A 230,686-nucleotide genomic window follows, 5' to 3' on the forward strand; every position below is an offset into this window, starting at 1 on the left:
ATTTTCACATTGTGATTTTATTCTTTCCCAATAACTGCAATCAGTTCTAGTATTACATAGTTGATATTCCATTTGGCATGCTTCTAAAGCTATAGCAAATGTTTTGATTGGAAAAAAAATTATAAAAAATAATAGTACAAATATTCTCATTTTTATTCTCAGTAAATCTTGAACTACGGAATACTGTATCACGCTCAACTCTTAAATAAGAATCATTCTCAATTGATTTTTTAAATAAAATTTATCCTGAACTAAGTTTTTCTAAATAAATTGAAAAATATAGTATTCCATTTAAGTCCGCTATCATCAGCTTAAATGAGATCATTTAGAAAAAAGCAAAAATCCATTGTCATATAAAGCAATGGATTTTCAATACAATTTATTATCACGTCTTTATTTACACATCAGTTCTCGTTTTTACCTCGCTATCACTTTTAAATTTTTATTGGGTAAAAAGACAATTTCTTAATAAATATCTCCAAGTCAATCACAAAATCACGCTACAATTTCTAAAGAAAGAAAAAAACTTAAGGCAAGTGAATGTCACTGTTACTCCAAATCACCATCTTCCTTGGTGCAGCATTAATCCTAGTTCCTCTAGGGAAAAAACTCGGTATCGCCACCGTACTGGGTTACTTATTTACAGGAATACTTCTAGGTCCAAGCGCGTTTAACATCGCCAATGATCCAGAGGAAATCATGCACCTTGCAGAATTTGGGGTGATTTTACTGATGTTCCTGATTGGTTTAGAACTTCGACCACAGCGTTTATGGGAAATGCGCCAATCCATTTTTGTGATGGGAAGTTTACAGGTCGGGGTTACTGGGTTGGTGCTGATGGGAACCATCTATTTAATCTTTCAACAATCACTCCCCGCAAGTTTTGTGATTGGTTTTGCCTTAGCACTTTCTTCAACCGCCTTTGTTTTACAGCTTTTGGAAGAAAAACAACAACTCAATACCACCCATGGTCAGCAATCCTTTTCGATTTTACTGTTTCAGGATATTGCTGCGATTCCATTACTTGCCATCATCCCTCTCTTAGCAGGTAGCGAATCGAGTCATCATGGCGTTGCTTACTTTGCTGCGATTATCGCCACGTTCACGGGTTTATTTCTGTTTAGCCGTTATGTGATGCGACCATTTTTCCGCTTTGTGGCAAGAAGTGGTGCAACAGAACTGATCACAGCCGTTGGCTTATTTATTGTGCTGGGTGTGGTGTTGTTGATGGATACACTTGGGATCAGCACAACCTTAGGCGCTTTTTTAACAGGCGTGCTTCTGGCTGACTCTGAATTCCGTCATGAACTTGAAGCCAGTATTGCGCCCTTTAAAGGTTTATTGCTCGGTTTATTCTTTATGACGGTGGGAATGACCACACAAATCTCGTTAATTGCAGATATGCCATTACTGATTATTGGTGGCGCAGTCAGTTTAATTCTGATCAAAATGATCGTAATGGCAGCCATTGCACGTTATAAAAAAATGAGTTGGACCAACAGTTTAATGGTCGCAACCTGTTTAGCCCAAGGGGGTGAATTTGCCTTTGTGGTATTAAACGTGGCAAAAAGTGAGAAAGTTCTGGCTGAAGCAATCATGGAGCCCATCACCTTAATTGTGACCTTATCCATGGTACTGACCCCTATCTTCTTTTGGCTGGTAAGTACGCAAGTATTACCATTAATCAATAAAGACAGTGCGCCGAAATACGATGAGATTCCCAACGAACACCCTGCTCTTATTGTTGCTGGTTTTGGTCGTGTAGGGCAAATTGTTGCTCGTTTGGCACGTATCCGTCATTTTACTTTTACCGCCATTGATAATAATTTACAAAAAATTGATTTTGTTCGACGCTATGGTGGTACTTTGTATTATGGCGATGTGACTCAACCCGATTTACTCCGTGCGGCCGGAATTGAGCAGGCCAAGGTTTTTGTATTGGCAATTGATAATGTTGAAGATTCAATGAATGTTGCGCGACATATTTTGCTCAATTATCCAAACCTTACCTTATTGGTTCGAGCACGAGATCGTTATCACATGCATCTCCTACGTGATGTCGGAGTTAAACATATTTGGCGTGAAACCTATTTGACTTCATTGGGTATGGGTTATCGAGCATTGTGTGAACTGGGCATGAGTAAACAAGAGGCTTATGATAGTGTTGAGCTATTTAGAAACTACGATGAAGAATTGTTAACACGTCAACAGCGTATTTATACCGATGAGCAAAAGCTTTTTGAAAGCTATCGGGACTTTATTTCGGAGCTTGAGCACCTGTTTGAAAGCGATGCGCAAGTTGAAAACCACAATCCTGAGCAATATAAAGATGTTCCAGATTTGGATGAATCAGGCTTAGAACGGCCCACAGCAAAAGCTCAAACCACACATGCCAAGCATGATCGTATTAATATTATGCGTGATGACGAAAATTAACTTTAAGATGCAGCGTTTTTCAGGTGAAATAAACTTGTGATTTATAATATCGCCACCATCTAAACAGGGATTTGGAGAATTTTATGTCTGATTTACGTCAACGTTTTTATATTGAAGATAGCCCTGTACGTGGTGAAATTGTACATTTAGATACAGCACTACAAACGATTCTATCGCAGCGTAATTATGCACCTGCTGTGCGCATTTTATTGGGTGAAATGTTGAGTGCAACAGCATTACTTGCAAGCACATTAAAAATTAAAGGACGTATTAGCTTACAAATTCAAGCACAAGGTACATTCAAATGGGCAATGGCTGAATGCAACCATTTAGGTGATGTACGTGCACTTGCAGACTATGAAGAAGATCCGCATTTTATGTTGAGTGAAGACAGCAGTACTGTGCTCAGCACGTTGCAACAACCTGTGTTGTTTATCAATATTGAACCTGAATTTGGTGAGCGTTATCAAGGGATTGTGCCACTTGATCAACCAACGCTTGCGGCTTGTTTAATGCAGTATTATGACCTTTCTGCACAAATTCCAACACGTATTGTCTTGGCAAGTACCCATCACAATGCAGGCGGTTTACTGATTCAGTTATTACCTCGTAATAATGAAGAAGAACAGCAACGTGTGGATGAAGACTTATGGCCACGTTTGATTATGTTGACGCAGACCTTAAAGCCTGAAGAATTGACGGATTTAACCGCACAAGAAATTCTTTATCGTTTATACAATGAAGAAGAAGTTCGTCTGCCAGACGTTGAACAGCTTCAATTCAACTGCACCTGTTCACGCGATAAATGCAAAAATGCATTGATCCAGATTGGTTTAGATGCAGTCAAAGAAACCCTAGAAATTCAAAATCCAATTGAAATGGATTGCCAATTTTGCAATAAAAAATATCAGTTCACTGCAAAAGAAGCTTTGAATCTGTTTGGTGAGCATTTGAGTTAATCTATTAAGATCTGAATGGTTTAAATTTGCAGAAATTTAACTATCGATTTTTACCAAGAAAAGAGCAAATTCAGTTTGCTCTTTTTTTTCAATTAAAATTCAAAGCATAATCAGCAAGTTTTATAAATTAAAAGGTTAAATAGCTATTTGGAATCGTCATTTACTTATCCAAAGCACCAACCTGAACACACAAAGCCCATAGAACATGAAACACCACCTTTATCAGCATAAGCGGGCTTTTGCGCTAGATAAGTTTTGAAACAATAACCACACTAAGTTGCTCTTCCATCTGCAGCCAAAAAGGCATAAAACTAGAATAAAGTTAAACAAAATAATGACCTTAAGTATGGCAAAAAATTATTATGAAGATTTAGGTGTTTCTAGAAATGCGACACCAGACGAAATTAAGAAAGCTTATCGAAAACTCGCACGTAAATATCATCCTGACGTGAGTAAAGAAGCCGATGCTGAAGCAAAAATGCAGACCATCAATGTCGCCTACGACACCTTAAGTAATGAAGAAAAGAAAAAGCAATACGATTTTGAACTCGATAACCCCTATGCCAATACAGGTGGGTTTGGTGGGCAATCTACAGGTCAAAGTGGTTTTGATGGTAGCCAATTCCATCGTTCGTACAGTAGCAATGGTGGACAAGATTTTAGTGGTTTTGAAGATCTATTTGGACGTTTCGGTGGCGGTTTTGGCGGTGGACATCAACAAGATTTTGGGCAACGTGGCTCTCAGCAACAGCGCAGCTATAAGGGTGAAGATCAACATGCCAGTATTGAAATTCCTGTAAGCATTGGTTATGAAGGGGCAACTCAGAGTATCACCTTACAGATCCCAACCTATAATGCCTATGGTGAACCCGAGGTACAACGAAAAACCCTCCAAGTTAAAATCCCGAAAGGCATGAAAGAAGGCCAGCAAATCCGTCTTGCAAAACAAGGGCAAGCTGGAATTAACGGTGGTGAAAATGGCGATCTTTATATTGAGATCCAATACCAAGACACTGACCGTATCCGTGTTGAAGGTGCTGATGTCTATTACACAGTTGATGTTACACCTTGGGAAGCAGCACTTGGTCAAAGTATTGAAATTGATACCCCAGCAGGTAAAGTAAAAGTTACTGTGCCACAAAATGCCAAACCCAATCAGCAACTCCGTTTAAAAGATAAAGGGATACCGCATAAAACCCCAGGTCATCTTTATTTGGTGATCAATATTGTTTATCCCAAAGCAACCAGCGAAACACAGCAAAAAGCCTATCAACAATTTGCTGATGCTTTTACTGACTTTAATCCCCGTTCATAATTTTATAGATACCAACATAGCCTTGCTAAAGGAGAGCAATCATGACAACTATTCAATATCGTGAAATTGTCTATGACGGTTTCCATGATGCAGAAATCGTGGATGAAAACCTAAATCTAGATCTCAAGCACTTTGCTGAGGCATGCGGTCAAAGTCCGGATTGGATTTTGCAATTGCTTGAATATGAAATTTTACCTGCACGTCCTGAAGACCGTATTCATCAATTTTTTGGAGAAGATATCTCACGCGCACGTCGTGCCTATCGTTTACAACGTGACTTTGAAGCCAGTTTATCTGCCGTTGCAATGATGATGGATTTACTTGATGAAGTTCAACAATTGCGAAAACAAGTCAAACATCTTCACCTTCATACTCATTAATTCATTTCAAAATGTTAATGCCTAGTGACAGGTTAATATTTAACCTGTCATGATGCAGAACTTGTCTCTCCGTTTTTGTTTTTTCGTTTAGAATTTTCTGACAAAGAGGTTAATGAGCTCTGATGAATTCGAAAGTAATGAATAAAAAGTTGAAACACATGTTCCCAGAACACCGCGATCTCATGTGTAGTTTAAAACAAGAAGATCCGCATTTTGCTAAACTTTTGATTGACCACGATGAACTTGATCGTGAAATCAGTCACCTTGAGCTTGATCCACTCAATCATATTCATGAAAATATTGAGCAGCTCAAGCGGAAAAAATTAAGATTAAAAGATCAACTCTACTTAATTTTACAAAAGACAGCTCAGATAAATCCTCAACTAGAATAATGCTTAATTATTTCAGTTTTGTGATTTTTTCGACTTCTTTCATGGTTTGTTTGATCGGTTCATAATCTAAAAACCAGAGTAAATTGACGTGCTGATTTTTATGTTGTTGTGCCAACATATCAATCACACTTCGTTCACCACGCCCGACCAAATGACGGCGGTAAAAATAGACTAACAACCCAATCGTACAGCCCAACATCACACCCAGCATCACCCAAAACCCTATCGGACTGCGTAAACCTGGAATGAATTCAAAATTCATTCCATACACCCCTGTTAATAAGGTCAATGGTGCAAACACCGCAGTAATAATCGCAAGAATTCGCATATTCTCATTGGTTTGATTGGCGATTGCAGAAAAATGTAAATCAATCGCAGTTTGAATTGCGGTACTTAAACGTACTGTATATTTTTGAATACGCTCAACATGGCTAACCAGATCATCCACGCGAACCAGCATAATATCCTGCTTCTCAGTGCGTTTTTTACCTTTTAAATGGGCATAATTTTCAACAATTTCATCTCGAAGTTCCTGTAGGGAATCTATTTGCTCTTCGCACAAATTTTCAATTTGTTGAAAAACCAGATTTTCTTGAAACAGTTGATGCCACTTGGTAAAGCGGCGATTGCCTTGCAATAGTTCTTGTTGCCAAAATTCAACCCGACGAGACAAAGGATTACGTAAATCCAAATAGCCATCAATCATACTATTCAGCAAGCGCAGTGCTAAATCTAAAGGCGTAGTCGGTAATTTACGAGGTTTATTCTGTTCTTCTAAACTCTTATTCATAATATTGAAAATACGTGCAAGATAACTTTCAAAGGCATGGTTGCCCTTTTCATGAATAGTGATTAAAGCTTGTGAAGTAATAATAAAACTGACTGGCGAGGACGCCAAACCAAAAACACGATCATGCTGTTCAAGGGCATCTTCGCCACTATCGATCTGATCATCTGGGGTAATTAATTTACGAAAAATCAATAAATCATAATCTTCCATTGCATCAAATGCGCATGGATGTTCGATATTTAAAATATCTCGAATATGGTATTCATTGAGGTGAATTTCGGTCGCATTATAGATTTCTTTTTGCCATTGCTCAGCACGATTGACCACATCTTCACGGGTACAATCCACCCAGACAAATTGTTGCTCTGCATTAAAAACAGGCTCTTTTTGTATACAGGTATAAGGTTCATCTGTGTGTTGAAAAAAATAAAAGCTTTGCATATTCACGATATTTTTGGTCTTTCTTGTTATGCATCATGCCATAAAAAAAGCCCTGAGCAAGCCAAAGTTGTAACTTTGGCGAAGCACAAGGCAGTCTTTTCTGTATTAAATTTTAATCAAACCCTAAAGGATTTAACCTTGCAAATATTATGCTTGGTCTACATCTTTCATGGTTAATTTAATACGACCACGGTTGTCTACGTCAGCAACTTGAACTTTAACGTCTTGACCTTCAGCCAAGATATCCGTCACGTTTGCAACGCGTTCGTTTGAAATTTGCGAGATGTGAAGTAAACCATCTGTACCTGGCATGATATTTACAAACGCACCAAATTCAACAATACGAATCACGCGACCAGCATAGATTTTACCTGGTTCAACTTCAGCAGTAAGCGCTTGGATTTTTGCAATCGCAGCTTGAGCAGCCGCTTTGGTTTCACCAAATACACGTACAGTACCGTTATCTTCGATATCAATCGCTGCTTTTGTTTCTTCTGTGATTTGACGAATTGTCGCACCACCTTTACCAATCACATCACGGATCTTATCTGGATTGATGTTGATCACTTGGAATGTTGGCGCATGCATAGAAATTTCAGGACGTGCACGTGAAATCACTTGGTTCATTGCATTCAGAATATGCATACGACCTGCATAGGCTTGATTCAACGCAACTTCCATAATTTCTTCTGTGATACCTTCGATTTTGATATCCATTTGAAGCGCAGTAATACCGTTTGCAGAACCAGCAACTTTAAAGTCCATATCACCTAAGTGATCTTCATCACCTAAGATGTCAGAAAGAACAGCAAAACGCTCGCCTTCTTTTACTAGACCCATTGCGATACCCGCAACTGGCGCTTTAAGAGGAACACCTGCATCCATAAGTGATAATGAAGCACCACATACAGAAGCCATTGAAGATGAACCATTTGATTCAGTAATGTCAGATACAATACGAATCACATACGGGAAGCGATCAGCTGGTGGAAGAACAGCTTGTACACCACGACGTGCTAAACGACCATGACCAATTTCACGACGCTTAGGACCAGATTCACGACCTGTTTCACCTACAGAATATGCAGGGAAGTTGTAATGCAACATGAAGTTGTCAGTTTTTGTACCAGACAAGGTATCAACCATCAACGCATCACGTGTATTACCCAAAGTCGTTGTAACCAACGCCTGAGTTTCACCACGTGTAAATAATGATGAACCATGAGCACGATCTAACACACCCACTTGTACGTCTAATCCACGAACAGTTTTAGTATCACGACCATCGATACGTGGTTTTCCTGAAAGGATGTTGTCACGTACAGTACGGTATTTAAGATCTTCAAATAATTCGTTTAAGTCATCTGCAATACCAGCTTCGTCATTTTCAGGAACGAATTGCGCAGTTGCTTCAGCTTGAAGTGCATCTAAAGCAGCATAACGGTCATGCTTAACAGCAATGGTATACGCTTCAGAGATTTTAGCTTCAAATGCGTCTTTTAATTTTGCACGAAGATCTTCGTTTTTAACTGGAGCAGTCCAAGTTGATTCTGTTGCACCAGCGGCAGCAGCAAACTCTTTAATGGCTTGGATCGCAATTTGCATTTCGTCATGACCGAAAAGCACAGCGCCTAACATTTGATCTTCTGAAAGTTCTTTTGCTTCAGATTCAACCATCAATACTGCAGATTCTGTACCCGCAACGACAAGGTCAAGGTCAGATTGAGCAAGTTGTTCTAAATTTGGGTTAAGGACATATTCGCCATTGATCAAACCAACACGTGCACCACCGATTGGGCCACGGAAAGGTGTACCTGCGATTGCAAGTGCAGCAGACGTACCTAACATTGCAGCAATGTCAGCGTCCATAGTTTTGTCTGAAGACACAACTGTTGCAGTAACTTGGATCTCGTTGTAATACCCTTCTGGGAACAACGGACGAATTGGACGGTCAATTAAACGAGAAATTAAAGTTTCTGCTTCTGAAGCACGGCCTTCACGCTTACCATAACCACCTGGGATACGACCCGCAGCATATTGTTTTTCTTGATAGTTAACTGTAAGTGGGAAGAAGTCTTGACCCGCTTTAGCAGTAGGTTGTGCAACAACAGCAACCAGTACTGTTACGCCACCCATTGTAATAAGAACCGTGTTTGCTTGACGAGCAACACGACCTGTTTCTAGTACAACTTGATGTTGACCATATTGAAATTCTTTACGAATAACATTAAACATTGACATGTATTTTTGTTTCCTAATTTTATTCTAGTGGAGACCCCTAAGGTTTGGCATTCACATCAACCGCATAAATGACAAAGCTTAGAAGCCGACCTCACTAGACAATAAATCTTTAGTTAGACTAATTTTAAACACGAAGAAGGAGCGAATATTCGCCCCTTCCCTTTTATCCAGTAAATACTGGATAGACTTTAGTTTTCATCAGTACAGCATTCAGCATGCAATAATCCGAAAATAAAAGTTTAAATCGAATTAACGACGTAAACCTAAAGCAGCAATCAAATCGCTGTAACGAGTAGCATCTTTACCTTTAAGATAGTCAAGAAGCTTACGACGTTGGTTAACCATACGGATCAAACCACGACGGCTATGATGGTCGTGTTTGTGTTCTTTAAAGTGACCTTGCAAATCATTGATTTGAGCAGTCAATAAAGCAACTTGTACTTCAGGTGAACCAGTGTCATTTTCAGCACGAGCGAATTTTGCAACGATCTCTGCGCGATCTGCGTTTGTTAAAGCCATTCGATTTCTCCGAGATGCTTAATTTAAATATTTGATACAAATCAAATTGATTCTTCAAAATCAATTTAACTGCCGTGCATCACTACAGCAGTCGCCTATTTTAAAGGAAGTGGGGTGAGATTGCAAAAATATCGTACAACCATACGCCATAAGGCTTAATTACAAAACTATTGCATTTTTTTTACAAATCGCATGGCAATTGGGACACTGACATCATGCTCAACTCAGTTCACACTGCCGTGGAATAAAAATAATCATGGAAAAAGATTGTGAAATTGTTTTCAACCAATACCTGCTATGTACCCAAGGACTTAAGCAGTATCACGCAGCGCACAAATGAAGTTTCTCCAGAACTGGGAGGGATGACCCAACAACAAGTTGAAAAGATTTGGCAAAGTATTGAAAACCTGTATCAAACAGGCAACCATCCCCTGATCACCATGTGCTTAAGACGCAAAGGCGAGATTATTCTCAATCGTAGTCTGGGTTATGCGTCAGGTAATTCTGCTGATGGTCTGGCTTCAGATGCGGTACTTGCTAATCCAGACACCCCGATTTGCCTATTTTCAGCATCAAAAATAATTACAGCAATGTTGATTCACATGTTAGATGAAACAGGTGCAATCAATCTATTAGATCCGATCAGTTATTACATTCCTGAATATGCACAAAATGGCAAGCGCCGTGCCACAATTTTCCATTTATTGTCTCACCGTGGTGGAATTCCACGGATAGAAATGGAAGTCACACCAGAACTGCTTTTTGACAAAGATCAAATTTTACAACATCTCTACGCTGCACAACCCATTTCACCTGCTGGTACACATTTGGCTTATCACGCTGTTACTGCGGGCTATATTTTAGGTGAATTGATTGAGCGGGTAACAGGACAAGATATTCGTCAGTTTTTACATGAACATATTGAAAAACCGATGGATATGCAGTTTTTTAACTATGGCTTAAAAGCAGAATATAGAGATCAAGTTGCTTTAAATTACCCGACTGGTGTACACCCTAAACTCGGTACAGACTTATATTTAAATCATGTGCTCGGTGGTGGCTTACAACTTGCTGTCGATGTGACCAATGATCCACGTTTTATGGATACGGTATGCCCTGCGGGCAATATTTACACCAGTGCTGAACAAGCCAATCGCTTCTTTGAGATGTTATTGAATGGCGGTCAATATAATGGCAAGCAAATCATGAGTCCTGAAACGGTATTTCGTGCAACTTTGCCTACCTCAACCACCAACATCGACCGAACCTTGCTTGCACCAATGCGCTATGCCTTAGGGCCTATGCTCGGCAGTAACCCAGTGGGTATATTTGGGCCAATGACGGGCCAAGCTTTTGGGCATTTAGGCTTTTCCAACATTCTCTGCTGGGCTGATCCAGAGCGTGATATTAGCGTCAGTATTTTAAATACAGGCAAAGCTGTAGTTGGAACACATATTCCTGCTCTGGCGCAAACGCTTTATCAAATTTCTAGCCAGTGTCCTAAGATCCCTAAAACACAACGTCGAGCATTATTTGGCACAGATCGAACAGAAACCGAATTGGTTTAAATTATCGGTTTAAACAGCGGTTTTGGTTTAAACGCAACAGATAAAATATGAAAAAGCCCTAAGATTAATCATAGGGCTTTTCCTTTGCGCTGTAGTTTCTTGTTTAGTTATTGTGCTTATCTTATTTATAGTATTTGCTTGTACCCTAAGCAGTTTTTGTTTTTGTACATGACACTTATTTCACAACCATGTGACTAATTATGTCCTTATGTGACTTATTATGCCTGTGACAGACATTGAACAGAAGTCGCATTTACCGCAAGATTATGTGAGAAATAACGTACATAGAGGCAATGGCTGTAGCGTTTTAAAAAACCTACTAAATTTAAATAATTTGATTCTCTTTGAAGTAAAAAATTCAGAATTTAATTTCAATAAAAAAGCCCTGTAGTCTCTCCCAAAACTACAAGGCTTAGCGGCTGTAAGTTTCCTCTTATCACTTACTTTCATGTAAGTTCGCAGTCTCACGACTTTAAATTGTTATTATTTTGCGATTTTACTCAACGATCCTTGCTGAGTTCTTTATGGCTTCATCATCTCAAAAAGTAACAAGAAGCTCTATGCGCAAATCTCTCGAATTCATGTAAGCAATTTCGTACATAGAGATAAATTATCAATAAAAACTACAAAATAACTATACCGTGTTAATCATGCTAACCAATCCACTCATTCTGGTTGTGGTAGTGTCTAAAGCGTGGATAAATGCTTGTCGATCAACCAGTAAACTCACCACTGATTTGGCCCGTGTGATGGCGGTATAAATCAACTCTTGGCTCAACAAGCGTGTTGCTGCAACATCCAAAACCACGGCGGTATGGGTAAATTCTGAGCCCTGAGATTTATGAATGGTTAAAACAAAAGCGGTTTGCATCGATTTAGGCAAACGCGTTGCAGCAATCCATTTGTCTAAACTGGGGAAATAGACTTCAAATTGATCAGCATGCTGGCGATGTTTTAGACAAATTCCGATATCTCCATTGGAAAGACCAAGTTGATAATCGTTATAGCTCATCATCACAGGACGCCCAACATACCAATCACCATAACGAGCCAATGTTGGAAGATATTCAAATAATGCTTTTTCCATTTCATGGTTTAAGCTATTCAATCCCAATGCGCCATGCCGAACTGCCGTTAAAATACGATAGAGGTCAAATGCTTGTGTCACTGCTTCAATCTGATGATAAGGCTCTTCGGCCGTCAGATAGCTGTTTAAACTTTGAAAATAGGCTTGAAAACCTAAACTGAGTTTTTGGTAATACTGCGTTAGATCTGCTGGCAAAATCTTTTCAGGCAGATATTCAAGCTGAATCACATCTTGCATATTTGCTTTGAGTTCAACTGGTTTAAGCGCACTCGCCTCAACAATTTCTTGCTCAAAATTCGCCAATAATTCTGTACGGTCTATACTTTGATTTTTCTGTGATTGAATAAACTGTGCCATTTTTCCAATTAAGGCACCATCTTTAAAGCGTTGACTGGTCTGTAGATTGACCCGATTGTGCTGTAATGATTGTACATTCTGTAAATCTGCCAACACCGAACCGACATCCACTGAAGCCAACTGATTGGCATCACCCAAAAGAATTAAACGGCAATGTTCAGGAATCGCCTCAAACAACATCGTGGCTAAATTTAAATCTAGCATTGATGCTTCATCAACCACGATCACATCATAAGGCAATGGCTGTCGCAGATTAAAACGAGGAATATGCTGATTTCCCAAGCCCAATAACCGATGCAAGGTCATGGGATTAAATTGATGTTGGTTCAGTCCAAAACTGTGTAGTTTTGGATCACTCAATGATTTTTGTAGTGCTTCCCCCATTCTCTGTGCGGCTTTGCCTGTGGGCGCAGCCATTGCAATACGAATATCAGGAAGGGTTTGCTGCAATACTGCAATGATTCTGGCCAAGGTATAGGTTTTACCTGTACCTGGTCCGCCAGTAATAATATTAAAAGCATTGCCTGCCACCATAGTTAAAGCAGCTTTTTGATGCCGATCGGTGAGAAGCTGATCAAATGCAACAACATCAACAGGTTGAATCTTCTGCTGTTTTAACCGTGCCACTTGTATCGCCAAACGACGCTCAAGTTGCCAATAACGATATAGATAAATCAAGCCATGCTGTTGCACAAATGGTGCAACCACTGTTTCAGCTAAACCATGTTCTACAATAGTAGGCTCTACAATCAATGGCTTTAATAAGGCAGTGTTTTGCGCCTCAGCGGAGATACAGCTATCCCCTTGTGTGGTTGCCAATAAAATTTCTTGTACTAATTCAAGTGTCTGTTCATCTAATCCTGAAGCTGTGGAATACTGCGCTAAAATGTATTTACTCCAAGTCTCAATCCATTGCGGGACTTGGCTTTCTAAATCCTGTTTATTTTCCACACGGTTATCCTCAGAGTTATCTACAAGGTTTTCAACAGAGTTATCCACAGAATAACTTATTGTTTGCAAAGATGTTCAAGCAACTATTCACACGATTCAACTGGATTTATCCTCAGTAAAATAGCCCAATATGGCATCAAGTCTTAAAATAAATTCCGTCGTGGGTCGCCAGAAGTAGTAACCTTGTCCGCTTTGACCATTCATACCACGTAAATACAAATAGGTTGCACCTCCCAGATCACGATCAATTTGATAATCTTCGAGCTGGATTTTCAAATAACGATGTAATGCCACCAAATACAAAGATGCCTGTAGCCAATAACTGGCATGCGACATGCTGTCCTGAACAGCTTCAAATGAATAACTTTGCTGATCTACACCCAAAAAATTACTTTTATAATCGGCGATATGATATTGCTGACCATCAAAAAACACCAAATCAATTGACCCATTTAAATAACGTGCTGAATTGGCATCTTTAAACTCAGGCATTGCAATGGCATGCTCATCAAACAATTGATGTATACGTTGAATTGCCAAAACTCGATCTGAAAGGGCCAGATAAAATGGAAACTCAGCTAAATGCTCATGTGGTTCAAGTTGCCCCATTTTAAAATGACTGAGAATCGGCGTCGATAAAACATCCTGTAGCCACTCAGCCATCCAATCAATCAGCGTCTCTTCTACAGCCTGTTCTGTTTGAGAAACGCCCTCACTCGAATTGTCGTTGAGAAAAGCCTGCTGATATTTTTCCAGTAACTCCGTCCATAAACTTGAATAATCATTTTTAAAGCGACGACGTATTTCCAAACGCCAATAATGCGTATCTTTAAAATCAATATGCTCAAAAATTTCATGCAGGAAATTTCCTGCAATTGTACCCATTGGGAAATTGGCTTTGATCCATGCAAGCGGTTGAGTAGGCACTACATCTGTAATGATTTCAACAATGGGTTGTTGAATTTCATCTTCTGCTCGATCCTGTTTTTGTTCAGAAACGGCCAAAGCATCCTGAATTTGTTGCCGAGTTAAATGCTGAGCCAAAGCACTAAAACTGGTTTTACCCCGCGGATAAAAACGTTGAGTAGGAAAGGCTTGTGCAAGTAAAGGCAATTGAACATCGCTCTTAGCCTTTTCTAAACGTGGTGGGCGTTCGGTCAATAAAGCTTGCATGGCAGTTCCAGCATGCTGAAACGTATTTGCGCCTTGACCACGCCAAAATGCCAGTCCTGTTGTAGATTTTTCCTTTACATCACTCAGCATTGCATACACCCGATAACTGGCACGGGTCAATGCCACATACCACAACCGGTGATGTTCTGCTAAAGCGCGCTCATTGTGCTGCTCAATGTCTTTTTTATCGAGTAGATTGGCATCATTGATCGCCACCACACGCTGTTGTTCATTCTGTCCTGTTCGTACATTCAGCTGTTCAACCGTCGAGAAATTCAGCGTTTTATTGATCTCTTTAAAGTCTTTATCAGCGCCCAATAAAAACACAAACTTAAATTCAAGCCCTTTGGATTGGTGAATGGTCATCAACTGAACCCCTGCCTCATTGGACAGTTTCCGTTCCATCTCCCACTCTCTCTCCATCGGTGAAGTCAGTTGTTTTAAATACCAATGATAAAGATTTTGTGCACCTTGATAGTTTTCACTGTGCTGGCTCAATAACTCTGTTAAATGACGTAAATTCACCACCACACGTTCATTGTCACGACTGTGTTTTTCCACCAATTTTGTCCAGACAGAAAATTGGTTAAGCAGATATTGCCAAGCCGTTAAAAACCCTTGATTGAGCCACAGCTCACGAATCTGATCGAACAGTTCAATATAGACACTCAAACCATCGGCATGCTGTTCCAAGGCAATCAACGCTTTTAAATCAAAGCCGATCAGGCGGCTTAACAAAGCCCGTTTTACTTTGGCTTCTTGATAAGGATGCAAAATTGCAGCAAGCACAGCCCCAACATCACCTGCAATCTGACTTTCAAAAACACTTTTTTTCGAGGGTCGACTGGTTCGAATCCCTAAAAATTCCAACGCGGATTGTGCTTTATCTAAGCCATCATGGTTTTTGGAGAGGATGGCGATATCATTTTCATCTACTGCACGATGCACTGATTTTTCAATAAAATATAAACTGCCTTGAATCCCCTGATTCAGTAGCTCACGAATTTTCCATGCCACTTGCTCAGCTTCTTGATTTTTATCTTCAAGCTTGATCCACCTTAAAGGCTGTGGATTGACATGACCTTGATCCAGCAGATCGGGATGCGGACGAGGACCTGCTTGTACTGGGGTATACCAGACCTGTTCACCAAAATCCATCTGGCGTTGAAATAAGGCATCAACCACTTCAACCAAAGGCTTGACTGAGCGATGATTAAAAATCAGATTATATTCATGCCCTGCTTTGCCAAACACATCCTGATGTGCTTTTAAAAAGGTCAACATGTCCCCACCACGGAAACCATAAATTGCCTGTTTACGGTCTCCGACCATAATCATACAACCCTGTTTGACACGATTGGGATGCCGCCAAATTTGTGCCAACATATCATCTTGATCTTGGTTGGTATCCTGAAATTCATCGACCAGAATCAGTGGATAACGCGCATGTACAAAGCTCGCAAAACGCTGGTCTTGTTCGCCTTGCAAAGCCTCTGCAAGGGTACGAATTTGTTGCGCAAAGGTGGTTTCACCCTTTTGCTGTAACACTTGTGGTAAGCGTGTTTTAACTTCTTTTGCCAAATAGTATTTTAAGAATGTATTGGTTCCAAGCAGTTGATTTTCATATATCTCAATCTGCGCATAAATACTGAGTAATTGTTGAATAAGCGTGTGTTGATAAAAATCGGATTGTACATTTTCAGGTGCGGCTTTTTTAAAAATTTGCTGCTCCCGAATCACCTTAATCAAGGTTGCAAAGTCGGACTTTTCAGCACTCAGCTTTGAACTTAGATAGTGCTTATAGTCATGCTGTTGTAGGGTTTGAATAATTCGCGGCAAGCTCTTGGTAAAAATACGATTCAATCGATCATTTCTAAATTTTGTCCCATTCGCAAATTTATAAAACTCGCCATCCAATAAATAATAACTTTGCAAAGTCAGCAATTGATCCAGTTGAATCTTGGCAAGCTGTTCAATCGCCTGTTGAAATAGCTGAACATCTGCATTGGAAAATTTAGGCTCAATAAAATTTGCCGAGGCAAAATTTAAGCTTTGTTCCACCGTTGCAACATAATAATCGACACCATGTAACTCGCCCGCAAACATCAAGCTATCCACAATATCTTGGGGCTGTTTTTGAATCCATGCACGAAGTACATCATGAATCAATTGCTGGCTATAACTTTTCGCATCATCAGTAATTTCAGCCCGCTCAATTTTGCCACTTTCAAAAGCAAACTCACGCAGTAATTTCTGACTAAAACTGTCTAAAGTCCCGACAAAAAGTTCATCCAGTTGATCAATCACCAATTTCAAGCGTTCACAGGCATACGCAATCCGCGAGGCAAACATTTTTAATACTTTAGAAAATAATGGATCTGACTCTTGGGCTGCCTTGGTCAAGACTTGCGCTTCGGTTAATTCTCGACACGAATCAAAATAGCGATATGTTTCCTGTAATCGTAAGCGAATACGTGTTTTCAATTCTGCCGCAGCTTTACGGGTAAATGTGGTCGCAATGACTTGGCTCGGTAAGTATTTTTCTAAAAAAATCCGCACCATCAAGCTTGAGAGCGTATAGGTTTTACCTGTACCTGCTGAAGCTTCGATCCAGTGCAATCCTGAAAATTGCATATCTTCAATCGGCTGAATCGAAACTTTTTTGGCTGTGCCGTTTTGTGCTGCTGGTAACTGTGAATTTACGGAAGTCATGTTTATTCCTCCGCAACAAATTGATGCTGATAAATCGGCTGATACAACGCATAGCCAAAATGATCACAGGCATGTTTTAACAATGCGGTTGCATCTTGTTCTTGCAAAATAAATTGCCAATCCCGATGCTTTTTACTCCATTCCATTTCAGTCAAATCATAAGGTAGAAACGCATCGCTTTTATTCCATTCATTTAAAAGATCTGCAAAGTTATCGATCAACATGCTTTCCACATGATGTTGTGTATCCGCATTTAAACCATGTTCATTTAAACGATGTGCAGCTAAGCCAGCTTCAACCGTCCCGAGTGACCATTGCAACTGCTTATTATTTTCAGCGGGTTTTAATAACAAAGCCGCAGGCAGAACCAGAGGTTCCGATTGGGCATAGGCAAATGCTTTAAACCACGGTAATAAATATGCTTTCGCCTGTTCTGAACATAACCCAGTACTGATGATCGTGACATCACTAAATACCGCAATACGTTGTAGCGTTTTAGACTTTTCAGCATCGACATTTAAATAGCTTAACCAAAGTAAATATTCTAACCAAACTTTGGCACGACGTTTAGCACGACCGCTTGACGCATCCAAACTCACCCAATGCTGCCCTGCTTGCTGAGGTACTGTGATATTCATAACCAAACCAGCGTCAATTCGCCATTGGCGTTGCGTTGTCACCGTCACATCAGCAGCATAACGCTGTAACCGCTCTTTTAAACTGTCTTGCTCCGCCAAACTGATTTGCCATGCGCTGTGCTGGACCTTGCCAATCGGTAATTGATTTTGCAGTAATCCAATCTCTTGAGACCAAGAGTCTTCAGCAGAATGAGCCGATTGTTTCTGCAAGAAATCTCGAATCTGATAACGTGCCAAACCATCCAGAATTAAGGGTTCGTTCATTGCGGGAATATCTTCTGAGCGCAGATTCTCTACGCCTAAAGTTTTTAAATATAACTGTGCTGGGAAAGTGACATCTTGAATCCACTGTCGCGCATCCAAAACAGTGAGCTCTTCTTGAACAACAGGATATTGTGTATTTGCCCAAGCCTCACGTTTAGCAAGCATTTCCGCTTGACGGATGTGTTGTGCAACATTGAACCATTGATCTTGAAAACGAAGCGGTGTGGTTGACTCAAAACCATGTGGATCAAAAGGTTGTAAGCTGTGAATATGATATAAACACTGCAAATGTTCAGGAACTTGAATCCCCTTCAGCTCAATCATCTGATCAACAGGACTGATATCCTTATTGTCCGTAGATAATGCCGTTTCAGATTGGGCAATCAGGGCAATATGGTTGATCAATTCCTGTAACACGCTGGATGGCTCACGAACTTCACCATCACTCACATCAAAGCCATTATAGAATAACCATAGATTTTCCTGCGCCAATAATAAAGCATCAAGGAAAGCGCCTTGATCATCATCTAGGCGGGAACGATCCCCCAACTGTGGCTTGAGAATTTGCATTAAATCAAAGGGTAAATGCACATTTCGATCTGAAAATTTACCCCCATCCAAATTTAACAGGACGATCAACTTATAAGGCAAAGGACGAATCTGGCCAATTTGGCTAAAGGTAATCTGTCCTGTCGGTAAAGCCTGATCGATTTGACCTTCTAATAAATTTTGAATTTCATTCAATAGATAGGGTAAAGGTAAATAAATATTTTTAAGAATGGGTTGCGCATGTTCATCATAAAAACTGGCTAAGGTCAGCATACGCTCTTGTTTTTTGACAATTTCACGTACGACTTGTAACGACTCAACACCGGCTTGTTCAAACTCAATAATGTCTTGCATCAGCAGTTTTAACCACGCCTCAACATTGCATTTTAACGTGGTATTTTTCCCCAACTCATGCGCAATCATCCAGTCACGGCGCACATCAAAATCTTGATAAATCTGAATCAGTTTAGCCACTAACTCAAAATCACTTTGCAAAATTTGGGCATAACTTAGGGTATTTTCAAAAATTGTATGCTCTGGAATCGCAATACCTAAAGCCAAACGATCAAGGGCAAATTTAAAACTAAAACGGAAATCTTCATCATCCTGACTTAAAGATCGTCGTAAATGTTGTGCATCTAGACCACGTTTAAACCCAGCATTGATCAATAACTCAATCATTCTTTCTGTGTTTGAAATATCTAGACCATAACGTAATTGCGTGGCATTTAAACTTAACCAATCTGCGAAATCCTCAACACTAAAACGACCTTCAACCAATTGAATACGGCCTAAAACAGCACGCCAAGCATTATTGGCATCCAGTTGCGTTACTCCAGCAATCTTCACTGGCAGATAAATACTGTCTTGGTTTGGTGTATGTGGAAATACACTGCGAATAAGTGGTTCAATTTGTTTTAAATCTGGCACTAACACCAAAACATCACTTGGGCGATGTGGTTGTTCAGCAGTGCTTTTCATCAGCCAAGCAACCAACTGGTCTTTTAATACTTCAAGCTGTCGTAAAGACGAATGACACACATGGATTTGAATCGAATCATCCGTTTTGGCAATTGGATAAGCATGCGGTTCAGGCTCAACCAAATACAAAATATCCGATTGTAATTTGCTTAATAAATGAATCGGCTCTTCATCGACAAAGGCATCCACCCATTGCCCTTCTTCACCTGAAGACAGATTGGACAAGATCGAAAAGTGGTCACGGGCTTGTTTACCAAAACGGGTTAATAATGGATGTCGTGATTCACGAATTTCCGCATTAAAATTCAAAGTAAATTCATCAAAAAACTTTTGAATATCTGCATCGGTCGCTTTGGGATACTTACTGACAAAACGCGCCTTTACCCGCAAATCATATTGTTTTTTCCAGTTTGGATCGACACTGTCAGCCCAATATTCTTGTGATGGGTTGTAATGTAAAATCACCACATCCAAATATTGTCCCAGTCGTCTTAAAAACTGTAATTGACTTGGTGGTAAATCCAATAAAGTAAAGATAATCAGCTGGCTGGGTAATTTCTTTAAGGCTTGAGGGCGTTGTAGATCATCATCCATGATTTGCCAAAAATCATGATCAATACTTTGCATTTCAATAAAATCATCATGAAATGTATGTTGCCACAACCAACGTTGCCAAGTTTCCAGCTCTTGTGCTTGATTTAAAGTAAATGCTGAAATTTGTTGATTGGTTTTAAAGAATTGTTGTTCGAGGTTAAGTGCTTGACCACGTCCCCACTGCCCTAGCCAATTGCTTGGGCAACTACATGCTTGTCCATTGTTCTGTTGGCAACCGCGTTGACAGTCTCCACGATACAGCATGTAGTGACTGAACAATTTTGACACTTGTTCAGAGACCCAATACAACATACTTTGTTTTTTGAGTTGCTTCTCTAAACCTTGTTCCAGTTGCGAGGCTGCATCATAAATACGCTGGATAATGCCATGCAAAGGATGCTCTTGGGCTAAGCTATTTTCATCCTGCTCAATAAAACTTTTCAACGTTTGATAAATTCGCCACTTCATAATCAAACGCGGAATATTGGCTTTACGGACTTTGTCTTTGTCGTCTAAAACTTGCTGATAAGCAAACCACTGAAAACCACGAATACGTTGATGAAATTGGCTGTTGGCACTAATGCCTTGTTGTTCAGCAATACGTTGGCTCAACCATTCTTGTACCGCAGGGCTTGGGACAATAAAATGTTGTGTTTGCAAGACTGCAAAAGGATTCTTAGATGGCCGAATGGTATTTTGCAAAAGCCCTTGCACCAAGACATCAATGCGTTGGCTTTGAATCACATGAATGGCCATAATCCCTCAACTTTCAATCTTCTATTGTCTACGTTTATGCACAAAACATAAACATTCGCCACTATACAACAACACCATACTATGGCATTTTTAAAACATTATTTGGAAATAACTTCACAATTTCAAGCTTAAACATGCATTTTCAAAAATATGAGAAAAAGCTTGAAACAAAGGTAATTGTTTTATGAAAATTGATAAACTTCCAGACGCAATCGATCCAAGCTTAAACTTAGAACAAATTCGTGATGAATGCTTGGAGCAAGTGAAAAAGCGCTCTTATGTCTCTGCTGGTGTCGCAGTAATTCCTGTTCCGTTTTTAGATGTGGTGATTGATGTCGGGATGCTGTCGCTTCTAATTCCTGAAATCAATGCCCGCTTTGGTTTAGCACCAGATCAAATCAGTGTTTATGATCCTGCAACCAAGAAAATTCATTGGAATGAATTACGCAAACGTGGTTTTGAGTTTTCTGGTTTAGTGGTTGCGCGTACTGCGGTAAAGGCATCATTAAATAATATGGCAGCTAAAATCATTACCAAACAAGTGACCAAGTTTATCCCATTGGGTGGCTCAATCATTGCAGCAAGTTTAGGCTATATTGTGATGAAAAAAGTTGCTGAAGCGCATGTAGATGAATGTTATAAATTAGCCAAAAATATTCAAAATAAACAAACGCAAAAGTTAGTCAGCTAAGCGCTGCCATACTTTAAGATCTATACTTAGTAAAACAAAGAGATATCAGATGATATCTCTTTGTTCATTGTAAAAATACAGCAAATTCTTCAAGACTGAGTCGTGAGGGATGAAAAGAATTAATTTTCTCATTCACATCGGCATAGCCTAAAGACATGCCACAAACCAATTGTTCATCATCTGTAGCACCTAAAATTGGCATGATAATCTTGTGATAATCATTCCATGATGCTTGGGGACAGGTGTCTAAGCCCTGCGCTTTTGCAAGTAACATAATATTTTGCATCAACATGGCGATCGCCATTTTTGCGCCCGCTTCTAATTGACGATGTGTGGTAAAAAATAAACCAACAGGCGCATCAAAAAACTTAAAATTTCGAAGCTGTTGTTGGTGCATTTCCTCTCGTTGTTGTTTGCTAATACCCAGTACAGCATACATCCCCCAACCATTCTCCCGTCTACGGCTCATATACGGTTCAAACCATTGCTCAGGATAATAAAGATAAGGGGCGCTAAATTCGCTTCTTGAACATTGACCAGAATAAATGGAATCCGCCGCTGCAATCACTTGCTGGCTAATCCTCAATTTGCTATTGCCCTGAACCACATAGACTTTCCACGGTTGCGTATTGGTTCCAGAGGGTGCATAACTGGCTTTTCGCAGCAGATCCTGAATGATCTCAGGATCTACAGCCTGATCTGTATATGCACGTACAGAATGTCGATTTAAAATCACTGCTTCGACCAGATTATTGACTGTCAATTCCATTTATTCCCTCATAGATCAAGACTAAAAGTTATATCCGACGTTAATATTCCACCTAAATTTCCAGTCATTACTATAGTCCGAATTCGTCGAGGTATAGCCAGTTGCGTTTTTAGCCCCACCCAACACATTGACATTCTTCCCGACACTTCCATCTACCCAAATTAAGAAAGGCATTGCATTAAACTGCACTCCAAAGGTGTCCATTTGCGAGCGATCCCAGCCGGCTTTGTCTTTCCATAACACACTATAATCATTATAGAATTTTACAGTTTTTAAATTAGGAAAATACTTGGTTTGCACAGGTTGGGTATAACCGATATTAAACGAACCAATCGTCCCTTCAGCTGCGACAAAATAAGCAGGTGTTATACCATTCGCTTGCATTAAAATTTGATCATTATTTACACCCTCCGTGTTTTTTGCATCATATTTATAGCGAATCGCTGAAGTTTGCACATTCCATTTTTCGTAATTGTTTAAGCCATGCACTCCAAATGCATAATAATCGCCATTTTTATCCGTCGCTTTATTACGCAATTGTGAATATGCCCCACTGACACCAAACTCCTGTTTACCAAATTCCAAATCCATTTTATGGGCATAACGCAGATTGAGCTGATTTCTTTTTTCATTGAGATATTGCTGTTGGTGAGGTAGCACATTATCCAATTTATCCGCCGAACCTGACTCAGGCGAATAACGAATATTGCCTGGACTCATGATTGGCATATACGCCACGGTAAAATCATGTGTTGGCGAGGTGTTTTTCCAACTCAATCCCGGCGCTACACTGTCGGCAAATCCCAAGAAAAATGGGATCGGGAAAGTCCAGGCATGCTCTGGGAATGGATAAATCCCAAAAGGCTTATAAATAATTCCGGCCTGAAAATCATTATTGTCATCAGGCTTATAGCCGACAAAACCATGTTCAACAGAACGTTTATGATCACTTTGGAAGGCATAACTTACATCCAAATAAAATTGATCATATTTGCCCTTAATATTTAAACGGGCATTATCAAACAAAAACTTGCCATTATTGGGGCTTTCCCATCGCTCATCGCGATAATTGGTTCGGACAAAACCGCCTAATTTCAATTGTTTTAAACCATCTTCAGTTTCCCATTGGAACGGTGAAGGTTGTGCATTGGCATAGGCTTGAAATGAGATCAAACTCGATACAATTAATCCTAAATATTTAATTTTTAACATGAGAACCTCCTCAGCAATTTGTTCTCCCGAACGCATTGCCATTCAATTTTTTTAATTTATTTGTTTACTAAAGTTTTAGGCAAAGACAGCACAATGAAGCAACTCAACAATAAACATGCTGAGAACACGATGAGTGCGCCTTCTGGTTTACCGGTAATCTGAATGGCATAACCCACCAAAGTGTTACTGACTAAGCCGGCAATGTTGGCAATAGAACACGCCAGTGCAAACCCTGTCGCCGCCGCAGTTCCTGATAAAAAAGTTGCAGGAAGACTAAAGAACACGGGAATGGTGCCTGTGGTCGCAATCGCGGCAATCGAGAACAAAATCAAAGTCATCACAATATTGCTACTAAACATTGTGGTTAAAAACAGTGCGACTGCACCAAAAATAAATGGTACGACCATATGCCAACGACGCTCTCTGTATTTATCTGAGCTCCGCCCAATGACCAACATTGCAATCAAACCAACAATACTTGGAATGGCAACCAGTAATCCGATATTTAATAAGTTGGCAACGCCTGTGGTTTTAATAAATGTCGGCAACCAAAAGCCCATAGAATAGGTACACAGCAACATCGAAAAATTAATTGCACCGAGTTTCAGGATATTGGTATTGAAAAATCCATCTTTAAAACTATGCTTTTGTTTTGCAGAGTCATTGCCTTCTAAATCTTTATTGAGGTTTTTTTCAATGATTGATTTTTCAGCATCATTGAGCCATTTGGCTTTGGAAAAGTGATTCGGTAACATTTTAAATGTCAAAATACCCAAGATCACGCTTGGAAGTGCCTCTAAAAAGAACAACCATTGCCAACCTGCCCAGCCATAAACTTGATCAAAGGTGGTCATGATCCAACCTGAAAGCGGACTACCAATAATCACCGCCAAGGGTAAACCAATCATAAATAAGGCAATGATCTTAGCGCGATAATACGACGGGAACCATGTGGTTAAATAATACAAAACCCCAGGTAAAAAGCCTGCTTCCGCAGCACCGAGCAGAAACCGCAGCGCATAAAACTGCATCGGTGTGGTCACAAACATGGTTAAACCAGACAAAATCCCCCATGTAATCATAATCCGCGCAATCCAAATTTTTGCGCCAACCTTTTCCAGAACCAAGTTACTGGGTACTTCAAAAATAATATAGCCAACAAAGAAAAGTCCTGCGCCTAACCCAAACGCAGCTTCACTCAAGTTCACATCATTTAACATGTGTAATTTGGCAATCCCGACATTAATTCGGTCTAAATAGGCTGCGATATAACAGAAACACAGGAATGGAATCAGTTTCCAAATCACTTTTTTATAAACCTGAACTTCTTGTTCAGGGTAAATTTCTTGTGGTTTTACAACACTGGTAGACATATCTAACTCCTTTAGATCACAAACCAAGTGAGTTGTTTTTCTTGTAATACTTAGAACAAAATGAACAAAGCTTTTATGTCACTGATGATCTGCACATTCTCTTTTGTTTTAATGCATCACCAAAAACCATTCTATCCTTGGTTTTTTATTACCCTAACGTCCATAATTTTTAGTTGTATCAATCATCAATTTTTGTTTTGAGTGAAATAATTCAAGACCTCTTGTTTTGATACAACATCTCCATACTTACTATCAATATCAAACAGATTGGCTTCATGGGGTTCACGATGACGATCCCCAACACAGTCACGGATCACAATGGTTCTAAATCCATGTTGCACAGCATCCACGGCTGTTGCTCGAACACACCCACTGGTCGAACAACCCACAATAATCACGGTATCTATCGCCTCAGCGTTTAAAACCGATGACAAACTTGTTGCAAAAAAAGCACTGGCATAATTTTTAGTAATCACCAATTCAGTGTCGAGCGGTTGAACTTGTGGGCAAAATTGAGTGGCTGGATTACCCACTGTCATCGCTGCCATTACGGGTGATTTTTTTACCCACATTCCCCCGTCAATTTGATTTTTAGCGTGATAAAGAATATTGGTGTGAATCACTAAAATATTCTGTTCACGTGCCAGTGCTAAAATCGCTTCGGTTTCTTGAACTGCAGTAATCACATCTGGCGCATATAAAGGCTCAGATGCCGTAATATAAGACTGGATAAAATCGACCAACAGCAGCACGGGTTTCTTGCCAAAACCAATTCGATTTCCCCACACGCCTTGGTAATTATCATTTAGGGATTGTTGATTCATTTCACACTCCTTATGCATATGCGCCAGAGAGCAATGCACCTGCACCCGGTACAATTGGCTCTAAATCCATTGCTTTAAGCATCTGATAGGTTGTTGCAATTGCTGCTGAAATCACGGGCTTACCCGTGAGTGCCTCAACTTTAGCGACTGCAGAAAGTGACTGCATTTGTACACATGCTGAAAGCACAATCACATCTGCATCTTGGTAATTCAGCTTCTGCACAATGTTGGGCAAATCAGCAGGGTCATGTTGCGCAACAGCAATGTTGTCAGCAATTTCTAAGGCCACATAATCGAGAATTTCAAAACCCTCTTCAGCAATGTAATTCACCACCAATTCGGTTAAGGGTTTCATATAGGGCGTAACAACAACAATTTTTTTCGCCTTCATCAGCTTCAAACAGTCAACCAAAGCCCCCGCACTGGTGACGACAGGTGCTGCAGCAGCATTATCAACCGTGACTTGATGGAGACGTTTTTCTGACTCACGGTGATAACCGATGCCCATGGACATAATCGCAACCAGACAGGCATATCCCAACACATCCACTTTGGCATCTGAAAGTTCTAAAGCACAACGATCAGACTGCGCATCCATTGCCGCAAGCTCTTCTTTCTTGACATGTTTCATCCGCATACGGCTAGAATGAAAGGTAAATGTTTCAGGGCGAATCAGCTGACGTGCTTTCAACATCGCTGGAATTTCAGTTTCCATCGTGGTATTGGAACTGGGTACGATTTGACCAATTTTATAAATTCGTTGCATGAGCATTTCTCCTTAAATAAGCCTCTGTTCTAAAAAATCTGAAAAGCCGGCGAAGAAACCATTTAAGTCATCCCAAGGAATCATATGCCCTGCATTTTCCACACGGCTCACCAAAATCTGTGAATTAAGCAATTGGATTTCTGCAATATCGCCTGCCGAGATCACATCGCCTTTGCCAGCCACCATTAATAAAGTTGGTACTTTGATTTTTGAGATATATTGATGAATATCAACATGATGAAAATCATGAAAAGACTTGATAACGGCTGGTAAATAACAACTATGTAGCCACTCTGCACGTAATTGTCTTTGCGCTAAAGTCCAAGATGGGCAATATTGCTTCATGTCTTCTGCATTCATCCCCTGAATCGCTTGCTGAATAGAATCGACATACCAGGATAATTGGCTCGGATAAACACGTCGTCCTGGACCTGAGACAGGTGGATCAATCAAGACTATTTTTTTCAAACCTTTCGGTTCAAACGCAGCACAACGAATCGCAAAACGCGCGCCCATCGAGTGCCCAACCAAATAATAAGATTCCAAGTCCAATTTTTTAACAAAATCTAGAATATCTTGCGCACAGGTATCGGTGTCATATTGCAGATGCTCCCCCGAAGAAGACAGCCCTCGGCCTCGAATATCCAAAACATAGACATCAAAAAATTGTGCTAATTTTTCCGCTACAAATCCCCAAGTAATGGCAGGACTGGTAATCCCGGGGATCAACACCAAAGCATGCCCTCTCCCACCATAACGAAGATAATGCAAGCGGACTTGATTGACTGCCACATTTGACCCATACAGGAATTGACTCATACGGCCTCCTCCTCATTTAACGCTTGTGCATATACATCATATCCATACACCCAAGCTGGATCTTCTTGGCTTTTTAAGAAGGTATTGGCATTGGAAACTTCTTGCACTCGACTGGCACGTTGTTTACGGTTTTGTTCATATAATTTGAACGCCTCCTGATAGTGGTCCAAACCTGTTTGCAGCAAACAGCGCGTGAGCATTGCGGCATCTTCAATCGCCATACCTGCGCCTTGTGCCATATGCGGTTTCATGGGGTGACAAGCATCACCAAGCAACACCATACGGCCATTACTCCATATCGGTAACGGATTACGATTGTTTAATGGCCACTTGGTAATATCTTCACTGGCTTCAATCATGGCTTGAATGGTTGGATGAAAATCTTTAAATGTTTCAAATAGTTCTTGTTTTGAGCAAGGCACAAAACTTTGCCCTTGGAAATCCCATGCTGGATGAGGCACACCTGTAACAAAGTAGTACTCATCACGTTCTTTGGTGGTGTAATAAGCCATCATATGGCGATCCTCATACCACCATTTGACACAATCATCTAAATCAAATTGCTGTTTTAATTTCTCTAATTGTTCTCCTTTAATCATGGCACGGTGCGCAACCCAACCACTGTATAAAGGGGCTTCTGGTCCAAGAATGATTTCTCGAATTTTTGAGTTAATCCCATCAGCACCAATCACAATATCAACATCACTTACTGTGCCATCCTCAAAGCTTAGCCTTACTCCTTCTAGCTTTTGAGTAACAGCACTTAAGCGCTTGGCAAAATGTAATTTGTCTTGCCGCAATGCTTCGATTTGTCGGGCATGCATATCACCACGATGAATCGTGATATAGGTTGCCCCATATCCAGTCAAACCAACATTGGACATATAGTCTGCAGTATTTCCATCACGGCTGACCCAATGCGTTGGATGACATCCCATGTCTTCCAAATCTTGCTCTAAACCCATTTCTCGAAAGATTTTCATAATGTTTGGGCCAATATGAATACCAGCACCTAAACGAGAAAATTCTGCTGCTTGTTCATAGACATCAACATCAAAACCCGCTCTCTGTAGTAGCAGCCCCATTGAAGCGCCACCAAGACCTGCACCAATCACTGCAATTTTTTTTGCTTTATTCATTGTTTACTCCATCAAACAAATTTTTCTTTTAATAGATATACCCCACGACAATATTAAAGTCTATACACTTTAAATTCTCAAACAAATCTCAACCCATAAAATCAATTAAATATTTGTTTATCATTAATAATTAATTTAATTACAATGATGTAATAAATGTACAACTTACCATATCAAAGTGTATACTCTTTAAAAATACAAAAAACAGCGATGAAAAAGGAGCACCATCATGCCTGTAAATAGCACTGAACTGACCCAAATGTTTGAGCATGTTTTAACCTTATCCAAAGTCGATGAAACACAAAGTGTGGCGATTTTAAAAAGTCATTATTCACATCAACAAACCGTTCAAGCCGCACTTGATGCAGCATGTCGGTTAAAAGCCAAAGTATTTATTTTAGAATTACCTTCATTTAATCATCCCCAAGCCATGGGGAACGATATGACCGCTTATTGTGGTGATACTGCATTAACGGGTAATTTTGCTGCACAACAAGCACTTGAATCTGTCGACCTCATCATTGACACCATGATGTTGCTGCACTCACCAGAACAAGAACAGATTTTAAAAACAGGAACACGAATTTTACTGGCCGTGGAACCCCCAGAAATTCTCGCTCGTATGCTGCCCACACAAGAAGACAAACATCGGGTTCAAACTGCTGAAAAATACTTAAAGAAAGCGAAAAGTATGCATGTAACCTCAAAGGCAGGCACAGATTTTTATGCTCCGCTTGGGCAATACCCTGCTGTAACTGAATATGGCTTTGCTGACGAAGTTGGGCGCTGGGATCACTGGCCGAGTGGTTTCTTATTCACTTGGCCCAATGAAAATATGGCAGAAGGCATCTTGGTTTTAGATATTGGTGATATTTTATTACCCTTTAAAACCTATGCCCGTGAAAGAGTCACTTTAGAAATCGAAAAGGGGGTAATTACTCAAATTCATGGTGGATTTGAAGCAGAATATCTCCGTGATTATATGAAATATTTTAATGATCCAGAGGTGTATGGAATTTCACACATTGGTTGGGGCTTACAACCTCGAGCACAATGGACAGCGATGGGTTTGCATGATAAAAATGATGGAATGTGTATGGATGCACGTGCTTTTAATGGTAACTTTTTATTTTCAACGGGACCCAACACAGAAGTAGGTGGTAGCCGTAAGACACCATGTCATATGGATATTCCACTTCGAAATTGCACAGTGAAACTCGATGACTTAGTGGTTGTTGATCAAGGCGTTCCTATAGCGCTCAGCTAACGCGAAGAAACTAACTATTAAAATCAAATGTTTAATACATCCAACCAAAGCATAACGACCAAGTAGCATTATGGTCGTTATTTTTATGCAATCCTTTTATACTGGCCCTGTTAAAGTTTAAAAAAAGCTTCAATATTTTAAATCTTCGGGTCTAATTTTCCTCACATGATAAAGAAGTCAAACATGAATGATGAATATGTAATTGAAGAACAAGTGGGATATTTACTTAGACGGACTTACTTTCATCATTTAACGATTTTTCAACAAAGTTTGGATGAAACTCGCCTCACCTCGGTTCAGTTCGCTGTACTTTATGCCATCAATAAATTAAAAGAATGTTCGCAAAAAGAACTGGTTGAGGAAACTGGTATCGACCAAGCAACCATTCGTGGCATTATCCAGCGATTAAAAGACAAGCTTTTTATTTCACAAGATCCTGATCAACATGACAAACGCAAGGTGTTGATTCATATTACACCATCGGGTATTCAAGAGCTTTCACAAGCGATTCCGATTGCTGCAAGTATTAGTGACTTAACCCTCGCCGCATTAAATCCCGCCGAAAAAATTGCTTTAAAATTTTTACTTAAAAAAATTCTGGGGCATCCATTAGATTAGGATCTTTTGTCCCATTGATCATTGTGATTGGTATCACACTAAAGCGTAGAATAAGAGCATCTATTCTTTAGTGCGATACTATTTATAACCTCAACTTAGCTGTTGCTAGCAAACAATCAATCCGCTTTTAGCTGCTTTAAAATCGTTTTAAGGATTTGAATACGTGCCGTGTACTTATCATTGGTCGCAACCACATGCCACGGCGCATACTCAGTATCGGTTCGTTCAAACATATCCGCAGCAGCATTTAAATAATCGTCCCAATGTCCACGATTTCGCCAGTCATCAGGGGTAATTTTAAAGCGTTTATGCGGTGTTTGTTCACGTGCTTTAAAACGTGCTTCTTGTTCATCTTTGCTGATTGCCAACCAGAATTTAACCAACACGGTTTGATTATCCGTTAAATCTTTTTCAAAGCGATTAATTTCATCATAGGCACGTTGCCATTCCGCAGGCTTGGCAAAGCCTTCAATACGTTCAACCAATACTCGGCCATACCAAGTACGATCAAAAATGCTGATCTTTTCCTCGGGTTGAATCTTGGTCCAAAAACGCCATAAATAGGGTCGGCGCAATTCATATTGTTCTGGTGCGGCAATGGTATAAATCTCGTATTCACGCGGATCAAGATTTTTCACAATCCGCTTGATTGCCCCACCTTTACCTGCGGCATCCATGCCTTCAAAGGTTATGATGACATTGCGTGAATCATTGCGTAGCGCTTCTGATACTTTTTTGGTTAATTTCTTTAATTCGGCTTTGTATTGGTCTTTATCCAATTCTTCTGTAGAAGGTTGCAATAAAGACTCAGGCACAGTTGCCTGTTTCCACTTGGTTCTCACCGCTGTTTTGTGTCGAGGCAACTGCTTTAACGCTTGCAAAATATATTGGGCAAACTGTTGATCTCGGGCAACACAATCTTCGCAGTCAATCACATACCAATCATCAGTAAAACGTTGCCGTAAATTTTGTACGATGTCGTATTGTTTTTTATTGCGCCAATCCAAACCCATTAGCTTATGCCAATGCTGTTCTGACGCATCCATTGAATCTAAACGTTTTTGTAAGCTTTTCCACGGTAGATCAAACCAGATTTTAATCACATCGACATGATTATTTTTTAGGTCTTGTTCATAAGCACGCATATTTTCAATATAGGTATCGAACAAGGTTTCATCTAAGGGTTTAGAAACATGCATCGCTGTTGACAATAAGTCACTGTACCAATTGCCAAAGAACAGCTGAATTTGACCTTCTGATGGGATATGCCGTGCATAAGGCTGCCAAAAACTTTGTTTACTGCTAAATAAACTGGCTGGATCTGCTTTAACTCGTAAGTAGCGAGGATCAACCCATTCACGTAATTGTTTAACCGCTTCCCCTTTCCCCGCAAGCTCAATACCACTGACTAAAATGACCAAGCTTTTGGCATTATTTTTATCTTTAGAATTCTTTAAGGCATATTGTGCCTCAATCAGATCAACGGATAACTCTTCTTCATCACGCAACGCAAACGCTAATTGTTCTTCAATCATCTGCTTCTCTATGGTCTGAAACTTCAATTGAGTATACCCATTCCCTAAAACAGAGTTATATTATTTTCTGTATAAAATCTTTGATATTGTTTATTTAAAAATCCACTGACCATATTTCTCTATTGTTTTTTAACTTTTGTCATAGTGATACGTGCCAACTGCCTTTATGCTGTTGCTAAACGAAATCTAGAGTTTTTGTATGTCAAAACTTGCTGCACTTGATCAGCTTTTAGAACAATATCAACAATTGAGTTATCACACTGACCCAATTCTAGAAAAACGCCTGCATGAAGCGCAGGACTGGTTAAAAATGCGTATTGAAAAGACTCATCATGCGCTGTTTAATCAAAAAGAAAATCAATTGATGGCAAAATATTTTATCAACCGCTTATATGGTGGGCCTGAATTTGATGATTTGGCAATACAGATTGAACGCTTACTAAAATATGCACATAAAGCAGAAAAAATTCTCCCTGAAAATGCCATTAAGACTGGTTTAAAATCCGTTGGATTGGCGGTACTTGCCATGCAACTTGATGAGCAGGTCGCGGCACAATTACTTAAGGATTACCCTGTTGACCAAGTGATTGATGATGAAATGATGCGACTGACCTTGCTGAAACTAGATCAAGCAGAAGCCCGCCAACAACAGCTGGGTTTATTGGATGATTTAGGTGGTGCACTAGACAAATACATGCGTTCATTCATTATGCATACTGCATTTAAAATGTGTAAAGGCACGGCAATCAAATATAAATTTGAATTGATGTATGACTTTATTGGCGAAGGTTTTATTGCGATGAAACCGATGAAATCCGCAGCTGATTTTATCCATGCATTTACCCTAAAAGAACGTGATATTGTCGAAAAAGTGCATGCAGGAGATCCCAATCCATTTCAGGATTAATTTAATTTTTGGCTGTATCAAACCGATCTCTAAGATCGGTTTTTGTATATTATTCATAACAATTTCATGATGAGGACTGCAAAATTATGCAGAATCTGTCATTATGCAGAGCAATATAAAATTTCCCATTTTTGTGTTCAGGAGTGACTCAAATGTCGAATGAAAACCAAAAGCCTACAGCCCCTGCTGAAACGGCAACGAATACAGACAAAGTGAGTCCATTTCTAACAGAACCATTACCGCAAGGTACTCCACAAGGTCAACAACAGTCCTTGCAGCAACAACTGGTAGATACGCCAGTTTCTGGGACTGTACCAAAATACAACCTCCCACGTGGTGCCAATACTGGTAATGTCGGTGCAACCACGCATTTCGGCTACAAAACTGTTAATAGTGAAGAAAAAGCGCAAAAAGTCGCTGAAGTCTTCCATTCTGTAGCAAGCAAATACGACATTATGAATGATTTAATGTCATTCGGTATCCACCGCCTCTGGAAACGCTTTGCGATTAATATGTCAGGTGTACGTCGTGGTCAGCACGTGCTTGATATTGCAGGCGGTACAGGTGACTTAGCCAAAGTTTTCAGCCGTGAAGTTGGCCCGACAGGTCATGTGGTTTTATCCGATATTAACGAGTCAATGTTGAATGTTGGTCGTGATCGTTTGATTGATGCTGGCTGTACCAATGTTGATTTTGTATTGGCCAATGCTGAAACCTTAGAGCCATTTGCAGACAATAGTTTTGACTTGCTCACTATCAGTTTTGGTCTACGTAATGTGACCGATAAGGATGCAGCACTTCAAGCAATGTATCGTGTATTAAAGCCAGGTGGTCGTTTATTGGTGCTCGAATTCTCAAAACCAGTATTTGAACCATTTTCAAAGCTATATGATTTCTATTCATTCACCGCTTTACCATTTATGGGTAAAATTGTTGCCAATGATGCGGAAAGTTATAAGTATTTGGCTGAATCTATTCGTATGCATCCAGACCAACGTACCTTAAAAGGTATGATGGAAAATGCCGGTTTCCAAAACTGCGATTACCACAATTTAACCGGTGGTATTGTGGCGGTACACCGTGGCTTTAAACTGTAATTTCCCCAAGATATAACCAGCAAGGTTGAATTATGTGGTCAATTCTGGCACTCGGTGCAGTTGAACGATTAATCAATCAGTGTATTAACTTGGATGCAATTACCCGCATCCAATTTAATCAGTTACAAGGCAAACTGTTGCGTGTCGTGATGGATACGCCTCAGCTTTCTGTTGATGTTTACTTTGATCAAAATAAAATCCGTCTTGAACCGACTGTGACTGGTAAAAGCGAAACGCCTTCAATTTTTGAACAACGTCCTTTTGACAAAAATGTTGCGATTGTAGAAGCCACAGCAACACTACATGTAAAGAATGTTGTTGAATTGGCTAAATTATTTGTTGCAGATGATATTGGCAATATTCCGCTACAAGGTGATTATCACCTGTTACAGGATATTCAAAATATTATCCAACAGCTTGAGCCTGATTTGGCAGCCCAGCTTAGCCCGTGGATTGGTCCTGCACTCGCACATGAAATTGGCAAAATCCAACTGGCGCCAAAACATCTCAAACGCTCACTGCAAAGTCATTTATTTTTTGTAGAAGACTTTTTAAAAGAAGACACGGGTGTATTGGCTCCGCGTTGGCAAATGGATGATCTGCAACAAGATACCCGCCAACTGAACCAAAATATTGACCGACTTGAAGCAAAAATTCAGCAACTTCAATCTCACTTTACTCAAAATCAAGATCAGGTAATTTAATATATGATTCCGCATATTGCCCGTTTATTCGAACTTTGGCGCATCGCCGCGCACTATAGACTCGACACACTGGTCCCTGCGGAAGAATTACCTGAAAAAGCTCGGCATGCTTTAGCTTTAATTCGCTTACACCCTGCGGCATGGTCAAGTAAAGAACGTAAAAACCCGCTCAAGCTTAAAGAAGCATTAGAGGAAATGGGGCCTTTGGCAATTAAGCTGGGGCAATTACTTTCCACGCGTCGTGATTTAATTCCACCTGAAATTTTACAGCAATTGGTTTTATTACAAGATCGGGTTAAACCCTTCGAGGTCAATATTGCAAAAGAGCGTATTGAGCAATCACTGAAAGCCAATATTTCTACAATTTTTGCCCGTTTTGATGAGCAACCTTTGGCTGCTGCATCTATTGCACAAGTCCATACTGCTGCACTACATGATGGTCGTGAAGTGGTGGTTAAAGTCACTCGTCCAGATATTCGCAGTCAGATTCTACAGGATTTTGAAATTCTGCAATGGCTTGGAGCAAGCTTAGAAAAACGGCTTGAAGCAGCTCGTGCAGTGCATTTGTCTGAAATCATCCAGAACTACCGTCAAGTGATCTTAAATGAACTGGATCTTACGTTAGAAGCAGACAATACCCGTCGTATGCGCCATTACTTCACAGGTTCAAGCATGATGTATGTGCCTGAAGTCTATATGGACAGCAAAGATGTCATGGTTGCTGAGCGGATCACAGGCGTTCCCATTTCGGATATTGAAACCTTTGAAAAGCTTGGGATGGATCGTAAAGATCTTGCTGAAAAGGGTTTAACGATTTTCTTTACGCAAGTATTTCGTGACAATTTCTTCCATGCCGACATGCATCCTGGCAACGTATTTGTTGAGACCTTGAATCCAAGCCACCCTCGTTATATTGCCCTTGACTGTGCAATTATGGGTGAGCTATCTAAACAAGATCAGATGACCGTTGCACGTATGTTGCTTGCGGTCATGAACAGCGACTTCTTACAACTGATTCAAATTGTGCATCAGGCAGGCTGGATTCCACCGGGCACTGATCAAGATGCGCTATCCCGTGAAATGCGTCGCACTGTTGGACCAATGGTGTCCAAACCGATGCATGAATTGGACTTTGCGGGTATCTTAATTCAAGTCATGGACATTGCGCGTCGTTTCCATTTAGAAATTCCACCACAATTGATGTTATTACTCAAAACACTGGTACATGTGGAAGGTCTAGGCACCGATTTATATCCTGAACTCGACATTTGGAAACTGGCAAAACCGATTCTCAGCGAATGGGTAAAAGCACAAATGAATCCTCAGAAAAACTTAAAAGAGTTAGGACAGAAAATTCCTGACTTACTTTTAGGCGCACAGGATTTCCCAACCTTGATGGTTGATAGCTTAAATGGTTTAAAAAATCAATCTGCATGGCATGCTAAACAACTGCATGAGTTGCAAATGATGCGTTTAGAAGTGGAACAACAACAAAAACGTAGCTGGATTTTCGGCAGTATCATGGCGATTTTGCTTTCTATTGCGATCATTGCACCGTGGTATATTTCAATTGTCTTGATTGTCTTAGCCACTGTTTTAGCAGTTTGGCGGATTGCCAAGTAACATGATTCAGCCTATTCAATGAATAGGCTTTTTTGTCTATGACTGCTAAGTCACCGAGTGACAGCTCTCGCCATTGTTCAATCTATCACGCACTCTAAAATGAAAAATATTCGTTTGAGTGAGTGAAATCATGACCCAAATTCTACAAAAACGCCCTGCAGCAATCACCTTACGTGCAGGCTCACTCGCCAAACAACACATACAACAAGAAGGCTTATCTGCACATCAAGTCGATATGATTCCCGGCGCAGCTGGCGGCCCCAAAGGCATTGGTTTAATGGGCTTGGATCAAGCGATTTTCGGTGATTTTCTACAGCGTGCCAAACAACGACGTTTTTTAATTGGTTCATCTGTTGGTGCATGGCGCTTTGCTGGAATTTTAGCGCAAGGTGAACTACTTGGTCCTGAGCGTTTGGCAGAGTTATATATCAACTTGCCCTTTCATAAAAAGATGACCATTGCAGAGATTGAGAAAATATCTCGCGAGATGCTGTACAGCATTTTAGACCAACACAGCCAAAAATTGGTCGAACATCCCGAATATCACCTTACGATTATCGCAGCCAAAGCAGAACATTTATTTCAAAGTGATCAAAAGTTTGCACTGTATAGCTCCTTACTCGGTATTATCGGCAGTAATGCAATTTCAAGAAACCATCTGAATAAATTTATGCAACGAGTCATCTGTCAGCCTGCTCAGTTCCCACAATTTAAAATTCAGGATGACGCTTTTAAAACCCATTATTTAAATTTTAATCAGCACAATGTTGCGGATTGGCTGATGGCCTCAGGTTCGATTCCGGCAGTTACACCTGCGGTAAAAAATATTGCCAATGCGCCACAAGGCGCGTATCGAGATGGTGGTTTGATCGACTATCACATCGATTTGCCTTTTGAAAGTAAAGGGATTGTTTTATATCCACATTTTGCCGACAGTATCATCCAAGGCTGGTTTGACAAAATGTTTAAATCTCGCACAGCCAATCCTGCAAACCAAGCACGGACTTTACTGATCTCGCCTTCTCAAGACTATCTAAAATCTTTGCCTTTAGGACGGTTACCGGATCGTAAAGATTTTGTGATGAAAGGTCTGGATGATCAGAAGCGAAAACAGTTGTGGAAGCAGTCTGTGGCAGAAAGTCAGCGGCTAGGTGATGAATTTTTAGAAATGCTGGAGAAACAAAATTTTGCTGAAGTGATGCTAGATTTATAATTATTACACCCCATTGACCACCTCATCTAGCGGTGAATAAATATGATTTTCAATAGCTTAAATACATCACACCTGCATTCTCGATGACTTGAGATATCAGCCTGAGACATGAGCCATGCCAGTCATGGCTCAAGCTTTAAATCATGTATTTTGCATTGAATTTAATCCGTATCTGGCCTCGTCTATAGGCGCTGATTTTTGGCTAAGATCCATTAGGGTCTGTTGACATTTCATAAATGGTTTGCGTTGTAGGTTAAAATTGAGCATGAGACGTATACGTCGTAAAGCAGGAAACGAAGAGAATAGCGGGACTATTTCCGAGTTTCATAACGTACTGAGATAATTTTAGCCACAACCCTTCGGGACTAGCGTGTTTTTTGCCACTACGTCGTTACGAACTACTTATTTAGAATGACTAAATTTCGTATTTCGCGCCTAGTATTGCCTAAAAAACACACGTCGTCGCAAACGTAGACGAATTGTCAACAGACCCTAGTAAAAAAGAGCTTGATTCAAATTTCTGCTTGTTAATTCCCTGCTTTTTGTTAAATTTAAATCATTCAAAGCACTTACTCTAATAATGAATCAAACTAAAACGCCAAAATTTGCCATCGTCGGTGCAGGAACAGCAGGGCTTGCTGCAGCAATTTTACTCGCACAACAAAATATTCAGGTTACTATTTTTGAGAAAGTATCTGAGCTTGAACCTGTCGGTGCTGGCTTATTGCTTCAACCGTCTGGACTTGCAGTTTTTGAGCACTTAGGTGTGCTTGATGATGCGGTTAAACTTGGTGCAATGGTCACAGGCTTAGAGGGACAACTCGCCAATGGCTTTAAACTGGTAGATAGTCATTATGCCCAAGCCCATCCCGATTTTTATGGTTTAGGTATCCATCGAGCAAGCTTATGTCATGTTTTGCAAAATAAATGCCATGAATTTCCTGAACTGATCACTTGGCACATGAATGCCGATATTGAAAAACTTAAAGAATCAGCAGATGAAATCCGAGTTTTCGGTCAGGTCAATGGTGAGTCTTTTGATGAAGTCTTTGATAGCGTTATTGTTGCCAATGGTGCGCGAAGCCAGTTAAGACCAATCGAATGGGTTAAAATCGATCAAGCCTACCCTTGGGGTGCTAAATGGACCATTGTGCCTGAATGTTTGCAGCTTGATACTCAAATTTTGCACCAATTTTATGATCGCTCTAAGATCATGATGGGAATCCTACCTACAGGCGCAATTCCCACTCAGCCCAAGCAACGACTTTCCAGCATTTTCTGGAGTCTTCCAACCGATCAGCTTGGAAATTTTTTGCCTCATCAACAAGCCCGTGCTGAGTGGTTAAAAACGCTATCCAAACGCTGGAAGCCCGCAGCTGAATGGTTAGAGCAAGTAATCGCCAATCCTGAAGAAAAACAACAATGGCTTTCTGCCCATTATCGCGATGTAGTGCTGTCTAAATTTGGGCAAGGTCGCATCGGTATCATTGGAGACGCTGCACATGCAATGAGTCCACAACTTGGACAAGGTGCAAATATGGCGCTTTTAGATGCATGGGCTTTGGGACAAGCAGTTCAAGCTGCCCGAAACAATCAAACGATCGATTATGCAAAGCTATGGCAGTGCTATCATCAACATCGCAAAAGCTCATCCGCATTTTATCAATTTTTAAGCCGTTTACTCACGCCCCTTTACCAGTCTGATCTTTGGTGGGCAGGCGGTTTACGAGATCTAAGCTTCTCTTGGATGTACCGTATCCCTTATTTTCGTAAAGAAATGGCAATCACTGTGTCGGGATTAAAATCAGGTATGTTTACCCAAATGAAGTATGAGGATATTGCTCGATCGTCTTTGGCAAGGGAAAAATAATGTGCACTCAAGTTACCCATTCTGTAATTTTAAAGTGTGAACAAGCGTTTTAATCTCGACTCAATCCATAATCAATATTTTCCTAAAATGCTGGAAATAACGTACACTATACAACCGCTACCATGTCAACGTAGCGCCCTTTCTTTTTATAACTTGGTGAAATCCTATGAACAATCTGCAATGGCTCGATGAAGTAAAATTTAACGAACAAGGACTTATTCCTGCTATTGCACAACATCATCAAACTGGTCGTATTTTGATGGTGGCATGGATGAACCGTGAAGCATTACAACTGACTGCTGAAAAAATGCAGGGCGTTTACTTTTCTCGTTCACGAAATAAATTATGGTTTAAAGGCGAAGAGTCTGGCCATTTTCAAACTGTTTATGAAATCCGTTTAGACTGTGATGCAGATGTTATCGTTTTACAAATTGAACAGCATGGTGGAATCGCCTGCCATACAGGTCGAGAGTCTTGCTTCTATCGCAAGCTCACTGCAACGGGTTGGGAAATTGTCGATGCACAATTAAAAGATCCAAATGCAATATACGGTGAAAAACCTTCATCGAATCCACATACTATTGCCATGAATAGCTCCAATGCGCAGGCTGAACAAGTCGAAGTCTTGGGTTATTTAGGCAAAATGATGGCTGAACGTAAAGCAGCTGATCCAGATTCTTCTTATGTGGCAAAGCTTTACCACAAAGGTTTAAATAAAATCTTAGAGAAAATTGGTGAAGAAAGTATTGAAACCATCATTGCCGCAAAAGATTTTAAATCTGAAGCGTGTGAAGATCATAAAAATGATCTGATCTATGAAGTTGCAGATTTATGGTTCCATACCATTGTGATGCTTGGTTATTTTGAGTTGGATGTGCAATTGGTACTTAACGAGCTTGCACGCCGTCAAGGGCTTTCTGGCTTAGTTGAAAAAGCCAATCGAGATCATTAATTTGGGATTTATAAAAAAAGCAGCGAAATATCGCTGCTTTTTTATTCAAAATCGAAATTAAGAAGATTTTTTCTCAACCGAAGGTGCAATTGGGTCTGCTGTTAAATAGCCCACTGCAGCTGCAAAACGGTCTTTATAATTCGCACGAATCAAAGGATCTAAAGTTGCTTGAACCTTACTATGTAAAGAACCCCAATCCCCTGGATGCTGGAAGTTACTCATAATATAAGTCCAACCATTGATTGAATCGACTGCATGTAAACCTGTTGATTCAGCACCTGCTGGGCAAGAAAGAATACGATCTAATTTCTTGGTGTCTACGTTATACGCCCATAAGTAGTTATTCACATGGTTACCACTGTCTTCACCAATGAATAAGGTACGGAATGTTTCAGAGAACTTTAAGTTATCTGCACTTGCAATCGTATTTGGATCAGAAGTATTGCCGATATTTAACGGATCAGCAGAAGCATCAATATCTTTTCCAATTAAAAGCATGTGTGATTGGTATGGCACCCAGTCACTTTGAATAGCTTTACCAGATTTATCGCTCTTAGAACCTGCTAGATCATGTGCAACAATACCACCAGCAGAAATCTTTTTCGCAAATCCTACATTATGTGACTCTAACCAAGCAGCATTACCTTTAATCATTGAATCTTGAATATTGGCAAGGGCTGAATAAGCAACTTTGTCTTTAGCATTGACTGTTGTGCCTTCCATTTTGGTAAACGCCATACTACCGCCCATCAACGCTGCGTAGCGATGCGTTTCCAAGAATGCAGCTGCTTTTTCCATACCTGGTTTAACTTTCACCCACACTGTTTTCTTTTGCAGAATGATCTTGGTATAGCTTGCATCTTGTGGATCTTTATCTAAGCTTTCCATGATTTGACTTGGTTGAATATTTTGAACATTCACCAAATCTTCAATTTCTTGACTGGTTGCATGACCCAAGTTAATCCATTGAATTTGTGCAGTTGAGGTTTCATTCAACTCATTTAAATACTTCGCCACATATAATGTTCCAGCAGATAAATCTTTCTCTTTATCCGCAACAAACATAAACAAGCCACCATTGGTATAATCATCACCCATTAACGCAGTACGATTATCAGGCATCACTTGAATCAACTCATGTGAGATACGACCCAAGCAATAGTGTTTTTTCACTGTGCCTGTACCATCTTTATTTACAGTGACTTCAGGTAAGTGACCATAATTATAAGGCTTTGCTGAAGTTTCATCACCATAGACATTTTTACTATAAGCCTTCATGGTGGTCATATCTGTACCTAAGCCTTGACCAAATGCATCTGGCTCATACTCTTCACTTGAAAGGTGTGTGCCCCACGGCGACAGACTTGCACCACAAGTAATCCACAAACCATGCGCTTTTGACATATCAACATTGTGATATTTCACAAAAGACAAATGACCTGTTTTAGGATCTTGATCCAGTGAAATCACCCCAATTGGCGATGGCAACTTGCCATACATGTCATTACCCGCCAAATCACGTGTGGTATATTCAAATTGCACCACAGCAAATACAGGATTTCCTTTTACACCATCAACCTTGGCATCTTTCACTGTCAATAATGAGGTACCATCTGGGCAATCTGAAAAGAACTGACGTGGCGAACCTGTAGAGTTATCCATGATTGGCTTATTATTAATATCATAATAACCACCAGCCAAGATCTTCCCACCTTTTCCATCATTCACCATATCACCTGTTTGGAAGAAGGTTTTATAAGCAAGTTTGTAGTCAGTCTTGGTATTGTCATCCCAAGTTACAGCTAAACCAGAAGCAACTGTTGTTGTTGCCATTGCTGCTGCATTTGCCAATGTTGGTGCATCCATTGGTGTAAATGTTGCAGATTTTAATTTAGCTGGATTGATCGGTGGTTTAACTGCAGTATTTTTATCATCATCATTACAACCTGCAAGTGTGGCTGAAGTTGCCATTGCCCCAAGTGGAAGAAATGGAATGCTGGCTAACCAAGTAAGCACTTCACGGCGTGTGTGTCGGCTGGCTGAATTTGTCATAACTTTATCCGAATATGTTTTAGAATTTTCCCGTGCTCAGTTTAGAAAGCAGTTATGACAATCTAGTTTCACTTTTAAGTCATTTTAAAGACAAAAGCCCCAATACCTCATATTATGATAAAAATGATCAGGATACGGCCCAGCAGATTCTTAGCACAGTCGTTTAAATAACATCTTGTTAGATTTCACCCTAGTGCTGAGCAATTTTTGCTATACTCTGTCCCATATTGAATTTTCAAGCTAATAAGATTTTATAAATACTGTGCCTTATTCTTTTACACCCACATCTGAGCAAAGCTTTGCAATCGCAGAAGCGAAAAAAGGACAATCATTTAAAGTGATTGCCTATGCTGGCACAGGTAAAACCACGACTTTGCAGTTAATCAGTGATGCGATGACGGAGCGCCGTGGGATGTATTTGGCCTTTAATAAGGCAATTGCCACTGAAGCACAGAATAAATTTCATCAAAATGTAGATTGCCGAACCTTCCACTCTTTGGCGTTTCGTAGTGTGTCGCGTGGAGTCACCGATAAATTACGTCTACCACGTTTAAGTCCCAGTTTTATTGCCAAAGAGTATCGTCTCGAACCGATTACGCTTAGACGTTTAATGGGCGGGCGTTATGAAAAATATGTGCTAATGCCCAGTCGTTTGGCGAGTTTAGTTGCCAATGCTGTAAGCTATTTCTGCTCGACCAGCTCACAATATCCAGCACCACGTCATATCCAAGCACCAAGTTGGCTGCATGCAGATGATATCGAGTCTTTACAAAAACACCTTTACCCAGCTGTAGAAAGACGTTGGTTAGAATCGATTGATACCAATCATCAAGCAGGCATAGGTCATGATATTTATTTAAAACTCTGGGCATTATCAGATCCATTTATTCCAGCAGATTATGTGCTCTTTGATGAAGCACAAGATGCTGATCCATTAATGCTTGGTATTTTATTGCGTCAGCGTAATACCCAAGTGATTTATGTCGGTGATGCACATCAACAAATTTACGCATGGCGTGGTGCGGTCAATGCCATGCAACAAATGCCACTCCCTGAATCTCGTTTAACCACTTCATTCCGTTTTGGTGATGCGATTGCAGATGTGGCCAATCATTTGCTCGGTGCATTGGATGAAACTGTGCCTTTATTGGGCAATCCTGAAATGAAATCGAGTGTGGTCAATAAACCACATACTAAAATGCGTGATGCGATTTTATGTCGCACCAATGCACGTGCAATGGAGTTGCTTCTTTCTGGTCTCGTGCAAGGCGATAAAGTTGGACTACAAGCCGATCATGCAAAACTCAACCGTTTTGTTGATGCTGCAAGTTTACTTAAACAAGGTAAACGTGTTGTTGATGTACCTGAACTGGCTTGGTTTAACTCTTGGCATGATGTACATGAATACTGTGAAACCAACGATGGCAGTGATATCAAACCCTTAGTCAAATTGGTTGACGATCACGGTACGGAACCTCTCAAAAAAGCACTTGCTAAAATAACCCCAATAGAGCAAGCTGATTATGTGATTTCAACTGCACATAAGGCCAAAGGGCTAGAATGGAATCGTGTACATATCGAAGATGATTACCAATTTAAAATAAACGGTTTAGAACATAAAATCAGCGATGAAGAATTAAGACTGTTATATGTTGCCTGTACACGGGCGAAGGTTAGCTTAAATATTCATCACATCTATGATCTCGTGCAACAATTGAAAGTAAAAGAGCCATTTAAAAATAAAGCAACAGCATAAGGGTTTTGAGCAGTTCATCTGTATTAGCGAAAAAATCGCAAGGTGAAAATATCAACAGCTTTTTATGCTGTCCGTCAATGTTCAGGTATCCTATGAAACTAGCAGCAATTCATTTTCGCCACACATACCATTTTGCTGATTTAAAAATAGACTTTAATTATAAAAACAAACCAATCAGTTTAATTGTTGGCGAACAAGCCAGTGGAAAAACAGCAATTATTAAAAATATTTACCAAGCTTTGACTTGGTTTCCTGCACGTCTAAAAGATTTACGCACCCCTGGTGTGGTGATGCTCGACCAAGACATCATGTTAGATCGAGTGCAATCCAAAATAGATGTTAAAATCAAATTCCCAATAGAGTTTGGTCAACTCGCAGAAAGCACTGCAACAGCAGAACAATATCCGCAAACTTGTCATTGGCAATTATATAAAACCTTAAATAGTTCTGGTGTTGGTCTGAGCAAAGTTGACTTAGTACAACTCGAACAATTGGTAGAACGTTATAATCTAGTGCTCAAAAAAGATCCTGTTCAAGGCTTACCTTTAATTGCCTACTACCCTGCTGAACGATTTGTAAATGAAGTGAATATTCTCAATAAAAATAATCCCATTATTTTACAAGCGCACAATGCCTATGAGTTAGTACCAATTCCATATACCACCTTTGCACGATTTTTCGAATGGTTTCGCGAAATCAGTGATATTGAAAATGCACAAATCGCGCAACTTTTTCAAAGTGTTTTAGCGCAAAAAGAATCTTCAAATCAAAGTGATGAGGATTTTCAAAGTATTTTATTTCAAGCCCGTGCTCAATTACATGCACCCAGCTTAAAAGCCTTAAAGCAAAGCTTGAATATTGTCCTTCCTGAAGTCACAGATCTCTATTTAGAGTATCAGCCCAAATTACAACTGATGGTCACTTATAAAAATCAAAGCCTAACTTACTCACAACTGTCGAATACGGTTAAAAATTGGCTGGCCTTAGTCGGTGATTTAGTGCGTCGTATGTGCATACTCAATCCTTTAAGTCTTTATCCTTGTGAAGAAGGTGAAGGCATCTTACTGATTGATCAAATTGATGTTGATTTAGACCAATTTGGCCTACAGTTAATTCTCGATCGTTTAAATCAGGCCTTTCCTCGTTTACAGATCATTGCTACAGCCAGTCATGAAGAGCTGCTTGAGCAAGCCGATGAATATCAATGTTTTAAACTGGACAATAAAAAGCTTTATGAAATCCAGAACAATAAAGTATGGCAAGAATACCAAGATATTTATGCAAACTTGCTCAAAGAAGTTCCCAAAAGCGCTGAACAGGATTTGCTTGAACCCGAACCCAATCTGCCAGTAAATGTTCAACAGCTTTTTGAGCAGTTTAAACACCTCAGTGAAGAACAAAAGACTGAATTAAAACGTTTAATGCAGTCTGGTGATGACCAAGCGTCACATAAGTTCTTATTATAGAAATACCTCAGCCTACACCCGTCAATAGCAGACAGTGAATGATCATTAATCGTGTATCACTGTCTTTTATGTTTCATTCTCAAATCATGAATATATTCACGTTCACATTCATTGTTCTATAAAATCCCAAACAGCATAGATTGATTGTTACAGCATGATTTTCAAACAGCAAAAAGTCACATGAAGCGTATAATTACAAATGTTTGCGTAAAAAATGACAAAATAAATTGATGTTATTCTACTCATGTAATAAGATGAAAAAATCAATTTAAATTAGATTTTTCAATGCAAATTGATTTTCTAATCGCTTTCTCAAGTTGCGCAACACAACTCATTTTTTAATTACTAATTTAATTCGGCTTTCAAGATTTAAGTTATTGGACTGTTCCTTGCATTCCTCAAATCCTTGAAAGATAAGATTCACATAGGTTTCACGACCTATTCACGACAATGGATACGCGTGTGCTTCCGATTATTATTCTTTTACCATTAATACTTGGCACTATCGTTGTTCTGTGGCTGAAGCAATTCTCTCGCGGGGTAACAGCCTTAGGGGCAATCGGGGTCAGTTTAAGCAGTTTTATCCTGCTACTGACTCAAGCGAAAACAGTATTAAGTGGACAAGCCGTTTTAGAGCAGTGGCAATGGCTACCTCAAATTGGTATTGATTTTAGTTTCCGATTAGATGCTTTAAGTTTAATTTTTTCATTGCTGATCACGGGGATCGGCACACTGATTTATATCTATGCCTATTATTATCTAAACCCGAAAAATTCTCTGAGTAAGCTCTATGCATTGTTGATGCTGTTTATGGCCGCAATGTTGGGTATTTCCTTGTCGAATAACTTAATTATTTTATTGGTTTTTTGGGAACTAACCAGTATTTCATCATTCTTGTTAGTAGGCTATTGGAGTAACTACGACGCCGCGCAACGTGGTGCACGGATGGCGCTCACCATCACTGGTATGGGTGGCTTAGCCATGCTGGGTGGCTTTATTCTGATTGGTCAAATCGCAGGAACCTATCAAATTGACCAACTCACCATGATGGCGAGTACAATTCAAAATAGTGGTTTATTTGTTCCCGCTTTATTGTTGATTTTATTGGGTGCGTTTACCAAAAGTGCGCAATTCCCCTTCCATTTCTGGCTACCCAATGCCATGGCAGCACCAACCCCTGTCTCCGCCTATCTGCATTCAGCAACTATGGTAAAAGCAGGGATTTTTCTGGTTGCACGCTTACTGCCAATCTTTGTTGGCTCGGCATTGTTCCATAATCTTGTCACCACAATTGGTCTGCTGACCTTATGTATGGCGGCATTTTTTGCCATCTTTAAAGAAGATTTAAAAGGCTTACTGGCTTATTCAACCATCAGTCATTTAGGCTTGATCATGTGCCTTTTGGGTATAGGCTCACCTTTAGCCGTGGCTGCTGCAGTTTTCCATATTATCAATCATGCAACCTTTAAAGCGGCATTATTTATGCTGGCTGGGATCATTGACCATGAATCTGGTACACGGGATTTAAGAAAGTTAAGTGGGCTTTGGCAACTTCTTCCATTTACAGCAACATTAACCATGATTACCGCTGCAAGTATGGCGGGTGTACCTTTGACCAATGGCTTTATCTCAAAAGAAATGTTTTTTACTGAGCTATTGGCAAACTTATCTGGTGGCTATGTTGTGTTGGCAGCAATTGTTGCGACATTGGCAGGTTTATTTGCGGTCGCTTACTCAGTTCGTCTGGTACATGGTGTATTTTTTGATGGTGATGTGGGGCGTGATGTTCCCAATAAAAATGCCCATGAGCCGCCAATCGGTATGCGAATTCCAGCAATCATATTGGCAACTTTATGTATTTTAGTGGGGATCATTCCTGCACTGCTGGTTGAAAACATTGTCAATGCTGGAACACGCGCATCAACACAAATTGCCAGTTTTGAAGGGGTTCATTTAGCCATCTGGCATGGTTTTAATTTACCGTTACTGATGAGTGCAATTGCCTTAATTGGTGGTGTGATTTTTTATTTCGCATTGGCCAAAGGCGGGCGAATTCGTGAAATTGATCTTGATCCACACTTAGGTCGTTTCCAAGGCAAATTATTATTTGAAGATTTCCTTAAAAATCTCCTGCTGATTTCACGCAAAATTAAGAAAAAAACTGAAACTGGCTCATTACAAAATTATTTATTGTGGATTTTGGCCTTAAGTATTGCTGTGGTTGCCACACCATTGATCAACCAAAATTTAACCACAGGAACACGTGAACTCACACATGCACCCTTTACTGCAATCGTGTTATGGCTGTTATTGTTCTCCGCCTGCTGGATGATGCTGTGGTTCCACCATGAACGTATCAAAGCGGTTCTGATTAGTGGTGCAATTGGTTTGGTCGTGACAATGATTTTCATCACGCTCTCTGCGCCAGACTTAGCACTGACACAAATTACTGTGGATGTTGTCACAACAGTTCTATTGTTGATGAGTTTATCACTGCTTCCTCAATTAACCCCTTATGAGTCCAGCCAAACCCGTCGTTGGCGTGATGCAGTCATTGCAATTGGTGGCGGTATTGGTATTGGTTGGATTACTTGGTTAATCATGACACGTGATCATAATTCGATTTCATGGTTCTTTGTTCAGCAGTCAATTCCGTTAGGCGGTGGCTCAAACATTGTCAATGTCATTCTGGTTGATTTCCGTGGTTTCGATACCTTTGGTGAAATTGCCGTATTGGGCATTGCAGCCATTGGTGCGCTGTGCATGATGGATGGGATGCGTGCACATGGTACCACGATCACTCAAGGTCTGAGCTATCGTTTCAATCCATCGCCGCTGATGTTCCGTATGACAGCTTCATGGGTACTGCCGATCGCACTTGTGGTAAGTCTGTATATTTTCCTACGAGGACATAATTATCCAGGTGGTGGCTTTATTGCAGGCTTAATTACTTCTATGGCATTGGTGATTCAATATATCGCGATTGGACAAGATCAGGCTGAAAAAATGCTGCGTGCTCAATCTGGTCGTTTATACGAAATCTGGATTGGTTTAGGGCTGATCATTGCTGGGCTTTCAGGTCTGGCTTCATGGTTCTGGGCACGTCCATTTCTCACCAGCGCACATGTTTATGTGGAATCAGGGCTGTTTGGCAAATTCCATCTGGCCTCTGCTGCCGGATTTGACCTTGGCGTATATGTCACGGTTGTTGGTGCAGCAATGTTACTCATTTCTGTTTTAGGCGACTCTAGACATTCAAGCATGTCTGGTCCAGTACCCAAGGAGTAATGCATGATCAGTTTAGAATTTTTAATTGCATCTGCGATTGGATTATTGGTTGCCTCAGGAATTTATCTGATTCTTCGTGCACGTACCTTTCCAGTCGTTCTTGGATTAGCCATGATTGGCTATGCAGTCAATATCTTCCTGTTTTCGATGGGAAGAATACAAATCAGTTCACCTGCGATTTTAACCCAAGCCAGCAAAGTCACTGACCCTTTGCCTCAAGCTTTAGTGCTAACCGCAATTGTCATTGGCTTTGCAACGACTGCTTTTATCGTTCAATTGGCATTACGCAGTCGTTATGAGTCTGGGACAGACCATGTAGACACCAAAGAGGAACCGAGTAATTTTGACCCACGTGAGGATGAGCCATAATGACCAGCTTTTTAGATTTTTGGTATGCTCATTCTCCAATCCTGAGTATTTTAATTCCTGCATTTACAGGCTTTATGCTGATTTTATTAGGCAATCCTGGTTCAGGCGCTTTAAAACATGATTGGCGACAACCTTGGCGCCGTGGCATTAGCTTAATCTCGGTTATGCTTGGACTCGCCACTGCGATTGCTTACTTGATTCAAGCCAATACAGGGAAAATCTTTGTTTATCAACTTGCTGAATGGTCTGCACCATTTGGGATTGTCTTGGTACTGGATCGTTTATCCGCATTAATGCTGGTTCTCACCTATACACTTGCCGCGCCTGTATTGTGGTTTGCCAGCAAAGAATGGGATGAACGTGGGCGTTATTTTCATGCCATGTTCCATCTTCTTTTAATGGGTCTGACTGGTGCATTCTTAACAGGTGACTTATTTAACCTGTTTGTATTCTTTGAAATATTACTGATGGCGTCTTATGTCTTGCTGTTACATGGTCAAGGCAAAGCCCGTTTCCAATTAGGCATTCACTACGTCACCATCAACTTACTGGCTTCTGCCCTATTCCTCATCGGTTTAGGTATGATTTATGGCAGTGTGGGCAGTTTGAATATGGCCGATGTCGGCCGTTTATTACCGACCTTGGAAAACGATCAACATCGACTTGCTATAGCAGGTGGTTTGCTTCTATTTGTTGTATTTGGTATCAAAGCAGCCATGTTACCTGTGGGTTTCTGGTTGCCAAAAACCTATGCTGTTGCCGCGACACCTGTTGCTGCTATTTTCACCATCATGACCAAAGTCGGTGTGTATGCAATTTTACGGGTCAATGGTACTGTCTTTAATGATCAGCTTGGACAAACGATCTTTAGCAACTACTTATTGCCAATTGGTTTAATCACATCATTATATGGTGTGATCGGTGCACTCGCAGCTGAACGCTTACGCCGCTTCGTTGGCTTTATGGTGTTATCCTCAGTCGGAACGATTTTAGTTGCCATTGCCATGTTTAACACACCAGCATGGGCTGCTGGATTGTATTACCTCGTTCACAGTACCATCATTGCCGCTTCGTTCTATTTGCTCTGTGGTTGGATTACTTCACAGCGTGGTGCAATGAAAGATCATCTCAAAGTCGCACCAAAGATGAAGCAAGACAAAGTCATTGCCATGACGTTCTTCCTTATCGCTTTGATGATGGCAGGTTTGCCGCCATTTAGTGGTTTTTTAGGCAAAGTCTTAATCTTACAGGCAACTGCAAACATGACCGCACAAGGCTGGATTATTGCGATTATCTTGATTGTGAGTTTTTTAAGTATTCTGGCATTTACACGGGTTGGATTTATCCTGTTTTGGCGAGCGACGGCACCTGAGGACAATCCGAAAGAAGACGCTTATACAGCCTATCAAGCCTTACCCGAGCAAGCTCCTGCACGCAATGACAAAAGTGTTTACCTGCTACTGGCAGGACTGATTGTCTATGTCGTTTGTGCTGCTCCAATTTTAAATTATGTTGAAAAAACAGCGCTACAAGTTTCTGATGCCTCACTTTATCAACAAAGTATTTTAAAATTGGATGGGCATGGTGAAACCATCAGTGTACAACCTTTCGATCCGCACTATGTACCTGAAACAAAATACAATGGTGAAATGGTTGATCCAAATGCACACTATATTCCCTATATCATTAGCCCAGAAACTCTAAAAGGCGAACATATCTCTGAATTTAAGCAACGCCAAATTCAGGGGCAAGAACAGCAACAACATGTTGAAAATGCTCAACTCAAGCCTATGGAGCAATAAATGCAAAATAAATCATTATTCGCTCGTATTTTCCCGCATCCTTTTGTGTCGGTGATTGTGGCAATGAGTTGGCTCATGTTGAACCATAGTGCTGAAAGCTTTGATTTTGTTGTGGCAATCAGTTTGGGATTACTCATCCCTAAACTGATTCAACCCTTTATCATTCATACGCCCAATATTCATTGGAAAGGCGCCATTCAATTATTTTTTGTGGTGCTATGGGACATCGTCATCAGCAATATCAAAGTTGCTAAACAAGTCTTAGGCCCAACCAAAAATCTCACCCCGAAATGGTTTCGAGTTCCTTTGGAAACCGACCATGAACATGTCAATACGTTATTGGCGATGATCATTACCACCACACCAGGTACAGTCAGTGCTGGGATTGATCAAGAACGTGGTGATATTTTGGTTCATGCACTAAGTTGTGATGATGTAGACGCAGAAATTCAAGCGATTAAAGCCCGCTATGAAGTTCCGTTAATCGAAATCTTTGACCTGCAACGAGGAGCACGTTCATGAGTATTTTACCTTATGCACTTGGCATTTGCCTGCTCGCTGTGACCATCTCTATGTTGTTATGTTTGATTCGTTTGGTGATGGGCCCTTCTATCGTAGATCGATTATTGGCACTGGATACCTTGTTTTTAAATGCAACCTGCTTAGTTGTCATTCTTGGCATTTATTGGGCAAGTACCTCAATGTTTGAAGGCGCATTATTGGTTGCAATGCTGGGCTTTGTTTCAACTGCTGCACTGGCTCGTTATTTTACAACGGGTCATGTGGTTGATTAAGGAGAAAGTACATGGAAAATAATATGCAAATAGTCATGGAAATCATCGTTTCATTCTTCTTGATTGTTGGTGCGTTTTTTACTTTGGTAGGTGGCATAGGTATGGTCAAATTACCAGACTTATTTATGCGTCTACATGCACCGACAAAATCCAGTACCTTGGGTTTAGGCAGCTTTTTAATCGCGGGAATGATTTACGCAGCATTTAACAGTCGTTTAGGTTTTGCAGAGTTATTGATCACACTGCTTGCCTTTATTACAGCCCCAGTATCTGCAAACTTGATTGCTCAGGCAGCAATTCATTTACGTCTACGTTCAACCTCAGGTGATGTACCTGAAGCAATTAATCGTCCTTTACCATGGCAACGTCAAAAGATCATAAAACAGTTTAAAGATAAGATTTAATTCATTTTCTGACTAATTGTTGACTGGTTGATTGGTTGGCTAAATTAAATTGGACTGAGTCTAGGTACATACTGACTTAGTCCAATTTAAGCCATAACCAAGCTTAGATTGTCTGAAATACATTATCATCAAACTATATAAACTTTTCCCTATAAAATAAGCTTTGGCAAACCTTACTGCTATATTCATTCTCTTTTAAAAAATCATCTAAGTATGATGTTAGGCTCTTCTATACAACATAAATCTAAAATTCAGCCCTAGTCCTCTTCAATGAAATCTGTACAATAAAAATCAGCTAAATAAAAGAGATCAGCGATGTATACAGGTATCGTTCAAGGCTTAGAAAAAGTTGTAAACATCCAACAAGGTGATAATTTTACAACCCTTTATATTTCCAATGAAAATGGCTTTTTAAATGATGTTTTTATTGGCGCCAGTGTCGCAATCGATGGTACATGCCTAACCGCAACAAGTTTTGATGCTGTTGCAAATATAGCCTCATTTGATGTTTCAGCACTGACCACTTCTCTCACCACATTACAATTTTTAAAAATTGGTGATGAAGTCAATATCGAAAGATCTATCAAAGCTGGCATGGAAAACGGTGGGCATAATATTTTTGGGCATATCGAAGGTATGGCAACCATTAAAGATGTGGTTCATACCGGTGAAACACTACACATAGATATCGTTATTCCAGATGACAATATCAAATACTTCTTTAAAAAAGGCTTTATTGGACTGCAAGGTTGCAGCTTGACGGTCAATCGCGTGGATCGGAAAACCAATGAAATTTCAGTGGATTTAATCCCCGAAACCTTACGTTTGACGACATTTAAACATGTCCAAATTGGTGGCAAACTCAATTATGAAATTGACCAAATGACCCGCACTATGGTCGATACTTTAGAAAGTATCCATCAACGTCAGCAAGAAAACTAAAAGAGCCAATCTTATAAATTGGCGCTTTGATCTAAAGCATTGTCTTAACTATATAACGGCAGATGAACTTCTTCTTGGAAACTTTCCATTCCATAATCATCTGCTAACTTTTCTTTCCAGTACGCCACAATCTTCGAATAATCAATTTCATCAGGATGAAAGTCAGATTTGTAATAAGATAAATATTCAGGAATCAATGAAATCAACATTTTAGAAATCATATATACCCCGAAGATATTTTGCGGCACTTTAGGTAAACTTTTTCTCCAGTCTTGCATAAACAAACGGGTAGCCGAATAAAACGTTAAACTTGCAAAACCCGTAGTCACATTACGCATCACTGTACGACGAGTACGATCATCTTTATAAATCGCCTGATATACATCAAATGCCACTGCACGATGCTCAATTTCTTCGATTGCATGCCACACCCAAAGTTTCACCGCATCATCATCCAGAGTGCTTAAAACTTCAGGATGACGAAGAATATAGCCACCCAATAATGCAGTAAAATGCTCAAAAGCTGCGGTAACTGCAAGTTGTAATTTAGGATGTACACTTTTAATCAGTGCATCTCGACGCGCCAACCATGCTTGAAAACTGTCTAAGTTATAATCATCACGGCGCCATGCATCATTGAATTCAGTATGGGCTTTGGAGTGCATGGCCTCTTGACCAATAAATGCTGCAATTTGCGCTTGCAATTTTTCATCCGTGATTTTGTCACGTACATTACGCACACTATGTACAAAGAACTGCTCACCAATCGGAAATGTTGAAGAAAGCGCAGTCAATAAATGTGACATCACAGGAGAATTGGCAAAAAAATGTCTGCGAATTGCTTTTGGGTTAAAGCTTGGTTTACGGACTTTAATACCAATAGCTTTAGGACGATTTAAATATGATTTTTCTGCCGTCGCTTGAACTGTTGACATAAGGATAATCCTACATTTGTCTGAATTTAAGCTATATTGGCACAATCTCAATATTTGTATATTGCAGAATCATCCACACAGTTGACCTAAAATATCATTTTCAAGAAAACACATGGCTCAATTAAAAATCCAAAAAAAATAAAATCTCAAGATATTGATAAAATTAAATTTATTAAAAACAAATATATTTCTTATCTTCACAAAAAAGTGTTTTATCGTTTACACAAAGCCTAAAATCGAGATTTTAGGCATGCTTTTATTGACTTAAATGACATTTTTCAATCAGGTTGAGTTGTGTTTTAATTTTTAAAACAATCACATAGGATCCATTCAAAACTTGAACTCAATTTATAAATATTTATGCTTGCAACGTCATATAAACATTCAACAAAAAAGCATGTGTTTTATAGAACCCAAACAAACAGAATTCGTCTAGGAACTTTTTTTGTATTAAAAAAACAAACTATTGCTTTAGTGTGATTGGCAAATTTTATTGCTAAATTGCACTTTTCATCGCTTTTCCATAACTGATTTAAGCCTTAAAACTGCTTCTTTCAACGCCATCACTTTGAATCAGTTTTGCGCTGAAAAACCATGTGCCCAAGTAGATAAAGCGTCTAATACAGGAATAAATGTTTGACCAAATGCAGTTAATTCATACACCACTTTGACTGGAGGCTTGTCACCAAATACGGTTCTGGAAATAAAACCATTCTTTTCCAATTGCTTAAGTTGCAAAATTAAGGTCATTTCTGTGATATCTGGCATATCACGCTTAAGTTGATTAAAACGTTTTGACTCCTCCTTTAGATAATAAAGAATCACGGTTTTCCATTTCCCACCAATTAAATCCATCACCATACTAATCGGGCAATGATAGGTCTTATCGTGAAACGTCACTTCACAGGTGTTTTGCTCAATATTCATTTTTCTGCCAGCTATCAAAATGGATAGTTATTGTACATAAAAACTATAATATTTATATTCACTATAATTTTTATAGTTGGAAAAACCAAGATGGCATTACTGATTTTAGCGCATCCCAGTTTTACTGAATCTGTCGCAAATAAAACCATTGTCGATGAATTATCACGAACTCAAACTGATTTAGAAATTCGCCATATTCATGATTTATATCCAGATTATCAAATCGATATTGCAGCAGAGCAAAGTGCACTATTAAGACATGAGTTGATTATTTTACAATGTCCTATGTACTGGTTCAGTATACCTGCCATTTTAAAAATTTGGTTTGATCAGGTATTTACCTATCAATTCGCCTATGGTTCCAAAGGAGACAAGCTTAAAAATAAAAAGCTGTTGCTGAGTATGACCATTGGCCAACCTGAGCAGAATTTTAGTACAGAACAACAGCATTCATTATTGGAGGACTTTTTATCTCCAATTCAAAAATCAGCGCTTTATACCGGAATGGAATATTTAGAACCCGTGTTCTTATATGATATTTCAACTGTTTTAGGACATACACATGCTGAAATCAGAACTCGAGCAAAACAACATAGCTTAAAGTTAAATCATTATCTGCAAACGATTGACTCAAATTAATTTTTTGAATTTGTTGCATTAAAAAGCCCGCATGACTGCGGGCTCTTAAATAGATCTTGAAATATTTAAGGTCTAAAATTAAACATCAAGATAATCCAAAATTCCTTCAGCAGCTTCACGACCTTCCCAGATTGCAGTCACCACCAAATCAGAACCACGTACCATATCTCCGCCCGCAAAGATTTTTGGGTTAGAGGTCTGGAATTTAAATTGTTGTTTTTCAGCAGCAATGACTCGACCAGAACCATCTAGCCCAATATTTGCACCTGCAAACCATTCTGCTGGGCTGGTACGGAAACCAAAAGCCAGTAATACCGCATCTGCTGGTAAAACTTCTTCAGAGCCTGGAATCGGTTCAGGACTACGACGACCACGACTATCTGGGTCACCCAGCTGGGTAGTCACAACTTTTACACCCGTCACTTTACCGTTTTCACCGACGATTTCGATCGGCTGACGGTTGAACTGGAAGTCCACCCCTTCTTCACGCGCATTTTTCACTTCACGACGTGAACCTGGCATATTTTCTTCATCACGACGGTAAGCACAAGTTACTGACTCTGCACCCTGACGGATTGAAGTACGGTTACAGTCCATTGCAGTATCACCACCGCCTAAAACGATGACTTTTTTGCCCTGAACACTGATGTATTCAGATGGATCTTTTTCCCAGCCTTGTGTACGGTTAACATTTGCAATCAAGAAATCCAGTGCATCATAGACACCATCAAAATCTTCACCTGCAAAGCCGCCTTTCATATAGGTATAGGTTCCCATACCCATAAACACAGCATCATAATCTGCAAGTAATTGATCGATGGTGACATCTGTACCAATTTCAGTATTTAAGCGGAATTCAACACCCATGCCTGTGAAAATTTCACGACGGCGTTTCATCACATCTTTTTCCATTTTGAATTCTGGAATACCAAATGTAAGCAATCCACCAATTTCAGGACGCTTGTCAAATACAACAGGTTTTACCCCGTTACGAACTAAAATATCCGCACAACCTAAACCTGCAGGACCTGCACCAATAATGGCAACTTTTTTGTTGGTCCATTTTACCGATGACATATCTGGACGCCAGCCCAAAGCAAAGGCGGTATCGTTGATATATTTTTCTGCATTACCAATGGTCACCGCACCAAAACCATCATTTAGGGTACAAGCACCCTCACATAAACGGTCTTGTGGACATACCCGACCACAGACTTCAGGCAAAGTGTTGGTTTGATGGCAAAGCTCAGCTGCTTGGAAAATACGTCCTTCTGCAATCAGTTTTAACCAGTTTGGAATATAGTTATGTACTGGACATTTCCATTCACAATACGGGTTACCACAGCCTAAACAACGGTGGGTCTGGTTTGCTGCAACTTCCGCTGTAAAAGGTTTATAAATTTCCACAAACTCTGCTTTGCGGACATTAATATCTTTTTTCTCTGGATCTTGGCGTGCTACATCCAGAAATTGAAAGTCATTATTCAGGCGTTCAGCCATGTCTCTCTCCGTGGGTGAGCGTGGATAACTTCATTCGCTTGTGTATATCGGCGAAGTTATCCACACCTACCTAAAATTTGAGTAGTGGAATTATTGTGGATCTGCTTGAGTTGTTTTCAAAAGCGTTTGTAAATTAGCCGCTTTTGGTTTCACCAGCCAGAATTTACGGCTATAGAAATCAAACTCGTTGCGAATCTTGTACGCCCAAGCACTACCTGTTTCAGCAATGTGTTCATCTAAGATACGAAGTAAGAATTCTTGATGTTCTTCCATCGCTTCTGTAGAAATACGGTTTAATTCAATCAATTCGTGGTTGTAGTAATCAACAAAGTCGTTATCTAAGTCAAGTACATAAGCAAAACCACCGGTCATACCTGCACCAAAGTTGTGTCCAACTTTGCCTAGTACAGTCACGATACCGCCTGTCATATATTCACAGCAATGGTCGCCTGCACCTTCGATCACCGCAAACGCGCCAGAGTTACGTACAGCAAAACGCTCGCCCGCAGTACCCGCAGCAAATAATTTACCGCCTGTCGCACCGTACAAACAGGTGTTACCGATAATTGCTGTTTCTTGGGTTTGGAATGGTGAACCTTTTGGTGGGAAGATCGATACTCGACCACCTGCCATGCCTTTGCCCACATAGTCGTTTGCATCACCTTCAAGGCTGATATGCAAACCACCCGCATTCCAAACACCCAATGACTGACCCGCAGTTCCTTTTAAATTCACTTTAACAGGATGTGCTTCCATACTCAGGTTGCCATAACGTTTGGCAATTTCACCTGAGAGACGCGCACCAATAGAACGGTCACAGTTACCCACAGTAAAATGGAACTCACCACCAGTACTTGCTTCAATCGCAGGTAGCATTTCTGCCACCATTTTCTCAGCAAGAATACCTTTATCAAATGGTTCATTGCCTTGTACTTGGCAATATTGCGCTTTACCTTCCGCAGATGGATGCGACTCTAACAATGCACTTAAATCTAAATGTGCATGTTTATCCGTTTCACCCGGCAACATCTCAAGCAGATCAGTACGACCAATCAAATCTTTCAATGATGCAACACCTAAAGCAGCTAACCATTCACGTGTTTCTTCCGCAATAAAGTGGAAGAAATTAATCAGCATTTCTGGCTCGCCAATATAATGCTCTTGACGTAAATGATCTTGCTGAGTTGCCACCCCTGTTGCACAGTTATTTAAGTGACAAATACGCAGGTATTTACATCCAAGCGCGATCATTGGGGTAGAACCAAAACCAAAGCTCTCCGCACCTAAAATCGCAGCTTTAACCACATCTAGACCTGTTTTCAAACCACCATCAGTTTGCACACGTACTTTACCACGTAGGTCATTGACACGAAGTGCTTGATGCGCTTCTGAAAGACCCAATTCCCATGGTGAACCCGCATGGTGAATAGACGATAAAGGTGAAGCCGCTGTACCGCCGTCATATCCAGAAATGGTAATGAAATCCGCATAGGCTTTTGCAACACCTGCTGCAATTGTTCCAACACCTGGTTCTGATACTAACTTCACAGACACCATGGCTTGAGGATTGACTTGCTTCAAGTCAAAGATTAGCTGCGATAAATCTTCAATAGAATAAATATCATGGTGTGGTGGTGGTGAAATCAAAGTCACACCTGGAACAGAGTAACGTAAACGCGCAATTAAGCCATTCACTTTACCGCCCGGTAACTGACCGCCTTCACCCGGTTTTGCACCTTGCGCTACTTTGATCTGTAACACCTCAGCAGATGTTAAATATGCCGGTGTTACACCGAAACGACCTGAAGCAATTTGCTTAATTTTAGAGTTACGGATGGTGCCATAGCGTGCTGGGTCTTCACCGCCCTCACCTGAGTTCGAACGCCCCCCGATCGTATTCATTGCGATCGCAATGGCTTCATGTGCCTCTGGTGATAATGCGCCTAAAGACATACCAGCGGAGTCAAAACGTGGCAAAATTTCTTCAACTGATTCAACAGCTTCTAATGGAATAGAATGATCAGTTTTTAGTTTTAATAAGTCACGAATCGTCGCAATTGGACGTGTGTTCACCAATTCTGCATATTCTTTAAAGTCAGCATAATTCCCTGAACGTACTGATTTATGCAACGCGTTGATCACATCTGGATTAAATGCGTGGTATTCCTTATCAAATACAAACTTGAGTAAACCACCTTGTTCAATTGGCTTACGCGCTTTCCAAGCAATATCTGCTAGTTTTTTCAAGTCATTTTCAAGGTCAATGAATGTTGCACCTTTAATACGGCTTGGCACACCTGTGAAGCACTTACTGACAACTTCTTCAGATAAGCCGACTGCTTCAAATAACTGCCCACCACGATAAGATGCGACTGTTGAAATCCCCATTTTTGAAAGGACTTTAAGTAAACCTTTATCAATACCTTTGCGGAAATTCGCTTGTGCATGAATTGGATCACCCAATAATTCACCTTTTGCAATCAAATCGTTGATCACATCATAAGCCAAATAAGGGTAAATCGCAGTTGCACCAAAACCTAAGATCACGGCAAACTGATGCGCATCACGTGCAAGTGCAGTTTCAACAATGATGTTTGCATCGGTACGTAAACCAGCATTAATCAAGAAGTGATGAATTGCGCCCGTCACCATTGCTGCATTTGCAGGTAAAAAGCCTTCACGGATTTTACGATCTGAAATCACCAATAAGGTTTTACCATCACGAATCGCTTGTGCAGCTTCTTCACAAATACGTGAAATCGCGGCTTCAAGACCTTCAGCTACAGGATAATTTAGATCGATATCTGCAATTTCGTAACCTTTACGACCAAGGGTACGAATCTGATGCATTTTAGAATTTGAAAGGACTGGGCTCGATACAATTAAACGATCTGCATGCTCTGGACCTTGTTCAAATACATTTTGCTCACGACCAAAACAGGTTTCCAATGACATGACAATTGATTCACGTAATGGATCAATCGGTGGATTGGTCACTTGCGCAAATTGCTGACGGAAATAATCTGTCACATGACGTACTTGGCGAGACAATACCGCCATTGGTGTATCATCACCCATTGAACCGACAGCTTCCTGTCCACTTTCAGCGATTGGACGAAGCAGTTGATCACGCTCTTCAAATGTCACCATAAACATTTTTTGAGCCGCTTTAAGGTCATCACCTTTTAAGCCTTGATCACACAAATACTCTTCAAGCTCTGGACTACCTTGCAAGCGAACTGAGTTTTCACGTAACCATTCACGGTATGGACGCATTTTTTTCAGATGATTGCTCACATCTTTAGTATCGAGCAATTTTCCAGTCAAGGTATCAATTACCAGAATTTGACCAGGACCTACACGGCCTTTAGAAATCACATCTTCAGGCTCATAACCCCACACACCAATTTCTGATGCCAAAGTGATATAACCATTTTTAGTGATCACCCAACGGGCAGGACGTAAGCCATTACGATCTAGCATACAAATTGCATGACGACCATCTTGGATCACCAGACCCGCAGGACCATCCCAAGCTTCCATATGCTTAGAGTTGAATTCATAAAACGCGCGTAAATCCGCATCTAATGTTTCAACGTTTTGCCACGCTGGTGGAACAAGCATGCGTAATGCACGGAATAAATCCATCCCGCCACCAACTAGCAACTCAAGCATATTGTCCATACTTGATGAGTCTGAGCCTGTACGGTTTACAATTGGACTCAGTTCAGTAATGCCTGGCAATAATGGGTTTTCAAATTTTGGGGTACGTGCCACTGCCCAGTTACGGTTTGCAGTAATGGTGTTAATTTCACCATTATGTGCCAAATAACGGAACGGCTGTGCCAATGGCCAACGGGGTAAAGTATTGGTCGAGAAACGTTGATGGAACACAACAATGTGTGAGTCCAAACGCTCATCAGCAAGGTCTGTATAGAATTCTGCAATATATGCAGGCATCATTAAGCCTTTATAGGTGATCACTGTAGAGCACAGTGTGGTCACATAAAAATAGGGATCAGCTGTTAATTGTTGTTCTGCACGACGACGTGCCATAAGTAACTTACGGTTAAATTCAACCTCAGTCACACCCATTGGACAATTGACAAAAATTTGTTCAAATGCAGGTAAAGACTGCATTGCGATTGAACCCAAGGCATCATTATTGGTTGGAACAATACGCCAACCAATCACACGACAGCCTTCTTCTTCAATTTCATGGGTTAGAATTTGCTTTGCATGGGCCGCAAGTGCTGGATCTAAATTTAAAAATATCGTCCCGACCGCAAAAATTTCACTCAGTGTAATGTCACTGATCTTTTTTGCTTCTTCACGGAAGAATGCTTTAGGCATAGCCAAGAGCAAGCCACAACCATCACCGGTCTTACCATCTGCGGCAATACCACCACGGTGCGTCATACAGCTTAGACTATGAATCGCGGTCTTGACTAAATCATGACTCGCATCACCCTGCATATGGGCAATCAAGCCGAAACCACAGTTATCTTTAAACTCATCCGGTTGGTATAAACCTTGAGCGGGAGCTACAGTGTTAGGCGATGGCATGTGCATAGCGTACCCTTCTTTCTACATAGGCCCATGAAAGGGCGAAAAACATTCGAACACTCAATTACGATTTTTAAGTATTTTCTTAGCTCAAGTAAACCACTGAGTCAGAATCGAATACCAGTCTGTTTTTACTTTAATTGCAAGATTGTTTTACAACTTCCGCACTGAAATAAAGCACTCAATCAGACTTAAATCGCACACCAACTGAATCATTTCGCTCCAAAACAGGGACAATCAACTCAATTAGCGCAACAATAAAGCAAAAAATATGCCAAATTTTATTTTTGTTCACCAAATCACTAAAAGATAGTGAAATAAAGATATTCTTTAAAATTCTAAGCGTCTTATAAAGGCATTTATAGCACCATTTTTGTGCAAATATAAAATTAAATAATTAATTCTGCTTCATTTTAGAGCTAATTTTAATTAAATGGATCACTGACTTCATGTTCAGCTGGTTTTTTATCAGCAGTAGCACCTGTTTCTTTATTGTTACTTGAAGGCTGTGTACGAGATTGCGACTTTTGTACATCTACCACATTGCCAGATGAATCACGACGGGTAATTGTGGTTTTGGTGGTCTGATTTGCAGGAGCTGAACCCGTTAAAGAAGACAAGGCCGATTTTGCTTGAGCCAATAGCGTTTCATCAACGACAGGTAAAGGTGCAGATTTTAATTTTACTTGATAGAGTTTATTTGCACTTGCCATTTCATCTGAGCCCAGATCATTGACTAAAGCACTATATTTTTCAAACTGAATTGCTTGAGGATGAATAGATGCAGGCAATTTTAAATTTAATTGTTGTAACTGGCTCTTGGCCTGATCATCACTTTTAAATAAACCATAGGCTAAAACATATTGCTCAGCTTGATCTTCACCACTTAAACGGAAATAAATAAAATTTTTACGATCCGCTTGTTTCTGTAAAAAGCCCAAGATGACATCTTCATCTGAGGTCTTAAATAGCTCTATGGTCCAAGCTTTCTTATTTTCTTGAAAAAATTTTGTACCACGAAATTCTGCATCATGGCTACCCGCAGTCACAATACGTGTGGTCATTTCAAGTGGACGTACTTCATCCATCAAAGCGCCTAAATGCGATGTTGCGGCAACTTTTTCAGGTTGAATTTGAACTTGTGACTCTTCAATCGGATTGACCACAGTGACCAGATCTTTGGTGTCGGTCACTGCCCAAAAAATCAGTGCCACCAAAAGACAGATTAATCCACCAACCAACCAAATATATTGTCGAATATTTTGCCAATTTGTACGAATTGCTGCCATTTGGAACTAACCTTTTCTATATCTGATTCGCGAGAATCGCTTGTTTCATCAACTCAACATCAAAATCTTTAGTGATGATGGCTTGGCCGAGTTGTTTTATCAATATTAAACGAAGTTGACCATTTAATACTTTTTTATCATGTGACATATATGCCAAAAATTCATCGAGCGGAATTTTAGGACATGCTACAGGTAATTGGGCACGTTGTATGATTTTTTTTGTACGTTCCAGATCATCGGATGAAATCCATCCCATACGCTGAGACAAATCAGCAGCCATCACCATACCCGTTGCAATTGCTTCCCCATGCAACCACACCCCATAACCGAGATACGATTCAATGGCATGACCAAAAGTATGGCCTAAATTCAATAAAGCACGTTCACCTTGCTCTTTCTCATCATTGGCCACAATTCTTGCTTTATGCGCACAAGAACGATAAACAGCTTCAGCCAATAATTCTGGATTTTGGGCAATCAGCCCATCCATATGCTCTTCTAACCATGCTAAAAAGTCTACATCACCCAGTAACGCATATTTAATCACCTCAGCCAAACCTGCTGAAAGTTCACGTTCAGGCAAGGTTTGGAGCTGTGCCATATCAGCCAAAACCACTTGAGGTTGCTGAAATGCACCAATCATATTCTTGCCTAAAGGGTGATTAATTCCGGTTTTCCCACCAACACTCGAATCCACTTGAGACAATAATGTGGTCGGAACTTGGATGAAATACACGCCTCGCTGGAAACAGGCGGAAGCAAAACCTGCCATGTCACCAATCACTCCACCACCTAAAGCCAAAACAGTACAATCACGATTAAAACCAGCTTGAAGCAAAGCATCAAAAATCAAATTGAGGTGCTGAATATCTTTATATTTTTCACCATCAGGTAAAATACATGTTTTAACCTGCTTACCCAATTGTTGAATCGCCTCAACATAGTGCGACAAATACAAAGGTTGAACTGTGGTATTTGTAACAATCATCACTTGATGCCCTTGAATATAAGGTTCAAGCAATTCTTGAGGGTTCAAATGACTACCAATAAAGATTGGATAACGACGTTCACCCAGTTCAACATGTAAAGTTTGCATGATTCTGCCAAATAACAATGAATGATAATTTACTGACTAAATAATTTCTTTTGAAACGATCAGTTGCAATATTCTCAGCGCTAAATCTCGCGCAGCACCCTGATTGGTTTCAATAATATAATGTGCAACATCTCTATAAAGTGGATCTCGTGCTTTAAGTAGATCCTTTAACTTTTGCTCAGGATTCTCGACTTGTAATAAAGGACGATTTTTATCTCGATGTGTACGTAATAATTGGATTTCTACAGGGGTATATAAATAAATCACAATACCTCTATGTTTGAGATATTCTCGATTCATGGCTTGAGTGACAGCACCACCACCTGTTGCAACCACTAAATTTTTTTTTGATGTGAGTTCATCAATCACGATTGTTTCTCTTGTACGGAAACCTTGTTCGCCTTCTTTTTCAAAAATCCAAGGAATAGATGCCCCAGTTTTTCTTTCTATTTCATGATCGCTGTCTAAAAACTCACGACTTAACAGTTCCGCTAGATGCCGACCAACTGTTGTTTTTCCTGCTCCCATGGGCCCTACCAAATAAATATTTGGTAGGGTTTCCAACTCTTTGCTTGGCAAGGAGTCACCTATCGAATTGCTTTCATTGAAAGTATATTAATGATTTCTGGTACGACTGTCATTAACAATTCTTGGTGTCACAAAGATTAGTAACTCTCGTTTATTATCAGACTTTACATCCTTTCTAAATAATCGTCCTAAATAAGGAATATCACCTAAAAATGGAACTTTGGTCTGACTGTTTTTAGTTTCTTGTTCAAAAATGCCACCTAATACCACGGTTTCTCCATCATCGACTAAGACATTGGTATTGATTTCATTCTTGTTAATCGCCACATTTCCATTCACTATTTGACCAGCTGAGTCACTTGTGACATTTAGCTGCATTTGTACTTTCCCTTCTGGAGTAATGCTTGGTGTAACATCCAAACTGAGCAAAGCATCTTTAAATTCAGTTGTTGCAACGGCACTGCCTCCTGCAGTTTGCGTTGACTGATATGGAATTTGTTGACCCGAAGCAACTTTGGCTTTTTGTTTATCGGCAGTCATTACTTTTGGTGTTGAAATCACTTCCCCATAACCATCAGCTTGTAATGCAGATAATTCTAGGTCTAACATAAAATCAGACATACTAATTAAACCAAATGCAATCTTACTTGCACCCGCAGTCGTCACACCAAGATCGACATTTAAATTATCAGGGCGAGTAATGGTATATTTGCCATTACTATCTGGGGTTTTTAAATCCCAAAGTGTTTGATCACTTCCACCAACCAGCAAATCATTATTCTTGGTAATCCCTTGAGATAAAATGCCCCACTTTACCCCCATTTCTTTGGTAAAATCTGTCGTAGCACGAACAATACGTGCTTCAACCATGACTTGTTTTACCGAAATATCCAATAGATCAATCATTTTACGGATTTTATCAATATTATTTGCAGTATCATTAATAATTAATGTATTTGTTCTTGTATCTGCAACCGCACTTCCTCTTAAGCTCAGTAGACTTTCTAAAGCTAAAGAATCTGTATTATTGGTATTATTTGTCTGCGCACCTTTAGGGTTTCTAGAATCCTGTAACAATTTAAGAACTTCTGCAACTTTTGCATAATTAAGCTGAATATATTCAGTTTGAATTGGTGCTAATTTTACACTTTGTGCAATTGCTTTGGCTTCATCTTCTTCTGCTTTAATCAGCTCGGTGACAGGCGCAATCCAAATCACACTCCCATTACGGCGCTTATCTAAATTTTTGGTTTTTAAAATAATATCTAAGGCCTGATCCCAAGGTACATCTTTTAAACGTAAAGTGATATTACCTTGAACTGAATCCGCAGCCACCATATTAATACTGGTAAAATCAGCAAGCAGCTGTAGCACACGGCGTACTTCAATATCTTGAAAATCCAGTGAGATTTTCTTACCCGTATAAGATTGACTCACATTGGGACGATTTACTTTATTTTCTACAGGGCGCTTTAAACTCACGGTCAATTTATTTTCCGCTTGGAAAGCCATATATTCATAGCTCCCCGAAGATTGAATGGTGATTACACCATTGGAACCATCATTATAAGCATCCACAGAAGAAACTGGGGTCGCAAAATCATTGACATTTAAACGACGAATTAAATGTGCTGGAATTTTATTCCCTAAGGTTCGAATAACAACTTTACTGCCCTGTTGTTGCACATCTACAGGTGTATTTGCACCAGACAGATTTACAATAACCTGCCCCTCACCCGCATTGCCACGCTGAAAACCGATATCTGCGATGCCTTGATTTTGCTTATTCAGTATAGATGCAGATGATGCATAAGTCGGTAAAGCAGCAGCTTGATTGGCATTGTTAATCTTTAAAATAAAGGTATTCCCTTCAACACGCGTTGTAAAAGAACCACTATTTTTTAAATTTACTGTTAAGCGTGAACGTTGATCATCGGCCGCAATATCCACAGTCGACGCTTCTTCACTCGCCACAGCAATAGACGACTGATTGATCGTTTGCTTCGCCTGATCAAAATCCAAAATCAGTCGCGATGGATTATCCAATTGATAGGCTTGAGGCTGTGGCGGTAAGCCATTAAACATCACACGAATTTCTGTACCTTGCCCCGGTATTTTCATCGGTACAATATTGGTCATGGTTGTTTGCGCTGCTGCAACCTGCATAATCGCAATTGACACTGCCGCCATAGTAAATTGACGAAGTTGACTATTCATAAACTTACCATCCCCGTTAAAGATATTTTTCAAACTCTTTTTCATTTTTATTCCTTTATTCCGTTTTAATCTATTGGACCGATTAGAACTAGACTCCGTGGTCTTTCTATATAACCGTCTCGACCATCTGGAACAATTTCCAATAAATCAATACGGGTCGGCGTAATTTCAATAATTCGCCCTTGATTCATACCCATGTAGTTGCCAAGTTGTACCCGCTCAATCTCACCATCAGGTGTTTGAATCAACCCCACTGTTTGCCCAACAGCTCCTTTCATACTTCCTTTCAGTGTTAACGACTCTAAAGGATAGCTTTCAAGCGGCTGTGGTTGTCTTGAAAAATTCGGGTAGACACGCTTGCCTGACATGATTTTCAATTCATTTGCCAATGAGCTTGGCAAAAATGGGCTGCGTAATTGTTGAGCTGAATAATTAAAGCTTGGTACAGGATTAAATACTGGTGCAGGTTCAATCGGCAATGGTTGCTGATTTCTAATATTTGCCATTTCTTGGTTAACGGCATCAATACGAGAATCGCACCCCACCAACAGCATTGCAAATGAGATTCCACAAACTATTTTACTGAGCTGGTTCATTGTGGCTTCCCTCCTTGCTGAGGTGTCGTTGTTTTCTGTGCTACAGCATTCGCAGATTTATTTATTTTCTGTTCATCAGCACCGATATAACGATAGGTTTTTGCTTTAATTGTATAGTCAATCACTGGCACATCAGATTTATTGTCTTGACTAGGTGTTCCTGTAATTGTGAAATCATGCAAAGTGACAATACGTGGTAAAGCAGCCAAACTACTTACAAAACTGCCAAATGAATGATAATCCCCTGTTGCATCAATCGAGATCGGCTGCTCAATAAAGAACTCCTGCTTCACTTCTGGTTCTAATTTGATATTTTTAAATTTCAAACCAGAACTTACCCCTGTCACGTTAATATCTTCAACCAGACTCGGAATTTCAGTTTCTTTAGGAAGTTGCTCTAATTGCTGATTAAAATTTGCTTCCATTTGTTGCAGTTGTGCTTGATATTGCTGCAAGTTTCTTAATTTAGAGTCTTTTTCTTTAAACTCATTTAATAAGTTTTGTTCAACTGTACGTGCTTGATCAATTGCATCTAATTTAGGTCTAATTGCTAAAAAATAGCCAATTGCACACACCAAAAAAAACAAGAATACCCAACAGGTGACTTTAACGGATAAAGGCCAACTGCCATAGTTATTCATATCCAAGGTATTGAACTGTTGAAAAAACTTCTCAACAGTCATCTTGTTCTTTTTTGGAGCATCATTTACAGATGATTCTAATTGCTCAAAATCTTCACGGCTCATTTTGCACCCCCAGCAGCTGGAACTTGTCCAGCTTTCGTTGTATCCCCATCTGTAGTCGCTGCTATTTCACCGATATCTACAGTCACAACAAAACTTCCATATGATTCTTCTACACGAGGGATCACCGAAGTCTGCACTTTATTTTTATTTTCATCTGCAGCTAAGAATGAATTCATAAATGCATTTCGATACCATTCAGACGCCTCTAATCCACGCAACAATTCAGCAACCGTGTTTGGACTTTCAGCTTTGCCCTCAATGGTAAATTTATCACCCACACGACTAAATTTTGTGATGTACATTTGTGCAGGGACAATTCGAACCAATTCATCAACGAGGCGAACAATCACAGGACGCTGACCTTGTAAGCCTTGGATCAGTTTCATACGTTCAATAATGGCATTACGACGTTCTTGTAAACCACCTAAAGTTTTTAATTGGGTATCTAAATTTTGGTTGGTACTGGTCACCAATTGATTGGCTTGCTCCTGATCTTGCAACTTATGGTCGAAATAGAACCACGCCAATAACACTGTCACTAAGCCAATCAGTGCAACCCCAACACATATCGCAACGAATTGCTTCTTCTTCTGTTCTCTTAGCTCATCACGCCAAGGGAGTAAGTTAATCTTTGCCATTAATCAAAACTCCTCAAAGCCAAACCACATGCAACCATTAAAGAAGGTGCATCATTTTCTATTTTTTTTAAGTCAATTTGTGGTGAAAACCCCATCTGTAAGAAAGGATTTGCAATCGTGACGCGATAACCAAGTTTTTGTTGTAATAATTTTGCCAAACCAGGAATATTGGCATTACCACCCGCCAATAAAATATGGTCGATCTCGTTAAACTGAGAAGATGAAAAGAAGAACTGTAATGAACGAGCAGCTTGTTGTACAACTGCTTCTAAAAACGGCATCAAGACTTCTGTTTCAAAATCGTCAGGTAAAGTCCGATCTTTTTTTGCACGACCAGCTTCGTCATAAGACAAACCATAACGGTTCTGTACATCTTGAGTCAGCTGCTTGCCACCAAAAACTTGCTCTCGGGTATAAATGATCTTGCCATTTTGCATCACAGACAAAGTGGTCATGGTATGACCAATATCTAGGATACCCACAAGATTTACACCGATTGGCAGGGTATCGGAAAAGACATCAAAAGCACGCTCAATTGCATAACTTTCTACATCTGCGATTTTAGGTGATAAGCCTGCGATTTCCAAAACTTCAACACGAGAATCGATATTCTCTGCGCGTGTTGCAACAAGTAACACATTGACTCGATTTGGATTTGCCAGCTTATCTTTTAACACTTCAAAATCTAGACTGACTTCATCCAGTGGGAAAGGGATATATTGTTCAGCATCCATTCGAATCTGAACTTCTCTTTCCTCATCCGACATATCTGCATCCATTTCGATGATTTTGTGAATCACCATAGATGTAGGTACAGCAACCGCGACATTTTGCGATTGAGGATTGCCAATATTGACTGCCCTTTCCAATGCATCAGCAACTGCTTCAGGATTAAGAATGTTTTTTTCAACAACACTCCCATCGAGCAGTGGACTTAATCCATAACTTTCAACCCAGTAACGACCGTTCTTAACAGAGAGCTCTAAAATCTTTACAGTAGTAGAACTAATATCTACTCCTATTAACCCCTTATTTGGCTTACGATATAGTCTAAGCACGATTGATTTCCTATTATTTTTTTATCCCCAATAAATAACACAAACCGACTGCATTTGGTCTTAATTTTTTACAGATACAATATCCCATCTAACAATCCATCACATGAGAAGCTATACTGAACGCAATTAGTTTGCCATTAGCTATTATTAAAACTTACTTGTTATGAAAAAGCTATCTTGTTCAGGTTATATTCATCCCTTTTTTTTGCTGATTATCATTATTTTAGTCGCAATTCCGATGGGCTTTTATGGAATGTATCTATATATTGCCCCATCACTACCAGAAATGAGCTCTTTAAAAAAGGCGCCATTGCTTAAACCTTTGCAAGTTTATTCAGCAGATAATCAGCTGATCGCTGAATATGGTGGCAAGCTTTCGGTGCCTGTTGAGTACAATCAGATCCCGCCGCATTTCATTCATGCCTTCCTGGCTGCTGAAGATTCATCATTCTTCGAACATAGCGGGATTAGCTTTAAAGGCTTAGGGCGTGCCGTGAGTGAAAGTGTTACTGGGTCAAATGTACAAACAGGCGGCTCAACAATTACCATGCAGGTGGCTAAAAATTATTATCTATCCCCTGAACGAACACTTAAGCGCAAACTTACCGAAGTTTTTTTGGCACGTAAAATAGAACAAAATCTTTCCAAAGAAGAAATTTTATCTTTATATGTCAATAAGATCTTTTTGGGTAAAAATGCCTATGGTATTGCTGCTGCTGCAAAAATTTATTATGACAAAAGCTTAGATCAACTCAGTGTCGCACAAATGGCGATGATTGCAGGCTTACCTAAAGCACCGTCAAAATACAATCCTGTAGTGAATCCTGAACGCGCCTTAGAACGCCGTAACTGGATTCTAGGTCGTATGTTACAACTCGGCTACCTTAAACAAGCAGAATACGAAAAAGCTGTCGCTGAACCAATTAACCTGAGTATGCCTGATCGCGGCTTAAGTAATCGATTTCCCTATGTAGGCGAAATGGTCCGCTCTGAACTAGTTGAAAAGTTTGGTGAACAAGCAATTGATTCAGGTTATAAAGTTTATACAACCGTAAACAGCCAACGCCAACAATATGCAGAAGATGCAGTACAAAAAGGCTTGGAAGATTATGATCGTCGTCATGGATGGCGTGGTGCTGAAGCACATGATAAACCTTTAAAACAATTCATCCCTTATGCCAATACCTACCCTGCAGAAGTCATCAAAGTAGGCAGCAATAGTTTTGATGCCAAAATGCAAGATGGTTCAACAGTGACTGTACCTTGGTCAGGTATGTCTTGGGCAAGAAAATATATCAATGCCAATGCCGTTGGAGGAGCACCAAGCCGTGCTTCGCAGATTGTAACTGTTAAAGATATTATCCGTTTACGTCCCAATGAAAATAAAACTGCGTGGTCATTGGTTCAAACCCCGAAAGCACAAGGCCAACTGATTGCAATCAACCCCAATGATGGTTCAATTGAAGCAGTGGTGGGTGGATACAACTTTTACCAATCTAAATTTAACCGCGCAATACAAGGCTGGCGCCAACCGGGTTCAACCATTAAGCCATTTATCTATGCACTGGCGCTTGAACGCGGTATGACCCCTTACACCATGGTTAATGACAGTCCAATCACTATTGGTCGCTGGACACCTAAAAACTCTGATGGCCGTTATTTAGGCATGATTCCTTTGCGTCGTGCGTTGTACTTATCTCGTAATACCGTTTCTGTGCGTTTATTACAAAGCGTAGGTGTAGAACGTGCGCGCCAATTATTGATGGATTTTGGCCTACAAGAAGATCAAATTCCGCGTAATTTCACGATTGCGCTGGGTACTCCACAAGTACTTCCTGTTCAAATGGCAACAGGCTATGCCGCAATTGCCAATGGTGGATATCGCATTCAACCACATTTCATCAGTCGTATTGAGGATGCTTATGGCAAAACCATTTATGAAGCAGCGCCTGAATATGCGTGTATTCCATGTATCAATCAAAAAGAAACTGTAGCCAATACTGCAACCACCCCTGATGACGAAGCCATTGAAAGTACAAACCTTACAGTGGATGAGGTTCAAACCCCATTAAGTAGAGAAGAACAAAGTAAATATCGTCAAGCACAACGGATTTTAAAATCACAATCTGCTTTTGATATGGCAAATATTCTTCGTGATGTGATTGTACATGGTACTGGTCGTGCAGCACTTAAAATTGGTCGCGATGACATTGGCGGTAAAACAGGAACAACCAACGATGCTAAAGATGCGTGGTTTGCTGGCTTCAACGGCAAATTAGTTGCGATTGCTTGGGTCGGTTTTGACCAGCCTTCCACTCTCGGCCGTCGTGAATATGGTGGGATCGCAGCACTGCCAGTTTGGACTGGTTTTATGGGTAAAGCCTTAAAAGATACACCATCTGCTTGGGTACATTTTGACAAAAATGCCAAAGCACCAATTTCTCGTGAAGAACGTAATCAAACACAAGTTGAAGGTGCGACTCAAAACGAAGGCTATGGTTCATCACCACCTTTAGCACGTCCAATCTTTAAACCTGCGCCTGTTACACCATCACGTAATTCATCAAATGACTTTGAAGACTTACCTGATGAAGGTACAGATCAACCGCTCAAACCGAACAAAGTAACACCGCCTGCAATGAATCAAGGCAGTGCGAAACGAGAAAGTGATTCTCTTGAGAATTTGATTAATGAAGTTCAATAATTAGTTTCTCAAATAAAAAATGCCATCGATTGATGGCATTTTTTATGGCTTAGATTTTTATTATTTTTTCTGAAAAATATAAATTTGAAAGGCTGCCTTTAACGTCGTTTTAACTTGTGCTTCCAAAACTAAACGCTTTTCAGGTTTTGCTTTATAAGCATAAGGGGTCATCGCAATCAGATTTTTGAGTTGCGCTTGGTCCAACTCAAACGTTGTTTCGATAATCGGCTGCTCTATTAACTCAAAAGATGCTTGTAATTGCGTGACAAACTTTTCTGGTTCATGGGCTTTGACTTCGTCAAACAAGCCCTCACGCATGGCATATAAATGCTCAGGGGCTGGTGTTACCACCATCAAATAAGCCTTTGGCTTAAGTACTCGGAGTATTTCTTCTTCTGGGATCGGGCTAAATAAGCTGGTACACAAATCAATCGAATGATCCAACACTGGTAGAGTCGCACCTGTCCCCACAATCCATGTCACATCTTTATTGAGTTTTGCAGCAACCTGAACCGCATTTTTTGCAATATCAACCCCTATACATTGCATCACTTCATGCTGCATTGCATCGGTATAATAGCCTTCACCACAGCCAATATCTAATAGGTTTTCAACACCTAACCCACGAATTTTCTCAACCACGGCTTGCTGTAAAGGTGCATAAAATCCACCACTTAAAAATCCACGGCGTGCTTGTACAGATTCAGGCGTATCTCCTGGATTTTTACTATGCTTATGTTGTACTACATGTAAATTTACATAGCCTTGTTTTGCCACATCATAACTATGATTATTTACACAGCGCCAAGTCCGATCCGATAGGCTCAATGCCTCACGACATACAGGGCACATCAACAAATTCATTGTATTCTCCAAAAGATATTTTTAGGCCATAAAAAAAGCCGGCAAATGCCGACTTTTCAAATCACTTTGGCTTAGCGTAATTTTAATGTCATTAGACCTAAAACTACCAGCATAATTGTGATAATCCAAAAACGGATCACCACTTGAGTCTCACGCCAGCCTTTTTTCTCATAATGATGATGCAACGGTGCCATAAGAAATACACGTTTATTGCGCATACGTAATGATCCGATTTGTAAGAATACCGAGATCGCTTCTACGACAAAGACTCCGCCCATAATTGCAAAGACGATCTCTTGACGAACCATTACCGCGATAGTGCCCAGCATTGCACCTAATGATAATGCACCGACATCTCCCATAAAGACTTGGGCAGGATGCGCGTTATACCAAAGAAATGCTAAGCCTGCTCCAATCATTGCAGCACAAATAATCACCAGCTCAGAGGTATATTTTACATAGGGAATATGTAAATAATTGGCAAAGCGTATATCACCTGCCAAATATGCAAAAACACCTAAACCTGCAGCAACCAAAACAATCGGCATGATCGCCAGACCATCTAAACCATCTGTCAAATTCACTGCATTTGACCCACCATTGATTACCAGATAGGTAAAAATAATGAAGCCAATACCCAATGGAATTGAAGACAATGGAATACTCAGATTTTTAAAAAATGGTATCAATAAATCCAGCATATTCGCTGTATGTACAGGGCTGTCTTGCTGAGTTGCAATGATATACAACGCAATACCCGCCCCCAAAGAGCCAACCGAAGTCCAAAAGAATTTCTTCTTGGCAGGTAAACCCGCATTGTCTTTATAACGGACTTTAATCCAATCATCCGCCCAACCTACAGCACCAAAGATCACCATAACAGCCAAGACAATCCACACATAAGGATTGGATAAATCTGCCCAAAGCAAGGTACTGATCCCGATTGAAAGCAGAATCAAAATCCCGCCCATTGTTGGCGTACCCATTTTTTTGGCATGATTTTCAGGTGCATATGAACTGACAGCCTGACCATATTTAAGCGCTTGTAATTTACGGATCATGACTGGTCCCAAGGCCCAACCAATCGCAAGTGCAGTCAGTACACTGAGCAATGCTCGTAACGATAAGTATCGAACAACTTGGAACGCGTTCTCATAACCCGCCAAGTGTTGAAATAACCAATACAGCATTAAACTTTCTCCATCAAATCAGCCATCAACGTTTCCATATGGGTATAGCGAGAACCTTTAAACAGGAAACTCATGGACTGTGGTTGATGTGTTGCAATTAAACTTAACAATAAAGGTAAAGCTTGTTCTTGGCTAAGAAAAGCTTGTAATTTTTTACCATATTGAGTGCTTCGCGCACCTTCTTGTGTAGCAGGAGCAAACTCCCCTACCGCGACAACAAATTGGATCCCATCCACTGAAACTAGATCACGACCCAACATATAGTGTTGCTGCGCAGCAGTATCACCCAGTTCGCCAATATCGCCAATCACCATCACTTTGACCCCTTGCTGTTGCGCAAGTACCTCAGCTGCTGCACGCATTGAAGTTGGGTTGGCATTATAGGTATCATCAATAAATAAGTGCTTGTGCTTATGAATAAAATTCAAACGCCCTTTTGCACCTTGTGCCGACTCCAAGCCGATCACAATATCGTCTAAATCAACACCAATCGCCAAGGCAAATGCAGTCGCTGCTTCTGCATTATGGACATTATGTTCGCCTGCAAAAGGAAGATTGACTGTTCTTGCGCCTTGAGGTGTATTAAGGGTAAAGATTGCAGACTGTGCGTGTAATTGAACATCTGTCGCAAAGACTTCGCCACCCTGACCAAAACTTAACACTTGCTCAGTGTCTATCACTTGACGAATCGTATCGGTAAAATCATCCTGAGCAGGAACAATTGCTGTTCCAGCTTGATCAATATGACGGTAAATTTCAGATTTGGCACGGCAAATTCCATCACGTCCACCAAATTCGCCTAAATGTGCAGTTCCAATATTTAAAATACCAGCAACATGTGGCTGCACAAGATTTGAGGTGTAATCAATTTCACCTTGATGGCTTGCACCAAGTTCCATCACCGCATATTGATGCTCTGAACGCAGCTCCAATAACATCATTGGCACACCAAGATCATTATTTAAATTGCCACGTGTAATCAAGGTCGGCGCTAAACGTGAAAGAATACTCCCCAACATTTCTTTGGTGGTGGTCTTGCCACTACTGCCTGTAAGTGCAATCACTTTTAATTGTGGATGTTGAGCACGACGATACGCGCCTAAATGCCCCAATGCCAAACGTGTATCTGGCACGACAAGTTGACAGATATTTACATCAACAGGATGGCTCACGATGGCAATTTGGCAGCCATTCGCAGCCACTTGAGCAACAAAATCATGTGCATCAAAACGCTCACCTTTGAGCGCCAAAAAAGCATCACCTAATTCAGCATGACGTGAATCAGTCAAAATACGTTTAATTTCACCTTGTGGTGCTTGATCTAAATACCAATAACCTTGAGTTGCTTCAGCAAGTTGTGCTGCTGACCATGGCTCCAAAGGCACAGTACTGGTGGTAGAGGTGTGCATCTCTTATTCCTAATGAGCTGGATAAGCTGAATTGGGTTTATGGTGTTGTGCATCTATTGCCGATTGCACTTCAACGACATCGTCAAACCAATGACGAACACCATCAATTTCTTGATAATTCTCATGCCCTTTTCCGGCAATCACAACAATATCACCTGATTGGGCATGCTTTACTGCATATTTGATTGCTTCACGGCGATCACGAATTTCGTGAACCTCATGCTGGCTAAAATCAATTTCATGCTTCATATCGGCAAAAATTTGCTCAGGATTTTCTGTACGCGGATTATCTGATGTGATCATCACGGGATTGGCTTGTTCCAAAGCTGCTTTGGTCATCAATGGGCGTTTACCGCGATCTCGATCACCGCCACAACCAAAAACAGCCCAAAGCTGATTTTCAACATGACGTTTTAAGGTTTTTAAAACCTGAGTTAAAGCGTCTGGTGTATGTGCATAATCCACTACAAACAGACGATCCTGATCACGAATCACCTGCATACGTCCAGGTGCACCTTTCAAATTAGGTACGGTTGCGATCAGTTGTTTTAAATCAAAACCTGCTTGTTCAGCAACAATTAAACTGGCCACCAAATTTTCAATATTAAAATGCCCAAGCAATGGGCTATTCACGGTAAATTCAGCTTTGGCTGTTTTGAGATGGAATGTTGCCCCATCTAGGCTATATTTAATTCCAAATACTTGGTAATCAGCCGCTTTAGAGGTTGAATAAGTCAATACTTTCGGATGAGACAGATTACTACTTGCCGCATTCATCATTAGATCTGCATGCGCATCGTCTATGTTAATCACTGCAACTTTTAACGCAGCAAATTTAAACAGCAACGCTTTCGCTTCAGCATAGGCTTCAAGCGTACCGTGATAATCCAAATGATCTCGACTTAGATTACTATATGCAGCAATCTCAATATCACAACCATTTAAACGACCTTGTTCCAAACCATGCGAGCTTGCCTCAATTGAAGCGAATTCAGCACCTTGCATAGCAAAATCATGCAAAAGATTTTGTAAATGCAACGCATCTAAAGTGGTATGTGAAGACGCTTCTAGGTTTGGCAGAATCCCGTTGCCCGTAGTTCCCATCACTGCACATTTTTTATTTTGTAATGCCAGTAATTCAGCAACGAGGCGTGAAATTGTGGTTTTACCATTGGTTCCTGTGACTGCAAGAATTCGCGCAGCTTTTACAGGGGATGTCGCTTGTAAATATTGTTTTTGCCATTGTCCCATCAAGTGACGCACATCTGGGCAGATCAATGCAGATTCAAAGCCTAAATCTGTTTCACTAATAATGGCCAATGCGCCTTTGTCTAAAGCGATTTGAGCAAATTGTGCGGTTTTTTCTGGTTGCGAATAACTGGTCAAAGCAATAAAAATTTGCCCTTGTTGCACATAACGACTATCTAGAGAAAAGCCATTAAATGACTCAGACATCCAAGCCTTTGTATTATCAACTTTATAAATATCTTGAAAATTAATCATTATAGTTTACCTATGGCTTGGCCTTAGCCGTTTCAAGAGGTTTATCTAAAGGCACATTCATTAAACGTAAAGATTCTTGCATAATTCGAGCAAACACTGGAGCGGCAACCAAACCACCATAGTATTGTCCACGCGGATTTTCGACTACAACAATAACTGCCAAACGAGGATCACTAATCGGTGCCACACCGGCAAATAAAGCACGGTATTCAGTATTCGAATAACCTCTATGGTCAGGGCGCAACTTGTGTGCTGTACCTGTTTTACCACCCACGCGATAACCGGGAATATTGGCTTGTTTTGCAGTACCACCAGGCATCGTAACTTGCTCTAACATCAACAAAACTTCATCAGCAATTTTAGGTGCTAAAACCTGTTTACCTTTGGGCTGATCATTTAATTTATAGAGACTTAAAGGATATTCCACACCATGATTGGCCAACATTGCATAGCCTTGCGCCAACTGTAAAATCGTAGCATTTAGACCATAGCCATAAGCCATTGTACCAATTTGCGAAGAATTTAACTTTTCAGGTGGAAGCACTAAACCTCCACTCTCACCTGGGAATTTAACCGCCGAACGCTGTCCAAAACCGACCTTTCTAAAGAAGCTTGGCAAGGTTTCTTTTGGTAAAGACAAAGCAATTTTTGCCGAACCGACGTTCGAGGATTTAATAATCACACCAGTAACAGTCAACGAACCATAGTTATGCGTATCACGAATGGTATGTGAACCTAAACGCATCGAACCTGGGCTAGTACTAATCACCGAGTTTGGGGTATATTTGCCACTTTCCAAACCCGCTGCAATGGTAAAAGGTTTCATGGTTGAACCAGGTTCAAACATGTCAATTGCACCACGGTTACGCATGGCATCTTTATTACTTAAGCCATTTTTATCGTTAGGATTATAAGAAGGCCAACTCGCCATAGCCAGAATTTCGCCCGTTTTTACATCCACAGCAATTGCAGAAGCAGAACGTGCATTATTGGCAACACCCACCGCAGTCAACTCGCGATACATAATATATTGCAAACGTGAATCGATACTTAAGGTGATGTTCTCCCCTGCTTTCACTTCTTTTACAACTTCAGGAGTGGTAATACGGTTACCATGTTTGTCACGAGAAATCTTTTGCTCACCATCTTCACCAGCCAGACGGGAGTTTAACTGCATCTCTAAACCTTCAATCCCCGTCCCTTCACTATTGGTGAGACCAATAATTTGCGCATTGGGTTGCGGCTGAGGATAATAACGTTTATAGGTTTTCTCGGCATAAACGCCAGCAAATTTATGTTGGGTAATAAAATCTGCTTGTGGTGGCGGAACTTCTTTTTTAAGTACCAAATAACGAGAACGTGGACGTTCATTTAAACGTTTTTTTAAGTCTGCACGATCAAGACCAACCGCATCTGCCAATTCATCTAAATTTAAATTTTCATCAGGCAATTGGCGTTTGAGTTTACGACTGTTAGGTGTCTTCTGTAATTCAGCCGTGATGGTATCAAACTGTTTTTTAGTCTCAAAATATTCACGTGGATCAATCACCACTTTCATGATTGGAGAACTGATTGCCAAAGGTACGCCATGACGATCACTAATCACACCACGCATGGCTTTTAATGTTTCAGAACGTAGAATGTTGGCATTGGCTTTATTTTGTAAAAAGTCTTTATTAATCACTTGCACATAAAATGCACGTCCGACCAAGCCGACAAAACATAAAAGCACCACGCCCCACATTAAATAGAAGCGCCACATATCTATCGATACAGTACTTTTCTGGGTAATGGATGGCTGCTTTTTACGTGGCTGCCGAGTCGGTTTAGTTTGCTTATCTGCCATACAGATGCCTTACTTCTTCTGCTCTGATTCAGTTGGTAATGAAATGACAACTGTTTGCGCAGCTGGCGGTGAATACATTCTCAATTGTGTTACGGCACGTGTTCCTATTTGCGCAGTTGCACCAAATGTTTGTTGTTCAATGAGCAAACGTCCCCATTCCGCATTGATATCTTCACGTTCACGCATATAACTATTTAAATCACGAAAATCATGACGATAAGCAAAGACTTGCAACACCACCATAAAGGCACTGATCAACACTGCAATAACCAATACGCCATAAACAATCGCTTTTTTTATTGCCAGCTTATGACTTGATTCTTCTATAATTTCTTGTTTCATTCTGCGCCTTTTTGTTCTAAGCGTTCTGCAACTCGAAGCCAAGCACTACGTGAGCGAGGATTGGCTTTGACTTCTTCCTCACTAGCACGAACTCTGTCTACTTTTTTCAGTCGACGAGTATCTTGTACTTTTTGCGGTAATCCCCAGCCATTATCTTCTGGCAACGTTGATTCTTTTTGAATAAATTGTTTAATAATTCGGTCTTCAAGTGAATGGAAACTAATGACGGCCAAACGTGCATTTGATTTTAACAAATCTACAGCTTGAGGTAAAAAGGTATGTACGTCATCGAGTTCTTTATTAATTTCAATACGAATAGCTTGGAACGTGCGTGTCGCAGCATGTTTATTCTTTTCCCACTTAGGATGCGCAACTTTCACAATTTCCGCTAATTTTCCAGTGGTTTCAATATAACCTGCTTGCTTAATCGCACGTGCAATACGACGACTATAACGTTCCTCACCATATTGAAAAATCACATTGGCCAAATGTTCTTCGTCTACATCCACTAGCCAATCTGCGGCTGTTTGTCCTTGAGAATTATCCATACGCATATCAAGTGGTCCATCTTTCATAAAACTAAAACCACGGTCTGCTTGATCTAGCTGTGGTGATGACACCCCTAAATCTGCCATAATCCCATCGACTTGATAAATATCTAATTGATTTAATTCTTGTTGTAAATCTGCAAAACTGGCATGAATAATTTTAAAACGAGGATCTTCTTTTTCTAACTGATATGCCACTTCTAACGCTTGTGGGTCTTTATCAAAAGCATAAACTTTTGAATGTTCATCTAACTTAGACAACAATAAACGGGTGTGTCCACCACGCCCAAATGTCCCATCAACGTAAATTCCTGTATTGCGATCTGCAAGTAAAGCATCGACAGTTTCATGTAGTAATACAGAAATATGAGACATAATTATGATTTCAGTTTAAGCAAAAAAAGTAACTGCACATTATTACCTTGTTTTGCCAAAGCTCCAAACGACTTTTTGTAGGGAAATATTACTTTTTATAGAGAAAACCGTTTTAAAATGCTTTTTATAAAAGTTCAGTACAAAAAATAGCGCATCCATCCTGCTACAAAACGTTATCGTGTCTTGAGCATTTTCACATCACCATTGTCAAAATACGCTGAAACACGCCAACCTTGTCGCAGATAAAATTCAAAAGCACGACTTTTTTGATCGGTTTCCAAGCAAATTTCTTGAAAATATTCAAATAATAAATCTTCTGCTTTTTTCAAAAGTGCAGTTCCGACACCTTTGGCTTCAAAATCAGGGTGGACAAACATGGCAAATACGCTGCCGTCAGTTAAATCTGCGATCGAAAAACCACACACTTGATGCTGCATCTCCGCAAGCCAGACAGTCGAAGTATTTTGAATTAAATCCAATATTACCAACTCAGTGATACCCAGTTCAGTCAGTTGTTGTTTTGACAAATGGTTTTCTTTGACTGATGTTCGTATATCAAAAATAACCTCAATATCATCTTCAGTGGCGAGTCTTAGCGTAATATCCATCATCTCAATTTTTTGTTTACTTTGATATTAGTCTAACTGATTCATAACAGAATGAAAAAACCTCCTAAAAAGGAGGTTGATTCAATCAAAATAGTGGATGCTTAGCGCTTGCTATTATAAATCTGATCGAAAACACCGCCATTGACAAAGTGAGTTTGCTGTGCTTTTGCCCAGCCACCAAAGACTTCATCAATGGTAAAAGTTTTCAGTTCAGGGAATTGGTTGGAATATTTAGCTAAGATTTTTGCATTGCGCGGGCGATAGAAATGACGTGCTGCCATATCTTGACCTATTGGAGAATACAAATAGTTAATATAACCCGTTGCTAACCATTTATTGCCATTCTTCTCTACTGTTTTATCAACAATTGCCACCGAAGGTTCAGTCAAAATTGACATCGAAGGATAGACTATATCAAATTTATTGCCAGATGCTTTCTTACTCACCATGGCTTCATTTTCCCAAGTCAGTAAAACATCACCAATCCCACGTTCAGCAAATGTGGTCATCGATGCACGTGCAGCTGGATCCATAACTTTTACGTTATGGTACATCTTAGAAACAAACTCACGTGCTTTAGCATCATTACCACCCGGTTGTTTAAGTGCATAGCCCCAAGCTGAGAGATAGATCCAGCGTGGTAAACCGCCTGTTTTAGGATTAGGGGTAATGATTTGTACACCAGGTTTGGTCAAATCTGTCCAATCTTTGATACCTTTGGGATTGCCTTTGCGTACCAAAAATACAACGGTAGACGTATACGGTGCTGAGTTATTTGGAAATTCTTTTTCCCAACCCGGATTAATTTGACCTGATTTCACAATTTCATTGATATCATTGGCCAAAGCTAAGGTCACCACATCACCTTTTAAGCCATCAACCACAGCACGCGCTTGTTTTCCCGAACCACCATGCGATTGTTTAAAATCAACAGTCTTGCCTGTACGAGATTTCCAGTAAGCACCAAATGATTTATTAAACTCATCATAAAACTCACGCGTTGCATCATAAGACACATTTAAAAATTCACGGTCAGCAGCATAACTTGCTGTCGTTGCAACAGTTAATCCCGTCGCAATAACCACAGCACTCATCAGTGCTTTAAAATTAGTTTTCATATTATGAGTGCTAACATCGCTAAAATTATTCTAAATATATGAAATAAGCGAATAAACTTCAATCAAAAAGCGAAATACCCGCAAACTCAGCACAGATTAAAAATCAACCTATGGTTTTAATTGATGAAAGCGCTCAACATCGCTGTGGTTTATATTTTGTCTGGTTTATTTGTTTTTATCGCAAATGTATCAAGCTAAAAAAAGCCCCCTTTGATCAAAGAGGACTTGTTTGTATTTGATTCAAATTACTTTTCAGCTGTAAATTGATCGTAAATTCCCCCATTGGCAAAATGGGTTTTTTGCGCTTTTGCCCAACCACCAAAAACTTGATCTATGGTAAAGAGTTTAATTTTTGGAAATTTTGCCGCATATTTGCCCGCAGCTTTGGCATTACGCGGACGGAAATTATATTTTGCTGCCAAGTCCTGCCCTACAGGTGAATAAAGATAATTTAAATAGCCTTTTGCTAAATTACGATTGCCATCTTTATCAACCACTTTATCGACGATTGCGACTGAAGGCTCAGCTAGGATTGAAATAGATGGATAAATAATTTGATATTTGTCTTTATCTGGACCAGACGTCGCCAAAATTGCTTCATTTTCCCAAGACAACAAAACATCGCCAATACCACGATCCGCAAATGTTGTGAGCGAGCCACGTGCGCCTGAATCTAACACTTTGACATTTTTATATATTTGTTTGACTAATTCACGCGCTTTTGCATCATTGCCACCCGGTTGTTTTAATGCATAGCCCCACGCTGATAAATAAATCCAGCGCGGCGCACCGCCTGTTTTAGGGTTTGGTGTAATAATTTCAACCCCAGGTTTTACCAGATCATTCCAATCTTTAATTGCTTTGGGATTGCCCTTACGCACTAAAAAAACAACGGTAGATGTGTAGGGTGCAGAATTATTTGGAAATTCTTTTTGCCAGCCTTTTTCAATCAAACCCGCATTGACAATTTCATCAATATCATTGGCCAAAGCCAGTGTCACCACATCTGCTTGTAAACCATCTACCACTGAACGTGCTTGCTTACCAGAACCACCATGAGACTGTTTAAATTCAATATCTTGGCCTGTTTTTGATTTCCAAAATTGACCAAAACTCTTGTTATATTCTTGATAAAATTCACGGGTAGGATCGTAAGATACATTTAAAAATTCTTTCGCTGCATAAGCATTCCCCGTGACGATTAAACTGATCGCACTTAAAAGCAGTAGTTTTTTCATTTCTTTCTCGGTTTTTAATGATTTAGAAGCACTATATTTTTATTATTTTAATTTAACAATCAATTACTTATAAATATTTAAACTATCTTATTCATAATTTAAGATATCTAAAAATGTGTATTACTCATGTAAATTATTTGGTATATTTTTTACACAATTTAACCTAAACTTGAATTCTTCACGATTCATCCACATTTATGTGTTATCAATTAAAATATTACATTTCGTTTCAATGATTGTTTTTTAAACATTTTTTGTGTAGTATTATTAAAAAATGTGACGTAGTTATGTTTTTTGTAAGTTGTTTTGCTACAATAACCATGTTCAAGAACAAAAATTTGACCATCAAGGGGAGCCGATGGAATGAATGATTCTTATTTAAAGATCTTGGGCTTAAGTCTAGGACTCGCAGTGATGGCACAGACAGGCCATACTGCTGCAATTAAAGATATGACCAAACCAATACAATCGTTAATTGTTGTGGTAGATAAACAATCACCGATTGAAAAAGCGCTCAATCAACAAAAGCGTGGCGAAAATAAACTGATCTCAGATAAAGATCAGCTTAAAGTTTTAACGTCGATTAAAACCACAGCCTCACAAAACTTTTTAGCTGAACAACATCAGAAATTTTCTTGTTTTGTACAAGCTTTATTCCAACCACATACTTTGTAAAAATTTGATTTAGAAAAATAAATTCTACGCTCCTCAAAAGAATTTAGAAGCCCAATCGTTTATTGGTGAATTAACCCTTAAGCAGTTGGGCTTTTTCGTTATAATAGTTTCAATTTACATTCTGAATAATATTTAGTTATGAAAGTCCGTACTCGTATTGCACCCTCTCCAACTGGTTTTCCGCATGTAGGCACTGCCTATATCGCCTTGTTTAATTTATGCTTTGCACAACAACATGGTGGCGAATTCATTCTTCGTATTGAAGATACCGACCAACTCCGTTCAACCCCTGAATCTGAAAAAATGATTTTAGATTCACTACGATGGTTAGGTTTAAATTGGTCAGAAGGGCCTGATATCGGCGGGCCTCATGCTCCTTATCGCCAATCTGAGCGAATGGGAATCTATAAACAATATGCTTTAGAACTTGTTGCAAAAGGTCATGCCTTTTACTGTTTTGCAACAGCGGAAGAGCTTGATCAAATGCGTGCTGAACAACAAGCCCGTGGTGAAACCCCTGGTTATGACGGTCGTGGCTTAAAACTTTCCCCAGAAGAGGTACAACAGCGTTTGGCTGCGGGTGAAGCCCATGTGATCCGTATGAAAGTGCCTGAAGAAGGCGTTTGCCAATTCAATGACTTACTTCGTGGTGAAGTGGAGATCCCTTGGGCGCAAGTCGACATGCAAATCCTACTCAAAACAGATGGTTTGCCAACTTATCATTTAGCCAATGTGGTCGATGACCATTTAATGGAAATCACCCATGTGATTCGTGGTGAAGAGTGGATTCCATCTGCACCAAAACACCAGTTGCTCTACCAATATTTTGGTTGGGACATGCCAACATTGTGCCATATGCCATTGCTGCGTAACCCAGACAAGTCAAAATTGTCTAAACGTAAAAATCCAACCTCAATCAATTACTACAAAGACATCGGTGTGTTGCCTGAAGCCTTACTGAACTATTTAGGTCGTATGGGTTGGTCAATGCCAGATGAAAGAGAAAAATTCTCTTTGGCTGAAATGATTGAACACTTTGATATCCAGCGTGTGTCTTTGGGTGGTCCAATTTTTGATGTTGAAAAACTCAACTGGCTCAATGGACAATGGATTAAAGCACTCAGCCCTGCTGAACTGTTAAATACACTTTTGGCTTGGAAATCTGATCGCAAAACCCTAGAGGATATTGCTGCGGCCATTCAGCCACGTATTAACTTACTGTCTGAAGCGGTAAATTGGGCTGGTTTTTACTTCAACCAATTCCCAACATTGACCAAAGAGCAATTTGACAGCAAAAAGTTGACTGAAGAACAAGTTCGTCAAAGCTTACAATTTGCAATTTGGCGTTTAGAAAGCTTGTTTACCTGGAACAACGATACTGTAAGCCAAACCTTGATGGATTTGGCGAATCAAATGGAAATCAAACTCCGTGATTTCATGCCAGCATTCTTTATCGCAATTGCAGGTTCAACATCATCGACCCCAGTGATGCAATCGATGGTCACCATTGGACCTGATTTAACCTTTGCCCGTTTACGTCATGCACTTGAAATTGTGGGTGGCCCGAGCAAAAAAGAAGCAAAAGTTTGGGAAAAACTGAACGAAAGCATCAAATTGCCGAAAAATGATGCAGTTGATGAAGCTTAATTAAATTTTCTGTTGACGTGTGAGCGCAATATCCCTAATATTGCGCTCACACAGACTGGGGGTTATAGCTCAGTTGGTAGAGCGCTACAATGGCATTGTAGAGGTCAGGAGTTCGATCCTCCTTGACTCCACCAAATGTTTTACCTGTGTTGCCTCACTTGTCCCTATCGTCTAGAGGCCTAGGACATCGCCCTTTCACGGCGGTAACCGGGGTTCGAATCCCCGTAGGGACGCCATATTCAAGATGGCGACATCTTTGTAAAAAACCCAAGCATAGTGACTTGGGTTTTTTATTGCCTAAATTTTGCTTTTAAGCTGCTATTCAGTCTTTTTTGCATTCTAAAATAGAACGATTAGAATATGCTTAGATTATAAATGTGGAGCCACCATGCAATACCAATGTCCAAAGTGCCAAAGTCGAAAAATCTTGCCTGTTACCCATGGGAATACACCTGCTGTACGCCCTGTTGTTCCAAAAAGCTTGGTATTTTTGATTCCATTACTGTTTATTTTATTGTTATTGGTTGTCATTAGTATTGTGATGTGGATTTTCAGCAACGGCGCAGGTCAAACATTGCAAATTGCAACCGTCGTGATCTTCATTGCAGCTGTGATTGCAGGGGTAATGTTTTGGCGTGATCTGCCCGATTTTAAAATCTCAATGCAGTCATTTATGCAAGCCAATAAAAGCTGGAAGTGCCGTGACTGCAATCATGAATGGCAAATCTAATTCTTCAGCTTTGCCTGATGTTCAAATCAAACCATTCACCTTAATGTGAATGGTTTTTTGCTTCATCTGTATGTGTTTCATCAGCATTACTGTGATCATGCCCATCTGACTCATGCGAATGCACCATACACGCATTGTCTTCAATTTGTAGCGTCATCTCAGTAATCCCATGTTGATGACTGAGCATTTCCATGACCTGTTGGTACAATTGATTCCGATCCGCTGCTGGTGCAAATAAATGTACTGTCAGATGGACATTTTTAGATGTAATCGCCCAAACCTTAAGTTGATGAATACTTTCTACGCCTTTGACGGATAAAAGATCATTACGCAATTTTTCAATATCAATTTCCTCAGGCACACCTTCCAGTAAGATATTGATACTTTGTTTTAGCAAAACCCATGTTCGTGGTAAAACCCAGAAGCCGATGAGTACAGCAATAATCGTATCCACCCACATCCAGCCAGTGAAATAAATAATTGCACCCCCAATAACCACACCCACTGAACCGAGTGCATCACTCAATACTTCCAGATAAGCACCTTTTATATTGAGACTTTCCTTTGAACTGGAGAATAAAATCTTCATTGAAATAAGGTTAATCACCAGCCCGATAACCGCCACAACCATCATACCAACACTCTGAATTTCAGGAGGTTGGCTAAAGCGCTGATACGCCTCATAGAGAATATAAATTGCAACCACAAACAACATCATGGCATTAAACAACGCTGCTAAAATTTCAAAACGCTGATAGCCAAAGGTCCGTTTATCATCTGCGGGTAATTTACCAATTTTGATCGCAACCAATGCAATTGCCAATGCTGCGGCATCAGTAAACATATGTGCGGCATCGGACAATAAAGCCAAGCTTTGCGTCATGAAACCTGCAATCACTTCAACAATTAGAAAGGTACTGGTTAATGCCAATGCAAAGGTTAGTTTTTTTACATTTCCTGCTGTGACGACAGCATGACTATGATCATGCCCTTGTTGCTCGCTCATGTTGATACCTCTGATTTTGTTTTATCAAAATATTGAATATTTTTTCTATTTATTATTGATAATAATTATTATTATCAATAATAAGGTTTCTTCTATATAATGGCGACTATATTTTCCACAGTTAAAATACCCCTGTTAATGGAATATCGACAATGAAAAAATACCTCTACCTTTCTGTACTTCTTTGCTCTTATAGTTATGCACATGAACCCTATGTTGCATCTCTGGGCTATAACACCACAAATACACAAATCCCAGTGATTGCATCCTATGCTGAAGAAGCACTGAATGCAGAACATGCCATGAAACAAACCGCGCTCAATGTGATTCAACCAGATCAAAGCAAGTTACAAGTTGAAGCTGCAAGCACTTTAAAATCGGCTACGGTGTTTGACTTAGCCTTACCACAAGCAGGCACCTATCACCTGTTCAGTAAAGCGTCTTTCCCACTCAAATATGTCCAACATAATAAAGAATGGAAAATGCTTTTTGATGTCCCTGCGGAGAAAGCAGGTAAGATCGCTGAGCGCGAATATGTGATTCCTGCTGACTTTAAGAAACCGCCTGTACCGATCACCATTAACCGAGAATGGTCAATCCAAAGCTATATTTCTAAAGAAAAAACGTCACCTATTCAAAACAACACTGATGCTGCAATACAAGTCGAATTTAAAACCCATCCCAACAGCATTACTGCGCAGCAACCTGTACAAATCTTGATTAAAAAATCAGGACAAGCACTCAAAAATGCTGAACTGCTCATCCGTGCTCAAGGGCAAACCGATAAACAAGCACAAAAAGTTCCGGTTGCTCAAGATGGTTCAGCAACGGTCACTTTTCCTTATTCAGGGCAATATCTACTTGAAGTCAGTGAAGCATTTAACAAAACCACTCAACCTGTAAATCAAAATTACACCATCATTAGTTTAGGTGTATTACCTATCAGTCAATAATAAACTGTCTATACAGTTTCAATGCCTCACCCTTCTTGGCGAAGAACGGTGAGGCTATTTTTAAATTAACGATCAACCATCCGTTTGTGCTTTAACTTTACGTTCATTCATCCAACGATAAATCACTGGTAAAATCACCAAAGTCAGTAAGGTGGATGACATGATGCCGCCAATCACCACGGTTGCCAGTGGACGCTGAACTTCCGCACCTGTCCCTGTAGCCAACGCCATCGGCACAAAACCTAACGATGCCACACAAGCCGTCATCAATACGGGTCTTAAACGTAAAATTGCACCTTGCCATGTGGCCTGATAAACATCGAGTTGTTGACGTAATTCCTTAATAAAGGTCAACATTACCAAACCATTTAATACCGCCACACCTGAGAGCGCGATAAAGCCCACACCTGCAGACATCGACAATGGTATACCGCGAAGCCACAGTGCAATCAAACCACCACACAGCGCAAATGGCACACCGGTAAACACCAGCAAACTTTCCTTAAAGTTATGGAAAACGGCCATCAACAACACAAAAATAGTTATCAGTGCCAGCGGAACGACCAGCTGCATACGTGCCTTCGCAGAGGTTAGGTTTTCAAACTGTCCACCATAACTCAACCAATAACCCGCAGGCATTTCCTGCTTCGCCAAAGTCGATTGTAATTCGGTGACAAATGAGCCCAAATCGCGCCCTTCGACATTGGCAGTCACGACCACACGACGTTTACCATTTTCACGACTGACCTGATTAATACCGAGGATATTTTCAACTTTAGCCACATCCTGAAGTTGGATTAGACCTCCATTTGGCGTTTGAATAGGTAAAACGGCCAGATGCTCAGGTGTACGTTGAGCATCATCTAGACGAATCACAAAATCGAAACGGCGGTCACCTTGTAGGATTTGCCCAACATTCTGCCCACCAACACTGGTTGCCACCAAGTCTTGAATCGCTCTCACCGACAGACCATATTGCGCTGCAGCGGCTTTGTTCACTTCAACATTTAAAAGTGGTAGGCCGGAAGTCTGTTCCACATTGACGGCAGTTGCGCCAGTAATCCCTTTGATTTGTTGTGCAATCTTAGTGGCTTGCTGATTCAACACCTCCATATCATCGCCAAAAATCTTGATCCCCACATCACTTCGCACACCAGAAATTAATTCGTTGAAACGCAGCTCAATCGGTTGAGAAAACTCACTATTATTTCCGGGTAATGTACCAAGAAATGCAATCATACGTTGACGTAGCTCATCAATGGTTTGCTTTGGATTCTTCCATTCATCACGTGGCTTTAACAGCACCACAGCATCGGAAATATTAGGTGGCATGACATCTGTTGCCACTTCTGCCGTCCCTGTACGGGCAAATATGGCTTTGATTTCTGGAAACGCTTTGAGCAATAACTTTTCAGTATTCTCCTGCATACGTAAAGACTGCTCTAGACCAGTACTTGGCGAACGCATTTGTTGCACTGCAAAATCGCCCTCACTCAAGGTGGGGGCAAACTCACTGCCAATTTGTGTGGCAAGCACACCTGTTAAAAACAGAATACTCACCGCAAGAGTGACAACTAACATTCTAAAGTTATAAGCTAAATTGAGTAGTTTTTCATATTTTTGCTTTAACCACAGCATCCAGCGACTTTCTGTTTCTTTAACTTCACCATTAACAAATAAAGCAACTGCAGCAGGGACAAAAGTAACAGAGAGAATAATTGCACCCACCAGTGCCAATACTACCGTCATAGCCATCGGGTGAAAGAGCTTGGCTTCAACACCAGACAGGGCGAAAATAGGTAAGTACACCACCAGAATAATTAATTGACCAAAGATTAAAGGGCGACGTGCCTGTTTAGCCGCAAGAAAAACTTCTTTAAAGCGTTCTGCTCGTGAAAGTAATCTGCCTTTTGCATGCTGTGCCTCTGCCAGTCGCCGAATACAGTTTTCAACAATAACGACTGCACCATCTACAATAATCCCGAAATCCAGTGCGCCTAAGCTCATCAGATTGGCACTAATTTTTTGCTCAGCCATACCCGCCAAAGTAAACAGCATCGATAATGGAATCACACACGCAGTAATCAACGCTGCACGGAAATTACCAAGAAATAGGAACAGAATAACAATAACCAGAATTGCCCCTTCTACAAGGTTCTTCTGCACTGTACTAATCGCGCGTTCGACCAAAGCTGTCCGGTCATATACGGTTTGGATCACAATACCTTTCGGTAAAGATTGCTGAACTTCCTTGATTTTGGCATCCACTGATTTCGCCACAGTACGACTATTTTCACCCATCATCATCATGGCGATACCGAGTACAGTTTCCTCGCCATTGTAAGTTGCACCACCTGTACGTAGATCGTGCCCAATCGAAACAGTCGCGACATCTGCAACTCGGATCGGAAAACCATTTTTATTGCCGATACTTACATTTTGAATATCTTCAATATTGTTTAAGGTTCCTGGAACACGTACAGTCAATTGCTGCCCATTGGTTTCAATAAAACCAGCACCACGGTTTTCATTGTTTCCAGTTAAAGCGTTTTGTAGATCACTGACAGGGATTTGTAATTGTTGCAAACGATTTAAATCAGGCGTGACCACATAAGTTTTATTAAAGCCACCAATCGAGTTGACCTCTGCAACGCCGGGAACCCGTTGTAGCTGTGGTCGTACAATCCAGTCCTGAATTTCACGTAAATCCATCGCGGTATAGGGCGTACCATCAGGTTTTTCCGCATTCGGTTCAGCCTTGATCACCCATTGATAAATCTCACCCAACCCTGTCGATACAGGAGACATTGTCGGTGCAATATCATCTGGCAGCTCGGTTTGGGCTTCTTGTAAGCGTTGATTAATCTGTTGTCGTGCCCAATAAATATCCGTTCCATCTTTAAAAATAATGGTCACTTGCGACAAACCATAACGGGAAATAGAACGGGTCAACTCTAGCTTTGGTAAACCCGCCATCGCAGTTTCGATGGGATAGGTAATCCTTTGTTCAACTTCTAATGCAGTAAAACCAACCGCTTGTGTATTCACTTGCACTTGGGTATTGGTAATATCGGGTACAGCATCAATCGGTAATTTTTGATAACCGTAAATCCCTACGCCAATCCATGCCACAATAAACAGCATGACCCAAATGGCATTTTTAATCGAAAATTGAATCAGTCGATCAAATAAACCTTCAGGTTGAGGTAATGCTGAATCCGCATCGAGATCTAACTTAGAATCAGAAGAATCATTAATGCCCATGGCTCGCCTCTCCTTTTTCCAATTCAGATTTCAGCAAAAAGCTACCCTGAGCTGCATATTGCTGACCTTGAGTCAGACCAGACTTCACTTCAACCCACTGACCATCACCGGATACCTGACCCAGTACAATAGGCTGTGCAGTAAACTCGATTTTCTTGTCATGCTCACTGGAAACGAAAACAATATCCTTTCCTTCAACTTTCTGTATGGCACTTTTCAGTACACGCAATGCTTGAGCAGTACCTTGCTGTTGTAACTGAACATTGACCATCAAATTCGGGCGCAATTCAGCTGCATTTGACAGCACTTTGGCACGCACTTGTAAACGTCCAGTCTGCACATCAGCTTCACTATTTAAACTTTGAATCTGTGCTTTAAAGGTATTCCCCGTTTGCAGTGACTTAAATTCAACCTGTTGATTGGGTGCAATCGCTGAGAATTCAGAACTTGGTACAATAAATTCAAGCCATAGCTGATCCAGTTGATCAATGATAAATAACTGGCTGGCCAGCTGTACATTTTCACCCATGACCAAGTCTTTTTTACTGATAATGCCTGCAATTGGTGCTGTGAGAACATAACGACCATTACTGCTTGATGAGGCACCAAAAGCAGATAAACGGGATCTGGTGGCTTGTACCTGAATCTGTGCTTGCTTGTAGGCATTGTAAGCCCGTTGATAATCCTGCTTGGCAGAAATACCTTGTGACCATAACTGGCGCTCTCGTTCATAGTCCTGACGTGCCAGCTCTAAGCTTGTTTGTGCAACCTGTAAATTTGCCTGCTGATCAACCAAATCAGGCACCACCAAGGTCGCCAATGCCTGCCCTTTTTGCACACGCTGTCCCAACTCAACATTGACGGCAACCACCTGCCCACTAAATGCAGGTGATACATGTGCTTGACGATCGGTATTGACCATGACTTTTGCAGGATAAGAAGCCGATTTTATAACAGTCCCCATCTCTACTTTAGCAAGTTTGATTCCTTGTTCAGTGATCTGTTGCGCGGTCAAGCTAATGGCTTCAGCATTCTCTTTCTCGCCACCCTCTTCTTCACTGTGCTTCGCTTCTTCCGCACCGTCTTTGGTGGTTCCCTTAGCATTTTCTTCATGTGAATGCCCTTCTTCAGCATGCCCTGCTTCATTTTCACCAGCATCTTTGCTACTTGCTTTTTTAGATGAAAAGAACAGACCCATAGCAATAAGAGCAGTCATCACAATAGTAATGATGATCAGTAGGCGTTGAGAAATTTTGCCTTTCTGAAGTTTAAAAGATTTAAATTGATTCAGCATATTATTTTCCCCCACCCACGATTGGTAAAGCTTGTGTGTCCTGCCATAAACTCTGATTGATCTGTGCTAAAGCGTCTTTTGCCATGATTTGACTTGGTTCAATACCGAGACTCAGACTTTCCGCTTCAATGGCACGTTGCCAACCATCTTTTAATAATTGCACTTTTCTCAAACGCACATCTTGCAACTGTAAAGTCGCTTGTTGCACATCGGTAACGGCAAATTTACCCACAGTAAAACCCTGCAAAGTTTTACGTTGAACCTGAGCTGCAAGCGGAATCTGAGACTCATCAACTGCTTTAAACTGCACTTCCAGTCCTTGTAATTCAGTCAACAAAGTTCCCACCTGCAAAGCATTTTGACGGAGATAAAACTCCTGTTGTCTGCTAAGTAAATCCTGCTTTGCCTGCGCAATTTGCACACCATATTGCTGGCGGTTGAAAATATTTAATGGAATAGAAACGCCGACGACTAAGGCATTGTCAGTCGAGGTTTCGCGTGATCGAGTACGATTCACGCCTAAATTCACAGTTGGATTAGGCCGTGCCGAAGCTTTGAGTTGCGCCACTGTTGCTTTTGCTTGCAACACCTGTAACTGACGTGATTTTTCAAAAAGATTGTCTGCGAGATATTCTTGTACCTGTTGGTGTGTCGAAGACGGCCATAAGGATTGAGGATTTAAACCGATACGAATCGATTTATCAGCATCTCCCCAAAGATTGGACAATTGTTGCTTGGCAACTTGCACCTGCAAATCGGCTTGACGATATAAGCGAGCATTTTCTGCATGACTCAGTCTGGCACGATCTACATCAACCTGAGCGACACTCCCCGCTTGATAGCGCTTCTGTATTGCATTCAGATTTTCTTCACTGACGTTGAGTTGCTCTTGAACCACGTTGCGTTCTAACTCAAAAATCGCCAGCTGTGACCATTGGTATTTCACAGCCAATTCAAGTTGAGCCTGATAAATTCGCTGATTTAAGTCACTTTGATCTTTTGAAAGTTGTGCCAACCTCTGTGCTGACTTACGTTCACCAAAAATATCCAATCGTTGAGAAACACCAATTGAAAGCTCTTGATCTTGATTGGAACCAAAACCCGTTTGCGATACGGATAACTCTGGATTTGTCCACAGTTTTGCTTGTTTAATGTTCGCTGTTGCAATTTGCTGCTGCGTTTGCCAGACATTTTGCGTTTGCTGGTATTGCTCAGTTTTTGCAATTGCCTGCTGTAAGGTTAATGCTTGAGATGTGTTGTCTGCCCAACTAAGAGATGAGATCACACTCAACATCAGTGCACTAAGCAAAGACGGCCTAAAACCAAATACAGGCTTTTGTACTAAATTACGTATTTCTTTTGACATAAAAATGCCCCACTAAATTAAACCATTAGCGGTGGGCAATCTTTTTGGCTACCCCACCTTATAGCGGGGATGAGAGAGGCGGAGGATTAGGCAAATATAGATCAGGTGACTGGTACAAATTATTCCAGCCAATAAAGCGAGATTCAGGGTAGCCTATAAACTTAGGCTGCGCTGTTTGTTGCTGATCATCAACCACAATAAAATGCGCAAAGGAAGGCAAATGGTCACGATGATCATCATTTATATGATTGAGGAAATCACTGGAACGCACATCATGTTGATGTGCTGATAATTGTTTGAATGCGGACTGATCTGAAATCGGTTTATCTATCCCATACACATCCAATAGCTGCGGATGCTGCTGCTGATCCTGAGTACAATCAGGTGCATTATGGTGTCCAAAATGCTGACTCATCAGACTTTGCGATGGAAGTGTAGTGCTTTCATGATCACAAAAAGCTGCCGCTACATTCCAAAGACTTTGGAACATAAACAAACTAAGCAAGACTGTGATGAAAACACTTGAGCGTTTCACAGATTCTATCCGAAATCAAAAAACAACCTAAATATAGCAAATTTTCTCAATGTAATAAAATTACAGTGCGTGATTTAATACTTTAAATAAAAATTGTTGGTTTGTTAAATAATGTATTTTTTAACAAATGTGTAAAAATCGCAATTGACAAATTACATTTAACTATTTGCAAAGTGTAAAAAATCAGCTAGATTAATTATATCTAATCATTTTTTTGTGATTAGCAGTCTCTTTTACTTTGTTAATGGATTAGCAAGGAGGTTGTATATGTTGGTACATATTTTTAACCGTTTTTTAGGAGATTCAACATCTCGTCGAGCATTTGAACAGAATGCTTCCGAAGCTGCTCTCGAAAAAGCGCAAGCACATCATTTTGAAGATCAAAATCTAAGTTTAGATGAAATCGCAAATCGTAATGCGATGTGGTGCTATTTAAGAGCTGCTTTGCGTGGAGATCAAGAAGCTCAGTATAAAATGGGACTCAGCTACTTAAATGGACAACTTGGGTTAGACCGAAGTTATAGTCATGCAGAAAAGTGGCTTGAACAAGCTGCACATCAAGGTCATACCCACGCCAAAGAACAATTAAAAAAAGCATATGATGAGCTTGCTTTTTCATAAATCATGATAAAAATATTACATATATCCATCTATAAACAGAGTTGAAATCAACTCTGTTTACTTAAAAATATATTCAAATTTTCAAGTGAATTTATTTGGTTATGTTTTATACAGTAAGATTGATTTTTTGCTTTTAATACTCATTTTTATATGGTAAAAATCACGAAATAAGTAAAAATATAATAGAGTATTTACTCTAAAAATATTTTATAAATTCAGTCACTTAATACTAGTATTTTTATTTTTTTTGTATATTATTGCCTTCCAACAAAAGTGATCATCTTTTAAACAAAGACCCAATCACCCGAAACAAAAAAATACAGCATATATTTATGCCAGTAGAATCAGGAAAATAGCTATGAATCAAAAATTAGAGCAACTTTTTCAAAAAAAGGTTCAAGGTAAAATTGCACTAATCACAGGTGCATCTAGTGGTATCGGTTTAACGGTTGCAAAAAAGCTCGCAGCAGCAGGTGCACATGTACTTTTAGTGTCTCGTACTGAAGAAACATTGAAAGAAGTTCAAGCTGAAATTCAGGCTGAAGGTGGGCAGGCTGATATTTTCCCTTGCGACCTAAATGATATGGATGCTATTGATGAAGTGTCTAAGCAAATCATTGCCTCTGTTGATCATATTGATATTTTGATCAATAACGCAGGTCGCTCAATTCGTCGTGCTGTGCATGAATCTGTTGACCGTTTCCATGATTTTGAACGTACGATGCAGCTGAATTACTTTGGTGCAGTTCGTTTAGTCTTGAATATTTTACCGCAAATGATGGTTCGTAAAGACGGTCAAATTATCAATATCAGTTCAATTGGTGTATTGGCAAACGCAACTCGCTTCTCTGCTTATGTTGCATCAAAAGCAGCATTGGATGCATTTAGCCGTTGTTTATCTGCGGAAGTACATTCTCATAAAATTGCGATTACTTCAGTTTATATGCCTTTAGTCCGCACGCCAATGATTGCACCGACTAAAATTTATAAATATGTACCAACACTTTCACCTGAACAAGCAGCAGATTTAGTGGCTTATGCGATTGTGAAACGTCCGAAGAAAGTTGCGACAAACTTAGGTCGTTTAGCCTCTATTACGTATTCGATTGCACCTGGAATCAATAACAAATTAATGTCTATTGGCTTTAACTTGTTCCCAAGTTCGACTGCATCTGTAGGTGAGCCACAAAAATTGAATCTGGTACAAAGAGCGTATGCGCGTTTGTTCCCAGGTGAGCATTGGTAATTTAAGCCATTGAACGGATATTTTACTGAGTAGACTATCCGTTCAAATACAGACATTGAAAATCTTGAATAAATAAAATAATATTAGAAAAACTAAGCACTAAGAATAACTTCACGCATTCAATATTAAAGAAAAAATCATTGATTTTAAATTTAACAACACGAAGCTATTCAAATAATCAGAGACATAACCAATTAGAAAATGAGACCACCATGTTAAAAAAACAATTTAACTTAAAGCTTCAACCTGTTACTCATGCCGTTTTGCTTTGTCTAAGTTTAAGCACGAGCACACTCATACCTGTTTATAGTTATGCGGAAACGACCACAACAGAACAAAGCACGACACCTGACCAAAGTACACAAACCCAGCAAGAAAGCCCGTATTCCAAACTGAATTGGCAAATTGGACCCAAAAAGGAAAATCTTGCTGACGTCGCCACCCTAAACACAATCAAAGGTGATGGTTTTCTTGATATTTCAAATTCAGATAAATTTTTAGAGCTTACTGGTAATCTCACTTCAGGCAGTACCAATGTACTCGTCGCAGAGGATGATTCATGGTGGGCGACCTTTGACTTTGAACCGTCAGGCTACGTCAAAGATGATGAGAAAATTGATGCTGATGCATTGTTAAAAGAATTAAAATCTTATGATGAAGCAGCCAATGCTGAACGAGTGCGTTTAGGGCTTGATAAACTTTATACAGACAGTTGGGCTGTCCCTCCAAAATATGATCCTGTATCTAAACATCTTGAATGGGCATTAAAAGTCCGTGGTGAAGATAATATGGAAACCATAAACTATACCGTACGTCTTCTGGGGCGTACCGGTGTAATGAGTGCAACCTTGGTATCTGATCCTGAAAATCTAGATAGAAATATTCAAGCCTTTAAAAATTCCATCAAAGGCTTCCAATATAACTCAGGCGAACGTTATACCGAATTCCAAGCAGGCGACAAAGTAGCAGAATATGGTCTCGCTGCTTTAGTGGTAGGTGGTGCTGCCGCCGTTGCGACTAAAAAAGGTTTTTGGGCGGTCATTGCTGCTTTCTTTGCAGCGACTTGGAAGTTTATCCTTGTTGGCGTTGCTGCTTGCATTGGTTTTATCGGGAAGATTTTTAAAAGAAATAAAGAATAATGATCGCATTTGATTATCTTATTATTTTGGGTTTAGTCGGATTTTATCTCTATGATTCGGCTAAACTTTGTTTCTATAATGAATTTTATCTTCTCAACGGTTTTACCGCAAAGTTTAAGTCACAGATGCTGGTCAATCATGTCAGCATCTTCAAAAAATTTCTGATTATTCCTCAGCCATTTTGCCCACATTATTTATGCTTTAAAGTTCGCTGGCAACTGACCCATCATCAAGACCAGCAACAAGTTGCGGACAACGAGTTCGGGGCTATTCTAAATCTACAAAAGATCTTAAAACCGTTGCAGCCGATGATTTATTTAAATACAGTATTAACACTGGTTTTATTACCTATTGCGTTGATTTATAAAAGCAGTTATCTATATTTAGCAATTTTAATCCTGAGCATTTATGCGATTAACCTGATCAATATCACTTGGATTTTTGTTCGACGAAAACAACTATATTTGTCCAACTTAAAATTCAGCTATCTTTTCATCGATGCGCTACTTTGTCCGCCTTTTGCATTAAACCTCCTGCAAAAAATTAGTCTAAATTATGATTTTAAGACAGATGCAATTACCCTCTCTCAACATCTATTACAAGCAGATGATTTTCAAGCCTTGTTGTCTCAAACGATTGCGGATATTGAATTACTCAAAAATAATCATGACTCAGAACAACTGGTCATTGAACAATTAACACTTAAACAAAACTACCTGACCAATCTATTAAGCCCACCTTGACCACCAAAGCGGCTCCTTATCTACAGACCTAAGTGACACAGCTAAATATGCTTAGCGAGCTTCTGTTTCAATAAATTCTCTAACCAATCAATAAAGAATTGAAAATATACTGGTCGATACTTTCTTTCTAAAAAAAGAAAATTGATGGGTATTTTTAAGCACGCTTCTTGCTCAAATATTCGGGTTAATCTTTTGGTCTCGATAAACGGGATTGCATCAAAAGCTGGAATCTGGATAATCCCCAACCCCTGCAAGCCCGCATGTAAATAACTTTCGGTATCCTCAACTGAAAGTTGATAAGGAAGTTTGATCTGGCTATCTTTAAAAACCAGACTTCCAAAATCTGAATCCATATTTTTCATTTGATAACCAATCATAATATGCTGATTTAACTGCTCTTTTTCTAGAGTATTCTTCAATGTATTTAAATATTTTGGAGCAGCAACTGTATATAAATCAACCTCTGTGATGGGTCTCACAATTAGATTTTCATTCATCACATTTCCAACACGAAGCACACAATCCAGTCGCTGTTCAATTAAATCCGAATAGTGATCGTGGCTATAAATTGAAATTTTAATATTGGGATACTTTGCATAGAATTCATGCAGATAAGGAAGAAGATATTGGGTTGAAATTCTTAACGGTAAGCCAATTTTAACTTGCACCTTATATTGGCGATTTTTTAATTTAAACTTATTCAGCCCTTCAGCCTGAAAAATCAATTGTTGAACTTCTTTAAGAAACTGAACTCCATCATTGGTTAAGTTAACTTTTCGCGTGGTCCGATTAAACAACAAAACTTGATATTCTTTTTCTAAGCCTTGTATTGCATAGGTAATTGTTGAACGTGGTAAATCCAGTGCTTTAGCAACTTGGGCAAATGAATGCTTTTCTGCAACTAAGCAAAAAATTTTTAGCCGTTCAATTTTATCCATTTATTATTCAATTTTTTCAAACAATCTATTCGATTCTAATCACTATTTAGAATAAAAAATAGCTTTTAGAATTTCAGCATCATTTATCAAAACTGGAAAACAACAATGGCACAGCACAATTTAAAAGACAAAACAGTGATTATTACAGGTGGCGCTAAAAACCTTGGTGGTCTGATTGCGCGAAAATTTGCAGAACAAGGAGCAAATCTTGTCATTCACTACAACAGCCTAGAAACCCAAAAAGATGCAGAAGAAACACTCAAAGCCGTTGAACAACTTGGTGTTAATGCAACGTTGATACAAGCAGACCTCTCTAATATTCAAAATATCGAAACATTGTTTATCAAAGCCAAAGAAATCTTTGGTGGTGTCGATATCGCGATTAATACCGTAGGGCGAGTACTCAAAAAACCATTGATTGAAACAACTGAACAAGAGTTTGATTCGATGAATGACATTAACAATAAAATTGCCTATTTCTTCATTCAGTCTGCGGGTAAACATCTTAACAATGGTGGAAAAATTTGTTCTATCGTGACCAGTCTTTTAGCAGCCTACACAGGATTATATTCAACCTATGAAGGCTTAAAAGCACCTGTGGAGCACTATACACGTGCAGCATCGAAAGAGTACGGCGATCGCGGTATTTCCGTCACTGCTGTTGCACCTGGTCCAATGGACACACCATTTTTCTATGGTCAAGAAGCGCCTGAAGCGGTGGCCTATCATAAATCTGCCTCTGCACTGGGTGGTCTAACCAAGATTGAAGATATTGAACCTTTGGTACGCTTTTTAGTGACAGAGGGTTGGTGGATTACAGGTCAGACTATTTTTGCCAATGGTGGTTATACAACACGATAATCATAAATTGCCCATTTATTGAAATGGGCAATTTATTGCTAGATCTGATGATTCTGATCCACCCATTCTGCAGTCAGTGCAATGCTCTGTTTAAGATTGGTTTCTGGTATTTGCCATTTCTGATTTAATGTTAAAAACTGATCCATATTTAATTGCTCAGTTCGGATGAAATTCAACATCTCAGCAGATAGATCCAGCTTTTGAGCAAGCCACTTCCATTTTAAAATCACTTTTAAAATGCTCAGCGAGACGAAATATTGCGGTGCTTTTAGATTTAATCTGTGAGCCGCATTGTCAATAAGCGCTTGTAAAGAAATCTGAGTAGGATTGGCAATCAATATAGCTTGGTGACTTGCAAGTTGATCCTGTGATGCTTTGCATATCGCATTGACCAACATTGTCACGGAAACCAAAGGTAAATAATGCTGAGGGGTTGCAGGAATTGCGGTCATTTTACCCTGTTTAAGCTGGGTAATCAGGTGAGCAATTGGCTGGTTGTCTGCAATTTCACCAGAATTTTCATCCCCTACCACTGTTGCAGGATGAATCACTGTCCAGTCAATTTTCAACTGTTGAGCGCATTTCACCCACGCAAAATGAGCTTCAATTTTAGAAGCCTCATAAGCACCCAGTTTTTGGTACACCGGCCTCCAATTCGTACTCTCGATATTTTCTAAACAGACTCCAGCATCCTGTAAGTGCTGAGTGAGTGTCAACATATAGCCAGAAAGATGAATTGCCCGTTTCAATTGGCAATGTTCGTTCACACATTCAAGTAAATTGATTAAGCCCTTAACATTGACTTCCCTTGCCTGTTGTATTGAAAGGTTCCATGCAAATAATGCACTGGTATTAAATAAATAATTTACCTCAGCAAGCCGTTTCCAATCTTCAACTGAAATACCCAAATCAGGCAAGGTAACATCGCCTTGTAGACAGAATAATTTTTGATGGTTTATTCCTTGTTTTTCCAGCCATGTTCTCAAACTCGGCTCTTGCTGATCGAGACGACGGCACAAGGCAAAAACTTGGTCATTGCTTTGAAGTAATCGCGCTACAAGAAATTTACCAATAAACCCTGTTGCACCAACCACCAAGGCAACTTTTTCTACACTTTGATTATTTTGCATCACTTTATACACCCTTTATATGCTCGCACTTAAGCTAAAGGATGGAGTACACTCCACAGTCAAGTGTTTCTTGCAAATACATAAAATTTGGAGCAAGTGATGTTAATCGGTGAATTATCAGAGCAATTAAATCTCAGTCGGGATACCATTCGTTTTTATGAAAAGCTTGATCTTATCCGCCCATTGACACGAAATAATGGTTATAAGGATTATTCAAAACAAGACTTACAGCAATTACAACTGATTCAAGTCGCTAAAAATCTAGGTTTTACTTTGGCTGAAATTAAACAGATTTTAGACTTGGTCAACGTTAATGAAATTCCAGCAGAACAATTTCATATGATTTTAAAAGACAAGCTCAGTGTCATTGGTGAAAAAATTCTCCAATTACAAAATATTCAAAATCTACTTGAAAATCTTGTGGTTGGGGAAGCATGTCCATTTAAAAAAGATTGTGATCTTTCTGCAATTGTCTAATCCATAAAAAAACCGCCTTACGGCGGTTTCTTTATTGAGAAATTAGGGCTTATTTAGACCCTTTAATCCCTGCTTGTAATAACAACGCACCTAAACCACCAATTTTGTTTTCTTGAGGTTTAGCTGCTTGTGGTTTCTTGTCATGACGTGGTGCTTTGTCTTTATTGTCATGGTTTGGACGACCTTGCTGTGGACGTTTACCCTGAGGCTTACGCTCACCACGTTGTTCATTGTTATTGAACTCACGCTTTTGACGTGGTGCTTTAGCTGGTGCTTCCGAACCTTCTGGGCGCATCGATAAATTCACACGATTTCGCTCAGCATCTACAGTCAATACACGTACTTGTACGATTTGCCCTGGTTTCACCACTTTATGTGGATCAGAAACAAATTCATTGGCAAGTTCTGAAATATGTATTAGACCATCTTGATGTACACCAACATCGACGAATGCACCGAAGTTAGTCACATTGGTAATCACACCCTCAAGCTGCATTCCTTCAGTCAATTGACTGACTTCAGTGATATCTTCACGGAATTTTGCTGTACGGAATTCTGGACGAGGGTCACGACCTGGTTTTTCCAACTCGCTTAACACGTCTTGAATTGTGGGTAGACCAAATTTGTCGTCAGCAAAATCTTCTGCTTTCACTTGACGAATAATTTCAGTATTACCAATGATATCTTTCACTGTGGTCGCTTTTGCTTCAACAATTTTGTTGACCAAACCATACGATTCAGGGTGAACAGATGATGCATCTAAAGGTTCTGAACCATCTTGAATACGTAAGAAACCAGCAGCTTGCTCAAAGGTACGCTCGCCTAAACGTGGTACATTTTTCAATGCTTGACGATTGTCAAAACGACCATTTTCTTTACGGTAATCTACAATTTGCTGCGCAATGGCTTTATTTAAACCTGCGATATAGCCCAAGATTGCTGGAGAGGCTGTATTTACATCTACACCTACCGCATTCACACAGTCTTCAACCACAGCATCTAATGTTTTTGCCAAATTGGTTTGATTCACATCATGCTGATATTGACCTACACCAATAGATTTAGGGTCAATTTTTACCAGTTCAGCCAATGGATCTTGTAAACGGCGGGCAATTGAAACAGCGCCACGAATCGCAACATCAAGCTCAGGCAGTTCAGCAGAAGCCAATTCTGATGCTGAGTAAACAGATGCACCCGCTTCACTTACTGAAACCCGCGTTAATGTAAGATCCGCATTTTCAGCCATCATTTCTGCAACAACAGCTTCCGTTTCACGACTCGCAGTACCATTGCCAATCGCGATTAAATCCACATTAAATTCACGGCAAAGACGTGCAAGTTCAGCAATCGAGCCGGCTTTATCTTCTTTTGGTGCAAATGGATAAATCGTGCTATGTGCAAGCACATCACCTGAATTTGAAACAACCGCCAGTTTCACCCCTGTACGAATACCAGGGTCAACACCTAAAGTTGTACGTGAACCTGCAGGTGCAGAGAGTAATAAATGACGTAAGTTTTCTGCAAACACGTCCATTGCTTCTGATTCAGCTGCAAGGCGTTTTTCAGTCAACAAAGAATGCTCAATCGTTGGGCGAATTTTGCCTAACCAAAACAGCTTTGCGATTTGCTTTAAGAAATCTTGACGTGCTTGTGGTTGCACACTTTCAAGCGCGTATTCAGTTTCAATACGTGCAAGTGGTGCATGATCATCACCATCAACTTTAAGTCCCAATACATTTTCTTGGCGGCCACGTAGCATTGCCAATAAACGATGCGAAGGCACTTTATTTAAATTTTCAGAGAAATCAAAGTAATCACGGAATTTCTTACCGACTTCTTTTTTCTCATCAGATGCCACTAAACTCTTTAACACCGCTGTTTTGGCAAATGTTGATTTAAGTTCTGTGGTTAATGAAATATTTTGTGCCCAGTCATCAATGATGATGTGTTGAATCGCGTCTAATTGGCTTTCAACATCTGGGTATTCTTCATGGCTAAAACCAGCCAAAGCTTCAGTCGGATCAATTTGCTCTGCGATAATTTTCTCAGCAAATTCCCCTAATCCTGCTTCTCTTGCTTTGAATGATTTACTGGTACGTTTTGGACGGTACGGTGCGTAAAGTTCTTCTAATGCATTTTTTGTTTCAGCGCCATTGACCCGAGCCAGTAAGTCATCAGAGAGCTTATTTTGTTCTTTTAATGATTCGATTACTTTTTCACGGCGTTCAAATAAATCACGTAGATAAACAAGGCGTGTATCAAGTTGGCGTAATTGGATGTCGTCTAAGCCTTGCGTTACTTCTTTACGGTAACGTGCAATAAATGGAACACTAGAGCCTTCATCTATCAGTTTAATGGCAGCTTCTACTTGGTTTGGACGTACGGCAAGTTCACTTGCCAACTGCTGAACTAAGTCAGTCATCGTGTTTAATTCCACAAGGATAAGGACTAAAAGTTAGTGATTATAAAGACCAAGACCATAAAATCCACAATTGTTTTGCAAATTAGCAGTGAAAAAAGTGATAAAAGATCATTTTTCTTGAGTTTTTACAGTGCAATCGGGTATTTCATCCTGCTTTGCTGTATTTAAATTGCTTTGTAAAATAATTTTTCCAACTTTCCACTGTGCGCCTTTGCGCTGTCCACCGCCATGGGAATTGAAATATTGCAAATCACACGGCTGATAACCCTGTTTATTTAGCCGTTCTTGTACAAATACTGGTGGCGCTTCCATATACATGATTTCTTTCAGCAAAAATGCAGCATAGCGTCGCTCCTTGAGTCGAAAGTTGCCTTGCATGTCGGTTTGCGTTTCACCGACTTGGACCTGACCAAGCGGTTGGTCAAATTGGTCAATCACTTGTCCTGAGATTTCAGGTCTGGAAAGTCGGCTAATACATGCACTTAAAGCAAAACTTATTGCCAAAATACATAAAACTTTCATTTGCATATGGTATATCTTTTTATTTATAAACATAGAATCATCTCAAATCGTTATAGATGTTGTTTTTTGGTTTCAAAACAGCCTGAAAATTGTATTTTTGAGCAATTTGATACATAGTCTTAACAAGAGCTTAGGCAGTATACTGAGATTGACGAATATTTATAATTTACAACATTAAGGGAGTACATCATGAGTTTGGTTGTACCTGCTGAAAATACAGATATCGTACAAAACGAAACTGACCGTGTCGAACGCATTTTAGTGGTCGATGATGATGTGCGTTTACGTACCCTTTTACAGCGTTTCCTTGAAGATAAAGGCTTTGTGGTAAAAACGGCCCACGACGCAACGCAGATGGATCGCCTATTACAACGTGAGTTATTTTCACTCATCGTTTTAGACTTTATGCTTCCTGTAGAAGATGGTTTAAGTATTTGTAGACGTTTACGCTCATCAAATATAGATACACCTGTCATTATGCTGACCGCACGAGGCAGTGACTCTGACCGTATTGCTGGCTTAGAAGCTGGTGCGGATGATTATTTGCCAAAACCATTTAATCCAAATGAGTTATTAGCACGTATTCGTGCCGTACTGCGTCGTCAGGTTCGTGAAGTTCCAGGTGCACCAAGTCAAAACGTAGAAGTTGTGTCTTTCGGCCCTTGGTCTTTAGATTTATCAACACGTACCCTGACGCGTGAAGGGCAAGTGGTCACATTAACCACAGGTGAGTTTGCAGTCTTGAAGGCATTAGTTCAGCACCCACGTGAACCATTAACACGTGACAAGTTGATGAATCTTGCACGTGGTCGTGAATGGGGTGCTATGGAACGTTCAATCGATGTTCAAGTTTCTCGCTTACGTCGTCTGATTGAAGAAAACCCTGCACGTGCACGTTATATTCAAACAGTTTGGGGCGTAGGTTATGTGTTCGTTCCAGATGGTGCGGAATAAATAGATCTTGATTCGATAGCATGAATCAGTTTCAAAAGTACTGGTCACATACTTGGTTTTGCATGTGACCAGTATTTTTTTATCCATATTTATTCATCCAAAACAATAGTCTTGATGGCTTTGCCCTAGAGCGATGCCTTACTGATGATTTCACTGGTATTTTAAATATAAGCATATTTGGCGATTCTACAAAAACGGTGTGATCTCAATGCCATGCATCTCTTATTTTGTTGAGTTTAAAATATTTTAAATCCGAGTATTTATGACCATAAATAAGTTAAAGCCGAGTAACCTAACATTTTTAATATTGCGATAAATCTGCCATCCTTTAAACTGAAATCCATCGATTAACAATATCGCACAGATTGGAATGCTCCTGTGAAATTAGAACCCATAGACCCACAAGAATTTACCGACTTTGTCAGCTACAAAGAACGCAAACGTACACCTTGGGAACGCTTCCTCGATAAAGTTAAACCGCGTTCGGCAGCAATGCGTACTACGGTATTGGTGGTATTCGTGGTGTTCTTTAGCCTATTTATGTCATTGTGGTTTTTTTGGAAAACACTTTATTTACCTGAAATTCAACAACATGCGCGTTTTTTGGCGGTTGAGCTGGAAATGGTTAATAATCCGCGCTTGCAGATTTACCATGACGAAATCCAACTCGATATTGACGAATGGTTAAAGCAACGGGTTGGGGTCGAATATGTTACAGATCCCAAAGAATACCCAAATGTAAAAGACAAAATTATTGCAGATTTCTTTACCAATCGTATTGAGAATCAGCTTGCAGAAGAATTAAAAATTAAAGATGTGACGGTTTATTTCCAGTTTAAACCCAGTCCACGCATTTGGGTCCAAACCCCTGAAATGAATGGCAATTGGGTCCGTGAACCTCTGAATACCTATGCCAACTATAGTCCTGAACTGATTTTAGCTTGGTTATTGGGTATTCCACTGATTGCTGCGGCGATCATCCTGACACTGGTCAGACAGCTTAATCGCCCGTTACGTCGCTTACAACATGCTGCGAATAGCTACAGTAAAACAGGGAAAGCACCCTACTTGGAAACCAATCATGGACCACAAGAAATCCGTGAAGTAAACCAAGCTTTTAACCAGATGATCTATACACTTGAACAAACTGAACGTGATCGCCAAATCATGTTGGCAGGTATCTCGCATGATTTAAGAACACCGCTAACACGGATCCGTTTAAGCGCTGAGATGATGTCTGATGATGACTTCTTAAAAGAAGGTTTGATTTATGATGTCGATGATATGGATGCCATTTTAAGCCAGTTTATTTCCTATATGCGTGATGGCTCAGATGAAGAGCTTCAAGACACCAATATCAATGCTTTGCTACAAGAACTGATCATTCAGTTTAAACCCTTAGATATTCAGTTCACGCCGCAAGAATTACCCGTCATTACCGCGCGCTCACTGTCGTTAAAACGTTTGATTGGTAATCTCATCAACAACTCAAAACGCTATGGCGCAGAACCCATTGAACTCAGTGCTTTTGTAGAAGATGAGCATATTAAAATCTGTGTAGCAGACAATGGTGAAGGAATTCCCGAAGACCAAATTGAAGGACTTATGCAGCCTTTTGTCCGTGGTGATGCTGCACGTACGGTGCAAGGGAGTGGTTTAGGTTTGGCCATTGTCAAACGAATTGTTGATATTCATCAAGGTGAACTGTTGATTTCCAACCGCCCTGAAGGCGGGCTACAAGCCATCATTTCACTACCAACTTCAATAAAAGTTGAGGAAGAACCGATACCTACAAATCCAATTCAAAAAATCAAACAAAGCTTGAGTGATCACTTTTAGTGATTGCTCAATAAACCAACACTTAACTTTGTTTATTTAACAAACAGCTATCATTATTTTATTAATAAATAATAACTTAAAAACCATCACCAGAATTTATACCTGCATTTATTGAAAAAATTAGACCTTAGCATTAGAGGCATGCACAATTCAGTTTGAGGGCGGTACAATCCGTCTAGTTTTGAACAAGAATTGAGCGTAAACCATGTCTTTAGATCGTATTCGTTTAGCATCTCTCCATGACAAAGTCATGAGCGCAGAACAAGCTGCAACTTTTATCCAAGATGGGATGACTGTGGGGATGAGTGGATTTACTCGTGCAGGTGAAGCAAAAGCTGTACCTTTAGCGCTGGTAAAACAAGCCAAAGTGAATCCGTTGAAGATTACTTTAATCACAGGTGCAAGTTTAGGTAATGACCTAGACAAACAATTAACTGAAGCTGGTGTACTTGCGCGTCGTTTACCATTCCAAGTCGATAACACTTTACGTAAAGCTATCAACAACGGTGAAGTGATGTTCATCGATCAGCATTTGTCTGAAACTGTTGAGCAAATGCGTAACCTCCAGTTGAAAAAACCTGATGTTGCGGTGATTGAAGCGATTGCGATTACTGAAGATGGTGGCATCATTCCAACAACATCTGTGGGTAACTCTGCAAGCTTTGCAATTTTTGCTGAAAAAGTGATTGTTGAAATCAACACCAACTTAAGCCCTGCTTTTGAAGACTTACACGACATTTATATCCCAACTTACCGTCCAACACGTCAAGCAATTCCTTTGACGCATGTTGATCAACGTATTGGTACACCTGCAATCAATATTGATCCTGCAAAAATCGTGGGTATCGTAATTAACAACGAATATCATGATTCTCCATCAACAGTGACACTACCAGATGATGAAACTCAAGGTATTGCCAACCACTTAATCGCATTCTTTGAAAAAGAAGTTGAAGAAGGTCGTTTACCTTCGAATCTTGGTCCTTTACAAGCAGGCATCGGTTCGATTGCCAATGCGGTATTAACTGGTCTTAAAGATTCTAACTTTGAAGATTTGGTGATGTATTCAGAAGTACTGCAAGACTGTACTTTCGAATTGATTGATGCGGGTAAAATGAAGTTTGCTTCAGGTTCATCAATTACCCTTTCTGCTAAATACGGCGAAAAAGTATTTAACAACCTAGAACAATACAAAGACAAACTGGTTCTACGTCCACAAGAGATTTCAAACCATCCTGAATTGGTTCGCCGCTTAGGCATCATCGGGATCAATACTGCACTTGAGTTCGATATTTACGGCAACGTCAACTCGACCCATGTCTGCGGTACCAAGATGATGAATGGTATTGGTGGTTCAGGTGATTTCGCACGTAATGCACATTTAGCAATCTTCGTGACCAAATCAATTGCTAAAGGTGGCGACATCTCTTCTGTTGTTCCATTTGCTTCACATATCGACCATGCTGAGCATGATGTTGATATTCTTGTGACTGAACAAGGTCTTGCTGACTTACGTGGTTTAGCGCCTCGTGAACGTGCTCGTGCAGTCATCAACAACTGTGCTCACCCAATGTATCGTGATGCATTGAATGATTACTTTGATCGTGCATGTGAAAAAGGTGGTCAAACGCCGCATATTCTTCGCGAAGCTCTTTCTTGGCACTATAACTTTGAAGAAACAGGCCATATGCTTGCGTCTTTAGAAGATCAAGCTAAAAAATCTGCATAAGATTTTAAATCTGATGTAAAAAGTAAAAACGCCCTTCAGGGCGTTTTTTTATGGGCTTATTTGGGTTTGAATGCCCACCCAATCATCTTTTAAATATCTAAAGACTCAGATTGCAACACGCACTTTATCTTTCTTTTCAATAAACGCCACACCAGCTTGGTCCTGATTAATCATCTCAACCGCTTTCTCTGCAATCATAATTGCTGGGGCATTGGTATTGCCATTCACCACTTTTGGCATGATTGACGCATCGACCACACGCAGGTTTTGAATACCATAAACGCGTAACCGTGGATCAACCACAGCCATATCGTCTACCCCCATTTTACAACTTCCCACAGGGTGATAAACGGTATCTGAGCGATCTCTTAAAACTTGGCGAATGTCCTCATCTGTTTTTACCGTGGCTGTAAATAAATCTTCTTTAATCATGCTTTTAAAAGCATCAGATTGCATTAATTTCTGAGTGAGTTTAAAGCCTTTTACCATTTCTTCTAAATCAGATTCTTCACCATAAAAATTCGGATCAATCAATAAAGGATCATCGATACTTGGCCCACTTATCTTAATCGAACCACGACTGACTGGATTTAAAAGGCAGACATGACAGGAAATACCATGCCCTGTGTGCATGGTTCGCGCATGGTTATCCACCAGTGCAATCACAAAATGTAATTGTAAATTCGGTAGACTTTGCTCATTTGAACTTTTAATAAAGCCGCCACATTCAGCAAAATTCGTGGTTAACAAACCACGGCGTTCTTTACGATAACGTCCAATTTGTTTAAATAGATCAATTGAACCTGGAATAGATAAGCCAAAGGTGCCTTGAATTTCACTGACTTTATAACCAAAAATAAAATCAGGATGATCGTGAAAATTTTTACCCACACCAGGTAAATGTTGTTTCACCTCAATGCCATGTTGCGCAAGTTCTTGTTGGTCGCCAACACCTGACAGCATCAGAATCTGTGGCGATTGCATCGCTCCCGCACTCAACAACACTTCTCGACGTGCAAAGATTTGTTTCAGATGACCACCTTGCTTGTATTCCACCCCAACAGCCACGCCATTTTCAATCAAGATTCGCTGAGTCTGTGCATGGGTTTCCACCGTTAAGTTTTTACGATCTCGATGTGGAAATAAATAAGCCCGCGCGGAACTACAACGCTCCCCATTGATATGGGTCACTTGATAAACGCCTAAACCTTCCTGCTCTTCTCCATTGAAGTCATCCAGAATTCGATAACCCTGCTCTTTGGCAGCTGCGATATATTTTTGCTGTAAGGGATTATCACTACGCAAATCAATAACTGAAAGTGGGCCAGCATTGCCATGATATTGATTTTTAATTCTTTGGTTATTCTCAGACTTAATAAAATAAGGCAAAACCTCATCATATGACCAACCGGTATTGCCTAATGCTGCCCAATCATCATAATCTTGTCGATGTCCACGGATATACACCATGGCATTAATTGCCGATGAGCCACCCAAGCATTTTCCACGAGGCTGATAGCCTTTACGACCATTTAAGCCCTTTTGCGGTACAGTTTCAAAGGCCCAGTTATTGATCTTGGTTGGAATACTAATCACCGCTGCACAAGGAACTTCTACTTTCCAACCCTCTCCTGAGCCCCCAACTTCAAGCAGACAAACAGAAACTTGCGGGTTTTCTGATAAACGCCCAGCCAACACACAGCCGGAGCTTCCACCACCGATAATAATATAATCAAATTCCTGTTTATTCACGTGAAGTTCCTTTTTTGTTTTAAATTATGCCTCCATTATTATGCACACTTTCAATCAATAAAAAATCACTATTCTCAGCCTATAACGTTTTTATAAGTTAACAAACTCAGTAAAAAGTATTTACGCATTGTCTAAAAAATAAACTTATCAACTGCGGTTTTTTATATTAATCTGCTGTAAAGATTGTTTTAAAAAACAAGAGATAAAAATTCTATGTTTATTATCAGACAGTTTCAGGAAACCGATTTAGACGAAGTCATCGCACTGTGGGAAGTCTGCGATTTAACCCGTCCTTGGAACAACCCAGAAATTGATATCTTCCGTAAAGTCGCACAAAAAGACGGATTGTTTCTATTGGCGGTCAAAGATGAACAATTGATCGCTACGGTTATGGGGGGCTATGATGGGCATCGGGGCTGGGTCAATTATCTTGCTGTCCACCCTCATGATCAACGTAATGGTGTTGCAACTGCATTGATACAACAACTTGAAAAGCGTTTAGTTGCATTAGGTTGCCCCAAACTGCAACTGTTAATCCGTAAGGATAATATTGATGTACAAAGCTTTTATGAGCAACTCGGCTATGAAGAAATCGAAGTCGTGTGTTTGGGTAAACGTCTTATTTCAGATTAAAAGTCTGTCGAATCCATCTGCTTTCATGGCGATTGACAGAAAAACTTAGAATTTATAGCCATACGACAGCCCTAAAATATCCTGACTCATTTTGAGTTTCGCTTCACCCCCACCAAACGCAGGGGAAATTTTGCCTTTTACTTCATCTTCCAAGGCATGTGTATAGGCAATACTGATTTCTTGATGTTGATCGACATTCCAAGTTGCACCCACGCTGAGGTGGTCTTGAATTACCCCAGGAGCAAGAATATTTAAAAACACTTCACTGTCTGGAATCGGTTGATCATTATGACTATAACCGGCTCTTAGTGTGAGTTTTGGATGGGCTTGATAAGACACACCCAGTTTATAGATATTGATATCATTCCAGCCAAATCCTGGCCCTTGTGGTGTACCAAAAGCATGGCCTTGTTGTAATTGTGCAAGATCAAAAGGATTTCCTACCGATTTCACATCCGAATAGTTAATTCGTTGTATATCCGCAGCCACTGTTAATTGAGGTGTGATGTTGACAGCTGCACCCACACCATAACTTTCAGGAACATCAAAGTCACCGCGTTCAGCAAATAATCCACGATATCGATCAAAGCGATCTGCATTAATTTTTGAAGAATAATTTGCGCCTAAGGTTAAACGTTGATTAAAGAATTTTCCAGCCCAACCAATACGTGCACCAATGCCAGTCGCAGAATCCTTACCACGATTGCTTAAATTTGAAGCATCGGCTGAAAATCCGCTAAACCCAGCAATTCCCCGTGCTTCAAAACGTTGATAGAGAATATTGGTTGCAATGCCGATAGATTGATTTTCTGCATATTTCCAAGCAACTGCTGGAGTAATGAAAACCTGGGTTAAATCCACTCCTGCTGTTCCACTGTTGCCAAATGCTGCAAATGGATTATTTTTATACCCCGTATTCATTCCACCATTCCCATATATTGCTAAACCTAAAGCAACTTGGTCATTGATTTGATGGTTGAATGCAAGCTCTGGGAGTACAAAGTATTTGCGTCCATTGCCATCATATCGACCATTGGCGTTGGGGTAAGCTTGTGGCATTTGATTCGCGGTAATCTCAGCTGAACGATCAGGTGAAAACACGGTTGCACCGACATCAATACGATCACCAATCCAGCTTAAGCCTGCGGGGTTATTGGCAATCGTTAATGCATCTTGAAATTGAGCGATTGAAGTCCCTGCATTGCCTTGGGCTTTTACCCCATAGCCATGCATAAAATAGCCTGTCGTTGCAAAAGCGGTAGAACTGAATGCCGATAGCCATACAGCAATGGATAATATTTTAACTGGAGCTTTCATGATTTATCTTACTTTTAAATAATATATAAGTAAGTATATTGTTAGCTCTATCTGTTGTAATCGAAGATAAAATGCGATCCTTATTTTATTTGTGCATAAAGCATTTTTTCTTTGATTTTTTAATTTTACCCACTCTTAAAAAAACTGGGAATGTGATGGTCAAATCTGCAAGCTCGCTGGTTAATGCTTCAGCTAGATCAAGTAATGGATGATCCTGATTTCTTTCACAATAGTGTTTAATTGCAGACCAAGTAGATAAATACTTTAACAGTTGTGCAGAGGACCACTGATACTGCATCTTAAACTCAGCAACGTTTATTTCATCAAAAGGAAAGGGAATGGTTTTATATTCTTCATCGATATAACGGCGCTCCGCATCCCAATAACCATCTAGTTTTTCAGCATATAAGTTTTGAATCATGGTATTGATGGCTGGATTTTCGACATGAATTAAGCCATAACCGATCACAGCAAGAATACCTTGTGGTTTTAATGTGCGTTCAACTTCTTTATAAAAACCATCAAAATCAAACCAATGAATGGCCTGAGCCACTGAAATCAAATCAAAACTCTGTGCTGTAAATGAAGTCTGTTCAGCAGATTGGACTTGATAGCTGACATTATCGAAATAAGGCGCAAGGTTTAATTGTTTTTCGCTCATATCTGTTGCAACAACATGATCGAAATAAGGGCTAAGCAATTGAGTAAATTGACCTGAACCCGCACCACAATCCCAAGCAAAACCACGCTCTGGAACATGATTTAAAATTTCCTGAACCACTTCTTGCGGATAACTCGGTCGAGCTTGCTGATAAAGCTGGCTGCCTGATGAAAATAAATCTTTCATTGTTCTTATAACAATCTATTTCACTTACCAAAGGTTTATCTTACGATATTTATAGTCCATGGCAAGATATTTTGTAAGACAATGGGTTCAATTTACGCATTCAAAATGACATGCTGTTTTAATGATGAACATCAATTTCTGAATTGAAGATAAAAAACAGGCAATAAAAAACCCCAAACAATGTTTGAGGTTTTTCAAATATGGTGGCGAGACCCAGGATCGAACTGGGGACACACGGATTTTCAATCCGTTGCTCTACCTACTGAGCTATCACGCCGATGCGGTGTATTAAGCCGTATCTCAGTTCAATAGTCAATAAAAATCATGACTTTTTTATTCAACCGAATATTTTTTACCCAAAAAAAATCCCTGATGGGATCAGGGATTGAAATCTCAAAGATTTTAAATATGGTGGCGAGACCCAGGATCGAACTGGGGACACACGGATTTTCAATCCGTTGCTCTACCTACTGAGCTATCACGCCGATGGGGCGTATTAAACAATTTAATGGTTTAGTCGTCAAGTATTGAAATCACTAAAATCATTCAATAGTTTATTTTTACAACAAAAACCGCCTATTTATTCTAAATAAGGTTGTTTTTTATACATTTTTCAGCTTTAGAACACAAATTTTGGCACGCTCAATTTGCTAAGCGAAGGTACTCTTCCTCACTTTAAGTTTTGCAAACTCGATTTAATTTTTCCCAAAGTGTTTTGGTCGTGACTGCAATATGCTACTGAGATCAGCTTAACTTTATAGTTATGGAAAAATAGCCAAATAAAAAAGCAACCTGATCAGGTTGCTTAAATTGGTCAAAGCTCCAAGATCATCTTAGATTTTACCTAAGTGAGCTAAACAACGATGGATTGCTCCACAGCCCGGCTCAAAGTTTTTAATGCCCTTTTCTTCCTCGATACGACAAACTTCTTCGACCAAACGCTCTGCAACGCCACGTCCGCGGTTAGCAGGATGTACCACAATATTTTCCAAAGTCCGACTTTCACCTTGTCCTGTACACCATAACGCACCAATAATCTTTGTATTAAATTCTGCGACATAAAGTAAGGTATAATGAGCCAAGTTTTGCTCAAGTTGTTCTATGGCATCATGACCATCCCCAAACTCGGGACTGGTGTCATATAATCGCTCAAGCTGATCGCGAACTTCTTCATTTTCTAGTGAAGTTTTAGCATGTACGGTAATAGGCATTGATTAACCCTCCTGAGCAATCTAATATGCTGTCACTTTCGTCACAGCGAAATATCTTTACATCAAACTTTTAATTTTTGACGTTTTTTGAGGAACGTGTCTATGGCGCAACGTATCAGTGAAGTGGTAAGAAACACCAACGAAACTAAAATTCGAGTTCGTGTGAATCTTGATGGTACTGGTCAAGGCACGCTCAATACAGGTGTTCCCTTTTTAGACCATATGGTTGATCAAATCAAGCGTCATGGTTTATTTGACATCGATATTCATTGTGATGGCGACTTAGAAATCGATGATCACCATACTGTAGAAGACTGTGGAATCACACTAGGCCAAGCATTTGCGCAAGCACTCGGTGATAAAAAAGGCTTAAAACGTTATGGTCATTTCTATGCACCACTTGATGAAGCTTTAAGCCGTGTCGTGGTTGATTTATCAGGTCGTCCAGGTTTATGGATGGATATCCCATTTACACGTGCCCGTATCGGCAGTTTTGATGTGGATTTATTTTCCGAGTTTTTCCAAGGCTTTGTAAATCACGCTTTAATGACTTTGCACATTGACAATTTAAAAGGCAAAAATAGCCATCACCAAATTGAAAGTGTTTTTAAAGCATTTGCACGTGCGCTTCGTATGGCCTGTGAAGTTGATCCGCGTGCAGAAAATACTGTTGCATCGACGAAAGGAACCTTGTAATGACCCGTATTGCCCTTCTTGACTATGGCATGGGAAATCTTCATTCAGCAGCCAAAGCACTCGAACATGTTGGCGCAACTGTAGATGTCACAAATGATCCAAGATTAATCGCTCAGGCAGATAAAATCGTATTTCCGGGTGTAGGTGCAATGCGTGATTGTATGCAGGGCATGCATGAAGCAGGTATTGATGAGGTTGTGCGCCATGCTGCGTTTAATAAACCGGTACTTGCCATTTGTGTCGGCATGCAAGCTTTGCTTGAATCGTCAGAAGAAAATGCCGGTACTCAAGCGCTGGGTATTTTTGAAGGTGTGGTAAAACATTTTCCAGATATGGACGGCTTAAAAGTCCCTCATATGGGCTGGAACCAAGTCCATCAGGCGGATCCAAATCATCCAATGTGGAAAGATATTGATCAAGATAGCCGTTTTTACTTTGTACATAGCTATTATGTCGAACCCAAAGACCCGTCTCTTGTTGCTGCAACATGTGATTATGGTTTGCAGTTCTGTACGGCTATTCATAAAGAAAATTTATTTGCGACACAGTTCCATCCTGAAAAGAGCCATACAGCAGGTTTACAGTTACTGAAAAACTTTGTGGAATGGAAAATCTGATTTATTCAGGTCAATTTCATCCCGATTTATATCTCTAAAAATCAAGTCAATTGCAGTTGGCTTGATTTTTTTATTTTATTTGGACTTTATTTTTTATCGTCTGTTTATTATGATTCAACCAAATTGAATAAAAATCCAACAATTGATTTTAAAAATTGATTTAAAAACCTTAATTCATTCTAGGAACATAACAATGTCTTCTAATTTTCAAACCCATGATTCAGCTTTAAGTGCCAGTGGCCGTTTTGGTCGATTATCCTATTTGGGCTGGAATATGCTGTTGGGTCTATCTATGTTTGTACTGGGTATTATCGCTGCACTCTTCATCCCAGCTTTAAGTAACTCACCTTCAAATACGCTCATCTTTATACTCGGCGCAGTTGCGATTATTATTTATATCGCAGTGATCTACTTCAGTTTTATTTTTACAATCCGTCGCTTACATGACAAAAACCAAAGTGGCTGGTTATCTCTTCTTATGCTTTTACCTTTGGTGAATTTATTCTTTTTTGTTTATTTAAGCTGTGCAAAAGGAGATGCTGGGACAAATAACTATGGCGCACCTCGAATGACTCGTGGTTGGGAAAAAGTATTGGCTTGGATTTATATTGTGATCTTCCCGATTAGTATTCTAATTCTTGCAGTTACAGCAATTCCAGCATATCAAAGCTACCTTGACCAAGCGCAACAATTTCAGCAATATCAACAACAAATCAATCAATCTGAATAAATCAGCCGAAATAACCACCCTATTTTTATAAGGTGGTTATTTTACTCTTTGGTGACAAAACCACCTTCTAATGGCTCAACACTAATTTTAATATCCGCTTTTAAATTTAAAGCTGCATAACGGTCTTTAATTTCGTTAATCAATTGTTCCATGGTGACATGGCTTAAATCCAATTCAGACTCAGCATATGCTTTGGTCACTAGATCTGCTTTATCTTGCTGTTTAGATTCCATATTCCAGCGTTCAGTCATCCCAACTAAACGCGCCAATTCAATTAAGCTTTGCGCACTCGACGGTGTTGAGTTTTGCAACCATTTGGTCATGGTTCCTTTTGAAGTTTCGAGTACGTTAACAATATCGCTGGCTTTTATATTTTTATCCTGAATTAATTGCTTTAAACGCTTGGCGCCTTCTATAAAAAGATCATCATCTTTTTCAACCATACAATTTATTCCTGTGTTTTTGACCCACAAAACTATCATCTTTTATTCAAAGTTTGTTATAACACAATATGGTTAATATTTTTAATGCTTAAACTGGTCGACTAAAATTTGTGAGCTTAAATTTGTGAATATTCAAACTCAGCAACTTCCTAGTAAAGAACAAATTCAGAGCTTTCCCCGTTTTCAAAATTTGCCTTTGAGTAACATTGTTGTGATTAATAGCTTGCAACAATGCCAAGCAATTGAAGCAGAATTAAAAACGGCGCACATTTTTGGTTTCGATACCGAGTCAAAACCTACCTTTAACAAAGGTGAAATACAAACTGGCCCACACCTTATTCAATTGGCGACATTTGAAAAAGCCTATTTATTTCAAGTTTCAGCAGATATTTTGGCTTTTCTAGCGCCCTTTTTTGAAAACCCTGATCAGATTAAAGTCGGTTTTGGCTTAAAAAATGATACACATTTATTTCGTAAAAAAGGCATGCAACTCAACAGTGTCATCGAACTTTCAAAATGCTTTTCGAGTTTTGGCTTCAATAATCCTTTAGGGATTAAAAATGCCATGGCATTGCTATTTCAGGTCAATTTCCCTAAAAGTAAATCAATTAGCACCTCAAATTGGGCACGTAAAATCCTCACAACGCCACAAATTGAATATGCAGCAGCCGATGCCTATGCTGCACTCTTAATTTTCGAAGCCTTACTGGATTTAGACTTAATACCTGACACGATTGCACATACTCAGCTTAAATTGAGCATTCGCGCCAATAAAAGCCTAAACTGACACTTAGAAATTGATCAAGTTTTTGCTAAGATGAAGATCAATAAATTCTTCATTGAGATTAAGCAAGGAGCGAAAGCATGCTGATCATCCCGGCAATTGACCTGAAAGATGGTAAATGTGTTCGTTTAAAACAAGGTCGTATGGAAGACGATACCGTATTTTCTGATGATCCTGTTGCAACAGCACAGCATTGGGTAAATGAAGGCGCTCGTCGTTTGCATTTGGTTGATTTGAATGGGGCTTTTGCTGGAACACCAATTCATAAACCTGTCGTTGAAGCAATTGCAAAAGCACAGCCTGAACTGCCAATCCAAATTGGCGGTGGTATTCGCTCTTTGGAAACAATCGAACATTATTTAGATGCGGGCGTTTCTTTTGTCATCATCGGGACCAAAGCAGTTCAAAATCCTGAATTTGTTGAAGAAGCCTGTAAGAAGTTTGCGGGACACATTATTGTCGGTATTGATGCGATCAATGGTATGGTTGCAACTGATGGCTGGGCAAATGTCACTGATGTAAAAGCCACTGATCTTGCAAAACGTTTTGCAGATGCCGGTGTATCGAGTATTGTTTATACCGATATCGCACGTGACGGTATGATGCAGGGTGTCAATGTTGAACAGACAGTAAATCTCGCACAATACTCAGGTCTTCCAGTGATCGCCTCAGGCGGTGTAACCAATCTGGATGATGTGCGTAATTTAAAAGGTAAACCGGGTATTTTAGGTGCGATCACAGGTCGTGCAATTTACGAAGGCACATTAAACCTACGTGAAGCGCAGCTGTTATTGGATGAACAAGGCTTTTAAGTTCCCAGCCTAGATTGGATTAAAAAAGAGAACCGAGATGTTCTCTTTTTTATGCGTTAAACAAGGTATTTAAATCACTACATCCAGATTTAAACCAATGTATTTTCAAAATGTTGCATTTCAATTTTACTTGCTAAAAAGGGCTTCATTGCCGTAAACCACTGTTTAAATTCATCTGTTTTCATAAAAACATCTGTATGGGTTTTAAGATCAATCCAGTGAATTTGTAGAATATATTTTTGATTGTCTTCTATACCACGAATCAATTTAAATTTTTCACAACCTTGGGCATTCCGGAAGGTGTCTGATAATTCATAAAATTTCTTTTCAAAAGCCATTTGTTGACCATCAACAATATGAAATAAAGCCTGTTCGATCACCATGATTTATTTCTCTTTATCAAAATTTTGATTCAATATGCTAGCACGACTGCATGACAATTGAGTGATTTAAATACCCGATTACTCAGCTTAACATCTGCACAATACTGTGCTTTCGCGTAAAATAGCCCTGCTCTTCTACATTACTTTATTTTATGTCTTCCTCTCCCCTCGCTTTATTTTTAAAGTCCAGAACGCCTCAAATTGCACTGATCCTGATGACCATGATTTGGGGTGGTACATTTGTCATTGTACATTATGCCCTAAACTATAGTTCCCCTATGTTTTTTGTCGGTTGTCGTTTTGCTGCAGCGACCATTGCTGTTGGATTACTGTCTTATAAATATCTAAAAGGTATCAATTTAAAAGAACTCATCGCTGGTGCACTGATTGGCGGCATGATTGCCGCAGGGTATGGCTCGCAAACTGTCGGTATGCAAACCATCAGCAGCAGTGAGTCTGCATTTTTAACAGCATTATATGTCCCCCTTGTACCGATTCTTATCTGGGTGATTTTTCGCAAAAGACCACATATCATGACTTGGCTCGGCGTTTTACTGGCGTTTATCGGTTTAATTTTTTTGACAGGAAATGGTTTTCATCACATTGATTTAAATACGGGGCAAATCGTTACATTGGTTGGTTCATTTGCAATTGCTATGGAGATTATTCTCATCGGGCACTTTGCAGGGAGGGTCAATATTCAGCGTGTAACGGTGATTCAGCTTGCCTTTGCTTCATTGATTTCATTTGCCAGTATGCCTTTTGTCGGTGAGCTGCATATTCCACCCTTTTCATGGCAATTGGTGATGCTTGCAGTTGGACTGGGCTTAACCAGTGCTTTATTACAATTGACGATGAATTGGGCACAACGCTCTGTCGATCCTTCTCAAGCGGCCGTGATTTATGCTGGCGAACCAGTTTGGGCAGCTTTATTTGGAAGAATTGCAGGTGAACGCTTGCCTTTGCTGGCTCTTTTTGGTGGTTTACTAGTGGTATTGGGGGTGATCATCAGTGAATGGAGACCCAAATTTTTATACACACGACAGCTTAAAGAAAATTCAGTTGAGATAGAAAAACAGCGTTCTTAATCAGAACGCTGTTTTCACTAAAATTACGCTTTGATCAAGCTGTATTGCTCGGCAACAAGATCCATCAAGCATTATTGATTCAGTTATATTGGTAAGGCTTGATCATCATTCAGCGCAATAATGCCTCGAATGGCGCGATAGACAATCCATATCCAAGAAATAAATAAAGTGGCAGCACAAAAAATCGTAGCACCCACGGCAACACCCGCAAAGGCATTGACATTGTCCATGGTGAAAAATAGAAAAATAAACGGAATAAATGCAATTACCGTCCAGACTAAATACCACCAAAAAGTGCGAATTTGCCATCTAAAATGACTTTCGAAAATCGTACCACGGACTGAATTCAATTTTACATAATTGATAATCAATGCAATGATTGCAAGAATTCCCGCAGAAAAAATTGCAACAATATAAAGGATATATAAAATTAAAGTCAGAGATTTACTATTATTTGGATCAACATAATTATTCATTGTAAGCCCTTTTCAATTTGCTAACGCCCGTTTAAATCTTAAACATATTCAAAGGCGAAATTAACCATAAAATCAATAAAATATTAAAGAATATGGTACACAAATAAATCTTTTTAAAGGGTTGTTTTTGTGTTTTATGTCGTAAGCGTTGCTGTGCTAACCAAGCTGCAGGCCAACCACCTAAAAAAGCTAAAATATGCAGGGTATTTTCAGGAACACGACGCTGATTGCTCTGCGCGGCTTCTTTATCTTGTGCATAAAACCAATAGGTCATCACATTGATAATACTGATAAAAAGAATAAACATGCCATTGAGCAAACCGCTTATGGTCAAGATTGCCAAAGCAATAATATAAACAGCGCACAAAATTTGCATCGGCTGTAATTTAGCCTGCTTTACTGCATGCAACTGCTTGGCTTTAGCCGCTTGCTGGCTTGTCACTTTCGCCATTTGTGTGGCTTTTAAATACGTGACTTGTTTTGCTTTATAACGCCCTTGACCATCTAATTGCACCACATATTCAAGGGCACAGCCCACGATTGGGCGTGGCCCTTTTTGTGCAAAATCTTTGATGTGTAAAAATACGCGATCTTTTACACCATCATTTGGTTGAATAAAGCCATAGCCTTTATCATCGAACCATTCAACTAAACGACCTTGATCACGCATTTTATTTCCCACAAAAAACTATTAAGCAGTCACGAACTTTAATCTTTCAATCAACATATTACGCATTTCTTGCGGATTTTTCTGCAAAATATCATCACCTGCGCGTGCTTCAGCGGCATTCATCTGAGCGATTTGTAAACGCATCATCCAAAAGCGACCTGCAGCCATCGCCAAATATAACTCTAAACAAGCTCTTTCATCTTCAGTCAAAGGACGAATCGAAGTATATGCATTTAAGAAAGCCGTTGCTTTGGCTTCATTCAAGGCAACACTTGGATATTCTGTGCAAAAGTCATTTAAGGTAATCGCAATATCAAAAAGTAATTCATCTTGATTCATTTCATAAAAATCAAGAATGCCTTTTAACTCATCGCCTTCAAACAAAGTATTGTCACGGAACAAATCCGAATGAATAAAACCTTTCGGTCGATTTGGATACATCATGGTCAGTGCTTCATATAAACCTAAAAGGTTATTCAGCAAAGCACTATCCGCCACACTCAAAGTCGGTTTAATTTGTTGAGCAACGTTATACCAATAGGCATGATCACGCGCTACTTGACGCTGTAATGGGAAGTCTTGTAACGCCACATGCATTTTGGCCTGTGCTACAGCAATTTGCTCAACTTGAGCGATTGTAGAAGGCATAGGATGTTTACCTGACATCCGTGGCGCAATTTGTGCAGGCTTATCTTTTAAGCTATGAATCGACTGACCGCTATGTTTTAACGGAACAGGAACTGCCAAACCTTGTTGCCCCAAGTGTTCTAAGACAGGAATTAACTCCCCTGCTGCTTGTGCATCCATATTTTCAAATAATGTTAATACAAACTGTGTTCCATCAGCACAAATGATAAAATAGTTGGTATTTTGCACACCGCCTTGAATTGGTTTAAGTTCAACCACCTCTAATCCATAAGGTGCTGCAAAGTGTTGAACTTCTTTTAAACTCAAAGTGGTATAAACCGACATAGAAAACCTGCGAAAAAACTTACATAAGTTTGATAGAATAACCGCTTCGACTATCGAGGTGTAGCACCTAAGTCACGAACTTTCATAATCGCCTGTTATTTTTGGAAAAAATTATGCTCGCTAAACGTATTATTCCTTGCCTGGACGTAGATAATGGTCGTGTGGTGAAAGGTGTCCAGTTTTTGGATATCCGTGATGCAGGAGATCCTGTAGAAGTTGCCCGTCGTTATAATGAGCAAGGTGCAGATGAAATCACCTTTTTAGACATTACCGCAACATCGAATGGCCGAGATACCACTTACCGTACGGTTGAACGTATGGCTGAAAGTGTGTTTGTTCCACTTACAGTCGGTGGTGGTGTTCGTAAAGTTGAAGATATTCGTTTGTTATTAAATGCAGGCGCAGATAAAGTCAGCATCAACTCTGCTGCGGTATTTAATCCTGAGTTCGTTCAAGAAGCGTCTCAGCGCTTTGGTGCACAATGTATTGTTGTAGCAATCGATGCGAAAAGAACGGGTGAAAATAAATGGGAAATTTTCACCCATGGCGGCCGCAAGCCAACAGGCATAGATGCAATTGAATGGGCGGTCAAAATGGCAGAATTCGGTGCAGGTGAATTATTGGTTACCTCTATGGATGCGGATGGGACGAAAGCGGGTTATGACATTGGTTTAATGCGTCAAATCAATGATCGTGTCACCATTCCGACCATTGCATCAGGCGGCGTGGGTAATTTACAACATTTAGCAGATGGTATTTTAAAAGGTGGTGCCGATGCTGTATTGGCAGCCTCGATATTCCATTTTGGTCAATACTCTATTCCTGAAGCGAAACAATACCTTGCTGAACAAGGGATTGAAATGCGTCTCTAATTGATTGTGAGCGCACATATATAGAAGAATGTTATTTTGGCATTCTTTTATATATGCAATTGATTTAGTCTGATTCAAATAGCAAAAATTAAAATACCGAGAATTAAAACACCAAGATAAAACTGATCAATCAACATAAATTCACCCTCATCCTAGCTTTCTCCCAGAGGGAAAAGGAACTTTTAATACCAATATGACTCACTCAACATCATCACTTTTTGATTTATGAAAGAGATCAAATGATTGATCTCGAATCACTTTATCGATGCTTTTATATGAAAAAAAATCATGATTATTGGGATTACTTATTCTGATTATTTGCTTTAATCTTATAAGGGTAATTTCATAAAAATAAGCGTGAATCATTATGGATTTAATAAAAATAATACGGAAGCTCAACCAAATCGTCAGCCATAAATATCATTATTCCAGTTCCTATCATGCATTTAAAATGTCTGAATCAATGCATACTTACCACCGTGCAACCAGTTATGAACATCTGGCGCTTAACCAGCGTGACCCTCTTGATTTGGATCAGCTGTTAAGTGAAAAAATCCAAAAATATCAACGCAACGCGATTTGGTATTTTTTACATTCAGCACTTAAAGGATATAGCACGGCCCAATATAAATTGGGCATGATTTACCTACAAGGCCAGCTCGGCCTATCGCCAGATAAAAAGAATGCATACAAATGGTTGTTGCTTGCCGCCAATCAAGGTCATCTCGAAGCACAACACCAACTTTATCGGCTTTATTTACAATAAAAAAACCAGCTCGAAAGCTGGTTTTTTTGATCTACAAAATTAGTGATTAACCACCAATTTTTTTGTATTTGGTACGTTTTTGCACAGCAGCATCACCCAAACGCGCTAAACGATATGCTTCATATTCAGCATAGTTACCTTCGTAGAATTCTGGCTGTTCATTTTCAAATGACAAGATATGTGTAGCAATACGGTCAAGGAACCAACGGTCATGCGATACCACCATGACAGTGCCAGGGAATACAAGAATTGCATCCTCTAGCGCACGTAAAGTTTCAATATCCAAGTCGTTTGATGGCTCATCTAGTAAGATTACGTTGGCGCCCATCTGAAGGATCTTCGCAAGTTGTAAACGGTTACGTTCACCACCTGACAATTCACCAACACGTTTTTGCTGATCTTGACCTTTAAAGTTAAAGCGACCGATATAGGCACGAGATGCGATCTCGTATTCGCCAATTCTTAAGATATCTAAACCGCCAGAAACTTCTTCCCAAACTGTTTTATTGTTATCTAAAGTGTCACGAATCTGACCAACATAAGCAACTTTGACAGACTCACCCAATACAACTGTACCGGTATCTGGTTGCTGTTCGCCTGTCATCATACGGAATAAAGTGGTTTTACCCGCACCGTTTGGACCAACGATACCAACAATCGCAGTTGGTGGTACTGTGAACGATAAGTTTTCATAAAGTAGACGGCCATCAAACGATTTGCTGATGCCTTCAACTTCTACAACCTTATTCCCTAGGCGTGGACCAGGTGGAATATAGATTTCAGAGGTTTCATTACGTTGTTGGAACTCACGTGAGTTAAGCTCCTCAAAGCGCTCCATACGTGCTTTGTTTTTCTTTTGCTGACCTTTAGCATTTGAACGAACCCATTCCAATTCTTTTTTCAATGCTTTAGCAAAAGATTCTTCTTGTTTATTTTCCTGCTCTAAACGTGCATTCTTTTGTTCCAACCAAGAAGAATAGTTACCTTGGTAAGGAATACCATGTCCACGGTCAAGCTCAAGAATCCACTCTGCAACGTTATCCAAGAAATAACGGTCATGGGTAATCGCAACGATTGTACCAGCAAAGTCTTTTAAGAAACGTTCTAACCAAGATACAGATTCTGCATCCAAATGGTTAGTCGGTTCGTCTAGCAACAACATATCTGGTTTAGACAATAACAAACGACACAATGCTACACGACGACGTTCACCACCTGAAAGTAAGCTTACGTCAGAATCCCATGCTGGAAGATTCAATGCTGCTGCAGCTTGATCCATTTGGTTGCTAAGGTTGTGTGCATCCCAAGCATGGATAATTGCTTCTAATTTCTCTTGCTCTTTTGCAAGTGCATCAAAGTCAGCATCTTCAGCTGCATATTCAGCAAAAACTTCATCTAAACGTGCCAATGCATCTAATGGTTCACGTAAACCATCTTCAACGTTTCCACGCACATCTTTATTTGGATCTAATGGTGGTTCTTGCTCTAGATAACCGATTTTAATACCTGGTTGCGCACGAGCTTCACCTGAGAAATCTTTATCTACGCCAGCCATAATACGGAGTAGGGTAGATTTACCTGCACCGTTTAAACCAAGTACACCAATTTTTGCACCTGGGAAAAATGATAAAGAGATGTCTTTTAGGATTTCGCGCTTAGGCGGAACCATCTTCGACACACGGTTCATCGTGTAAATATATTGGGCCACGTAGGACTCCTCTATAATGAATAGAAATTCGCAAAATGCGAATAAATAAATACCGTCAATTATACGCTGAATTTATCTATTTTTGTTCAGATTTGTCCAATTGATTGAGATATTTTAAAAGCATCAAGAAAACATTTTTCCACACCAATGCACGTAATCAAATCGCGATCTCACACATGATCACGAACAAAAATCCGGCTGATACTGATATACAAATTGCGTCTTGGTTTGAGTTGAACTTGGTGCATTGTAGTTTGACAATGATTTCAAAGCAGAAAAACTAATAGCAGCACGTTGTACAACCTTATTGGTGTAATTTGCATTTGGGTCTTGATACTTAAACGAGACTTCAACTACAGCAGGTTTTAATCCTGCATAAGGTGCTTGGGTATACCATAAACTCATATCTACCTCTGCATCAAACTCGCCTAAATCAATGCTGACCCCACGATAACTTCGTTCATAAAGAGAGAGTCCACCTACAGGTGATAACGGCTGATTATCACTGATGGCAAAGGTTTCTTTAAATTTTGGAAAATGCGTATGGATGTCTAAAAACTTATTGATTGTCCGTGTATTTGCCACTGTGGTGGATTTACTGGAACCCACCAAAAATCCTTGTGTTGCTGTTTGCGTGATATCATCTTCAAGCTTGGTTTTGGCTCCCGCAGTCGAGCTACTCAAATCGGAAAAATCAGACAGATAATGATCATAGCTTCTAAATTTAAGCGTCACTTCAGATGCTCCGTTTTCAATCCGTTCTCGAAAGCTATAGCCCATATTATTGAGTAGGCAACTGCTGGGTGAATCATAAAAACGTATTTGGCGTTGCTTGTCTAAGATCATCGTTCCTGAAACTGTACGGTTAATTTGTTGTGCAATAACCGTTTTGGCTTGTTGCATATAGCTATTTACGTTAGCAGACTCATTGGCATAGCTAAATTTGTCTGGCTGTAACAACAATTTATATTCACGCGATGTCACTTGCGGTACAGCCCAAGCAGTTGTAGTGATTAAACTTGTTAGAACAGTGAGAATGGCTATTTTTTTCATTGAGGAACCTATTATTTTTAAATGATGGTTATAGAAAAAGCCGCCTCTTGGGCGGCTGTTGTTATGCAACTATTGACCTTTTAAATTCAATTTATCCATGATGTATAAGGTATTGATATCAATACGTGTACGTGCCGCATCCAGATACTTTGGCTCCATGCCTTTGGCATTATTCCAAAGCCCCATATCGTCATCATTTAAAATCCCAAGTGTCGTACTATTGATCAACCACAGACCTTCCATTTTATCATGTGGATATTTAACCGCTTTCCCCATATCCAGTACCAATGTTTTAGGTGCTGGAACAATATTAAATGCTTTTAAACCGTCCCAGCCTTTATCCAATTGGTATTCTTCTAAGGTCTTGCCCGCAATGGTTAAACCGAGCTTTTCATCTTGTTTGACATCATTTTGTGTTTGAATATCTTCTAAATTGGTGGCTTTGCTTAAATCAATACGATAGACATTTTTCATCACATTTGGCGTATCTTTATAAAACAATCCATCTCGTTCTAAAACCAGAAATTGTGTTGCACTGAGGGCAATAATGGCAGAGTTTGAATTTTCAGCTATCTCTTGCTGATATAAATATTGTGCGACTTTGCCTGTTTCAAGATTAATCGTCACAATACGCGTCAACGTTGATTTATTGACATTTTTATTCGGTAAACTCATGGTCGATTGCATAATCCCAACCAAAGTTTTTTGGTCTGGGCTAATGGTTAAGCCCTCCATCCCTCGATTGGCACGGCGATAACTAAACTCATTCGGCAAAGTCCAATTGTTGCGTTTATCAGCCTTAAATGGGTTGATACGCCCTATTTCTTTACCATTGGCATCATAATGCACAATATGCGGTCCATATTCATCGCTGACCCAGAACGTTCCATCGTTAAGTGCAGTGAGCCCTTCGCTATCCAAGCCATAATCATCCAATCGAATTGGATTATTCACCACATCGTAAGGCTTGGTTGGATCTACAGTAATCACTTTCCCATTGACATCATATGGTGTTTCCCCAGTGCCGCCTAAAGCAGAAGTGTTGGGTAATCCAGTGATGTCTTTTCCATTAATATCTTTTAAATTGATGGTTTTAATTAATTTCACAGTACCATTGTCTTGAACTTCAAATAAACCAATTTTCGGCACATAGTCTGGAATGGCGAAAACCTTACCAGCACCATATAATTTATCAGTAAAGTCTGCATTTGGCCCCCGATCGGTCAATGCATAGAATTGCTTTTTATTACTTGGATGTGCAGCAACATCAGAACCAAAACCACCCTGACGAATATCAAACGAGCTATCAATGGTCGTACCATTCGCAGAGTAACGTCCCAGTACGTTAAATGGCAATGCTACACCTTGTGCAAACAAATTGGGCTTACAACTGTTTTCGGTTTTAGTGATTTCACTGGCTTCAAGTTTGCCATTGCCATTGCGATCTAAACCGCTCTGCATACGTGTTCCCCCCATTACACAGGCTTCATCACCAAATGCCAATGTTATATTTTGGGTTAAGGTCTTCTGTGTTGTTGAATCTTGATCATCATCAGAACATGCGGTCAAACCTAGTAAACTACAGAGGACTAAAGTTAAAGTGCTTTTATGGCGGGTCAGTTTATTTATTGCTGCTTTTTTCATTGTGTTTTTAATAACTGAATTTATGGAATTTGTTATGCTAGTTTCAGCAAATGACACCACAATGACAGCTCACAAACTCAGCGATATTCGGTCTATTTTTCCTCGTTGAAACTCAATTTATCTCGGGCTGCATTGTTGGCTTTATCTGTTTTTATGATTTTAAAATATATAAACCCTTGTTTACTTCATATATTTATTTGTTACACTCTATTGAAATTTAATAAAAAGTTGACGGAAGAACATGACATATAAAGACGAAACTCTTGCCATACATGCAGGCTATGAACCAGAAGCAACCACTAAAGCGGTAGCCGTTCCAATTTATCAGACCACCTCTTATGCCTTTGATAATACCCAACATGGTGCGGATTTATTTGACCTCAAAGTTCAGGGTAATATTTATACACGGATCATGAACCCAACGACCGCTGTGCTTGAGCAACGTCTGAGTGCGCTTGAAGGTGGTATTGGTGCTTTAGCATTGGCTTCGGGTATGTCTGCGATCACCTATTCTATCCAGACCATTGCAGAAGCGGGTGACAATATTGCATCGGTTTCAACACTTTATGGTGGAACATATAATTTATTTGCCCACACTTTGCCAAAACAAGGCATTGAAGTGCGTTTCTTTGATTACCAAGATCCTGAAGCATTGCGCGGCTTAATTGATGAAAAAACCAAATTGGTTTTCGTTGAGTCGATTGGCAATCCGCTGGGTAATATTATTGACCTAGATGCCATTGCTAAAATCGCACACGAATATGGTGTACCCGTGATTGTGGATAATACCGTTGCAACACCTGCCCTACTGAAACCTTTTGAACATGGTGCAGATATCGTGGTGCATTCATTGACCAAATATATTGGCGGTCATGGTAATTCAATTGGTGGTGCGATTGTCGATAGTGGTAAATTCCCTTGGGGCAAATATCCCGAGCGCTTCAAAGTCTTAAATACCCCAGATCCAAGTTATCATGGGGTGAACTATGTAGAAGCTTTAGGTGCAGCGGCATATATCGCCCGTGCACGTGTTGTTCCATTAAGAAATACAGGCGCAGCGATCAGCCCGCTCAGCGTATTCTTAATTTTACAAGGCTTAGAAACACTCAATTTGCGTATGGAACGCCATACTGAAAATGCACAAAAAGTTGCTGAATATTTACAGGCACATCCAAAAGTAAAATGGGTCAACTACGCAGGTTTAAAAGATCATCCACAACATGCTTTGGCACAAAAGTACGTCAAAGGTAAACCGTCTGCAATTCTGTCCTTTGGTGTTGAAGATGGTCGTGAAGGTGGCACCCGTTTTATCGATGCATTACAGCTGTTTACTCGCCTAGTGAATATTGGTGATGCAAAAAGTTTAGCCTGTCACCCAGCAACTACCACTCATCGTCAACTGAATGAAACAGAGCTAAAAGCAGCAGGCGTGAGTATTGATATGGTGCGTTTATCTGTGGGGATTGAACATATTGATGATTTGATTGCTGATTTAGAACAAGCACTTGCTCAAGTGTAATTTTATTTTTGTGATCTTAGGGTCTGTTGACAATTCGTCTAGGTTTGCGACTACGTGTATTTTTTAGGCGATACTAGGCGCGAAATACGAAATTTAGTCATTCTAAATAAGTAGTTCGTAACGACGTAGCGGCAAAAAATACGCTAGTCCCGAAGGGTTGTGGCTAAAATTATCTCAGCCTACGTTATGAAACTCGAAAATAGTCTCGCTATTCTCTTCGTTTCATGCCTTGCCTGCTCAATTTTAACCTACAACGCAAGCCATTTATGAAATATCAACAGGCCCTAAATTTTCCAAATAAAAAGACCTGAATCATTTAGGTCTTTTTATTTATAAATTCAATTATTTACCTTGAACTTTTTGTTCAATCTCTTCAACACTGGTATGTCGCGCATCAAAACCTTTTGCCATATAAATGACTTGTTCTGAGATATTACGGGCATGGTCACCAATCCGCTCCAGTGAACGCAATACCCACATCACATTGATGACACGACTAATATGACGTGGATCTTCAATCATATAGGTCATCAGTGTACGTGTCGCGGATTGATATTCACGGTCAATATCTGCATCGGCCAACAAAACTTTTAATGCTTGTTCTGCATCCACACGCGCAAAAGCATCTAAAGCATCATGAATCATGACACGCACTTGATTGCCAATATGCCGTGTTTCCATATAGCCACGTGGCGATTCACCCTCTTCACATAAAGTCTGTGCAATACGGGCAATTTTTGCAGCTTCATCACCAATACGTTCTAAATCGGTATTGGCTTTACTCATGGCAATCACCATACGTAAGTCGATTGCAGCTGGATGACGACGCGCCAAAATCAAAGTCAGTGCTTCATCAATTTCTCGTTCATAACGATTGACTGTATTGTCTTGAAATTGAACATCAATCGCCATATTGGCATTGGTATCCAATAAAGCATGCACTGCATTTGCGACTTGTTGTTCTACCAAACCACCCATGGTCATAAATTTGGTATTCACATCCTGTAAGTCCTCATTAAATTGAGAAGATATATGATGGTTTAATACAGGATTACTTGGGCTCAAGGTCAGATGCTCCACACGCAACAAAAACTATTTTTATGGGTTAATATTAAAGCATATTCATTATGAATGTTTTATGACAAGTATTTTTCTTTCAAATGAATTTCTCAATATCGCTCATTTCACTTCTGATCAAAGCAATTTAGAGTAAAGATACTACTACAATTTGCTGAATTTACATATGTCACTTTGCTGTGAGCATCCGTTTACAGCAAATTCACGATGCTGTACTCAGCTTAATTTTTGCAGATCTTAAATCAGACACATGACTCAGTTTCTTGCAAAAAGTAACGTTTCATTATCACAAAACTACAAAATATTTCATTTATTTAGCCTCGATTCAGCGACAATGGCATCGAACAAAACTGAGCTTCTTTTAAATGCTGGTCGAATGAAATTTCCTCGCAATATCCTTCATTTTCTCATTTCAGGCATACTCGTTATCTTGAGTTGCATGGTGGTTATCGCGTGTCAAAAACCCACAACCGACATTGTCAAAGAATCCAAAGAAGCGCCGCAAAAAGAAAATCCAATTCCTGATTTAACGCAAATTTGCCAGAATCTCAAAAATGAGATGCTGGCAATCAATGCAAAAAGAACCACGCTTGCGATAGAACAAGTCAATCAAGATATTCGTATGTGTTTGCCCTTGATGAAACCTGCGGAACAAATGGAATTGATGCATCAGTCGAAACGTATGTATCAACAATTTTTACAAATTGAGCGCACTTCAGAACAACAACAAGCATTTGAAAACTATGCTTTAGATCAAGCTGCATACCCGACCATTCAACAGAGTAAATTTGAACAACTTAATCTGCGTGACCAATATTTATTACGTCACAAAGGCCAAGCGTATATCGAATTGACCGAACAAACAGATGATAAAATTGTCTATCGAAGAAGCCCGCAATATTTAGCAAAAGTTTTCGCGCCGTATCTGACTGCGCCTGAACAAGTTTTTATCGAAAATCTTGCACAACAAAATACCCAACCGCTTTTTAAAAACCATAAACCCGATATTGAGGCTGAAGAAATTGCAAAAAGAGCTAAGTTTTGGCAAGAATATCTGCAAACTTATCCCAATAGCCCTTTTTTACATGATGCGCAGTTCTTAAAAAATGCCTATAGCAGTTTATTGTTTTTAGGCACTGAAGAAGCACCTATATCGAGCAGTTTTGAAAATCAAACTGATATCGATGCAGCCAGCTGGTTGGTGATTGAACGCTTGGCAAAATCCAATGATGGTGAGCTTTCAGCTCAGGCCAAGAAGTTTGTTCATTTTTTAGCGATGAGCAAAGAGCAAAGACAGCAAAAAATTCAAATTAGTGAAAAAGAACGCACTAAACTGGAAAATATCCCTCAATTATTGGCGCTGTCCCAGCTCAATCAATATCTAAATTTAAGCCCGATCGACTTTAAGCATGTTAAAAAAGATTGCTTTAGTGATGCGATTTGTTCTAACAGTTAGATGTTATTTTAGCTCAATTTTTATTATCCTTGTGACATTCAAAAATACACAACAACAGTCATACTATGAAAGCTTTAAAACAACATCTATCACTCACAACACTCTGCCTGTGTACCCTATTCAGCGCTTGCCAAAAACACGAGAATAATCGAACAATTGAAACAGACAAAGCTTCTTCTGAAGCGACTCAGACCAGTACAGCTGAAATACCAGCGTTTCCACAAGACTGTAACGAGATAGATACAAGCATCAAAAAATTAGAAAAAACGGTCATCGTTGAAGATTTAAATGACCTCAATCAATTACTCAAAAAATGCCTCGCATCTGCGCCGCTAAAAACACGTTATCAATGGCAAGCAAAAATTGAAGGCATATATCAAAAACTCATCGCGGATGCCTCGCCTGAAGTCTTTCAATATATGACCGACACACTTGCAGACGGTCAGTCTATGACCGCTCAACAAAAACAAGAACTGTATAAAAAGTTAAAACCACGTGAGAAATATTTAGTTGATCACGCAAAGGACTTATATTTAGCAAAATTTTATATCGGTGAAGGTGAATACACCTTTGTACAGCATCCACAATATGATCTGGATATTTTTGCACCCTATTTAGAAAAATCAGATCAGGTTTACTTTAAACAGATCCGTAAAGAATATACAGGTGCCAACTATATTATGGACGCAGGGCTAGCAATTAGTTTTGATGAAGTGGCCAATCGACTGTTATATTGGGAAAAATTCAATAAAGATTACCCCAACAACCATTTTAAACCTCAAGTCGTAGAGAACATTGAACAATACCGTAGTGCACTTTTTCAAGGCGACGACAACACCCGTACGCTCTGGTTCGATGACGATAAAATTGCAGATGAACAAGCAATCAAAGCGATTGAAAAAATTGCAAAAAGTAAAACTGCAAGTAGCCAAACTGCACAGAAATTTGTGAATTTAATCAACGCAAGTGAAACGCTTTGGCAGCAAATGCCAAAACCATCTAGACAGTATCCTGAAGATAACTCACCTGAACAGCAAGAGATCAGGGCACAACGTGAAGCATTTGAACAAAAAATTAGAAAATCTGTCGAGGAAATTCTGACTCAAAAAAATAATTGAAATTGATATCTGCATGCCAGCATATTTTTAATGAGAACATGCTAAGATTTAAACATCGCTTGACGGAGCGCGAGTAATTCCTCGCTGAGATTTAGTCAGTTTTGCATCTCCTTGCCAAAACTTAAACTAAAGTACCGTTGAACCTGATCAGGTTAAGACCTGCGTAGGAATCAAGCATCTAAAAACTGACAGCCCATAGTTTTTCTATTTTTTCGCAATAGCGCTTTATTCTGATGATGGATTTAGCAGATAAAATAGACTAAATTTGCCACCGTTTTTGGTCGTGCTTGATTCGTTGATGTCATTCATAAGGATCATTGTAATGAACCAATTAACGAATCTATCCCCTGCTGATCAATTGGCTCAACACGAGCAAGAAGCCAAAGATCTGACTCGAATTTTACCCGCATCTAAAAAAGTTTATATTCAAGGTTCACGCCCAGATATTCAAGTACCGATGCGTGAAATTGAACTCACGGATACACCGACAGGCCTAGGGGGTGAAAAAAACCCACCGATTATGGTTTACGATACTTCAGGTGTTTATACCGATCCCAACGTACACATTGATTTGAATAAAGGCTTACCCAATGTCCGTGAAACTTGGATTGAAGAACGTGCCGATACTGAACATTTAGCCAGCTTAACCTCTAAATTTGGCCAAGAACGTCTGAAAGATATTCGTACTGCTGAAATCCGTTTTGCCCATATTCAAAAACCACGTCGTGCAAAAACAGGCAACAATGTCACACAAATGCATTATGCCAAACAAGGCATCATCACGCCTGAAATGGAATACATTGCGATTCGTGAAAATCAGCGCCAGCATGAAGGTGTCGATATGCGCCAGCATGCAGGGCAAAATTTTGGTGCACACAACCTCATGGAGATTACCCCTGAATTTGTGCGTAAAGAAGTCGCTGAAGGTCGTGCCATTATTCCAGCCAATATTAACCATCCTGAATGCGAACCCATGATCATTGGGCGTAATTTCTTGGTAAAAATCAATGCCAATATTGGCAACTCAGCTTTGGGTTCATCGATTGATGAAGAAGTGTCGAAAATGACTTGGGCAACCCGTTGGGGTGCTGACACCATCATGGACTTATCGACGGGTAAAAATATCCATGAAACCCGTGAATGGATTATCCGCAACTCACCAGTTCCAATTGGTACGGTACCAATTTATCAAGCACTTGAAAAAGTCGATGGTGTTGCTGAAGACCTGACATGGGAAATCTTTAAAGACACCCTGATTGAACAAGCTGAGCAAGGTGTCGATTATTTCACCATCCATGCCGGGGTCTTATTACGTTATGTGCCGATGACAGCCAATCGTTTAACGGGGATCGTATCACGCGGTGGTTCGATCATGGCGCAATGGTGTTTGGCGCATCATGAAGAAAACTTCCTCTATACGCATTTTGATGAAATCTGCGAAATCATGAAAGCCTATGATGTGTCTTTCAGCTTAGGCGATGGTTTACGTCCGGGCTGTATTCAGGATGCCAATGATGAAGCGCAATTTTCCGAATTACGCACTTTAGGTGAACTGACCCATCGGGCATGGAAGCATGATGTTCAGGTCATGATCGAAGGGCCAGGCCATGTGCCAATGCATATGGTCAAAGAAAATATGGACTTGCAACTTGAAGTTTGTCAGGAAGCACCTTTCTATACTCTTGGTCCGCTCACCACCGATATTGCTCCAGGCTATGACCATATTACCTCGGCGATTGGTGCAGCGATGATTGGTTGGTACGGCACTGCAATGTTATGTTATGTGACCCCTAAAGAACATTTGGGTCTGCCCAATAAGAAAGATGTTAAAGACGGGATTATCACCTATAAAATCGCAGCCCATGCAGCGGATTTAGCCAAAGGTCATCCGGGCGCACAAGTTCGTGACAATGCTTTATCTAAGGCACGCTTTGAGTTCCGTTGGGAAGATCAATTCAATCTCAGCTTAGATCCTGATACTGCAAGATCGATGCATGATGAAACTATGCCTAAAGAAGCACATAAGTCTGCACACTTCTGTTCAATGTGCGGACCTAAGTTCTGCTCGATGAAAATCACCCAAAACGTGCGAGATTATGCACAAAATCAACAAAATGCAGCCCACCCTGTAAATAGCGAAACGCTTATAGAAGATGGTCTCAAAACCATGAAATCCGTTTATCAGGAACAAGGGCAAAAGTTGTACCATAAAGTGTAAAGATTAAAAAAAACTTTTGTCTTTCACTATTTCTCAGTTAGGATGAAGTGAATATGTTTCATCCTAACTGTGCACATGAACATCATTCAGCAAGCAACCTACACCCATAATGATGTAGAAATACAATCTCGTGAATATGCCTTTAAAGGTTTTGTTCAAGTCGAAAAAGTGAGCTTGCGACACCGATTATTTAACCAAACTGAATATACCTCAGCCATTCAACGTGAATTAATTCGCCGTAAAGAAGCTGCTGGTGTACTGATTTATAATGATCAACAACAAAAATTTGCATTGATTGAACAGTTTCGTGTAGGGGCAATTGATGATGAAATTTCACCTTGGCAACTCGAAATCATTGCAGGCGTACTTGATGGAGATGAATCTCCAGAAAGTTGCATTCGACGGGAAAGCATCGAAGAATCTGGATGTGAATTAAACCAAATCAAACACCTGTTTAGCTTCTATCCATCTGCTGGTGCATGTGATGAAATCTTTCATCTCTATGTAGCGCAAGCCGCATTACCTGCTGAAGGTGGTGTGTTTGGTATGCCAGATGAAGGTGAAAATATCCAACTTCATATCATTGATTATTCAGATCTGAGTCTATTATTAAAAAGTAATCGTTTAAAAAATGCACCTGTGATTATGGCTTTGCAATGGCTACAACAGCACTTGCATGCATTTGAAGATGTCTAGGGGAAAGGCATGCAATCAGAGATATTGCCGCAAGCAGATAAAGATAGAGTGATTATCCAAATCACAGATACACACCTGATGGATAAACCTGATGCAGAGTTTGTCGGGATTAATCCTGAAGAAAGCTTTCATGCCGTCATGGATGATATTCAGCAACGCTATAAAAATATCGATCTGATTTTACATACTGGTGATTTGGCTCAAGCTGCATTTCCAGAAACTTATGCACGCTATTTAGAATATATGCAGCGTTTTGGTGTCGATTTCTACCAAATTCCGGGAAATCACGACAATATAAACTTGTTCCCGTTCCATTCGCCAGAACCTATTCCAGCAGTGATTGAGTTAGATCAATGGCGTATCATTTTGTTGAATAGTGCTGTGGGTGGACGTACCGATGGAAATATTCAAACGGAACAATTGGTCCATCTAAAACGGCTATTGGAACAATTGCGTGACAAGTTTATCCTTATCGCCTGTCATCACAATCCTTTTGATATGCATTCCAAATGGCTCGATCAACATAAGCTCAAAAATGCCGATGAATTAAAGGCCGTACTCGAACCCTTTGATAACATCAAAGCCGTGTTACATGGGCATGTTCATCAAGAATCCTATAACCTGTGGAATGGAATACAGTTTATTTCTACTCCTGCCACGTGTGTACAATTTAAACCCCTCAGCCAAGAGTTTTCATTTGATCCGATTGCGCCTGGTTACCGTTGCTTACATTTAAAAGCCAATGGTGAATTTGAGACCTCTGTACACCGCTTGGATCACTTCAAAGTTACAATTAATGAAGAAATTTCAGGTTACTAGCTTTTCATTTTGGTTTTTTTCTATTAAGTTATTCGTCCAACGAGATATGCAGAAAGTCAAATTCAGGGTTAGGTGACTTTCATCTTGGTAAAAAAATCTATATGATGACGCCCCCGATAGATTCATTCTGTTGGTAGTGATAAAAATACTTGCATATCACCATATTTTTTGCGTATAGATAATACGTATATGATGAGGAATGCCCTTTATGGCGAATGACAACCAAAATCAAGTCTTGGAAGAACAAACAGCAATTGCAGATGATAAGTCTGTAAAGCGAGTGCGTAAAACCAAGCCGAAGACCAATGAAAACGGTACTACAGCAAGTCTATTCGGTATCGAGCCTTATCAGCCAAAGAAAAATGAAGAATACATGTCTGAGGGGCAACTCGAACATTTTCGTAAAATTTTGCTGGCATGGAAAGCAGAATTGATGTCGGAAGTGGATCGCACCCTAAATACAATGCAAGATGAATCTTCTTCTTTACCTGATGTAAATGACCGTGCGACGCAAGAAGAAGAGTTTGCCATCGAATTACGTACCCGTGACCGTGAACGTAAACTTATTCGTAAAATAGAGCAATCTATTGAAGCGATTAAAAATGATGACTATGGTTTCTGTGAAACTTGCGGTATCGAAATTGGTTTACGCCGTTTAGAAGCACGACCAACTGCAACTTTATGTATCGACTGTAAAACCCTTGCAGAGATCAAAGAGAAGCAAAATAACGGTTAATACTGTGTCAAATTCCTCCCCAACCCTCTCTTTTCCAAAGGGAGGGAGGAAGAGTACCGTATACAAAGGGCGGTTTGCACCCTCTCCCACAGGGCCGTTACATTTTGGTTCCTTAGTGACCGCTGTCGCGAGCTATTGCGATGCGAAAGCGCATCATGGGCAATGGATCGTCCGCATCGAAGATACGGATATCCCACGTATTTACCCAGATAGTGAACAGCATATTTTAAAATGCCTAGATGCTTTTGGCTTCCAATCCGATGCTGAAATCATTTATCAAAGACATCGCTTAGACATTTATCAATCTGTAATCGAACAACTCAAACAAAAACATTGCGTTTATGCCTGTGAATGTACCCGTAAAATATTAGGCTCAAATCACATCTATGCTGGCACCTGCCGAGACAAACAGCTCGACTTTCAAGACCAAGCCATTCGTGTAAAAGTTTCTGATCAAAACATTTGTTTCAATGACCGCTTGCAAGGACAACATTGCGCGAACTTACAACGCGATTTGGGTGACTTTGTACTAAAGCGTCGTGATGGCATTATCAATTATCAACTGGCAGTCGTTGTCGATGATTATTTACAAGAAATCAGCCATGTCGTGCGTGGTGCGGACTTATTGGATAATACTGAACGTCAAATTTGGCTAGGACAGCTTTTGGGTTATCCAGCTCTTGAATATATGCACTTACCCCTCGCCATGAATCATTTGGGGCAAAAACTCTCTAAACAAAACCTTGCACAAGCACTTAATCTCAAACATGCACCTGAATTGCTGTTACAAGCGATTATAGCACTTGGACAAGCTCCAGTAGACCTAGATCAGCCAGATCTCATGTTGGCTCAAGCTGTCGCTCAATGGGATATCTCTCGCATTCCTCAAGGGACAACGCTACAATCCATTTATCAGTAATCCCTGATTAAGCAACAATACCAACATAAGAATACCAACATCATTCAGGATTGAGATGAACCTTTTAAAAAATCTAATAACGCTGAGTTTTCTCATGCTCATGGGCCTTACACAGGTCTATGCACAAATGGCAATTTTATGTATTTCCCCGATTTCTAAAACTGCTGTTGTTGATGAAATGAGTGGCGCGCCACGTGAACAATGGGGTAAACCATTACCAACTTATTCAGTTCAAGTTGATCACTCTGCAATCATCAAGGTCGATCACAAAACCCCAATCAAACTTAAACTTGCAAATACCTCTGGAAAACATCAGATCAAGATTTATGCCAATGGTGTATTGGAAACTTCGTTTTATTATTCCCCAACAGCGATAGATGTATTAGGACTGAGTGAGTCCGGTTATCAAACTTGGGATTGGGTAAAATTTAAGACCACCCAATCAGCATTAAAATATTGCAATACGCAAAATCCAAACTAAATTACCCATAAAAAAAGCCATTTTTGATCAAATGGCTTGTCTATTTAAGTTCAATAAAAAATTAAAAACTAGACTCTTCTCGCGCTGGATTGGCATCCTTGGTGGTTGCATCAATTTTAAGAATTAAACTGATCATCACCGCACACATAATTAAAGATGAACCACCATAACTAATAAATGGAAGTGTTAGCCCCTTGGTCGGTAACATGCCCATATTCATACCCGCATTCACCAAGATCTGTAATAAGAAAATAATACTGATCCCGTAAGCCAAATAGCCTGCACGCAAATACTGATGATTAAGCGCACGCTGACCAATACGAATACAACAAATCAACATCACAAATGAGAGCAGCAAAACGGTCGAAATACCAAAAAAACCGAATTCTTCACCTAAAATTGCCAACATAAAGTCAGTATGTGCTTCAGGCAAATAAGACATTTTTTGAATACTATGTCCTAAGCCCACCCCAAACCATTCACCACGACCAAAAGCCATCAAGGCATTCGACAATTGATAACCTGAACCCAACGGATCGGCCCAAGGGTTTGAGAATGACATTAAGCGTTCATAGCGATATGGTTCAAACACGATTAAGGATACAAATGCCACCAGAATCGCACCGAATGCAAAGCCGAACTGGATCATGGGTGCACCAGCCAAGAAGAACACACCCAGCATCGAAACAGCAATTACCACTGTTGCCCCTAAGTCAGGTTCTGCAATAATCAGTCCGACCGTCAGCAACATCACCACACCTAGACGTACCAAGCCCTTAATATTATTACGGACTTCTTCAGCACGACGAACCACATAGTCTGCGGTAAATATGGCCATCATCACCTTGGCGACTTCGGTTGCCTGCAAGGTAAATCCACCTACACGAATCCAACGTGTTGAACCATTGACTTCGGTACCCACCACCAAGACGGCGAGTAATAAAGCAATGGTGATCAACCACAATGGAAAGGTATTTTTAAACCAAAGGTTGAGTGAAACTCGATAGGTAATTGCCGCCGCAACAAAAGCCACCACGATCGAAATTGCATGACGAATCACATAGTGAAATTCGTTTTCATGCATCCGTTCAGCATAAGGCATTGAAGCCGAAGCCACCATCACCGTACCAATACACAACAATGAAATGACGCAAAATATCAGTACATTACGCGGTGTAATCTCTGCCGGCAATTTTGGCATCCAGCGATCATACACTTGGTGAATCTTACTTATAGTCGTCTGAGCTAACCCAGCCATACTTTATTTCCTTATGATTCTTTTTAGTTTAGAGCATTTACATATTCAACAAAGCGATGACCACGCTCAGGATAGCCTGTAAACATATCAAAGCTTGCACATGCAGGTGATAATAGCACTACATCTTGCGCATGCGTATGTTGTTGACAAAGTTCTACAGCTTGTTGCAAAGATGCTGCATGTAGCAGCGTTGTTGTCCCTGCAATGGCATTTTCAATGATTGAGCGATCTTCACCCATCAGTACCGCAACTTTGGCATATTTTTGCAGAGACTCACGTAGTGCAGTAAAGTCCTGCCCTTTGCCCTGACCACCCAAAATAATTGCAACCTGACCACCTTGGGCTTCAATTGCAGCACCTAAGCCGTCCAATGCCGCTAAAGTTGCACCGATATTGGTACCTTTAGAATCATTATAATAACGAACGCCATTCACTTCTTTAACGAATTCGCAACGGTGCTCTAAACCTTTAAAGGTTTTTAAGGTTTCAAGCATTTTGTCCATTGGTAAACCAATCGCTTCCCCCAAAGCTAAACATGCCAAAGCATTGGCAACATTATGCGTTCCTTGGATATACATCTCTGAACTTTTGAGTAGACGTTCACGACCTCGCGCTAACCAAATCGTACCGTTATCTTCTCTTAGAATACCGTATTGTTTTAAATCAGGTGCATTGAGCCCAAAGCTTTGCATCGGTGTGACATCTGGCACCAATGGACGCGTCAATGAATCATCACGGTTATATACGACTTTTTTCACACCTTGGAAAATACGATGTTTTGCCGCATGGTAACCTGCCATATCCCCATGACGGTCCAAGTGATCTTCACTCATGTTCAAGACCACAGCCACTTCTGCATTTAAACTTGAGGTTGCTTCCAATTGAAAGCTGGAAAGTTCAAGGATATAAACATCTGGATCATCATGGGTTAAATCCAAAGCAGGACGACCCAAGTTACCCCCTACCGCAACCTTAACCCCTGCGTCTTGTGCCATTAAACCAATCAAAGTGGTCACGGTACTTTTTGCATTTGAACCAGTAATCGCCACAATCGGTTTATCTGTAGCACGGCGGAGAATTTGTATTTCACTGATAACGGGAATACCTTTTGCAATCGCAGCTTGAATTGCTGGCAACTGAGGATCTAACCCGGGGCTAATGACAATTTCTTCAGCTTGTAAAAGTAAATCTTGATCGAGTTGACCAAAGCTGGTTTGAACTGCTGCTGGAATTTGCTCATGTCCTGGGGGAACTTCACGAGAATCTGTGACTGCAACACGGTAGCCATTTTCATGAAGAAAATTTACGGCTGAAACGCCTGAAATTCCAAGCCCAGCCACAACTTTTAACCCACCACGTTGTATTAACATTTTTGCTCACCAGCATTAAGATTTTAAAACTTGCAAAATGTTAGCACTTTGGCGATTTGAAAGCTTTTTCTGTTTGCACTTTCTGGCTATTTTTTTGTGTCAGTGCGTAAAAATAGCAGCAAATTTTTTTGAGCAATACCGCTGATTTTTTAAATAAAACCACTCGCGTTTTTATTCTATTCTCAATATAAATAAGCCGAATGTTGAGGATCAGCATTCGGCTTATTCATCAGGGCGGTTTATGACGGTTTGAATCTGATTAAAATGAATCGAGCAGCAAAGATAATAAATTGCCCGCGCCATAACCCGCACCAAGCAACAGCGCAATCCAAATCCATCCGCCTAAAATGTTATACAACATGAATACTGGCATTTTCATATGCCCTGCACCCGCTGCAAAAGGAGCAAAAGAACGAACAAAAGGTACAAAACGGGCAACCAGAATGGTTTTCCCACCATGCTTTTCAAAATAATGGTTGGTCTTTTTAATATATTCAGGCTTAAACCAACGTGAATGCGCGTGGAAAAACTTAAAACCCAGCGCACGTCCCGTATAATAGTTCACCATATACCCCAAAATTGAAGCAATAATCAGCAACACACCCATATAGTGCAAATGCACAGATTCAGCGGTAGAACATAAAGCACCGACAGCGATCAATAAACTATCGCCAGGGAGAAAAAACATAAAGACTGAGCCAGTTTCTGCAAAAATGATTAGAAACAAAATGGCATAAATCCACAGCCCGTAATTTTCTAAAAAAGTGGGCAATAATTGTTCTAAATGCAATAAAAATTCAAGCAATACTCAACTCTCTTACAGAAGAATTCACGATATATTAGCCTAATTTAATCATGTATATATTAAAAAGGCCTAAATAAATTAGGCTTTTTTAATCGGGTTCGGTTTTTATTTACTTTAAAAAACCATTGGCTGCCAGAAATTCCATACTGAGTTTAGACTCTGCTTTTGGCTCAGCAGCTTTATCACCAAGCAACAACCTTTCAATATACCGTGCCAATACATCGACTTCTAAATTGACTTGAGAGCCCACTTTCCACGTTGCAATATTGGTCCGTTCAGCAGTATGTGGAATTAAATTTAAACTTAAGATATTTCCACGTAAATGATTGATGGTGAGGCTAATTCCATCTACAGTCACAGACCCTTTTTCAGCCAAATATTTAGCAATTTCAACAGGTGCAGTGACTTCAAAATACAGCGAACGCGCATCTGAACGCACTACAGTGATTTCACCCACAGCATCGACATGTCCACTGACGATATGTCCACCGAAGCGTGTTGTCGGCAACATTGCTTTTTCCACATTGACCGCCTGCCCCGCTTTCCAACTTGCTAAAGTCGAACGATTTAAGCTTTCACGGGATACATCAGCTGCGTACCAGTTTTCACCCCAGTCAATTACAGTTAAACAGATGCCATTGGTTGCAATAGAGTCGCCCAAATGTACATCAGACATATCCAAGTCTGTCTGAATGCGTAAGCGCACATCACCGCCTACATTTTGTAAACTCTCGACTTTACCCAAACTTTCAATGATACCTGTGAACATAATTCTACCTACTGCTGCAGTGAGAGGAACTGATGAAGTTCAATCGTGTTTATTTGCACTCGCCCCATATTTTAATGGTAAAGGTGAGTTGTTACCATAAGGCCAGTTGTGTACTTACACCCGAAGTATCCACACCACCCAATTCCGCAAAATGATAAAGTTGTCCCAACAGCTGACGCAATGGTGGTCCAGACTTGGCATGGGTATCAGTGATCACAATAAACTCAAGCACACGTGCGCGTTCAGACTGACGCTGTTTACTGACACGATAACGAGGTACATCCTGAGTCAATAAGGTGACTTTGCCACGTTTCAGATTGGCCGCCAATAAGTCTTTGGCCTCAATATTTCCATCAGTTGAGTAACTGGTGAGAATATAGCGCGCATTAATGGTTTCCAACAAATTCTCATAAGCTTCTTGTGCATGCTTAGAAGAATTATAAGGACTAGGACGTTCTTTACGCCATGCACGGTCAATCCCGCTTTTAAAACCTTTGGTATCCGGTGTCGGTAAATCAACTTGATCCCACAGTGTTAGCGAGTTGAGTACATGATAATTACTACTATAGGCATGTTGGTTATACGGTGGATCTAGATAAGCCACATCGACTTCAAAACCACTCATTTGATTTGCCAAGTGTTGTGCATCGACACACCACACTTCTGCCATTGGGGTTTTCTGTTTATTCTGCCCAACTTCACTAAAGCGGCTGGGTGTAAGCCACAATAACGACTCAATCCGTTCCAGCGCAGTTTGAGTCTTACCGCCCCAACCATGATGGAAGCTTTTAAATACGCCACTGGTATTACTGACAAAACTTGCTGAATAGAGCAAAGGTGCCAATAAGGCACTCATTTCTACATCGTCAATTGCACCCTGTGCTTGCCAAGTGGCAATTTGCTGGCGAATTGCATCTATACGCATCCCATTACGGCGTTTAAAAAACAAACGGTCTCGTGCAGGGTCATAAATTTCATCATTCCGCGGACAAAGGTTATGCGTAACCCATCCTTTCACTTCAGGCAAGCGGTTTAAATAATCGATGGCTTTTTGATACCCACCCAATTCTTTAAATGCTGGTGCATCTGTGCATGCCAAAATGGCATGATTTAATGCATGACTATACGGTTCCCAGTCATTGGCAATCACTCGATAGCCGTTTTGACGTGCTAAACGTGAAACCACCCCACTGCCTGCAAAAAAATCGGCAAAAATCGGGGCACGTTTACCCTTAGGATTCAAAGTACCTGTGATTTCAAGCGCTTCAAGAATCAGATGCAACAAACGACGTTTGTTTCCCAAATAGGGAACCAACTGATGAAAAAGATATTCATCTGTTGTACGCGCAGCATGACGACGTTTATGGTAAACCGATGATGTTGACTCTGGATTCATACTGACTCTTGTGAAGGGATAAGTCTTAAGCGAATGTCATCACCAAACTGATGAACATCTTGTAACTTAAAACGTAATTGTTGTGCCATCGTTTCAAATTCGGCATTGAACATGGCACGTGCTGATTGTCCTAAAAAGGTTGGCGCAACATAACTGATTAATTCATCCACCAGTTTTTCCTGCAAAAATGCAGTGGATAATGTCGCACCTGCTTCAACCAACACATCGTAAATTTGGAAATCTTTTAAAGTCGTAAGCAAATCTTTTAAAGATTGAACTTCTAATTGTACCACGCCCAGCTTGGCAAGTTCTTGACGAAATGGTCCCATGACCATCACTGTTTCAGGCGCGCTAAGAATTTGAGCATTGAGCGGCAAACGCCCTTGTCGGTCTAAAATCACCCGCTTAGGCTGGACAATCGTTGCAATATCAATATCGCCCAATGAACGCACATTTAATTGAGGGTCATCTGCCAAAATGGTATCGATCCCGGTAATCACGGCACCTGAAATGGCCCGCCAATGCTGAACATCTTGACGTGATTCAACCCCAGTGATCCATTTAGACTCACCAGACGCCATTGCTGTACGGCCATCTAAACTTGACGCAACCTTTAACCGCACATAAGGCACACCCGTTGCCATTGCTTTTAAAAAGCCTTGATTGAGTTGAGCCGCTTGTTGCTCACAAACCCCTGTTTCAACCTCAATCCCTGCCTGGCGTAAAATATCCACGCCTTTTCCCGCCACCAAAGGATTTGGATCAGCACATGCAATAACAACTTTGCTGACACCCGCTTCAACCAAGCCTTTAGCACAAGGTGGTGTACGGCCATAATGCGCACAAGGTTCCAAAGTGACATACGCTGTTGCGCCCTTGGCAGACTCGCCTGCTTGACGCATGGCAAAAACTTCGGCGTGTGGCTGACCAGCTCTAGGATGAAAACCCTCTCCCACCCATTGCCCATCTTTTACAATGACACAACCGACGTTCGGGTTTGGTCGTGTGGAATATTGTCCAAGCTTCGCGAGCTCAATTGCTTTCTGCATCCAAACCTGATCTATGTTGACATAATCTTCGGGTTTAGAATTTGAATCAAACTCAGACATAAAATTCCTAATCAATAACGTTCAAAAATAAAATTAGTGGTCTTGCCCACGATCTTGCATTTGTTCAATTTGATGACGAAACGCATCAATATCTTGGAAATCTTGATACACCGATGCAAAACGCACATAAGCCACATGATCCAATGCAAACAACGATTTCATGACAATTTCACCAATGGTGCGTGAACGTACATCACGTTCACCGAGGCGGCGAATTTGCAATTGAATATCACTAATGACGGTTTCAATCTGTTCTTGAGTCACGGGTCTTTTTTGTAAAGCGTGCATTAAAGAACGTCGTAATTTTGCTTCGTCAAACGGTTCATTTTTACCATCTGACTTGGTCACGCGTGGCATGACCACTTCATAACTTTCAAATGTCGTAAAACGTTCGCCACAACTGATACATTCACGACGTCGACGAATCTGGCTACCTTCAGCGGCCAAACGAGAGTCGATTACTTTACTATCTGCAGCGTTGCAAAATGGACAATGCATAGTGGTTTTATTGAACAAAATTCATGATTTCAGCTAGTGTAGCAAAAAAACCAGATTTTGTTGAGCCTTTCGCAAGATATGGAAAAAAAACAGCCCTTACGGACTGTTTTATACTATATATAGTTATTATTCTAATTAGATTGATTATTCGATACGTTCGCCATGTTGGCTTAAATCAAGCCCCATACGTTCATCATCAGATTCAACACGGATCCCAATCACCACATCGATAATTTTAAGTAGGATAAAGGTCACAACTGCTGAGTATGCGATTGTTGCTAACACACCTTCAACTTGTACCCATAATTGATGCATAACATCTGTCGGTGCTTTGTCGCCCATAATGAATGAGCTGGCAAATACTGCTGTTAAAATCGCACCAACAATACCACCTACACCATGTAAACCAAATGCATCCAATGAATCATCTGCTTTAAGGATACGTTTAAGACCAGAGATCCCCCAGAAGCACACTACACCACCGATTAAGCCCATGATCAACGCACCGCTTACTGTCACAAAACCTGCTGCTGGCGTAATCACAACCAGACCAGCAACTGCACCCGATGCTGCACCCAATACTGAACCTTTACCACGAACAATTTTTTCAACCACTAACCAAGCAATTGCTGCCGCTGCGGCTGCGATTTGAGTTGTGACCAAAGCATACGCTGCTGAACCATTGGCACCTAAAGCAGAACCACCATTGAAACCAAACCAACCGACCCATACCAAGCTTGCACCCAATACAGTTAAGGTTAAGTTATGTGGTGCCATAGATTCTTTGCCTAAGCCCATACGTTTACCCAGTAAATACGCAGCAACTAAACCGGCAACACCCGAGTTAATATGAACAACAGTACCACCAGCAAAATCAAGCGCGCCATCATTCATTAACCAGCCACCACCCCATACCCAGTGTGCAATCGGTGCATAAACAATAATGACCCAAATCGTAATGAATGTGATCCAAGCACTAAATTTCATACGATCAGCCACAGAACCACTGATGATGGCAACAGTAATGATCGCAAAAGTCATTTGGAAAATAACGAAAAGAATTTCTGGAATTGTGCCACTCAGCGCATCTGTTGTAATTCCAGATAACATGATTTTATCGAAACCACCAATAAAAGCGTTACCAGAACCAAATGCAAGTGAATAACCAATGACCACCCATACGATGCTGACTACTGCGGCGGCAGTAAAGCTTTGCGCCATGGTGGCAAGCACATTTTTCTTACGAACCATACCGCCGTAGAACAATGCTAAACCGGGAATTGTCATTAGCAATACAAGTGCTGTAGATACAAGAATCCACGCTGTATCACCTGTATTTAAAGTTGGTTTTTCTGCTTCTGCTGCTGGCGCAGCTGTGGCAGTCACCGTTTCAGGCGCAACGGTTGCCGATGTATCGGCGACTGTTGCAGTCACATCACTTGCCGTTGCAACAGCTGTAGATGCAGGCTCAGCTACGTTTTCTTCTGCCCACGCAACTGATCCGCCAAGAAGTGCGCCAGACAGGCTGAGCGCTAATAGCATTTTTTTCATTCGTATCCCCCAACCTAATTTTGTGAGTTATGTATTGATATACATAACCAGCAATCTTCGTGCCAAATTAAACAGCGTCTGGACCTGTTTCACCTGTACGAATACGAATTACTTGCTCTAAGTTAGTCACGAAAATTTTTCCATCACCAATTTTGCCAGTGCTAGCAACGCGTGTAATAGATTCAATCACTGAATCTACCATGTCATCACTGATTGCGATTTCGATTTTTACTTTAGGCAGAAAATCAACAACATACTCAGCGCCACGATAAAGTTCAGTATGCCCCTTTTGACGACCAAAACCTTTAACTTCAGTTACGGTAATCCCTTGAACGCCTATATCAGACAGTGCTTCACGCACGTCATCTAATTTAAACGGTTTTACAATTGCAGTTACGAGCTTCATATTGTTTTCCTTCGGCTTATTTCACCAGTAAGGTTTTATGTTCAATTTTCATGCCAATCTTATTAATGGTTGGGGTGATTAATTCAATCAACATGCATTGCCTTTATAACCTATTGTATATACTTAGGTGAAGTTGCAACTTTAAAAAACACATAATATTGCGTGTTTTTTTAGATTTCATTGCTAAATTATAGGAGACATCATGCTTTACGCATCGGATAAAAAATTACTTAAATAAAATCAATACGCGATGTTACACTAGGCAAAGAACATTACTCATTTGGATTCCTCATGATTGAAACATTATTACAAGCAATTTTGGAACAGGTTGATCAGCCTAAAAAAGATATAGAACATAATTTACGTGCCTTGCTGAATGAAGCCATTTCTAAAATGGATATCGTTTCAAAAGACGAGATTGAACGTCAAAAAACTGCACTAAATAATGCCAATTTACGTTTGACCGATTTACAAGAACAGGTCAAAGCACTTGAGGTGCTGATTCAGGATAAAAAATAAACTAAATTTGCACATTATTGGTGCAAAAAATATAATAATGATTAAAAATAAAGCACAAGTGGAAAACAACAATGTCTTTAGCCAAAATTTATACCCGAGGTTTGCTCGGGCTGCATGCACCTTTAATTGAAGTGGAGGTCCATGTTAGTGCAGGGCTGCCTTCTTTAACAATTGTTGGCTTAGCTGAAGCTGCAGTTCGTGAAAGTAAAGATCGCGTTCGATCTGCCATCATTAACAGTGGTTATCAATTCCCAAGCAAACGCTTAACCATCAATCTCGCACCTGCGGATCTGCCCAAAGATGGCTCTCGTTTAGATCTGCCCATTGCACTCGGTATCTTGATTGCCACAGGGCAACTTCCTGAAAATGTCACAGATCATTTTGAGTTTATTGGTGAATTAGCACTGGATGGACACTTAAGACCAATTACAGGGACCTTAACCATTGCAATGGCATGTCAAATGGCCAAGCATCAATTGATGTTGCCGCAGGAAAATGCCGCTGAAGCAGCGCAATTGCCTGAGTTTCAGGTATTTGCTGCACAGCACTTAAAACAAGTCTGTGAGCATTTCTTAAATCTACAAAAAATTGATGCAACTGCTCGGCAAAAAATACCGCAAGACAATACCTACAAATTTGATTTGGCAGATGTCAAAGGGCAATTACGCCCACGACGCGCTTTAGAAATTTCAGCAGCAGGTGGACATTCCCTTTTATTTAAAGGCCCACCGGGTACAGGTAAAACCCTGTTAGCATCACGCTTACCGAGTATTCTGCCAGCCTTAAATCCACAAGAAAATCTTGAAGTTGCCAGTATTTATTCAATTGCCAAGACCAAACACCATTTTGGACAGCGCCCATTTCGCGCCCCACACCATACCGCGTCTGCAATCGCTCTTGTCGGTGGCGGTTCAAATCCAAAACCCGGAGAAATTACGCTGGCGCACTTAGGTGTGCTATTTTTAGATGAGCTGCCTGAGTTTGACAAAAAAGTGCTCGAAGTTTTAAGGCAACCGCTTGAATCTAAAGAAATCGTTATTTCTAGAGCATCACGCCAAATTACATTTCCTGCAAACTTTCAATTGATTGCAGCAATGAATCCCTGCCCTTGTGGTTATGCATTTAACCAAGACAGTCGCTGCCAATGTTCGGCTGAAGCAATTAAGCGCTATCAAAACCGAATTTCAGGTCCATTATTGGATCGTATTGATTTACATATCGATGTGCCACCATTAAAAGCCCAGGAATTACAGGATCAAACGCCTGTCGAAGATTCAGCAACAGTACGGGAACGGGTGATTGATGCATGTGATTTTCAAATTCAAAGACAAGGCTATTTAAATCACAACTTATCGCCAAAAGACTTAGAAAAATATGTGATTTTAGATGAAACATCCAAGCGAATGCTGGAAATGGCACAACAACGTTTAAATTTATCTGCGCGGGCATATCATCGTATTTTACGTGTTTCAAGGACCATTGCAGATTTGGCTCAAAGTGAGCAAATCCAAAGTACCCATTTAACCGAAGCCTTGTCATATCGGGGAACTCAATCTTAGAATCAGATAGAGAGCATTAAAATGTGAATAAAGTGCTAAATTTATGCATATAGATCATATTAAACAGTTAATAGATCCATACTTAGCACCCCAAATAAAACTGGCATTGCAATAGGCTATTGCAATGCCAGTAATAGAAGTTGTGTTATGAGCATTTTTGAGCTTAATTACCACCAATTTTCCAATTGGATACCAAAATTTGAGCCATGATTTGTCGCAAAAAAATCACTATTAGGCATAACCTGATCTCTTAATTTTCTTTCAGCATTGTTCCAATTTGCATAAGTGTAATAGACCCTAAGCTCAGGCCGGTCATAATATTGAGTCCCTTTTAATGACCATGTAGGGGCAATTGTAAGTTTTGTTAAGTTTCTACTCTCAGTGTCTTTGATCTGATCAAATCCAATTTCTACAGTAATTTTAATTTTGTCATTTAGCACATAAGCGGTTCGTGAACCAATTGAAATCCACTCCATATCAGGCAAATCCTTAAAATTACTTTTTTGGTAGACAGCTTGCATTTGCCCATTCAAGCGATTTGACTGTGACTGCCAATCAAACATTTCAAGCGCTCTAAAAACTGTATTATTTCGATTTAAATTGGGATCGCCCGTATAACTTAACCCCGTTTCCGGTCCTTCTCCATATTGAAAAGCGATTGTATTCTTGCCATTGAAGCGATGTTTTTGGATGTCTTGAATAATCATCGACCACCCATTATTTTGTTTATGATCAATATAAGAAACACCTAGCTGCAACTCATTGTTAGGTTTGATTTCTATGCCTTTTACAGTAAGATCATGCTTAGATATCATTTTTTCTTGGAATAGATTGTCTTTCCGAGAAAATGAATAACTGATTTTATAATCATTCAAATCATAACTATCTATACCAAAACCAGTTGCACTTTGATTCCAATAAAAAAAGTCAGTCATATGAATATCATTACGATTATAGTATCTGCGCCCAGCCCAAATATTCCCACCATTGAGGAATGAGACATTGCGCCAATCGAGATAAATTTGATTCAAGCGCGTATAACCATCCTCCCCACTAAACTTGAGTGATTGTCCATAAGGGTTATAAAACTGTAGCATTCCATTGACGCTTAATTGTGATCCATCTTGAAAGCTCGTTAGAGGTTGTTTAGCAGAGAACTCGGCATATTGTTCACATTCATTTCCTAAACGATACTTGGTTGGCGCACCACTTAACTGAAAACATTCTTGAGTATTACCCTTTTCATTGTTTCCAATCCCTGTACGAAAATAGCCATGTAGTTCTAATGCCTGTGCTGGAAAGCTGCTAAAAATGCTGGTGATTCCGATCAACCAAATTGATTTTTTCATTAAAATTCCTTTTTAATAAAATTCTTATAGTTCAATGAGCATAAATTTAACAATGGAAATATTCATGTTAAATCCCTCATTTTGGAACGTTCCACAATTAATTGGAACGTTCCAAAATATAAATATACAAATTTCTTCTGTCAATATCTATTTATGAAAGCATTTAAGTTTTAGCGTTGATCGTTTCTAATAAAAGACCATTTAAATCATGATCTTAATATCAGATTGATTGGGGGTTTTTGATTTTTTTAGATTCAATCGATTGCACTGTGAGGCGTTAATTTCTTGCTCCCACAAGACTCTCGTACAATTAATTTTGGCTTCAGCAAGAATTTTAAAGGTGGTGCATCTGGTTTTTTTATTCTAGTCAGTAATAATTCACTCGCAATTTCACCAAGTTTTTCTGGCTGATGTGCGACTGTGGTCAATGGTGGACTACAATATTCTGATTCAGAAATTCCATCTCCCCCAACCACAGCAATATCTTTCCCTGCCTTTAAACCACGGCGATCTAATTCACTCAAAACACCAATTGCAATCAAATCATTATAACAAATCACAGCTGAAGGCTTGTCTTCTAAATCAAGCAGTTGAGCAATACCTAATTTTCCACCTTCGCGGCTAATGGGTCCATCAATAATCCACTGCTCGTTATAATTTAACCCGTTCTTTTCTAAGCACTCCTTAAATCCTTGTAAACGTTCTAGACTCACCGAATAGCCTGTATGACGACCAATAAATCCTATATCCTTATGCCCTAAATCAATCAAATGTTGGGTCAAAAGTTGAATACCCAATCGATTATCTGCACCCACAAAATCACAAACTTCCCCTTCCAAAGAACGCATCACTGTCACGAAAGGCACGCCCCATTTTTTTAACATGGATACGAGATCAGATGAGGTATCAAAGGTAGGACAAATAATCAGACCTGCAATTTTATGTTCACGCATGGTGACAATGACTTGCTGCTGTAAAGCATGATCTTCAGCAGTATGCGCAAGTAAGGTGGTAAAGTTTGATTCTAGAAGTTTTCTTTCAGCGCCAATTAATAACTCAACAAAGAAGGTGTTGGTTAAGTCATTAACCACCACTCCTATAATATTGCTGACACCTTGACGCAAATTGGCAGCACTACGATTGTAGATATAACCTAATTGAGCAGCGACCTTTCGCACATTTTCAGCGGTTTCTGGTTTGACCAGTTCACTATTATTCAATACTAAAGAGACTGTAGATTTGGAAACACCCGAAACCTTAGCAATATCCATGATAGTGGCTTTACCTTTTGGCGCTTTGCTACTCAAGTGAGATACCTCATTAACCTGCATAGAAGTGTTAGTAGCATACCATTTCTTTTTTATTTAATTTTCTATTCCTAAAAAAATATATTGACATCATCAGAGAGTAATTCTATATTTTTGGAACGTTCCAAATATAATTGGAACGTTCCTATAAATACATAAGAAGGAACTTATGATGCTAAAAAATATACCACCCAGCTTAAAACCAACAGATACCAGATTTCCTTCTTTGTTTTAACAATACCTGCTCAAATCGTTTTGGTTTCTGGTTTATCGCGCTGATTCACGTTGAACAGAACCATTTGCAGCAATCTAAAAATTATTGTGTAAAAGTGAAAAAGTCATGAACAAACTTATTAGTGCTGAACAAGCTGCAAAATTAATCGTCGATGGCGACATTGTGACGGTGAGCTCATCAAGTGGGCTGGCCTGTCCAGATCATATTCTTGCTGCGATTGGAAAGCGCTATCAACAAGCCGCTCAGCCCAAAGACTTAACTTTACTTCACCCTATTGCAGCTGGAGATATGTATGGAATTAAAGGGATTGAACATCTCGCCCAATCAGGACTAATCAAAAAAGTGATTGCTGGCTCTTTTCCAAGTGGTCCATCTTCACTCCCCATGCCAGAAATATGGAAAATGATCGTAAACAATGAAATTGCCGCATATAACGTTCCAAGTGGCATCATGTTTGATTTACATCGAGACGTTGCCGCAAAACGTCCAGGTGTATTAACAAAAGTTGGTTTTAACACTTTTGTTGACCCAGATTTACAAGGTTGTGCGATGAATGCGAAGGCTGAAGCTCAACCCATTGTTGAAAAAGTAAATTTTGCTGGTGAAAAGTGGTTGTTCTTTCCCAAAATCATACCAACTGTTGCGATTATTAGAGCAACCTCAGCCGATGAAAAAGGCAATCTTTCATTTGAGCATGAAGGTGGATTACTCGGCGCACTCGATCAAGCACTTGCTGTTCGTAACAATGGTGGAATTGTGATCGTACAAGTTAAACGCGTTGTTCGAGCAGGTTCAATCAAACCACACCATGTCCATATCCCCTGTAATTTGGTGGATTATATTGTGGTTGCACCAGATCAGATGCAAACCACCCAAATCAGCTATGACCCAGCCATCAGTGGTGAAATTCAACAACCAGACTCTGTATTCGATATGACGCCTTGGGGAGCTGAAAAGGTCATTGCCCGTCGAGCTGCGATGCAAGTCGAGCAAGGGATGGCTGTTAATTTAGGCTTTGGTATTTCTGCCAATGTTCCACGGATTCTTCTCGAAGAAGGATACCACGATGATGTTACTTGGCTGATTGAACAAGGCGCTGTTGGCGGAATGCCTTTGCTCGATTTTGCATTTGGTTGCGCTGTAAATGCAGATGCAATTATGTCTTCTTCCGCACAATTTACCTATTTTCAGGGCGGCGGCTTTAATCTTGCACTGTTGTCTTTTTTACAAATAGACCGTGAAGGAAATGTAAATGTCTCCAAACTTCCCAGCAAGCCCTATCTAACAGCGGGTTGTGGTGGCTTTGTTGACATTACCACGCATGCTAAAAATATTGTTTTTTCTGGCTTCTTTACTGCTGGGGCAAAACTCACCGTTGGTACGGGTTTATTAAAAATTAATCAAGAAGGTAAATCACGCAAGTTGGTCAATAAAGTTGATCACGTCACTTTTAGTGGTCGTATGGCCTTAGAACGAGGGCAAAACATCATATATGTCACTGAACGCTGTGTCATGAAACTAACTTCTAAGGGCTTAATTGTCACTGAAATTGCGCCTGGAATTAATTTAGAAAAAGACATTCTTTCCCAAGCTGAATTTCCATTACTCGTCTCTGCTGATTTAAAAATCATGAGACCGAGCTTATTCACAGATGCAGTCATGGGACTAGAGCTTAAGGAGTATGCAGCATAAATACCTCATCAGGCTCAGTCAGTATCCGTTTTGAAAATGCGATTGCGATTGTTGAATTAGAGCGGCCAGAAAAACTCAATGCTTTGACACCTGAAATGATTGATCAACTTGAGGATATTGCAAAGTCACTTGATCAACGAACAGATCTTATAGCCGTCATCATCACGGCGACTGGCGATCGCGCGTTTTGTGTGGGTGCTGATATTCATGTATGGGCAGCGCTACAACCTATTGATATGTGGCGTTACTGGACCAGAAAAGGTCATCGCGTTTTTGATTTATGGGCAGGCTTACGTTTACCTGTCATTGCAGCCATCAATGGTCATGCATTCGGAGGTGGGTTAGAACTCTTAGCCACTGCTGATATTCGAGTGACTGACCCAAATGCAACATTTGCGTTACCTGAAGCTGGGATAGCAACTTGCCCTGGCTGGTCAGGAACACAGCGACTGGTCCGTTTAATCGGTGCTAGTCAGGTTAAATACTTAGCCATGACTGGCCGAAAAATGAATGCCGAGCAAGCTTTAAAGTTTGGCCTCGTACAAGAAATTAGTCATTCTGGCGAGGTTTTATCCAGTGCTATGCGTATCGCTGAAGAAATGAGTCACAAAGCACCAATATCGATCCAACTGACGAAACAGCTTATCGATGCAGGTGAGGGGCATAATTTAGCAGCGGTTTTAGAAGGAATGGCTGGTGCCCTTGCGGCAACCACTGAAGATGCAAAAGAAGGTTTAGCAAGCTTTAGTGAACGGCGTCCAGCTGAATATAAAGGAATATAAAATGAAATTCTTAAACTTAGCAAATCATACTCCCGTAATTGAACAACCATATCAAGGTCATATGCTCATTGATGGTGAACTATGCGCTTCACAACAAGGAAAAATCACTGAACGGAAAAGCCCTGCGCATGATGTAGTTGTCGGAATTTACCCAGAAGGTTGTCGCGAAGATGCTGAACGCGCTATAGAAGCAGCACGTAAAGCTTTTGATCATGGTACTTGGTCCAATCTATCTGGCAGTGAACGTGCAGAGGTATTAATACGAGTCGCGGAAGGTATTGCAAGTCGTGTTGAAGAAATGGGGTTGATTGAAAGCCTAGAAACAGGAAAACCACTCTTACAAGCGCGTAGTGAAGTCTCAGGTTGTGTCGATTTATGGAAATATGCAGCTGCACTTGCCCGAACTTTACATAGTGAAAGTTACAATAACTTAGGCAGCTCTACGCTTGGCGTTGTGATCCGCCAACCAATTGGGGTTATTGCGATGATCACGCCATGGAATTTTCCCATTTGGATTCTCAGTCAAAAATTACCCTTTGCTTTAGCGGCTGGTTGTACTGCTGTCATTAAACCCAGCGAATTAACCAATGGTTCGACATTAATACTGGGTGAAATTTTACGAGAAGCTGGTTTACCAAAAGGTGTAGTGAATATTGTCACAGGCTTAGGCCCTGCTGTAGGTGAACCCTTAATCCATCATCCTGATGTTGACATGGTTTCTTTTACTGGTTCAACACGTGTAGGCCGCCATATCGCAGCAGAAGCTGGTCGCTCATTAAAGAAAGTCGCGCTTGAGCTCGGTGGAAAAAACCCACAGATTATTTTCCCAGATTGTGATTGGGAGGCTGCTGTCGATGCTGTGGTATTTGGTGTCTATTTTAACGCAGGTGAATGTTGTAATAGCGGCAGTCGAATTCTTGTTCACAAAGACATTGTTGAGCGTTTTACATTGGCCGTAATTGAACGCTCTCAACAAGTGCCTGTAGGTGACCCATTACACCCTGATGTAAAAGTCGGTGCAATTACCAGCGAAGCTCAACTCAACATTATTCAAAGTGCGATAGAAAATGCCAAAGCAGATGGCGCATTGATCCGTTTAGGTGGGGCACGCATCCCCACAGCAAAAGGTATGTATTTTGAACCGACCATACTGAGCAATATTAAACCAAGTATGTCTATCGCCCGTGAAGAAGTATTCGGCCCCGTGCTATCCATATTGACCTTCGACACACTTGAAGAAGCCATCAGCATTGCAAATCAAACCAGCTATGGCCTATCTGCCGCTGTTTGGAGCAAAGATATTGATACTTGTTTGCAAGCAGCAAAAGCAATCCATGCAGGCACAATCTGGGTTAATAATTTTCTCGAAGGTTTCCCTGAGTTACCTTTCGGTGGATTCAAAGCCTCAGGCATTGGTCGAGAATTAGGTCTATCTGCAGTAGAAGACTACACAGAACAAAAAACCGTTCAATTCCATATCGGAGAAAGAACTCATTGGTGGCTTACCCAGACCTAAAAGTTTTTTATTTCAATTAAAATTGGAACGTTCCAAAAAGGAAAAATTATGACAAGGATTTCAACAATTAAACCGCGACCAGTAGCTCTCATTACTGGCGGTCGCAGAGGAATTGGAGCCTCCATTGTTATGCAATTGGCAAATCAAGGCTTCGATATCGTGTTCACCTGTCGCAGTGAAGATGCGATAAGCAAAGCATTATGTTCACACGTTGAGTCTATAGGTGGAAAAGCACTGGCAATTGCCAGCGAACTAGAACATTTAGACGCTCAAAAAGAACTGATCGAAAAAACCATCGCTTGGGGGGGAACAATTGATTGCCTCGTAAACAATGCTGGTATTGGTTCACCTTGCCGTGGTGACTTACTCGAAATGCAACCAGAAGCATTTGATTTGGTTCTCAATACCAATTTAAGAGGGACTTTTTTCTTAACCCAACAGGTCGCTAAACACATGTTAGCAGTCCCTTCCCCGCATTCTCGCAGCATTATCACGATTTCCAGTGTCAGTGCTGAAATGGCATCGACTGAACGAGGCGAATACTGTCTATCTAAAGCTGCGTTGGCGATGAGTACAAAACTTTTCGCCCTGCGCTTAGCAACAGCCAATATTGGTGTATTTGAAATCCGCCCTGGAGTTATTCGAACAGATATGACCGCAGGAGTTGCCAGTCAGTACGAGGAGCGATTTAACAATGGTCTTGTTCCAATGACGCGATGGGGAGAAACAGAAGATATCGCCGCCGTAGTAACCAGTTTGGCTTCTGGCAAATTAAATTTTTCTACAGGCTCTGTCATCAATACTGATGGTGGACTCTCAATTCCTACTTTCTGAGAAATACCATGAAATATGATTATATTATTGTAGGCGGTGGCTCAGCTGGTTGTGTATTGGCTAATCGCCTCAGCGAAGATCCTTCAATAAACGTCCTTCTGCTCGAAGCAGGAGGAGACGATAAACATCCGCTATATCGTATGCCTGCTGGTTTCGCAAAAATGACCAAAGGTCGTGGCTCATGGGGCTGGAATACAGTCCCCCAAAAACACCTCAACAACAGAGTATTGCGCTTTACTCAAGGTAAAGTGATTGGTGGTGGTTCATCCGTCAATGCTCAAATTTATACGCGTGGGGCTGCTGCGGATTATGATGAATGGGAAACTGAATGCGGCGCAAAAGGTTGGTCCTATGCTGGTGTTTTGCCTTATTTTAAACGTGCAGAAAACAATGAGCGTTTTGCCAATAAATACCACGCTTATGGTGGACCATTGGGGGTTTCTAACCCAATCAGCCCATTGCCTATTTGTGAAGCCTTTTTTCAGGCTGGTCAAGAGTTAGGTATTCCTTTTAATCCTGACTTTAATGGTGAAAAACAAGATGGCTTAGGCCATTATCAACTCACTCAATTACATGCCAAACGATCATCAACCTCAACAGCCTATCTTCAACCAGTACAGCATCGAAGTAACTTAACTGTTCTATTGAATGCCTTTACTCAACGCATCGTGCTTTCGGGCAATAAAGCTGTTGCGGTAGAAGTGGTTCATGCAACGTCCTCTAAATCTGGGATTTATCACGCAGAACGAGAAATCATTGTGAGTAGTGGTGCTATAGGCTCACCCAAGCTACTGATGCAATCTGGTATTGGACCTGCAGATCACTTACGTGATGTAGGTATTGACCTGAAACATCACTTGTCAGGCGTAGGTAATAATTTCCAAGATCATTTAGATTTGTTCGTGATAGCGGAATGCACTGGAAATCATACTTATGATGCGTATTCTTCACCATTTTTAGCGGCTTGGGCAGGTCTTCAATATCTCTTACTGAAAAAAGGTCCTGTTGCTTCAAGCCTTTTTGAAACAGGGGGTTTTTGGTATGCCGATGAAAAAGCACGCTCTGCAGATATCCAACTTCATCTCGGTTTAGGTTCAGGAATTGAATCTGGTGTTGCACATATGCGCAACCCTGGCGTGACGCTCAACTCCGCCCTATTGAGACCACGTTCACGAGGAACGGTAAGGCTTGCAAATGCCAATCCATCCAGTGCACCACTGATCGACCCTAACTATTGGGCAGATCCTTATGACAGAGAAATGTCGATGAAAGGATTGCGTTTAGCGCGAAAAATATTAAACCAACCTGCTCTTAAACGCTTTGTTTTGGAAGAAAAGCTTCCGGGAACTTCAAAATCAACGGACCAAGAACTATTTGAATATGCCTGTGCAAATGCCAAAACGGATCACCACCCTGTTGGAACGTGCCGAATCGGCAACGATGCTGATGCAGTCGTTTCAAGCGATCTCAAAGTACATGGAATTGAGGGATTAAGAGTTGTAGATGCATCTGTTATGCCACGAATTCCGAGCTGCAATACCAATGCACCAACCATCATGATTGCTGAGAAAGCAGTTGATCTCATTTTAGGAAAAACCTTGCACATAACGGATAGATCTCATGAAGATTCTCTTGCCTTCACAGAATGAAGCAACCCTAGAACAATATGCATTGAAATATGCACAAGCCCCTTTTGCATCACCCGTAAAAGAGCCGATGAATCGTATTGTCTATGCGGCTGCCCATGTTGTTGTAGAACCCACTCAGTCTGGAAATCCTTGGGATGAAACCCTTTCAATTGATTGGGATAAAACACTGGCGTTTCGTGAGTATTTATGGCGTTTGGGTTTTAGAGTCGCAGAAGCGATGGATACAGCGCAACGAGGTATGGGCTTAGGATGGAAAGAGTCTGCTGAACTGATTACTCGCAGTGCAGCACACGCAAAAACGATTCCTGGAGCAGCGCTTAGCTGTGGTGTTGGCACAGACCAGTTACAGGTGAATACAGAAACAACTTTGGATGATGTTCTTCAGGCATATAGAGCACAATTCGAAGTGGTAAATAACGCTGGAGTCAGTGCAATTTTAATGGCGAGTCGGGCTTTATGTGCAATAGCAAAAGATGCCGCAGACTATCAAAGCATCTATTCAACCTTGCTACAAGAAGCCAAAGACAAAGTCATTCTACATTGGCTTGGTGAGGCTTTTGACTCAAGTTTACATGGCTATTGGGGCAGTACGGATATTGCAACTGCTATGGAAACCGTCCTCTCTATCATTCACACCAATGTCGATAAAGTTGATGGCATCAAGATTTCTCTGTTGGAAGCAAAATGGGAAATTGAGCTGCGTCGTCGCTTACCTGAAGGGGTAAAACTTTATACAGGAGATGATTTTAACTTTGCTGAATTAATTGCAGGTGATGGCGAGCGCTTTTCACATGCATTACTTGGAATTTTCGATCCAATCGCGCCTGTTGCCGCCCACGCCCTTGCCGCTCTAGCAATAGATGATCTCAAACGCTATGAAGAGATTATCCAACCGACCGTACCGCTTTCTAGAGAGATATTCTGCGCACCGACTCGCTATTACAAAGCTGGGGTCGTTTTCTTGGCTTGGTTAAATGGTCACCAAGACCACTTCAGCATGTTAGGCGGAATGCAATCCGCGCGAAGCTTAGCCCATTACTGCAAAATTTTCCGTCTAGCAGATCAAGCTGGAGCACTTATTCAACCTGAGTTAGCCGTTAAAAGAATGAAGCAATTGTTAACTGTCTATGGAGGCATCGAAACCGAATAGACATCCTTGAGAGGAGCATAAACTCCTCCTTTTTCCCTCAAAAATAGAATAGGAAAATACACATGGACGTACAAAACAACACCATCAATGACCAAATAAGCCATTCAAAATCCGTGACGAGAATTGCTTTTATTTTAATCACCAGCTTGTTTTTTATGTGGGGATTATCACATGGATTACTGGATGTTCTAAATAAACACTTTCAAGACTCATTACACGTCACCAAAGCCCAATCTGGATTTGTTCAAGCAGCTTATTATGGTGCATATTTTTTAATCGCCCTGCCCATTGGCATATTTATGGAACGTTTTGGATATAAAGCCGGTATCCAAGTGGGTTTAGGCTTATTTGCCTTAGGTGCTTTACTTTTTATTCCTGCAACAAATGCCGCAGCGTTTAGCATGTTTTTATTTGCGCTATTTATACTCGCCTGCGGTTTAGGCTGTTTAGAAACTGCTGCAAACCTTTATGCATCGATATTAGGAGCGCCAGAACATGCAGAAAGACGTTTAAATTTCGCACAGTCTTTTAACGGCTTAGGGGTATTTATTGGTCCATTAATTGGAGGCGCCTTATTCTTTGCTCCAGCTATTTCTTTAGGCCAACTTGCAGTTGACCCCGTGATGTTTACCTATGTCTGTCTCGCATTTGTGGTTGTGATGATGATGATCATTTTTGCAAAAACACCACTTCCTGAAGTACAGATGAGTAAACATCAAAGCGATAAAATTAACCAAACACGCTCAATCTGGTCCTTCCCCAATTTTACCGGGGCACTCGTTGCACAATTTGCATGGATTGCTGCCCACGTCGGCATTTGTTCATTCTTTATCAATTTCGCGATTGATCATTGGGGAGGACTTACACCACAAAAGGCGTCATATTTACTTTCTGTAGGCTTGATCGTATTTATGCTAGGTCGCTTTGTGAGTACCTTTTTGATGCGCTTATTCTCTCCAATTAGCATGTTGATTAGCTACGCAGTGATGAATGTTATTTTGTGTGGGGTGGTTGTTTCTGGGATTTCTATTATTTCAATCTATGCGCTGATTGCGTCTTTCTTCTTCTCTTCAATTATGTACCCAACCATCTTTGCAATGGGGGTAAAAAATTTAGGGGTACATACCAAAAAAGCGGGTTCATTCTTAGTCATGACTTTAGTTGGAGGCGCTATTTCACCTTATTTCATGGGATTAATTGCAGATTTAAAAAATATTCAGCTGGCTTTCATCATTCCTACCCTGTGTTTTGCAGTGATCGGGATCTACGCATTGCTGCAAAACAAAACTTAATCAAGCACAACAAAAAAACTGGATAGTGAAAATATGATTCGACAAATAGAGAGCGCTTTACGTGAAGATGTTCGGCTTTTAGGGAATCTCTTAGGAGAAACCCTCAAAAAGCATGCCGATGTAAATTTATTCAATTTGGTTGAGCAGATACGGGCTTTATCTAAGGCGGCTCGGGATGGTCAAGTTGAAGCCGAAAAACAACTTGAGCAGATATTTTTTAATCTTACAGATCATGAAATTTTACCCCTGACGCGCGCTTTTTCATATTTTCTGAACTTTGCCAATATCGCAGAGCAATATCATGTTGTCCGTAATCGGCGTCAAAGTGAATTTAATCAACAACAACCATCACCTAATCCACTTGTGCCATTATTTGAAAAGTTTAAGCAACATAAAATTACTTCAAAGCAACTGTTTGAACAAATAACGCAATTAAACATTGAACTTGTTTTAACTGCCCATCCTACAGAAGTCAGTCGCCGAACATTGATCCAAAAATATGACAGCATCAATGATTGTTTGTCTAAGTTAGATCAACAAAAACTCACCCCTCATGAACATGACTTCGTCATAGAGAACCTAAAGAAATTAATTTGTTCAGCGTGGGAAACGGATGAAATTCGTCAAAAGCGCCCTACACCTATTGATGAAGCAAAATGGGGCTTCACCACGATCGAACAAACGCTATGGAATGCTGTACCGAAATTTATGCGTGAGTTAGATCGTCTGGTTGATCAAAATTGTAATTTACATTTGCCGTTAAATATTTCCCCGATCCGCTTTGCATCGTGGATGGGGGGAGATCGAGATGGAAACCCGAATGTGACGCATGAGATCACCCAAGAAGTACTCTGGCTATCTCGTTGGCAAGCCGCGAGCCTCTATCTTAGAGATCTTGAAGATCTTCGCTGGGAACTTTCACTTCAAGCCTGTTCTCAAGAGTTCCGTGACACATTAGGTTATGATCACCCTGAACCTTACCAAGAATATTTACGTCATACGCGCGAACGATTAAAAGCCACACTAGATTGGTTAAGCCAGAAATTACAAGGTATTGACCGTGATGATCACTTGAACTTGGTGATTCAAAATAAACATGACTTATTAGCACCATTATTACTGTGCCATCGCTCCCTAATGGCGTGCAACTTACCTGAAATAGCCAACGGCAAATTACTTGATTTCATTTACCGAATTAATTGTTTTGGCATTGAATTACTTAAGTTAGATATTCGCCAAGAGTCTGCTCGGCATCGCCAAGCGATTTCAGCCATTACCGAATATCTGGGTTTGGGAAATTTTGAATCATGGACAGAACCAGCCCGACAAAATTTCTTAATCCGGGAATTACAAAGTAAACGCCCTTTACTGCCTAAGCACTTTAAAAGCTCACATCTGGGTTTAATTGACCACCCTGATGTCAAAGAGGTGTTTGCCACCATGCGTATGCTTGCAGAGCAACCTGCTGAAAGCTTGGGTGCGTATATCATTTCAATGGCGGAATACCCGAGTGATGTATTAGCGGTTCTGCTTTTGCAAAAAGAAGCTGGAATTTTACAACCCTTACGTGTCGTTCCATTATTTGAAACGCTCAAAGATTTAGAGGGAGCTGCAAATACCATGGACACCCTCTTCCACATGGATTGGTATAAACAGCACATCCAAGCAAAGCATGAAGTCATGATTGGGTATTCGGATTCAGCCAAAGATGCGGGATTTATGTCAGCCAATTGGGCCCAATACCGTGCACAAGAGCAACTTGCTGCAATCGCCAAGGCCCATAATATTCAGCTTACCTTGTTTCATGGACGTGGAGGTTCAATTAGTCGCGGTGGTGCACCCACTCAACAAGCGTTATTTTCACAACCACCCGGTTCGATTTCAGGGGCAATACGTGTGACTGAACAAGGCGAAATGATTCGCTTTAAATTCGGTTTAGAGGGAATAGCCCTACAAAATCTTGAAATTTATACCGCAGCAACTCTGGAAGCAACCTTACTGCCACCTCCAATACCAAAGCAGGAATGGCGCGATTTAATGGATCAAATGACGGATATTTCAGTGAATGCTTATCGTAAAACGGTAAGAGACAATCCACATTTCGTACAATATCTCAGAACTGTTACTCCAGAGTTAGAGTTACAAATGCTCCCACTAGGTTCACGTCCTGCTAAACGGAGGACTGATGGTGGGATCGAATCTTTACGTGCAATTCCATGGGTGTTTGCATGGACCCAAATTCGTTTAATGTTACCCGCATGGCTGGGTACAGGTGCTGCAATTCACCAAATTCTAAATGAGGATAAAAAAGCCATATTAGATGAGATGCTTCTAGATTGGCCTTACTTTCAAACACTGATTGATATGCTGGAGATGGTGTTATCAAAAGCAGATTGCCATACTGCCCTTTATTATGAATCACACTTAACAGACGATGAAAATTTAAAAAATCTGGGTGATGAGTTACGTCTGAAATTGAAAGAAGCCATCAAAACACTTCTGTTCGTTAAAGGTGAATCTAAATTACTCAGTACAAATAATGTGCTTGATCAGTCAATGCAAGTCCGTAAACCTTATTTACATCCTTTGCATTTATTACAAGCTGAATTAATGAAACGTAGACGTCATTATTTAGCAGAACATCCTTTAGACACTACACCCGTGGATCAAGCTTTAATGGTCAGTATTACAGGGATTGCTGCGGGGTTAAGAAATACAGGCTAAATAACGAAAGATAAAATTCTTTCGCTAAGCCATTGTGAGAAAAACAGATCCATATATTTCTTCAAACAAAATTGGTCTTTGAGAATATTTATGAAAGTTATAATTGCACCAGATTCATTTAAAGATAGCTTATCTGCACAGGCAATAGCTGAAGCTATTGCCTGTGGATGGCAAAGCGTTTTTCCAGAAGCTGAAATTATCATTTGTCCTATGGCTGATGGTGGTGAAGGTTCGATTGAGGCTGTACTCGAAGCATGTGCTGGAGAATGGCGTGAACAGTCTGTTCAAGGTCCGCTTGGAGAATCAGTAATAGCCAAATGGGGATGGTTAAACACTGAAAAAATTGCCTTGATTGAAATGGCGCAAGCAAGTGGTATTCAATTAGTCAAACCATCTCAACGCAATGCATGTATAAGCAGTACCTTCGGTACAGGAGAGCTCATTCTTGCTGCACTCGATGCAGGTGCCAAAGAAATTGTTTTAACTGTAGGCGGCAGTGCTACAAATGATGCTGGCGCAGGACTTTTATCTACTTTGGGCGCTCAGTTACTCGATAAAAACAACAATGCACTCCCCAAAGGTGGACTCGCACTTCAGCACTTGGCAAAAGTTGATTTAACTGATTTTGACCCACGTATTCAAGAAACCAAATTTGTATTGGCTGCGGATGTCACCAATCCCCTCTGTGGTAAAAATGGGGCATCCTATGTTTTCGCTCCGCAAAAAGGGGCTACGCAGGATCAAGTATTACAATTAGATCAAGCACTTAATCACTTTGCCGACATTTCAGCACAATTATTAGCTGCTGACAAACGCAATGAACCAGGAACTGGCGCAGCTGGAGGGCTAGGTTTTGCGGCTAAAGCATATTTGAATGCTGAATTTAGATCGGGTATAGAGGTCATTGCTGAATTAAACCAGCTCTCTAACAAAATTCAGGGTGCCGATTGGGTCATTACAGGTGAAGGGAAATTTGATGGGCAAACTTTAAATGGCAAGACTCCTTTTGGTATCGCCCAAATAGCACAACGCGCAAATGTTCCCGTGATTGTTATTGCAGGAACATTAGGTGAAAATTATCAGGAATTATACCACTCTGGTGTTAGCGCAGCTTTTTCGTTAACTGCTGGACCTATAAATTTAGAAGAAGCATGTATGAATGCAGCACATTTAATTTATGAAAGAACAATTGATATTGCCAGATTAATTAAAATAAGTTCTGCAAACAAATAGCTCAGATCAATAGAGTTACATAAAATAATAGTGCAATTCTATTAAAATAAATTGAGCTTTATATAAATTGTTTCTTATAGGTTAAACGATACTCTCTTGGTGACATTTTCTTTAATTCTTTAAAATGTCGATTAAATAAAGCCAAAGAAGAGTAACCCACTTTTTCTGCTATATTAGATATAGCGATATTATTTTCTAAAATAAGCTCTGAAGCATGATTAATTATTAAGCTGATAATATAATCCATAGGTGATTTTTTTAAAATCTTCTTAAATGAGCGATAAAAAGTAGCAGGGCTAACACAGCACCTCTCAGCTAAACTCTCTATTGATATTTTTACATTATAATTCCTATCAATAAAGTCAATAACTTCTATAAAATTTTTTATTTTCTTATCATCTTCTGATGTAATATTGAGTTTATTGACATTCGAAATCGTCATATTTTCATCTTGTGAAAGCACCAAAAGAATATCAAGCAATCTCGGCGTCCGTTCTGGCCACCCAAGCACTGATATTTTATGAAAATTATCGATAACTTTTCGCTTAGCATTCTCACTAAATATGACAACATTATTTGACAATATCAATAAGTTATTCAAAGATCTCATTTCAGGAAAAAGCTCAACAACATTTTGAATCCATTCAATACTGACCCATATAACCAATGCAATATATGGCTCAGAATGATTAAACTTGCCTAAAGATTTCCACGTATGTGATATATTTGGTCCGATCATAACCAAATCATTTTCACAATAATCACTAATATCACTTCCTATATATCTTTTACCATAACTATTTAATGTTAGTGTAAATTCAATCTCTGGATGATGGTGCCATTGAAAAGGTATTCCTTCATCCATTTTTCTATTTAAAAATGACCATGATGAATATGGTTTTACAATAATTTTCTCATATTCAGATTTCATTATTATACTCCCTGATATATTGCAACTATAGTATCATTTATTGATAAATTAACACCTACTTAATATCTACAAAAAAAGCCATCCTAATTATTCTCATTTTTAACATACCATGGAAAGGTATCAAATGAATAAATCCACATTATTAGATAATCAAGAACATCAACAGAATTTACACAGTAATCATTCATTAAATATAATGGTTTTTGCGCTGTTTTTTCTATTTGGTAGCATCACAAGCCTAAATGATGTTTTGATTCCAAAACTAAAAGAAATCTTCCAACTTTCATATATGGAAGCCATGCTTGTTCAATCCGCTTTTTTCTTTGCTTACTTTGTTGCTTCTATCCCCGCTAGTCGATTGATTTATAAATTCGGATATGTACGCTCAGCCATTATTGGTCTGTTCGTTATGGGAATCGGATGTTTAGCATTTATTCCTGCAACCAATATTCTTATGTTTCCAGCTTTTTTATCTGCACTATTCATTCTTGCTGTAGGCGTAACCATCATTCAGGTGGTCACAAATCCATTACTCACCCAACTGGGTAAAGCTGAAACTGTTTCAAGCAGATTAACCTTGGGCCATGCTTTTAACTCACTGGGCACCACAATCGCTCCTTATTTTGGTGCAATCATCATCTTAGGAAGTATTGCTACAGTGGATACAACACAATTGAACAGTGTTGAAATGGCAGCATATTTACAAGAAGAATCCGCTGTTATTAGCCATGCTTATACTGGTATTGCCATTGTGATCGGCTTTTTTTGTATTCTACTGGCCCGCTTCAGGAATTATGGTCCTAAAAGCGTAATCCCAAGTGAACATAAAGGTCTCCGCTCATCACTAGGTTTACTTCGATCTCCAAGATTCGCTTTAGGTTTTATCTGTCTTTTTTTATATGTAGGGGCTGAAGTAACCATCGGTAGTATTCTGGTGAACTACCTATCTCAATCAGACATTATGAACATTTCAGCAGAACATGCTGGCAAACTCGTCGCCTTTTATTGGGGTGGCGCAATGGTCGCGCGCTTCCTCTGTTCAGCATTGATGAAAATCATTACTCCAGCCAAATTACTCGCAATATTTTCCCTTGCTGTTATGGCCCTTTTATTTACCAGTAGTTCTTTAAGAGGAAATATCTCAGGCATCGCGATCTTATCTGTTGGTTTCTTCAATTCGATTATGTTTCCAACCATTTTTTCCCTTGCATCTAAGCACTTAAGAGAAAGAGCTGCAGACGGTTCTGGCATTTTATGCTGCGGTATTGTTGGTGGAGCAATTATCCCACCTTTAACCGGATTTGTTGCAGATTTGAGCTCGTTAAGTATCAGTCTTTTTGTACCGATCATTTGTTACCTCGGTATTTTGGGATTTAGCATATTTTGTTCTAAACAAGGAGACTAAGCATGAATTGGTTACTCGTTGGTGCCAGTAATGTCGCACATGAATGGATTGTTCCAGCCATAAGAGCGATTGGAGATGAAGTGATTTCTATCGTCAGTGGTCACTTAGAACGTGCTCAGGATTTTGCACATCGGCATGATATTGCTAATTTTTCAACAGATTTAAATCAAGCACTTCGTCATGAAGAAATTGATGCTGTTTATATTTCCAGTACCAATTCACTTCACTTTGAACAGGCAATCGCAGCATTAAAAGCAAAAAAACATGTGATGTGTGAAAAGCCAATGGCGCTGAGTATCACAGATGCCAAAGAAATGATTTTCCAAGCAGAAGTTAATCAAGTGGTCTTAAGCGTGAACTATCACCTCAGAAATTCTGCTGTAATCAAAAAAATGCGTGAGCTTATTGTCAGTGATGCGATTGGCGATGTACTCACAATTCGATTTTGTCATGCGGTTTCTCTGCCTGAAAAGCTGCAAAGTTGGCGTATCAATACCCCTGCAGAAGGAGGGGTGGTTCTGGATATTACCGTGCATGACATTGATACGCTTCGTTTTCTACTCGATGATGAACCCATTTCGGTAAGCGCAATGGCTCAAACAGGGCTTATTAGTCCAAATAACATACCTGAAACTGTGATGGGGACGATTGCTTTTGCTAAAGGGACCTTAGTGAGCTTTTATGATTCATTTACCGCCCAGTATTTCCAAACCAGTATTGACGTTATTGGAACCAAAGGTACTTTATTGGCTCGTAATACACTTACACAACACGCGGTTGGAGAGTTACAACTAAATAATATTCATGGAACTCAAACCATTGATATTAAAAATGAAAACCTATACGTTTCTTCATTGCGAAAATTTAAAAATGCAACACAAAATCGTGGTCAGCCTGCTGCAACAGCCTATGATGGTTTACGCTCTTTAGAGGTTTCTCTAGCAATACAACAAGCAATTATAAATAAAACCAATGTCTTGGCAGTTACAGGAGAGTAGCCGTGTTTTTAAATCATCAGACGGATATTCTCATCATTGGATCTGGCATCGGCGGCTCAACAATGGCTGCTGGTCTTGCTCCCAGTGGGCTGAATATTCTTATTCTCGAATGTGGCATTCAACTACCTGACTCCCCGATCAATCAAGATCAAGATCAGATTTTTACAGAACAGTACTTTAAGCCCGATGAAGAATGGTTCGATAAGGATAAGCAAGCGTTTAAACCAGGGAATTATTACTATGTAGGTGGAAATTCAAAGTTCTTTGGCGCTGTTCTCGCAAGGTATCGTAAAGAGGATTTTCTAGAAATGGCACATGAAGGGGGGACATCTCCCGCATGGCCATTCTCATATGAAGCATTTGAACCGTGGTATACAAGAGCTGAGGCACTCTTTAAAGTCAGAGGTGACGATAAATTTGATCCAACCGAGCCTTATCATTCAACTCAATATCCATATAAAGCTATTGAAGATGAGACAGCGATTAAAGTAGTGAAAGAGCAATTAACGGCTCAAGGTCTTCATCCTTATCCTTTACCATTGGCAATTGATATTGAACAATGGAGACAAACAAGAAAAGTCCCTTGGGATGCACATCCTCATTTCTTCAATGGAAAAATTGATGCAGAAACAGGACCGTTGGCTCAAGCGATTCAATATAAAAATGTAAGATTACAGACCAACAGTAAGGTTATTCACTTAAAGACCTCGCCTACAACAAATCGTATTGAAGAGGTCATTTATGCTCATCATGACGAGCTCCAATCTATTAGACCTAAACTTGTCATTCTCTCAGCTGGAGCAATTCATTCAGCGGCTTTATTGCTTCGCTCAAAAAATCAAAATAATCCAGAAGGTCTATCAAATAGTTCAGGTATGGTTGGGCGAAACTTTATGAACCATAATTGTTCAGCAATTATCGGTTTTAATCATAGATATACAAATGATGCCATTTACTCAAAAACGTTTGGCATCAATGACTTTTATTTAAATGATGGTGCTGGTGGATTACCTTTGGGCAATATTCAACTTCTCGGTAAAGTTTCTGGGAAAATTTTGAAATCCAATATGCCCTTTATACCATCTTTTGCTTTAGATTATTTTAGTAGACATAGCATCGACTTCTATGCGATGAGTGAAGATCTTCCTTCTCCCAACAATCGAGTTTATGTTGAGGATGACAAGATAAATTTAGTTTGGGAAAGAAATAATTGGAGTGCACATCAGAAGCTGGTACACAAGTTTAGTGCTATTCTCAAAGATTGTGGTTTCTATTTCGTTCTGAATCAACCGTTTGATAAAAGGACACCGTCTCATCAATGTGGAACCATTCGTATGGGAAATAATCCCAAAGATTCAGCTCTCGACACATATTGTAGATCTTATGATCATGATAATTTATATGTGGTGGATGCCAGTTTCTTTCCGAGTTCTGCTGCGGTAAACCCAGCATTAACCATTGCAGCTCAAGCGTTAAGAGTTTCCCATCACATTCTATCTGCATCACCTTTTTAATTGAGTTATGCTAAAAAACTCGTATCAGTCTTGAAGATACGAGTTAAGCGTTTAATCCAGTAATCAGCACATTCAAAATACAGTATTTAAACGGTACCTTGTCATAGTAGCTGTTTCTAATCTCCCAGAAGGATTTGGTAATATTCACCAACAGCTTGTAAATGTACTAATCCTAAAGGTGATCTAATAATTCCACATAGAGGATAAAATGTTTGATAGAGAAGAAATTTTAAAAAAAGCTCGAGAACATTTTCAAAAATCGAGCTTAAATAAACGATGTCTAAAAAAATGCTTAAAACCATTACTTTTGGATAACGATCCAGAAGCAATTTTATTGCTTAATCTAATCAGTACAAATAAAAGTGAAGAGAAACAGATTTTACAATCTTTCAAGATTGCTAAGAAAGCGGCGGAAAGTGGCTTTCCTCCAGCAATATCCCATCTAGCTGAACTATATTACAATAATGGCTATAAAGAAAATGCTTATTCTTTATATCATAAAGCTGCTGATTTACAAGAAGCCCATGCTTTAAAAGTCCTATCAATAGCCTATAAGTTTGGTCTAGATGGTTTAGATAAAAACATCGAACTTTCAAATAAATATGAAGAATGCTTTTTAAAGGCAAAAAAATGGAATGTTCTTAATGGATATAATGATGAGTTTTTAATGTACGAATGACTTAAATTGTCAATAACTTATCTTTTTTGGCTCAAACCTGATCTGACAATTATCTATGTTTGACTGAGACTATTATTTTAAATCTAAGCTACTACATTTAACCGAAGCCTTATCATATCGAGGGACTCAATCTTAGAATCCAAGCTATGACGTATAGAAGATAAATAACATGCTACATCTAACCCTACGCAACGAACATGCAGATGACATTGAAAATATTTTCAATCTCACTCAATTGGCTTTTCTAAATGCAGCGCATACAGACCATACTGAACACTTGATCGTCAATGCACTCAGGGATGCAAATCAATTAACCATTTCAGTTGTTGCTGAATTGGATCAGCAGATTATTGGGCATGTGGCAATTTCACCTGTGGAGATTTCTTCTGGTGCACAACATTGGTATGGTTTAGGTCCAATTTCAGTTGCACCAGAATATCAACAGCAAGGGGTTGGCAAAGCTTTAATCCACCACGCATTACAGCAGTTACAACAATTCAATGCCGCAGGATGTATGGTCCTTGGCGATCCTGCCTATTATTCCAAATTTGGCTTTCAACCACATGACAGTTTGATCCTTGAAGGTGTGCCTGCTGAATATTTTCAAGCCCTTAGCTTTGACCAAAGCATTCCACAAGGAACGGTAAAATATCATCCAGCATTTGAAGTGAAAGCCTAATTTATTTCAAAATCGCAAAAAATAAAGGTGACTCAAGGTCACCTTTATAGATTTTAATTTGCGCTTAGAACGCTTTAGTTAAAGTAAATACGGCACCTGTTTCAACACCACGTTTCGCAGAGTTAGTGAATCCATCAGTATCAATATTGGTTCCGACTGCTGCAAGTTCCGCAGTGACTCCGGGAATAGATTTAACTGCATAGTTCACCCCGACTTTCCAGTCGACATAATTGTCTTTACCATCAGGTAATGCTTTTTCGTCCATTGTGGTATAGCCAACATTGGCAAGCCCACCAAAACCAGTATCACCAAATGGCGCTGAATAGCCAACGTTAAAATTCCAACTGTTCCCACCAACTGCTGCCCAGTCATTGGTATAGTTCACATTGGTCAACAAACTACTGCCTTTAACCAAGACATCGGCAAATATTAATTTTGCATAAAACTCAGTCCAGTTAAACTTACTGGTTGCACTTGGATAATTATATTCAACAACACCAACATCCAAAGTCGGTTTAAAGGTTGGAGATAATGCCAATGCTGTTGTATAACCAATAGATGGATCTAATTCTAAATGTGGATCTGCCTCACCAAAATTTACATTTGAACCCCAAAGAGCCGCATATAAACCTGAACTATGCGACAAGGTAAAACCCGCTTGTACTGCTGGATCGTTATAATTTTGAGTCATACCGCGGAAACGATAGTCACTCGTTACGGCAGCACTACCTGAAAAGCTTAAACCTAATTTCGACAGTGCGTTGTCTTCTGCCATTGCCATTGTTGCTGTAGACGATAGAACTGCCAATGTTAGTGCTTTAGTTGAGAATTTCATCTTAAGTGCTCCCCCATCATACGATGTTTATTTGTTATGCTAAAATTTGATGAACTCCCTAAGCAATTAGCAATTGCCATGCCAAGATGAAACTCAAGCTGTTTATAAAATTCAGAAATACGCAGTAATCTATTGATAATCAATATTTTAAAATTAAAATATTGTGGATATTTTTTTTTATTCTGCAATTGTTGAACACATGCTATTTCAAGCATCACTTGATGGAACTGATTCATACCGACCTACTTTAAACGTGGTTTTAATGCAAAGTAGTATGAAAAATCTAAGCGTAAATTTTCTATAATGTGCTTTATTGTTGTCATAAAAAGCGTATAAATATTGCTTTAGACTTTTTATATAAGATGATTTCAGGGGTGCATATTGTTTTTGCTCAGAAAAAGCACACAGTTTAAAAAATGCCTAAAAAAAGTGCATGCCCAATGTTCAGTCATACACTTAAATAAAATGAGTCAGGCTGAATGACTCACGCATGTTCATGTTAAAAACTATAAGCTAAACCAAAGACCAAATTGTCCTTATACGCTTCACCTAAACGATCTTTACCACCAACCACATAGTCTAATGAAGCTGAAACACCTGTATTGGCAATGGTTTTACTGACTCCCAAGCGTATTTCGCTCAATGCAAAATTCTGTTCGGTTTGCACAATACTGTCATCATGATGACTGTTATATAGAGATGCACCAATAGAAGTGTTAAAAATAAAATCTTGAACCAACGCATGACGATAAGCAATACTGAGATAAACATCACCAGCATTGGCAGCGGATGCATCAGCTAACATCACTGAAGCACCCGCAGTTAGATTCTTATAACTTAGCTCAGCAGATAGATCGGTATAGGTAGTTTTACGATGATCAGCTTGATCGGCATAAACAGTACCGCCTTTATGATAAACATATGCAGTGGTTTTTAAGTTATAGCTCCAATTTTGCGCAATTTCCTGAGCATAAGCTAAATAAAAATTATTTTCAAAACCATGATTTTGCGTATCATCTGCGGGGTTATAGCTCAGTGTAGAACCCCAATACCCCACTGTGATGCCACTTTTATGTGCATAACTTAAACCGCCTTGCGCAGCAATATCATCATTTTCAACTCCACCTCGATAGATATACTTGGATACCAGTCCCAGATTTCCAGAGATCGTGCCATTTTTAACCAAGACATTTGATTCGTCAGCAAATGTAGGGCACGACGCGATACAAATAGGCATTGCCCATAATAGTTTAGAAATAAGTGAGTTCATGATGTAAAACAGGTGGGCGTATAAATAAAGGCGAATTTTACTGTGTTTTTAAATTTTTGGTAAAAAACATGGAGATAAATTCAGCATATTTTTCAATTTATTTTATATTTCACATAAAATCATGATTTTAACAATTCTTTAGAATTTTTTTTCATAAGAAAAGAAATTAATATTGTGTAAAACATTACAGAAATGTAATATTTTTAAGCAAAAGAGATTCCCTTTTTATAGATTAAATATACAATTCATCCACAATCTGTTCTGAATTCGATCAGTCAGTGCAATCTATTCTCGTTCACGAGGCAATTCATGTTGAATGCTCCAAAACTTACTTTAGCTGTATTAATTAACGCGGTTCTAATATCCCCTACATTTGCTAGCGAACAAAGTGATGCAAAAGGGTTCGTTGAAGATGCCAAAGGTTCTGTATTGTTTCGTACAGGTTATATTCTTCGTGATAAAAAACATGGTATTGATGATCAAAGCTCATTTGCACAAACGGCAATTGTTGACTTAGATTCTGGCTTCACTCAAGGTATCGTCGGTTTCGGTGTTGGTGTAGTTGGCGATGGTTCTTTTAAAATCGGTCCAAACACCCATGCTGGCAATAATATGATTGCACTCAAAAATAATGGTGCAAGAGACGCAAATGGACGAGTTGATCCTTATGATCATTGGGCTCGTGGTGGCGCAAACGTAAAAGCTCGTTTCTCAAATACGACTGTACGTTATGGTACGCAAGTTCTCGACTTACCTGTACTGGCAAGTAATACAACACGTCTTGTTCCTGAATATTTTACAGGTACGTTATTAACCAGCCATGAAATTAAAAATTTAGAACTAGTTGCGGGTAAATTCACCAAAGACCAAATGTCTGATCAGATCAGTACTGATGGTAATAAATTAGATGATGCGATTGTTTGGGGTGCTAAATACAAATTTGATGACCAGCTTAGCGCGTCTTATTATGGTTTAGACTCTAAAAATGCGTTAGAACGTCATTATATCAATGCAAATTATAAATACCCATTGGCAAATCAAAGTTCTTTAACTTTCGATTTCAGTGGTTATCACACCAAGTTTGATAAAAATGCCAATACCTATTCTGCAACGGGTCCTGTCGATGTGGATTATGCAAGCACAGGTAAAGCAGGCGTAGAAAAAACCAATAATATCTGGGCATTGTCTTCTACTTATAATCAAGGTCCGCACACTGTTATGTTGGCTTATCAACAAAATACCGGTGATGTGGGTTATGACTATGGTCAAAATGCTGACGGTTTCCAAAGTATTTATCTACCAAACTCTTATATGTCTGATTTTATTGGTAACCATGAAAAATCAGCTCAAGTTCAATATAACCTAGACTTTAGCAATTATGGTGTTGCTGGCTTAAATTGGACCACAGCATTTGTTTATGGTTGGGATATTAAAGTCCGCAATGTAACTGATGATGCACAAGAACGTGAATTCTTTAATCAGGTGAAATACACCATGCAAAGTGGTTTTGCAAAAGATGCGAGCTTACGTCTACGTCACTCTTACTATCGTGCAAGTGAAGCGTATAATCCTGTCTATATTGGTGATACCAATGAATGGCGTATTTTCTTAGATATTCCTGTGAAATTTTTCTAATTTAGAATAAAGCCACAGAAATAAAAAAACCTGCATTGAATCATGCAGGTTTTTTTATGGGTTTGAACATTATTCAATCTTCAAACCACGTTCCAATCAGGCTTATTTTGCAGCTTCGATTGCTTTCAATACTTCAGCTTTTGCAACTTTAGAACCTTCCCAACCCGTCAACTTAACCCATTTACCAGGCTCTAAATCTTTGTAATGTGCAAAGAAATGTTCGATTTGGTTAATTAGCAAAGCTGGAAGATCTGAATATTCTTTCACATCTTTATAAAGCGGAGTCAATTTGTCATGTGGAACTGCGATCAGTTTCGCATCAATACCACCATCATCTTCCATGTTTAATTTACCAACAGGACGACAACGAATCACTGAACCATGTACCAATGGGTGTGGAGTTACAACCAATACGTCTAATGGATCACCATCTTCAGACAATGTATTTGGTACATAACCATAGTTCGCTGGGTAGAACATCGCTGTACCCATGAAACGATCTACAAATAAAGCGTCTGAATCTTTATCTACTTCATATTTAATCGGTGCAGCATTTGCTGGGATTTCGATAATTACGTAGATGTCATTTGGTGCATCTTTACCAGCAGGAATATTGCTATAGCTCATAGGATACTCTTTCAAGTGAGGTCTTATTTAAAATCTTGTCGATTATAACGCTAAATTGCGCAAACAGATGCGGATTATACATTTTGCATCATCAAAATGAATGAATTTCATCAAAACTGTTTAGACGATGCGAATAACCAATAACAATAAAATAATTGGGCAAGCTAAGGACAAAGCCCAAATAATGGTACGTAGCGCTGAAATATTGGCCAGATAGCAAATTCCATAAATAATGCGTAAAACGATATAGGCGATCCCTAACATCATAATCAGATGTTGTGATACCACCATATACTCTGCCATTAAAATCGCAGCAATAAATAAAGGTAAGCTCTCAAAACTATTCTGTTGTACTGCATTGGCACGTGCCGCCAAGCCTGTGGTTTTGGCTAAAAATTCACGTGGATTCTGATTATCAGCAGCTTTAAAACCACCAGACGCTTTCGCAATAATGGTAAAAACATAAGGAAGTAAACAGGCAATTAGAATTAAATATATGATGCCATCTATCCCAGACATGATTTTTTCTCATGAAGTGTTAATGCGAGTTATCATAGCATGGCATGAACAGAATATTTTTTGTTAAATGCAGAGTTTTGCAAAATTGTGTAGTGAGGACAATAACGTGCAACCAGATCAAAATGAATTGTTTGAGGTTTTAGAAAAGCAGCGCCATCAACAAGCGGAGATTGATCGTATTCTTAAAATTGTATTGCCAATTTTGGCTTTTCTCTTGTGCGTGATTTGTGCAAATTACAATTGGCAATCCACCTTGGGGACGCTTATTGTTTTGGTGGTGGCCTTTTTTGCGGTCGGCATAAAGCGTATGAATCTATACTTTTGGTTAGCCATTATTGTCGTATACTGTTTAATCGATATTTATTTTAGCTATGGCAGTATTCATCCTTCTGCACTGGGTCGTCAAATGGGCACGATGCTGACTTTTACAGCAATTGTTGGCTTAAGCCGCCCCTATATTGACGGTTGGTATATTCGTTCGCATAAAAAATAAAATCACCATATAAAGCGATCGATTGTTTTACCTCAAGCATAAAAAAGCGCCCTTGTTGGCGCTTTTTTATCTTTAACTTTTCAATTATTTACGTAAATCTTTACGTAGGATTTTACCTACATTTGATTTTGGTAAATCATCCATAAATTCAACATAACGCGGACGTTTATAACCAGTTAAGTTTTCTTTTGCATATTCAAGAACTTCTTCAGTGGTTAAAGACGGATCTTTTTTCACTACAAATAGTTTTGGCACTTCACCAGATTTTTCATCAGGTACACCAATTGCAGCCACTTCAAGTACTTTTGGATGTTGCGCAATCACTTCTTCAATTTCAGAAGGATAGACGTTAAAGCCTGATACTAAAATCATGTCTTTCTTACGATCGACAATTTTGAAATAACCGCGAGTATCCATGATCCCAATATCACCAGTACGGAAATAACCGTCAGCTGTCATGACTTTTGCAGTTTCATCAGGGCGATTCCAATAGCCTTTCATCACTTGAGGACCACGAATCGAGATTTCACCCTGCTCACCTTGTGACAAATGATTGCCATCATCATCTAAGATCGCAACATCAGTCAGTGGCAAAGGAATACCAATTGTTCCACTAAACTCAGTCGTTGCAGGCGGGTTTGCAGTTGCAACTGGAGAAGTTTCAGATAAACCATAACCTTCAATAATGATGGTTCCAGTAACTTTTTTCCATTCTTCAGCGGTTGACGGCAACACGGCCATACCACCACCCATCGCCATTTTTAACTTACTGAAGTCGAGCTGTCTAAATTCTTCATTATGTACCAACGCATTGAACAAAGTATTTACCGCAGGGAAGAAACCCGGTTGGTATTTACGTAATTCTTTAATCACCGCAGGTAAATCACGTGGATTTGGAATCAGAATATTTGCCTGACCTTTATACATACCATACATCGCACACACCATGAATGCGAAGATGTGATAAAGCGGTAAAGCACAGAAGATACGATCGTCTTTCGCGCCATCACCTTGACCAAATTTACTTTGGAAAATGCCATCACATTGCAGCAAGTTTGCCACTAAGTTACGGTGCGTCAGTTCCGCCCCTTTGGAAACACCCGTAGTACCACCTGTGTACTGAAGTACAGCAGTATCACTAAGGGTCATGGTTGGACGTTTATAATTGCTTGGGCTTACTTTTGCCAATGCAGCATTAAACTTAATATGTCCTGGAATATTCCAGTCTGGAATTTGTTTACGCACTTTACGTAGAACAAAATTCACCAAAGTCCCTTTTAAAGTACCCAACATATCGCCAACGGATGCAACAACAACATGTTTTACCGGTGTTTTGCCAATAATCGCTTGATAAACAGTCGCAAAGTTTTCAACAATGACCAAAGCTTCAGCGCCTGAGTCATTAAGTTGGTGTTCTAATTCACGTGCTGTATAAAGTGGATTCACATTCACAAGTACCAAACCTGCACGGAATACACCTAAAGCAACAACGGGATACTGAAGGACGTTAGGCATCATCACTGCGACACGTGAACCTTTTGCCAAACCTAAACTTTGCAAATAAGTCGCAAATTTACGGCTTGCCAATTCAAGATCACTGAATGACATCACTTTATCCATGAAGATAAAGGCATCACGTGAACCAAATTTTTGGAAATTACGCTCAAAAATATCAATAAGAGAGCTATTTTCCTGTGGCAATTCTACTGTTTCTGGAATTCCAGTTTTTTGATATTCAGCGAACCAAACTTTTTCCATAATGCCATAATCTCCAATCAGTAATCCTTAGTTTTAAACTGTTTTTCTCAATATTGAACATAATTTTTTGGCTTCTTTGTGCTCAATATTGCATCCATTTTCACGAACACTTTGCATATATAACGTATTTCAATCCAAGGATGCTAGTTTTATCTTTGAATCAACAGTTTATTTGCTTTTTGATATCCGCGCGGTAACAACTGACCTTTTGATGCGCGTTTACCGATATATTTCTGTAAATCTTCCCCTTTTAATTTTAATTGTTGCTGCCCTGCAAGCACTTGTATTACTTCATCTAAATTCAAAGTTAACATAAACTGAACAGACTCATTAGTTTCAAGTTGTATCAACTTATTTCCTTTACCTTTATTCAGCGTTGGCAACTCAGATAATTCAATTAAAAGTAGCCGTCCTGCTGAGCTGAGTATAGCCAAATGAGTATGATTTTCAACGACTTCAATTGGCATTGCTGTCGCATTTTCAGCAACTGTCAGGAATGTTTTACCCGCTTTGGCATTGGTATCCAATTGTTTAGCTTGCGATTTAAAGCCATAACCTTTTGAACTTACAGCAACTATTTCTTTTTCTTCATCTTCAATCAGGACTTGCATAAAGCCCACACCATTGGCTGGAGAAAGTTTTGAACTCAACGGTTCTCCTAAACCACGCGCCGATGGCAAACTATTGATGGCCAAAGCATAACTTCGTCCAGTTTCATCTAAAATATATACTTTCTGATTGGACTTGCCTTGTGCTGAACTCAAGTACTGATCACCAGCACGGAAATTTAATTTTTCAACATCAATATCATGACCTTTGGCTGCACGAACCCAGCCTGCTTCAGAAAGGATCACTGTTACTGCTTCAGCTGGCATTAAATCTTGTTCGCTAATGGCTTGTGATTCTTCACGTTGCACAATCGGTGAACGACGATCATCACCAAACTTCTTCGCATCATCTTTAAGTTCTTCGATAATTAAAGATTTTAATGACTCAGGATTTGCAAGTTGTTCACGAATCACCGCTGCTCTGGCCTCAAGTTCTTCTTGCTCACGGCGCATTTCCATTTCTTCAAGTTTTGCCAAATGGCGTAACTTAAGCTCTAAAATTGCTTCTGCCTGAACTTCATCAATATTGAAACGCATCATCAATACGGGTTTAGGTTGATCTTCTTCGCGAATAATTTTGATCACTTCATCAATGTTCAAATACGCAATGATCAAACCACCAAGAATATGTAGGCGCTTTTCAATTTTATTCAGATGATATTGCAGACGACGTGTGACAGTACTCTTACGAATTTCAATCCATTCTAATAAAATGCGACGGATTGATTTAACTTGTGGACGACCATCAGCACCGATCATGTTCATATTGACACGATAGCTCGACTCTAAATCGGTTGTCGCAAACAAATGACTCATGACTGCATCGGCATCGATACGGTTTGAACGTAATACAATCACCAACCGTGTTGGGTTTTTATGGTCTGATTCATCACGTAAGTCACTGACCAATGGCAGTTTTTTGGCTTGCATTTGATCTGCAATTTGCGTGATGACTTTTGAGCCAGAAACTTGATATGGCAGTTCAGTGATGATAATTTCATTTTTTTCAATGGTATATACGGCACGGGTACGATAGCTACCACGTCCCGTCATTTGAATTTTTAATAATTCATCACGTGGTGTAATAATTTCTGCTTTGGTCGGTAAGTCAGGTGCAGGAATATATTCTGCAATTTTTTCATCTGTTAAGTTTGGATTACGGATTAAAGCAATCGTACCTTTAACCACTTCACGTAAATTGTGTGGCGGAATATCCGTTGCCATTCCCACTGCAATACCAGTAGTACCATTGAGTAAAATATTTGGTACACGCGCTGGTAAATTGACAGGCTCTTTCATTGAACCATCAAAGTTATCTTGCCAATCACAGGTCCCTTGACCTAATTCAGAAAGCAACAAATCACTATAAGGTGAGAGTTTGGCTTCGGTATAACGCATGGCTGCGAATGATTTAGGATCATCAGGCGAACCCCAGTTCCCTTGCCCTTCAATAAATGGGTAACGGTAACTAAATGGCTGTGCCATCAACACCATAGCCTCATAACAGGCTGAGTCACCATGCGGATGGTATTTACCCAATACATCACCGACTGTACGCGCAGACTTTTTCGGCTTACCGCTTGGTTTTAATCCCAATTCGCTCATCGCATAAACGATACGGCGTTGTACAGGTTTTAAACCATCACTAATGTGTGGCAATGCACGATCCATAATCACGTACATGGCATAGTTGAGGTAAGCTTGTTCAGTAAATTCTGCTACGGAACGATTTTCTGTCGCATGATGCGCAAGGCTTGTCATAACAACCTTTTATCCTAAATAAGTGCGTTCTAAATAAATGTTTTGTATCTACGTTCTTATGCTAAGTCGCAGGGTCTGACTACACAAGTGCAAGTGTACCCTACAACGACAAATTGCGTCTTTAGATCTTTCTAATGACGTAAAATTATCCATTTTTTAAGAAATGAGCAACTTTTATTTAAACTGCTATTTTTAAATTGGGGTATGCACTTTATTTCAAATGAAATTTATAAATGCTGAAACTTATTGAAGTGGTCCATTTCGCGTTTTTATAGAATGAATGCTCGAACTCAACAACCACCCGATCCCATATAGAAACAGTAAAGTAATAGGAACCACAAAACTGTACGCTTGCGTCCAAGACAGCCGATCGAATAAAGGGCCTAAGCCAATTGCATTAAATGCTGACACTTGAAAACCTATCGGTAATTGTAAGAAAACAAAGTTTCCTTTGTTATCCGTCATTGGATCTAACGCGATATAAAGACAAAATGCGCTAAGCAAAAGATAGATAATACAAAAGCTTAATCCTATTTTATTTTTCATTATTTCGCCCTCAATACTGGTCTGATCTATTTGATAATATCGCTATGAATGGTTGGTTTTTTTTAATTTTAACGTTAGAGAAATTAAAATGGCTGAGAGGTAAGATTAACCCTATATCAGCCATTGTATACTTTTTCTTTGTTATCGTTTTTTTAGCGCTATGTTTAATATATTTCAATAAACCACTATAACCCAATCTCTTCTAAGGTCTTACCTTTGGTTTCTTCACCCAAGATCAAAACCACAGCGGCAACAGCGAAAAGTACAATCGTAAACATCATAAAGACGGAACTAAACCCATCACTTGCCACCATCATATGGGTCACCACCAACGGTGCGACAATTCCCCCCATACGACCGATTGCAGATGCCCAACCTGAGCCAAAAGCACGAATATTGGTTGGGTATTGTTCAGGTGTATAAGTATATAGCACCCCCCATGCACCCAAATTAAAGAACGACATTAAGCATCCCCACAACATAATCATATTGACTGAGGTCGCTTGACCAAAGAAGTAAGCAGAAAGCGCACACATAGCAATAAAACCAGCGAGTGTTACTTTCCGTCCAAGCTTTTCCACCAACCAAGCCGCAGCCACATAACCGGGTAATTGTGCCAAAATCATCCCGAGTACATATTCAAAAGACTGCACAATGGTATAGCCCTGCTTGACTAGCAAACTTGGTAACCAAGTAAAAATGCCATAATAAGAATAGACGATACCAAACCAAATCAACCACAGCATCAAAGTACGACGGGCAAAAGCACCAGACCAAAGCTGTGAAAATGAGATCGTTTGTTTTGCTGAAACAGGTTTGACTTCAATGGTTTCGATCACTTCTACCCCACACTGCCGTTCCAGTTTCTGTACCAGTGCATGGGCTTCTTCAATTCGTCCACGATTAATCAAATAAGGAACCGATTCAGGCACTTTTTTGAGAATCATAAAAACATAAATTGCAGGTAAACCACCAATCAAAAATGCTATATGCCAACCATAATCAGGAATTACAAAATAAGAAATAAGCGCAGCAACAAGCCAGCCAAGTCCCCAGAAACTTTCTAAAAGTACGATAAATCGACCACGTACTTGAGCAGGAATATATTCACTGACCAAAGTTACAGCCACAGGAAGTTGTCCACCCAGACCTAATCCAACAATAAAACGGAACAGCAATAACCAAGTCAGATTCGGCGCAAAAGCACATAACGCGGTTGCAATGCTATAGGTCACCAAAGTAATCGCAAAGACTGTTCTACGACCAATTCGATCAGCCAAGCCACCTGAAAATACAGCACCAATTGCCATACCCACAAAGCCAATGGAGACCACCCAGCCTTTTTCAGTAGGGGTCATTTGCCATTCTTCTGCCATTTTGGTGAGAATAAAGGAGATCAGTCCTGTATCCATGGCATCAAACATCCAGCCCAGTCCGATCACCCAGAGTAAGGTATAGTGAAATTTACCTATGGGTAAGCGTTGTACACGTGATACTAAATCCATAATGCACTCAACAAATATGTAAAAGCAGAAACAACTTTGGCTCGCTGTTTAATTTTAAAGACTGAACAGCAGAATTTCTCCTGCTAGTCCGTCAAAATCTTTAAACTCTTGAGAATGGAAACCATTGTTTATCAATATTTTTCTTGAAGGTATATTTTCGGGATCAATAATAGCCATGAGATCCTTTAAATATGCTTGTTGTTTTGCATGCTCAATTAAAAATGTAACAACCTGACTGGCAATACCTTTCCCCCAATATTCGGGTAAAAGCATATAACCCAATTCCGCAGTTGTTGCTGTTGGCTGATCCAACTCAAGTTTGGCTAAACCGATAAAGTCATTTGTTTGAGCATCAAGAATTTTATAATTTCCCAATGCTACATCATAGGCATTCTTGGATAAAATCTTGGCAAATTCCGTATGTGCTTCCTCAAGCGTTAATGCCCGCTCGGTAATCATTTGCATAACTTTAATATTTTTGACCAATTCAAAATACACAGCAAAATCTAGCTCAGTAAATTTTTCAAGTTTAATATTTTGCTGAATCCGATATGACATACCAAGCTCAAAGTTAAATGCAGAGATTCACAATCAATAGCTGCTCTTCAAGCATCCATCTTTTTTCAAGCATCTATCCTTAGGACTCATCTTTAGAAGATGCCGATTGTTCATCATGATCTTTATAGATAAATTTCGGCATTTCCAAACCAAAATAAATCGCCACACAACGTAATGCAAAACCAAAAACTAAAGTAGAAACTACGGTAATTTCAAGCGATAAACCAAAATCTATACAGAACCAATAGAAAATCACCGCAACAAAGGAAATCGATGCATACAGTTCACGACGGAAGACCAGCGGAACATCATTACACAGAATATCCCGTAGAATACCACCAGATACCCCTGTTAATACCCCAGCAACCGCGGAAACCACAAAACCATGCCCCATTTGCAAGGCAATTTGACAGCCAATAATGGTAAAACCAATTAAGCCTAAAGCATCCAACAATAAGAAAATGGAATGTAAGTGCTTCATCCATTTGGCAATAATAATGGTGACAAAGGCAGCACAGCATGTCAGGACAAGGTATTCAGGATGTTTGACCCAAGTCAGTGGATAATGTCCAAGTAAAACATCTCGCACAGAACCGCCACCGAGTGCAGTGACACAGGCTATCAGTATCACCCCAAACCAGTCCATACTACGTCGTCCTGCGGACAACGCTCCAGTCATGGCTTCTGCTGTAATGGCTATAATATAAATAATCGTCAGTAACATTGCCCTTCATCCACTGATGGGAAAAGATGCGCGCTATTTTAAGTCAAAAATGATCTAAAAGTTATAAAAATTGTGCGCAACATTGCTTAAATTTTTTGGCGGATCCACAAATACATGGCTGTTTCATGGTGATAGGCTGATCTGTGGTTGGATCTAAGAAATACCATACACCATCATGCTGCACAAAGTGTGAAACTTCATGGTGTATTTGAGCCTGCTGACCATCATGAAAATGTGCTTTAAATTCAACTTGAGCATGATTTTTATCGAGCTTTTCTTGGGCTTGCACCACTTCGAGACTGAGCCATTGATTGGCTTTGCTCCAGTCTGAAATCGCTTTAACATCCAAAGCTTGCTGCTGTCCAAGCGCAGTGGTCTGAACAATATAATCAATCTCATGTTTGACAAAAGCGCTATAACGCGAACGCATCAACTGTGCTGCTGTCTTGGCTTTGTTCTTCCCCAAATGCAGCGGCTGACAGCATTCAGCATAAAGTGCTGAACCACATGGACAGGATAGATTGGACATGAAAATACTCAAAATCTGAATAGGCTCAATGATAATCCAACCCAGCAGGAAATCGAAACCTATTCTTTCTATATAAATGATGTCATCCAGATATCATTTTAACCATATGGTTTAAATCATTATTCGCAATGACCAGATAGCAAGAAGCCAGTCTTTCGACTGGCTTCATTACAACAAATTCATTAGGACTCGGCATCTTTAGATTTTGTTAATGCCATAATATGCACCTTCTCAATCTTATGCCCATCCATCGTTACCACTTCAAACTCATAACCATCGACTTGGAGTTTCTGACCATTTTCAGGCAAACGCCCGAGATGGAACAAGATATAACCTGAAAGGGTTGAGTATTGTTCCGATTCATCAACTAAATCACGACCTAAAAGTAAAGAAACATGACGAATATCAGTTGAACCTTCAAGGATCAACGAACCATCTTCAAGACTTTCCGCAGCAGCTTCTAGCTCATCTTCATCGGGGAACTCCCCTGCGATTGCTTCAAGTACATCAATCGGTGTTGCAATCCCTTCAATCGATCCATATTCATTTAATACAATCGCCATTTGTAAGGGCGCTTGACGAAGCTGTTCCATCACCATCAACACTTGCGCATTTTCATGCACAATCACAGGCTCGCGTAAGTGTTTTTCAAAATTTAAAACACCCGTTTCGATATAATCATTTAAAACTTTATGGGTTAAAACAATACCCGCAATATTATCCAATTCACCATGGGCCAAAATTAAACGTGAATGTGACATTGCCATCAAATTTTCCTTAATGCTGGCTTCGTCTTCATCCAAATCTAACCATTCTAATTCAGGGCGCGGTGTCATGACCGATTTTACTGGACGTTCTGATAGTCCCAAGACCCCTTGAACCATAACACTATGGTAAGCACCATTTTCATCATCAAAAATTTCATCTGCCAGAGCTTGTGTTGCGATCACATCATCCGCTTTACCATTTTGACTATCGGCACTTTTTCCGCCTAACATTTTCAATACCGCAGAAGCTGTACGGAAACGTAAGTCGGTCGTTGTCACCATTTTCTCTTGGTTTTTACGCATGGTTTGGTTCATAAATTCGATCAGTACCGAGAAACCAATCGCTGCATATAAATAACCTTTTGGAATGTGATAACCAAAACCTTCGACGATCAATGAAAAACCAATCATCATCAAAAAGCCAAGACATAGAATCACGACTGTTGGGTGCTTATTGACAAAGTCCATCAAGGCTTTTGATGCCCACAGCATAATAGCTACAGCAATCACCACAGCGATCATCATCACTGAAAGTTCTTTCACCATTCCCACAGCGGTGATCACACTATCGAGGGAGAATACTGCATCTAAAACAACAATTTGGACAATGACCATCCAAAATACAGCATGAACAGGATTTTCTTCTTTAAGATCCTGACCACCTTCAAGGCGTTCATGTAGTTCCATTGTGCCTTTAAACAATAAGAACACACCACCAAACAGCAAGATCAGATCACGGCCAGAAAAAGCATGCTCAAAGAGATGGAATAATGGTTCGGTTAATGTCACCACCCATGCAATGGATGCCAGTAACACCATTCGCATACAGAGGGCAAGTAAAAGCCCAATAATCCTTGCTTTATCACGTTGTTCAGGCGGAAGTTTTTCTGCCAAAATTGCAATAAATACAAGGTTATCAATACCCAAAACGATTTCTAAAACAACTAAAGTTGCAAGACCAACCCATGCAGAAGGATCAGACATCCACTCAAGTATCATTGATCTTGCTCCATTGAAAATGTGCAATAGCTATTTTCAGCATGTGAGAACTGTAAATTTCGGAATTGAGAAGAAAACTTTAGTGTATTTTGAACTATTATTTTGTCTAAAGATTGTGCATTTTCGGAGCGACTACAACCACTACCCATGATGATTCATTTGTTGATAAATAAGCGTTAATTATAGGCAATCCAGATAGGAATTTCATCTCATTTATCAGGATTTTTACTGATTTATCTAAAATTAAATACAAAATCAAAGTGATACAAATCATTGCAAAAGCGCCGATAACACAACATGTTTTTGTCACATTTCTTACTTAAAGTAGTAGAAATGTATAAGAACATGATAAGTTAAGGTGAAAAAATAAATTATGAATAGTGTATTGCCTGTAATGATGAATAAACCTTTCGAATTAGATCAACAACAACATAAAGCCACACAATGTTTAATCGCGCTCTATTGTGGCTCCCGACCTGGAAATAACCCCACCTATCGAGAAAAAGCCATCCAACTTGCCCAAGGCATCGCAGAACAAGGTTTTGGAATCGTCTATGGCGGTGCAAGTATTGGCTTAATGGGCCAAGTTGCAGATACGGTCACGGAACATGGTGGTGATGTCGTTGGTGTTATTCCCGAATTTATGCTGGATTATGAAATTGCCCATAACCAATTAACAGAATTACATATTGTGCAAAACATGCATGAACGTAAAGCAATGATGGCTGAACGAGCGAGTGCTTTTGTCGCACTACCAGGTGGCTTTGGTACCTTTGAGGAAATTCTAGAAGTCGCGACATGGGGACAATTGAATCAACATCAAAAACCGATGATGTTATATAACGTCAATGGTTTCTATGACCATTTGATTGCGCAATTAGACCATGCTGTTATTGAAGGTTTTTTACCACCTCAGCATCGGGCAAAACTGATTGTGTGTAATCATGCAGATCAAATTTACAATGCCATTAAGAACCTAGAAAGCCCAAAACAGTTTATTGTTTAAACAGCTCATTATTAAAAATGAGCCTTGATCAAAGGCTCATTAACTTTACAATCAACTCAAAAGTATTCATTGCAACTCTTTTTATTGATTCAATAAATCATAAAACCGATCCATTCTGAAACAATTGCCATGCATAAATCAAAACAGCAGCAGCCACAATCCAGCATAACATTGCAATCCCTAAACAAGACCACATCGAAAGCTTAGTTGCCAATAAATAGACCGTGAACAAATAAATGAAATACGGTATCAACGACCACAGCCCGAATAAAGCTGTTTGCTTTAAGGCTTCAGCACCTTTTTCCTGCGCCACAATCACATGTGCGATCAATGCAAACGTTGGAAAAAGTGGGACTAAACCTGCAATATAAAATGCCTTACTTTTTGAAAGAATTGAAATCAACAAAACCACTGCTGCACCCAGAATACATTTCAAAAATAAAGACAACATCTAAAATTACTCGAACACATGATCAGTGCAAGAGTTTACGCCAAGCGTGTAAATTTGAAATCTAAAATATTAGAAATTTAATGCGCTATAAGTTAAAGCTTTAAAAAGCGCGTTTTAATTTGCCACGGTTAATAAACGCAACCAAGCCCATGACAATCGCCATCACAATAAAAAAGATAAATTTTAGCTCACTTCTACTCAAGTGCGTCTCAGATTTATTCACTTCAGCTTGGGTAAAATCAGCTGGTACTGGCGGTAAAGGTGAGGCATAAGTGGCTTGAATATTTTTAAAATTTAATTCACTGAGTTCAGCAGGCTTTTCACCCTTGCCCACCAAAACATAAGCCGCAACAATGTCAAAATCCAAAGGATTTTGAATGCCAAATTTCACTTTGGTGGGTTCATAAGTGTTGTATTCAGGGATCCAGTCATTCACTTGACTATAAATACGAATGCTATCTGTTTTTTCCAATATCGGATCTGTAATCAGCTGTTCTGAAGCATCTTCAATGAATGTGTTTAAGCCTTTGAATTGCTTGAGTGAATATTGATTGGTTTGCGTCAAATTTTCTGCAATCAGTGTTTGATATACAGTATGCTCACTGGGATTGGCTTTATTTAACAGGCCCTGATTGTCCATAACAAACTCAACTTTTGCAGTAAGTCCTGGATAATTTTGTCGTCCAACCAAATAAACCGCTGTCCAAATCTGATCCCCCGCTTGTACATCTTCTAATTCTAATTCGTACAATTGATTGGGTTTTAAATTTAACACTTGATCAAATAAAACTTGTGAAGTCTCGCCTGCCAAGACATTGCAAGAAAATGCAAAACAAATAACTGATATAATTTTTCGTATATTCATTTTCGAGCCCTCCACAAGTGCGATATATATCACACATTTTATAATAAAAACAATGGTTAATCACAGAACCTTTGTCTAACAATTCTCTTTTTTAGATAAGTGGTTATTGATTGCATCACAGGACCAATCTTAAAGCTGATCTGGTTTATTCGTTCTACCCTATGCAATATCGCAATAAGTACTCAGAAATTAGCGCAGCGTCAAAAAACTGACTGCATATCTCATTTTTCTTCAATAACTTATTTTAAATAAATTATAGCTTTGATTTTAAATTAGCTGAATGCGACCCTAAAAATTATTGAAAACTATCATAAACATATGAATATTATTATTTTATTCAAAAACTCAAACTCCATCACAGTTTTAAATGGTCAGTTACATGACACAATTTGTCGTTTAAAAACTATTTTTTACAGCTTGAACAAAATTAAATCGCTATCATATACCCCTTTAATTCGCATAATTTCGAGAAAGCTTTTATGAGTCAAAGTCATATCCGTATTCGAGGCGCACGTACCCATAATTTAAAAAATGTGTCACTCGATATTCCACGTGACAAGTTTGTGGTCATCACAGGACTCTCAGGCTCAGGGAAATCATCTCTGGCTTTCGATACCTTATATGCTGAGGGTCAGCGCCGTTATGTCGAATCTTTATCTGCTTATGCACGTCAGTTCCTTTCACAAATGGAAAAGCCTGAAGTTGATTCAATTGAAGGTTTAAGCCCTGCGATTGCGATTGAACAGAAATCTACCAGCCATAACCCACGTTCAACCGTGGGAACCATTACTGAAATCTACGACTATTTACGTTTACTCTATGCACGCGTTGGTACACCTTACTGCCCAGAGCATGACTTGCCGATGGTTGCACAAACTGTTTCTGAAATGGTCGATGCAGTGAAAGGACTGGAAGAAGGTACAGCGTTGATGCTCCTTGCACCAGTTGTTCGTGAGCGTAAAGGCGAATACAGTAACCTGTTTGAGCAATTACAAAGCCAAGGTTTTGTCCGCGCGCGCGTGGATGGTGAAGTGATTGATATCGATACACCACCAGAACTCGATAAAAAGAAAAAGCACACCATTGAAGTTGTGGTTGACCGCTTTAAAGTCCGTGATGACTTAGGTAACCGAATTGCCGAAAGCTTTGAAACAGCCTTACGTTTAGGCAGTGATCTGGCGATTTTATCGTGGATGGGTGGTGAACATCCTGACCGTGTATTTTCAGCAAAACATTCCTGCCCTGAATGCGACCGTGCTGTTGCTGAACTCGAACCACGTTTGTTCTCGTTCAATAATCCATTTGGTGCCTGTCCTGTCTGCGACGGTTTAGGTACCCGTAGTCATTTCAGTGCTGAAAAACTCATTCCAAGTCCAGATGTTTCTATTAGCCAAGGCGCAATCCGCGGCTGGGACAGACAACGTCCATACTATTACAGCATGATTCAGAAAGTTGCAGATCATTTTGGGTTTTCGTTAGACACGCCTTGGAATGAACTCGACGCTGATACGAAAAAGAAATTTCTTTACGGTACAGGCAAAGAAAAAGTTGATCTTAGCTATATCGATGAACGTGGTCGTAAACACAATCGGGTACAACCTTTTGAAGGCATTTTGCCTCATTTAGAGCGTCGTTATCGTGAAACTGAATCTAATTATGTCCGTGATGATCTGGCGCAGTATTTATCCAATGCCGCTTGTGATGCTTGTGGCGGTTCACGTTTAAATGAAATTTCACGTCATGTCCGTGTTAAAGACAAAACCATTGCCCAAATTACCAAAATGTCGATTGGTGATGCTGAAAGCTACTATCAAGATTTAAATCTTGAAGGTGCCAAAGGTGAAATTGCTGATAAAATTTTTAAAGAAATTCGCGAGCGTTTGCACTTCCTTGTATCAGTCGGTTTAAATTATTTAAGCCTGTCTCGCTCTGCTGAAACACTCTCAGGTGGTGAAGCACAACGTATCCGCCTAGCCTCACAAATTGGTGCTGGTCTAATGGGGGTGATGTACGTTTTAGATGAGCCATCCATTGGTTTACACCAACGTGATAATGATCGTTTATTGGAAACACTGGTTCGTTTGCGTGATCTGGGCAATACCGTTTTAGTGGTTGAGCATGATGAAGATGCAATCCGTGCAGCCGACCATATTATTGATATCGGTCCGGGGGCTGGTGTACATGGCGGTCATATCATTGCCGAAGGAACCTATGATGAACTTGCAGCCAACGAGAACTCTCTAACAGGAAAATACCTCTCTGGTAAGTTAAAAATTGCAGTACCCAAAGAGCGAGTTAAACCGCCTAAGCCTGAAGAACAAATTAAACTGATGGGCGCATCAGGGCATAACTTACAAAATGTTGATTTGACGATTCCTTTAGGTGTAATGACTTGTGTGACAGGTGTTTCAGGTTCAGGTAAATCCACCTTAATTAACCGTACCCTGTTACCACTTGCAGCGACGCAATTAAATGGTGCAACCACCTTAACTGCTGAAAAGTTTGATTCGATTGATGGCTTACAGTTCCTTGATAAAGTGGTAGACATTGACCAAAGTCCGATTGGGCGTACTCCGCGTTCTAACCCAGCGACATATACTGGTTTATTTACCCCGATTCGTGAATTGTTTGCGCAAACCCCTGAAGCTAAAGCCCGTGGTTATGCTGCAGGTCGTTTCTCGTTTAACGTCAAAGGCGGGCGCTGTGAGGTGTGTGAGGGGGATGGTATGATCAAAGTTGCCATGCACTTCTTACCCGATATGTACGTGCCTTGTGATAACTGTCATGGTCAGCGTTATAACCGTGAAACCTTGGAAGTTGGTTATAAAGGCAAGAATATTTCTGATGTATTGGAAATGACCGTCGAAGATGCGATGCATTTCTTTGATGCAATCCCTGTGATTCACCGTCGTTTGGAAACCTTAAACCAAGTCGGGTTAGGCTATATCCGCTTAGGTCAGTCTGCAACAACGCTATCTGGTGGTGAAGCGCAACGGGTCAAACTGGCGCGTGAGCTGGCAAAACGCGATACAGGTAAAACCTTGTATGTACTGGATGAGCCAACCACTGGTTTGCATTTCCATGATATTGCCAAACTGCTCGATATTCTTCATGAACTACGCAATAAGGGCAATACCATTGTGGTGATTGAGCATAATCTCGATGTAATTAAGACGGCGGACTGGGTGATTGATTTAGGCCCTGAAGGTGGCGCAGGTGGTGGTCAGATTATTGCGGAAGGTACCCCAGAACAGGTGGTGAAATCCAAAGTTTCACATACAGCGAAATTCTTAAAGCCGTTGTTGAAGTAATTCCCTGCATCTTCCCCTCCCTCCATTAAATAAGGAGGGAGTTTCTCCCTTTATCCCATAGGGCTTAGGGGGGGAGATTAATCATCTAATCTTGAAATTTAATAGCTCATATAATTTTTATAAAACTCAGATTCGCGGCTTTCTCTTATATATTCCAATAATCATTGGCTTAATTTGAGGATTTGCTGAGCAAATTTTGCATTTCTAATTTAAACAAGGCAAGATCAATGCATAGCACAGGATATTTTCCTTATGAAGCTTCTTTCCTTATGTTTTTTAGTCCCAAGTATCTGTTTACTCAGCAGTTGTAGTATAAACATTGCCGGTGGTAATGGCAGACCAGACAATCCTTATTTTATCACCACCCAGCCCTTACTGATTAAAAAAATACAGCTTCCTATTGGCTCTACTTTGACCTACGAAAAACAGGGCTTTAAAACCGGCAGACAAAGTCAGTTAATGAGTGAAAGTAAACTGCAAAGCATCTCAATGCCGAGTGGAAAAACCATCACTTGGGGTGGTGTACCAATCAGTGCGATCAACAAATTCACCAACTCAGAAATGCGCGGCTTTAGCCTTAAAGCAGAATTTAAGCAGCTTGCTGCCAATCAAAACTCTGGTTTCTCCAAACAGTGGCAACGTTGTGGTGATGATCTGGGGATTGGTATTAAAAATACAGAGGATTGGTCATTTAATCTCAATAATATTGTCGATGTGGAAAGCTGTAGTGTCCTGTATCAACGTCACTTTCAAGACAATGCAGAACAGCAACAATTTTTAAATCAATTGTATGCTGAGTTACGTAAAGTCACTGCAAAATAATTCAATATTCTTATTATTGAATGCTGATGATCAATCAATATTTTCTAACCGGTTAATCATCATCAAGATTCCCAGTCGATCATCCCACGACTTTATTTCGACCTTGTGCTTTGGCCTTAAATAGCGATGCATCTGCCCGATTAAATAAGGCTTCCCAACTTTCAGCCCCAGTTGCCACGCCAATACTGACAGAAACATTGAGCTGTTCGTTAGACATAGAACTGTTAAAATTTAACCGTGAGACATCAGCCAAAATGCTTTCAGAAATTTGCAACGCCCAATCCCATTGAATACGATCAATCAAAATCAAAAATTCATCGCCACCAAAACGTACAATCAAATCAGATTGCGCAATATTTGCTTTTAAACATCGAGCAATTTCAACAATAACCGAATCACCTAAAATATGCCCAAAGCGATCATTCACATATTTAAAATTATCAATATCCACCATGATCAAGGTCAACTCTTGAAACCGCTCGGTTTGTGTCGCAATATTTTTTAAATAAACATCTAAAGCCAATCGATTTGAGACACCGGTTAAACTGTCAGTGTTGGCGCTATTTTGTAATTGAAATTCAAAAGCATCACGTTGCTTGAGCATTTCTTTTAATTTATCAAGCGCATCAGTTAGGGTATGCACCTCTTTGGTTTGTATCGAAGCATCCCCTAGATAATCACGTTCTTGTACTTGAGACAGTTCCAAAATCATATTTCTTGCATATATCAAGGGTTCAAATAATTTTTTACGTGTATATAACATCGTAAAAACTGCGACCGACAATGACAAAAGAGAAATAAATAACGTGATAAAAAATTGACGTTGCTCCGATTCCATTCGATGACGTGCACTTAAGGCATGAGTTTCAAGTAGATATTTTTGTAAATTTACCACCGTGGTAAACTTATCCACGATTGCATCTGTCAGTTGGTTTGCCGTTAAAAAATAAGGCTGCTGATTTCTACTCTCTTGCACCAAACGATTTACGATGGGTAAACCTTGGTCAATAAATTGAGTTTTCACCTGACCATATAAATAAAGATACTCTGGCGTTTTTAAAGACTCTATTTGCATGGTATCCATCAAACGCCATAAATATTTAACCTGTTCTTGCGTTTGTAATGAGCGTGCTTTGTTATATTCAGGCAGGGGTTCGGAAAAGCTTAGGGGTGCCATGATGTTAGACGCAACTCGTCCAGATTGATCACGTAAATCAGCCAATATCAGCACAATTGAAGCATAATCCGTCACATCGCTATTATTCTTTTTTGAATGATTAATTAATTGCTGCAACATGGCTCTACAACTGTCCCACGCCCGAAACATTCCCTGAATCACTTGATCCATTTGCACTGAATTACGTTCTTTTAACGGTAAGGCTAAATAAGCATCGACTTGTTTGCGGGCGATGTTCAAATCATGTCTTAACTGAACATCAACTTGATCCGCCAAACTGGTAAACCCCGCCTTGTTTAAGGTCTCGACGGTTAAATTAATCTGCTGATCTACGTCCTTACGATAGTCCTGCAATTCTTTTATTCTGTCTGGAAAATTTGCTGTCGTGCTCGACATTGCTTTATTTGTTGGCGCTCTTTCCCGTGAAATTTTATTGGATGTTTCAGCAAAAACTTGCAAGGCTTGAATATTGACTAAAGCTCGATTTGCTCGACTATACTCTCGATAATTACTGATGATTTGTGGAACAGCAATTAACAAAACAGACAAAATGATGACTGACATGAGGATAAGCAAACGCGTGCTTATTTGTTCTGATCTGAGTTCATGCACCATCACCATGGTCCTGTGGGAAGTTATATCGCAATAAAGCTAAAGAAATTTTGTTTATATTATAGAATATATACACATAAACTACTCCACATAATCAAGTTTAATCTACAGCGTTCAACGCCTTTATATTATCGTTTTTATAGATGAGTAATATTCAAAATTCACATTTTACATATAAATAGAATTTGCATAAAATTGGACTTAGATAGAAATTCTCATGATTTGAAAATATACCTTTTTTTATTGCCCAGTTTCCCCCAATAAACTGGGCATTTTTTTATCTACTGTATTTATCTCAAATAAAAGAATAAGCCTAATTTATCCAAAATACTTAATGTCAGTTGCTTGCGTTCAGCAGGATCATCCCCTGTCTGCATGTGCATGTTTAAAGCAAAAGCAGTGATCTGACCATTCGGCTGTTCCACCCATCCTGTGTACCACCCCACTTGTGGCTCCACATCCATTCCCCATCCACTTTTGGCATAAAGCTTGGAATCACCCCGTCTTTCGACATAGAGCATATCTTTAACTTGTTGCTGTACAGCATCATCAAAAGGTAATGTTTTGTTTGCCAATTGATAAGCAAATTTAGCTTCTTGTTCTGGGGTAATTTTCAATGGGCCGACTAGCCAGAAATTATCTACCTGTTGACCAATTTGTATATTGCCAAAACCAACACGCTTGACTTCTTTACTCATCAAATCCAAGCCAATACGTCGTGCCAACTCCTGATATACAGGTACGGCTGAAGCCTGCATTGCTTGTGCCAAGGTCATATCTTTTTCCCATGCAGGAAAAGATCTTTTTTCTCCATTCCACTTAAATACTTCTGTATTCGTCGCTTTCGCATGTTGCAAACCAATTAAGGCATTCAACATTTTAAAAGTAGAGGCTGGAATATAGGCAGTCTTGGCTCTATTTAAATCATTCCCATAACGTTTAAATTGAGTTCCATCATAAGTCACAAAGACGGCTTGAGTTTGCGCATAATTAAACAACAACGGGATTTCACTTGTTCTTTGTGATGACGCTGGATCATGCAAATTGGCATTAGAAACACAACCTGAAAATGCCACACTACTCAGAATGATCAATACACTGCTTTTTATTTTAGATTTAAATCGGTAATTACTCATAAACTTTACTTAGGCATTGACTCAATCTGAAATAGTGTAGATGAGCCCATGAATTATTTTTTAAATTGAATGTAAGAAAATATTTACAGGTGCAATATATTGGTGCATAATGCACTTCATTAGGGCAATTTATTAATATTCCTCAGCAGAATTTATTGATTTGCTCCAGATTTTGGCGAAAAATCCCAGTTTTCTTTGAAAATTGGGATTTTTTTGGCAAGAATCATGCCAACACAATTCACCTTTTGCTTAATTATGCTACATATTGGTGCGATATTTTTATTGTCTGTTTAATACGATTTGCTTTGAATTTTTAAATAAAAAAAAAGCCCAACCTTGGGGAAAGCTGGGCATATAAACTCTAAATCTCAAAAAAATTCATTTAAAATGAATGAACTTTATTGACTCATTATCCAAAATATCTTTTACTTTGTAAAACCTATTAAATTGATCGGATATAAATTAATTATCGTTTTTATAAATAATTGAGAATAAAACAACAATATTCACATGAAATGATTATACAATCACAAATTAATTCTAAAAATAAGCAGAATTTAATGACATTTTCTTGACATTGATCGCAAAACAACCATCGGTAATATCGATCAAAAAACACAAATAAACAATAAAATGAATGTATTAATTTAACAATTTGATATCTGTTTTATATGAAATAAAACTTTTGTCTGAATTTAGTCTGTTGTTCTAATTAAGTTTTTTTCTAGGTTGACGTAAAGCTGTTTAAATGTACGTTTTTTAAACAATGTAAATTTCATGTATCTACTTTGTAAACAGTGGCCTTAAACATCATTGACTTAATATCTTGTTACAATACAATGCCGTCTGTTTCACCAATTTCTCCTATTGGAAAAGATTATGAAAAAACTCGGTTTAGCCACTGCTTTATTATTAGCCATGACCGGCGCTCAAGCATACCAATTTGAAATTCAAGGTCAATCAGAGTATATCGATACAACTGAAAATGACAAAGATTTCACTGGTGGTTTGCAAGGTACTTACTACTTCAAAAATGTTGACTCTTCAAAAGGTCCATTGGCTGAAGCAGCGTTCTTAAACCAAGCATCAAATGTTTCTTTAGCATATAACTATGGCGAATTAGACGCTGGTGTAGTTGCACATAACTACGGCGCTAAAGCTGAACTTTATGTTCCTACTCCATATGTACCTGCATACGCAAGTGCTTCTTATAGCCACACAATCCTTGACGGTAAAAATGGCTTGCCAAATGATCAAGGCGATCGTTTTGCATTAGAAGTGGGTGCTCTTCCTACTCAAAACTTCTTAGTCGCTGTTGGTTACACTAACGTTGCTGACCAAGTTGCTTTAGATGCATTCAATGTTATGGGTAACGGCGTTGCTAAAGCGACTGCTGAAGCTGCAACAATTGGTGAAGACCAAGACGCAATCACTGCACGTGCTAAATACGTTGGCGGTATTGACGGTACAAATATGTCTTTAGCGTTTGAATCAGGCATCATCTATGGTGATGCGACTGCATACCAGTTCAAAACTGATTTCTATTTGAACCCACAATTAAGCGTTGGTGCTTCTTACGCAGCGTCTAGCTACGAAGGTACGCCTGATTCAGCTTGGGGTGCAAACGTAAACTACTTCATCACGCCTGCGATTGCAGTTGGTGCAAGCTACGTAAATGCAAACTACGAAAACAATAAAGGCCAAGCAATTTCGTATGTTGGTGATACGCAAACTGTTGGCTTAAACGCTAAATTCCGTTTCTAAGTTGCTTAGAAATTGAATCAAAAAAAGGACTCATACGAGTCCTTTTTTATTGCCTTTGTTTTTTAAATAAACAACTTAGTTTCTCAGTACATTTAAGAAATGTAGATGGCGTTCATATTGGTCAATGATGTCTTGAATCAAGTCTTCTTGCGTCCACTCCATCACATCATAGTTTTGACCACCTTCTCTTAAAAATATTTCTGCTTGATAAAAATCATCGGTTTCCTGATGTTCTTCATTCATCATAAAGCTTGGCGCAACCATTTTGCGTGCAATGACTTTATAGATAAAATTGAACTCATCATGATGATCCACACTCAGTTGAACACCGTCTTCGGTTTCTTTAATCACCACATTTAAATCACGGCGTTTAAACTCAAAACGAATACTTTCAAAAGCCTTAATCACATCAACCTGAATATAATGTTGTACTTCGGCCAACGTATGCGGATAGTGCATGATTAAGCCCAAACGTTGCTGCCAACTACGTGGGTTTTGCACAGCTCTCGGCGTGATTCTTGCCACTTGTAAAGCCTGCATCTTGGTGACATCTAAGCGCAATGCTTTGACTAAGCCCCAACACAACAACAGCATAATAAAGGTGAATGGTAAGGCACTCATCATGGTGGCCGATTGTAGTGCGCCTAGCCCACCAACCATTAATAGAATGATCGACAAGACCGCCATTAAAACAGTCCAGAACAAGCGTTGCCATATCGGCGAATTTTCTGTTTTCGCAGTGAGATAATCGGTCACCAATGCACCAGAATCCGCAGAGGTAACAAAGAACAACACCACTAGGAGTGTCGCAATAAGACTAAACACACCTGAAAAAGGCAGATGGGTTAAAAACTCAAACAATGCAACTGATGAATCTTTTTGTACCGCAGAAATCAGCCCCGTCTGCCCTTGTTCCATAATACTAAACAAGGCAGCATTGCCAATAAATCCCATCCAGATCAAGGTAAAGCCTGTCGGAATAAGCAGTACACCGACAATAAACTCTCGAATGGTTCGACCTTTTGAAACACGCGCAATAAACATACCGACAAATGGTGACCAAGAAATCCACCATGCCCAATACATAATGGTCCACCCCCCAATCCAGCCATTCGATTGATAAGCATATAAATTAAAGGTCATGCTAAATAAATTCGAAATATACTGCCCAGCGTTTTGAATGGTTGCTTGCAGGATATAAATACTGGAACTGGCAAGGAATACAAAGCCCAGTAATACCAAGGCTAAAATTAGATTCAGTTCAGAAAGTCGTTTGATTCCCTTATCTAATCCAAGGAAAACCGACAATGAAGCCAGCGTACTCACCACAATAATCAAAAAGATTTGGGTGCTAATATTACTTTCCCAGCCAAATAAATAATTTAAGCCAGAGTTAATTTGCGTTACCCCAAATCCTAACGTGGTAGCTACACCAAATACGGTACCAATGGTGGCAAAAGTATCGACCGCATCTCCGATTGGACCATGAATTCGTTGGCCAATAATCGGAAATAAACCCGAACGAACTTTGAGTGGCAAGTTATAGCGAAAAGCAAAATAAGCCAGCGTTAAACCTACAACCGCATAGATAGCCCAAGCATGTAAGCCCCAATGGAAAAAGGTAATTCTCATTGCTTCTTGGGCAGATTCAATGGTTTGTGGATCACCGGTAGGTGGATTGACATAATGCATGACAGGTTCTGCAACACTGAAGAACATTAACCCGATCCCCATACCCGCAGTAAATAGCATGGCAAACCATGACCCATTACTATACTCAGGCTGGCTATGATCAGGTCCAAGCTTGATTTTACCCATGTCAGAAAAGGCAATAAAAATCAGCACAATTAAAAATATTGCGACAGATAAAACATAGAACCAACTAAATGAATCGGTGATCCAGCGGTTCATCCTTTGAGTAATCAGTTCAAAGGCATTTGGTGCAAAGACAACAACGGCTAAAAAAAGCGCAATAATTCCAACAGTGCTCAAGAAAACATTTGGATTGACATTGTCAAACCAAGTGATTTTTTTGGAAGGCATATTTCCCCCAGGTTTTTATACTCAATGGACAGACTTTTTAAAGTCAAAAAAAGGCATTCACAGGTGTGAAAAAAGACGAATCCTGTAGAACAGCGATTGGATTCAGGCCACATTATAATTTAAATTAACATTTTCAACAATTTACTAAATGTAACAAGATCATTAGTTCATGATTTTGGTTTATTTTCAATATATTGCAGGGCAATCATCCGTGAGACGATCAGGGCAAAATACATCACGCCACAGAACATTTGCAACATTGAAATCACCCGTGCAGCAGGCGCAACAGGAATCAAATCGGACAATCCTGTTGCCGATTGCAGACTAAAACTAATGAACAATAAATCCAGCCAAGATTGGTAGTCTGCAACATGATTTGGGTTTTGAAAGCTCTGTGGAACCATCAATTGACAGATACTGTATAAGAAGGCAAATCCCCATGCGATCAGGGTAAATACCGCACCCGCAGCAAACAGTTCATCTTTGGTTAAATAACGATCTGCAAACATATAGCGGATTAGACCATATGCTGCACAAAAATAAGCGGCTGCTTCAAATGAATGTGCAAAGATTTGCAAAGTAACAGAATGAAAGCCAATCAGCATCAGAAAGGACATTACAAATGCCCCCGTGACAAAGGTTAAGCCCAACAGTGTAAATGTCGGTGTTTGTCGAATCACTTTGGCAATAATCAGTAATGCAGAGACACCGAGTAACCAAGTTAAAATTTGATAACTTCTGCTGGCATTGGTATAGACAGATAAAACTAAAATAAGCAGTTGGACCAACAATAACCATGCTGACGGTAATTGTTTAAAACCTTTCCAAAATTCGATCATTGAACGCATATTTTCTGATTCTGATTGTTCTTTTAAACATTCAAATTAACATATTCATGGGGTTTCTTAAATCCTTTCAATTTTTCGTGATCATTCAACTGATCAATCTGCATAAAACAAGCTTTATATCGCTTAAAAGCTGAAACTGGGATGATGGAGTTCTGGCTTTGCATCACCCATAAAAAAACACCTTCGAGAAGGTGTTTTTTAGGCTGATCTCAAATCACTTAGTGATCTGAAGCACCAGAGATACCAATACCTGTTTGTGAACGTACAAACTGTGCATCAAATGCTTTACGCTCTGCTTCTGCACGTGCAGATTTATCTGTCACAGAGAACAACCAGCAGCAGATGAATGCTAATGGCATAGCAAAGATTGCAGGACCATTGAATGAGTTGATCGGAGTATCAGAGATTTTTAATGTGTCTACCCAAACTGCTTTAGACAAGATAATTAAAGTCACCGCTGTCACTAGACCGACAACACCACCTACAACAGCACCACGTGTAGTTAAGCCTTTCCAGAACATTGAAAGAACCAATACTGGGAAGTTTGCACACGCCGCGACAGAGAATGCTAAACCCACCATGAAGGCAACGTTTTGCTTCTCGAACAAAATACCTAAAATCATCGCAAAAATCGCAAGACCAAGTGTTGCAATCTTCGACATACGTAATTCAGATTCAGGGGTTGTTTGACCTTTTTTCAGTACGTTTGCGTACAAGTCATGTGAAATTGCTGAAGCACCTGACAGTGTCAAACCCGCAACTACCGCAAGAATCGTTGCGAATGCAACTGCTGAAATAAAGCCCATAAACAGATCGCCACCCACTGCATCTGCAAGGTGTACCGCTGCCATGTTGTTACCGCCAACTAATTCTAGTTTGCCAGTCACAGCCATTTTAGCGACATCAATAAATTGTGGGTTGTTTGATACGAAAAGGATCGCACCGAAACCGATAATGAAAGTTAATAAGTAGAAGTAACCAATGAAGCCTGTTGCAACAACCACAGATTTACGTGCTTCTTTAGCATCTTTAACTGTAAAGAAACGCATAAGAATGTGTGGCAAACCTGCTGTACCAAACATGAGTGCTAAACCAAGCGATAAAGCATCGAGTGGGTTTTTCGCCAAACTGCCTGGTCCCATAATTTTGGTTGCATCATCAAGACTGACATCATGTACTTTTGCAAATACATCAATAGACTGTCTGAACATTTCAGAGAAGCTATAACCGACAGAATGCATCACCATGAACGCCATGAATGTTGCACCTGAAAGTAACATAACCGCTTTAATGATCTGTACCCAAGTTGTTGCCAACATGCCACCGAAGATCACGTAAGCCATCATCAGAAGACCAACAATCACAACTGCGATGTTATAGTTCAAACCAAATAACAGTTTGATCAGCTGACCAGCACCCACCATTTGAGCAATCAAATAGAAAGCCACAACTACAAGCGAACTGATTGCTGCAAGTGTACGTACTGGTTTTTCTTCTAAACGGAAAGAAACCACGTCAGACAGGTTATATTTACCTAAGTTACGTAGGCGCTCAGCAACCAAGAACAATACGATTGGCCAGCCAACCATGAAACCCAGTGAATAAAGCAAGCCATCAAAGCCTGAGCTAAACACCAATGCAGAAATACCCAAGAACGATGCAGCAGACATATAGTCACCTGCAATCGCTAAACCATTTTGGAAACCAGAGATACCACCACCAGCGGTGTAGAAATCCGCGGTATTGGTGGTTTGTTTTGCAGCCCATTTGGTAATAAATAAGGTTAAACCAACAAAAATTGCAAACATAATGATTGCATGCCAGTTAGTCGCTTGCTGCTGAGCTTCACCTAAATCTGGGCCTGCTTGTGCAACAGTAGAAAGCAGTGCAGTAGATGCAAGAGCTGCTTTAGTCTTTAAAGAGTTCCATTTCATCTTAGTGCAGTCCTTTTTCGTGGGCGATTGCTTCGACTTCTTTCATTGCATCTGCATTCAATTGATCCAATTTATTGTTGGCGATATATGAGTACACACCACACAATACGAAAGATAAAACAATAATTCCTAAACCTAAAGGAATCCCCCAAGTGGTGATGCCACCACTAAATGAACTCATTAAAAATTCTTTGTTATAGCCAACTAAAAGCATAAATCCAACATAAACGAACAACATAATTGCAGTTAATGTCCAGCTTAATTTACTTTTTTTAGCAACCATTTCCTTGAATTTTGGATTTTGTAGAATCGCCTCTACCTGTCTCTCATCCATAACCATGCTCCTTGATAAGCGACCAGAACGCTGGTTGCTTTTTTTAATATTTTTTTACATGGTCAAAATTAACAATATTGTGGGGTTCTCGTAACTTAGACTTTGGTCGTTAAATTTTGAGCAAAATAAACGAGACAGTTCATGTATGCGTTATTATAGGCGCAGCTTTTTATACTGTAGTCCTTATGAACAGTTGGTTAATTATAGGGGTTCTGGCCCTTTACATCCTCATTCTATTCGTTTGTGCTTTCTTTGGTGAGAAGCATGCGAGTCGATTAAGTACGCGCGGCAGGATGCTTCTCTTTAGTCTAACATTGGGGGTATATTGCTCATCTTGGACATTTTATGGAGCAACAGGAGCTGCAGTACGTGAGGGAATTATTTTTCTTCCGATTTATTTAGGACCTTTATTATTTGTCTGGCTGGGTTATGACATTTGGCGTCGTTTAGGTCGCGTTCGACAACATCATGCGATTTCTTCAATTGCCGACTTTGTCGCAGCACGTTATGGTAAAAGTGGAACATTAGCGTCCTTAGTGACCATCTTAGCTGTAATCGCCATTATTCCTTACTTAGCACTACAATTACGCGCCATTGCGCTTAGCGCTTCCGTCATGCTCGATCACAATACCCAAGTGGTCTCCACCACCACCAATGGTGTGCTTGGTCTTACCGCTGTATTGGCGATCTTGGCCATGATGTTTGGTACAAGACAAATTGCCAATACCGAACAACATGGCGGTTTAATGCTTGCTGTTGCTTTTGAATCATTTGTAAAACTATTTGCCCTGCTCTGCGTGGCCTTTTTCTTTATTTTTGATCATCCACAAAATATCGTACAAATCTCACAGGATGTGCAAAAGACTTTTCATGAAGTACAACTGTTTGGTGTGCCTGACACTTTCTGGGTTCAAACATTATTGGCCTCATTGGCGATTATCTGTTTACCACGTCAGTTCCATGTGGCAGTGGTTGAATTACGCGATGAAAAACATATTCGTGGTGCAAGACGGTGGTTTGCGGCATATTTGATTCTGACCATTATTGCCATTATTCCAATTGCCAGTTGGGCTCTTCATGCAGCACCTAAATATCTGACCATTCCTGATGTTGCGGTACTCTCATTGCCAATTAGTTATAACCAAGACTGGTTATCTTTACTGGCATTTTTAGGCGGTTTTTCAGCATCAACAGGTATGCTGTTAGTCTCGTCTGTGGCACTGTCCATCATGCTCAGTAATGACTTGATTATGCCTTCTCTATGGAAGTTTGGCATTCTTTCTCGTCATGACAAGCGCTTACCACAGGTACTTAAATTTACCCGTCGTGTGTGTATTTTAGCGGTAATGTTACTTGGATTTTTATTCTTCCACTTCTTTAATGATATTGACCAATTATCCACCTTTGGGTTATTGGCATTTAGTGCAGTTGCACAATTTTCGCCGGCTTTAATTGGTGGTTTATACTGGCGTGGTGGAAGTCGCCAAGGGGTTTATGCAGGCTTGGTCGTAGGCTTTATCCTTTGGTCATATACCTTATTATTACCAACGATTTTACGTAGCTTACCTGTTGAATATAGCCAGTTTGCACATCAATTTTTGATGTTTGGACCTTTAAATATTGAATGGTTAAGACCAGAAGCCTTATTTGGCTTTGAATCTTTTGCCCCGCTTACCCATGGTGTAATCTGGGCACTTGGCTTAAATATTACTTTATATATTTGGGTCTCTCGTATTTATCGCCCAAGTATTGCTGAGCAAATTCAGGCAGAGAGCTTTTTCTATTATGAAACCAAGCCCTTACCTGCACAAAATACCTCTACCGATATTAATTATTTACACCATGATGTCGCTAAACTTAAAGTCGGCGATCTGATTGCACTTGCCAAACGGATTACTGGTGAAGGCCCAGCAACCCATGCCTTTCAGCAATTTTGCACCATGAATAATGTGGTGCTCAATGAGAATAGCAGTGCCAATGGGATGTGGTGGCGGTTCACTGAACAATACCTCGCAGGCACAATCGGTGCAGCCTCAGCACGGACATTACTCACCACGGCTATGGTCAATAATGGCTTGGCTTTGGGCCAAGTGGCAAATATTCTTGACCAAGCGTCACAATGGCAACGCTTTAACCAAAATCTCATCATGACCATGATTGACCACATGACCCAAGGGGTGAGTGTGGTTGATGAAAACATGTGTTTGGTCGCGTGGAACAATCAATATTTAAAGTTGTTTGATTATCCAAAAGATTTAGTCTATGTCGGTTGCCCAATTGCCGATTTGATTCGTTATAACGCAGAGCGTGGCGAATGTGGTCCAGGCTCGGTAGAAGAACATGTACGTAAGCGAATTCATTGGATGAAAGTCGGTAGCGCACATGAGTTTGAACGGATTCGTAAAGATGGCCGTGTGATTCAAATGCGTGGTAATCCCATTGAAGGTGGTGGTTTTGTTACAACCTTTGCGGATATTACTGCATTCCGTGAAAATGAAGCGGTACTTGAAGCACGTGTGTCGGACCGTACTCAACAGCTTGCAAATGCCTTATCTGAACAACAACTGGCACGTGAGCAAGCCGACAAAGCCAATATGTCAAAAAGCCGCTTTATTGCAGCAGCCAGTCACGATTTGCTTCAACCGATGCACGCAGCACGCTTATTCAGTACGGCTTTAGAACAAAGCGTACAATCGGATGAAGATCGTAAAACCTTACAACAGCTTGATCGTGCCTTACATGGTGCTGAGAGTATGTTGTCTGCCCTTTTGGATATTGCACGACTGGAAGGTGGTTCAATCCAACCGAAACGCCAAGCTTATCCGCTGCATGATTTATTGAGTGATTTAGAACTGCAATTTAAATCAATCGCTGCACAACGCAATATCCAATTGCATGTCCATGATGCCCAATTCTGGATTGATACCGACCCACAATGGATTCGCCGTATCATCCAAAACTTTGTTAGTAATGCCTTACGTTATACTGCTCGTGGACGTGTGATTGTTGGTGTGTTACGCGCGTCCAATCGCCCAAATCATATCCGTATCGGTGTCTGGGATACCGGTCCGGGGATTGCAGAAGAACAACGCATTAAGCTGTTTCAAGAGTTTGAGCGTTGTGGACATACCTCGCCATGGGGTGAGCAAGGCCTAGGGCTTGGTCTAGCAATCGTACAACGTATGACCAGTTTGCTTGATTATCCTGTGCATGTTTACTCTGAATTGGGTAAAGGTTCATGCTTTATGATTGATGTGCCAATGGTAGCAGCACCTAAAGTGGTTTCATCACCTGTACAAGCGGTACCATTAAAAGCCAAAGCTTATAAAATCTTATGTTTGGACAATGATGATACGATTTTAGAGGGTATGGCAACGCTACTGACCAAATGGGGTTATCAAGTCTTTAAAGCCACTGAACCTGAACAAGCTTTGGAAATTATTCAAAAAGAAAATATTCAAGTCTGGCTGGTTGATCAGCATTTAAATCACGGCAAAATTGGCTTAGATTTTATTGTCGAAAACCGTCAGGAAAATGTTCCTTCAGCACTGATTACTGCAGATTCTGATCCTGAATTACCAGAACGTGTTAAAGACCTCAACGTGGTGTTGTTGAAGAAACCATTGAAACCTGCTTCTCTTCGAGCATGGTTATCTGGCTTGAAGATTTCTAAATAATCTTCCACTACGTTCAACCCTTTTCAGTTTATTGATCACGTTCTTCTTTAATGTTTTGAAACATTTACAACCTCTAGATCGTTGCATTCTAGAGGTTTTGTAACGCAATTTTTTAAGTGGAATAGCAATTTTTTTTAAGCTTTGTGCAAAAGCATTCAAAAAATAGCAAAACTTGAACCCATTTATTGACTAAAAACTTCAAAGCCCTCTTTTCTATGGCAAATAACATCAAAATAGTAAATATACACTTGTATAGTTAGTTACAATTTTCTATTTATATGATTTTAAAAAATAAAAAAACACTTTTTACCCTATCTACAACTTTAGTCTTATTCCTATTGCATCTCAGATAAATCAAAAATTACTTCAAGACAAAATCACGCTCATGTTTAGGAAAACAAAAACAGCGCTTGAATTCAATTTTAAATAGGATTTTTAACCATGAATATTTCAGAAACTGTTCCACATGGGCTACACCAAGCTCAACAATTTCATCGTCAATATGGTGCAAATGCAATCTTGCCTGAAATTGATTGGCAAGATCTTTTTAAACACAGCAAACTCCACGACACACAAATCCAAGCACTCAACACGATTTATCAAGCAGCTGTGCCTTTAGCACTTCAAGTGTTTGAGGAATTAAAATTTGATGTATTTACCCCTGTTGCTTACCATCCTCAAGGCTTAGGTCTGTTTGATAAATTAGCGCAACAAGAAGAAAAACTGGTTCAACGTCTCGAAGATGAATGCGAATGTTTAAATGATGAAGTTCGTCATCAAGTGTGGAGCATGTTACTGCGTGGCGGTGCGGTACTGGTCTTTAAAGCATGGTTAGGTAAAGTAAAAACTGGTGAAAATATCTTAGATATGACCCAATTCGATGAATTATCAGATTTGCTTTTTATCAAAACCTCACCAACAACATTGGCAGCTCGTTTAAAAATAGATGCACATGCAGATTACGACCATGTTTTCCTAATGTATGGCAATGATGTTTTTCTAGACCGTTTTAATAGCTTAGAAGCGGCTGCTTTATTTGTAGATTTAGGTGTTTATGATGCAGCTTTCTTAAGTCTACGTGATGACCGAGTAGCAGATTACCTAAAATCTAAAGGCTATGTCACCCATGAACAAATTGAAGATTTAAAATGTGCTTTAAACCCATTGGGCTGCCCTGATCAAGTTTCTAAACAAGACTGTTTAGCTTAATCCTCATGCTTGAATGATGTATAAAGAAAGCCAGTCAATTGACTGGCTTTCTGCGATTTAGCTTAAAGATTACTTCGCACTTTAAAATAATAATATCTGCTCAGCTAGTTTAAGGTATGTACTGATGCTTTACCCTCAATAAAAAGTCAGATATTTCACTTAATATTGATCAGTTTAAGTTTTAATTCTCCCCAGCCCTACTTTTAAAAAGGAGGAAGTTTTCCATCACTAAAATTAATTTAGCTTCGGGTCATCGAGGCTAAGCATTTTATCGCGTATTAATACAATGCCTTAGGCAATTTAATCTGAATAATTTCATTATCATCCGCACGCTTTGCATTTCGTCCTGATGAACCTGGGAAGTTATTGTCATTTAAAACAGTTAAAGTATTTTTATTTTCAATAATCACATCTTCAATGGTTTCAAATGGAAAAGCAAAAGTTGTAGCTGTACCAATATCTCCATCTCGCGCTGTACCATAGAGATTATTCGGGTTAGCGATATTCATAAGATCAACTAAGTCAGAACGTTTTACCGCTTTACCAGAATCGCCTAATTCAATTTGAATCAGCTTCTTATAACCATCTAACTTGTTTTGACTCGCATCACGCTCAATGATAATGCCAGACTTATCATCAAACATTTGGAAGTCACCAATATTGGTCGCCTTGGCATTCAAGGTAAAATAATAATATCGACCAGTATACGCTTTCTTCTTCACATCAAATTGTGAGATAAGCAACTGTTGTGTGGTCTCGCCTTTTAACGGTTTTTCTAACAAAGGATATAAATATTGACCATCCTTAGACAATGCCATTCCTTCAAAGCCACCGCTTTGCTGAACCAAAGGCTCTACATAATTTATGTTAGCTTTATTGAATTGATTTTGCGGAGAACGCAATTCCACACCAGCTTTCAATGGATGAGGTAATGCAATCGGCGCATCAAGCAGTATTCCATCTTTATCAAAATGCAGTAAATATGGTCCAAATTCATCACCAATCCAATAGGTACCATCCGCAGTACGTTGTATCGATTCAGGATCAAAATCTGCCCCAGTGAGTAAACGATCTGTGCTGTTTTGATTGATAATTGAAAATGGTATTAATTTATTGGGATCACGAAGCTGAATAAAGCTCATCACTTGAACTTTTGCAGATCCTGCTGATTTCGTCCGAAAATCAGGTTTTACTTGATAAACACGGAGTAAAAAGTCAGATGAATTGTCTTGTGTACCAAAGCCATTGTCTGCCATAACCATATAAGTGCCATCACCGTTCTTTACAGCACCAGAGAAGCCTTGAACTGGCTGACCTTTAAAAGGTGGAAATATGCCATTGGCGCCCTTTACAAAGGCACCTGAGTTTGGACCCGCTGCATAAGTTTCGACATCAAGTTTGGCAAATGAAACCAAGGTCGGTACAGTGACAGATGGTTCAAATGAGAAATCCTTGTCATCATCATTACATGCGGTTAAAGCCAATACGCCTAACGCTAAAACAGAGTAAGCAATTTTTTTCATAAAGGTCTTTTTTATTGATTTAAATGAGCTTTATTAGAAACCAATAGCATGACATTTTGAGGTCATTTCAATGACAATACTGCGTCAGTTTGATGATACGTAGACATGTTTCACTCAGCATATACTCCACCGTATAAGCGCGCGTCAGCTGAATTAACATATTGAATTTAATAACATTAACAACTGAGTAATCTTCCTCTATCTGCTTAAATTCATATTGAATTTGAGCTTGAGCTAGACTTGAATATCAAACCCCAAATCCACATCACAGGCAGCTTGACCACCACAGATTCCCCAATTTTCAGCGGGAATTTCTCTTAATAAAATTTTGATATGATCTTTTGGAATCCCCAATACAGATAGATTCTCTACAATACTGCGATACAAATTTCGTTTTGTATCCAGTGTACGCCCAGCAAAACAATCAATACGAATCAGGGTAAATTTTTCAGGATAAAGCTTATTCGGTGGACATTGAAAGCGATGTGGTTCATGTACAAATAAACGAATATCACGATCATATTCAGGAATTTTAAAAGCGCTCACCAATGCATGATGAACTGCATCGATTAAGTCCACTTCTTGTGCTACAGAATATTGATATCTAATTTCAATTGTAGTTGCTGGCATTATTGTTCTCGATTTATATTATTTTAAATCGAGAGAATAGCATAATTTATAGACAATCCTAACAATTCAACTGATATCAATTCAGCTGCTTCCACATCTTTTCAATAATATAATAATCCATTGAATTAAATTAATTTTTTACTTAGGTAACAATCTTAATAGCCCCGCATTTTTCCCATCTTCCAAAACCCAAATCGAACCATTATGGGCGGGATGGATATCTCGAATGCGTTGCTGCATGTTTAAACGCTGTACCTCACGAACAGGCTTCGATTCAGTATCAACTACAATAATCGCCTCTGAAGATAACCCACCAATCAAGGCTTTATGATTCCATTTCGGGAATAATTCATCTTGATAAAAGACCAAACTGGAGGGTGATATTACTGGTGTCCAACTGATTTCTGGCGCCTTAAATTCAGGACGCGTCGCATGATCGGGAATGGATTTTCCTGAATAATGATCACCATTGGAAACAATCGGATAACCATAATTTTCGCCCTTCTTAATCAGATTTAACTCATCTCCTCCTTTAGGCCCCATTTCAACCACCCACAATTGATCCTTCGTATCAAAAGCCATACCTAATGGGTTACGATGACCCAACGACCATACTTGTTTTGCAATCTCACCTTGTTGAGTAAATGGATTATCTGCAACAACAGTACCATCATCATTCAGTCTTAAAACTTTTCCTAAGTTTGAATTCATATCTTGAGCAGGATCAAATTTCTGGCGTTCACCAGAACTAATCCAGAGCTTACCATCCTTTGCAAAAATCATTCGATGTGCATAATGCCCTTGTCCTGAAACCTTAGGAACTTGCTCCCAGATTCTTTTAACATTGATTATTCGAGGATTTTTCTCTTGTAGATTTAATTCACCACGAATCACAACCGCACCATATCCCCCTTTTCCTGTTTCGGCATAACTTAAATAAATTTGATGATTATTTGCAAAATCAGGATGTAAAACAATATCACCTAAGCCACCTTGTCCACCATAAGCCACTTGGGGAACCTCTAAAATTTCTATACTTTTCAATGTGGAAGGATCAAACAGTTTTAGCTTTCCTCTCCTTTCGGTAATCAGTAAACGACCATCAGCCAACTCAGCCATTGCCCAAGGTTCATCAAATGTCGCTACTTTTTGGATCTGATAGGTCTGGTTGATCAGCGAATTTGCTGTAGTGGTTTGATTATTTTGAGCATTACATGCACTCAACAAGCTACTGCTGAGCAATAGAGGTAAATAGATTAAGCACTGTCGAAAAGCCTTCATTTTAGATTCCCTCAATATTGTTATGACTTATCGATTTATTTTAAACAAAAGTATCCATCTCACCATTTCATATTGGTAACTGAGCGAATTGGGTCTTAATTTTTGATTGGATCATCTTGTAAGCTTTAACCTACAACAATCGCAGTGATTAGCGAATATACTGACTTAGGCATTGCGCTTATCATAGCAAACATAAAGAGACAGGAAATCTCATTGAGAATAAGAAAACACACAGGACGTGAGATTCGACAGGAGTCAAATCTAACACACCAATACGAAGAAAACCCCATCAGGATGATGGGGTTTTCTTTTTGCATCTACAAAAATATATTTATTTTCAGTTGCTTATGCACTTCAATTCTTCTACAGGTTTCTTTTCATTTCGCTAATAAACACCACAAATCCCACGCATAAAAAAACACCCCAATCTCGTTAGAGACCGGGGTGTTTTAGATTTAAAAGCTGGCGATGACTTACTCTCACATGGGTAACCCCACACTACCATCAGCGCTAAGAGGTTTCACTTCTGAGTTCGGGAAGGGATCAGGTGGTTCACTCTTGCTATTGTCGCCAGCAAACTGTTATGGACTTGTTCGGGTCTTATTTAAATGCCTTACTTCGTACCAAATGAGTTTAACAGAACATTTGAGTTGAATAGTTTAACTAGCTTTACAACTAAATCAAGTATGTTTGATCTTTTATGAATCAAATGATGCTTCATATACAACTGCTTGGGTGTTGTATAGTCAAGCCTCACGAGCAATTAGTATTGGTCAGCTTCATGCGTCACCGCACTTCCACATCCAACCTATCAACGTCGTAGTCTTCAACGGCTCTTTAGAGGACATAAAGTCCTAGGGAAATCTTATCTTGAGGTAGGCTTCCCGCTTAGATGCTTTCAGCGGTTATCCCTTCCGAACATAGCTACCCGGCGATGCGACTGGCGTCACAACCGGTACACCAGAGGTTCGTCCACTCTGGTCCTCTCGTACTAGGAGCAGATCCTCTCAAATTTCCAACGCCCACGGTAGATAGGGACCGAACTGTCTCACGACGTTCTAAACCCAGCTCGCGTACCTCTTTAAATGGCGAACAGCCATACCCTTGGGACCTGCTTCAGCCCCAGGATGAGATGAGCCGACATCGAGGTGCCAAACACCGCCGTCGATATGAACTCTTGGGCGGTATCAGCCTGTTATCCCCAGAGTACCTTTTATCCGTTGAGCGATGGCCCTTCCATACAGAACCACCGGATCACTAAGACCTACTTTCGTACCTGCTCGACTTGTGGGTCTCGCAGTTAAGCGCGCTTTTGCCTTTATACTCTACGCGTGATTTCCGACCACGCTGAGCGCACCTTCGTACTCCTCCGTTACTCTTTAGGAGGAGACCGCCCCAGTCAAACTACCCACCAGACATGGTCCTCGTCCCGGATAACGGGACAGAGTTAGAACCTCAATATTACCAGGGTGGTATTTCAAGGATGGCTCCATAGCAACTGGCGTCACTACTTCAAAGCCTCCCACCTATCCTACACAAGTAAGATCAAAGTTCAATGTCAAGCTGCAGTAAAGGTTCACGGGGTCTTTCCGTCTAGCCGCGGGTACACCGCATCTTCACGGCGATTTCGATTTCACTGAGCCTCTGCTGGAGACAGCGCCCCCATCATTATGCCATTCGTGCAGGTCGGAACTTACCCGACAAGGAATTTCGCTACCTTAGGACCGTTATAGTTACGGCCGCCGTTTACTGGGGCTTCGATCAAGAGCTTCGCTTACGCTAACCCCATCAATTAACCTTCCAGCACCGGGCAGGCATCACACCCTATACGTCCACTTTCGTGTTTGCAGAGTGCTATGTTTTTAATAAACAGTTGCAGGGGCCTGGTTTCTGTGGCTGCCAATAGCTCAAGGAGCAAGTCCTATCACCGTCAGCAGCGTACCTTCTCCCGAAGTTACGGTACCATTTTGCCTAGTTCCTTCAGCAGAGTTCTCTCAAGCGCTTTGGTCTACTCGACCTGACCACCTGTGTCGGTTTAGGGTACGATTCCTGTGTAACTGAAGCTTAGAGACTTTTCCTGGAAGCATAGTATCAGCCACTTCGCTAGTAAACTAGCTTGCTATCAGCTCTCAGCATAGAGCACCCCGGATTTGCCTAAGATGCATGCCTACTGCCTTTCACCTGGACAACCAACGCCAGGCTGACTTAACTTTCTCCGTCCTCTCATCGCATTACACAGAAGTATTGGAATATTAACCAATTTCCCATCGACTACGCCTCTCGGCCTCGCCTTAGGGGTCGACTCACCCAGCCCCGATTAACGTTGGACTGGAACCCTTGGTCTTTCAGCGAACGGGTTTTTCACCCGTTTTGTCGTTACTCACGTCAGCATTCGCACTTCTGATACCTCCAGCATACTTCTCAATACACCTTCATCGGCTTACAGAACGCTCCCCTACCACGTATACATAGTATACATCCGCAGCTTCGGCATATAGTTTTAGCCCCGTTACATCTTCCGCGCAGGCCGACTCGACTAGTGAGCTATTACGCTTTCTTTAAAGGGTGGCTGCTTCTAAGCCAACCTCCTAGCTGTCTATGCCTTCCCACATCGTTTCCCACTTAACTATAATTTGGGGGCCTTAGCTGGCGGTCTGGATTGTTTTCCTCTTGACTACGGACGTTAGCACCCGCAGTCTGTCTCCCGGATAGTACTCATAGGTATTCGGAGTTTGCATCGGTTTGGTAAGTCGGGATGACCCCCTAGCCGAAACAGTGCTCTACCCCCTATGGTATTCGTCCGAGGCGCTACCTAAATAGCTTTCGGGGAGAACCAGCTATCACCGAGTTTGATTAGCCTTTCACCCCTATCCACAAGTCATCCCCTGGCTTTTCAACGACAGTGGGTTCGGTCCTCCAGTTAGTGTTACCCAACCTTCAACCTGCTCATGGATAGATCACCCGGTTTCGGGTCTATACCCAGCAACTAAACGCCCTATTAAGACTCGATTTCTCTACGGCTCCCCTATGCGGTTAACCTTGCTACTGAATATAAGTCGCTGACCCATTATACAAAAGGTACGCAGTCACCAAACAAGTTGGCTCCCACTGCTTGTATGCATGCGGTTTCAGGATCTATTTCACTCCCCTCACAGGGGTTCTTTTCGCCTTTCCCTCACGGTACTGGTTCACTATCGGTCAGTCAGGAGTATTTAGCCTTGGAGGATGGTCCCCCCATATTCAGACAAGGTTTCACGTGCCTCGCCCTACTCGTCATCATTATATGTGCCCTTTCGTGTACGGGACTATCACCCTCTACGGTAGCACTTCCCAGAGCTTTCCGCTAAAACACATATAACTTAATGGGCTGATCCCCGTTCGCTCGCCGCTACTGAGGGAATCTCAATTGATTTCTTTTCCTAAGGGTACTGAGATGTTTCACTTCCCCTCGTTCGCCTCGCATGACTATGTATTCATCATGCGATACCTACCTTATGGTAAGTGGGTTTCCCCATTCAGAAATCTCCGGATCACAGGATATTTGCCGCCTCCCCGAAGCTTATCGCAGGCTATTACGTCTTTCATCGCCTCTGACTGCCAAGGCATCCACCACATGCACTTAATTACTTGACTATACAACCCCAAACAGTCGTTAATCCCTACAAGGAGGATCAACAATGTGAACTTAATCACTTCTATTTGTTGCCTGTGAACTTAATCACCATACAGCTTCAATTTAATTCATATACCAAAACGCTTGATTCAGTTTTATCGCTAGTGCTCATTTCACTCAACATTAACAATTACTTGCTAACATCAACTAAAACGAGTTTAAACAATTATTTCAACTCAAATATATTCTGTTAATGATTCACTACCGCCTCGTCAGCGAGTAGTTAACTGTGATAAATCACAGAACTTAATAAGCTATCGGCTTACTAAGTTCTGTAATCACTTAGTCTTTATATAGTGGTGGAGACTAACGGAGTCGAACCGTTGACCTCCTGCGTGCAAAGCAGGCGCTCTACCAACTAAGCTAAGTCCCCAGCTTAAGATCTTAATATATCTGCTCTTCTGTGTTCAGTAGACTTGGTGGGTCTGACAAGACTTGAACTTGTGACCCCACGCTTATCAAGCGTGTGCTCTAACCAACTGAGCTACAGACCCTCAGATACATCAATGAAGAACAACTTGTTGTGGATTCTTACCAATCGTCAATCTTTCGTTAAGGAGGTGATCCAGCCGCAGGTTCCCCTACGGCTACCTTGTTACGACTTCACCCCAGTCATCGGCCACACCGTGGTAAGCGTCCTCCTTACGGTTAGACTACCTACTTCTGGTGCAACAAACTCCCATGGTGTGACGGGCGGTGTGTACAAGGCCCGGGAACGTATTCACCGCGGCATTCTGATCCGCGATTACTAGCGATTCCGACTTCATGGAGTCGAGTTGCAGACTCCAATCCGGACTACGATCGGCTTTTTGAGATTAGCATCCTATCGCTAGGTAGCAACCCTTTGTACCGACCATTGTAGCACGTGTGTAGCCCTGGTCGTAAGGGCCATGATGACTTGACGTCGTCCCCGCCTTCCTCCAGTTTGTCACTGGCAGTATCCTTAAAGTTCCCACCCGAAGTGCTGGCAAATAAGGAAAAGGGTTGCGCTCGTTGCGGGACTTAACCCAACATCTCACGACACGAGCTGACGACAGCCATGCAGCACCTGTATGTAAGTTCCCGAAGGCACCAATCCATCTCTGGAAAGTTCTTACTATGTCAAGACCAGGTAAGGTTCTTCGCGTTGCATCGAATTAAACCACATGCTCCACCGCTTGTGCGGGCCCCCGTCAATTCATTTGAGTTTTAGTCTTGCGACCGTACTCCCCAGGCGGTCTACTTATCGCGTTAGCTGCGCCACTAAAGCCTCAAAGGCCCCAACGGCTAGTAGACATCGTTTACGGCATGGACTACCAGGGTATCTAATCCTGTTTGCTCCCCATGCTTTCGTACCTCAGCGTCAGTATTAGGCCAGATGGCTGCCTTCGCCATCGGTATTCCTCCAGATCTCTACGCATTTCACCGCTACACCTGGAATTCTACCATCCTCTCCCATACTCTAGCTTCCCAGTATCGAATGCAATTCCCAAGTTAAGCTCGGGGATTTCACATCCGACTTAAAAAGCCGCCTACGCACGCTTTACGCCCAGTAAATCCGATTAACGCTCGCACCCTCTGTATTACCGCGGCTGCTGGCACAGAGTTAGCCGGTGCTTATTCTGCGAGTAACGTCCACTCATCCTAGGTATTAACTAGAAGAGCCTCCTCCTCGCTTAAAGTGCTTTACAACCATAAGGCCTTCTTCACACACGCGGCATGGCTGGATCAGGGTTCCCCCCATTGTCCAATATTCCCCACTGCTGCCTCCCGTAGGAGTCTGGGCCGTGTCTCAGTCCCAGTGTGGCGGATCATCCTCTCAGACCCGCTACAGATCGTCGCCTTGGTAGGCCTTTACCCCACCAACTAGCTAATCCGACTTAGGCTCATCTATTAACGCAAGGTCACAAGTGATCCCCTGCTTTCCCCCGTAGGGCGTATGCGGTATTAGCATCCCTTTCGAGATGTTGTCCCCCATTAATAGGCAGATTCCTAAGTATTACTCACCCGTCCGCCGCTAGGTCAGTTACCGAAGCAACCTTCCCCGCTCGACTTGCATGTGTTAAGCCTGCCGCCAGCGTTCAATCTGAGCCATGATCAAACTCTTCAGTTAAAAATCATTAGTGACTTAAGGTCACAATTCTGGCTCATCAATGTACTGACAAATTCTCTCAAATAAACTTCGAGTAATTTAAACCAATCAATCAATGATAATATTTCGATCAATCAATCAGTAAAAATCCACACAAGTTGTTCTTCATATTCTCTTAATGATCTTCTCAATGCTTCGTCAGCATCAAGCTAGGTCGGCTATACTACTCTCTATCTCTAAAAAGTCAATCAATAATGTTAATTATTTTTTCTAACAAACCCAACCCTAACCTCATCTTAAAATCTCAATTCGAAATCTTAACAACTTAATCAAGTGCCTGATTTATCAGAAGTTTTATTTAACATCACCGCCGATGGATGTGCATTCTACAGCATTCCCAACCCAACACAACCCCTTTTTTTAATTATTTTTCATTTTATCTATCACTTGTTTATTTATTCTTCTAAAACAGCACTTTTTCTTTAAAAATCTGCTTTTTTGCATAAAAACACAGCAATAAAAAACCAATACCCCATCATATATTCACTAAAACAACTAAAACGGCCTCTTGTATACCCTTAGCATTGTTATAAATGCAATTTAATAGAGATACGGCGATTAAAATCTATATAAGGAGATAGATCACTTTTATCATTGAATAGAAGCATCAAACTATTCCTGAGAAAGAGATCAATATCTTGTCCCAACTCAAACAATACTTACACTCGCTAAAACCAACGCTATAAAACTCACTCTATAAAACCAACTCTATAAAACCAACTCTATAAAATCGGGTTCTATAAAACCAAGCCTTAGTTATATTTGGATGTATGTCTATATCTATATAAGTCGAGTACAATCTATGAATCCCCCTCTCCCCATTAAATAATTTTCCTAAAGTGAATTAGGGTTGGCACCTTGCTCTAGATAAGCCAAAATCATCAAAGTTAATTCTTTTTTTAGCTGCTGTTCTGAAATTAGAAAATTATTATGACTGACATAACGCATCATAGTAAAAAGCGTACTATTGATAATCACAAAGGATTTATTTTTAAGTACTTCAAAACTCCAATGATTAAAAAAACGGCTAAATACATACAATCCCACTTCATAGAAATGCTTTTCTAACACTTTTGCTGCTTCTGAATTGTTATAGCCATGCCAATGTTTAAGCACTTCAATAAAAAAGCCACCATCGGCTTTCATCATGTCAAAACCGAATTGAAGACTAAGTGGAATGATTTCTTCTAAGCTCAATTCTTCTTGGCTAATCGCAATCTGTTTCAACGCAAGCCCCAGCTGCTCACTTTTACGACTTAAAAGCTCCTGAATAATTTCTTCTTTATTTCCAAAATACTGATAGATAGAACCAACACTGACACCTGATTTTTCTGAAATTTTGGGTGTGGTGACGTTGATTAAGCCATATTCAGCAACACATAATTGAGTTGCTTCCAAGATACTATCTACGACATTCCGAGCACGTTGTTGTTGTGGTTGTTTTCTCATTTTGCGGTTCACTCCAAAATGCGAATTGAATGCGAATAATTATTCATATTAGAGTTTGACTAAACAATAATCAGGTCGCGCTCAAAATGCAAACATTAATTAAGCCACAACGCCTTGCCTCATTTGAGAAGATGGCACGAACAAATATGAAGTCTAAGCTTTTTTATTATTTTACAGACCAGCAGTTACAACCGAGTTATGACGAATATCTTTCACTCAATCGAGCCTTACAGACTGGTGATATCGCGATGGATAAAGTTATGGATTGGGTGATGACCAATCCTAGACAAAATAGAAAGCTTTTTGAAACAGCCTTGTATCAAGGTTTGGATAAACTTCCCAATGAAATCCCTGAATTAACTGATTTTTTTAAAATGGTTGAACAAGCGCCTACTTGGCTTGATCCAGCTAAAATTGAAACTGCGATCAAATTTACCCATCGTTTAGGGACAAATGGTACTTTTATTTTACGCGATGTGGCTTTAATGACGGGTTATCAATACCCTGGTTTTAATCAACCGTTAATTATGACAGGTGCTTTACATAAATACGCTGGAAAACGCTTAGCTGAAACCCACAAATGGTGGCTTGATGTCAATCAACAAGATAGTTTCTCTCGTTTTAACAATGGTTTTACTTCAACCATTTATGTGCGTTTTATTCATTCGTTGGTACGGCACCAACTCAATAAATCCAAAGACTGGGATAACGATATTTGGGGAGCGCCGATCAATCAATATGATCAAGCCATGACCAATATCGCATTTAGTGCGGTGTTACTTCTCGGTGTCAGAGCCATTGGTATTTTTCCAAGCAAAACCGAATCAGAAGCCATCATGCATTTTTGGAAATATACGGGCTGGTTAATGGGAGTAGATGAAAAATGGCTAGTCAATAAAGAGTCTGACGCATGGAAACTACTGCAATGGATGAATTATGCCCACCCCAAGGCCGATGAAAGTAGCAAAGCTTTAGCCATCAGCTTATCCAAAGAGCCTTTTGAACGACACTACAAACACTTCAATTCCTTTTTGCAAAAAAAGGCCTATCAAAATCATTTGGATATTACTCAGTTTTTTATTGGGCAACGTAAAATGAAAAACCTAGGACTCAAGCCACGTACTTTGGCTTGGTATCCGCTTTATTTAATTGCAAAAAATACCCTGCTCTACCGTAGTGCTAAGCATATTGACAAACTGGATCAATATTTACAACAGAATGGTCGTGCAGAACAAGAATATGCACTTGAGCTTTATCAAAATGCGGGGAAACAATTAGCGAGTATGCATCAGTAAGATCTACTCTCACTCTCCCGTACTTCATGATTAAATTAAATAGGAACACTCGAAAAGACAAGGGGAAGCCAATTGGCCTCCCCTTGTTTCACATTACATGACTTCGCGTCACATTACTCATTGATCAATGAGAATGCGTTGCTTCAGAAGCCGAATGATCCATGTTTGGCATACTTTCATGACTCATCTTAGACATATCATGTTGCTGAGCTGCATTCTGTTTTTGGCTTGGCATATAGTCAGGCTCGTTGGTAATCGCCAAATAGAAGATTCCCATAAAAATACAGCTTAAAATAATTGCGATTATCAGCAACTTCCATCCCCAAAACGATTTTTCAGGTGACAACTTATTACTGTCATTACTCATAGAACATCCTCATATTTCTGTAAAAAATCAGTTTTAAATCAATTAAAATTTCATGCTAATACGAGCCCAATAATTACGCCCTGTATTATTAAATTGTTGAGTACCGACTTGACCATCTGCACCTACACCCAATTTGTTTAAATGCTCGGTATAGGTTTTATCTAAGACATTGTCGACACCAACAGCAAGATTTAGATCTTTTTGAATGTTATATGACGCATTCAATGCCAAGGTGGTAAAGCTTTTACTTTCACCAGTGTCATAACCCACAATATTACCTTGATTTAAGCTAATACGATCTTGTTTCGCCACTGCACGCCATAATAAACCTAAAGAATATTTATCTTGAACATAACGTAAATTCAAACGACCTTCTAAAGGCGCAATTTGTGGCAATGGTTTATGTGTATCGGTATTTTCGCCCCATGCATACATTGCACTTAAATCCGCTTGGATCGCATCAGTAAATTGATAACCGATCCCTGCTTCAGCACCCGCGATAGTTGCATCGACATTTTTTGCCCCAGCACTGAATGAAGAACCGTGATCATGCCCACCCATTCCAGCTTTTGGATGATTATGATAACTCAATAAAATAAAGTCATTAATCAACCCTGCATATGCTGATGTCCATACACTCAATGCATCATGTTGGTATTGATAACCGAGATCCAACTGTAAAGTTTTTTCAGTGTTTAGATCATTAAACGTCGGCTTAGACATACCAGTATTACCATGTGCGGTACTAAATAGCTCCCAATAATCTGGAACACGTTCCACATAACCTAAACCAATATAAGATTTGGCATTATGTTCAGGAGATTGATTTTCTAAACGAATAAATGCACTTGGCAAAGTTTCTTTACGTTGATCATTCAGTTTTAAGGCATCAATTTTAACTTGATCAATTCGTGCACCTGTCACCAATTTATAAGCATCACTGAATTGATAGGTCATTTCTCCGAAAGCACCATAAGATTGGAAGCGCATATCCTCTCTAAATGCAACATTCATGGATGGCATGGTCGGTGATGACATACTGCCGCCATGTTTGTTCAGCTGAGAATCCACCCCAGTAATTAAACTGAGCTTATCCCATTCACTGGTCATGGCTAAACGGCTATTTAAAGTACGACGTGTCACCTGCATTGCCATTGGGTTTGGCATCAACATCTTCATGCCACCATGTGTCATTTCTGCCAATGGTGGAGTACGTAAACTAAAGTTATCCATAATATGGTCGTTATAACTATAGTTCACTTGCCCTTCGAGCTTTTTAATCACAGGGCTTAAATTCTTCTTTTCAACTCGTAAGCCTAAGCTTTCACGTGCAAATTGAGAACCATCCATGGTTCGGCCTGCGTATTCAGCCTCACCATCGGCTTTACCACCCGTCAGTTCAACCCATGTATCTTCATCGGGTGTCCAGCCTAAGGCTAAATCAGTATTCCAGCGCTCCCAAGAAGAAGGCACTTTATTGCCATCACCATCCTCATAGCTGTTTGACTCAGAACGATTGGCATTGATACGCATGTATTTTTTACTGTCACCTACAGCAGCTTCAATATTGTGATCCAAACGTCCAAAAGAACCGACTAAAACACTGGCTTGACCTTGATAATTTTTATCATCTGTTAAGGTTGGTTTTTGACGTTCAAAAATCACCGTGGCTGCTGAACCTGTATTGGCATATTGAACCGTCTGAGGTCCCTTTACCACCGAAATACGGTCAAAACTTTCGGGTTGAATATACGATGTAGGTGCATCCATGCGTGCAGGGCATGCACCTAAATTTTCGGTACCATCTGTTAAAATTTTAATCCGTGAACCAAACATGCCGCGGAATGTGACATCTCCATTGGTTCCACCGCTTTTAATTGAATTAAAGCCTGCAATACTTTGCAAATAATCAGCACCATCTGTAGCAGGTACAGGTTGAATCGGCTGTTTTGGATCAGCATGAATAATCAAACCATTGGCATCATTATTTAACTGTGCTGTAACCACGATTGGAGCAAGTTGAGATGCATGTTCCTGATCGTGTGCAAATGCCGCTGTAGAATAACAAGCAACACAAACCGCAGCCGCTAAAGGCTGTAAAAAGAATTGAGGTTGAGCCATTTTCTTTCTCTTAAATCATAAATTAAACAAGGCTGGAGTCAATGAAGACCCTAAAAATTAAGTTTTTGATTTATGCAAAAAGTGGCGGGGCTCGCCCTTGGGGAAGTAGAAACAAACGTTGCAATACAAAATAGACATGTCGAAATGCTTTTTGAAATGCAACCAGTCGCACTTGGATACGATCTAATATTTCTTTGATTTCAAGTTCAGGGGGTAAAACCAAATTGCCATAGACTGTACAGTATTGGCACTGGTGACCCGCATCATGGTGATGTGAACTTGGTTGCTCTGGCGCTGCATGTTCAGCATGGGCCAATAGATGGTCATGACTGGCAGCTTCATGTGCAGAAGATGCAGATTGATGTTGATGATGGGTGCTATGTTGATGCTTTTCGTAGAAATGACTTTGTACTAAAGCTTGAGTAATAGTTTCACAGACCGGCGCAATTTGATATTGCTTCGGTAGCAAAGGCTGTAAAAATACAGCAATCTGTAAAAAAACTGCGGTAAAACCGAGCAGTAAACCTATTCTCAACAAAACGTTCGTCTCAACATTTTTCGAGCCAGAGTATAACAAAGCCCAAACAAAATTGGGCTTTGTTATACAGGAAAATTTTAAAAGTTTTTAAAATTCAACTGACTCAGATCAACGTTTTGCTGGAACTTTTTGCTTTTCACGCTGACGAACCACTTTTTCCACTTTTTCACGCGCACGTTGACGCTTTAAAGGGGATAAGTAATCCACAAATAATTTACCGTTTAAGTGATCCATTTCATGTTGAATACATACCGCCAATAGATCATCCGCTTCGACTTCAAAAGCTTGACCTTCAAGGTTAATTGCTTCAATTTTAACTCGTGACGGACGCTCAACTTTATCGTATATTTGAGGAACAGAAAGACAGCCTTCCTCATAAGATAAGGTTTCTTCTGTAAGCGGTGTTATTTTGGGGTTAATGAACACCATAGGTTGATCTTTGTCTTCAGACAGATCCATTACGATAAGCTGAATATGCTGATCGACCTGTGTAGCAGCCAGACCAATACCTGGCGCTTCATACATGGTTTCAAACATGTCTGCTGCTAACTGGCGAATTTCATCAGTTACCACATCGACAGGTTTTGCAATGGTGCGTAAACGGGGATCAGGAAAACTTAAAATAGGTAATAAGGCCATACTGTACCCTCTGTTGCTATGCCATTGATCTTAAAACTAAATGAAGAATATGCTTCATTAAAAAAATGTGTGTAATATGCGTATTATAACGCATATAGAGACATAATTTTAGGAATTATGATAATGAAAAAGGTTTTAACTGGCATAACGAACTTTCATGCCAAGGGGTTCAAGAAACAATTACTTGCTGTGACACTATGTTTAAGTGCAGGATTCACTTACATGGAAATCACACACGCAAGTCCAAACACCAATCCGCCCGCACTTAAATCCAGTGCACCCAATGTCTATGTGGTGAAACGTGGGGATACTTTATGGGATATTGCGGGGAAGTTTTTAAGCAAGCCTTGGCGCTGGACTGAAATCTGGGCAAGCAATAAGCATGTTAAAAATCCACATTGGATTTATCCAGGTGATAAATTATTGTTGTGTACTTTAGATGGTCGCCCACTGATTGGTGTAGATGAAGGTGATGGTTGTGATGGAATTATTCGTCGTCATCAAGGTGGGACATCTTTACGCCCTCAAATACGCGTTGAATCCTTAAATAATGCGATTTCAGTGATTCCATTATCAGATATTCAACCATGGTTAGAACACAGTATTGTGGTCAATCCTGAATCTTTACAGAATATCCCTTATACCATCGGTGCTGCTGATAATCGTGTGATTACAGGTGCAGGACAAACCGTTTATGCGCGTGGAAATGGCTTAGTCGTGGGTCAACGTTATGGGATCTATCGTGAAGGCAAACCTTATACTTTCCTCAATGCTGAAGGCAAAAAGTTTAATGCGGGCATGGAGTTAACTGAGGTTGCTTCTGCAACTGCGGCGGCTGGTGAAAATGATGTCACCACCCTTGAGTTAACCAAAAGTTATAATGCTGAAGTGCGTAAGGGCGACTATGTCCTGCCAAGCTATGATGCCGAATTGCCGAGCTTGTTCTATCCAACCACCACCAATGAAGTCACCAATGGCGGTAAAGTGGTTCGTGTACAAGGTTCAATTGGCACAGCAGCGCAATATAGTGTAGTCACCATTGACCGTGGGAGCTTACAAGGTGCTAAACCTGGACAGGTCTTTAGTATTTACCAACAAGGTGAAACAGTCCGTGACCCAAAAACCAAAGAGTCTGTGAAATTACCAAGTCAAAAAATTGGTACATTGATGATCTTTAAGAGTTTTGATCACCTCAGCTATGCCTATGTTTTGGAAAGTAATTTACCTATTAAAATGGGTGCTGAAATTAAACCACCTGCAATTGCAGACAACTAAGTTTTTCATGATGTGATTTAAATATGTTGAAGCAAATATCCAATGACCAATATGATGCCATCAGACTTTGGTATTTGGTTCAACATTCGCTCAGCGCTTTTCGTAAATTACAAACACATTTTGGTTCTATCGCAAAAGCGCTGCAAGCTGAAAATTTAAACCGCTGGTCTGAAGCCAAAATTCATAAAAACCATCTTGAAAGAGCCAGTGAATTTTTCACTGCGCTTGGGCAATCCAAATTTCAAGTTTGCTTCGATAAAATTCAACAACATACAGATTTTATTGTTTTAGATACCGACCCTCATTATCCTCAACAACTGCTACCTTATCCTGATCATCCACCAATTCTATTTGGTAAAGGTGCATTTCAGAATCTAAGTCAACCGCAAATCGCCATCGTGGGTAGCCGAAAGCCAAGTCCGCATGGCAAACAAGTGGCTTATGATTTTGCTTACTATTTGAGTGAAAAGGGCTTTTTTATTACCAGTGGCCTAGCACTGGGAATTGATGCCGCTGCACATATGGGTGGACTAAAACACCATCGAACCATTGCGGTGATTGGTACAGGCTTAGATCTGGTTTATCCTAGTCAAAATAGACAGTTACAAGAACAAATTTTGCAGCATTCAGGAACGATTCTGACTGAATACCTGCCAGAAACTCAGCCTATTCAACGCAATTTTCCCTATCGAAATCGGATTGTGAGTGGTTTGAGCTTAGGTGTTGTTGTCGCAGAAGCACAACTGGGTAGCGGTTCACTAATTACGGCGCAAGCTGCCGCAGAACAAGGTAAAGTGATTTTTGCAATTCCGGGACATATTTATGGAGAGCATCATCAAGGATGTCATCAGCTCATTCGTGAAGGGGCCATTCTGGTTGATCATCCAGAACAGATTGTTGAAGATTTAGCACTTCCCACCCAATGGCATTGCGCACAACAGTCTGAAGCACGCTCCCCAATGCCAGAAATTCCCGAACATTTATTTAAGCTGTATCAGTTGCTGGATTGGATTGGGCAAGACTTAGATAAGCTTGCTCAAAGCGCAAATTTAGACATTGCACAACTCACAAGCGATCTTATGGAATTAGAACTTTTGGGTCACTGTATTCAACAATCTGGGCTGTACTTACGTTGCCGAGTCAGTTATTAAGGTTCACAATAGTGGCTTATTCCACGAAATGGCAAGGTAAACATAGATGATTACAACCTCAGTTGCTGAAGCTGCACAAATTCTTCAACAAGGTAAAGTCTTGGCTTATCCAACAGAGGCAGTATGGGGTTTAGGCTGCGATCCGTTCAATGAACAGGCTTTTTTAGAAATTTTAAGGCTTAAACAACGCCCTATAGAGAAAGGCGTGATTTTATTGGCAGGACAGCTCTCACAAGTTGAGCATCTATTAACAGAAATTGACCCTATTATTCGTGAACAAATCATTCAATCATGGACGCAACGCTCTAGAACAGAACGGGCAACAACTTGGCTACTTCCAGCTGATGATAAAATTCCACAATGGATTAAAGGCCAGCATGCTCAGGTCGCAGTTCGTGTAACCAACCACCCTTTGTGCATTGCCTTATGTAATGCCTTTAATGGTTTTATTGTGTCGACCAGTGCAAATTCAGCAGGTTTAGAACCAGCAAGATCTTTACAACAAGCCAGTCAATATTTTGGTTCGGAATTGAATTATTTAAACGGTGATCTTGGTTTAAGTCGCGAACCAAGCAAAATCATTGATGCATCTACAGCACAAGTGATTCGTGCTTAAACACGTTAAAATATTCACTCAATCATGAATTTAAATATTGCCAATAAAAAGGCAAAAAAAAACTCAGCCACATATAGGGTTGGCTGAGTATAAAAAAGGATGCGTTAAACACATCCAGAGGGTATGAAAAATTCAGTGTAGAACAATTTAATTAAGAAATTCTTAATTCGCTACGATGAAAATATTATCCTATAAATTTTTTTTGAATACAAATATATTCTTCTGAGCAAGATCTGTTCATTTAAGTGAATTGAAAATAACTGGAATTTCAATAATAAAACTAAGTGTTTAAATTTGTTTTACTATTTGCATTTTTAACAGGTAAATCACTAATTCAAAAACAAATTTTGCTCAGATTTAATACTTTAAAAGGGTAAAAAATAAGTTTCCAAATGAATATTTTTCACCCAAAATACTTTGAATTTTAACTCAATAATGTACTTTTTTTGACACTAAGTGACTTTTTTTGTGCCAATGCAATTCCCACTAAAATGACAATACCACCAATCGTATGCGACATCGTCCAAGCCTCATGCAGCCAGAAGTAGGCAATGATTGCAGTAAATACTGGCATTAAATTCATAAAAATGCTGGTTCGATTTGGACCTAGATATTGTACAGCCATCATCCACAATAAAGGCGCAACAAGAGAAGGCAATATGCCCGCATATAAAACGCTGGCGACATTGCCTTGGTTAATCGCATCAATGCCATAATAAAGCACAAATGGTAAATGGTAGACCAAGGTCAGTGCAATTTGCACATAGAGACTCAGCAGTAATGGAACTTTCAATTGCCATTTTTTTAGAAAGACCCCATAAAAAGCATAAAAGAACACAGCCAAGACCATGATCAAATCACCAGAGTGCCCTGCCAATTGAGTCAAGTTGCTAAAATCCCCTCGGCCAATCACATACAGTAAACCAAGAAAAGACAAGATACTGCCGACAACAGCAAAGCGATTGGGAATTTCACGTAAAATAAGAATCGAAACAAAAATGGTAAATACTGGAATAAAGGCGTTGATAATGCCCATATTGGTTGCTGTGGTGTAATGCGCTGCGCTATAGGCCAAGCCTTGATACAAGAACATACCAAAAGCACTCAGCACCACAAATTGCATAAAATGTTGTTTAACCAAATGACGTTGCTTCCACACTTGGGGCAACATAAATGGAGTCAAAATAATAAATGCCACTAACCAGCGATAAAAGCTAATACTGACAGGTGAAATATAATCCGAAACATAACGTGTAACTGCAATATTCATTGACCAAATCAATACTGCAATGATCGGTAAACTGATTGCCCACCACATGGGTTTTGAATTGCTATACATAATTTTGACTGTCGAATAGGATCTGGAAATGATTATCGATGAAGTCGGAATAAATTTAAATATGGCATTTCAGACATCTATAGGGCTTTTCAGACAAATGCTATTTTATGCGTTTTTAAACCTAGAATAATTCCCAAGTTTTAATTGCCAAAGTCACCACACTTTGTAATTGTTCAGCACTAACCCCATCACGGGCTTGCATGGTTAAACCTTGAATCACCGTTGAATAATAATCTGTCATCGCTTGAATATTAGCATGTGGGTTTAAGTCACCTTCTTTGACACCCTGTTGCAAACGTTGGTAGATATTTTCTTTGACTTGTTGTCTTTTCAGCAAAAGATCATGCTGAATCGGTGCATGTTCTTGTGAACAATTCATGGTTGCGGTAACCAACATACAACCCGTCGGTTTATTTTGTTGAACCAGTTTTTTAAGGTTTTCATACAAATAAATTTCAATGGCGATTTTTGCTGTTTTGGCTTGTTGAAAAATAACCTCCAAAGGACATGCCTCATGCTTTAAGTAGTATTCCAAACAGGCATGAAACAGCTGTGATTTATCTCCAAAACTACTATATATACTGGGTGCAGTAAGATTTAAGGCTTTGGTTAAATCGCTCATCGATGTGGATTCATAGCCATATTCCCAGAACAACAACATGGCTTTTTGTAGCGCTTGTTGTTCAT

At 40.0% G+C, this 230,686-nt stretch carries 189 protein-coding genes, 6 tRNA genes, 3 rRNA genes and 1 riboswitch (2 of these 199 cut by a window edge); of the genes, 88 read left to right on the forward strand and 110 right to left on the reverse strand.

Annotation, left to right across the window (positions count from 1 at the left end; genetic code table 11):
- Positions 1–72, reverse strand: the start of a protein-coding gene (locus AC07U8_RS19290; RefSeq protein ID WP_494738430.1) for an RHS repeat-associated core domain-containing protein. It extends 3,993 nt beyond the left edge of the window; 72 of the gene's 4,065 nt are visible here — the first part of the coding sequence; the start codon lies at positions 70–72; the stop codon falls past the left edge of the window.
- Positions 73–540: 468 nt separating this feature from the next.
- Here AC07U8_RS19290 and AC07U8_RS19295 point away from each other — a divergent pair, with 468 nt between their 5' ends.
- From AC07U8_RS19295 to AC07U8_RS19315, 5 genes are all read left to right on the forward strand, one after another.
- Entirely contained in the window at positions 541–2,436 is a 1,896-nt protein-coding gene (locus AC07U8_RS19295) for a monovalent cation:proton antiporter-2 (CPA2) family protein (RefSeq protein WP_494738431.1), read from the forward strand.
- Positions 2,437–2,519: 83 nt separating this feature from the next.
- Positions 2,520–3,395, forward strand: coding sequence for an Hsp33 family molecular chaperone HslO (hslO, locus tag AC07U8_RS19300; RefSeq protein ID WP_004725526.1), 876 nt, complete (start codon positions 2,520–2,522; stop codon positions 3,393–3,395).
- A 346-nt stretch (positions 3,396–3,741) separates the two neighbouring features.
- Complete coding sequence (locus tag AC07U8_RS19305) at positions 3,742–4,710, forward strand: DnaJ C-terminal domain-containing protein (protein ID WP_494738432.1); 969 nt, start codon at positions 3,742–3,744, stop codon at positions 4,708–4,710.
- Between the two features lie 41 nt (positions 4,711–4,751).
- Complete coding sequence (locus tag AC07U8_RS19310; RefSeq protein WP_004725521.1) at positions 4,752–5,090, forward strand: chaperone modulator CbpM; 339 nt, start codon at positions 4,752–4,754, stop codon at positions 5,088–5,090.
- 122 nt (positions 5,091–5,212) lie between these two features.
- Positions 5,213–5,482, forward strand: a complete 270-nt coding sequence (locus AC07U8_RS19315) for an HP1242/YdcH family protein (RefSeq protein WP_004725519.1) — start codon at positions 5,213–5,215, stop codon at positions 5,480–5,482.
- 7 nt (positions 5,483–5,489) lie between these two features.
- Here AC07U8_RS19315 and AC07U8_RS19320 read toward each other — a convergent pair whose 3' ends face one another.
- From AC07U8_RS19320 to rpsO, 3 genes are all read right to left on the reverse strand, one after another.
- Positions 5,490–6,713 (reverse strand): magnesium transporter CorA family protein, encoded by a 1,224-nt coding sequence (locus AC07U8_RS19320; RefSeq protein ID WP_244016010.1) that lies wholly within the window; start codon positions 6,711–6,713, stop codon positions 5,490–5,492.
- Between the two features lie 147 nt (positions 6,714–6,860).
- The gene (pnp, locus tag AC07U8_RS19325; RefSeq protein ID WP_171066865.1) at positions 6,861–8,948 is read right to left on the reverse strand and encodes a polyribonucleotide nucleotidyltransferase; all 2,088 of its coding nucleotides are present in this window, start codon (positions 8,946–8,948) and stop codon (positions 6,861–6,863) included.
- Positions 8,949–9,203: 255 nt separating this feature from the next.
- The gene (gene rpsO, locus AC07U8_RS19330; protein WP_004725514.1) at positions 9,204–9,473 is read right to left on the reverse strand and encodes a 30S ribosomal protein S15; all 270 of its coding nucleotides are present in this window, start codon (positions 9,471–9,473) and stop codon (positions 9,204–9,206) included.
- Between the two features lie 269 nt (positions 9,474–9,742).
- Here rpsO and AC07U8_RS19335 point away from each other — a divergent pair, with 269 nt between their 5' ends.
- Positions 9,743–11,041 carry a serine hydrolase domain-containing protein gene (locus AC07U8_RS19335; protein WP_494738433.1) on the forward strand — a complete coding sequence of 433 codons (1,299 nt, stop codon included), beginning with the start codon at positions 9,743–9,745 and terminating at the stop codon, positions 11,039–11,041.
- A gap of 634 nt (positions 11,042–11,675) precedes the next feature.
- On the opposite strand, the gene recD is transcribed toward AC07U8_RS19335, so the two are convergent.
- The 3 genes from recD to AC07U8_RS19350 all read right to left on the reverse strand — a co-directional run bounded on the left by recD (position 11,676) and on the right by AC07U8_RS19350 (position 21,103).
- Positions 11,676–13,436 carry an exodeoxyribonuclease V subunit alpha gene (gene recD, locus AC07U8_RS19340; protein WP_494738434.1) on the reverse strand — a complete coding sequence of 587 codons (1,761 nt, stop codon included), beginning with the start codon at positions 13,434–13,436 and terminating at the stop codon, positions 11,676–11,678.
- 96 nt (positions 13,437–13,532) lie between these two features.
- Complete coding sequence (locus AC07U8_RS19345) at positions 13,533–17,321, reverse strand: UvrD-helicase domain-containing protein (RefSeq protein WP_494738435.1); 3,789 nt, start codon at positions 17,319–17,321, stop codon at positions 13,533–13,535.
- A 2-nt stretch (positions 17,322–17,323) separates the two neighbouring features.
- Positions 17,324–21,103 (reverse strand): exodeoxyribonuclease V subunit gamma, encoded by a 3,780-nt coding sequence (locus tag AC07U8_RS19350; RefSeq protein ID WP_494738436.1) that lies wholly within the window; start codon positions 21,101–21,103, stop codon positions 17,324–17,326.
- 184 nt (positions 21,104–21,287) lie between these two features.
- Between AC07U8_RS19350 and AC07U8_RS19355 the strand changes: the two genes are divergently transcribed.
- A complete protein-coding gene (locus AC07U8_RS19355) occupies positions 21,288–21,794 on the forward strand; it encodes a hypothetical protein (RefSeq protein WP_004725502.1) in 507 nt (168 codons plus the stop codon).
- 64 nt (positions 21,795–21,858) lie between these two features.
- Here AC07U8_RS19355 and AC07U8_RS19360 read toward each other — a convergent pair whose 3' ends face one another.
- The 7 genes from AC07U8_RS19360 to AC07U8_RS19390 all read right to left on the reverse strand — a co-directional run bounded on the left by AC07U8_RS19360 (position 21,859) and on the right by AC07U8_RS19390 (position 28,696).
- The gene (locus tag AC07U8_RS19360; protein ID WP_494738437.1) at positions 21,859–22,563 is read right to left on the reverse strand and encodes a nitroreductase; all 705 of its coding nucleotides are present in this window, start codon (positions 22,561–22,563) and stop codon (positions 21,859–21,861) included.
- A 21-nt stretch (positions 22,564–22,584) separates the two neighbouring features.
- Complete coding sequence (locus tag AC07U8_RS19365; RefSeq protein ID WP_494738438.1) at positions 22,585–23,775, reverse strand: hypothetical protein; 1,191 nt, start codon at positions 23,773–23,775, stop codon at positions 22,585–22,587.
- Between the two features lie 56 nt (positions 23,776–23,831).
- On the reverse strand, positions 23,832–25,148 hold the full coding sequence (locus AC07U8_RS19370; protein ID WP_151801334.1) for an MFS transporter: 1,317 nt from the start codon (positions 25,146–25,148) through the stop codon (positions 23,832–23,834).
- 185 nt (positions 25,149–25,333) lie between these two features.
- Positions 25,334–25,972, reverse strand: coding sequence for an isochorismatase family protein (locus AC07U8_RS19375; RefSeq protein WP_494738439.1), 639 nt, complete (start codon positions 25,970–25,972; stop codon positions 25,334–25,336).
- A 10-nt stretch (positions 25,973–25,982) separates the two neighbouring features.
- Entirely contained in the window at positions 25,983–26,738 is a 756-nt protein-coding gene (locus tag AC07U8_RS19380) for a maleate cis-trans isomerase family protein (protein ID WP_494738440.1), read from the reverse strand.
- Positions 26,739–26,750: 12 nt separating this feature from the next.
- Positions 26,751–27,557, reverse strand: coding sequence for an alpha/beta fold hydrolase (locus AC07U8_RS19385; protein WP_494738441.1), 807 nt, complete (start codon positions 27,555–27,557; stop codon positions 26,751–26,753).
- Positions 27,554–28,696, reverse strand: coding sequence for an FAD-dependent monooxygenase (locus AC07U8_RS19390; protein ID WP_494738442.1), 1,143 nt, complete (start codon positions 28,694–28,696; stop codon positions 27,554–27,556). Before AC07U8_RS19390 ends, AC07U8_RS19385 begins: the two co-directional genes overlap by 4 nt.
- Before the next feature lie 229 nt (positions 28,697–28,925).
- Between AC07U8_RS19390 and AC07U8_RS19395 the strand changes: the two genes are divergently transcribed.
- Together AC07U8_RS19395 and AC07U8_RS19400 are read left to right on the forward strand one after the other, a co-directional pair.
- On the forward strand, positions 28,926–29,963 hold the full coding sequence (locus AC07U8_RS19395; RefSeq protein WP_494738443.1) for a 2,5-dihydroxypyridine 5,6-dioxygenase: 1,038 nt from the start codon (positions 28,926–28,928) through the stop codon (positions 29,961–29,963).
- Positions 29,964–30,146: 183 nt separating this feature from the next.
- The gene (locus AC07U8_RS19400; protein ID WP_004725483.1) at positions 30,147–30,581 is read left to right on the forward strand and encodes a MarR family winged helix-turn-helix transcriptional regulator; all 435 of its coding nucleotides are present in this window, start codon (positions 30,147–30,149) and stop codon (positions 30,579–30,581) included.
- A 116-nt stretch (positions 30,582–30,697) separates the two neighbouring features.
- Here the strand turns inward: AC07U8_RS19400 and pap are convergent, their stop codons facing one another.
- A complete protein-coding gene (gene pap / locus AC07U8_RS19405) occupies positions 30,698–32,116 on the reverse strand; it encodes a polyphosphate:AMP phosphotransferase (protein ID WP_494738444.1) in 1,419 nt (472 codons plus the stop codon).
- A 199-nt stretch (positions 32,117–32,315) separates the two neighbouring features.
- Here pap and AC07U8_RS19410 point away from each other — a divergent pair, with 199 nt between their 5' ends.
- From AC07U8_RS19410 to hisIE, 7 genes are all read left to right on the forward strand, one after another.
- Positions 32,316–33,023, forward strand: a complete 708-nt coding sequence (locus AC07U8_RS19410; protein WP_004725477.1) for a DUF8198 family protein — start codon at positions 32,316–32,318, stop codon at positions 33,021–33,023.
- A 152-nt stretch (positions 33,024–33,175) separates the two neighbouring features.
- Positions 33,176–34,120, forward strand: coding sequence for a bifunctional demethylmenaquinone methyltransferase/2-methoxy-6-polyprenyl-1,4-benzoquinol methylase UbiE (gene ubiE, locus AC07U8_RS19415; protein WP_494738445.1), 945 nt, complete (start codon positions 33,176–33,178; stop codon positions 34,118–34,120).
- A 32-nt stretch (positions 34,121–34,152) separates the two neighbouring features.
- Positions 34,153–34,824, forward strand: coding sequence for a ubiquinone biosynthesis accessory factor UbiJ (locus AC07U8_RS19420; protein ID WP_151801327.1), 672 nt, complete (start codon positions 34,153–34,155; stop codon positions 34,822–34,824).
- 3 nt (positions 34,825–34,827) lie between these two features.
- Entirely contained in the window at positions 34,828–36,447 is a 1,620-nt protein-coding gene (locus AC07U8_RS19425) for an ABC1 kinase family protein (RefSeq protein WP_151801326.1), read from the forward strand.
- 130 nt (positions 36,448–36,577) lie between these two features.
- Positions 36,578–37,660, forward strand: a complete 1,083-nt coding sequence (locus tag AC07U8_RS19430; RefSeq protein WP_494738446.1) for a patatin-like phospholipase domain-containing protein — start codon at positions 36,578–36,580, stop codon at positions 37,658–37,660.
- A gap of 580 nt (positions 37,661–38,240) precedes the next feature.
- Positions 38,241–39,530, forward strand: coding sequence for an FAD-dependent oxidoreductase (locus AC07U8_RS19435; RefSeq protein WP_494738447.1), 1,290 nt, complete (start codon positions 38,241–38,243; stop codon positions 39,528–39,530).
- Positions 39,531–39,696: 166 nt separating this feature from the next.
- A complete protein-coding gene (gene hisIE / locus AC07U8_RS19440) occupies positions 39,697–40,482 on the forward strand; it encodes a bifunctional phosphoribosyl-AMP cyclohydrolase/phosphoribosyl-ATP diphosphatase HisIE (protein WP_004816700.1) in 786 nt (261 codons plus the stop codon).
- 57 nt (positions 40,483–40,539) lie between these two features.
- Here hisIE and AC07U8_RS19445 read toward each other — a convergent pair whose 3' ends face one another.
- Positions 40,540–42,534, reverse strand: coding sequence for a PhoX family protein (locus AC07U8_RS19445; RefSeq protein WP_494738448.1), 1,995 nt, complete (start codon positions 42,532–42,534; stop codon positions 40,540–40,542).
- 262 nt (positions 42,535–42,796) lie between these two features.
- Here AC07U8_RS19445 and AC07U8_RS19450 point away from each other — a divergent pair, with 262 nt between their 5' ends.
- The 9 genes from AC07U8_RS19450 to AC07U8_RS19490 all read left to right on the forward strand — a co-directional run bounded on the left by AC07U8_RS19450 (position 42,797) and on the right by AC07U8_RS19490 (position 53,355).
- Positions 42,797–44,290 carry a UvrD-helicase domain-containing protein gene (locus AC07U8_RS19450; RefSeq protein WP_494738449.1) on the forward strand — a complete coding sequence of 498 codons (1,494 nt, stop codon included), beginning with the start codon at positions 42,797–42,799 and terminating at the stop codon, positions 44,288–44,290.
- A gap of 92 nt (positions 44,291–44,382) precedes the next feature.
- Positions 44,383–45,756 carry an ATP-binding protein gene (locus AC07U8_RS19455; protein WP_494738450.1) on the forward strand — a complete coding sequence of 458 codons (1,374 nt, stop codon included), beginning with the start codon at positions 44,383–44,385 and terminating at the stop codon, positions 45,754–45,756.
- 450 nt (positions 45,757–46,206) lie between these two features.
- Positions 46,207–49,044 (forward strand): monovalent cation/H+ antiporter subunit A, encoded by a 2,838-nt coding sequence (locus AC07U8_RS19460; RefSeq protein ID WP_034615026.1) that lies wholly within the window; start codon positions 46,207–46,209, stop codon positions 49,042–49,044.
- A 3-nt stretch (positions 49,045–49,047) separates the two neighbouring features.
- Positions 49,048–49,413, forward strand: a complete 366-nt coding sequence (locus AC07U8_RS19465) for a Na+/H+ antiporter subunit C (RefSeq protein ID WP_004725457.1) — start codon at positions 49,048–49,050, stop codon at positions 49,411–49,413.
- Positions 49,413–51,215 (forward strand): monovalent cation/H+ antiporter subunit D, encoded by a 1,803-nt coding sequence (locus AC07U8_RS19470; protein WP_494738451.1) that lies wholly within the window; start codon positions 49,413–49,415, stop codon positions 51,213–51,215. The genes AC07U8_RS19465 and AC07U8_RS19470 overlap by 1 nt, the downstream gene beginning before the upstream one ends.
- On the forward strand, positions 51,216–51,737 hold the full coding sequence (locus tag AC07U8_RS19475) for a Na+/H+ antiporter subunit E (protein WP_494738452.1): 522 nt from the start codon (positions 51,216–51,218) through the stop codon (positions 51,735–51,737).
- The gene (locus AC07U8_RS19480; protein WP_004725452.1) at positions 51,734–52,009 is read left to right on the forward strand and encodes a monovalent cation/H+ antiporter subunit F; all 276 of its coding nucleotides are present in this window, start codon (positions 51,734–51,736) and stop codon (positions 52,007–52,009) included. Before AC07U8_RS19475 ends, AC07U8_RS19480 begins: the two co-directional genes overlap by 4 nt.
- Positions 52,010–52,032: 23 nt before the next feature.
- Positions 52,033–52,413 (forward strand): Na+/H+ antiporter subunit G, encoded by a 381-nt coding sequence (locus AC07U8_RS19485; protein WP_034615073.1) that lies wholly within the window; start codon positions 52,033–52,035, stop codon positions 52,411–52,413.
- Between the two features lie 315 nt (positions 52,414–52,728).
- A complete protein-coding gene (locus AC07U8_RS19490; RefSeq protein ID WP_336953702.1) occupies positions 52,729–53,355 on the forward strand; it encodes a riboflavin synthase subunit alpha in 627 nt (208 codons plus the stop codon).
- Between the two features lie 44 nt (positions 53,356–53,399).
- Here AC07U8_RS19490 and AC07U8_RS19495 read toward each other — a convergent pair whose 3' ends face one another.
- Both AC07U8_RS19495 and AC07U8_RS19500 read right to left on the reverse strand, forming a co-directional pair.
- Entirely contained in the window at positions 53,400–54,290 is an 891-nt protein-coding gene (locus tag AC07U8_RS19495) for a metal-dependent hydrolase (protein ID WP_004725446.1), read from the reverse strand.
- A 573-nt stretch (positions 54,291–54,863) separates the two neighbouring features.
- Positions 54,864–55,217: a winged helix-turn-helix transcriptional regulator gene (locus AC07U8_RS19500; protein ID WP_494738453.1), complete on the reverse strand. Its 354-nt coding sequence runs from the start codon at positions 55,215–55,217 to the stop codon at positions 54,864–54,866.
- A 90-nt stretch (positions 55,218–55,307) separates the two neighbouring features.
- Between AC07U8_RS19500 and AC07U8_RS19505 the strand changes: the two genes are divergently transcribed.
- On the forward strand, positions 55,308–55,856 hold the full coding sequence (locus AC07U8_RS19505) for an NAD(P)H-dependent oxidoreductase (protein ID WP_494738454.1): 549 nt from the start codon (positions 55,308–55,310) through the stop codon (positions 55,854–55,856).
- A gap of 78 nt (positions 55,857–55,934) precedes the next feature.
- Here AC07U8_RS19505 and AC07U8_RS19510 read toward each other — a convergent pair whose 3' ends face one another.
- From AC07U8_RS19510 to AC07U8_RS19555, 10 genes are all read right to left on the reverse strand, one after another.
- Positions 55,935–57,356 (reverse strand): FAD-dependent oxidoreductase, encoded by a 1,422-nt coding sequence (locus AC07U8_RS19510; RefSeq protein ID WP_494738455.1) that lies wholly within the window; start codon positions 57,354–57,356, stop codon positions 55,935–55,937.
- Between the two features lie 90 nt (positions 57,357–57,446).
- The gene (gene gltB / locus AC07U8_RS19515) at positions 57,447–61,922 is read right to left on the reverse strand and encodes a glutamate synthase large subunit (protein WP_171527286.1); all 4,476 of its coding nucleotides are present in this window, start codon (positions 61,920–61,922) and stop codon (positions 57,447–57,449) included.
- 425 nt (positions 61,923–62,347) lie between these two features.
- The gene (locus AC07U8_RS19520; protein WP_419263477.1) at positions 62,348–63,211 is read right to left on the reverse strand and encodes a hypothetical protein; all 864 of its coding nucleotides are present in this window, start codon (positions 63,209–63,211) and stop codon (positions 62,348–62,350) included.
- 16 nt (positions 63,212–63,227) lie between these two features.
- On the reverse strand, positions 63,228–64,307 hold the full coding sequence (gene aroB / locus AC07U8_RS19525; RefSeq protein WP_494738456.1) for a 3-dehydroquinate synthase: 1,080 nt from the start codon (positions 64,305–64,307) through the stop codon (positions 63,228–63,230).
- A 36-nt stretch (positions 64,308–64,343) separates the two neighbouring features.
- The gene (aroK, locus tag AC07U8_RS19530) at positions 64,344–64,886 is read right to left on the reverse strand and encodes a shikimate kinase AroK (protein WP_004725433.1); all 543 of its coding nucleotides are present in this window, start codon (positions 64,884–64,886) and stop codon (positions 64,344–64,346) included.
- A gap of 36 nt (positions 64,887–64,922) precedes the next feature.
- Positions 64,923–67,097 carry a type IV pilus secretin PilQ gene (locus tag AC07U8_RS19535; protein ID WP_034615050.1) on the reverse strand — a complete coding sequence of 725 codons (2,175 nt, stop codon included), beginning with the start codon at positions 67,095–67,097 and terminating at the stop codon, positions 64,923–64,925.
- Between the two features lie 20 nt (positions 67,098–67,117).
- Positions 67,118–67,648, reverse strand: a complete 531-nt coding sequence (locus tag AC07U8_RS19540) for a pilus assembly protein PilP (protein WP_096735283.1) — start codon at positions 67,646–67,648, stop codon at positions 67,118–67,120.
- On the reverse strand, positions 67,645–68,394 hold the full coding sequence (locus AC07U8_RS19545; RefSeq protein WP_096735284.1) for a type IV pilus inner membrane component PilO: 750 nt from the start codon (positions 68,392–68,394) through the stop codon (positions 67,645–67,647). The genes AC07U8_RS19540 and AC07U8_RS19545 overlap by 4 nt, the downstream gene beginning before the upstream one ends.
- The gene (locus AC07U8_RS19550; RefSeq protein WP_494738457.1) at positions 68,391–69,032 is read right to left on the reverse strand and encodes a PilN domain-containing protein; all 642 of its coding nucleotides are present in this window, start codon (positions 69,030–69,032) and stop codon (positions 68,391–68,393) included. The genes AC07U8_RS19545 and AC07U8_RS19550 overlap by 4 nt, the downstream gene beginning before the upstream one ends.
- The gene (locus AC07U8_RS19555) at positions 69,032–70,090 is read right to left on the reverse strand and encodes a pilus assembly protein PilM (RefSeq protein ID WP_004816660.1); all 1,059 of its coding nucleotides are present in this window, start codon (positions 70,088–70,090) and stop codon (positions 69,032–69,034) included. Before AC07U8_RS19555 ends, AC07U8_RS19550 begins: the two co-directional genes overlap by 1 nt.
- A gap of 163 nt (positions 70,091–70,253) precedes the next feature.
- Between AC07U8_RS19555 and ponA the strand changes: the two genes are divergently transcribed.
- Positions 70,254–72,794, forward strand: a complete 2,541-nt coding sequence (gene ponA / locus AC07U8_RS19560) for a penicillin-binding protein PBP1a (protein ID WP_151801308.1) — start codon at positions 70,254–70,256, stop codon at positions 72,792–72,794.
- A gap of 60 nt (positions 72,795–72,854) precedes the next feature.
- On the opposite strand, the gene AC07U8_RS19565 is transcribed toward ponA, so the two are convergent.
- From AC07U8_RS19565 to AC07U8_RS19610, 10 genes are all read right to left on the reverse strand, one after another.
- Positions 72,855–73,658 (reverse strand): putative RNA methyltransferase, encoded by an 804-nt coding sequence (locus tag AC07U8_RS19565; RefSeq protein ID WP_096735286.1) that lies wholly within the window; start codon positions 73,656–73,658, stop codon positions 72,855–72,857.
- Between the two features lie 71 nt (positions 73,659–73,729).
- Positions 73,730–74,848 (reverse strand): phospho-N-acetylmuramoyl-pentapeptide-transferase, encoded by a 1,119-nt coding sequence (gene mraY / locus AC07U8_RS19570; RefSeq protein ID WP_004725416.1) that lies wholly within the window; start codon positions 74,846–74,848, stop codon positions 73,730–73,732.
- Positions 74,848–76,257, reverse strand: a complete 1,410-nt coding sequence (locus AC07U8_RS19575) for a UDP-N-acetylmuramoyl-tripeptide--D-alanyl-D-alanine ligase (RefSeq protein ID WP_494738458.1) — start codon at positions 76,255–76,257, stop codon at positions 74,848–74,850. Before AC07U8_RS19575 ends, mraY begins: the two co-directional genes overlap by 1 nt.
- 9 nt (positions 76,258–76,266) lie before the next feature.
- Positions 76,267–77,763 carry a UDP-N-acetylmuramoyl-L-alanyl-D-glutamate--2,6-diaminopimelate ligase gene (locus AC07U8_RS19580; RefSeq protein ID WP_494738615.1) on the reverse strand — a complete coding sequence of 499 codons (1,497 nt, stop codon included), beginning with the start codon at positions 77,761–77,763 and terminating at the stop codon, positions 76,267–76,269.
- Between the two features lie 7 nt (positions 77,764–77,770).
- A complete protein-coding gene (gene ftsI, locus AC07U8_RS19585) occupies positions 77,771–79,606 on the reverse strand; it encodes a penicillin-binding protein PBP3 (protein ID WP_004816649.1) in 1,836 nt (611 codons plus the stop codon).
- 9 nt (positions 79,607–79,615) lie between these two features.
- Positions 79,616–79,948, reverse strand: coding sequence for a cell division protein FtsL (ftsL, locus tag AC07U8_RS19590; protein WP_034615065.1), 333 nt, complete (start codon positions 79,946–79,948; stop codon positions 79,616–79,618).
- Positions 79,945–80,871 (reverse strand): 16S rRNA (cytosine(1402)-N(4))-methyltransferase RsmH, encoded by a 927-nt coding sequence (rsmH, locus tag AC07U8_RS19595; protein WP_034615067.1) that lies wholly within the window; start codon positions 80,869–80,871, stop codon positions 79,945–79,947. Before rsmH ends, ftsL begins: the two co-directional genes overlap by 4 nt.
- A 173-nt stretch (positions 80,872–81,044) precedes the next feature.
- Positions 81,045–81,479 (reverse strand): GNAT family N-acetyltransferase, encoded by a 435-nt coding sequence (locus AC07U8_RS19600; RefSeq protein ID WP_494738459.1) that lies wholly within the window; start codon positions 81,477–81,479, stop codon positions 81,045–81,047.
- Between the two features lie 101 nt (positions 81,480–81,580).
- Positions 81,581–82,597, reverse strand: coding sequence for a sulfate ABC transporter substrate-binding protein (locus AC07U8_RS19605; protein WP_494738460.1), 1,017 nt, complete (start codon positions 82,595–82,597; stop codon positions 81,581–81,583).
- 245 nt (positions 82,598–82,842) lie between these two features.
- Positions 82,843–83,835, reverse strand: coding sequence for a sulfate ABC transporter substrate-binding protein (locus AC07U8_RS19610; protein WP_004725400.1), 993 nt, complete (start codon positions 83,833–83,835; stop codon positions 82,843–82,845).
- A 363-nt stretch (positions 83,836–84,198) separates the two neighbouring features.
- Between AC07U8_RS19610 and AC07U8_RS19615 the strand changes: the two genes are divergently transcribed.
- The 5 genes from AC07U8_RS19615 to AC07U8_RS19635 all read left to right on the forward strand — a co-directional run bounded on the left by AC07U8_RS19615 (position 84,199) and on the right by AC07U8_RS19635 (position 86,887).
- Positions 84,199–84,510 carry a DUF4179 domain-containing protein gene (locus AC07U8_RS19615; RefSeq protein WP_494738461.1) on the forward strand — a complete coding sequence of 104 codons (312 nt, stop codon included), beginning with the start codon at positions 84,199–84,201 and terminating at the stop codon, positions 84,508–84,510.
- Positions 84,511–84,648: 138 nt separating this feature from the next.
- Complete coding sequence (gltX, locus tag AC07U8_RS19620) at positions 84,649–86,157, forward strand: glutamate--tRNA ligase (protein WP_494738462.1); 1,509 nt, start codon at positions 84,649–84,651, stop codon at positions 86,155–86,157.
- Positions 86,158–86,215: 58 nt separating this feature from the next.
- Positions 86,216–86,291 (forward strand) — tRNA-Ala (locus AC07U8_RS19625).
- 26 nt (positions 86,292–86,317) lie between these two features.
- Positions 86,318–86,393, forward strand: a tRNA-Glu gene (locus AC07U8_RS19630).
- Positions 86,394–86,545: 152 nt separating this feature from the next.
- Positions 86,546–86,887: a hypothetical protein gene (locus AC07U8_RS19635; protein WP_419327981.1), complete on the forward strand. Its 342-nt coding sequence runs from the start codon at positions 86,546–86,548 to the stop codon at positions 86,885–86,887.
- Positions 86,888–86,927: 40 nt separating this feature from the next.
- Here the strand turns inward: AC07U8_RS19635 and AC07U8_RS19640 are convergent, their stop codons facing one another.
- Positions 86,928–87,893 carry a cation diffusion facilitator family transporter gene (locus tag AC07U8_RS19640; RefSeq protein WP_494738463.1) on the reverse strand — a complete coding sequence of 322 codons (966 nt, stop codon included), beginning with the start codon at positions 87,891–87,893 and terminating at the stop codon, positions 86,928–86,930.
- 152 nt (positions 87,894–88,045) lie between these two features.
- On the opposite strand from AC07U8_RS19640, the gene AC07U8_RS19645 reads away from it, so the two are divergent.
- Positions 88,046–88,846, forward strand: coding sequence for a DUF4198 domain-containing protein (locus AC07U8_RS19645; protein ID WP_494738464.1), 801 nt, complete (start codon positions 88,046–88,048; stop codon positions 88,844–88,846).
- A gap of 72 nt (positions 88,847–88,918) precedes the next feature.
- Here AC07U8_RS19645 and AC07U8_RS19650 read toward each other — a convergent pair whose 3' ends face one another.
- Genes AC07U8_RS19650 through AC07U8_RS19665 form a run of 4 tightly spaced genes read right to left on the reverse strand, consistent with a single transcriptional unit; the run spans position 88,919 to position 95,305 of the window.
- Complete coding sequence (locus tag AC07U8_RS19650) at positions 88,919–92,110, reverse strand: efflux RND transporter permease subunit (protein ID WP_494738465.1); 3,192 nt, start codon at positions 92,108–92,110, stop codon at positions 88,919–88,921.
- Entirely contained in the window at positions 92,100–93,404 is a 1,305-nt protein-coding gene (locus tag AC07U8_RS19655) for an efflux RND transporter periplasmic adaptor subunit (protein ID WP_209827835.1), read from the reverse strand. Before AC07U8_RS19655 ends, AC07U8_RS19650 begins: the two co-directional genes overlap by 11 nt.
- A 1-nt stretch (position 93,405) precedes the next feature.
- Positions 93,406–94,770, reverse strand: coding sequence for a TolC family protein (locus AC07U8_RS19660; RefSeq protein ID WP_494738466.1), 1,365 nt, complete (start codon positions 94,768–94,770; stop codon positions 93,406–93,408).
- A 58-nt stretch (positions 94,771–94,828) separates the two neighbouring features.
- Positions 94,829–95,305 carry a hypothetical protein gene (locus tag AC07U8_RS19665; RefSeq protein ID WP_004816629.1) on the reverse strand — a complete coding sequence of 159 codons (477 nt, stop codon included), beginning with the start codon at positions 95,303–95,305 and terminating at the stop codon, positions 94,829–94,831.
- A 267-nt stretch (positions 95,306–95,572) separates the two neighbouring features.
- On the opposite strand from AC07U8_RS19665, the gene AC07U8_RS19670 reads away from it, so the two are divergent.
- From AC07U8_RS19670 to AC07U8_RS19685, 4 genes are all read left to right on the forward strand, one after another.
- Positions 95,573–95,926, forward strand: a complete 354-nt coding sequence (locus tag AC07U8_RS19670; protein WP_004816626.1) for an SEL1-like repeat protein — start codon at positions 95,573–95,575, stop codon at positions 95,924–95,926.
- A gap of 358 nt (positions 95,927–96,284) precedes the next feature.
- Positions 96,285–97,172, forward strand: a complete 888-nt coding sequence (locus AC07U8_RS19675; protein WP_004725376.1) for an SDR family NAD(P)-dependent oxidoreductase — start codon at positions 96,285–96,287, stop codon at positions 97,170–97,172.
- Between the two features lie 212 nt (positions 97,173–97,384).
- Complete coding sequence (locus tag AC07U8_RS19680; protein WP_151801843.1) at positions 97,385–98,311, forward strand: DUF2167 domain-containing protein; 927 nt, start codon at positions 97,385–97,387, stop codon at positions 98,309–98,311.
- The gene (locus AC07U8_RS19685) at positions 98,311–99,054 is read left to right on the forward strand and encodes a hypothetical protein (protein WP_494738467.1); all 744 of its coding nucleotides are present in this window, start codon (positions 98,311–98,313) and stop codon (positions 99,052–99,054) included. Before AC07U8_RS19680 ends, AC07U8_RS19685 begins: the two co-directional genes overlap by 1 nt.
- 41 nt (positions 99,055–99,095) lie before the next feature.
- Here AC07U8_RS19685 and AC07U8_RS19690 read toward each other — a convergent pair whose 3' ends face one another.
- Positions 99,096–99,992, reverse strand: coding sequence for a LysR family transcriptional regulator (locus AC07U8_RS19690; RefSeq protein WP_494738468.1), 897 nt, complete (start codon positions 99,990–99,992; stop codon positions 99,096–99,098).
- A gap of 105 nt (positions 99,993–100,097) precedes the next feature.
- Between AC07U8_RS19690 and AC07U8_RS19695 the strand changes: the two genes are divergently transcribed.
- Entirely contained in the window at positions 100,098–100,853 is a 756-nt protein-coding gene (locus AC07U8_RS19695) for an SDR family oxidoreductase (protein WP_209827822.1), read from the forward strand.
- A gap of 38 nt (positions 100,854–100,891) precedes the next feature.
- Here AC07U8_RS19695 and AC07U8_RS19700 read toward each other — a convergent pair whose 3' ends face one another.
- Entirely contained in the window at positions 100,892–101,983 is a 1,092-nt protein-coding gene (locus AC07U8_RS19700) for an SDR family oxidoreductase (protein WP_494738469.1), read from the reverse strand.
- A 99-nt stretch (positions 101,984–102,082) separates the two neighbouring features.
- Between AC07U8_RS19700 and AC07U8_RS19705 the strand changes: the two genes are divergently transcribed.
- Positions 102,083–102,460 (forward strand): MerR family transcriptional regulator, encoded by a 378-nt coding sequence (locus AC07U8_RS19705; protein WP_004725368.1) that lies wholly within the window; start codon positions 102,083–102,085, stop codon positions 102,458–102,460.
- A gap of 49 nt (positions 102,461–102,509) precedes the next feature.
- On the opposite strand, the gene AC07U8_RS19710 is transcribed toward AC07U8_RS19705, so the two are convergent.
- Positions 102,510–104,882, reverse strand: a complete 2,373-nt coding sequence (locus tag AC07U8_RS19710; RefSeq protein WP_004816613.1) for a Tex family protein — start codon at positions 104,880–104,882, stop codon at positions 102,510–102,512.
- A gap of 108 nt (positions 104,883–104,990) precedes the next feature.
- Positions 104,991–105,410 carry a carboxypeptidase regulatory-like domain-containing protein gene (locus AC07U8_RS19715; RefSeq protein WP_494738470.1) on the reverse strand — a complete coding sequence of 140 codons (420 nt, stop codon included), beginning with the start codon at positions 105,408–105,410 and terminating at the stop codon, positions 104,991–104,993.
- A 183-nt stretch (positions 105,411–105,593) separates the two neighbouring features.
- On the opposite strand from AC07U8_RS19715, the gene ompR reads away from it, so the two are divergent.
- The 3 genes from ompR (at position 105,594) to scpC (ending at position 109,926) form a co-directional block, all read left to right on the forward strand.
- Entirely contained in the window at positions 105,594–106,358 is a 765-nt protein-coding gene (ompR, locus tag AC07U8_RS19720; protein WP_004816610.1) for an osmolarity response regulator transcription factor OmpR, read from the forward strand.
- A 378-nt stretch (positions 106,359–106,736) separates the two neighbouring features.
- Complete coding sequence (locus tag AC07U8_RS19725) at positions 106,737–108,197, forward strand: ATP-binding protein (protein ID WP_004816608.1); 1,461 nt, start codon at positions 106,737–106,739, stop codon at positions 108,195–108,197.
- Between the two features lie 205 nt (positions 108,198–108,402).
- A complete protein-coding gene (scpC, locus tag AC07U8_RS19730) occupies positions 108,403–109,926 on the forward strand; it encodes a succinyl-CoA:acetate CoA-transferase ScpC (protein WP_494738471.1) in 1,524 nt (507 codons plus the stop codon).
- A 105-nt stretch (positions 109,927–110,031) separates the two neighbouring features.
- On the opposite strand, the gene AC07U8_RS19735 is transcribed toward scpC, so the two are convergent.
- Positions 110,032–111,678, reverse strand: coding sequence for a GMC family oxidoreductase (locus AC07U8_RS19735; protein WP_494738472.1), 1,647 nt, complete (start codon positions 111,676–111,678; stop codon positions 110,032–110,034).
- A 213-nt stretch (positions 111,679–111,891) separates the two neighbouring features.
- Between AC07U8_RS19735 and AC07U8_RS19740 the strand changes: the two genes are divergently transcribed.
- Positions 111,892–112,311 carry a GNAT family acetyltransferase gene (locus AC07U8_RS19740; protein ID WP_004725355.1) on the forward strand — a complete coding sequence of 140 codons (420 nt, stop codon included), beginning with the start codon at positions 111,892–111,894 and terminating at the stop codon, positions 112,309–112,311.
- A 45-nt stretch (positions 112,312–112,356) separates the two neighbouring features.
- On the opposite strand, the gene AC07U8_RS19745 is transcribed toward AC07U8_RS19740, so the two are convergent.
- From AC07U8_RS19745 to AC07U8_RS19765, 5 genes are all read right to left on the reverse strand, one after another.
- Positions 112,357–113,628 carry an OmpP1/FadL family transporter gene (locus tag AC07U8_RS19745; protein WP_315074842.1) on the reverse strand — a complete coding sequence of 424 codons (1,272 nt, stop codon included), beginning with the start codon at positions 113,626–113,628 and terminating at the stop codon, positions 112,357–112,359.
- 85 nt (positions 113,629–113,713) lie between these two features.
- The gene (locus AC07U8_RS19750; RefSeq protein ID WP_303576603.1) at positions 113,714–114,475 is read right to left on the reverse strand and encodes a class I SAM-dependent methyltransferase; all 762 of its coding nucleotides are present in this window, start codon (positions 114,473–114,475) and stop codon (positions 113,714–113,716) included.
- A gap of 201 nt (positions 114,476–114,676) precedes the next feature.
- A tRNA-Phe gene (locus tag AC07U8_RS19755) sits at positions 114,677–114,752 on the reverse strand.
- A 132-nt stretch (positions 114,753–114,884) separates the two neighbouring features.
- Positions 114,885–114,960 (reverse strand) — tRNA-Phe (locus AC07U8_RS19760).
- 348 nt (positions 114,961–115,308) lie between these two features.
- Positions 115,309–115,686: a GNAT family N-acetyltransferase gene (locus AC07U8_RS19765; protein ID WP_004816597.1), complete on the reverse strand. Its 378-nt coding sequence runs from the start codon at positions 115,684–115,686 to the stop codon at positions 115,309–115,311.
- A 102-nt stretch (positions 115,687–115,788) separates the two neighbouring features.
- Here AC07U8_RS19765 and hisB point away from each other — a divergent pair, with 102 nt between their 5' ends.
- The 3 genes from hisB (at position 115,789) to AC07U8_RS19780 (ending at position 117,729) form a co-directional block, all read left to right on the forward strand.
- Positions 115,789–116,382 (forward strand): imidazoleglycerol-phosphate dehydratase HisB, encoded by a 594-nt coding sequence (gene hisB, locus AC07U8_RS19770; protein WP_004725347.1) that lies wholly within the window; start codon positions 115,789–115,791, stop codon positions 116,380–116,382.
- Positions 116,382–116,999 carry an imidazole glycerol phosphate synthase subunit HisH gene (gene hisH / locus AC07U8_RS19775; protein ID WP_004816594.1) on the forward strand — a complete coding sequence of 206 codons (618 nt, stop codon included), beginning with the start codon at positions 116,382–116,384 and terminating at the stop codon, positions 116,997–116,999. Before hisB ends, hisH begins: the two co-directional genes overlap by 1 nt.
- A 193-nt stretch (positions 117,000–117,192) precedes the next feature.
- Positions 117,193–117,729: a DUF805 domain-containing protein gene (locus AC07U8_RS19780; RefSeq protein ID WP_096735308.1), complete on the forward strand. Its 537-nt coding sequence runs from the start codon at positions 117,193–117,195 to the stop codon at positions 117,727–117,729.
- A gap of 41 nt (positions 117,730–117,770) precedes the next feature.
- Here AC07U8_RS19780 and AC07U8_RS19785 read toward each other — a convergent pair whose 3' ends face one another.
- Complete coding sequence (locus tag AC07U8_RS19785) at positions 117,771–118,172, reverse strand: transcriptional regulator (RefSeq protein WP_004725342.1); 402 nt, start codon at positions 118,170–118,172, stop codon at positions 117,771–117,773.
- 124 nt (positions 118,173–118,296) lie between these two features.
- Here AC07U8_RS19785 and AC07U8_RS19790 point away from each other — a divergent pair, with 124 nt between their 5' ends.
- Together AC07U8_RS19790 and hisA are read left to right on the forward strand one after the other, a co-directional pair.
- The gene (locus tag AC07U8_RS19790) at positions 118,297–118,959 is read left to right on the forward strand and encodes a 3'-5' exonuclease (protein WP_209827816.1); all 663 of its coding nucleotides are present in this window, start codon (positions 118,297–118,299) and stop codon (positions 118,957–118,959) included.
- 77 nt (positions 118,960–119,036) lie between these two features.
- Positions 119,037–119,768 carry a 1-(5-phosphoribosyl)-5-[(5-phosphoribosylamino)methylideneamino]imidazole-4-carboxamide isomerase gene (hisA, locus tag AC07U8_RS19795; protein ID WP_004725338.1) on the forward strand — a complete coding sequence of 244 codons (732 nt, stop codon included), beginning with the start codon at positions 119,037–119,039 and terminating at the stop codon, positions 119,766–119,768.
- A gap of 89 nt (positions 119,769–119,857) precedes the next feature.
- Here the strand turns inward: hisA and AC07U8_RS19800 are convergent, their stop codons facing one another.
- Positions 119,858–120,151 (reverse strand): antibiotic biosynthesis monooxygenase family protein, encoded by a 294-nt coding sequence (locus tag AC07U8_RS19800; RefSeq protein WP_004725336.1) that lies wholly within the window; start codon positions 120,149–120,151, stop codon positions 119,858–119,860.
- Positions 120,152–120,303: 152 nt separating this feature from the next.
- On the opposite strand from AC07U8_RS19800, the gene AC07U8_RS19805 reads away from it, so the two are divergent.
- The gene (locus AC07U8_RS19805) at positions 120,304–121,239 is read left to right on the forward strand and encodes a DMT family transporter (protein ID WP_244014315.1); all 936 of its coding nucleotides are present in this window, start codon (positions 120,304–120,306) and stop codon (positions 121,237–121,239) included.
- Positions 121,240–121,322: 83 nt separating this feature from the next.
- On the opposite strand, the gene AC07U8_RS19810 is transcribed toward AC07U8_RS19805, so the two are convergent.
- Genes AC07U8_RS19810 through AC07U8_RS19820 form a run of 3 tightly spaced genes read right to left on the reverse strand, consistent with a single transcriptional unit; the run spans position 121,323 to position 123,357 of the window.
- Complete coding sequence (locus AC07U8_RS19810) at positions 121,323–121,715, reverse strand: DUF4870 family protein (RefSeq protein ID WP_004725331.1); 393 nt, start codon at positions 121,713–121,715, stop codon at positions 121,323–121,325.
- A gap of 31 nt (positions 121,716–121,746) precedes the next feature.
- The gene (locus AC07U8_RS19815; RefSeq protein WP_494738473.1) at positions 121,747–122,385 is read right to left on the reverse strand and encodes a DUF1294 domain-containing protein; all 639 of its coding nucleotides are present in this window, start codon (positions 122,383–122,385) and stop codon (positions 121,747–121,749) included.
- A 21-nt stretch (positions 122,386–122,406) separates the two neighbouring features.
- Entirely contained in the window at positions 122,407–123,357 is a 951-nt protein-coding gene (locus tag AC07U8_RS19820; RefSeq protein WP_494738474.1) for a homoserine kinase, read from the reverse strand.
- Positions 123,358–123,470: 113 nt separating this feature from the next.
- Here AC07U8_RS19820 and hisF point away from each other — a divergent pair, with 113 nt between their 5' ends.
- Positions 123,471–124,229 (forward strand): imidazole glycerol phosphate synthase subunit HisF, encoded by a 759-nt coding sequence (gene hisF, locus AC07U8_RS19825; RefSeq protein ID WP_004725324.1) that lies wholly within the window; start codon positions 123,471–123,473, stop codon positions 124,227–124,229.
- A 451-nt stretch (positions 124,230–124,680) separates the two neighbouring features.
- On the forward strand, positions 124,681–124,995 hold the full coding sequence (locus tag AC07U8_RS19830) for a tetratricopeptide repeat protein (protein WP_228128903.1): 315 nt from the start codon (positions 124,681–124,683) through the stop codon (positions 124,993–124,995).
- Between the two features lie 46 nt (positions 124,996–125,041).
- Here the strand turns inward: AC07U8_RS19830 and ettA are convergent, their stop codons facing one another.
- From ettA to AC07U8_RS19845, 3 genes are all read right to left on the reverse strand, one after another.
- The gene (ettA, locus tag AC07U8_RS19835) at positions 125,042–126,703 is read right to left on the reverse strand and encodes an energy-dependent translational throttle protein EttA (RefSeq protein WP_004816581.1); all 1,662 of its coding nucleotides are present in this window, start codon (positions 126,701–126,703) and stop codon (positions 125,042–125,044) included.
- Between the two features lie 180 nt (positions 126,704–126,883).
- The gene (locus tag AC07U8_RS19840; RefSeq protein ID WP_494738475.1) at positions 126,884–127,756 is read right to left on the reverse strand and encodes a hypothetical protein; all 873 of its coding nucleotides are present in this window, start codon (positions 127,754–127,756) and stop codon (positions 126,884–126,886) included.
- 69 nt (positions 127,757–127,825) lie between these two features.
- A complete protein-coding gene (locus tag AC07U8_RS19845) occupies positions 127,826–129,400 on the reverse strand; it encodes an esterase-like activity of phytase family protein (protein WP_494738476.1) in 1,575 nt (524 codons plus the stop codon).
- A gap of 241 nt (positions 129,401–129,641) precedes the next feature.
- Between AC07U8_RS19845 and AC07U8_RS19850 the strand changes: the two genes are divergently transcribed.
- Positions 129,642–130,919, forward strand: a complete 1,278-nt coding sequence (locus tag AC07U8_RS19850) for an O-acetylhomoserine aminocarboxypropyltransferase/cysteine synthase family protein (RefSeq protein WP_004725315.1) — start codon at positions 129,642–129,644, stop codon at positions 130,917–130,919.
- 342 nt (positions 130,920–131,261) lie between these two features.
- Here AC07U8_RS19850 and phoU read toward each other — a convergent pair whose 3' ends face one another.
- Positions 131,262–131,984, reverse strand: coding sequence for a phosphate signaling complex protein PhoU (gene phoU, locus AC07U8_RS19855; RefSeq protein WP_004725313.1), 723 nt, complete (start codon positions 131,982–131,984; stop codon positions 131,262–131,264).
- Between the two features lie 451 nt (positions 131,985–132,435).
- On the opposite strand from phoU, the gene AC07U8_RS19860 reads away from it, so the two are divergent.
- The 8 genes from AC07U8_RS19860 to AC07U8_RS19895 all read left to right on the forward strand — a co-directional run bounded on the left by AC07U8_RS19860 (position 132,436) and on the right by AC07U8_RS19895 (position 140,439).
- On the forward strand, positions 132,436–133,452 hold the full coding sequence (locus tag AC07U8_RS19860; protein ID WP_016539146.1) for a hypothetical protein: 1,017 nt from the start codon (positions 132,436–132,438) through the stop codon (positions 133,450–133,452).
- A gap of 65 nt (positions 133,453–133,517) precedes the next feature.
- A complete protein-coding gene (locus tag AC07U8_RS19865; RefSeq protein ID WP_209827805.1) occupies positions 133,518–134,570 on the forward strand; it encodes a hypothetical protein in 1,053 nt (350 codons plus the stop codon).
- Between the two features lie 53 nt (positions 134,571–134,623).
- Positions 134,624–134,757: riboswitch (TPP riboswitch) on the forward strand.
- A 135-nt stretch (positions 134,758–134,892) separates the two neighbouring features.
- Positions 134,893–136,788, forward strand: a complete 1,896-nt coding sequence (thiC, locus tag AC07U8_RS19870) for a phosphomethylpyrimidine synthase ThiC (protein ID WP_034612636.1) — start codon at positions 134,893–134,895, stop codon at positions 136,786–136,788.
- Positions 136,789–136,863: 75 nt separating this feature from the next.
- Positions 136,864–137,484 (forward strand): NUDIX domain-containing protein, encoded by a 621-nt coding sequence (locus AC07U8_RS19875; protein ID WP_004816566.1) that lies wholly within the window; start codon positions 136,864–136,866, stop codon positions 137,482–137,484.
- Between the two features lie 9 nt (positions 137,485–137,493).
- Positions 137,494–138,303 (forward strand): 3',5'-cyclic-AMP phosphodiesterase, encoded by an 810-nt coding sequence (cpdA, locus tag AC07U8_RS19880; protein ID WP_494738477.1) that lies wholly within the window; start codon positions 137,494–137,496, stop codon positions 138,301–138,303.
- Between the two features lie 208 nt (positions 138,304–138,511).
- The gene (dksA, locus tag AC07U8_RS19885; protein ID WP_004725300.1) at positions 138,512–139,039 is read left to right on the forward strand and encodes an RNA polymerase-binding protein DksA; all 528 of its coding nucleotides are present in this window, start codon (positions 138,512–138,514) and stop codon (positions 139,037–139,039) included.
- A gap of 4 nt (positions 139,040–139,043) precedes the next feature.
- Complete coding sequence (gene gluQRS, locus AC07U8_RS19890; RefSeq protein ID WP_494738478.1) at positions 139,044–139,958, forward strand: tRNA glutamyl-Q(34) synthetase GluQRS; 915 nt, start codon at positions 139,044–139,046, stop codon at positions 139,956–139,958.
- 55 nt (positions 139,959–140,013) lie between these two features.
- Positions 140,014–140,439 (forward strand): hypothetical protein, encoded by a 426-nt coding sequence (locus AC07U8_RS19895; RefSeq protein WP_096735322.1) that lies wholly within the window; start codon positions 140,014–140,016, stop codon positions 140,437–140,439.
- A 61-nt stretch (positions 140,440–140,500) separates the two neighbouring features.
- Here the strand turns inward: AC07U8_RS19895 and ftsW are convergent, their stop codons facing one another.
- The 9 genes from ftsW to glnK form a co-directional block, all read right to left on the reverse strand.
- Complete coding sequence (ftsW, locus tag AC07U8_RS19900; RefSeq protein ID WP_004725295.1) at positions 140,501–141,697, reverse strand: putative lipid II flippase FtsW; 1,197 nt, start codon at positions 141,695–141,697, stop codon at positions 140,501–140,503.
- 23 nt (positions 141,698–141,720) lie between these two features.
- Positions 141,721–143,067, reverse strand: coding sequence for a UDP-N-acetylmuramoyl-L-alanine--D-glutamate ligase (gene murD / locus AC07U8_RS19905; protein WP_034612643.1), 1,347 nt, complete (start codon positions 143,065–143,067; stop codon positions 141,721–141,723).
- 259 nt (positions 143,068–143,326) lie between these two features.
- Positions 143,327–143,872, reverse strand: a complete 546-nt coding sequence (locus tag AC07U8_RS19910; RefSeq protein WP_004725292.1) for a VTT domain-containing protein — start codon at positions 143,870–143,872, stop codon at positions 143,327–143,329.
- Positions 143,873–143,981: 109 nt separating this feature from the next.
- Positions 143,982–144,641, reverse strand: coding sequence for a riboflavin synthase (locus AC07U8_RS19915; RefSeq protein WP_096735324.1), 660 nt, complete (start codon positions 144,639–144,641; stop codon positions 143,982–143,984).
- Positions 144,642–144,732: 91 nt separating this feature from the next.
- Positions 144,733–146,037, reverse strand: a complete 1,305-nt coding sequence (locus AC07U8_RS19920) for a DNA adenine methylase (RefSeq protein ID WP_004725289.1) — start codon at positions 146,035–146,037, stop codon at positions 144,733–144,735.
- Complete coding sequence (gene ribD / locus AC07U8_RS19925; protein WP_315074802.1) at positions 146,034–147,146, reverse strand: bifunctional diaminohydroxyphosphoribosylaminopyrimidine deaminase/5-amino-6-(5-phosphoribosylamino)uracil reductase RibD; 1,113 nt, start codon at positions 147,144–147,146, stop codon at positions 146,034–146,036. The genes AC07U8_RS19920 and ribD overlap by 4 nt, the downstream gene beginning before the upstream one ends.
- A gap of 33 nt (positions 147,147–147,179) precedes the next feature.
- A complete protein-coding gene (gene nrdR, locus AC07U8_RS19930) occupies positions 147,180–147,644 on the reverse strand; it encodes a transcriptional regulator NrdR (RefSeq protein ID WP_004725286.1) in 465 nt (154 codons plus the stop codon).
- A gap of 144 nt (positions 147,645–147,788) precedes the next feature.
- Positions 147,789–149,195: an ammonium transporter gene (locus tag AC07U8_RS19935; RefSeq protein ID WP_004816553.1), complete on the reverse strand. Its 1,407-nt coding sequence runs from the start codon at positions 149,193–149,195 to the stop codon at positions 147,789–147,791.
- A gap of 67 nt (positions 149,196–149,262) precedes the next feature.
- Positions 149,263–149,601, reverse strand: a complete 339-nt coding sequence (gene glnK / locus AC07U8_RS19940; RefSeq protein WP_004725283.1) for a P-II family nitrogen regulator — start codon at positions 149,599–149,601, stop codon at positions 149,263–149,265.
- 291 nt (positions 149,602–149,892) lie between these two features.
- Between glnK and AC07U8_RS19945 the strand changes: the two genes are divergently transcribed.
- Together AC07U8_RS19945 and AC07U8_RS19950 are read left to right on the forward strand one after the other, a co-directional pair.
- Positions 149,893–150,120: an accessory factor UbiK family protein gene (locus tag AC07U8_RS19945; protein WP_004725282.1), complete on the forward strand. Its 228-nt coding sequence runs from the start codon at positions 149,893–149,895 to the stop codon at positions 150,118–150,120.
- A 71-nt stretch (positions 150,121–150,191) separates the two neighbouring features.
- A complete protein-coding gene (locus AC07U8_RS19950) occupies positions 150,192–151,679 on the forward strand; it encodes a YifB family Mg chelatase-like AAA ATPase (protein ID WP_315074797.1) in 1,488 nt (495 codons plus the stop codon).
- Positions 151,680–151,846: 167 nt separating this feature from the next.
- Here the strand turns inward: AC07U8_RS19950 and AC07U8_RS19955 are convergent, their stop codons facing one another.
- Both AC07U8_RS19955 and AC07U8_RS19960 read right to left on the reverse strand, forming a co-directional pair.
- Positions 151,847–153,028: a maltoporin gene (locus AC07U8_RS19955; RefSeq protein WP_494738479.1), complete on the reverse strand. Its 1,182-nt coding sequence runs from the start codon at positions 153,026–153,028 to the stop codon at positions 151,847–151,849.
- A 254-nt stretch (positions 153,029–153,282) separates the two neighbouring features.
- Complete coding sequence (locus AC07U8_RS19960) at positions 153,283–154,335, reverse strand: LacI family DNA-binding transcriptional regulator (protein WP_151801819.1); 1,053 nt, start codon at positions 154,333–154,335, stop codon at positions 153,283–153,285.
- A 340-nt stretch (positions 154,336–154,675) separates the two neighbouring features.
- On the opposite strand from AC07U8_RS19960, the gene AC07U8_RS19965 reads away from it, so the two are divergent.
- The 9 genes from AC07U8_RS19965 (at position 154,676) to AC07U8_RS20005 (ending at position 167,442) form a co-directional block, all read left to right on the forward strand.
- Positions 154,676–156,262 carry an acyl CoA:acetate/3-ketoacid CoA transferase gene (locus AC07U8_RS19965; RefSeq protein ID WP_209827786.1) on the forward strand — a complete coding sequence of 529 codons (1,587 nt, stop codon included), beginning with the start codon at positions 154,676–154,678 and terminating at the stop codon, positions 156,260–156,262.
- A 41-nt stretch (positions 156,263–156,303) separates the two neighbouring features.
- Positions 156,304–157,044: an enoyl-CoA hydratase/isomerase family protein gene (locus AC07U8_RS19970; RefSeq protein WP_494738616.1), complete on the forward strand. Its 741-nt coding sequence runs from the start codon at positions 156,304–156,306 to the stop codon at positions 157,042–157,044.
- A gap of 1 nt (position 157,045) precedes the next feature.
- The gene (locus AC07U8_RS19975) at positions 157,046–158,560 is read left to right on the forward strand and encodes an aldehyde dehydrogenase family protein (protein WP_494738480.1); all 1,515 of its coding nucleotides are present in this window, start codon (positions 157,046–157,048) and stop codon (positions 158,558–158,560) included.
- Positions 158,561–158,608: 48 nt separating this feature from the next.
- Entirely contained in the window at positions 158,609–159,394 is a 786-nt protein-coding gene (locus tag AC07U8_RS19980) for a 3-ketoacyl-ACP reductase (protein WP_494738481.1), read from the forward strand.
- An 8-nt stretch (positions 159,395–159,402) separates the two neighbouring features.
- Positions 159,403–161,043 (forward strand): GMC family oxidoreductase, encoded by a 1,641-nt coding sequence (locus tag AC07U8_RS19985; RefSeq protein WP_494738482.1) that lies wholly within the window; start codon positions 159,403–159,405, stop codon positions 161,041–161,043.
- The gene (locus AC07U8_RS19990) at positions 161,015–162,193 is read left to right on the forward strand and encodes a dihydrodipicolinate synthase family protein (RefSeq protein ID WP_494738483.1); all 1,179 of its coding nucleotides are present in this window, start codon (positions 161,015–161,017) and stop codon (positions 162,191–162,193) included. Before AC07U8_RS19985 ends, AC07U8_RS19990 begins: the two co-directional genes overlap by 29 nt.
- Before the next feature lie 62 nt (positions 162,194–162,255).
- Positions 162,256–163,485, forward strand: a complete 1,230-nt coding sequence (locus AC07U8_RS19995) for a sugar MFS transporter (protein WP_494738484.1) — start codon at positions 162,256–162,258, stop codon at positions 163,483–163,485.
- Between the two features lie 33 nt (positions 163,486–163,518).
- Positions 163,519–166,209: a phosphoenolpyruvate carboxylase gene (gene ppc, locus AC07U8_RS20000; protein ID WP_494738485.1), complete on the forward strand. Its 2,691-nt coding sequence runs from the start codon at positions 163,519–163,521 to the stop codon at positions 166,207–166,209.
- A gap of 90 nt (positions 166,210–166,299) precedes the next feature.
- Complete coding sequence (locus AC07U8_RS20005) at positions 166,300–167,442, forward strand: glycerate kinase (RefSeq protein ID WP_494738486.1); 1,143 nt, start codon at positions 166,300–166,302, stop codon at positions 167,440–167,442.
- A 58-nt stretch (positions 167,443–167,500) separates the two neighbouring features.
- Here the strand turns inward: AC07U8_RS20005 and AC07U8_RS20010 are convergent, their stop codons facing one another.
- Positions 167,501–168,373: an AraC family transcriptional regulator gene (locus AC07U8_RS20010; RefSeq protein ID WP_494738487.1), complete on the reverse strand. Its 873-nt coding sequence runs from the start codon at positions 168,371–168,373 to the stop codon at positions 167,501–167,503.
- A 124-nt stretch (positions 168,374–168,497) separates the two neighbouring features.
- Here AC07U8_RS20010 and AC07U8_RS20015 point away from each other — a divergent pair, with 124 nt between their 5' ends.
- The 5 genes from AC07U8_RS20015 (at position 168,498) to AC07U8_RS20035 (ending at position 173,648) form a co-directional block, all read left to right on the forward strand.
- A complete protein-coding gene (locus AC07U8_RS20015; protein ID WP_494738488.1) occupies positions 168,498–169,778 on the forward strand; it encodes a sugar MFS transporter in 1,281 nt (426 codons plus the stop codon).
- Positions 169,779–169,780: 2 nt separating this feature from the next.
- Positions 169,781–170,776, forward strand: coding sequence for a Gfo/Idh/MocA family protein (locus AC07U8_RS20020; RefSeq protein ID WP_494738489.1), 996 nt, complete (start codon positions 169,781–169,783; stop codon positions 170,774–170,776).
- Between the two features lie 2 nt (positions 170,777–170,778).
- The gene (locus AC07U8_RS20025; RefSeq protein ID WP_494738490.1) at positions 170,779–172,290 is read left to right on the forward strand and encodes a GMC oxidoreductase; all 1,512 of its coding nucleotides are present in this window, start codon (positions 170,779–170,781) and stop codon (positions 172,288–172,290) included.
- Positions 172,291–172,498: 208 nt separating this feature from the next.
- Complete coding sequence (locus tag AC07U8_RS20030) at positions 172,499–172,969, forward strand: SEL1-like repeat protein (RefSeq protein WP_494738491.1); 471 nt, start codon at positions 172,499–172,501, stop codon at positions 172,967–172,969.
- Between the two features lie 169 nt (positions 172,970–173,138).
- Positions 173,139–173,648 carry a GNAT family N-acetyltransferase gene (locus AC07U8_RS20035; protein WP_209827757.1) on the forward strand — a complete coding sequence of 170 codons (510 nt, stop codon included), beginning with the start codon at positions 173,139–173,141 and terminating at the stop codon, positions 173,646–173,648.
- A 64-nt stretch (positions 173,649–173,712) separates the two neighbouring features.
- Here AC07U8_RS20035 and AC07U8_RS20040 read toward each other — a convergent pair whose 3' ends face one another.
- The 3 genes from AC07U8_RS20040 to AC07U8_RS20050 form a co-directional block, all read right to left on the reverse strand.
- Entirely contained in the window at positions 173,713–174,483 is a 771-nt protein-coding gene (locus tag AC07U8_RS20040; RefSeq protein WP_494738492.1) for a TorF family putative porin, read from the reverse strand.
- Positions 174,480–174,719, reverse strand: coding sequence for a hypothetical protein (locus tag AC07U8_RS20045; protein WP_209827753.1), 240 nt, complete (start codon positions 174,717–174,719; stop codon positions 174,480–174,482). Before AC07U8_RS20045 ends, AC07U8_RS20040 begins: the two co-directional genes overlap by 4 nt.
- 263 nt (positions 174,720–174,982) lie before the next feature.
- Complete coding sequence (locus AC07U8_RS20050; RefSeq protein ID WP_494738493.1) at positions 174,983–175,753, reverse strand: TorF family putative porin; 771 nt, start codon at positions 175,751–175,753, stop codon at positions 174,983–174,985.
- Positions 175,754–176,062: 309 nt separating this feature from the next.
- Between AC07U8_RS20050 and AC07U8_RS20055 the strand changes: the two genes are divergently transcribed.
- On the forward strand, positions 176,063–177,388 hold the full coding sequence (locus tag AC07U8_RS20055) for an OprD family outer membrane porin (RefSeq protein ID WP_151801801.1): 1,326 nt from the start codon (positions 176,063–176,065) through the stop codon (positions 177,386–177,388).
- A gap of 102 nt (positions 177,389–177,490) precedes the next feature.
- Here the strand turns inward: AC07U8_RS20055 and ppa are convergent, their stop codons facing one another.
- Together ppa and AC07U8_RS20065 are read right to left on the reverse strand one after the other, a co-directional pair.
- Positions 177,491–178,015, reverse strand: coding sequence for an inorganic diphosphatase (gene ppa, locus AC07U8_RS20060; protein ID WP_494738494.1), 525 nt, complete (start codon positions 178,013–178,015; stop codon positions 177,491–177,493).
- Between the two features lie 120 nt (positions 178,016–178,135).
- Complete coding sequence (locus AC07U8_RS20065) at positions 178,136–178,534, reverse strand: MAPEG family protein (protein ID WP_004725268.1); 399 nt, start codon at positions 178,532–178,534, stop codon at positions 178,136–178,138.
- 67 nt (positions 178,535–178,601) lie between these two features.
- Between AC07U8_RS20065 and AC07U8_RS20070 the strand changes: the two genes are divergently transcribed.
- Entirely contained in the window at positions 178,602–179,027 is a 426-nt protein-coding gene (locus AC07U8_RS20070; RefSeq protein WP_051065591.1) for a hypothetical protein, read from the forward strand.
- Between the two features lie 84 nt (positions 179,028–179,111).
- Here AC07U8_RS20070 and AC07U8_RS20075 read toward each other — a convergent pair whose 3' ends face one another.
- From AC07U8_RS20075 to AC07U8_RS20110, 8 genes are all read right to left on the reverse strand, one after another.
- The gene (locus AC07U8_RS20075; protein ID WP_004816532.1) at positions 179,112–180,785 is read right to left on the reverse strand and encodes a long-chain-fatty-acid--CoA ligase; all 1,674 of its coding nucleotides are present in this window, start codon (positions 180,783–180,785) and stop codon (positions 179,112–179,114) included.
- Positions 180,786–180,934: 149 nt separating this feature from the next.
- A complete protein-coding gene (parC, locus tag AC07U8_RS20080; protein WP_034612682.1) occupies positions 180,935–183,154 on the reverse strand; it encodes a DNA topoisomerase IV subunit A in 2,220 nt (739 codons plus the stop codon).
- 243 nt (positions 183,155–183,397) lie between these two features.
- Positions 183,398–183,700: a hypothetical protein gene (locus AC07U8_RS20085; protein ID WP_419263621.1), complete on the reverse strand. Its 303-nt coding sequence runs from the start codon at positions 183,698–183,700 to the stop codon at positions 183,398–183,400.
- A gap of 185 nt (positions 183,701–183,885) precedes the next feature.
- Positions 183,886–185,205: a niacin transporter NiaP gene (gene niaP / locus AC07U8_RS20090; RefSeq protein ID WP_209827748.1), complete on the reverse strand. Its 1,320-nt coding sequence runs from the start codon at positions 185,203–185,205 to the stop codon at positions 183,886–183,888.
- A gap of 54 nt (positions 185,206–185,259) precedes the next feature.
- Positions 185,260–185,763: a GNAT family N-acetyltransferase gene (locus AC07U8_RS20095; RefSeq protein WP_419263623.1), complete on the reverse strand. Its 504-nt coding sequence runs from the start codon at positions 185,761–185,763 to the stop codon at positions 185,260–185,262.
- Positions 185,764–185,842: 79 nt separating this feature from the next.
- Complete coding sequence (locus AC07U8_RS20100) at positions 185,843–186,487, reverse strand: trimeric intracellular cation channel family protein (protein ID WP_004816523.1); 645 nt, start codon at positions 186,485–186,487, stop codon at positions 185,843–185,845.
- A 61-nt stretch (positions 186,488–186,548) separates the two neighbouring features.
- Entirely contained in the window at positions 186,549–187,016 is a 468-nt protein-coding gene (locus AC07U8_RS20105; protein ID WP_096735330.1) for a YchJ family protein, read from the reverse strand.
- Between the two features lie 182 nt (positions 187,017–187,198).
- A complete protein-coding gene (locus AC07U8_RS20110; RefSeq protein WP_004816521.1) occupies positions 187,199–188,782 on the reverse strand; it encodes a TerC family protein in 1,584 nt (527 codons plus the stop codon).
- A gap of 373 nt (positions 188,783–189,155) precedes the next feature.
- On the opposite strand from AC07U8_RS20110, the gene AC07U8_RS20115 reads away from it, so the two are divergent.
- Positions 189,156–189,788, forward strand: a complete 633-nt coding sequence (locus AC07U8_RS20115) for an LOG family protein (protein WP_004816519.1) — start codon at positions 189,156–189,158, stop codon at positions 189,786–189,788.
- A gap of 97 nt (positions 189,789–189,885) precedes the next feature.
- On the opposite strand, the gene AC07U8_RS20120 is transcribed toward AC07U8_RS20115, so the two are convergent.
- Both AC07U8_RS20120 and AC07U8_RS20125 read right to left on the reverse strand, forming a co-directional pair.
- A complete protein-coding gene (locus AC07U8_RS20120) occupies positions 189,886–190,239 on the reverse strand; it encodes a GlpM family protein (RefSeq protein ID WP_096735331.1) in 354 nt (117 codons plus the stop codon).
- A 100-nt stretch (positions 190,240–190,339) separates the two neighbouring features.
- Complete coding sequence (locus tag AC07U8_RS20125; RefSeq protein WP_096735332.1) at positions 190,340–191,104, reverse strand: hypothetical protein; 765 nt, start codon at positions 191,102–191,104, stop codon at positions 190,340–190,342.
- Positions 191,105–191,583: 479 nt separating this feature from the next.
- Here AC07U8_RS20125 and uvrA point away from each other — a divergent pair, with 479 nt between their 5' ends.
- Both uvrA and AC07U8_RS20135 read left to right on the forward strand, forming a co-directional pair.
- Positions 191,584–194,415, forward strand: coding sequence for an excinuclease ABC subunit UvrA (gene uvrA, locus AC07U8_RS20130; protein ID WP_004816511.1), 2,832 nt, complete (start codon positions 191,584–191,586; stop codon positions 194,413–194,415).
- A gap of 252 nt (positions 194,416–194,667) precedes the next feature.
- Positions 194,668–195,237 carry a hypothetical protein gene (locus AC07U8_RS20135; protein WP_494738495.1) on the forward strand — a complete coding sequence of 190 codons (570 nt, stop codon included), beginning with the start codon at positions 194,668–194,670 and terminating at the stop codon, positions 195,235–195,237.
- Positions 195,238–195,316: 79 nt separating this feature from the next.
- Here AC07U8_RS20135 and AC07U8_RS20140 read toward each other — a convergent pair whose 3' ends face one another.
- Complete coding sequence (locus AC07U8_RS20140) at positions 195,317–197,029, reverse strand: GGDEF domain-containing protein (RefSeq protein ID WP_034612708.1); 1,713 nt, start codon at positions 197,027–197,029, stop codon at positions 195,317–195,319.
- Positions 197,030–197,316: 287 nt separating this feature from the next.
- Positions 197,317–198,162: an OXA-274 family carbapenem-hydrolyzing class D beta-lactamase gene (gene blaOXA / locus AC07U8_RS20145; RefSeq protein ID WP_494738496.1), complete on the reverse strand. Its 846-nt coding sequence runs from the start codon at positions 198,160–198,162 to the stop codon at positions 197,317–197,319.
- Positions 198,163–199,041: 879 nt separating this feature from the next.
- Between blaOXA and omp33-36 the strand changes: the two genes are divergently transcribed.
- Positions 199,042–199,926, forward strand: a complete 885-nt coding sequence (gene omp33-36, locus AC07U8_RS20150) for a porin Omp33-36 (protein WP_034612715.1) — start codon at positions 199,042–199,044, stop codon at positions 199,924–199,926.
- 75 nt (positions 199,927–200,001) lie between these two features.
- Here the strand turns inward: omp33-36 and AC07U8_RS20155 are convergent, their stop codons facing one another.
- The 4 genes from AC07U8_RS20155 to AC07U8_RS20170 all read right to left on the reverse strand — a co-directional run bounded on the left by AC07U8_RS20155 (position 200,002) and on the right by AC07U8_RS20170 (position 205,085).
- Positions 200,002–201,969 (reverse strand): glycine betaine transporter, encoded by a 1,968-nt coding sequence (locus AC07U8_RS20155; protein ID WP_096735337.1) that lies wholly within the window; start codon positions 201,967–201,969, stop codon positions 200,002–200,004.
- Positions 201,970–202,136: 167 nt separating this feature from the next.
- A complete protein-coding gene (locus tag AC07U8_RS20160) occupies positions 202,137–202,817 on the reverse strand; it encodes an ion channel (RefSeq protein WP_494738497.1) in 681 nt (226 codons plus the stop codon).
- A 218-nt stretch (positions 202,818–203,035) separates the two neighbouring features.
- A complete protein-coding gene (locus tag AC07U8_RS20165; protein WP_004816490.1) occupies positions 203,036–204,751 on the reverse strand; it encodes a cation acetate symporter in 1,716 nt (571 codons plus the stop codon).
- A 1-nt stretch (position 204,752) separates the two neighbouring features.
- Positions 204,753–205,085 carry a DUF485 domain-containing protein gene (locus tag AC07U8_RS20170; RefSeq protein WP_004725226.1) on the reverse strand — a complete coding sequence of 111 codons (333 nt, stop codon included), beginning with the start codon at positions 205,083–205,085 and terminating at the stop codon, positions 204,753–204,755.
- Positions 205,086–205,270: 185 nt separating this feature from the next.
- Here AC07U8_RS20170 and AC07U8_RS20175 point away from each other — a divergent pair, with 185 nt between their 5' ends.
- Both AC07U8_RS20175 and AC07U8_RS20180 read left to right on the forward strand, forming a co-directional pair.
- Positions 205,271–208,762 carry a PAS domain-containing hybrid sensor histidine kinase/response regulator gene (locus tag AC07U8_RS20175; protein WP_035371643.1) on the forward strand — a complete coding sequence of 1,164 codons (3,492 nt, stop codon included), beginning with the start codon at positions 205,271–205,273 and terminating at the stop codon, positions 208,760–208,762.
- 441 nt (positions 208,763–209,203) lie between these two features.
- The gene (locus tag AC07U8_RS20180; protein ID WP_034612732.1) at positions 209,204–209,971 is read left to right on the forward strand and encodes a hypothetical protein; all 768 of its coding nucleotides are present in this window, start codon (positions 209,204–209,206) and stop codon (positions 209,969–209,971) included.
- 278 nt (positions 209,972–210,249) lie between these two features.
- On the opposite strand, the gene AC07U8_RS20185 is transcribed toward AC07U8_RS20180, so the two are convergent.
- From AC07U8_RS20185 to AC07U8_RS20225, 9 genes are all read right to left on the reverse strand, one after another.
- Complete coding sequence (locus AC07U8_RS20185) at positions 210,250–211,494, reverse strand: esterase-like activity of phytase family protein (RefSeq protein WP_056517634.1); 1,245 nt, start codon at positions 211,492–211,494, stop codon at positions 210,250–210,252.
- Positions 211,495–211,728: 234 nt separating this feature from the next.
- Complete coding sequence (locus tag AC07U8_RS20190) at positions 211,729–212,124, reverse strand: tautomerase family protein (protein ID WP_494738498.1); 396 nt, start codon at positions 212,122–212,124, stop codon at positions 211,729–211,731.
- 138 nt (positions 212,125–212,262) lie between these two features.
- Positions 212,263–213,405 carry a PQQ-dependent sugar dehydrogenase gene (locus AC07U8_RS20195; RefSeq protein ID WP_494738499.1) on the reverse strand — a complete coding sequence of 381 codons (1,143 nt, stop codon included), beginning with the start codon at positions 213,403–213,405 and terminating at the stop codon, positions 212,263–212,265.
- Positions 213,406–213,865: 460 nt separating this feature from the next.
- Positions 213,866–213,980: ribosomal RNA gene (gene rrf, locus AC07U8_RS20200) — 5S ribosomal RNA — on the reverse strand.
- Between the two features lie 167 nt (positions 213,981–214,147).
- Positions 214,148–217,038: ribosomal RNA gene (locus AC07U8_RS20205) — 23S ribosomal RNA — on the reverse strand.
- A gap of 337 nt (positions 217,039–217,375) precedes the next feature.
- A tRNA-Ala gene (locus tag AC07U8_RS20210) sits at positions 217,376–217,451 on the reverse strand.
- A gap of 44 nt (positions 217,452–217,495) precedes the next feature.
- Positions 217,496–217,572 (reverse strand) — tRNA-Ile (locus AC07U8_RS20215).
- A 59-nt stretch (positions 217,573–217,631) separates the two neighbouring features.
- Positions 217,632–219,170: ribosomal RNA gene (locus AC07U8_RS20220) — 16S ribosomal RNA — on the reverse strand.
- Together the 16S, 23S and 5S rRNA genes with 2 tRNA genes alongside form the textbook arrangement of a ribosomal RNA operon.
- A gap of 873 nt (positions 219,171–220,043) precedes the next feature.
- A complete protein-coding gene (locus AC07U8_RS20225; RefSeq protein ID WP_004723394.1) occupies positions 220,044–220,658 on the reverse strand; it encodes a TetR/AcrR family transcriptional regulator in 615 nt (204 codons plus the stop codon).
- A gap of 86 nt (positions 220,659–220,744) precedes the next feature.
- Between AC07U8_RS20225 and AC07U8_RS20230 the strand changes: the two genes are divergently transcribed.
- The gene (locus AC07U8_RS20230; protein WP_494738500.1) at positions 220,745–221,953 is read left to right on the forward strand and encodes an oxygenase MpaB family protein; all 1,209 of its coding nucleotides are present in this window, start codon (positions 220,745–220,747) and stop codon (positions 221,951–221,953) included.
- Positions 221,954–222,077: 124 nt separating this feature from the next.
- Here the strand turns inward: AC07U8_RS20230 and AC07U8_RS20235 are convergent, their stop codons facing one another.
- From AC07U8_RS20235 to def, 4 genes are all read right to left on the reverse strand, one after another.
- Positions 222,078–222,320 carry a hypothetical protein gene (locus AC07U8_RS20235; RefSeq protein WP_056518382.1) on the reverse strand — a complete coding sequence of 81 codons (243 nt, stop codon included), beginning with the start codon at positions 222,318–222,320 and terminating at the stop codon, positions 222,078–222,080.
- A gap of 42 nt (positions 222,321–222,362) precedes the next feature.
- Complete coding sequence (locus tag AC07U8_RS20240; RefSeq protein ID WP_303577767.1) at positions 222,363–224,441, reverse strand: TonB-dependent copper receptor; 2,079 nt, start codon at positions 224,439–224,441, stop codon at positions 222,363–222,365.
- Between the two features lie 70 nt (positions 224,442–224,511).
- On the reverse strand, positions 224,512–224,979 hold the full coding sequence (locus AC07U8_RS20245; protein ID WP_004823725.1) for a DUF2946 family protein: 468 nt from the start codon (positions 224,977–224,979) through the stop codon (positions 224,512–224,514).
- Between the two features lie 108 nt (positions 224,980–225,087).
- Entirely contained in the window at positions 225,088–225,618 is a 531-nt protein-coding gene (gene def, locus AC07U8_RS20250; RefSeq protein ID WP_004723400.1) for a peptide deformylase, read from the reverse strand.
- Positions 225,619–225,741: 123 nt separating this feature from the next.
- Here def and AC07U8_RS20255 point away from each other — a divergent pair, with 123 nt between their 5' ends.
- From AC07U8_RS20255 to tsaC, 3 genes are read left to right on the forward strand one after another with little or no spacing between them, the layout of a single operon-like run.
- Positions 225,742–226,893 (forward strand): LysM peptidoglycan-binding domain-containing protein, encoded by a 1,152-nt coding sequence (locus tag AC07U8_RS20255; protein WP_494738501.1) that lies wholly within the window; start codon positions 225,742–225,744, stop codon positions 226,891–226,893.
- Between the two features lie 23 nt (positions 226,894–226,916).
- The gene (gene dprA / locus AC07U8_RS20260) at positions 226,917–228,044 is read left to right on the forward strand and encodes a DNA-processing protein DprA (RefSeq protein WP_494738502.1); all 1,128 of its coding nucleotides are present in this window, start codon (positions 226,917–226,919) and stop codon (positions 228,042–228,044) included.
- A 46-nt stretch (positions 228,045–228,090) separates the two neighbouring features.
- Positions 228,091–228,660, forward strand: a complete 570-nt coding sequence (gene tsaC, locus AC07U8_RS20265; protein WP_096735350.1) for an L-threonylcarbamoyladenylate synthase type 1 TsaC — start codon at positions 228,091–228,093, stop codon at positions 228,658–228,660.
- Between the two features lie 424 nt (positions 228,661–229,084).
- Here tsaC and AC07U8_RS20270 read toward each other — a convergent pair whose 3' ends face one another.
- Positions 229,085–229,978 carry a DMT family transporter gene (locus tag AC07U8_RS20270; protein ID WP_004823721.1) on the reverse strand — a complete coding sequence of 298 codons (894 nt, stop codon included), beginning with the start codon at positions 229,976–229,978 and terminating at the stop codon, positions 229,085–229,087.
- Positions 229,979–230,120: 142 nt separating this feature from the next.
- Positions 230,121–230,686 carry the 3' portion of a TetR/AcrR family transcriptional regulator gene (locus AC07U8_RS20275; protein WP_004823720.1) on the reverse strand. The gene runs 79 nt beyond the window's last position, so 566 of the gene's 645 nt are visible here — the last part of the coding sequence; its start codon lies off the right edge, out of view; it ends in the stop codon at positions 230,121–230,123.

Source organism: Acinetobacter sp. GW821-FHT01E09 (assembly GCF_059422385.1).

What these genes read in the sequence shown, in the direction of transcription:
- AC07U8_RS19295 (WP_494738431.1), top strand. Translation starts at nt 541, where the DNA reads ATGTCACTGTTACTCCAAATCACCATCTTCCTTGGTGCAGCATTAATC.
- hslO (WP_004725526.1), top strand. Translation starts at nt 2,520, where the DNA reads ATGTCTGATTTACGTCAACGTTTTTATATTGAAGATAGCCCTGTACGT.
- AC07U8_RS19305 (WP_494738432.1), top strand. Translation starts at nt 3,742, where the DNA reads ATGGCAAAAAATTATTATGAAGATTTAGGTGTTTCTAGAAATGCGACA.
- AC07U8_RS19310 (WP_004725521.1), top strand. Translation starts at nt 4,752, where the DNA reads ATGACAACTATTCAATATCGTGAAATTGTCTATGACGGTTTCCATGAT.
- AC07U8_RS19315 (WP_004725519.1), top strand. Translation starts at nt 5,213, where the DNA reads ATGAATTCGAAAGTAATGAATAAAAAGTTGAAACACATGTTCCCAGAA.
- AC07U8_RS19320 (WP_244016010.1), bottom strand. Translation starts at nt 6,713, where the DNA reads ATGCAAAGCTTTTATTTTTTTCAACACACAGATGAACCTTATACCTGT.
- pnp (WP_171066865.1), bottom strand. Translation starts at nt 8,948, where the DNA reads ATGTTTAATGTTATTCGTAAAGAATTTCAATATGGTCAACATCAAGTT.
- rpsO (WP_004725514.1), bottom strand. Translation starts at nt 9,473, where the DNA reads ATGGCTTTAACAAACGCAGATCGCGCAGAGATCGTTGCAAAATTCGCT.
- AC07U8_RS19345 (WP_494738435.1), bottom strand. Translation starts at nt 17,321, where the DNA reads ATGACTTCCGTAAATTCACAGTTACCAGCAGCACAAAACGGCACAGCC.
- AC07U8_RS19350 (WP_494738436.1), bottom strand. Translation starts at nt 21,103, where the DNA reads ATGGCCATTCATGTGATTCAAAGCCAACGCATTGATGTCTTGGTGCAA.
- AC07U8_RS19355 (WP_004725502.1), top strand. Translation starts at nt 21,288, where the DNA reads ATGAAAATTGATAAACTTCCAGACGCAATCGATCCAAGCTTAAACTTA.
- AC07U8_RS19360 (WP_494738437.1), bottom strand. Translation starts at nt 22,563, where the DNA reads ATGGAATTGACAGTCAATAATCTGGTCGAAGCAGTGATTTTAAATCGA.
- AC07U8_RS19365 (WP_494738438.1), bottom strand. Translation starts at nt 23,775, where the DNA reads ATGTTAAAAATTAAATATTTAGGATTAATTGTATCGAGTTTGATCTCA.
- AC07U8_RS19370 (WP_151801334.1), bottom strand. Translation starts at nt 25,148, where the DNA reads ATGTCTACCAGTGTTGTAAAACCACAAGAAATTTACCCTGAACAAGAA.
- AC07U8_RS19375 (WP_494738439.1), bottom strand. Translation starts at nt 25,972, where the DNA reads ATGAATCAACAATCCCTAAATGATAATTACCAAGGCGTGTGGGGAAAT.
- AC07U8_RS19380 (WP_494738440.1), bottom strand. Translation starts at nt 26,738, where the DNA reads ATGCAACGAATTTATAAAATTGGTCAAATCGTACCCAGTTCCAATACC.
- AC07U8_RS19385 (WP_494738441.1), bottom strand. Translation starts at nt 27,557, where the DNA reads ATGAGTCAATTCCTGTATGGGTCAAATGTGGCAGTCAATCAAGTCCGC.
- AC07U8_RS19390 (WP_494738442.1), bottom strand. Translation starts at nt 28,696, where the DNA reads ATGAATAAAGCAAAAAAAATTGCAGTGATTGGTGCAGGTCTTGGTGGC.
- AC07U8_RS19395 (WP_494738443.1), top strand. Translation starts at nt 28,926, where the DNA reads ATGCCTGTAAATAGCACTGAACTGACCCAAATGTTTGAGCATGTTTTA.
- AC07U8_RS19400 (WP_004725483.1), top strand. Translation starts at nt 30,147, where the DNA reads ATGAATGATGAATATGTAATTGAAGAACAAGTGGGATATTTACTTAGA.
- pap (WP_494738444.1), bottom strand. Translation starts at nt 32,116, where the DNA reads ATGATTGAAGAACAATTAGCGTTTGCGTTGCGTGATGAAGAAGAGTTA.
- AC07U8_RS19410 (WP_004725477.1), top strand. Translation starts at nt 32,316, where the DNA reads ATGTCAAAACTTGCTGCACTTGATCAGCTTTTAGAACAATATCAACAA.
- ubiE (WP_494738445.1), top strand. Translation starts at nt 33,176, where the DNA reads ATGTCGAATGAAAACCAAAAGCCTACAGCCCCTGCTGAAACGGCAACG.
- AC07U8_RS19420 (WP_151801327.1), top strand. Translation starts at nt 34,153, where the DNA reads ATGTGGTCAATTCTGGCACTCGGTGCAGTTGAACGATTAATCAATCAG.
- AC07U8_RS19425 (WP_151801326.1), top strand. Translation starts at nt 34,828, where the DNA reads ATGATTCCGCATATTGCCCGTTTATTCGAACTTTGGCGCATCGCCGCG.
- AC07U8_RS19430 (WP_494738446.1), top strand. Translation starts at nt 36,578, where the DNA reads ATGACCCAAATTCTACAAAAACGCCCTGCAGCAATCACCTTACGTGCA.
- AC07U8_RS19435 (WP_494738447.1), top strand. Translation starts at nt 38,241, where the DNA reads ATGAATCAAACTAAAACGCCAAAATTTGCCATCGTCGGTGCAGGAACA.
- hisIE (WP_004816700.1), top strand. Translation starts at nt 39,697, where the DNA reads ATGAACAATCTGCAATGGCTCGATGAAGTAAAATTTAACGAACAAGGA.
- AC07U8_RS19445 (WP_494738448.1), bottom strand. Translation starts at nt 42,534, where the DNA reads ATGACAAATTCAGCCAGCCGACACACACGCCGTGAAGTGCTTACTTGG.
- AC07U8_RS19455 (WP_494738450.1), top strand. Translation starts at nt 44,383, where the DNA reads ATGAAACTAGCAGCAATTCATTTTCGCCACACATACCATTTTGCTGAT.
- AC07U8_RS19460 (WP_034615026.1), top strand. Translation starts at nt 46,207, where the DNA reads ATGGATACGCGTGTGCTTCCGATTATTATTCTTTTACCATTAATACTT.
- AC07U8_RS19465 (WP_004725457.1), top strand. Translation starts at nt 49,048, where the DNA reads ATGATCAGTTTAGAATTTTTAATTGCATCTGCGATTGGATTATTGGTT.
- AC07U8_RS19470 (WP_494738451.1), top strand. Translation starts at nt 49,413, where the DNA reads ATGACCAGCTTTTTAGATTTTTGGTATGCTCATTCTCCAATCCTGAGT.
- AC07U8_RS19475 (WP_494738452.1), top strand. Translation starts at nt 51,216, where the DNA reads ATGCAAAATAAATCATTATTCGCTCGTATTTTCCCGCATCCTTTTGTG.
- AC07U8_RS19480 (WP_004725452.1), top strand. Translation starts at nt 51,734, where the DNA reads ATGAGTATTTTACCTTATGCACTTGGCATTTGCCTGCTCGCTGTGACC.
- AC07U8_RS19485 (WP_034615073.1), top strand. Translation starts at nt 52,033, where the DNA reads ATGCAAATAGTCATGGAAATCATCGTTTCATTCTTCTTGATTGTTGGT.
- AC07U8_RS19490 (WP_336953702.1), top strand. Translation starts at nt 52,729, where the DNA reads ATGTATACAGGTATCGTTCAAGGCTTAGAAAAAGTTGTAAACATCCAA.
- AC07U8_RS19495 (WP_004725446.1), bottom strand. Translation starts at nt 54,290, where the DNA reads ATGTCAACAGTTCAAGCGACGGCAGAAAAATCATATTTAAATCGTCCT.
- AC07U8_RS19500 (WP_494738453.1), bottom strand. Translation starts at nt 55,217, where the DNA reads ATGAATATTGAGCAAAACACCTGTGAAGTGACGTTTCACGATAAGACC.
- AC07U8_RS19505 (WP_494738454.1), top strand. Translation starts at nt 55,308, where the DNA reads ATGGCATTACTGATTTTAGCGCATCCCAGTTTTACTGAATCTGTCGCA.
- AC07U8_RS19510 (WP_494738455.1), bottom strand. Translation starts at nt 57,356, where the DNA reads ATGGCTGAACGCCTGAATAATGACTTTCAATTTCTGGATGTAGCACGC.
- gltB (WP_171527286.1), bottom strand. Translation starts at nt 61,922, where the DNA reads ATGCCATCGCCTAACACTGTAGCTCCCGCTCAAGGTTTATACCAACCG.
- AC07U8_RS19520 (WP_419263477.1), bottom strand. Translation starts at nt 63,211, where the DNA reads ATGGCAGCAATTCGTACAAATTGGCAAAATATTCGACAATATATTTGG.
- aroB (WP_494738456.1), bottom strand. Translation starts at nt 64,307, where the DNA reads ATGCAAACTTTACATGTTGAACTGGGTGAACGTCGTTATCCAATCTTT.
- AC07U8_RS19535 (WP_034615050.1), bottom strand. Translation starts at nt 67,097, where the DNA reads ATGAAAAAGAGTTTGAAAAATATCTTTAACGGGGATGGTAAGTTTATG.
- AC07U8_RS19540 (WP_096735283.1), bottom strand. Translation starts at nt 67,648, where the DNA reads ATGAACCAGCTCAGTAAAATAGTTTGTGGAATCTCATTTGCAATGCTG.
- AC07U8_RS19545 (WP_096735284.1), bottom strand. Translation starts at nt 68,394, where the DNA reads ATGAGCCGTGAAGATTTTGAGCAATTAGAATCATCTGTAAATGATGCT.
- AC07U8_RS19550 (WP_494738457.1), bottom strand. Translation starts at nt 69,032, where the DNA reads ATGGCAAAGATTAACTTACTCCCTTGGCGTGATGAGCTAAGAGAACAG.
- ponA (WP_151801308.1), top strand. Translation starts at nt 70,254, where the DNA reads ATGAAAAAGCTATCTTGTTCAGGTTATATTCATCCCTTTTTTTTGCTG.
- AC07U8_RS19565 (WP_096735286.1), bottom strand. Translation starts at nt 73,658, where the DNA reads ATGAATTTGTTGATGTGCCCTGTATGTCGTGAGGCATTGAGCCTATCG.
- mraY (WP_004725416.1), bottom strand. Translation starts at nt 74,848, where the DNA reads ATGCTGTATTGGTTATTTCAACACTTGGCGGGTTATGAGAACGCGTTC.
- AC07U8_RS19575 (WP_494738458.1), bottom strand. Translation starts at nt 76,257, where the DNA reads ATGCACACCTCTACCACCAGTACTGTGCCTTTGGAGCCATGGTCAGCA.
- ftsI (WP_004816649.1), bottom strand. Translation starts at nt 79,606, where the DNA reads ATGGCAGATAAGCAAACTAAACCGACTCGGCAGCCACGTAAAAAGCAG.
- ftsL (WP_034615065.1), bottom strand. Translation starts at nt 79,948, where the DNA reads ATGAAACAAGAAATTATAGAAGAATCAAGTCATAAGCTGGCAATAAAA.
- rsmH (WP_034615067.1), bottom strand. Translation starts at nt 80,871, where the DNA reads ATGTCTCATATTTCTGTATTACTACATGAAACTGTCGATGCTTTACTT.
- AC07U8_RS19600 (WP_494738459.1), bottom strand. Translation starts at nt 81,479, where the DNA reads ATGGATATTACGCTAAGACTCGCCACTGAAGATGATATTGAGGTTATT.
- AC07U8_RS19605 (WP_494738460.1), bottom strand. Translation starts at nt 82,597, where the DNA reads ATGAAAACTAATTTTAAAGCACTGATGAGTGCTGTGGTTATTGCGACG.
- AC07U8_RS19610 (WP_004725400.1), bottom strand. Translation starts at nt 83,835, where the DNA reads ATGAAAAAACTACTGCTTTTAAGTGCGATCAGTTTAATCGTCACGGGG.
- AC07U8_RS19615 (WP_494738461.1), top strand. Translation starts at nt 84,199, where the DNA reads ATGAATGATTCTTATTTAAAGATCTTGGGCTTAAGTCTAGGACTCGCA.
- gltX (WP_494738462.1), top strand. Translation starts at nt 84,649, where the DNA reads ATGAAAGTCCGTACTCGTATTGCACCCTCTCCAACTGGTTTTCCGCAT.
- AC07U8_RS19635 (WP_419327981.1), top strand. Translation starts at nt 86,546, where the DNA reads ATGCAATACCAATGTCCAAAGTGCCAAAGTCGAAAAATCTTGCCTGTT.
- AC07U8_RS19640 (WP_494738463.1), bottom strand. Translation starts at nt 87,893, where the DNA reads ATGAGCGAGCAACAAGGGCATGATCATAGTCATGCTGTCGTCACAGCA.
- AC07U8_RS19645 (WP_494738464.1), top strand. Translation starts at nt 88,046, where the DNA reads ATGAAAAAATACCTCTACCTTTCTGTACTTCTTTGCTCTTATAGTTAT.
- AC07U8_RS19650 (WP_494738465.1), bottom strand. Translation starts at nt 92,110, where the DNA reads ATGGGCATTAATGATTCTTCTGATTCTAAGTTAGATCTCGATGCGGAT.
- AC07U8_RS19655 (WP_209827835.1), bottom strand. Translation starts at nt 93,404, where the DNA reads ATGCTGAATCAATTTAAATCTTTTAAACTTCAGAAAGGCAAAATTTCT.
- AC07U8_RS19660 (WP_494738466.1), bottom strand. Translation starts at nt 94,770, where the DNA reads ATGTCAAAAGAAATACGTAATTTAGTACAAAAGCCTGTATTTGGTTTT.
- AC07U8_RS19670 (WP_004816626.1), top strand. Translation starts at nt 95,573, where the DNA reads ATGTTGGTACATATTTTTAACCGTTTTTTAGGAGATTCAACATCTCGT.
- AC07U8_RS19675 (WP_004725376.1), top strand. Translation starts at nt 96,285, where the DNA reads ATGAATCAAAAATTAGAGCAACTTTTTCAAAAAAAGGTTCAAGGTAAA.
- AC07U8_RS19680 (WP_151801843.1), top strand. Translation starts at nt 97,385, where the DNA reads ATGTTAAAAAAACAATTTAACTTAAAGCTTCAACCTGTTACTCATGCC.
- AC07U8_RS19685 (WP_494738467.1), top strand. Translation starts at nt 98,311, where the DNA reads ATGATCGCATTTGATTATCTTATTATTTTGGGTTTAGTCGGATTTTAT.
- AC07U8_RS19690 (WP_494738468.1), bottom strand. Translation starts at nt 99,992, where the DNA reads ATGGATAAAATTGAACGGCTAAAAATTTTTTGCTTAGTTGCAGAAAAG.
- AC07U8_RS19695 (WP_209827822.1), top strand. Translation starts at nt 100,098, where the DNA reads ATGGCACAGCACAATTTAAAAGACAAAACAGTGATTATTACAGGTGGC.
- AC07U8_RS19700 (WP_494738469.1), bottom strand. Translation starts at nt 101,983, where the DNA reads ATGCAAAATAATCAAAGTGTAGAAAAAGTTGCCTTGGTGGTTGGTGCA.
- AC07U8_RS19705 (WP_004725368.1), top strand. Translation starts at nt 102,083, where the DNA reads ATGTTAATCGGTGAATTATCAGAGCAATTAAATCTCAGTCGGGATACC.
- AC07U8_RS19710 (WP_004816613.1), bottom strand. Translation starts at nt 104,882, where the DNA reads ATGACTGACTTAGTTCAGCAGTTGGCAAGTGAACTTGCCGTACGTCCA.
- AC07U8_RS19715 (WP_494738470.1), bottom strand. Translation starts at nt 105,410, where the DNA reads ATGCAAATGAAAGTTTTATGTATTTTGGCAATAAGTTTTGCTTTAAGT.
- ompR (WP_004816610.1), top strand. Translation starts at nt 105,594, where the DNA reads ATGAGTTTGGTTGTACCTGCTGAAAATACAGATATCGTACAAAACGAA.
- scpC (WP_494738471.1), top strand. Translation starts at nt 108,403, where the DNA reads ATGTCTTTAGATCGTATTCGTTTAGCATCTCTCCATGACAAAGTCATG.
- AC07U8_RS19740 (WP_004725355.1), top strand. Translation starts at nt 111,892, where the DNA reads ATGTTTATTATCAGACAGTTTCAGGAAACCGATTTAGACGAAGTCATC.
- AC07U8_RS19745 (WP_315074842.1), bottom strand. Translation starts at nt 113,628, where the DNA reads ATGAAAGCTCCAGTTAAAATATTATCCATTGCTGTATGGCTATCGGCA.
- AC07U8_RS19750 (WP_303576603.1), bottom strand. Translation starts at nt 114,475, where the DNA reads ATGAAAGATTTATTTTCATCAGGCAGCCAGCTTTATCAGCAAGCTCGA.
- AC07U8_RS19765 (WP_004816597.1), bottom strand. Translation starts at nt 115,686, where the DNA reads ATGCCTATTACCGTACATGCTAAAACTTCACTAGAAAATGAAGAAGTT.
- hisB (WP_004725347.1), top strand. Translation starts at nt 115,789, where the DNA reads ATGGCGCAACGTATCAGTGAAGTGGTAAGAAACACCAACGAAACTAAA.
- hisH (WP_004816594.1), top strand. Translation starts at nt 116,382, where the DNA reads ATGACCCGTATTGCCCTTCTTGACTATGGCATGGGAAATCTTCATTCA.
- AC07U8_RS19780 (WP_096735308.1), top strand. Translation starts at nt 117,193, where the DNA reads ATGTCTTCTAATTTTCAAACCCATGATTCAGCTTTAAGTGCCAGTGGC.
- AC07U8_RS19785 (WP_004725342.1), bottom strand. Translation starts at nt 118,172, where the DNA reads ATGGTTGAAAAAGATGATGATCTTTTTATAGAAGGCGCCAAGCGTTTA.
- hisA (WP_004725338.1), top strand. Translation starts at nt 119,037, where the DNA reads ATGCTGATCATCCCGGCAATTGACCTGAAAGATGGTAAATGTGTTCGT.
- AC07U8_RS19800 (WP_004725336.1), bottom strand. Translation starts at nt 120,151, where the DNA reads ATGGTGATCGAACAGGCTTTATTTCATATTGTTGATGGTCAACAAATG.
- AC07U8_RS19805 (WP_244014315.1), top strand. Translation starts at nt 120,304, where the DNA reads ATGTCTTCCTCTCCCCTCGCTTTATTTTTAAAGTCCAGAACGCCTCAA.
- AC07U8_RS19810 (WP_004725331.1), bottom strand. Translation starts at nt 121,715, where the DNA reads ATGAATAATTATGTTGATCCAAATAATAGTAAATCTCTGACTTTAATT.
- AC07U8_RS19815 (WP_494738473.1), bottom strand. Translation starts at nt 122,385, where the DNA reads ATGCGTGATCAAGGTCGTTTAGTTGAATGGTTCGATGATAAAGGCTAT.
- AC07U8_RS19820 (WP_494738474.1), bottom strand. Translation starts at nt 123,357, where the DNA reads ATGTCGGTTTATACCACTTTGAGTTTAAAAGAAGTTCAACACTTTGCA.
- hisF (WP_004725324.1), top strand. Translation starts at nt 123,471, where the DNA reads ATGCTCGCTAAACGTATTATTCCTTGCCTGGACGTAGATAATGGTCGT.
- AC07U8_RS19830 (WP_228128903.1), top strand. Translation starts at nt 124,681, where the DNA reads ATGTCTGAATCAATGCATACTTACCACCGTGCAACCAGTTATGAACAT.
- AC07U8_RS19840 (WP_494738475.1), bottom strand. Translation starts at nt 127,756, where the DNA reads ATGAAAAAAATAGCCATTCTCACTGTTCTAACAAGTTTAATCACTACA.
- AC07U8_RS19845 (WP_494738476.1), bottom strand. Translation starts at nt 129,400, where the DNA reads ATGAAAAAAGCAGCAATAAATAAACTGACCCGCCATAAAAGCACTTTA.
- AC07U8_RS19850 (WP_004725315.1), top strand. Translation starts at nt 129,642, where the DNA reads ATGACATATAAAGACGAAACTCTTGCCATACATGCAGGCTATGAACCA.
- AC07U8_RS19860 (WP_016539146.1), top strand. Translation starts at nt 132,436, where the DNA reads ATGGTGGTTATCGCGTGTCAAAAACCCACAACCGACATTGTCAAAGAA.
- AC07U8_RS19865 (WP_209827805.1), top strand. Translation starts at nt 133,518, where the DNA reads ATGAAAGCTTTAAAACAACATCTATCACTCACAACACTCTGCCTGTGT.
- thiC (WP_034612636.1), top strand. Translation starts at nt 134,893, where the DNA reads ATGAACCAATTAACGAATCTATCCCCTGCTGATCAATTGGCTCAACAC.
- AC07U8_RS19875 (WP_004816566.1), top strand. Translation starts at nt 136,864, where the DNA reads ATGAACATCATTCAGCAAGCAACCTACACCCATAATGATGTAGAAATA.
- cpdA (WP_494738477.1), top strand. Translation starts at nt 137,494, where the DNA reads ATGCAATCAGAGATATTGCCGCAAGCAGATAAAGATAGAGTGATTATC.
- dksA (WP_004725300.1), top strand. Translation starts at nt 138,512, where the DNA reads ATGGCGAATGACAACCAAAATCAAGTCTTGGAAGAACAAACAGCAATT.
- AC07U8_RS19895 (WP_096735322.1), top strand. Translation starts at nt 140,014, where the DNA reads ATGAACCTTTTAAAAAATCTAATAACGCTGAGTTTTCTCATGCTCATG.
- ftsW (WP_004725295.1), bottom strand. Translation starts at nt 141,697, where the DNA reads ATGGCTGGGTTAGCTCAGACGACTATAAGTAAGATTCACCAAGTGTAT.
- murD (WP_034612643.1), bottom strand. Translation starts at nt 143,067, where the DNA reads ATGTTAATACAACGTGGTGGGTTAAAAGTTGTGGCTGGGCTTGGAATT.
- AC07U8_RS19915 (WP_096735324.1), bottom strand. Translation starts at nt 144,641, where the DNA reads ATGTTCACAGGTATCATTGAAAGTTTGGGTAAAGTCGAGAGTTTACAA.
- AC07U8_RS19920 (WP_004725289.1), bottom strand. Translation starts at nt 146,037, where the DNA reads ATGAATCCAGAGTCAACATCATCGGTTTACCATAAACGTCGTCATGCT.
- ribD (WP_315074802.1), bottom strand. Translation starts at nt 147,146, where the DNA reads ATGTCTGAGTTTGATTCAAATTCTAAACCCGAAGATTATGTCAACATA.
- nrdR (WP_004725286.1), bottom strand. Translation starts at nt 147,644, where the DNA reads ATGCATTGTCCATTTTGCAACGCTGCAGATAGTAAAGTAATCGACTCT.
- AC07U8_RS19935 (WP_004816553.1), bottom strand. Translation starts at nt 149,195, where the DNA reads ATGAAAAAAATGCTATTAGCGCTCAGCCTGTCTGGCGCACTTCTTGGC.
- glnK (WP_004725283.1), bottom strand. Translation starts at nt 149,601, where the DNA reads ATGAAGCTCGTAACTGCAATTGTAAAACCGTTTAAATTAGATGACGTG.
- AC07U8_RS19945 (WP_004725282.1), top strand. Translation starts at nt 149,893, where the DNA reads ATGATTGAAACATTATTACAAGCAATTTTGGAACAGGTTGATCAGCCT.
- AC07U8_RS19950 (WP_315074797.1), top strand. Translation starts at nt 150,192, where the DNA reads ATGTCTTTAGCCAAAATTTATACCCGAGGTTTGCTCGGGCTGCATGCA.
- AC07U8_RS19955 (WP_494738479.1), bottom strand. Translation starts at nt 153,028, where the DNA reads ATGAAAAAATCAATTTGGTTGATCGGAATCACCAGCATTTTTAGCAGC.
- AC07U8_RS19965 (WP_209827786.1), top strand. Translation starts at nt 154,676, where the DNA reads ATGAACAAACTTATTAGTGCTGAACAAGCTGCAAAATTAATCGTCGAT.
- AC07U8_RS19975 (WP_494738480.1), top strand. Translation starts at nt 157,046, where the DNA reads ATGAAATTCTTAAACTTAGCAAATCATACTCCCGTAATTGAACAACCA.
- AC07U8_RS19980 (WP_494738481.1), top strand. Translation starts at nt 158,609, where the DNA reads ATGACAAGGATTTCAACAATTAAACCGCGACCAGTAGCTCTCATTACT.
- AC07U8_RS19985 (WP_494738482.1), top strand. Translation starts at nt 159,403, where the DNA reads ATGAAATATGATTATATTATTGTAGGCGGTGGCTCAGCTGGTTGTGTA.
- AC07U8_RS19990 (WP_494738483.1), top strand. Translation starts at nt 161,015, where the DNA reads ATGAAGATTCTCTTGCCTTCACAGAATGAAGCAACCCTAGAACAATAT.
- AC07U8_RS19995 (WP_494738484.1), top strand. Translation starts at nt 162,256, where the DNA reads ATGGACGTACAAAACAACACCATCAATGACCAAATAAGCCATTCAAAA.
- ppc (WP_494738485.1), top strand. Translation starts at nt 163,519, where the DNA reads ATGATTCGACAAATAGAGAGCGCTTTACGTGAAGATGTTCGGCTTTTA.
- AC07U8_RS20005 (WP_494738486.1), top strand. Translation starts at nt 166,300, where the DNA reads ATGAAAGTTATAATTGCACCAGATTCATTTAAAGATAGCTTATCTGCA.
- AC07U8_RS20010 (WP_494738487.1), bottom strand. Translation starts at nt 168,373, where the DNA reads ATGAAATCTGAATATGAGAAAATTATTGTAAAACCATATTCATCATGG.
- AC07U8_RS20015 (WP_494738488.1), top strand. Translation starts at nt 168,498, where the DNA reads ATGAATAAATCCACATTATTAGATAATCAAGAACATCAACAGAATTTA.
- AC07U8_RS20020 (WP_494738489.1), top strand. Translation starts at nt 169,781, where the DNA reads ATGAATTGGTTACTCGTTGGTGCCAGTAATGTCGCACATGAATGGATT.
- AC07U8_RS20030 (WP_494738491.1), top strand. Translation starts at nt 172,499, where the DNA reads ATGTTTGATAGAGAAGAAATTTTAAAAAAAGCTCGAGAACATTTTCAA.
- AC07U8_RS20035 (WP_209827757.1), top strand. Translation starts at nt 173,139, where the DNA reads ATGCTACATCTAACCCTACGCAACGAACATGCAGATGACATTGAAAAT.
- AC07U8_RS20040 (WP_494738492.1), bottom strand. Translation starts at nt 174,483, where the DNA reads ATGAAATTCTCAACTAAAGCACTAACATTGGCAGTTCTATCGTCTACA.
- AC07U8_RS20045 (WP_209827753.1), bottom strand. Translation starts at nt 174,719, where the DNA reads ATGAATCAGTTCCATCAAGTGATGCTTGAAATAGCATGTGTTCAACAA.
- AC07U8_RS20050 (WP_494738493.1), bottom strand. Translation starts at nt 175,753, where the DNA reads ATGAACTCACTTATTTCTAAACTATTATGGGCAATGCCTATTTGTATC.
- AC07U8_RS20055 (WP_151801801.1), top strand. Translation starts at nt 176,063, where the DNA reads ATGTTGAATGCTCCAAAACTTACTTTAGCTGTATTAATTAACGCGGTT.
- ppa (WP_494738494.1), bottom strand. Translation starts at nt 178,015, where the DNA reads ATGAGCTATAGCAATATTCCTGCTGGTAAAGATGCACCAAATGACATC.
- AC07U8_RS20065 (WP_004725268.1), bottom strand. Translation starts at nt 178,534, where the DNA reads ATGTCTGGGATAGATGGCATCATATATTTAATTCTAATTGCCTGTTTA.
- AC07U8_RS20070 (WP_051065591.1), top strand. Translation starts at nt 178,602, where the DNA reads ATGCAGAGTTTTGCAAAATTGTGTAGTGAGGACAATAACGTGCAACCA.
- AC07U8_RS20075 (WP_004816532.1), bottom strand. Translation starts at nt 180,785, where the DNA reads ATGGAAAAAGTTTGGTTCGCTGAATATCAAAAAACTGGAATTCCAGAA.
- parC (WP_034612682.1), bottom strand. Translation starts at nt 183,154, where the DNA reads ATGACAAGCCTTGCGCATCATGCGACAGAAAATCGTTCCGTAGCAGAA.
- AC07U8_RS20085 (WP_419263621.1), bottom strand. Translation starts at nt 183,700, where the DNA reads ATGAAAAATAAAATAGGATTAAGCTTTTGTATTATCTATCTTTTGCTT.
- niaP (WP_209827748.1), bottom strand. Translation starts at nt 185,205, where the DNA reads ATGGATTTAGTATCACGTGTACAACGCTTACCCATAGGTAAATTTCAC.
- AC07U8_RS20095 (WP_419263623.1), bottom strand. Translation starts at nt 185,763, where the DNA reads ATGTCATATCGGATTCAGCAAAATATTAAACTTGAAAAATTTACTGAG.
- AC07U8_RS20100 (WP_004816523.1), bottom strand. Translation starts at nt 186,487, where the DNA reads ATGTTACTGACGATTATTTATATTATAGCCATTACAGCAGAAGCCATG.
- AC07U8_RS20105 (WP_096735330.1), bottom strand. Translation starts at nt 187,016, where the DNA reads ATGTCCAATCTATCCTGTCCATGTGGTTCAGCACTTTATGCTGAATGC.
- AC07U8_RS20110 (WP_004816521.1), bottom strand. Translation starts at nt 188,782, where the DNA reads ATGATACTTGAGTGGATGTCTGATCCTTCTGCATGGGTTGGTCTTGCA.
- AC07U8_RS20115 (WP_004816519.1), top strand. Translation starts at nt 189,156, where the DNA reads ATGAATAGTGTATTGCCTGTAATGATGAATAAACCTTTCGAATTAGAT.
- AC07U8_RS20120 (WP_096735331.1), bottom strand. Translation starts at nt 190,239, where the DNA reads ATGTTGTCTTTATTTTTGAAATGTATTCTGGGTGCAGCAGTGGTTTTG.
- AC07U8_RS20125 (WP_096735332.1), bottom strand. Translation starts at nt 191,104, where the DNA reads ATGAATATACGAAAAATTATATCAGTTATTTGTTTTGCATTTTCTTGC.
- uvrA (WP_004816511.1), top strand. Translation starts at nt 191,584, where the DNA reads ATGAGTCAAAGTCATATCCGTATTCGAGGCGCACGTACCCATAATTTA.
- AC07U8_RS20135 (WP_494738495.1), top strand. Translation starts at nt 194,668, where the DNA reads ATGAAGCTTCTTTCCTTATGTTTTTTAGTCCCAAGTATCTGTTTACTC.
- AC07U8_RS20140 (WP_034612708.1), bottom strand. Translation starts at nt 197,029, where the DNA reads ATGGTGCATGAACTCAGATCAGAACAAATAAGCACGCGTTTGCTTATC.
- blaOXA (WP_494738496.1), bottom strand. Translation starts at nt 198,162, where the DNA reads ATGAGTAATTACCGATTTAAATCTAAAATAAAAAGCAGTGTATTGATC.
- omp33-36 (WP_034612715.1), top strand. Translation starts at nt 199,042, where the DNA reads ATGAAAAAACTCGGTTTAGCCACTGCTTTATTATTAGCCATGACCGGC.
- AC07U8_RS20155 (WP_096735337.1), bottom strand. Translation starts at nt 201,969, where the DNA reads ATGCCTTCCAAAAAAATCACTTGGTTTGACAATGTCAATCCAAATGTT.
- AC07U8_RS20160 (WP_494738497.1), bottom strand. Translation starts at nt 202,817, where the DNA reads ATGCGTTCAATGATCGAATTTTGGAAAGGTTTTAAACAATTACCGTCA.
- AC07U8_RS20165 (WP_004816490.1), bottom strand. Translation starts at nt 204,751, where the DNA reads ATGAAATGGAACTCTTTAAAGACTAAAGCAGCTCTTGCATCTACTGCA.
- AC07U8_RS20170 (WP_004725226.1), bottom strand. Translation starts at nt 205,085, where the DNA reads ATGGATGAGAGACAGGTAGAGGCGATTCTACAAAATCCAAAATTCAAG.
- AC07U8_RS20175 (WP_035371643.1), top strand. Translation starts at nt 205,271, where the DNA reads ATGAACAGTTGGTTAATTATAGGGGTTCTGGCCCTTTACATCCTCATT.
- AC07U8_RS20180 (WP_034612732.1), top strand. Translation starts at nt 209,204, where the DNA reads ATGAATATTTCAGAAACTGTTCCACATGGGCTACACCAAGCTCAACAA.
- AC07U8_RS20185 (WP_056517634.1), bottom strand. Translation starts at nt 211,494, where the DNA reads ATGAAAAAAATTGCTTACTCTGTTTTAGCGTTAGGCGTATTGGCTTTA.
- AC07U8_RS20190 (WP_494738498.1), bottom strand. Translation starts at nt 212,124, where the DNA reads ATGCCAGCAACTACAATTGAAATTAGATATCAATATTCTGTAGCACAA.
- AC07U8_RS20195 (WP_494738499.1), bottom strand. Translation starts at nt 213,405, where the DNA reads ATGAAGGCTTTTCGACAGTGCTTAATCTATTTACCTCTATTGCTCAGC.
- AC07U8_RS20225 (WP_004723394.1), bottom strand. Translation starts at nt 220,658, where the DNA reads ATGAGAAAACAACCACAACAACAACGTGCTCGGAATGTCGTAGATAGT.
- AC07U8_RS20230 (WP_494738500.1), top strand. Translation starts at nt 220,745, where the DNA reads ATGCAAACATTAATTAAGCCACAACGCCTTGCCTCATTTGAGAAGATG.
- AC07U8_RS20235 (WP_056518382.1), bottom strand. Translation starts at nt 222,320, where the DNA reads ATGAGTAATGACAGTAATAAGTTGTCACCTGAAAAATCGTTTTGGGGA.
- AC07U8_RS20240 (WP_303577767.1), bottom strand. Translation starts at nt 224,441, where the DNA reads ATGGCTCAACCTCAATTCTTTTTACAGCCTTTAGCGGCTGCGGTTTGT.
- def (WP_004723400.1), bottom strand. Translation starts at nt 225,618, where the DNA reads ATGGCCTTATTACCTATTTTAAGTTTTCCTGATCCCCGTTTACGCACC.
- AC07U8_RS20255 (WP_494738501.1), top strand. Translation starts at nt 225,742, where the DNA reads ATGAAAAAGGTTTTAACTGGCATAACGAACTTTCATGCCAAGGGGTTC.
- dprA (WP_494738502.1), top strand. Translation starts at nt 226,917, where the DNA reads ATGTTGAAGCAAATATCCAATGACCAATATGATGCCATCAGACTTTGG.
- tsaC (WP_096735350.1), top strand. Translation starts at nt 228,091, where the DNA reads ATGATTACAACCTCAGTTGCTGAAGCTGCACAAATTCTTCAACAAGGT.
- AC07U8_RS20270 (WP_004823721.1), bottom strand. Translation starts at nt 229,978, where the DNA reads ATGTGGTGGGCAATCAGTTTACCGATCATTGCAGTATTGATTTGGTCA.